General features: G+C 68.7%; 199 protein-coding genes, 1 tRNA gene and 7 pseudogenes (2 of these 207 cut by a window edge). 100 read left to right on the top strand and 107 right to left on the bottom strand.

Going from position 1 to position 230,686, the window contains the following annotated elements:
- The 6 genes from ACIN94_RS10670 to ACIN94_RS10645 form a co-directional block, all read right to left on the bottom strand.
- Positions 1–136 carry the start of an HIT family protein gene (locus ACIN94_RS10670; protein ID WP_400702718.1) on the bottom strand. Its footprint begins 293 nt before the window's first position, so 136 of the gene's 429 nt are visible here — the first part of the coding sequence; the start codon lies at positions 134–136; its stop codon lies off the left edge, out of view.
- A 72-nt stretch (positions 137–208) separates the two neighbouring features.
- Positions 209–1,369 (bottom strand): acyl-CoA dehydrogenase family protein, encoded by a 1,161-nt coding sequence (locus ACIN94_RS10665; protein ID WP_400702715.1) that lies wholly within the window; start codon positions 1,367–1,369, stop codon positions 209–211.
- 88 nt (positions 1,370–1,457) lie between these two features.
- Positions 1,458–1,976, bottom strand: coding sequence for a MaoC family dehydratase (locus ACIN94_RS10660; protein WP_400702712.1), 519 nt, complete (start codon positions 1,974–1,976; stop codon positions 1,458–1,460).
- Between the two features lie 189 nt (positions 1,977–2,165).
- The gene (locus tag ACIN94_RS10655; RefSeq protein ID WP_400702709.1) at positions 2,166–2,624 is read right to left on the bottom strand and encodes a VOC family protein; all 459 of its coding nucleotides are present in this window, start codon (positions 2,622–2,624) and stop codon (positions 2,166–2,168) included.
- Positions 2,625–2,918: 294 nt separating this feature from the next.
- On the bottom strand, positions 2,919–3,575 hold the full coding sequence (locus ACIN94_RS10650) for a DUF3618 domain-containing protein (protein WP_400702706.1): 657 nt from the start codon (positions 3,573–3,575) through the stop codon (positions 2,919–2,921).
- The gene (locus tag ACIN94_RS10645; RefSeq protein WP_400702703.1) at positions 3,572–3,973 is read right to left on the bottom strand and encodes a phage holin family protein; all 402 of its coding nucleotides are present in this window, start codon (positions 3,971–3,973) and stop codon (positions 3,572–3,574) included. Before ACIN94_RS10645 ends, ACIN94_RS10650 begins: the two co-directional genes overlap by 4 nt.
- Before the next feature lie 341 nt (positions 3,974–4,314).
- On the opposite strand from ACIN94_RS10645, the gene ACIN94_RS10640 reads away from it, so the two are divergent.
- On the top strand, positions 4,315–4,731 hold the full coding sequence (locus ACIN94_RS10640; RefSeq protein WP_400702700.1) for an SDR family oxidoreductase: 417 nt from the start codon (positions 4,315–4,317) through the stop codon (positions 4,729–4,731).
- Positions 4,732–4,920: 189 nt separating this feature from the next.
- Here the strand turns inward: ACIN94_RS10640 and ACIN94_RS10635 are convergent, their stop codons facing one another.
- From ACIN94_RS10635 to ACIN94_RS10625, 3 genes are all read right to left on the bottom strand, one after another.
- Positions 4,921–5,052, bottom strand: coding sequence for a hypothetical protein (locus tag ACIN94_RS10635; protein WP_400702697.1), 132 nt, complete (start codon positions 5,050–5,052; stop codon positions 4,921–4,923).
- A 214-nt stretch (positions 5,053–5,266) separates the two neighbouring features.
- The gene (locus tag ACIN94_RS10630) at positions 5,267–7,213 is read right to left on the bottom strand and encodes an ABC1 kinase family protein (RefSeq protein ID WP_400702694.1); all 1,947 of its coding nucleotides are present in this window, start codon (positions 7,211–7,213) and stop codon (positions 5,267–5,269) included.
- 48 nt (positions 7,214–7,261) lie between these two features.
- Entirely contained in the window at positions 7,262–7,783 is a 522-nt protein-coding gene (locus ACIN94_RS10625) for a GNAT family N-acetyltransferase (protein ID WP_400702691.1), read from the bottom strand.
- A 144-nt stretch (positions 7,784–7,927) separates the two neighbouring features.
- Here ACIN94_RS10625 and ACIN94_RS10620 point away from each other — a divergent pair, with 144 nt between their 5' ends.
- Positions 7,928–9,385 carry an NERD domain-containing protein gene (locus tag ACIN94_RS10620; protein ID WP_400702688.1) on the top strand — a complete coding sequence of 486 codons (1,458 nt, stop codon included), beginning with the start codon at positions 7,928–7,930 and terminating at the stop codon, positions 9,383–9,385.
- Positions 9,386–9,428: 43 nt separating this feature from the next.
- Here the strand turns inward: ACIN94_RS10620 and ACIN94_RS10615 are convergent, their stop codons facing one another.
- Together ACIN94_RS10615 and ctaD are read right to left on the bottom strand one after the other, a co-directional pair.
- Positions 9,429–10,367 carry a diacylglycerol/lipid kinase family protein gene (locus ACIN94_RS10615; RefSeq protein ID WP_400702685.1) on the bottom strand — a complete coding sequence of 313 codons (939 nt, stop codon included), beginning with the start codon at positions 10,365–10,367 and terminating at the stop codon, positions 9,429–9,431.
- A gap of 53 nt (positions 10,368–10,420) precedes the next feature.
- Positions 10,421–12,094 carry a cytochrome c oxidase subunit I gene (gene ctaD, locus ACIN94_RS10610; protein ID WP_400702682.1) on the bottom strand — a complete coding sequence of 558 codons (1,674 nt, stop codon included), beginning with the start codon at positions 12,092–12,094 and terminating at the stop codon, positions 10,421–10,423.
- Positions 12,095–12,367: 273 nt separating this feature from the next.
- Between ctaD and ACIN94_RS10605 the strand changes: the two genes are divergently transcribed.
- The 6 genes from ACIN94_RS10605 to ACIN94_RS10580 all read left to right on the top strand — a co-directional run bounded on the left by ACIN94_RS10605 (position 12,368) and on the right by ACIN94_RS10580 (position 18,277).
- Entirely contained in the window at positions 12,368–13,729 is a 1,362-nt protein-coding gene (locus ACIN94_RS10605) for an FAD-binding oxidoreductase (protein WP_400702679.1), read from the top strand.
- Positions 13,730–13,831: 102 nt separating this feature from the next.
- Positions 13,832–15,613 (top strand): serine/threonine protein kinase, encoded by a 1,782-nt coding sequence (locus ACIN94_RS10600; protein ID WP_400702676.1) that lies wholly within the window; start codon positions 13,832–13,834, stop codon positions 15,611–15,613.
- Positions 15,614–15,782: 169 nt separating this feature from the next.
- Positions 15,783–16,595, top strand: coding sequence for an enoyl-CoA hydratase-related protein (locus ACIN94_RS10595; protein ID WP_400702673.1), 813 nt, complete (start codon positions 15,783–15,785; stop codon positions 16,593–16,595).
- Positions 16,596–16,737: 142 nt separating this feature from the next.
- On the top strand, positions 16,738–16,944 hold the full coding sequence (locus ACIN94_RS10590; RefSeq protein WP_400702670.1) for a hypothetical protein: 207 nt from the start codon (positions 16,738–16,740) through the stop codon (positions 16,942–16,944).
- Between the two features lie 153 nt (positions 16,945–17,097).
- Positions 17,098–17,949, top strand: a complete 852-nt coding sequence (locus ACIN94_RS10585; protein ID WP_400702667.1) for a helix-turn-helix domain-containing protein — start codon at positions 17,098–17,100, stop codon at positions 17,947–17,949.
- A gap of 67 nt (positions 17,950–18,016) precedes the next feature.
- Positions 18,017–18,277 carry a hypothetical protein gene (locus tag ACIN94_RS10580; RefSeq protein WP_400702664.1) on the top strand — a complete coding sequence of 87 codons (261 nt, stop codon included), beginning with the start codon at positions 18,017–18,019 and terminating at the stop codon, positions 18,275–18,277.
- A 3-nt stretch (positions 18,278–18,280) separates the two neighbouring features.
- On the opposite strand, the gene ACIN94_RS10575 is transcribed toward ACIN94_RS10580, so the two are convergent.
- From ACIN94_RS10575 to ACIN94_RS10565, 3 genes are all read right to left on the bottom strand, one after another.
- Positions 18,281–18,913, bottom strand: coding sequence for a TetR/AcrR family transcriptional regulator (locus ACIN94_RS10575; protein WP_400702661.1), 633 nt, complete (start codon positions 18,911–18,913; stop codon positions 18,281–18,283).
- A 206-nt stretch (positions 18,914–19,119) separates the two neighbouring features.
- Positions 19,120–20,634: a phytoene desaturase family protein gene (locus tag ACIN94_RS10570; protein ID WP_400702658.1), complete on the bottom strand. Its 1,515-nt coding sequence runs from the start codon at positions 20,632–20,634 to the stop codon at positions 19,120–19,122.
- A gap of 191 nt (positions 20,635–20,825) precedes the next feature.
- The gene (locus ACIN94_RS10565; RefSeq protein WP_400702655.1) at positions 20,826–21,722 is read right to left on the bottom strand and encodes a LysR family transcriptional regulator; all 897 of its coding nucleotides are present in this window, start codon (positions 21,720–21,722) and stop codon (positions 20,826–20,828) included.
- A gap of 70 nt (positions 21,723–21,792) precedes the next feature.
- Here ACIN94_RS10565 and ACIN94_RS10560 point away from each other — a divergent pair, with 70 nt between their 5' ends.
- The 4 genes from ACIN94_RS10560 to ACIN94_RS10545 all read left to right on the top strand — a co-directional run bounded on the left by ACIN94_RS10560 (position 21,793) and on the right by ACIN94_RS10545 (position 26,713).
- Positions 21,793–22,917: a YeiH family protein gene (locus ACIN94_RS10560; RefSeq protein WP_400702652.1), complete on the top strand. Its 1,125-nt coding sequence runs from the start codon at positions 21,793–21,795 to the stop codon at positions 22,915–22,917.
- 119 nt (positions 22,918–23,036) lie between these two features.
- Entirely contained in the window at positions 23,037–23,975 is a 939-nt protein-coding gene (locus tag ACIN94_RS10555; RefSeq protein ID WP_400702649.1) for a pseudouridine-5'-phosphate glycosidase, read from the top strand.
- A gap of 7 nt (positions 23,976–23,982) precedes the next feature.
- Positions 23,983–24,933: a carbohydrate kinase family protein gene (locus ACIN94_RS10550; RefSeq protein ID WP_400702646.1), complete on the top strand. Its 951-nt coding sequence runs from the start codon at positions 23,983–23,985 to the stop codon at positions 24,931–24,933.
- Positions 24,934–24,997: 64 nt separating this feature from the next.
- Positions 24,998–26,713, top strand: coding sequence for a hypothetical protein (locus tag ACIN94_RS10545; RefSeq protein ID WP_400702643.1), 1,716 nt, complete (start codon positions 24,998–25,000; stop codon positions 26,711–26,713).
- 95 nt (positions 26,714–26,808) lie between these two features.
- Here the strand turns inward: ACIN94_RS10545 and ACIN94_RS10540 are convergent, their stop codons facing one another.
- The gene (locus ACIN94_RS10540; protein ID WP_400702640.1) at positions 26,809–27,246 is read right to left on the bottom strand and encodes a DoxX family protein; all 438 of its coding nucleotides are present in this window, start codon (positions 27,244–27,246) and stop codon (positions 26,809–26,811) included.
- A 77-nt stretch (positions 27,247–27,323) separates the two neighbouring features.
- Between ACIN94_RS10540 and ACIN94_RS10535 the strand changes: the two genes are divergently transcribed.
- Positions 27,324–27,827, top strand: a complete 504-nt coding sequence (locus ACIN94_RS10535) for a MarR family winged helix-turn-helix transcriptional regulator (RefSeq protein ID WP_400702637.1) — start codon at positions 27,324–27,326, stop codon at positions 27,825–27,827.
- A gap of 181 nt (positions 27,828–28,008) precedes the next feature.
- Here ACIN94_RS10535 and ACIN94_RS10530 read toward each other — a convergent pair whose 3' ends face one another.
- The 5 genes from ACIN94_RS10530 to ACIN94_RS10510 form a co-directional block, all read right to left on the bottom strand.
- On the bottom strand, positions 28,009–29,340 hold the full coding sequence (locus ACIN94_RS10530) for a glycoside hydrolase family 6 protein (RefSeq protein ID WP_400702634.1): 1,332 nt from the start codon (positions 29,338–29,340) through the stop codon (positions 28,009–28,011).
- A 342-nt stretch (positions 29,341–29,682) separates the two neighbouring features.
- Positions 29,683–30,840, bottom strand: a complete 1,158-nt coding sequence (locus tag ACIN94_RS10525) for an acyl-CoA dehydrogenase family protein (RefSeq protein WP_400702631.1) — start codon at positions 30,838–30,840, stop codon at positions 29,683–29,685.
- 2 nt (positions 30,841–30,842) lie between these two features.
- Complete coding sequence (locus ACIN94_RS10520; RefSeq protein ID WP_400702628.1) at positions 30,843–31,787, bottom strand: hydroxymethylglutaryl-CoA lyase; 945 nt, start codon at positions 31,785–31,787, stop codon at positions 30,843–30,845.
- Complete coding sequence (locus ACIN94_RS10515) at positions 31,787–33,796, bottom strand: acetyl/propionyl/methylcrotonyl-CoA carboxylase subunit alpha (RefSeq protein WP_400702625.1); 2,010 nt, start codon at positions 33,794–33,796, stop codon at positions 31,787–31,789. The genes ACIN94_RS10520 and ACIN94_RS10515 overlap by 1 nt, the downstream gene beginning before the upstream one ends.
- 35 nt (positions 33,797–33,831) lie before the next feature.
- Positions 33,832–35,400 (bottom strand): carboxyl transferase domain-containing protein, encoded by a 1,569-nt coding sequence (locus ACIN94_RS10510; RefSeq protein WP_400702622.1) that lies wholly within the window; start codon positions 35,398–35,400, stop codon positions 33,832–33,834.
- An 89-nt stretch (positions 35,401–35,489) separates the two neighbouring features.
- Here ACIN94_RS10510 and ACIN94_RS10505 point away from each other — a divergent pair, with 89 nt between their 5' ends.
- Positions 35,490–36,089 carry a TetR/AcrR family transcriptional regulator gene (locus ACIN94_RS10505; RefSeq protein WP_400702619.1) on the top strand — a complete coding sequence of 200 codons (600 nt, stop codon included), beginning with the start codon at positions 35,490–35,492 and terminating at the stop codon, positions 36,087–36,089.
- A 6-nt stretch (positions 36,090–36,095) separates the two neighbouring features.
- Here ACIN94_RS10505 and ACIN94_RS10500 read toward each other — a convergent pair whose 3' ends face one another.
- Positions 36,096–36,386, bottom strand: coding sequence for a pentapeptide repeat-containing protein (locus ACIN94_RS10500; RefSeq protein ID WP_400702616.1), 291 nt, complete (start codon positions 36,384–36,386; stop codon positions 36,096–36,098).
- 587 nt (positions 36,387–36,973) lie between these two features.
- On the opposite strand from ACIN94_RS10500, the gene ACIN94_RS10495 reads away from it, so the two are divergent.
- A complete protein-coding gene (locus tag ACIN94_RS10495) occupies positions 36,974–39,184 on the top strand; it encodes a thiamine pyrophosphate-dependent enzyme (protein ID WP_400702613.1) in 2,211 nt (736 codons plus the stop codon).
- A gap of 182 nt (positions 39,185–39,366) precedes the next feature.
- Positions 39,367–39,741, top strand: coding sequence for a hypothetical protein (locus ACIN94_RS10490; RefSeq protein WP_400702610.1), 375 nt, complete (start codon positions 39,367–39,369; stop codon positions 39,739–39,741).
- Positions 39,742–39,869: 128 nt separating this feature from the next.
- Here ACIN94_RS10490 and ACIN94_RS10485 read toward each other — a convergent pair whose 3' ends face one another.
- Both ACIN94_RS10485 and ACIN94_RS10480 read right to left on the bottom strand, forming a co-directional pair.
- A complete protein-coding gene (locus ACIN94_RS10485) occupies positions 39,870–41,012 on the bottom strand; it encodes a magnesium and cobalt transport protein CorA (protein ID WP_400702607.1) in 1,143 nt (380 codons plus the stop codon).
- An 18-nt stretch (positions 41,013–41,030) separates the two neighbouring features.
- Positions 41,031–41,507, bottom strand: coding sequence for a nuclear transport factor 2 family protein (locus tag ACIN94_RS10480; RefSeq protein ID WP_400702604.1), 477 nt, complete (start codon positions 41,505–41,507; stop codon positions 41,031–41,033).
- 210 nt (positions 41,508–41,717) lie between these two features.
- On the opposite strand from ACIN94_RS10480, the gene ACIN94_RS10475 reads away from it, so the two are divergent.
- From ACIN94_RS10475 to ACIN94_RS10440, 8 genes are all read left to right on the top strand, one after another.
- Positions 41,718–42,431: a M50 family metallopeptidase gene (locus ACIN94_RS10475; RefSeq protein WP_400702601.1), complete on the top strand. Its 714-nt coding sequence runs from the start codon at positions 41,718–41,720 to the stop codon at positions 42,429–42,431.
- Between the two features lie 343 nt (positions 42,432–42,774).
- The gene (locus ACIN94_RS10470) at positions 42,775–43,410 is read left to right on the top strand and encodes a sensor histidine kinase (RefSeq protein WP_400702598.1); all 636 of its coding nucleotides are present in this window, start codon (positions 42,775–42,777) and stop codon (positions 43,408–43,410) included.
- 147 nt (positions 43,411–43,557) lie between these two features.
- Positions 43,558–46,194: a class III lanthionine synthetase LanKC gene (lanKC, locus tag ACIN94_RS10465; RefSeq protein ID WP_400702595.1), complete on the top strand. Its 2,637-nt coding sequence runs from the start codon at positions 43,558–43,560 to the stop codon at positions 46,192–46,194.
- 4 nt (positions 46,195–46,198) lie between these two features.
- Positions 46,199–46,333 (top strand): SapB/AmfS family lanthipeptide, encoded by a 135-nt coding sequence (locus ACIN94_RS10460; protein WP_400702592.1) that lies wholly within the window; start codon positions 46,199–46,201, stop codon positions 46,331–46,333.
- A gap of 44 nt (positions 46,334–46,377) precedes the next feature.
- Entirely contained in the window at positions 46,378–46,515 is a 138-nt protein-coding gene (locus ACIN94_RS10455; protein ID WP_400702589.1) for a SapB/AmfS family lanthipeptide, read from the top strand.
- A 75-nt stretch (positions 46,516–46,590) separates the two neighbouring features.
- On the top strand, positions 46,591–48,264 hold the full coding sequence (locus ACIN94_RS10450) for an ABC transporter ATP-binding protein (RefSeq protein WP_400702586.1): 1,674 nt from the start codon (positions 46,591–46,593) through the stop codon (positions 48,262–48,264).
- The gene (locus tag ACIN94_RS10445) at positions 48,261–49,985 is read left to right on the top strand and encodes an ATP-binding cassette domain-containing protein (protein WP_400702583.1); all 1,725 of its coding nucleotides are present in this window, start codon (positions 48,261–48,263) and stop codon (positions 49,983–49,985) included. Before ACIN94_RS10450 ends, ACIN94_RS10445 begins: the two co-directional genes overlap by 4 nt.
- Positions 49,982–51,988, top strand: a complete 2,007-nt coding sequence (locus tag ACIN94_RS10440) for a prolyl oligopeptidase family protein (RefSeq protein WP_400702580.1) — start codon at positions 49,982–49,984, stop codon at positions 51,986–51,988. The genes ACIN94_RS10445 and ACIN94_RS10440 overlap by 4 nt, the downstream gene beginning before the upstream one ends.
- A gap of 102 nt (positions 51,989–52,090) precedes the next feature.
- Here ACIN94_RS10440 and ACIN94_RS10435 read toward each other — a convergent pair whose 3' ends face one another.
- A complete protein-coding gene (locus ACIN94_RS10435; protein WP_400702577.1) occupies positions 52,091–52,747 on the bottom strand; it encodes a response regulator in 657 nt (218 codons plus the stop codon).
- A gap of 283 nt (positions 52,748–53,030) precedes the next feature.
- Here ACIN94_RS10435 and ACIN94_RS10430 point away from each other — a divergent pair, with 283 nt between their 5' ends.
- The 4 genes from ACIN94_RS10430 to ACIN94_RS10415 are packed head-to-tail and all read left to right on the top strand — an operon-like array spanning position 53,031 to position 59,884.
- On the top strand, positions 53,031–54,248 hold the full coding sequence (locus ACIN94_RS10430; RefSeq protein WP_400702574.1) for a hypothetical protein: 1,218 nt from the start codon (positions 53,031–53,033) through the stop codon (positions 54,246–54,248).
- Positions 54,238–55,419, top strand: a complete 1,182-nt coding sequence (locus ACIN94_RS10425; RefSeq protein WP_400702571.1) for a hypothetical protein — start codon at positions 54,238–54,240, stop codon at positions 55,417–55,419. The genes ACIN94_RS10430 and ACIN94_RS10425 overlap by 11 nt, the downstream gene beginning before the upstream one ends.
- A 14-nt stretch (positions 55,420–55,433) precedes the next feature.
- On the top strand, positions 55,434–58,502 hold the full coding sequence (locus ACIN94_RS10420; protein WP_400702568.1) for a chromosome partitioning protein ParA: 3,069 nt from the start codon (positions 55,434–55,436) through the stop codon (positions 58,500–58,502).
- Between the two features lie 38 nt (positions 58,503–58,540).
- Positions 58,541–59,884, top strand: coding sequence for a threonine/serine exporter ThrE family protein (locus ACIN94_RS10415; protein ID WP_400702565.1), 1,344 nt, complete (start codon positions 58,541–58,543; stop codon positions 59,882–59,884).
- A 120-nt stretch (positions 59,885–60,004) separates the two neighbouring features.
- Here ACIN94_RS10415 and ACIN94_RS10410 read toward each other — a convergent pair whose 3' ends face one another.
- From ACIN94_RS10410 to ACIN94_RS10400, 3 genes are all read right to left on the bottom strand, one after another.
- On the bottom strand, positions 60,005–62,767 hold the full coding sequence (locus ACIN94_RS10410; RefSeq protein WP_400702563.1) for a M14 family zinc carboxypeptidase: 2,763 nt from the start codon (positions 62,765–62,767) through the stop codon (positions 60,005–60,007).
- A 275-nt stretch (positions 62,768–63,042) separates the two neighbouring features.
- Entirely contained in the window at positions 63,043–64,338 is a 1,296-nt protein-coding gene (locus ACIN94_RS10405; RefSeq protein ID WP_400702560.1) for a YibE/F family protein, read from the bottom strand.
- A gap of 92 nt (positions 64,339–64,430) precedes the next feature.
- Positions 64,431–66,869, bottom strand: a complete 2,439-nt coding sequence (locus tag ACIN94_RS10400; RefSeq protein ID WP_400702557.1) for a M14 family zinc carboxypeptidase — start codon at positions 66,867–66,869, stop codon at positions 64,431–64,433.
- Positions 66,870–67,330: 461 nt separating this feature from the next.
- Between ACIN94_RS10400 and ACIN94_RS10395 the strand changes: the two genes are divergently transcribed.
- Together ACIN94_RS10395 and ACIN94_RS10390 are read left to right on the top strand one after the other, a co-directional pair.
- Positions 67,331–67,786: a hypothetical protein gene (locus ACIN94_RS10395; RefSeq protein ID WP_400702554.1), complete on the top strand. Its 456-nt coding sequence runs from the start codon at positions 67,331–67,333 to the stop codon at positions 67,784–67,786.
- Between the two features lie 239 nt (positions 67,787–68,025).
- On the top strand, positions 68,026–68,892 hold the full coding sequence (locus ACIN94_RS10390) for a hypothetical protein (RefSeq protein WP_400702551.1): 867 nt from the start codon (positions 68,026–68,028) through the stop codon (positions 68,890–68,892).
- A gap of 410 nt (positions 68,893–69,302) precedes the next feature.
- Here ACIN94_RS10390 and ACIN94_RS10385 read toward each other — a convergent pair whose 3' ends face one another.
- The gene (locus tag ACIN94_RS10385) at positions 69,303–69,668 is read right to left on the bottom strand and encodes a transposase (RefSeq protein ID WP_400702549.1); all 366 of its coding nucleotides are present in this window, start codon (positions 69,666–69,668) and stop codon (positions 69,303–69,305) included.
- Between the two features lie 110 nt (positions 69,669–69,778).
- On the opposite strand from ACIN94_RS10385, the gene ACIN94_RS10380 reads away from it, so the two are divergent.
- Complete coding sequence (locus ACIN94_RS10380; protein WP_400702546.1) at positions 69,779–70,189, top strand: hypothetical protein; 411 nt, start codon at positions 69,779–69,781, stop codon at positions 70,187–70,189.
- Between the two features lie 358 nt (positions 70,190–70,547).
- On the opposite strand, the pseudogene ACIN94_RS10375 reads toward ACIN94_RS10380, so the two are convergent.
- Positions 70,548–71,006 (bottom strand): annotated as a pseudogene (locus ACIN94_RS10375) (transposase); the annotation flags it as partial.
- Positions 71,007–71,051: 45 nt separating this feature from the next.
- Here ACIN94_RS10375 and ACIN94_RS10370 point away from each other — a divergent pair.
- The 9 genes and pseudogenes from ACIN94_RS10370 (at position 71,052) to ACIN94_RS10330 (ending at position 77,680) form a co-directional block, all read left to right on the top strand.
- The gene (locus ACIN94_RS10370; RefSeq protein WP_400702543.1) at positions 71,052–71,303 is read left to right on the top strand and encodes a hypothetical protein; all 252 of its coding nucleotides are present in this window, start codon (positions 71,052–71,054) and stop codon (positions 71,301–71,303) included.
- A 350-nt stretch (positions 71,304–71,653) separates the two neighbouring features.
- Complete coding sequence (locus ACIN94_RS10365) at positions 71,654–71,797, top strand: hypothetical protein (RefSeq protein WP_400702541.1); 144 nt, start codon at positions 71,654–71,656, stop codon at positions 71,795–71,797.
- A gap of 220 nt (positions 71,798–72,017) precedes the next feature.
- Positions 72,018–72,200, top strand: a pseudogene (locus tag ACIN94_RS10360) (IS5/IS1182 family transposase); the annotation flags it as partial.
- 39 nt (positions 72,201–72,239) lie between these two features.
- A pseudogene (locus ACIN94_RS10355) lies at positions 72,240–72,797 on the top strand (transposase); the annotation flags it as partial.
- A 70-nt stretch (positions 72,798–72,867) separates the two neighbouring features.
- Positions 72,868–73,443: a hypothetical protein gene (locus tag ACIN94_RS10350; RefSeq protein WP_400702538.1), complete on the top strand. Its 576-nt coding sequence runs from the start codon at positions 72,868–72,870 to the stop codon at positions 73,441–73,443.
- 1,023 nt (positions 73,444–74,466) lie between these two features.
- Positions 74,467–74,634 carry a hypothetical protein gene (locus tag ACIN94_RS10345; RefSeq protein ID WP_400702535.1) on the top strand — a complete coding sequence of 56 codons (168 nt, stop codon included), beginning with the start codon at positions 74,467–74,469 and terminating at the stop codon, positions 74,632–74,634.
- A gap of 25 nt (positions 74,635–74,659) precedes the next feature.
- The gene (locus ACIN94_RS10340) at positions 74,660–75,211 is read left to right on the top strand and encodes a MauE/DoxX family redox-associated membrane protein (protein ID WP_400703051.1); all 552 of its coding nucleotides are present in this window, start codon (positions 74,660–74,662) and stop codon (positions 75,209–75,211) included.
- A 10-nt stretch (positions 75,212–75,221) separates the two neighbouring features.
- Positions 75,222–75,752, top strand: a complete 531-nt coding sequence (locus ACIN94_RS10335) for a TlpA family protein disulfide reductase (RefSeq protein ID WP_400702532.1) — start codon at positions 75,222–75,224, stop codon at positions 75,750–75,752.
- Positions 75,753–75,796: 44 nt separating this feature from the next.
- On the top strand, positions 75,797–77,680 hold the full coding sequence (locus ACIN94_RS10330) for an ABC transporter ATP-binding protein (RefSeq protein ID WP_400702529.1): 1,884 nt from the start codon (positions 75,797–75,799) through the stop codon (positions 77,678–77,680).
- Here ACIN94_RS10330 and ACIN94_RS10325 read toward each other — a convergent pair.
- Positions 77,581–78,045, bottom strand: coding sequence for a S26 family signal peptidase (locus ACIN94_RS10325; protein WP_400703048.1), 465 nt, complete (start codon positions 78,043–78,045; stop codon positions 77,581–77,583). The two genes, ACIN94_RS10330 and ACIN94_RS10325, sit on opposite strands and share 100 nt — an antisense overlap.
- 277 nt (positions 78,046–78,322) lie before the next feature.
- On the opposite strand from ACIN94_RS10325, the gene ACIN94_RS10320 reads away from it, so the two are divergent.
- Positions 78,323–78,490, top strand: a complete 168-nt coding sequence (locus ACIN94_RS10320) for a hypothetical protein (RefSeq protein WP_400702526.1) — start codon at positions 78,323–78,325, stop codon at positions 78,488–78,490.
- A 354-nt stretch (positions 78,491–78,844) separates the two neighbouring features.
- Here ACIN94_RS10320 and ACIN94_RS10315 read toward each other — a convergent pair whose 3' ends face one another.
- Entirely contained in the window at positions 78,845–79,495 is a 651-nt protein-coding gene (locus ACIN94_RS10315) for an HAD family hydrolase (RefSeq protein ID WP_400702523.1), read from the bottom strand.
- A 557-nt stretch (positions 79,496–80,052) separates the two neighbouring features.
- Between ACIN94_RS10315 and ACIN94_RS10310 the strand changes: the two genes are divergently transcribed.
- Together ACIN94_RS10310 and ACIN94_RS10305 are read left to right on the top strand one after the other, a co-directional pair.
- Positions 80,053–80,385, top strand: a complete 333-nt coding sequence (locus tag ACIN94_RS10310) for a hypothetical protein (RefSeq protein WP_400702520.1) — start codon at positions 80,053–80,055, stop codon at positions 80,383–80,385.
- 37 nt (positions 80,386–80,422) lie between these two features.
- Positions 80,423–81,040 (top strand): hypothetical protein, encoded by a 618-nt coding sequence (locus tag ACIN94_RS10305; RefSeq protein WP_400702517.1) that lies wholly within the window; start codon positions 80,423–80,425, stop codon positions 81,038–81,040.
- Between the two features lie 243 nt (positions 81,041–81,283).
- Here the strand turns inward: ACIN94_RS10305 and ACIN94_RS10300 are convergent.
- Together ACIN94_RS10300 and ACIN94_RS10295 are read right to left on the bottom strand one after the other, a co-directional pair.
- Positions 81,284–81,372 (bottom strand) — tRNA-Arg (locus ACIN94_RS10300).
- A pseudogene (locus ACIN94_RS10295) lies at positions 81,326–81,574 on the bottom strand (hypothetical protein); the annotation flags it as partial. The gene ACIN94_RS10300 and the pseudogene ACIN94_RS10295, both read right to left, overlap by 47 nt.
- A 1,621-nt stretch (positions 81,575–83,195) precedes the next feature.
- On the opposite strand from ACIN94_RS10295, the gene ACIN94_RS10290 reads away from it, so the two are divergent.
- Complete coding sequence (locus ACIN94_RS10290; RefSeq protein WP_400702514.1) at positions 83,196–83,471, top strand: hypothetical protein; 276 nt, start codon at positions 83,196–83,198, stop codon at positions 83,469–83,471.
- 1,304 nt (positions 83,472–84,775) lie between these two features.
- Here ACIN94_RS10290 and ACIN94_RS10285 read toward each other — a convergent pair.
- Together ACIN94_RS10285 and ACIN94_RS10280 are read right to left on the bottom strand one after the other, a co-directional pair.
- Positions 84,776–85,258, bottom strand: a pseudogene (locus tag ACIN94_RS10285) (AAA family ATPase); the annotation flags it as partial.
- Positions 85,259–86,386 (bottom strand): exonuclease SbcCD subunit D, encoded by a 1,128-nt coding sequence (locus ACIN94_RS10280; RefSeq protein ID WP_400702511.1) that lies wholly within the window; start codon positions 86,384–86,386, stop codon positions 85,259–85,261. It abuts the pseudogene before it with no gap.
- Positions 86,387–86,578: 192 nt separating this feature from the next.
- On the opposite strand from ACIN94_RS10280, the gene ACIN94_RS10275 reads away from it, so the two are divergent.
- Positions 86,579–88,042: an alpha/beta hydrolase family protein gene (locus ACIN94_RS10275; RefSeq protein WP_400702508.1), complete on the top strand. Its 1,464-nt coding sequence runs from the start codon at positions 86,579–86,581 to the stop codon at positions 88,040–88,042.
- A 25-nt stretch (positions 88,043–88,067) separates the two neighbouring features.
- Here ACIN94_RS10275 and ACIN94_RS10270 read toward each other — a convergent pair whose 3' ends face one another.
- The 3 genes from ACIN94_RS10270 to ACIN94_RS10260 form a co-directional block, all read right to left on the bottom strand.
- Positions 88,068–89,072, bottom strand: coding sequence for an enolase C-terminal domain-like protein (locus ACIN94_RS10270; RefSeq protein ID WP_400702505.1), 1,005 nt, complete (start codon positions 89,070–89,072; stop codon positions 88,068–88,070).
- A gap of 105 nt (positions 89,073–89,177) precedes the next feature.
- Positions 89,178–90,530, bottom strand: a complete 1,353-nt coding sequence (locus ACIN94_RS10265; protein WP_400702502.1) for an MFS transporter — start codon at positions 90,528–90,530, stop codon at positions 89,178–89,180.
- Positions 90,531–90,578: 48 nt separating this feature from the next.
- Positions 90,579–91,313 carry a TetR/AcrR family transcriptional regulator C-terminal domain-containing protein gene (locus ACIN94_RS10260; protein WP_400702499.1) on the bottom strand — a complete coding sequence of 245 codons (735 nt, stop codon included), beginning with the start codon at positions 91,311–91,313 and terminating at the stop codon, positions 90,579–90,581.
- 180 nt (positions 91,314–91,493) lie between these two features.
- On the opposite strand from ACIN94_RS10260, the gene ACIN94_RS10255 reads away from it, so the two are divergent.
- Entirely contained in the window at positions 91,494–92,948 is a 1,455-nt protein-coding gene (locus ACIN94_RS10255) for an MFS transporter (RefSeq protein ID WP_400702496.1), read from the top strand.
- A 2-nt stretch (positions 92,949–92,950) separates the two neighbouring features.
- On the opposite strand, the gene ACIN94_RS10250 is transcribed toward ACIN94_RS10255, so the two are convergent.
- From ACIN94_RS10250 to ACIN94_RS10225, 6 genes are all read right to left on the bottom strand, one after another.
- Positions 92,951–93,556 carry a hypothetical protein gene (locus ACIN94_RS10250; protein ID WP_400702493.1) on the bottom strand — a complete coding sequence of 202 codons (606 nt, stop codon included), beginning with the start codon at positions 93,554–93,556 and terminating at the stop codon, positions 92,951–92,953.
- Between the two features lie 163 nt (positions 93,557–93,719).
- Positions 93,720–94,868: a VWA domain-containing protein gene (locus ACIN94_RS10245; protein ID WP_400702490.1), complete on the bottom strand. Its 1,149-nt coding sequence runs from the start codon at positions 94,866–94,868 to the stop codon at positions 93,720–93,722.
- Positions 94,865–97,225, bottom strand: coding sequence for a DUF5682 family protein (locus ACIN94_RS10240; RefSeq protein WP_400702487.1), 2,361 nt, complete (start codon positions 97,223–97,225; stop codon positions 94,865–94,867). The genes ACIN94_RS10245 and ACIN94_RS10240 overlap by 4 nt, the downstream gene beginning before the upstream one ends.
- Positions 97,212–98,279 carry an AAA family ATPase gene (locus ACIN94_RS10235; RefSeq protein ID WP_400702484.1) on the bottom strand — a complete coding sequence of 356 codons (1,068 nt, stop codon included), beginning with the start codon at positions 98,277–98,279 and terminating at the stop codon, positions 97,212–97,214. Before ACIN94_RS10235 ends, ACIN94_RS10240 begins: the two co-directional genes overlap by 14 nt.
- Positions 98,276–99,685, bottom strand: a complete 1,410-nt coding sequence (locus tag ACIN94_RS10230; protein WP_400702481.1) for a DUF5691 domain-containing protein — start codon at positions 99,683–99,685, stop codon at positions 98,276–98,278. Before ACIN94_RS10230 ends, ACIN94_RS10235 begins: the two co-directional genes overlap by 4 nt.
- The gene (locus ACIN94_RS10225) at positions 99,682–101,070 is read right to left on the bottom strand and encodes an SWIM zinc finger family protein (RefSeq protein WP_400702478.1); all 1,389 of its coding nucleotides are present in this window, start codon (positions 101,068–101,070) and stop codon (positions 99,682–99,684) included. The genes ACIN94_RS10230 and ACIN94_RS10225 overlap by 4 nt, the downstream gene beginning before the upstream one ends.
- 190 nt (positions 101,071–101,260) lie before the next feature.
- On the opposite strand from ACIN94_RS10225, the gene ACIN94_RS10220 reads away from it, so the two are divergent.
- Positions 101,261–102,796 carry an aldehyde dehydrogenase family protein gene (locus tag ACIN94_RS10220; protein WP_400702475.1) on the top strand — a complete coding sequence of 512 codons (1,536 nt, stop codon included), beginning with the start codon at positions 101,261–101,263 and terminating at the stop codon, positions 102,794–102,796.
- 405 nt (positions 102,797–103,201) lie between these two features.
- Complete coding sequence (locus ACIN94_RS10215) at positions 103,202–104,011, top strand: class I SAM-dependent methyltransferase (RefSeq protein ID WP_400702472.1); 810 nt, start codon at positions 103,202–103,204, stop codon at positions 104,009–104,011.
- 37 nt (positions 104,012–104,048) lie between these two features.
- Here the strand turns inward: ACIN94_RS10215 and ACIN94_RS10210 are convergent, their stop codons facing one another.
- Entirely contained in the window at positions 104,049–104,453 is a 405-nt protein-coding gene (locus tag ACIN94_RS10210; protein ID WP_400702469.1) for an ATP-binding protein, read from the bottom strand.
- Between the two features lie 146 nt (positions 104,454–104,599).
- Between ACIN94_RS10210 and ACIN94_RS10205 the strand changes: the two genes are divergently transcribed.
- Together ACIN94_RS10205 and ACIN94_RS10200 are read left to right on the top strand one after the other, a co-directional pair.
- On the top strand, positions 104,600–105,469 hold the full coding sequence (locus ACIN94_RS10205) for a helix-turn-helix domain-containing protein (RefSeq protein ID WP_400702466.1): 870 nt from the start codon (positions 104,600–104,602) through the stop codon (positions 105,467–105,469).
- A 25-nt stretch (positions 105,470–105,494) separates the two neighbouring features.
- The gene (locus ACIN94_RS10200) at positions 105,495–105,725 is read left to right on the top strand and encodes a DUF397 domain-containing protein (protein WP_400703045.1); all 231 of its coding nucleotides are present in this window, start codon (positions 105,495–105,497) and stop codon (positions 105,723–105,725) included.
- Positions 105,726–105,965: 240 nt separating this feature from the next.
- On the opposite strand, the gene ACIN94_RS10195 is transcribed toward ACIN94_RS10200, so the two are convergent.
- On the bottom strand, positions 105,966–108,635 hold the full coding sequence (locus tag ACIN94_RS10195; protein WP_400702463.1) for a glycoside hydrolase family 3 N-terminal domain-containing protein: 2,670 nt from the start codon (positions 108,633–108,635) through the stop codon (positions 105,966–105,968).
- Positions 108,636–109,128: 493 nt separating this feature from the next.
- Between ACIN94_RS10195 and ACIN94_RS10190 the strand changes: the two genes are divergently transcribed.
- Both ACIN94_RS10190 and ACIN94_RS10185 read left to right on the top strand, forming a co-directional pair.
- On the top strand, positions 109,129–109,920 hold the full coding sequence (locus tag ACIN94_RS10190) for an SDR family oxidoreductase (RefSeq protein ID WP_400702460.1): 792 nt from the start codon (positions 109,129–109,131) through the stop codon (positions 109,918–109,920).
- Between the two features lie 417 nt (positions 109,921–110,337).
- The gene (locus ACIN94_RS10185; protein ID WP_400702457.1) at positions 110,338–110,721 is read left to right on the top strand and encodes a carboxymuconolactone decarboxylase family protein; all 384 of its coding nucleotides are present in this window, start codon (positions 110,338–110,340) and stop codon (positions 110,719–110,721) included.
- Positions 110,722–110,768: 47 nt separating this feature from the next.
- Here the strand turns inward: ACIN94_RS10185 and ACIN94_RS10180 are convergent, their stop codons facing one another.
- Positions 110,769–112,028, bottom strand: a complete 1,260-nt coding sequence (locus ACIN94_RS10180; RefSeq protein ID WP_400702454.1) for a nucleotide sugar dehydrogenase — start codon at positions 112,026–112,028, stop codon at positions 110,769–110,771.
- A gap of 639 nt (positions 112,029–112,667) precedes the next feature.
- Between ACIN94_RS10180 and ACIN94_RS10175 the strand changes: the two genes are divergently transcribed.
- The 6 genes from ACIN94_RS10175 (at position 112,668) to ACIN94_RS10150 (ending at position 120,362) form a co-directional block, all read left to right on the top strand.
- Positions 112,668–114,842: a DUF4082 domain-containing protein gene (locus ACIN94_RS10175; RefSeq protein WP_400702451.1), complete on the top strand. Its 2,175-nt coding sequence runs from the start codon at positions 112,668–112,670 to the stop codon at positions 114,840–114,842.
- A 541-nt stretch (positions 114,843–115,383) separates the two neighbouring features.
- Entirely contained in the window at positions 115,384–116,538 is a 1,155-nt protein-coding gene (gene rffA / locus ACIN94_RS10170) for a dTDP-4-amino-4,6-dideoxygalactose transaminase (protein WP_400702448.1), read from the top strand.
- Between the two features lie 307 nt (positions 116,539–116,845).
- Complete coding sequence (locus tag ACIN94_RS10165; RefSeq protein ID WP_400702445.1) at positions 116,846–117,310, top strand: GtrA family protein; 465 nt, start codon at positions 116,846–116,848, stop codon at positions 117,308–117,310.
- A 132-nt stretch (positions 117,311–117,442) separates the two neighbouring features.
- On the top strand, positions 117,443–118,510 hold the full coding sequence (locus tag ACIN94_RS10160; protein ID WP_400702442.1) for a glucose-1-phosphate thymidylyltransferase: 1,068 nt from the start codon (positions 117,443–117,445) through the stop codon (positions 118,508–118,510).
- Positions 118,507–119,484: a dTDP-glucose 4,6-dehydratase gene (gene rfbB, locus ACIN94_RS10155; RefSeq protein WP_400702439.1), complete on the top strand. Its 978-nt coding sequence runs from the start codon at positions 118,507–118,509 to the stop codon at positions 119,482–119,484. The genes ACIN94_RS10160 and rfbB overlap by 4 nt, the downstream gene beginning before the upstream one ends.
- A gap of 155 nt (positions 119,485–119,639) precedes the next feature.
- Positions 119,640–120,362, top strand: a complete 723-nt coding sequence (locus ACIN94_RS10150; protein WP_400702436.1) for a class I SAM-dependent methyltransferase — start codon at positions 119,640–119,642, stop codon at positions 120,360–120,362.
- A 151-nt stretch (positions 120,363–120,513) separates the two neighbouring features.
- Here the strand turns inward: ACIN94_RS10150 and ACIN94_RS10145 are convergent, their stop codons facing one another.
- The 3 genes from ACIN94_RS10145 to ACIN94_RS10135 all read right to left on the bottom strand — a co-directional run bounded on the left by ACIN94_RS10145 (position 120,514) and on the right by ACIN94_RS10135 (position 123,277).
- Positions 120,514–121,020: a GNAT family N-acetyltransferase gene (locus tag ACIN94_RS10145; RefSeq protein WP_400702433.1), complete on the bottom strand. Its 507-nt coding sequence runs from the start codon at positions 121,018–121,020 to the stop codon at positions 120,514–120,516.
- Positions 121,021–121,505: 485 nt separating this feature from the next.
- The gene (locus ACIN94_RS10140; RefSeq protein WP_400702430.1) at positions 121,506–122,213 is read right to left on the bottom strand and encodes a WbqC family protein; all 708 of its coding nucleotides are present in this window, start codon (positions 122,211–122,213) and stop codon (positions 121,506–121,508) included.
- Between the two features lie 62 nt (positions 122,214–122,275).
- Positions 122,276–123,277: a glycosyltransferase family 2 protein gene (locus ACIN94_RS10135; RefSeq protein ID WP_400702427.1), complete on the bottom strand. Its 1,002-nt coding sequence runs from the start codon at positions 123,275–123,277 to the stop codon at positions 122,276–122,278.
- A gap of 552 nt (positions 123,278–123,829) precedes the next feature.
- Here ACIN94_RS10135 and ACIN94_RS10130 point away from each other — a divergent pair.
- Together ACIN94_RS10130 and ACIN94_RS10125 are read left to right on the top strand one after the other, a co-directional pair.
- Positions 123,830–127,141 (top strand): DUF4082 domain-containing protein, encoded by a 3,312-nt coding sequence (locus tag ACIN94_RS10130; protein ID WP_400702424.1) that lies wholly within the window; start codon positions 123,830–123,832, stop codon positions 127,139–127,141.
- Positions 127,142–127,540: 399 nt separating this feature from the next.
- Positions 127,541–128,641: a glycosyltransferase family 4 protein gene (locus ACIN94_RS10125; protein ID WP_400702421.1), complete on the top strand. Its 1,101-nt coding sequence runs from the start codon at positions 127,541–127,543 to the stop codon at positions 128,639–128,641.
- A 256-nt stretch (positions 128,642–128,897) separates the two neighbouring features.
- Here the strand turns inward: ACIN94_RS10125 and ACIN94_RS10120 are convergent, their stop codons facing one another.
- The 3 genes from ACIN94_RS10120 to ACIN94_RS10110 are packed head-to-tail and all read right to left on the bottom strand — an operon-like array spanning position 128,898 to position 129,836.
- Positions 128,898–129,059 carry a hypothetical protein gene (locus tag ACIN94_RS10120; RefSeq protein ID WP_400702418.1) on the bottom strand — a complete coding sequence of 54 codons (162 nt, stop codon included), beginning with the start codon at positions 129,057–129,059 and terminating at the stop codon, positions 128,898–128,900.
- On the bottom strand, positions 129,043–129,468 hold the full coding sequence (locus tag ACIN94_RS10115) for an IS3 family transposase (RefSeq protein WP_400702415.1): 426 nt from the start codon (positions 129,466–129,468) through the stop codon (positions 129,043–129,045). The genes ACIN94_RS10120 and ACIN94_RS10115 overlap by 17 nt, the downstream gene beginning before the upstream one ends.
- Positions 129,465–129,836, bottom strand: coding sequence for a transposase (locus tag ACIN94_RS10110; RefSeq protein ID WP_400702412.1), 372 nt, complete (start codon positions 129,834–129,836; stop codon positions 129,465–129,467). Before ACIN94_RS10110 ends, ACIN94_RS10115 begins: the two co-directional genes overlap by 4 nt.
- A 442-nt stretch (positions 129,837–130,278) precedes the next feature.
- Between ACIN94_RS10110 and asnB the strand changes: the two genes are divergently transcribed.
- The 3 genes and pseudogenes from asnB to ACIN94_RS10095 all read left to right on the top strand — a co-directional run bounded on the left by asnB (position 130,279) and on the right by ACIN94_RS10095 (position 132,934).
- Positions 130,279–132,195: an asparagine synthase (glutamine-hydrolyzing) gene (asnB, locus tag ACIN94_RS10105; RefSeq protein ID WP_400702410.1), complete on the top strand. Its 1,917-nt coding sequence runs from the start codon at positions 130,279–130,281 to the stop codon at positions 132,193–132,195.
- A gap of 2 nt (positions 132,196–132,197) precedes the next feature.
- Positions 132,198–132,319: pseudogene (locus tag ACIN94_RS10100) on the top strand (IS30 family transposase); the annotation flags it as partial.
- A 462-nt stretch (positions 132,320–132,781) separates the two neighbouring features.
- Positions 132,782–132,934 carry a hypothetical protein gene (locus ACIN94_RS10095; protein ID WP_400702407.1) on the top strand — a complete coding sequence of 51 codons (153 nt, stop codon included), beginning with the start codon at positions 132,782–132,784 and terminating at the stop codon, positions 132,932–132,934.
- Here ACIN94_RS10095 and tnpC read toward each other — a convergent pair whose 3' ends face one another.
- The 7 genes from tnpC to ACIN94_RS10060 all read right to left on the bottom strand — a co-directional run bounded on the left by tnpC (position 132,935) and on the right by ACIN94_RS10060 (position 142,623).
- Entirely contained in the window at positions 132,935–134,392 is a 1,458-nt protein-coding gene (gene tnpC, locus ACIN94_RS10090; protein WP_400702404.1) for an IS66 family transposase, read from the bottom strand.
- A 130-nt stretch (positions 134,393–134,522) separates the two neighbouring features.
- Entirely contained in the window at positions 134,523–134,705 is a 183-nt protein-coding gene (locus ACIN94_RS10085; protein WP_400702401.1) for a hypothetical protein, read from the bottom strand.
- 30 nt (positions 134,706–134,735) lie between these two features.
- Entirely contained in the window at positions 134,736–136,025 is a 1,290-nt protein-coding gene (locus tag ACIN94_RS10080) for a lipopolysaccharide biosynthesis protein (RefSeq protein ID WP_400702398.1), read from the bottom strand.
- Between the two features lie 43 nt (positions 136,026–136,068).
- Positions 136,069–137,208 carry a glycosyltransferase gene (locus tag ACIN94_RS10075; protein WP_400702395.1) on the bottom strand — a complete coding sequence of 380 codons (1,140 nt, stop codon included), beginning with the start codon at positions 137,206–137,208 and terminating at the stop codon, positions 136,069–136,071.
- A 96-nt stretch (positions 137,209–137,304) separates the two neighbouring features.
- The gene (locus ACIN94_RS10070; RefSeq protein ID WP_400702392.1) at positions 137,305–138,558 is read right to left on the bottom strand and encodes a hypothetical protein; all 1,254 of its coding nucleotides are present in this window, start codon (positions 138,556–138,558) and stop codon (positions 137,305–137,307) included.
- 427 nt (positions 138,559–138,985) lie between these two features.
- Complete coding sequence (locus tag ACIN94_RS10065; protein WP_400702389.1) at positions 138,986–140,146, bottom strand: glycosyltransferase; 1,161 nt, start codon at positions 140,144–140,146, stop codon at positions 138,986–138,988.
- A gap of 125 nt (positions 140,147–140,271) precedes the next feature.
- Complete coding sequence (locus ACIN94_RS10060; protein WP_400702386.1) at positions 140,272–142,623, bottom strand: hypothetical protein; 2,352 nt, start codon at positions 142,621–142,623, stop codon at positions 140,272–140,274.
- A gap of 441 nt (positions 142,624–143,064) precedes the next feature.
- Between ACIN94_RS10060 and ACIN94_RS10055 the strand changes: the two genes are divergently transcribed.
- From ACIN94_RS10055 to ACIN94_RS10035, 5 genes are read left to right on the top strand one after another with little or no spacing between them, the layout of a single operon-like run.
- A complete protein-coding gene (locus ACIN94_RS10055) occupies positions 143,065–144,258 on the top strand; it encodes a glycosyltransferase (RefSeq protein ID WP_400702383.1) in 1,194 nt (397 codons plus the stop codon).
- A gap of 8 nt (positions 144,259–144,266) precedes the next feature.
- Entirely contained in the window at positions 144,267–145,220 is a 954-nt protein-coding gene (locus tag ACIN94_RS10050; protein ID WP_400702380.1) for an NAD-dependent epimerase/dehydratase family protein, read from the top strand.
- 57 nt (positions 145,221–145,277) lie between these two features.
- Entirely contained in the window at positions 145,278–146,267 is a 990-nt protein-coding gene (locus tag ACIN94_RS10045) for an NAD-dependent epimerase/dehydratase family protein (RefSeq protein ID WP_400702377.1), read from the top strand.
- Complete coding sequence (locus ACIN94_RS10040; RefSeq protein ID WP_400702374.1) at positions 146,264–147,304, top strand: glycosyltransferase family 4 protein; 1,041 nt, start codon at positions 146,264–146,266, stop codon at positions 147,302–147,304. Before ACIN94_RS10045 ends, ACIN94_RS10040 begins: the two co-directional genes overlap by 4 nt.
- 4 nt (positions 147,305–147,308) lie before the next feature.
- Positions 147,309–148,691 (top strand): polysaccharide biosynthesis tyrosine autokinase, encoded by a 1,383-nt coding sequence (locus ACIN94_RS10035; RefSeq protein ID WP_400702371.1) that lies wholly within the window; start codon positions 147,309–147,311, stop codon positions 148,689–148,691.
- Here the strand turns inward: ACIN94_RS10035 and ACIN94_RS10030 are convergent.
- The 3 genes from ACIN94_RS10030 to ACIN94_RS10020 form a co-directional block, all read right to left on the bottom strand.
- Positions 148,669–149,370, bottom strand: a complete 702-nt coding sequence (locus tag ACIN94_RS10030; RefSeq protein WP_400702368.1) for a hypothetical protein — start codon at positions 149,368–149,370, stop codon at positions 148,669–148,671. The genes ACIN94_RS10035 and ACIN94_RS10030 overlap by 23 nt on opposite strands.
- Positions 149,371–149,489: 119 nt before the next feature.
- Positions 149,490–151,223, bottom strand: coding sequence for a DUF4012 domain-containing protein (locus tag ACIN94_RS10025; protein WP_400702365.1), 1,734 nt, complete (start codon positions 151,221–151,223; stop codon positions 149,490–149,492).
- A 19-nt stretch (positions 151,224–151,242) separates the two neighbouring features.
- Entirely contained in the window at positions 151,243–151,758 is a 516-nt protein-coding gene (locus tag ACIN94_RS10020) for a hypothetical protein (protein WP_400702362.1), read from the bottom strand.
- 251 nt (positions 151,759–152,009) lie between these two features.
- Between ACIN94_RS10020 and ACIN94_RS10015 the strand changes: the two genes are divergently transcribed.
- Positions 152,010–152,765 carry an SDR family NAD(P)-dependent oxidoreductase gene (locus ACIN94_RS10015; RefSeq protein WP_400702359.1) on the top strand — a complete coding sequence of 252 codons (756 nt, stop codon included), beginning with the start codon at positions 152,010–152,012 and terminating at the stop codon, positions 152,763–152,765.
- A gap of 94 nt (positions 152,766–152,859) precedes the next feature.
- On the opposite strand, the gene ACIN94_RS10010 is transcribed toward ACIN94_RS10015, so the two are convergent.
- Complete coding sequence (locus ACIN94_RS10010; protein WP_400702356.1) at positions 152,860–154,080, bottom strand: ABC transporter ATP-binding protein; 1,221 nt, start codon at positions 154,078–154,080, stop codon at positions 152,860–152,862.
- 177 nt (positions 154,081–154,257) lie between these two features.
- On the opposite strand from ACIN94_RS10010, the gene ACIN94_RS10005 reads away from it, so the two are divergent.
- Positions 154,258–155,256, top strand: coding sequence for a LacI family DNA-binding transcriptional regulator (locus tag ACIN94_RS10005; protein WP_400702353.1), 999 nt, complete (start codon positions 154,258–154,260; stop codon positions 155,254–155,256).
- A 357-nt stretch (positions 155,257–155,613) separates the two neighbouring features.
- Positions 155,614–156,114: a lytic transglycosylase domain-containing protein gene (locus tag ACIN94_RS10000; protein ID WP_400702350.1), complete on the top strand. Its 501-nt coding sequence runs from the start codon at positions 155,614–155,616 to the stop codon at positions 156,112–156,114.
- 67 nt (positions 156,115–156,181) lie between these two features.
- Here the strand turns inward: ACIN94_RS10000 and ACIN94_RS09995 are convergent, their stop codons facing one another.
- Positions 156,182–156,814, bottom strand: a complete 633-nt coding sequence (locus ACIN94_RS09995) for a TetR/AcrR family transcriptional regulator C-terminal domain-containing protein (RefSeq protein WP_400702347.1) — start codon at positions 156,812–156,814, stop codon at positions 156,182–156,184.
- Between the two features lie 87 nt (positions 156,815–156,901).
- Between ACIN94_RS09995 and ACIN94_RS09990 the strand changes: the two genes are divergently transcribed.
- A complete protein-coding gene (locus tag ACIN94_RS09990; protein ID WP_400702344.1) occupies positions 156,902–158,017 on the top strand; it encodes a ferritin-like domain-containing protein in 1,116 nt (371 codons plus the stop codon).
- Positions 158,018–158,032: 15 nt separating this feature from the next.
- On the opposite strand, the gene ACIN94_RS09985 is transcribed toward ACIN94_RS09990, so the two are convergent.
- The 3 genes from ACIN94_RS09985 to ACIN94_RS09975 all read right to left on the bottom strand — a co-directional run bounded on the left by ACIN94_RS09985 (position 158,033) and on the right by ACIN94_RS09975 (position 159,176).
- Positions 158,033–158,356, bottom strand: coding sequence for a DUF202 domain-containing protein (locus ACIN94_RS09985; protein WP_400702341.1), 324 nt, complete (start codon positions 158,354–158,356; stop codon positions 158,033–158,035).
- On the bottom strand, positions 158,353–158,694 hold the full coding sequence (locus tag ACIN94_RS09980; RefSeq protein WP_400702338.1) for a YidH family protein: 342 nt from the start codon (positions 158,692–158,694) through the stop codon (positions 158,353–158,355). Before ACIN94_RS09980 ends, ACIN94_RS09985 begins: the two co-directional genes overlap by 4 nt.
- Positions 158,695–158,774: 80 nt before the next feature.
- Entirely contained in the window at positions 158,775–159,176 is a 402-nt protein-coding gene (locus tag ACIN94_RS09975; protein ID WP_400702335.1) for a hypothetical protein, read from the bottom strand.
- Between the two features lie 101 nt (positions 159,177–159,277).
- On the opposite strand from ACIN94_RS09975, the gene ACIN94_RS09970 reads away from it, so the two are divergent.
- Entirely contained in the window at positions 159,278–159,535 is a 258-nt protein-coding gene (locus tag ACIN94_RS09970; RefSeq protein ID WP_400702333.1) for a ubiquitin carboxyl-terminal hydrolase 14, read from the top strand.
- 44 nt (positions 159,536–159,579) lie between these two features.
- Here ACIN94_RS09970 and ACIN94_RS09965 read toward each other — a convergent pair whose 3' ends face one another.
- Entirely contained in the window at positions 159,580–160,761 is a 1,182-nt protein-coding gene (locus ACIN94_RS09965; RefSeq protein WP_400702330.1) for a hypothetical protein, read from the bottom strand.
- Positions 160,762–161,024: 263 nt separating this feature from the next.
- On the opposite strand from ACIN94_RS09965, the gene ACIN94_RS09960 reads away from it, so the two are divergent.
- Positions 161,025–163,049, top strand: coding sequence for an ATP-dependent DNA helicase (locus ACIN94_RS09960; RefSeq protein WP_400703042.1), 2,025 nt, complete (start codon positions 161,025–161,027; stop codon positions 163,047–163,049).
- Between the two features lie 29 nt (positions 163,050–163,078).
- Here the strand turns inward: ACIN94_RS09960 and ACIN94_RS09955 are convergent, their stop codons facing one another.
- The 11 genes from ACIN94_RS09955 to ACIN94_RS09905 form a co-directional block, all read right to left on the bottom strand.
- Positions 163,079–163,840 carry an SGNH/GDSL hydrolase family protein gene (locus ACIN94_RS09955; protein WP_400702327.1) on the bottom strand — a complete coding sequence of 254 codons (762 nt, stop codon included), beginning with the start codon at positions 163,838–163,840 and terminating at the stop codon, positions 163,079–163,081.
- Positions 163,837–164,271: a type II 3-dehydroquinate dehydratase gene (gene aroQ, locus ACIN94_RS09950; protein WP_400702324.1), complete on the bottom strand. Its 435-nt coding sequence runs from the start codon at positions 164,269–164,271 to the stop codon at positions 163,837–163,839. The genes ACIN94_RS09955 and aroQ overlap by 4 nt, the downstream gene beginning before the upstream one ends.
- Complete coding sequence (gene aroB / locus ACIN94_RS09945) at positions 164,268–165,344, bottom strand: 3-dehydroquinate synthase (RefSeq protein ID WP_400702321.1); 1,077 nt, start codon at positions 165,342–165,344, stop codon at positions 164,268–164,270. Before aroB ends, aroQ begins: the two co-directional genes overlap by 4 nt.
- Positions 165,341–165,844, bottom strand: coding sequence for a shikimate kinase (locus ACIN94_RS09940; protein ID WP_400702318.1), 504 nt, complete (start codon positions 165,842–165,844; stop codon positions 165,341–165,343). The genes aroB and ACIN94_RS09940 overlap by 4 nt, the downstream gene beginning before the upstream one ends.
- 64 nt (positions 165,845–165,908) lie before the next feature.
- Positions 165,909–167,087: a chorismate synthase gene (aroC, locus tag ACIN94_RS09935; RefSeq protein ID WP_400702315.1), complete on the bottom strand. Its 1,179-nt coding sequence runs from the start codon at positions 167,085–167,087 to the stop codon at positions 165,909–165,911.
- A 58-nt stretch (positions 167,088–167,145) separates the two neighbouring features.
- Positions 167,146–167,916: a prepilin peptidase gene (locus ACIN94_RS09930; RefSeq protein ID WP_400702312.1), complete on the bottom strand. Its 771-nt coding sequence runs from the start codon at positions 167,914–167,916 to the stop codon at positions 167,146–167,148.
- Between the two features lie 153 nt (positions 167,917–168,069).
- Complete coding sequence (locus ACIN94_RS09925) at positions 168,070–168,624, bottom strand: SseB family protein (protein WP_400702309.1); 555 nt, start codon at positions 168,622–168,624, stop codon at positions 168,070–168,072.
- Positions 168,625–168,728: 104 nt separating this feature from the next.
- Positions 168,729–169,820 (bottom strand): ring-opening amidohydrolase, encoded by a 1,092-nt coding sequence (locus ACIN94_RS09920; RefSeq protein WP_400702306.1) that lies wholly within the window; start codon positions 169,818–169,820, stop codon positions 168,729–168,731.
- 27 nt (positions 169,821–169,847) lie between these two features.
- Positions 169,848–170,756: a carbamate kinase gene (locus ACIN94_RS09915; RefSeq protein WP_400702303.1), complete on the bottom strand. Its 909-nt coding sequence runs from the start codon at positions 170,754–170,756 to the stop codon at positions 169,848–169,850.
- 216 nt (positions 170,757–170,972) lie between these two features.
- On the bottom strand, positions 170,973–171,629 hold the full coding sequence (locus ACIN94_RS09910; protein ID WP_400702300.1) for a response regulator: 657 nt from the start codon (positions 171,627–171,629) through the stop codon (positions 170,973–170,975).
- A gap of 5 nt (positions 171,630–171,634) precedes the next feature.
- Complete coding sequence (locus tag ACIN94_RS09905) at positions 171,635–172,654, bottom strand: histidine kinase (RefSeq protein WP_400702297.1); 1,020 nt, start codon at positions 172,652–172,654, stop codon at positions 171,635–171,637.
- Positions 172,655–172,972: 318 nt separating this feature from the next.
- Between ACIN94_RS09905 and ACIN94_RS09900 the strand changes: the two genes are divergently transcribed.
- The 3 genes from ACIN94_RS09900 to ACIN94_RS09890 all read left to right on the top strand — a co-directional run bounded on the left by ACIN94_RS09900 (position 172,973) and on the right by ACIN94_RS09890 (position 176,233).
- Complete coding sequence (locus ACIN94_RS09900; RefSeq protein ID WP_400702294.1) at positions 172,973–173,431, top strand: CBS domain-containing protein; 459 nt, start codon at positions 172,973–172,975, stop codon at positions 173,429–173,431.
- A 364-nt stretch (positions 173,432–173,795) separates the two neighbouring features.
- Positions 173,796–175,082, top strand: coding sequence for an SLC13 family permease (locus tag ACIN94_RS09895; protein ID WP_400702291.1), 1,287 nt, complete (start codon positions 173,796–173,798; stop codon positions 175,080–175,082).
- Positions 175,083–175,291: 209 nt separating this feature from the next.
- Positions 175,292–176,233 carry a cation diffusion facilitator family transporter gene (locus ACIN94_RS09890; protein WP_400702288.1) on the top strand — a complete coding sequence of 314 codons (942 nt, stop codon included), beginning with the start codon at positions 175,292–175,294 and terminating at the stop codon, positions 176,231–176,233.
- 44 nt (positions 176,234–176,277) lie between these two features.
- On the opposite strand, the gene ACIN94_RS09885 is transcribed toward ACIN94_RS09890, so the two are convergent.
- Positions 176,278–176,838, bottom strand: coding sequence for a TetR family transcriptional regulator (locus ACIN94_RS09885; RefSeq protein ID WP_400702285.1), 561 nt, complete (start codon positions 176,836–176,838; stop codon positions 176,278–176,280).
- Between the two features lie 81 nt (positions 176,839–176,919).
- Between ACIN94_RS09885 and ACIN94_RS09880 the strand changes: the two genes are divergently transcribed.
- Positions 176,920–178,488: an MDR family MFS transporter gene (locus ACIN94_RS09880; protein WP_400702282.1), complete on the top strand. Its 1,569-nt coding sequence runs from the start codon at positions 176,920–176,922 to the stop codon at positions 178,486–178,488.
- Between the two features lie 112 nt (positions 178,489–178,600).
- Here the strand turns inward: ACIN94_RS09880 and ACIN94_RS09875 are convergent, their stop codons facing one another.
- Positions 178,601–179,869 carry an RNA-guided endonuclease InsQ/TnpB family protein gene (locus tag ACIN94_RS09875; RefSeq protein WP_400702279.1) on the bottom strand — a complete coding sequence of 423 codons (1,269 nt, stop codon included), beginning with the start codon at positions 179,867–179,869 and terminating at the stop codon, positions 178,601–178,603.
- A gap of 53 nt (positions 179,870–179,922) precedes the next feature.
- On the opposite strand from ACIN94_RS09875, the gene tnpA reads away from it, so the two are divergent.
- Positions 179,923–180,327 carry an IS200/IS605 family transposase gene (gene tnpA / locus ACIN94_RS09870; protein ID WP_400702276.1) on the top strand — a complete coding sequence of 135 codons (405 nt, stop codon included), beginning with the start codon at positions 179,923–179,925 and terminating at the stop codon, positions 180,325–180,327.
- A 161-nt stretch (positions 180,328–180,488) separates the two neighbouring features.
- Here tnpA and ACIN94_RS09865 read toward each other — a convergent pair whose 3' ends face one another.
- Positions 180,489–181,025 (bottom strand): carboxymuconolactone decarboxylase family protein, encoded by a 537-nt coding sequence (locus ACIN94_RS09865; protein WP_400702273.1) that lies wholly within the window; start codon positions 181,023–181,025, stop codon positions 180,489–180,491.
- Complete coding sequence (locus ACIN94_RS09860; RefSeq protein ID WP_400702270.1) at positions 181,025–181,579, bottom strand: peroxiredoxin; 555 nt, start codon at positions 181,577–181,579, stop codon at positions 181,025–181,027. Before ACIN94_RS09860 ends, ACIN94_RS09865 begins: the two co-directional genes overlap by 1 nt.
- A gap of 97 nt (positions 181,580–181,676) precedes the next feature.
- Here ACIN94_RS09860 and ACIN94_RS09855 point away from each other — a divergent pair, with 97 nt between their 5' ends.
- Positions 181,677–182,621, top strand: a complete 945-nt coding sequence (locus tag ACIN94_RS09855) for a LysR substrate-binding domain-containing protein (protein ID WP_400702267.1) — start codon at positions 181,677–181,679, stop codon at positions 182,619–182,621.
- Between the two features lie 10 nt (positions 182,622–182,631).
- On the opposite strand, the gene ACIN94_RS09850 is transcribed toward ACIN94_RS09855, so the two are convergent.
- Positions 182,632–183,003 carry a type II toxin-antitoxin system death-on-curing family toxin gene (locus ACIN94_RS09850; protein ID WP_400702264.1) on the bottom strand — a complete coding sequence of 124 codons (372 nt, stop codon included), beginning with the start codon at positions 183,001–183,003 and terminating at the stop codon, positions 182,632–182,634.
- 56 nt (positions 183,004–183,059) lie between these two features.
- Between ACIN94_RS09850 and ACIN94_RS09845 the strand changes: the two genes are divergently transcribed.
- Positions 183,060–183,182 carry a hypothetical protein gene (locus ACIN94_RS09845; protein ID WP_400702261.1) on the top strand — a complete coding sequence of 41 codons (123 nt, stop codon included), beginning with the start codon at positions 183,060–183,062 and terminating at the stop codon, positions 183,180–183,182.
- A 305-nt stretch (positions 183,183–183,487) separates the two neighbouring features.
- Positions 183,488–183,742, top strand: coding sequence for a hypothetical protein (locus tag ACIN94_RS09840; protein WP_400702258.1), 255 nt, complete (start codon positions 183,488–183,490; stop codon positions 183,740–183,742).
- 33 nt (positions 183,743–183,775) lie between these two features.
- Here the strand turns inward: ACIN94_RS09840 and ACIN94_RS09835 are convergent, their stop codons facing one another.
- Together ACIN94_RS09835 and ACIN94_RS09830 are read right to left on the bottom strand one after the other, a co-directional pair.
- Positions 183,776–184,243, bottom strand: coding sequence for a ricin-type beta-trefoil lectin domain protein (locus ACIN94_RS09835; protein WP_400702255.1), 468 nt, complete (start codon positions 184,241–184,243; stop codon positions 183,776–183,778).
- Positions 184,244–184,430: 187 nt separating this feature from the next.
- A complete protein-coding gene (locus ACIN94_RS09830; protein ID WP_400702252.1) occupies positions 184,431–185,618 on the bottom strand; it encodes a pyridoxal phosphate-dependent aminotransferase in 1,188 nt (395 codons plus the stop codon).
- Between the two features lie 123 nt (positions 185,619–185,741).
- Between ACIN94_RS09830 and ACIN94_RS09825 the strand changes: the two genes are divergently transcribed.
- The 6 genes from ACIN94_RS09825 to ACIN94_RS09800 all read left to right on the top strand — a co-directional run bounded on the left by ACIN94_RS09825 (position 185,742) and on the right by ACIN94_RS09800 (position 192,663).
- On the top strand, positions 185,742–188,879 hold the full coding sequence (locus ACIN94_RS09825) for an SNF2-related protein (RefSeq protein WP_400702249.1): 3,138 nt from the start codon (positions 185,742–185,744) through the stop codon (positions 188,877–188,879).
- Positions 188,880–188,946: 67 nt separating this feature from the next.
- Complete coding sequence (locus ACIN94_RS09820; protein WP_400702246.1) at positions 188,947–189,792, top strand: SWIM zinc finger family protein; 846 nt, start codon at positions 188,947–188,949, stop codon at positions 189,790–189,792.
- Positions 189,793–189,935: 143 nt separating this feature from the next.
- The gene (locus tag ACIN94_RS09815) at positions 189,936–190,883 is read left to right on the top strand and encodes a DUF418 domain-containing protein (protein ID WP_400702243.1); all 948 of its coding nucleotides are present in this window, start codon (positions 189,936–189,938) and stop codon (positions 190,881–190,883) included.
- Positions 190,880–191,764, top strand: coding sequence for a carbon-nitrogen hydrolase family protein (locus tag ACIN94_RS09810; protein ID WP_400702240.1), 885 nt, complete (start codon positions 190,880–190,882; stop codon positions 191,762–191,764). The genes ACIN94_RS09815 and ACIN94_RS09810 overlap by 4 nt, the downstream gene beginning before the upstream one ends.
- 9 nt (positions 191,765–191,773) lie before the next feature.
- Positions 191,774–192,235 (top strand): hypothetical protein, encoded by a 462-nt coding sequence (locus tag ACIN94_RS09805; RefSeq protein ID WP_400702237.1) that lies wholly within the window; start codon positions 191,774–191,776, stop codon positions 192,233–192,235.
- Positions 192,232–192,663, top strand: coding sequence for a hypothetical protein (locus ACIN94_RS09800; protein WP_400702234.1), 432 nt, complete (start codon positions 192,232–192,234; stop codon positions 192,661–192,663). Before ACIN94_RS09805 ends, ACIN94_RS09800 begins: the two co-directional genes overlap by 4 nt.
- A gap of 24 nt (positions 192,664–192,687) precedes the next feature.
- Here the strand turns inward: ACIN94_RS09800 and ACIN94_RS09795 are convergent, their stop codons facing one another.
- Complete coding sequence (locus ACIN94_RS09795) at positions 192,688–194,184, bottom strand: carboxyl transferase domain-containing protein (protein WP_400702231.1); 1,497 nt, start codon at positions 194,182–194,184, stop codon at positions 192,688–192,690.
- Positions 194,185–194,224: 40 nt separating this feature from the next.
- A complete protein-coding gene (locus tag ACIN94_RS09790; RefSeq protein WP_400702228.1) occupies positions 194,225–195,382 on the bottom strand; it encodes a CaiB/BaiF CoA transferase family protein in 1,158 nt (385 codons plus the stop codon).
- A 196-nt stretch (positions 195,383–195,578) separates the two neighbouring features.
- Between ACIN94_RS09790 and ACIN94_RS09785 the strand changes: the two genes are divergently transcribed.
- On the top strand, positions 195,579–196,151 hold the full coding sequence (locus ACIN94_RS09785) for a uridine kinase (RefSeq protein WP_400702225.1): 573 nt from the start codon (positions 195,579–195,581) through the stop codon (positions 196,149–196,151).
- 28 nt (positions 196,152–196,179) lie between these two features.
- Here the strand turns inward: ACIN94_RS09785 and ACIN94_RS09780 are convergent, their stop codons facing one another.
- From ACIN94_RS09780 to ACIN94_RS09755, 6 genes are all read right to left on the bottom strand, one after another.
- Positions 196,180–198,213, bottom strand: a complete 2,034-nt coding sequence (locus ACIN94_RS09780) for a hypothetical protein (protein ID WP_400702222.1) — start codon at positions 198,211–198,213, stop codon at positions 196,180–196,182.
- A gap of 83 nt (positions 198,214–198,296) precedes the next feature.
- The gene (locus ACIN94_RS09775) at positions 198,297–198,950 is read right to left on the bottom strand and encodes a histidine phosphatase family protein (RefSeq protein ID WP_400702219.1); all 654 of its coding nucleotides are present in this window, start codon (positions 198,948–198,950) and stop codon (positions 198,297–198,299) included.
- Positions 198,951–199,148: 198 nt separating this feature from the next.
- A complete protein-coding gene (locus ACIN94_RS09770) occupies positions 199,149–200,747 on the bottom strand; it encodes a GMC family oxidoreductase (RefSeq protein ID WP_400702216.1) in 1,599 nt (532 codons plus the stop codon).
- 175 nt (positions 200,748–200,922) lie between these two features.
- Positions 200,923–202,752, bottom strand: coding sequence for a hydantoinase B/oxoprolinase family protein (locus ACIN94_RS09765; RefSeq protein WP_400702213.1), 1,830 nt, complete (start codon positions 202,750–202,752; stop codon positions 200,923–200,925).
- The gene (locus ACIN94_RS09760; protein ID WP_400702210.1) at positions 202,745–204,769 is read right to left on the bottom strand and encodes a hydantoinase/oxoprolinase family protein; all 2,025 of its coding nucleotides are present in this window, start codon (positions 204,767–204,769) and stop codon (positions 202,745–202,747) included. Before ACIN94_RS09760 ends, ACIN94_RS09765 begins: the two co-directional genes overlap by 8 nt.
- 78 nt (positions 204,770–204,847) lie before the next feature.
- A complete protein-coding gene (locus ACIN94_RS09755; RefSeq protein WP_400702207.1) occupies positions 204,848–205,297 on the bottom strand; it encodes a hypothetical protein in 450 nt (149 codons plus the stop codon).
- A 146-nt stretch (positions 205,298–205,443) separates the two neighbouring features.
- Here ACIN94_RS09755 and ACIN94_RS09750 point away from each other — a divergent pair, with 146 nt between their 5' ends.
- A complete protein-coding gene (locus tag ACIN94_RS09750; RefSeq protein ID WP_400702204.1) occupies positions 205,444–206,073 on the top strand; it encodes a thymidine kinase in 630 nt (209 codons plus the stop codon).
- A 117-nt stretch (positions 206,074–206,190) separates the two neighbouring features.
- On the opposite strand, the gene ACIN94_RS09745 is transcribed toward ACIN94_RS09750, so the two are convergent.
- Positions 206,191–206,880 (bottom strand): DsbA family protein, encoded by a 690-nt coding sequence (locus ACIN94_RS09745; protein WP_400702201.1) that lies wholly within the window; start codon positions 206,878–206,880, stop codon positions 206,191–206,193.
- A gap of 78 nt (positions 206,881–206,958) precedes the next feature.
- On the opposite strand from ACIN94_RS09745, the pseudogene ACIN94_RS09740 reads away from it, so the two are divergent.
- Both ACIN94_RS09740 and ACIN94_RS09735 read left to right on the top strand, forming a co-directional pair.
- Positions 206,959–207,641, top strand: a pseudogene (locus tag ACIN94_RS09740) (transposase family protein).
- Between the two features lie 508 nt (positions 207,642–208,149).
- Complete coding sequence (locus ACIN94_RS09735; RefSeq protein ID WP_400702198.1) at positions 208,150–208,548, top strand: hypothetical protein; 399 nt, start codon at positions 208,150–208,152, stop codon at positions 208,546–208,548.
- Between the two features lie 409 nt (positions 208,549–208,957).
- Here ACIN94_RS09735 and ACIN94_RS09730 read toward each other — a convergent pair whose 3' ends face one another.
- The 4 genes from ACIN94_RS09730 to ACIN94_RS09715 form a co-directional block, all read right to left on the bottom strand.
- Positions 208,958–209,857 (bottom strand): hypothetical protein, encoded by a 900-nt coding sequence (locus ACIN94_RS09730; protein ID WP_400702195.1) that lies wholly within the window; start codon positions 209,855–209,857, stop codon positions 208,958–208,960.
- A 154-nt stretch (positions 209,858–210,011) separates the two neighbouring features.
- Positions 210,012–210,725 carry an SRPBCC domain-containing protein gene (locus ACIN94_RS09725; protein ID WP_400702192.1) on the bottom strand — a complete coding sequence of 238 codons (714 nt, stop codon included), beginning with the start codon at positions 210,723–210,725 and terminating at the stop codon, positions 210,012–210,014.
- Between the two features lie 86 nt (positions 210,726–210,811).
- The gene (locus ACIN94_RS09720) at positions 210,812–211,876 is read right to left on the bottom strand and encodes a fatty acid desaturase family protein (RefSeq protein ID WP_400702189.1); all 1,065 of its coding nucleotides are present in this window, start codon (positions 211,874–211,876) and stop codon (positions 210,812–210,814) included.
- 175 nt (positions 211,877–212,051) lie between these two features.
- The gene (locus tag ACIN94_RS09715; RefSeq protein WP_400702186.1) at positions 212,052–212,438 is read right to left on the bottom strand and encodes a VOC family protein; all 387 of its coding nucleotides are present in this window, start codon (positions 212,436–212,438) and stop codon (positions 212,052–212,054) included.
- 186 nt (positions 212,439–212,624) lie between these two features.
- On the opposite strand from ACIN94_RS09715, the gene ACIN94_RS09710 reads away from it, so the two are divergent.
- The 6 genes from ACIN94_RS09710 (at position 212,625) to ACIN94_RS09685 (ending at position 220,960) form a co-directional block, all read left to right on the top strand.
- Positions 212,625–213,488 (top strand): polysaccharide deacetylase family protein, encoded by an 864-nt coding sequence (locus tag ACIN94_RS09710; protein WP_400702183.1) that lies wholly within the window; start codon positions 212,625–212,627, stop codon positions 213,486–213,488.
- A gap of 149 nt (positions 213,489–213,637) precedes the next feature.
- Entirely contained in the window at positions 213,638–215,074 is a 1,437-nt protein-coding gene (locus ACIN94_RS09705; RefSeq protein ID WP_400702180.1) for a cytochrome ubiquinol oxidase subunit I, read from the top strand.
- An 11-nt stretch (positions 215,075–215,085) separates the two neighbouring features.
- Complete coding sequence (gene cydB, locus ACIN94_RS09700; protein ID WP_400702177.1) at positions 215,086–216,027, top strand: cytochrome d ubiquinol oxidase subunit II; 942 nt, start codon at positions 215,086–215,088, stop codon at positions 216,025–216,027.
- Positions 216,028–216,129: 102 nt separating this feature from the next.
- Complete coding sequence (locus tag ACIN94_RS09695) at positions 216,130–217,374, top strand: MFS transporter (protein WP_400702174.1); 1,245 nt, start codon at positions 216,130–216,132, stop codon at positions 217,372–217,374.
- Positions 217,375–218,017: 643 nt separating this feature from the next.
- Positions 218,018–219,823, top strand: coding sequence for a PQQ-dependent sugar dehydrogenase (locus ACIN94_RS09690; RefSeq protein ID WP_400702171.1), 1,806 nt, complete (start codon positions 218,018–218,020; stop codon positions 219,821–219,823).
- 87 nt (positions 219,824–219,910) lie between these two features.
- Complete coding sequence (locus tag ACIN94_RS09685) at positions 219,911–220,960, top strand: hypothetical protein (protein ID WP_400702168.1); 1,050 nt, start codon at positions 219,911–219,913, stop codon at positions 220,958–220,960.
- 83 nt (positions 220,961–221,043) lie between these two features.
- Here ACIN94_RS09685 and cutA read toward each other — a convergent pair whose 3' ends face one another.
- The 7 genes from cutA to ACIN94_RS09650 all read right to left on the bottom strand — a co-directional run bounded on the left by cutA (position 221,044) and on the right by ACIN94_RS09650 (position 228,395).
- On the bottom strand, positions 221,044–223,431 hold the full coding sequence (cutA, locus tag ACIN94_RS09680; protein WP_400702165.1) for an aerobic carbon-monoxide dehydrogenase large subunit: 2,388 nt from the start codon (positions 223,429–223,431) through the stop codon (positions 221,044–221,046).
- A gap of 52 nt (positions 223,432–223,483) precedes the next feature.
- Positions 223,484–223,966: a (2Fe-2S)-binding protein gene (locus tag ACIN94_RS09675; RefSeq protein ID WP_400702162.1), complete on the bottom strand. Its 483-nt coding sequence runs from the start codon at positions 223,964–223,966 to the stop codon at positions 223,484–223,486.
- A gap of 4 nt (positions 223,967–223,970) precedes the next feature.
- Positions 223,971–224,093, bottom strand: a complete 123-nt coding sequence (locus ACIN94_RS09670) for a hypothetical protein (RefSeq protein ID WP_400702159.1) — start codon at positions 224,091–224,093, stop codon at positions 223,971–223,973.
- The gene (locus ACIN94_RS09665; protein WP_400702156.1) at positions 224,086–224,955 is read right to left on the bottom strand and encodes an FAD binding domain-containing protein; all 870 of its coding nucleotides are present in this window, start codon (positions 224,953–224,955) and stop codon (positions 224,086–224,088) included. Before ACIN94_RS09665 ends, ACIN94_RS09670 begins: the two co-directional genes overlap by 8 nt.
- The gene (locus ACIN94_RS09660) at positions 224,952–226,367 is read right to left on the bottom strand and encodes a uracil-xanthine permease family protein (protein ID WP_400702153.1); all 1,416 of its coding nucleotides are present in this window, start codon (positions 226,365–226,367) and stop codon (positions 224,952–224,954) included. Before ACIN94_RS09660 ends, ACIN94_RS09665 begins: the two co-directional genes overlap by 4 nt.
- Before the next feature lie 218 nt (positions 226,368–226,585).
- Positions 226,586–226,807, bottom strand: a complete 222-nt coding sequence (locus tag ACIN94_RS09655; RefSeq protein ID WP_400702150.1) for an RNA-binding S4 domain-containing protein — start codon at positions 226,805–226,807, stop codon at positions 226,586–226,588.
- A gap of 25 nt (positions 226,808–226,832) precedes the next feature.
- A complete protein-coding gene (locus ACIN94_RS09650) occupies positions 226,833–228,395 on the bottom strand; it encodes a PucR family transcriptional regulator (RefSeq protein ID WP_400702147.1) in 1,563 nt (520 codons plus the stop codon).
- Between the two features lie 192 nt (positions 228,396–228,587).
- Here ACIN94_RS09650 and ACIN94_RS09645 point away from each other — a divergent pair, with 192 nt between their 5' ends.
- A complete protein-coding gene (locus ACIN94_RS09645; RefSeq protein WP_400702144.1) occupies positions 228,588–229,478 on the top strand; it encodes a DUF2877 domain-containing protein in 891 nt (296 codons plus the stop codon).
- A protein-coding gene (locus tag ACIN94_RS09640; RefSeq protein ID WP_400702141.1) for an FdrA family protein crosses the window boundary here: on the top strand, positions 229,468–230,686 show its 5' portion. Its footprint extends 164 nt past the window's final position; 1,219 of the gene's 1,383 nt are visible here — the first part of the coding sequence; its start codon is at positions 229,468–229,470; its stop codon lies off the right edge, out of view. The genes ACIN94_RS09645 and ACIN94_RS09640 overlap by 11 nt, the downstream gene beginning before the upstream one ends.

Raw genomic sequence — 230,686 nt, 5'->3', positions numbered from 1 at the left:
TGGGCGCCACCAGGACATGCCCTTTGAAGACCGGCCGCGTGTCCAGGAAGGCCACGGCCACACCGTCGGAGAGCACCACGTGGCCTGGCCGCTCCCCCGCCCCGATGGCACAGAACAGGCATTCCCCGGCTGACATCACCTCAGGATAGGAGACTGCGGCCGGCGCGGACGGATCGCCTCGTCGGCCGTCCGTCCCTGGCCTGACCTCTCACCAGCCCACCTTGGCGGTGCCGGAGATGAGGGACCTGGCGATGACCATCCGCTGGACGTCGTTGGTGCCCTCGCCGATGGCCATCAGAGGCGCGTCGCGGTAGAGGCGTTCGATGACGAACTCCTGGGAGTAGCCGTAGCCGCCGTGGATCCGCATGGCCTCCAGGGTGGTCCGCAGCGCGACCTCCGAGGCGAAGTACTTGGCCATGGCGGCCTCGGAGTTCACCGCGCCGCTCTCCGAACGGGTCGCCGCCCAGTAGGTGAGCAGCCTGGCCGCCTGGATGTCGGTGGCCATGTCGGCGAGTTTGAGCTGGATGGCCTGGAAGCCGGCGATGGGCCGGCCGAAGGCGTGGCGCTCGCGCGAGTAGTTCAGCGCGGCGTCGTAGGCGCACTGGGAGACGCCGACCGCGCGGGCGGCGATGTTGACCCGGCCGAGTTCCAGCGCCGACAGTGCCTGCTGCATGCCCTGCCCCTCGACCTCGCCGAGCAGCCGGGACACCGGGACGCGGACGTCCTCCAGCACGATCTCGCAGGTCTCGGGGCCCTTGTAGCCGAGCTTGGGCAGGTCCCGGCTGACGGTGTAGCCCGGGGTGCCGGCCTCGACCAGGATGATGGACATGCCGCGGTGGGCGGGCTCGGTGACGGAGGTCTTCACCAGGACGGGCATCGGGTCGGCGTGGCGGGCGTTGGTGATCCACGTCTTGGTGCCGTTGATCACGTAGTGGCCGCCGTCGCGGACCGCCCGGGTCTGGATGCCCTGCAGGTCGGTGCCGGCGGCGGGCTCGGTCAGCGCGATGCCGGTACGGCGGGCGCCGGTGGCCAGGTCCGGGAGGTAGGCCTCACGCTGCTCCTCGGTGCCGTGCTGGGCGATCATCCAGGAGGCCAGCGAATGGGAGCCGAGCACCCCGGCCACGCCCATCCACCCGCGTGCGATCTCCTCGAAGACCAGCGCGAACGACACCCGGTCCAGTGCCAGCCCGCCGTACTCCTCGGGGATCGTCATCCCGAACAGCCCCATCTCCCTGAGCCGCTCGACGATCTCGGTGGGGTAGCGGCCCTCCCGTTCCCACTCCGCGGCGACCGGCACGATCTCCTTGTCCACGAACTCCCTGAGGGTCCGGCGGAAGAGCTGCTGCTCGTCGTTCAGCTCGAAGTCCATCGCGGGGTCCTTTCGAACACGGTGAGCGGGCGGCCGCCGGATCGGAGGAGGCCGAGGTCGCGACCGGCGACCGGCCGGGACGCGGCTGTCATGTCGTCAGCGGCCCGGTCTTGGCCTGCGGGAAGTACCCCTTGTCGTGTGGGGCGTCGCGGCGGTAGACCATCACCGAGCGACGCCAGGACATGATCTCGTCACCGTCCTGGTTGAGGCCGCGCGTGCGGCAGGTGACGATCCCGGCGTAGGGCCGCGACCTGGACTCCCGTCTGTCCACCACGATCGACTCGGCGTAGATGGTGTCACCCAGGAACACCGGGTGGGTCAGCTTGATCTCGTCCCAGCCGAGGTTCATCAGCGCGGTCTGGCTGACGTCCATCACCGAGAGGCCGAGCACGATCGCCACGGTCAGTCCCGAGTTGACGATGATCTTTCCGACCGGGGCGCGTTCGGCGAAGTGGGCGTTGAAGTGGTTCTGGTTGGTGTTCATCGTCAGCAGGGTGAACCAGGTGTTGTCGGCCTCGCTGATCGTGCGGCCGAGCGGGTGCTGGTAGACGTCGCCGACGACGAAGTCCTCGTAGTACCGGCCGAGGCCGGGTCCGTGTACGGTCACGGATCTCTCCTGAGCGATGGGATCTTGACGTTAAGGGTGTGATGTTTTGATGGTCACTGGGCAGGCGTGGTCGTTTCCAGGCGAGCACCGGAGCGAGATGGCCAAGCATGGCCGGTACGGTGCCGTGGGAACGGGAACGGCGTTCACGCTGAGCGGCATACCCGAGATCGCGAGGAGAAGACCGGCTGTTCAACCCCGTTCGAGACCGGGGAGGGGACCGGAACGGTAGAGCCTCTCGTGGCCGGCCGGGGCGGCGTGGATCTCGTCGTCGGGGGCGTAGAGACGGAGCTGGATGCCGTCGGGGTCGAGGAAGCCCAGGGCGTGACCGGCGGAGGCCTTGATGACCGGGCTGTGCGGGACGCCGAGGGCGTCAAGGTGGGCGATCCAGTCGTCGAGACCCTCCCTGCTGGTCTGGAGGGCGAAGGGATCGGCGCCGGAAAGGGCACCGGCGAGGCCGGGATTCTCGCGGAGGGCGAGCTGGAGGCCGGCGCCGGGGAAGTCGAAGGCCATTCCCCTGACAACGCCGTCGTCATCTTCGAACTTGGTGCGCAGTACGAGACCGAAGACCCGCTCGTACCAGGAGCGGCTCCTGTCCAGGTCGGTCACCCAGATCTTGAGATGGTGGACACCGCTCACCGCAGCATTCATGACGATCTCCTTGCCGAGTCCACCGTCGTGGTGACGGTCCTGGTGAAGCGGTAGTCGCAGAACCTCTCGCGGGACTTCTCACGGTTGAGGCGGCGTTCGGTGGATGGGCGGGCACCCCGCCGCGATGACCTCGCAGACGTTCGACGGAAGGGGTTCACGGCCATTACCTAATGGTTTCACGGCAGTTCCGTGGAAGGAAGATCCCGGACAAGCGGAAAGGAGGGGGTCCGCCGCTTGCCCGGGAAGCGGTCAGATTACCCCGACCGCCCGCCGGGCCGCGCCTGACAGGGGCCCCTACTTCTTCTTGCCCCGCCTCATCGCGCGGAAGACGATGAGGATGAGCGCGGCCACCACCACGAAGGCCGCGACAGGCCGCCTGGCTGCCTGGGCCTTGGCCTTCTCCGCCGCCTCCTTGAGGTCGGCTGGGGTTACATCCCTCACCCGGTCCACGACCTCGGGGGCGGCCCCCTTCACCCGTTCCACCATCTCGGCGGCGGTGCCGACGGTGGCCACCCCCACCCGGCGGAGGTCCTCGCCCACCTGGCTGGCCGTCTCCTGGACGCGGCCCTTCACATCGGTTTTATGCATCAAAGCCTCCACCGTGTCACCCAGTTCACGACGGTCGTTCTCGATGTCCCGCCGTACGGATTCGCGGCTCGTCCTGTCGGTTTTCGTCGTGCCGTGGGCCTGCCGGCCACCGCCGATGTCGCCGGTAACGGTGCCGGCGGCAGTGGTCCGGTCCACCCGCCGGGGCGTCCCCTCGCTCTCGGACGGCGGGACGCCCAGGTCCGCGGCGGGTGTGCCGGCGACCACGTCCGGCGCGTTCGGCGGGATGTTCAGCGATTCGCGCTCGTCCGGTGTCACCGGCTCGCCGACCTCTTTCCTGCGAGAACCGGTGGTCCCGGCGTCCCCGCTCTCGCGGTCGGGCCTGCCCGGGTCGGTCTCGGTCATCGGTGCACCCTCTCCTTCACCGCGTCGATGTCGTGCTTGAGGCTCTCGATGGTCCGCTCGGGGGCCGGTGGCCCGACTTCGGCGACCTGACGCCTGCCCAGGAACCCGAGAACGGCGGCCACGATCAGGAGGACGACACCCACGATCGCCGCGGCGGCCCAGGCGGGCATCACCAGGGCGAGAAGCAGAATCACGGCGGCCACCAGAGAGCCACCCCCGTACAGGGCGACGACCCCTGCGCCGCCGAACAGTCCCGCACCGATCCCCGCGTGCCTGCCCTTCTCGGTGAGTTCCAGCTTGGCCAGGCGGAGCTCGTCCCTGACGAGGCGTGAGACATCCTCCGACATCTGCCTGATCAGTTCGGCCGTGGACAGACCGTCCTTGGTATTACCAGTCATGGCGTGCCTCCTCCCTGCGGGTTCCTCCATGAGAAGGCGTCTACCCTCACCTGCCAGGGCAAACCCCCCGCTCGGAGGCGATGATCGCGGGCGGCGGCACGCTCTCGCCCACGTCCTTCGGGCGCTGCGCCGCGGGGGTCGGCGATCCCTCTCGAAAAGGCCGGAGGCACGGGGTGTCGCCGTGGCACGCGGCACGGCAAACTACTCCCCGATTCTCTCCATCGGCGCCGAAAGCCCGGGGGCGCCCGAGCTCATGATCGACGCGGAACCGGGTAGGGGCGCGGGAACGCCCCCGCCCATCGGCTCCCCGACGCCGTCCATGGATCTTCCCAGAGGTGGACATGACCAAGAACATCGTCGTCACCGGCGGCACCCGGGGCATCGGCCTCGGCCTGGCCAGGGCGTTCCTGGAGCGCGGCCACCGGGTGGCGGTGTGCGGCAACCGTACGTCGTCGGCGGAGAAGGCCACGGCCGAGCTGGGCGTCCTGGCACTGGCCGCCGACGTCAGCGACCGGAACCAGGTCCAGGCGCTGTGGGACGCGGCCGCCGCAGAGTTCGGGCGGGTGGACATCTGGATCAACAACGCCGGGATCTCCCATAGCCGGATGCCGCTGTGGGAGTTGCCTGAGGCGGAGATGCGGGCGGTCGTCGACGTGAACGTGGCCGGTGTGCTGAATGGTACGGCGGTGGCACTGGCCGGAATGGCCGCCCAGGGTTCCGGCCATGTCTGGAACACGGAGCCCACGTCCGCTGGCTGACCCCAGGAAAGATCATGCGCCGGTTCGCTGCCACCCCGTTCAGCAGGCGTGACGTCTTCGGCGAGGAGGACGGCGCGAGCCCGAGGTGATCGCAGCGCCCGCGGGCACGGCCGTGGAGCCGGCCCTCTCCGGGAGAGGCGTACCAGGCGCGGTCACGGGGAACCCTGTCCGGCGGAAGCGGCCCCGGGGTCAGCCGGGCAGCGGTTCCAGCATCCGGTGGGGACGGCGCAGGGCCCGGCTGGCCGGGTCCTCGCGGGTGGGGTCCGCGCTGGGGCCGGGCCGCACCTCGGTCTCCTCCAGCGCGGCGCGGCCGCCGCACACCGAACGCCACCCTCGCGCTCGCCTGCGCCGCGCCGCTGCTGGTGCTGATCAACTACACGGCCCCGATGGTCACGCTGCCCCAGGCGGCGCGGGCGCTCGGCTCGGGACCGACGGCGCCCTGCTGGTCTGCGCCGCGGTGGCGGCCGCGGCGGGCGGCGGAGTCCTGCTCCTCACCCGCCCCTCCTGACCCCGGCCCCTCAGCGCGGCGCGGGGGTCATCTGTCCTGCCGGAAGACGGTCACCAGCACCCGCAGCGCCAGGATCGCGCTGATCACCAGGAGGTTGTAGCCGATGAGCTGGTACAGGCCCACCCCGGGGGTGGGCTGGGGGCCGTTGTCGGTGCCGAGCAGCAGCACGGCCATGATGCCCGTGGTGGCCGCCAGCACGGTGATCAGCACCTGGTGGAGCAGCCCGGTGATGTGCCGCCGGTCGCGCTCGTCGGCGAACAGGCGCACGTTCAGGCTGAAGCGGCCGTGCTCGGCGGCGCCGGCGATCCGCTCGATCCGGCGGGGCAGGCGGCGCAGCATGGGCAGCAGGCTGAGCGCCTCCTGCTCGACCGCCTGCCGCAAGCGGGTGGGAGTGCTCTCCTCCTGGAGGTGACGGGCCGAGAACGCCCGCGCCTCGGCCATGATGTCGAATCCGGGAGCCAGCCAGGCGAGCGTGCCCTCGACGGTGGCCAGTGCCCGGAACACCGCGGCCACCTCGGGCGGGACGGACAGTCCGTGGGCGGAGACGATCCGGAACAGCCGGCCGAACATCTGCATGTCCGGGGCGACCCCGGTGACCACGTGCCTGGCCATGAACCGGCCGAGCTCGCGCTCCAGCTCGTTCTCGTCGATCTCGTCGGGCCGTGACACGACCTCCAGCAGCGCGTCGCTCACCCCGAGCGGGTCCCCCCGGTCCATCGCGCCCAGCAGGCGCTGCAGAGCGGCGCGCATCGCGCCGTCGAGCCGCCCCACCGAGCCGAAGTCGAGCAGCGCCAGCCGCCCGTCGGCCAGCAGCATGATGTTGCCCGGGTGTGGATCGGCATGGAACACGCCGTGCAGCATGATCTGGCGGAGCAGCGTGTCGAGCAGGGTCCTGGCGAGCTCCCGCCGGTCCCGCCCTTCCGGTACGGCGGAGCCGAGCGCGGCCCCCTTCAGGCGCTCCATGACGAGCACCCGCCGCCCGGAAAGCTCCGGGTACGGCACCGGCACGTGGACCGGCTCCCCCGCTGAGGCCGCTGCCACGGCGGCCATATTGGCGGTCTCGATCCGGAAGTCGAGCTCCTCGCGCAGTGCCTCGGCGAACCCCCTGGACAGATCGCCGACCCCGAACGCACGGCCCCACTGGGTGCGCCGCTCCAGCGTCCGGGCGAGGCGGGCGACGATGTCGAGGTCCTGCTCGACCACGGCGACGATCCCCGGGCGCTGGACCTTGACCACCACCTCCTCGCCCGTCTTCAGCCGGGCGCGGTAGACCTGCGCGATCGAGGCCGCGGCGAGCGGTTCCCGCTCGAAGTCCGCGAACGTCTCCGCCACCGGCCCGCCGAGCTCGGCCACCAGCACCGGCTCGATCTCCGCCCATGGCGCCGAGGTCACCCTGTCCTGCAGCAGCCGCAGCTCCTCGACGAACTCCACCGGCAGCAGGTCGCCCCGGGTGGACAGGATCTGCCCGAGCTTCACGAACGTGACCCCGGCGTCGTCGAGCGCCTCGCGCAGCGACCTGGCCAGCCGGACCCTGCTGGAGGACGCGCCCAGATCGGGGTCGCGGCCGCGCAGGTAGGGGCCGAGGCCGTGCCGTACGAGGATGCGGGTGATCTGCAGGTAGCGGCGGGAACGGACCATGCGGCCTCGCAGTCCCCTGACCAGCTCCACCGGCCCCGGCAGCGATCCCGGCGGCACCAGCGCCTCGGCGATCACCAGGAACACCATCCCGGCGAGCAACGTGCAGACCACGGCGAGGATGAGGAACCACAGCGGCGTGATGCTGGGGTCGTCCGGGTCCACCATGCCGATGAACGACCTCATGAGCGGTCCGGCGATCCCGAGGACGAGCGCTGCGGCCAGCAGCGTGCGGATGGTCCCGAAGCGCAGGTCGAGCAGCCGTCGCGCGATCAGCGTGAATCCGGCCACCGCCACCGCGATGGTGATCACCAGGATCCCGGCCATCAGAAGGTCCACCCGCATCCCACCTGTTCCGTCGGCAAAAGTGCTGGCGGACAGACTAGGTCATCCGTGCGGAAGCGTGTGGAGATGGACTTCCACCGTCTCGTCTCCCCCGTCCCAGGACGGCTCGGTGAGCAGCCTGGCCAGCGCGAACCCGCCCTTCTGCGCGACCCGGCAGGAAGCGGGGTTCTCCGCCACGTGCCGAAGATCCAGCCGGGACAGGTCGAGGCAGGCGAACGCCCACCGTGCGACCGCGCCCACCGCGTGGCCGGCCACGCCCCGGCCGCGTGCCCCGGCCAGGATCCAGTAGCCGACCTCCCCGACCCCGTCACCAGGGGTCCTGAGCCTGATGTGCCCCAGTACCTTGCCGGTCGTCGCGTCCGTGATCGCGAACGAGGCCGACGAGCCGTCCGCCCATCCCGCGATCCGATCGGCGATCCACGTCTTCTCGTCGGGCTCTTTTGGGGTGCGGGGCGCCCACCGGCGGATCTCCGGGTCACGCAGCGCCTCCGCCACCACCTCGGCGTCGGCCGGGCACCACGGCCGGAGGTGGAGCCTTCCTGCGGTGATCTCCATGGGTTCCATGTCGGCCGAGCGTACCCGCCGCCGGTCCATCGGCGGATCCAGGGCTCACTGCCCGGAATCGCATCATGATCGTAGATACTCGGGCACGTCAGAGTGGCGGAAAAGTAGAGATACACGAGAGCATGAGACCCTTGCCCTACTTCGATGCACAGTGAGAAGGGCGGCATTCGGGAGATGGCACAGATCGTCGGTGGCGGACGCCCGGTCAACGACGCCGAGCGACGGGTCATCGCCCATCTGCGGGACAACGCGCCCAGCGACTGGTTGCTGCTGCACAACATCGAGGTGCCGCGCGGTGACGATACCTTCGAGGTCGACGTCATCGTCCTGACCGGCCACTCGCTCTGCGTCATCGACGTCAAGGGCACGCGCGGCCGGATCGAGGTCTCCGGAGCGCGCTGGTTCCCCGCACGGCGGGACGCGTTCCGCTCCCCGGTGGCCAAGCTCCGCGGCACCGGGCGCGCGCTCAAGGGGCTGCTCACCCAGGAACGCCGCGAGCTGGAGCGGGTCTACGTCGACAGCGTCGTCGTGCTGACCGGCCCGGACGCCGAGCTGGTCGACCCGGCCGGCCGCGACTCGCGACACGTCACCGACCTGCGCGGCCTGATCGGCACGCTGAGCAACGTCTCACGTGTCAGGCGCGGCTACACCCCGGACGCGACGCCGTACCGTACCTCGATCCTGGAGGCTCTGAACGGCAGCGTGCGGCGCTCCACCGCCCCGCCCCGGTTCGGCAACTGGGAGGTGGAGGAGCAGCTCGGCGGCGACAACCGGGTCACCGAGTACCGGGCGATCAACGCGACGGTCCCGGGCAGCGAGACCGTCCTGCTGCGGGTGTACCGGGCCGACCCGCTGGCCGAGGAGGAACCCCGCGCGGCGGAGCGGCGGCTGATCACCAACGCCTACCAGTCCCTTACCCGGATCTCCCCGCACCCGTGCGTCGTGCGTTCTCGCGACTTCTTCGCGATCGACGACGAGAGCCGGTTCGTGCTGGTCCTCGACGACGTGCACGGCAAGGCGCTACATCTGCATCTGACCGCCTCCCGGCGTGGGCTGTCCACCGGCGCCATGCTCGACGTGATCGACGACATGCTGCTGGGCCTGGCGCACGTCCACGCCAACAACGTCATCCACCGGGCGCTCAGCCCGGCCTGCGTCCTGGTGACCGAGGACGGCAGGGCCATGCTGACCGGGTTCGACTACGCCAAGCCGGGCCCCCGGGCGCACACCGTGGCCAACGAACTCCCCAACGTCCTCGACACCCACTACGTGGCCCCCGAGTGCCAGGCCAGTCCTGAGCGGATGACGGCCGCGTCCGACGTGTACGCGGCCGGGGTGATCGCTTTCCGGCTGCTGGCCGGCGAGCTGCCCCCGGCGAGCCCGGACGCCGAGACCTCCGTGGACGGCGTTCCGGACGAGGTCATGGAACTGCTGCGGCGCATGCGTGACCACACACCCGCCAAGCGTCCGGACGCGGCGGAGGCCCTGGGCGCCCTGCGGCGGGCGCGCGAGGGGCTCACGGCGGAGCGGGAGCCCCTCACGGAGGAGCCCCCCATGCTCGACAGACTCCGGAACAGGCTCCGGCGTATGTCCGGCCGGTGACCGCCGGAGCCCGGTTCCGATCAGGACCCGTTGAAAAGCCGGGTCAGGAGTCGACGAAGTGGTCGGGGACCATCACGCGCAGGCCGTTGGGGACGGTCCGGATCGTGATGGGGGTCATCAGGCGGACCTCGCCGTCGACGTCGGCGGCCAGCGGGGGGTCGGTCTCCAGGTGCATCTCCCGGCCGACCACGAAGGGACCGCCCGCCAGGCTGCGCCAGCGGCCGCCGGTGGCGCGGACCATGGTCTCCACCAGCAGCCTCAGGCGCTTGCCTGAGCCGAGCTGGTAGGCGACCAGCCGCCCGTTGTCGATGCTGATGTCCTTGGCCACCTGCCAGCCGCCGTGGAAGCGGCCGTTGGTGATGTTGAGCTGGTGGGTGAGCAGCTCGTGGCGCCGGCCGTCCACCGTGATGAAGGCACGGAACGGCTGGTGACCCGGGAGCACCGTCAGGGCGGTGAGCGGATAGGCCGCACGGCCGAGGATGCGCTTGAACCAGGGCTTGACCTTGCCTGCCACCTCGACGGAGACGCCGAAGCTGGCCAGGTTGGCGAACTCCCGGTCACCGGCTATGCCCAGGTCGATGTCGGCGACCTTGCCGGTGCGGAACACCTGGATCGCACCGCGCAGGTCGAGCGGGAGGCCGAGGCTGCGGGCGAAGTTGTTGGTGGTTCCCAGGGGCAGAACGCCGAGGGCGACGTCGCGGTGGGCGACGTGCTTGACCGCGGCGCTGAGCGTGCCGTCGCCGCCGCCCACGACGAGCAGGTCGGGCCTGGCGTCCAGAGCCTCCTCCAGCGTGGCGCGCAGGCGCCGGGGGTCGTCCAGAGGGTACAGCCGGATCGGCTCGAAACCCCCGGCGCGGAGCATGCGGACCACCTCCGGGTAGAGGCGGCGGCCGCGGCGCGACCGCGTGTTGACCACCACGCAGAGCCGCCGCTCGGTCCGGATCGCCTCGGTGTGCTCGGCCTTGCTGCGAAGCTCTCCCACGCTGCCCTCTCCGATCGGGTTGTCCCTCGATCGTAGGGCCCGGGCCGGCCGGGTCAGATCTCCTCGGGGAGATCGGTCGGGTCGAGCTGGCGCGGCTGGTCCGCCACCCGGGGACGTTTCAGGTCGAAGGCCGGGCGCTCGGACCGGATACGCGGCAGCGAGACGAAGTTGTGCCGCGGCGGCGGGCAGGAGGTCGCCCACTCCAGGGAGTTACCGAAGCCCCACGGGTCGTTCAGGGTCACCCTCGGCGCGTGACGGGTGGTCCTCCACACGTTGTACAGGAACGGCAGCGTGGAGACGCCAAGGATGAAGGCGCCGATCGAGGAGACCATGTTGAGGTCGGTGAAACCGTCGATCGGACTGTAGTCGGCGTAACGACGCGGGAAACCATCCGCGCCGAGCCAGTGCTGGACCAGGAAGGTGGTGTGGAAGCCGATGAACAGCAACCAGAAGTGCACCTTGCCCAGGGTGTCGTTCAGCATCTTGCCCGTCATCTTCGGCCACCAGAAGTAGAAGCCCGCGAACATCGCGAACACCACGGTGCCGAAGACGACGTAGTGGAAGTGGGCCACCACGAAGTAGGTGTCGGTCACCTGGAAGTCGAGCGGCGGCGAAGCCAGGATGACACCGGTCAGCCCGCCCAGCAGGAAGGTGGCCAGGAAGCCGACGGCGAACAACATCGGCGATTCGAAGGACAGGTGCCCGCGCCACATGGTGCCGATCCAGTTGAAGAACTTCACCCCGGTCGGAACCGCGATGAGGAACGACATGAACGAGAAGAACGGCAGCAGCACCCGTCCGGTGGCGAACATGTGGTGCGCCCACACCGTGATCGACAGGCCCGCGATGGCGATGGTCGCCCCGACGAGACCGATGTAGCCGAAGATCGGCTTGCGGCTGAAGACCGGGATCACCTCGGTGACGATCCCGAAGAACGGCAGCGCGATGATGTAGACCTCGGGATGGCCGAAGAACCAGAACAGGTGCTGCCAGAGCAGCGCGCCCCCGGTCCGGGGCGCGAAGATCTGCGAGCCGAACCTGCGGTCGGCCTCCAGGGCCAGCAGGGCGGCGGCGAGCACCGGGAACGCGATCAGCACGAGCAGACCGGTCAGCAGCACGTTCCAGGTGAAGATCGGCATCCGGAACATGGTCATGCCCGGGGCGCGCATGCAGATGATCGTGGTGATGAAGTTGACCGAGCCGAGGATCGTGCCGAGCCCGGACATCACCAGACCGACGATCCACAGGTCGCCGCCGACCTGCGGGGAGAACGTCGCGACGGACAGGGGAGCATACCCCGTCCAGCCGAAGCTGGCGGCGCCTCCGGCGGTGGTGAAACCGCTGAGCACGATGAGCCCGCCGAACAGGAAAAGCCAGTAGCTGACCATGTTCAGACGCGGGAACGCCACGTCCGGCGCCCCGATCTGCAACGGCATGATCACGTTGGCGAACCCGGCGAACAACGGCGTGGCGAACAGCAGCAGCATCAGGGCGCCGTGCATGGTGAACAGCTCGTTGTACTGCTCGTTGTTGACGATCTGAAGCCCCGGCTGGGCGAGCTCCGCCCGGATGATCATGGCCATGATCCCGGCGATCAGGAAGAAGCCGAACGAAGTGATCAGATAGAGATATCCGATGACCTTGTGGTCGGTGGAGGACAGCCACGAGGCGAGCGTCGACCTCCTGCCGCGAGGCGCGATCCCAGGCTGCTGCCGCACAGTGGTCACAGCCGACTCCCTCCCGTTGGCAACAGCCGGATACGGCGGGACCCCTCACCCGTTCCACCCGTCCCCCCAATCACCCCCTTGCCCGGCTTCCGCCGGACGGACACCCCTCGCGGACCGCACCGGACATGCGCAGGGCTGTTCTTTCCGAGAAATTTCCTCTCCGCTCTCCGGGCGAGGAGCCGCCCCGCACTCCCGCGGCGCCGGCCAGCCGGTCCCGGCGTCAGATGGACGCTCCCGGACGGGGTTGCGGACCGCAGGCCGTAAAGTCCAATTGTGACCGCTATTGCCGAACTTGCTGCCGCGCTCGCACCGGAGAAGGTGCTGACGGATCCCGACGTGACCGACTCCTACGCGCGGGACCGGACCTTCCTCGAACCGGGTAAGCCGCTGGCCGTCGTGCTGGCCGAGACCCGGGACGACGTCGTCACCGTCCTCCGATGGGCGACCGAGCACCGGGTGCCGGTGGTACCCCGGGGTGCCGGAACGGGACTGGCGGGCGGGGCGACGGCCGTCGAGGGGTGTGTCGTCCTGGCGCTGCACAAGATGACGGCGATCAGGGAGCTCTCCCCCGCCGACGAGATCGCCGTGGTGGAGCCCGGCGTCATCACCGCGGATCTGGACCGGGCGGCCCGCGAGTACGGGCTCATGTACGCGCCCGACCCCTCCTCCTACGAGATCTCCACGATCGGCGGCAACCTGGCCACCAACGCGGGCGGCCTGCGATGCGTCAAGTACGGCGTGACCCGCGACTCCGCGCTGGGCCTGGAGGTCGTGCTGGCGGACGGGCGGATCCTGAACACCGGAAGACGCACGATGAAGGGCGTGACGGGCTACGACCTGACCGGACTGTTCATCGGCTCAGAGGGAACGCTCGGCGTGATCACGGCGGCCACCGTACGGCTGCGCCGGGCGCCCGCGGTCTACCCGGCGACGATCGCGGCCGAGTTCACCTCCCTCAGAGACGCGGCCTCCGCGGTCGCGGCGATCATCGCGGCGGGATGCCAGCCGTCACTGCTGGAGATGCTCGACCGGACCACCCTCAAGGCCATCGACGACTGGAAGAACATCGGGCTGGAGGAGCCCACCCAGGCGATGCTGATCGCGCAGTCGGACGCGGCGGACGGCCCCGCGGTCTCCGCACGCATGGCGGAGCTGTGCACCGCGAACGGCTCCCCCTTCGTGGCGGTGTCGTCATCCCCGCAGGAGGCCGAGGAACTGATCGGGGTGCGCCGGATGGCCTACCAGGCCAAGGAACGGCTCGGCACCTGCCTGGTAGAGGACGTGTGCGTGCCGCGCTCGGCACTGCCGTACATGATCGAGAAGATCGAGGCCATCGCGGCGAGGCACGGAGTACTGATCGCCACGGTGGCCCACGCCGGTGACGGCAACCTGCACCCCGTCTTCGTCTTCGACCGCGGCCTGTCCGAACCGCCGCCCGCCGTGTGGGCGGCCGCCGACGAGGTCTTCCGGGAGACCCTGGAGATGGGGGGCACGCTCACCGGCGAGCACGGCGTCGGGCTGCTGAAACGGCGCTGGCTCTCCCTGGAGGCCGGACCGGTGACCGAGGAGATCCACCACGGGATCAAGCGGGTCTTCGATCCGCTCGGCATCCTCAATCCCGGCAAGGCCATCTGAGGACGGTCCACTCACGCCACCCGAACAAATGAGACGAATTACGATAGATCATCCGCATCACCCCACGCACTGGTAGCGTTCTTCACCACATAACTCATCTTCATGCTCTGCCGGGGGGTCATCGTGGTGCAGCCGCTGTCGGCGGAGGATCCTCCGCGGCTGGGCCCGTTCGAACTGACCGGCAGGCTCGGGGAGGGCGGCCAGGGGGTCGTCTACCTGGGCCGCGGTCCGGCGGGCGAGCAGGTCGCCGTCAAGCTTCTCCACCACGGGCTGGCGGCCGATCCCGACGCCCGGGCACGGTTCCTGCGGGAGGTCTCGGTCGCCCAGCGGGTGGCCCGCTTCTGCACCGCCTCGGTACTCCACGCCGACCTCGCCGGCAGCCAGCCGTACATCGTGAGCGAGTACGTGCCGGGACCCTCCCTGCGCCAGCTGGTCGACAGGGAGGGTCCGCGGCGCGGCGCCGCGCTCGAACGGCTCGCGATCAGCACGGCCACCGCCCTGTCCGCGATCCATCGCGCGGGGATCCTGCACCGCGACTTCAAACCCGCCAACGTGCTGATGGGCCCCGAGGGGCCGGTGGTGATCGACTTCGGTATCGCCAGGGCGCTGGACTCCCCCGGGACGACCGCCACCGGGATGGCGATGGGGACACCGTCCTACCTCTCCCCCGAGCAGCTCAACGGGAACGAGGTGACGGCCGCGGCCGACGTGTTCGCCTGGGGCGTCACGATGGTCTTCGCCGCGACCGGGAAGCCCGCGTTCGGCGCGGACTCCATCGCCGTGGTGATGAACCGGATCCTGACCGTGGAGCCCGAGCTGGGCGGCCTGGAGGGGCAGCTCCGCGCCCTGGTCGCCGCGTGCCTGTCCAAGGATCCGTCGCTGCGCCCCACCGCCGAGGAGCTCGTCAGCCATCTGATGGGCGCGACGCTTGTCTCGCCGGCGCGGCAGCAGGCTCCCTCGGCCACCCCGCCACCCCAGTTCTCACCCGCAGCCCCGCCCGCCGCCCCGGCGCAGAGGGGACGGAGGCCGCGGTGGCCGATCGGGCTGCTGCTGGCCGGAACGGCCGTGCTGGGCGTGGCGGCGGGGACGGTGGTGGTCATGCAGAACAGCGAGGAGGCCGCGGCGAGCCGGCCCGTAGACTCGGCGTCTCCCTCCCCGGAGGCCGACGAGCCGGGTCCCGCGCTCACTCCGGACCACCCGCCCTCGGTGTCGAAGTCCCCCAAGCCCAGGACGAGCCCTTCGCCGGCCGTCCAGGTCACGGTCGCACCGGTCTCCCCACCGGCTGTCAGGCCGGCACAACGGCCGACCTCCCACCCGACCCCCCAGCCGACCAGAAAGGCAGCCGGGGATTCCGGGGACGGCGGCACCACGCCGGACGAGACCGCATCACAGAAGCCGTCGGTGATCGAGCCGGCGGACGATGGCCGGTCGTCACCGACGTCGAAGCCCGCCGCCACCACCGCCGCCCCCACGTCGAAGCCCGCCGCCACCACCGCCGCCCCCACGTCGAAGCCCGCCGCCACCACCGCCGCCAAACCGCCGGCCTCACCACCGAAACCGAACACCTACACCGCGACCGGCGTCTGCGGCGCGGGCTTCCGGGTGATCGGCTCCAAGGCCCTCGGCACCTCCGCGACCGTCTACCTGCTCTACAGCTCCGGGGCGGGCAAGAACTGCGTCGTCACCATGGCCACGTACATCGCCCCCGCGAAGGTCCAGATGAACGCGACGCTCCAGGTGCAGGGCGGCTCGTCGGGGAGCGATCCGGGCGCCTTCACCGCGTACGCGGGCCCCGTAAAGCTCGCCGCCGCCAAGAAGTGCGTCATGTGGGGCGGCACGTACGGCTCGCTGTCCTGGAAGAGCGACTGGAGCCACTGCGGCTGACCCGTCCTCCCCGGCCGTGTCCGCTTCCGGCAGCCGCCCGGCGGGTCCGCCCCGACGGGGGCGGACCCGCTGGGATTCTCCTCTCGGCGGGTATGGTGTCCGCGCTGACCGTGGAGCCGGGCCGGTAGGCCGAGGCGGGCGCCGTACCGGCCGTAACAGAGGAGAAGGTTTGAACACCAACGGGAGCCGACCTGTGGAACGCCTGGTGCACAAGGAGGTGTCCGGTGGGGTCGCGACGATCACGCTGGACTCCCCGCGTAACCGGAACGCGCTGTCCGTGCGGCTGCTGGGAGACCTGGAGGAGCGGCTCACCTGGGCGCTCGCCGAGGAGAGCGTGCGGGTGATCGTGCTCACCGGGACCGGGCCGGTGTTCTGCGCCGGCGCGGACCTCAAGGAGCAGCGGGCCGAACCGGGTGACGCGCACGGGGCACCGGTGACCGCCTCGTTCCCGGAGATCATGAATCTGATCTGGGAGAGCCCCAAGCCGGTCGTCTGCCGGTTGAACGGCACCGCGCGTGCCGGGGGGCTGGGCCTGGTGGCGGCCTGTGACTTCGCGATCGCGCCGGACACGGCGTCATTCGCGTTCACCGAGGTACGGCTCGGCGTGGTCCCCGCGATGATCTCGGTGACCGTGCTGCGGCGGCTGGACCCCCGGGCCGCGTCCGAATACCTGCTCACCGGTGAGGTCTTCGACGCCGCCCGCGCGCAGGAGATCGGCCTGCTCACCCGGGCCGTCCCCGAGACGGCCCTGGACAGCACGGTCGCCCACTACACGGACATGCTGCTGCGTGGCGGGCCGGAGTCGCTGGCGATCACCAAGAAGCTTGTGCGGGCCGTGCCCACGCTGAGCGTCGAGGAGGGCATGCGCCAGATGGCCGAGCTGTCAGCCCGGCGTTTCACCTCCGCCGAGGGCCAGGAGGGCATCGCCTCCTTCATGGAGAAACGGCCCGCGTCCTGGATCCCCCGTCCCGAGACCGATTAATGCCGCACATCCCGGATCAGCCTCTCCTCTATCGGGTGGGCGAAATATGCGCATTTTAGTGATTGAAACCTCCCTGTAACCTTCCGAACTCTAGGATTGCTCGCAATTGCACCATGAGGCTGGCTCGGGGAAGGGATCAGTCATGCGTTTACGGTTTCTTGGCTCCACATCGGAGGCGGGCGCCTGCCCCTCTCTCTACGAGACCGACCGCGGCACCATCGTCGTCCAGGGCCTCCACGTCACCGACGCCGAAGCCCTGGCCGACCTCCGCCACGTTCTGGACGGTGAGACCGCCATCGAGGTGCCCAGAGAACTTCTCGCGGATATCGCCCGCAGGGTGCTTCCGTAAGTATTGATCACGATTGGGGAGACTCCTCTGGCAGGATCCGCTCGCCCGGGTCTAACCTCATGCGCACCATGCGGGAGGTTCCGTGAGCGCGTGGAGTGAGTGGATCGGCAGGCACGGCGGCGCCCTGCCCCCAGGGTTGGCGAAGGAGATCGGGTGAGTGGGTTCCAGCAGGTCCGGACCGACCTTGGTGCGCAGCTCAGGCACCTGCGCGAGGCGGCCCAGCTGTCCGGCAAGGAACTGGCCGAGCGGCTGAAGTGGCAGGCCTCGAAGGTCTCCCGGATCGAGAACGCCCGCCAGACCGCCACCGAGGACGACGTCACCCAGTGGGGGCGGGCCGTGCAGGCCGCCCCCGAGATCATCGAGGAGCTGGTCGAGCAGGCCTCGGGACTGCTGGAGCGACAGGACTCCTGGCGGCAACGGCACCGTAGCGGGCTGGCCGCACTCCAGGAGGACATCCGCGACCTGGAGACGCGGACCGGGCTGTTCCGGGTCTTCGAGCCGGGGGTGGTCATCGGGTTGTTGCAGACCACCGAGTACGCCCGGAGCATCTTCACCCGGATCAAGCGTCTCTACAACGCGCCCGACGAGATCGACGCCGCCATCCAGGTGCGCATGCAACGCCAGCAGATCCTCTACGACCAGAGCAAGAAGTTCCGGTTCATCATGCCCGAGGCCGTGCTGCGCTACCGCCTGGCCCCACTGGACGTGATGCGCGGCCAGCTCGATCGGCTGCTCGCCGTGACCGCCCTCCCCAACGTGGAGTTCGGTGTGGTCCCCTTCGAGGCCCCTCTCCCCGCCGCGCTGCTCAACGGCTTCTGGATCTATGACGGCGACCATGTCGCGGTGCCGACGAGGACCCGTGACCTGATCCTGCGCGACCCGGAGGACATCACCTTCTACGAGCGGGCCTTCGACGAGTTCCACGAGGTCGCGGCCTTCCGGGAGGAGGCCAGATCGGTGATCGTCCGGGTGCTGGAGGATTTCGCGAAACAATCCTCGGATTAATCCTCGCAATTGCTTGATTACCCCCCCAAGATCGTGCAATTCTCTGTTGGGACGGAGGTGACGCACGATGCTGGACACGCTGTCTTGCCTGGAGAGGTTCGCCACTGCAACACGGTTGCATGCCGACCTGTCCGTGCAGAGGATGTCATTCGGGGACCCCGCCTACGTGTGCGTCCGCAATCGCTTCAGCGACACGCTGATCGAGACCGTGACCTGCTCCCAGGACGGCGGCTTCATCACCTCGTGGGGCTACCGGCTCGGCAACGCCGACAACATCGAGAACGCCGCCGCCCGCCTGGCCTATCTGCTCGCCGCGCTACCTTCCTGAGCCTCAGGCGGAGAAGATCGCGGGGTCGAGGCCGACCTCGCGGGCGGCGGCGACCCGGGCGTGGTGCAGGAGCCGGGAGCGGGACATGTTGCCGGCGTGCAGGGTGTAACGGACCACCAGGCCGTCGAGCATGCCGTCGATCCGCTCGGCCGCTCCCTGGGGGTCGTCGCAGACGAACTCGCCCCCGCTCACGCCCTCCGCGATCACCTCGGCGAGAATCTCGATCCAGGAGCCCTCCAGCTCCAGCAGGATGGCCCGGACGTGCGCCTCGCGCACCCCGACGGCCCAGGCGTCGAGCCAGAGAATCCAGCTCTGGTCGGATCGGGACGCCGGGATGTAGAAGCGCAGGACGCGATCCAGCCGCTCGACGGCGGTTCCCGGGGCCGCGGCGATCTCCCTCAGCCGCCGGACCTCCGACTCGCTGGTGCTGCGGAGCATCTCGGTGATGAGATCGTCCTTGGTGGCGAAGTGGTAGTGGATCAGCCCACCACTCACGTTGGTCGCCTTGGCGATATCCGCGACGCGGGTGCTGGCCAGCCCCCGCTCGAGCACGACCCGCCTGGTGGCTTCGAGCAGCTCCGCGCGACGCTGATCGGCCTGGTCTGCGCGGCTGCCGCGCGCCCCTCCGTTTTGCACTGCGCAAGACTACAGCAGTGCGGCCCGACGGCCCCCTGTTACTGACTGTTCATTCAGTCAGTAACTTGCTCCCGCCGCGGCTGGGACCACCCGGCATCCGATGGTGCCGTTGACGCCGGCGGGGAGAGCCGGGCAGGACGTGCGCGCACTGCCCCACGCCGACGCAGAGGGCCGCCGTCGCGATGACCGTGACCACCCGGCTCATCTCAGGTCAGTAGGGCCATGGCGGCGTTGTGGCCGGGGATGCCGCTGACGCCGCCGCCGCGCCGGGCGCCCGCGCCGCAGAGCAGGACGCGCTCGAAGGCGGTCTCCACACCCCACTCCCCCGGCTCGCCGAACGGCCAGGACAGGTCCCGGTGGAAGATGTGGCCGCCGGGCAGGCCCGCCTCGTTCTCCAGGTCGACCGGGGTCTTGGCCTCCAGGCAGAGGCTCCCGTCGGGGGCGCGCAGCAGGCAGTCCTCGATCGGCTCGGCGAGCACCCGGTTGATCGAGGCGAGCGTGGCCTCCAGCGCGGCCTTCCGCGCTCCGGCGGGGTCCTCGCGGAACAGCCGGGCGGGCATGTGGAGGCCGAACAGGGTCATCGTCTGGGCGCCGGCGGCGCGCAGGCCGGGGCCGAGGATGGACGGGTCGGTCAACGAGTGACAGTAGACCTCGGCCGGGGGCAGCTCCGGGATCCGTCCTGCCGACGCCTCCGCGTAGGCGCGGGCGAGTTGGTCGCGGCCCTCGTTGATGTGGAAGGTGCCGCTGAAGGCCGCCACGGGGTCCACGTCGGCGTCCCTGAGCCGGGGCAACCTGGACAGCACCATGTTCACCTTGAGCTGGGCACCCTCAGACGCGGGCTCGTCCGCGCCGAGCAGGCGGCCGAGCACGGCGGGCGGCACGTTGGCCAGGATCCGCTCGCCCCGGACCACGTGCTCCCCGTCCGCGTCCCGGAACGTGACCTCGCCCGAAGGATCGACGGCGACGACCTCGGCACCGGTCAGGATCTCGGCTCCGGCCGCGCGCGCGGCGTCGGCGAGACCGCCGGAGACCGCGCCCATGCCGCCGACGGGGACGTTCCAGTCGCCGGTCCCGTCCCCGATCACGTGGTAGAGCAGACAGCGGTTGGCCAGCAGGTCCGGGTCGTGGGGGTCGGCGAAGGTGCCGATCAGGGCATCGGTGAGCACCACGCCGCGCACGGTGTCGTCGGCGAACCGCTCGTCCACGACCTCGCCGATCGGCCGCTCGAACAGCTCCCGCCACGCCTCGTCGCCGACGAGGTCACGCATCGCGCCGCGGTCCATCAGGGGTTCCAGCAGGGTCGGCGCGATCCGCCCGGCCACCTCGGCGGTCATCGCGTAGAAGCGCCGCCAGGCCGCGAGATCGGCCGTTCCCCCGGTGACCCGGGTGAAGGAGGCGGCGGTACGGCCGGCGTCGCCGTTGTCCACCAGCAGGCCGGTGTCCCCGGCGGGGGTGTAGGAGGCGTAGCGGCGGCGGCGCAGCTCGACCTTGAGCCCGAGGTCGGCCACGATCTTGGCCGGCAGCAGGCTGACCAGGTAGGAGTAGCGCGAGAGACGGGCGTCGACGCCGGGGAACGCCTGCGCCGACACGGCGAGGCCGCCCACGTGGCCGAGTCGTTCCAGGACGAGGACCCTGCGGCCCGCGCCGGCGAGATAGGCGGCGGCGACCAGGCCGTTGTGGCCGCCTCCGGCGATCACAACGTCATAGCGGGAACGGAACACGAGACATCCCGGGGTCAGGCGGAGAGGTGGCGGGGTGAGGAAGGCTCGCGCCGGTCAGAGACCGGTCTGCCAGTGCGGCTCGGGGCGGAGCACACTCGACACGTCAATCGACACCATGCCACGCACCATATAGCGAAGACGACAAATCGGTCCATGGTCTTTCCGGCACCGCTCCGGCCCGGCGCACCCGCTCACTCACGGGCCGCGGCCAGGGTGATCTTCAGGAGGGTGGCGGCGGGACCGGTGGGAGTCCGGCCCCTGCGCCAGACGGCGCGCAGGCGTCGGTCGAGGTCGATATCCCGGGTGCTCACCTCGGCAAGCCGTCCGGTGGCCAGCTCGGCCTCCACCGCGTAACCGCTGAGCACGGCCGGAGCCGCCCCCTCGCGGGCGGCGCCCATGACAGCGGCGTTGGAACCGAGCTCCAGCCGGGGAGCGGCGACCACGTGGCCGGTCAGCGCGAGGTCCAGGGTCTCGCGGGTGCCGGAGCCGCGCTCGCGGACCACCAGCGGGGTGGCGGCGAGTTCGGCGGACAGCAGCGCGGTACGGCGACGCGCCCACGGGTGGCCCGGAGCCACCACCACGACGAGCCGGTCGGTGGCCACCACCCGGGAGGTCAGGCCGGGCGGGATCGAAGGCCCCTCCACGAACCCGAGCTCGATCCCGCCGCTGACCAGCCTGGCCACCTCGGCGGAGTTCTGCACGTCCAGGCCGACCTGGATCTGGGGCTCCCTGTTCTGCAGCTCTCCCAGCCAGCGCGGCAGCAGGTATTCGGCCACGGTCATGCTGGCCGCGATGCGCAGATGAGCCGCCCTGCCGCGCCGTACCGCCTCCGCTCCGCGCATGAGTTCCTCGGCCGCCGCCAGCGCCTGTGCCGCCCAGGCCGAGACCATCACCCCCTGCGGGGTGAGGGTGGAGCCGCGCGGGGTGCGCTCCAGCAGAGGCAGCCCGAGGCGGCGTTCCAGTAGCGCGATCCGCTTACTCGCCGACGGCTGGGCGATTCCCGCCGCCCGGGCCGCCTGGCTGAGGCTGCCCAGGCGGTCCACGTCGACGAGCAACCGCAGGGATCCGAGATCGGGCAGCTCACTCATAGCCCTAGGCTATGACCTTCCAGGGAGATGACGGTTACCGGCCGCGCCTGCCCGCATCAAGACTCGGACCATGACCCTCCTCTCGCCCGACGGCTCCCTCCGACACCCCGAACCCCCGGAACGCCCCGGACGGCCTGCGGGCAGGCGTGTCCCGGAGGCGGGTTCCCGCCCGCCGGGGACGCCCCTGCCGCGGAGGTGGGCCGCGGAGATCGGCGCCCTCGTGCCCGGCCTCGCCGTGGTGACCGTCGCGGTGATCCTGTCGACGTGGCTGAGCCGTGCCCTCCCCGGCGTGAGCGCGGCCGTCACCGCGGTGGCCTGCGGGATCGCGCTCACCAACCTCGGCGGGGTCCGCCGGTCGTTCCGCCCGGGGCTCGCGTTCGCGAGTCGACGGCTGCTCCGCCTGGCGATCGTGCTGCTCGGGCTGCGGATCGCCCTGCCGGAGGTGCTGGCGCTCGGCTGGCGTGCGCTCGCGGTGATCGCCGCAGCCACCGGCGGCACGTTCCTCGCCACACGTTGGATCGGGGCACGGCTCGGGGTGAGCCCGCGCAGGTCACTCCTCATCGCGACGGGGGTGTCCGTCTGCGGGGCCGCGGCGGTGGCCGCCATGCACGAGGTGGCCGGCAGCGACGACGACGACGTGGCGAGCGCGATCAGCGTCGTGGTCCTGTACGGCAGTGCCATGATCCTCGTGCTGCCGCTACTCGCCGGGCTTCTCGGCCTGACCTCGCACCAGCTCGGGATATGGGCCGGGGCGTCGGTCCACGAGATCGCCCAGGTGGCGGCCATCGGCGCAGTGGCCGGAGCGGGGGTGCTGGCGAGTGCGGTGGTGGTCAAGCTGGCCCGGGTCGTCCTGCTCGCCCCCATCGTGGGACTGACCTCCCTCGCCCTGCGCCGCGGCGTAGGCGGAGATCTACGGAACACTCCCGGCGCGGTACGGCGGCCACCGGTCGTGCCCCTGTTCGTACTGGGATTCGTCGCGATGGTGATCGTACGGAGCCTCGGCGTGATGCCCGCCGGGGTCACCCGGGCACTCCCCGAGGTGACGGGAGTGTTACTCGCGGCGGCACTCTTCGGGCTGGGGACGGGCGTCAACCTCAGAGAGCTGGCGCGCGGCGGACGGTCGCTGCTCCTGGGCGGGGCGGCCACGGCCGTCATCACCGTGATCTCTCTGCTCGGCGTCGCCGTCATCGGCTGATCTTCGGGTAGACGTCTCTCCACAACCGCCGTAACGTGCTCTTTCCGGAACAAGTGATCCAGGTCACATCGTTCCAAAAGAGCAACCATCCGGCCCGGATGAGGAGACAGAGGCGGCTCATGCGTACCACCCAGCAGCCCATCGACAGCGTGCTCCGCCCCTCCGGCGAGGTGGCCGGAGCACTGGCGCAGGGCGCCCCGGTCGTGGCGCTCGAGTCCACGATCATCTCGCACGGCCTGCCCCAGCCCCGCAACCTCGAGGTCGCGACCGAGCTGGAGGAGATCGTCCGCGAGGCGGGTGCCGTACCGGCGACGATCGCGGTGCTGGACGGCGTCGCACACGTCGGCCTGAGCCGGGACGAGCTCAAAAGGATCGCCACCGAACCAGGCCTGCGCAAGCTGGGCTTCCGCGATCTGCCCGCCGCCGCCGCGCTGAGGGCCAGCGGGGCGACCACGGTCTCGGCGACCTCGTTCCTGGCCGCGCGGGCGGGCATCCGGGTCTTCGCCACCGGCGGCCTCGGCGGCGTGCACCGCGGATGGACCGACAGCCAGGACGAGTCGGCCGACCTCGACATGCTGAGCCGTACCCGTATCACCGTCGTCTGCGCGGGCGTGAAGTCGATCCTGGACGTCCCCGCCACCCTGCAACGGCTGGAGACCCGCAGCGTCAGCGTGGCCGGGTTCCGCACCGGAGAGTTCCCCGGTTTCTACCTGCATACCTCCGGCGAGCCGATCGACTGGCGGATCGAGACTCCGGACGAGGCGGCGGGCATCATGCGGGCCCAGGACGCGCTTGGCGGCCCGGAGACCGCACTGATCGTGGCCAACCCGGTGCCGATGGCCGAGCAGCTCGACCCGGCCCTGCACGACCGGATCCTCGCCGAGGCCCTGGCCGCGGCCGACCGGGAGAAGGTCACCGGTCAGGCCATCACCCCGTTCCTCCTGGATTACCTGGTGAGGGGCACCGACGGCGCCTCGCTTGAGGCGAATCTGGCCGCCGTACGAGGAAACGCCCGCATCGCCGGGCAGATCGCGGCATCGTGGAGCCGGGGAAACTGAGGAAGTCGTGACCCGAACGGGCCTGCTGGTCATCGGCGACGTGGTCACCGACGTCGTCGCGCTTCACGCCGGGACGGCCCTGGCCGGCCCGGCCCGCGGCACGGACACCGCCGCCGACATCGTGCTGCGCCCGGGCGGCTCGGGAGCCAACACGGCCTCCTGGGCCGCCCGTCTGGGCGCCGACGCCCGGCTCCTGACCCGGGTCGGCTTCGACACCGGCGAATGGCACGCCGCCGAACTGCGGCGCGGCGGGGTCCGGCCGCACCTGCGGGTGGACCCCGACCGCCCGACCGCGGTGGTGATCGCCATGGTCGACGCGACCGGGGAGCGCTCCATGCTCACCAATCGGGGCGCGGGCGGCCACATCGGCGCCGACGACTGGGACGACGACCTGCTCGACGGGGTGCGTCACCTGCACCTGTCCGGATACACCCTGTTCGCTGAGCCGGGGCTGCAGCTGTGCCGGCTGGCTCTGGCCGCGGCCACCCTGCGCGGCGTCACGATCAGCGTCGACCCCGCCTCGACCGGTTTCCTGCGCTCCTTCGGCCCCGAGCGGTTCGTCCAGGAGACCCTGGCCGCCCAGCTGGTCATTCCCAACCTGGATGAGGCGTTGCTACTCACCGGCGAGAGCTCCGCCGGACGGGCCGCTGAACGGCTGAGCCTCCGGTACGGCGCGGCGGCTGTGAAACTCGGCTCCCACGGCGCTCTGATGGCGAGAAACGGAAAGTTGACGGCTCGGGTTCCCGGAACAGCCGCGGAGGTGATTGACTCGACGGGAGCGGGGGACGCGTTCGCCGCCGGCCTGTTGATCGCCCTGCTGGGAGGGGCCGCCGACGAGGCGGCGCTGAAGGCGGGAGGCGAGGCCGGAGCCGAGGCGGTGACAGCCATAGGCGGTCGGCCACGTGTCTCCGCGTCCGATCTGGGTACGGACCAGCTTTACCCTCTTAACACCAATTGATAGCTTGCGGCGTAGGCTGCACCATTAGCCACATGCGTCACTTTGGGGAGGTTTCGGTCCGCCGATGGATGCCGAGTCATCGATCTGCCTGAGTGATCTGGTTCCGGCACTGCGCTGGAGTCGGCCACAGCAGATCGCCGAAGTCCTGGCCGATCCCCGCCTGCCTGCGGGCTGGTGGTCCTCGGTCACCCTGCCCAAAGCCCTCGGCGTCGCCGGGCTCGACTGGGTCTGCGATCGGCTGGCCCGGCTTTCGGTGTCCCGCTGGGACCATCTGCCGCTGAGCGACGTGCTGCCCGCACTGCACGTGCACACGGTGGATCCCACCCTGCCCGGCTGGTCCGAGGCCGCCCGCTCCGCGATCATCGGACTGGGTGGCTGGTCCCGGCTGCGCCGCCTGACCACCGGAGACCTCGGCGGCCCTTCCCTGCCCGCCTCTCCCGAGGTCGTGGTGACCGCCATCTTCCGCGAGGTGCTCAGCAGGATCCCGCTGATCGGCGAGCAGCCCGCGCCGGCTACCCAGGTCGCCGTACAGGCCCCGGCAGGACAGGTTCCGCAACAGCAGGCCCCATCCATGCCACAGGCGCCATCCGTGCCGCTACAGGCACCATCCATGCCGCCACAGGCGCCGCCCGTACCGCAGGCACCATCCGTGCCACCACAGGCGCCGCCCGTACCGCAGGCACCGATCGCCGAGCCCGTACTCGAACCCCAGGTAAGGCCCAGCGACTACCCGTTGGTCCGCCTGGTGGACAACATGTTCCGTGACTGGAGCCCACTGGAGCGCGCGGTCGCCGTGGAACGGCTGTTCGCCGTCGAACCGATCAGCCTGCGCGCGCTGGCGCACAAGCTGAACGCCGATCGCGACGCGCTGTCCATGGCCCAGCGCACCGCCGAGGAACGCATCCTGCTCTGGCTGCGCTCTCCGGAGTCCGCCCCGCTCACCGGGCACATGTTCGGACTCACCGAGTGGTTGGGCGCCGCCGCCACGCAGGATCAGCTCATCGGCGCCGACCCCGCCCACCCCGTCGAGGTCCCCACGCTCAGCACCCCGCTCTGGCGGGTGCTGGTCACTCTCATGCCCGACCGGCGGCTGCAGGACGGCTGGCTCGTCGTCGGCGACCTGGGAGGCCTGCGGGACCGCACCCGGCAGCTGCTGGCGAGCAAGCCCGTCAACACCGACGTGGCCGCGCTCATGGAGCACCAGCTCGGCATCCGCGCACACTCCGCGCAGGCCTGGCTGGACGCGCTCACCGCCACCGGCACACCGGACATGGGTTCAGCCGGGGAGCCCGCCTCCGAGGCCGGCAAACAGCTCCCCCGCCGCACACCGGGGGCCAACGGCCACCATCACCGCGGCGGCCAGCCGATCCCGCAGGTGAACGCCAACTCCATCGACCCCCGTGCCGCTCTGGCGGCGCTGTCGGCGCTGTCGGGCGGCAACACCCGGCCCCACCTGATCACCAGCCAGCGCGCCCCCGCGCATCCACCGACCAACCCGGTCACCGACCCGAGCCGCTGGCAGCGGATAGAGGTGACCAGCGAGCACCTGCGAGGCGGCCCGGTGGCGGTGCCGGAGGGGTACGCCACCCAGCTCGGCATGCGTCCCGGCACCCTGCTGTCGGTGACCGGCCCCGGTGACAACGCGGTGGTGCTGGTCTGGCGGGACCACCCGGTCTTCGACTCCCTCCAGCCGGTGCTGATGCGCCTGAACGCCCGGCCGGGCGACCAGGTCTACGTCACCGTGGACGGCTATCGACTGGATGCCCAGCTGCCCACCTGAGGGGCGGGGCGGCTCTCCGGGGCCGCCTTCTCCCGGCAACGGCCCGGCCGGTCTCCCCGTGAGGGGCCGACCGGTCGGCAGGTCCGGGATTCCGCCTACGCCAAAGACGCGGAGGCCGGGACGGAGACGCGCCGTCGCCGCCACAGGCTGTCGGCGGCGAGGGCCCCGCCACCGCTGAAGGCGACGGCCAGGCTGCCCGCGGCGAGGGTGAGGACGAACTCGTAGCCGCCCTTGTCCACCGCGAACCCGTTCGCGGCGTGGAGGAACATGATCGCACCGACCATGTTCAGCGCGAGCAGGGAGCCGAAGACCGGCAGTCCCGCACCCAGGATGAATGCGATTCCTCCGACCACCTCCAGCACGGCCACTCCCGGCGCGGCCACGCCTGCCAGCGGAATCCCCAGGGACTCGAAGAACGCCGTCGTCCCGTCCAGTCCCATCGTGGTGAACTTCTGCCAGCCGTGGACGACGAAGACCACTCCGATGGCGATCCGTCCCACCAGCAGGGCAATGGGGCGTGCGCGGTCAAGCATGACAACTCCTTCTAGTTGTTCGAATTTGAACTAAATCCTAGTCTAGTTCAAATTTGAACAAGCCATAAACTGTGGTCGTGAACGACACGAGATGGCTCAGCGAAATCGAGCTGAACGCCTGGATGGCCTACGTCACCGCGACACACCTGCTGGAGCGGCGCGTCGAGGAGCAGTTGAAGGCCGACTCCGGGCTCACCCACGCCCAGTACGAAATCCTCGTCAAACTCGCGGCCGCCCCCGAGCAGCGGATGCGGATGACCGAACTCGCGCGCAAGGTGATCGTGTCCAAAAGCGGGCTCACCTATCAGATCGGTCAGCTCGAAAAGGGCGGCCTCGTCGAGCGGATGACCTGTCCTTCCGATGAGCGGGGCGTCCTCGCCGCGCTCACCCCCGAGGGGGCCCGCTGCCTGGAGCGGACAGCGCCGGGCCACGTGGCCGTCGTCCGCGCCTTCCTGATCGACCAGCTCACCCCCGAGGAGCTGCAGGCAATGACACGGATCATGTCAAAGACCGCGGCGGTGATAGCGGCGACGACCAACCAGTCAACCGAGAGAGCAGCCGGCGGCCGCCTCTCCCGGTAGCGTCCCGGACCACCTCGGCCGATAAAGGCCTGCGGAGGCGGTGTGAGGCCTGCGCGACGACCCGCGAGCTATGCGGAGTCACGGGGTTTCCGGTCTCTCCCCGAACGGGGAAAATCCGGTACGGCCCGCGCGGGGGGCACTTTCCGCGCGGGCCGTACCGGATCATGGCTGCGCCGCCAGGTCAGGCGGCGGCGCAGCTGACCGAGGCCGGCACACCGTTGGCGCCGGGCGAGTCGCCGGTGAAGCCGAAGGACGTCGAGGCGCCCGAGGAGAGACTGCCGTTATGCGTCAGGTTCCGCACCGAGACGTTGGCGCCGCTCTGGGTGTGCTGGCCGTTCCAGAGCTGGGTGATGGTCTGGCCGTTCGGGAAGGACCAGCTCGCCGTCCAGCCCGTGATGGCCACGCCGCCGGTGCTCTTCACCGTCACCTCGGCCTGGAAACCGCCCTGCCAGGAGTTGACCACCTTGTAGGTGGCCGCGCAGGCCTTACCACCGGTACCACCGGTGGGGGTGACCGTCGGGGTCGGCGTGGGGGTGGCGGTGGGAGGAGGAGATGTGGGCTGCGGGGCCGCGATGGCCAGGTCGTAGGCCCGCTGCGGCACGAACTGCCCGGCGCCGGCGATGCAGCCGTCGGCCTCGCCCGGCAGCTTGATCCAGAGGAACGCGTCGATCATCGAGTCGCCGGTGCTGGTCGTGCTCGGCGTGCCGATCGCCCGCCCGCCCGGGTCACACCATTCGCTGCCCTGGGGACCGTTGCCGTTGCGGCTGGTGTCGATCACCGCGCGGAGCCGGGAGACACCGCTGGCGGAGATGACGCTCTTGGCGTACGCCACCTCGGTGGAGGTCCAGCGGTAGTTGGAGACGTTGAGGGCGATGCCGTCCGCGCTGTTGGCGACGTCCGCGGCCCTCAGCCGGGCCCCGGCCTCGGAGGCGGACAGCCATCCGGAGTGCCCGATGTCGAAGTAGACCTTCACCCCCGACGAGGCGGCCTTCAGCTTCTTGCCGGCGTACGCCATGGAGGCGTTGGTCTCCTGCTGCTGAGAGGAGCTCATGCAGTTGGTCATGATCGGGAGCACGTCGGGCTCCAGGATGATCGACGCGGACCTCCCCTGAAGTCCCGCTGCGAGTTCGTCGATCCACTGCCGGTAGGACGTGTGGTTGGGCGCGCCACCCGTACTCGCACCGCTGCAGTCACGGTTGGGGATGTTGTAGACGACCATGATGGGGGTCTTGCCCGCGTTCGCGGCGGCGGCGGCGAACGCCGACACCTGGCCGCGCACGGCGGAGGTGTTGGTCGTGGTGAACCAGCGTGCCTGCGGGACGGCGGCGATCCGGTCGCGGATGACCGGTGTGCGGGAGTCTCCCGGATTCGCCGCGACCCATCTGGCCGCGCTGGTGTCGGGATCGACGTAGAACGAGGAATCGGCTGCGGACGCTCCGGAGGCCACGGACACCGCGGCAACCGTGGTGACCAGGGCGGCGCAGAGCGTGGCCAGAACTGACCTTCTTAGCATGGATCGGCTCCTTCAAGGGGGGCATGGGAGCGCTCCCACCATAACGGCGCGCCCATCCCTCACACAGTCCCGGCCTCTCCCCGCCCCCTCCTCACGCTCTTGAGCTGCGCTGATACCGTTCGCCGACGATGAAAATTTCACCCGGGCGGGCGGCGCGGACCCTTTTACCTGGGTCCGCGCCGCCCGCCCGGGTGTTGCCCGGTCATGTCGCCGAGCCTCCGGTGGGCGACGGGGACGGGCGCCCCGCCCCACGCCACGCGCGGGCGATGGATGGCTCCCCCGGCCGGACGCCGCGCCCGGCCTGATCTTCCTGCGAGGCCGGCTCCGGGCGAGGCCCCTGGCTCAGAGGTCGCCCAGGCCGAGCTGCCTCGCGATCAGCATCCGCTGGACCTCGCTGGTGCCCTCGCCGATCTCCAGAATCTTGGCGTCACGGTAGAAGCGGCCGACGGGATACTCGTTCATGAACCCGTAGCCGCCGAAGATCTGGGTGGCGTCGCGGGCGTTGTCCATGGCCGCGTCGCCGGCGACGAGCTTGGCGATGGCCGCCTCCTTCTTGAACGGCTCACCGGCCAGCATCTTCTCCGCCGCGTGGTAGTAGGCCAGGCGGGCGGTGTGGGTGCGGACCTCCATGTCGGCGATCTTGAACTGGATGGCCTGGTAGTGACCGATCGGGTGGCCGAACGCCTGGCGTTCGCGCACGTAGCGCAGGGACTCGTCCACGCAGCCCTGGGCCAGGCCGACCGAGAGTGCGGCGATGGCGATACGGCCCTCGTCGAGGGTCTGCAGGAACTGCGCGTAGCCCCTGCCCCGCTCGCCGAGCAGGTTGGCCGCCGGGACCCGGCAGTCGGTGAAGGAGAGCTCGCGGGTGTCGGAACAGTTCCAGCCGACCTTGGAGTACTTCTTCGAGGCGGTGAAGCCCGGGGTGCCGGCCGGCACCAGGATCGTGGAGATCTCTTTCTTGCCGTCGGCGCGCTCACCGGTGATGGCGGCCACCCCGACGACGCCGGTGATGTCGGTGCCCGAGTTGGTGATGAACGCCTTCGAGCCGTTGATCACCCACTCGTCCCCGTCCAGCACGGCCGTGGTCCGCATGCCGCCCGGCACGTCGGAACCGCCGCCCGGCTCGGTCAGGCCGAACGCGCCCAGCATCTCGCCCGACGTCAGCCGGGGCAGCCACTCGGCCCGCTGCTCGGCCGTACCGAACCGGTAGATCGGCATCGCACCCAGCGACACCGCGGCCTCGACGGTGATGGCCACGCTGGAGTCGACCCTCGCCAGCTCCTCCAAGGTCAGGCAGAGGGCGAAGTAGTCCCCGCCCATGCCGCCGTACTCCTCCGGGATCGGCAGCCCGAACAGGCCCATCGCACCCATCTGCCGCACGATGCCGTAGGGGAACTCCTCGCGCTCATAGAGGTCCCCGATCACCGGGGCCACCACGTCGCGGGCGAACGCCTCGACGGTCTTGCGGAGGTCTTCATACTCCTCGTTGAGCTTGGGCATCGTCACTCCTTGATGTCTTGATCGGTCGCCGGGCTCGTTCCCAGTGCCTGGACGACCCGTGAGGGGCTGGGACGGCCGAGCCGCGCGGCCAGCCACGTGCTGGTCTCCACCAGCGATTCGAGGTTCAGTCCGGTCTCGACGCCGAGACCGTGCAGCATCCACACCAGGTCCTCGGTGGCGAGGTTGCCGGTGGCGCTCTCGGCGTACGGACAGCCCCCGATGCCGCCGGTGGAGGCGTCCACCACGGTCACGCCCTCCCGGAGTGCGGCGAGGGTGTTGGCCAGTGCCTGGCCGTAGGTGTCGTGGAAGTGCACGGCCAGCCGGGAGGGTCCGCCGAAGGCCTGGATCAGCGCGCTCACGTGGCCTGGTGTGCCGACGCCGATGGTGTCGCCGAGCGAAAGCTCGAAACAGCCGAGATCGAGCAGTCTGCGGCCGACCGCGGTCACCTGGCCGATCGGCGTCGGTCCCTCCCACGGATCCCCGAAGCACATCGACACGTACGCCCTGACCCTGAGACCGTGGTCCAGCGCCCTGGCGACCACCGGTTCGAACATCTCGAACTGCGACTCCAGCGTCCGGTTGAGGTTCTTGCGGGCGAAAGTCTCGGTGGCGCTGGCGAAGATGGCGATCTCCTCGACACCGTGCGCCAGAGCACGGTCGAGGCCCCGCTCGTTCGGCACGAGCACCGGATAGCGCACGCCGGGGACCCGTTCCAGGCCGGTCAGCAGCTCCGAGGCGTCCGCCAACTGGGGCACCCAGGCGGGGTGCACGAAGCTGGTCGTCTCGATCACCCGGTGCCCGGCGGCGGCCAGCCGGGCGACGAACTCCGCCTTGACCTCGACGGGGACGACCGCCGACTCGTTCTGCAGACCGTCCCTGGGGCCGACCTCGTAGACCGTGACCCGTTCCGGCAGCCCCGCCGCCGGCACCCTGTACGGCTCCCGCATCACGGCTCCCCCTCCCGCCGGACGACCGCCAGCACGGCGTCCATGTCGACCGCCTGCCCGGTCCGCACCGGTAGCTCGGTGACCACCCCGCCAACCGGCGCGGTCACGGTGTGCTCCATCTTCATGGCCTCGACGATGAGCAGCGGCTGCCCCTCGGTGACCTTCTCCCCCGTGGTCACCTTGACCACGAGGACAGTGCCGGGCATCGGGCTGCGGACCACGCCGTCCCCGGCACCGCCTGCGCCCGTCCGGTCGCCGGGGTCGCCCAGATGGTGCCGGGTGAGTGCCCAGGCGTCACCGTCCCGGCCGAGCCAGACGGTGTCGCCGTCCCGGGCGACGGCGTAGCGGCGCCGGACCCCGTCCAGGGTGACCAGCAGGTCATCGCCGTCTTCGGCCAACCTCGCCTGGACGTCCCCGCCCGGGGTGGCCGCCTGGTCGCCGCTCATGCCGTCAGCTCCGGAGGGCCGGTTCTCCGGCAGGCGGACCTCGGCTCCAGCCCGGGGAAGGCCCCGTACCCGCACCTCGGCCACACCGTCGCGGCTCTCCAGCCGCCAGGTGGTCCATGCGGCCTCACCGAGGCGCCAGCCGTCGGGCACCTCCCATGGGTCGCCCGGCGCCACGGGCACGCGGTCGTGCTGAAGGACCAGGGCGGCCGTGGCCAGGATGTCGGCGGGGACGGCGTCGCTGGAGACCAGCGTGTCGAGGTGGCGCTCGACCAAGCCGGTGTCGAGGTCTCCGGCCACCACCTCCGGATGGGTGATCAGCGCCCGGAGGAAGGCGATGTTGGTCGGCACACCCAGAACGGTCGTCGCGGCGAGCGCCCCGTCCAGCCGCCGCAGCGCGCTCGCCCGGTCCGGCCCCCAGGCGATGACCTTGGACAGCATCGGGTCGTAGTCGCTGCCGACCACGCCGCCGGCCATCAGGCTGGAGTCCACCCGGACATCGCCGGGCTCGCGCAGCGCGAGGACCCGGCCGCCGGTCGGCAGGAAGCTCCGAGAGGGGTCCTCGGCGTAGACGCGGGCCTCGACGGCGTGGCCGTGCAGCCGTACCTCGTCCTGGGTGAACGGGAGCGGCTCACCGGCCGCGACACTGAGCTGGAGCTCGACCAGGTCCAGGCCGGTGACCAGCTCGGTGACCGGGTGCTCGACCTGAAGCCGGGTGTTCATCTCCATGAAGTAGTAGTCGCCGGTGGCGCCCTGGACGATGAACTCGACGGTCCCCGCGCCGACGTAGCCGACGGACCGGGCGGCCTCGACCGCCGCGGCACCCATGCTCGCCCGGGTCACCGCGTCGAGCAGCGGGGAGGGGGCCTCCTCAATGATCTTCTGGTGGCGGCGCTGGAGGCTGCACTCGCGCTCGCCCAGGTGGACGACGTTGCCGTGGGTGTCGGCCATCACCTGGATCTCGATGTGCCGGGGGTTGTCCACGAAACGCTCGATCAGCAGGGTGGCGTCGCCGAACGCGGCGGCGGCCGTACGGCGGGCGGACTCCAGCGCGTCCGGCAGTTCGGCGGCCGCGCGCACCAGCACCATGCCCTTGCCTCCGCCGCCGGCGGATGGCTTGATCAGCGCGGGGAAGCCGACCCGCTCGGCGGCCTTCACCAGGTCGTCGGCCGGTTCGGCGCCGCCGGGGACGACGGGGACCCCGGCGGCCGAGACGGTGGCCTTGGCACGGATCTTGTCGCCCATGGCCTCGACGGCCTCCGGCGGAGGGCCGATGAACACCAGTCCGGCCTCGGCGCACCGCCGGGCGAAGGCCGTGTTCTCGGCCAGGAAGCCGTATCCGGGATGTACGGCCTGGGCCCCGGCCGCCGCGGCGGCGTCCAGGATCCCGTCGATGTCGAGATAGCCGCCGCCGAGCCGTACCGCGACGTCGGCCTCGCGGGCGTGCCGCGCGCCCGCGTCGGCGTCGCTGTACACGGCGACGGAGCGGATGCCCAGTCTCCTGAGCGTGCGGATGATCCGGAGGGCGATCTCGCCGCGGTTGGCGATGAGAACGGTGTCGAACATCCGGCAAGGGGCTGTCGAGTGGGTCATGAGTGCGGTCACATCCGGAAGACGCCGTAGCCGATGGGGTCGAGGGGGGCGTTGGCCGCGGCGGACAGGGCCAGGCCCAGGACGGTGCGGGTGTCGAGGGGGTCGATGACGCCGTCGTCCCAGAGGCGGGCGGTGGAGTAGTAGGGGTTGCCCTGGTCCTCGTACTGCCTGCGGATGGTGTCGGGGTCGGCGTTGCCGACCGTGGAGAGGACGTTCGCGGCCTGTTCACCGCCCATCACGGAGATACGCGCGTTAGGCCACATCCACAGGAACCGGGGCGAGTAGGCGCGCCCGGCCATCGCGTAGTTGCCGGCGCCGAACGAGCCGCCGACGACCACGGTGAACTTGGGCACTCGGGCGCAGGCGACGGCGGTGACCATCTTGGCGCCGTGCTTGGCGATGCCTCCGGCCTCGTACGCCTTGCCGACCATGAAGCCGCTGATGTTCTGCAGGAACACCAGGGGGACGGCCCGACGGTCGCACAGCTCGATGAAGTGCGCGCCCTTGAGCGCGGACTCGCCGAACAGGATGCCGTTGTTGGCGACGATCCCGACGGGGTGGCCGTGGATGTGGGCGAAGCCGGTGACGAGGGTGGCACCGTACTCGGCCTTGAACTCCAGGAACCGGCTGCCGTCCACCACGCGGGCGATGATCTCCCGCACGTCGTAGGGCGTGCGGGTGTCGGCGGGGACGATCCCGTAGAGGTCGTGGGGGTCGTGAACCGGCTCCTCGGCGGGGACGCGCTCCCATGGGGAGGGGGTGCGCGGGGCGAGGGTGGCCACGATGTCGCGGACGATCCGCAGCGCGTGGGCGTCGTCCTCGGCGAGGTGGTCGGTGACGCCGCTGACCCGGGCGTGCAGGTCGCCGCCGCCCAGTTCCTCGGCGGTGACCTCCTCCCCGGTCGCGGCCTTCACCAGCGGCGGCCCGCCCAGGAAGATCGTGCCCTGGTTGCGGACGATCACCGCCTCGTCGCTCATCGCGGGGACGTAGGCGCCGCCCGCCGTACAGGAGCCGAGGACCGCGGCGATCTGCGGTATGCCACGTGCCGACATGGTGGCCTGGTTGTAGAAGATCCGGCCGAAGTGCTCGCGGTCGGGGAAGACCTCGTCCTGCCTGGGCAGAAACGCGCCGCCGGAGTCGACGAGGTAGACGCACGGCAGGTTGTTGTGGAGGGCGACCTCCTGTGCCCGCAGGTGCTTCTTGACCGTCATCGGGTAGTAGGTGCCGCCCTTGACCGTGGCGTCGTTGGCGACGACCACGCACTCGCGGCCGGAGACACGGCCCACGCCGGTGATGATCCCCGCCGCGGGGGCCTCGTCGCCGTACAGCCCGGTGGCGGCGAGCTGGGACAGCTCCAGGAACCGCGAGCCCGGGTCGAGCAGGGTGTCCACCCGGTCGCGGGGAAGCAGCTTGCCCCGCGACACGTGCCTGACCCGCGACTTCTCCGGACCGCCCAGTCCGGCGACCGCGATCCGTTCTCGCAGGTCGGCGACGAGCCGTCCATTGACCTCCGCGTTGCGTCCGAAGCCCTCGCCACCCGGGTCGCAGGCGCTTCGCAGCACCGGCCAGCCACCCATGTGAGCCCCCTTGCCCGGCTCCCTCGCCGTAAGTTAACGGTTACTAACTCCGCCACAGATGTTAGTCACTATTAACGTCACCGTCTACCATGCGAGGTGTGACGACTGCCCAGACCCCTGCCCGCGCTCGCGGGTCACGGCGCGTGGAGATCCTGGACGCCGCCGCGGAACTGTTCGCGGCGCGCGGCTTCCACGGCACTTCCATCGAGGACATCGGTGGGGCGGTCGGCGTTTCGGGCCCCGCCCTCTACCGGCACTTCAGCGGCAAGGAGGCGCTGCTGGCGGAGATGCTGCTGGATATCAGTGAGCGCCTGCACACCTCGGCGGCGCACCGCGTGACCGAGGCCTCCAACGCCGAACGGGCTCTGGATGCCCTGCTCACCGGGCAGATCGAGTTCGCGCTCAGCCACCCCGCACTGATCACGGTGCACGACCGCGAGCTGGGCAACGTCCCCGAGCCCGCCCGCCGCCAGATCCGCCGCCTGCAGCGGCTCTACGTGGAGGAGTGGGTCACCGTGCTGAGCGAGCTCTACCCCGCCTGCCCCCCGCCGCGCCTCCGCGCCGCCACCCACGCCGTCTTCGGCCTGCTCAACTCCACCCCGCACAGCGCGGGCGAGCTCTCGCCGGAAGCGATGGCCGAGCTACTGCGGGGCATGGCCCGCGCAGCGCTCGCCACCGTTAAAGGTTAGTAGTTGTTAACAAGGATGCTCTCGGAGCGGTCCGCCGTCCACTAGCGGTGCGGGTAAGGCGGCCGCGGTCCTGGATAAGGGTGCCCTGGGTAGGGATGGCCCGGATAGGGGTGCCCGGGGTAAGGGTGTCCCGGATAGGGATGGCCCGGATAAGGCGGATAAGGCGGCCTCGGATAGGGGTACCCCGGATAAGGCGGCCTCGGATAGGGATACCCCGGATAAGGCGGCCTCGAGTAGGGATACCCCGGATAGGGATACCCGAGAGAGGACACCGGAACGCAGTCGTACTGTGGGCACGGCTCGGTGAAGCACTGCTTGGGGGAGGGCACGCAGACACGGCCTGGACCACAGTTGACCTCCGCGCACGGCGATCCTGGACTGCACGCGCCAGCCGGTCGGGCGGCCGGTGCGGCGGCGGTCACGGCCGGCGCGGCGGCGGTCACGGCCGGCGCGGCAGCGGTCACGGCCGGTGCGACGGCGCTGACCGCCGGAGCGGCCGACGGCCCGTCCGCCCAGGCCGTGGTCGCGACGGCCGGCGATCCGGCCGCGGCCACCGCGACCAGGATCGGGACCAGTTTTCGAAGCATTTTTCCCCCAGTGTCATGATCGGTTCTGACTCTCAGACGATGCTTACACCGGCTGTACCTGCTAACGGCAAAACGACTCTCAGCAAGCCGAATGGCTTGCTGAGAGGCCGGACAGCGCGGCTCCTGACAGGCCGTGACCTTTTGGTTCTCTTTGAATATCCGCATGAAGGAGGTAATCGATTGGTAGATCTGACAAGTTGTAATTGATAGCCGTCGAATAGAGCTGTTCCGTCGCCTCCTTAGACCAAAGAAGCCAAGGTTGAGGACGGGAGCGATCGATAGGGACATAATCGGGGTGTGGCGCGCGACACAGTTGAGACGCATTTCACCGAGGCGGTGGCCGCCCTCTCTCCCGGGGCCCCTCGCGATCCGGGCCTGCCCGTGCGGGAGGGGACAGGCCTGACCGGGGCCCGCTGCCGTGAGCTTTTCGAGTTCCAGCTGGGCAGCAGGCTCCTGGACGTCACCGCGCGCCGGTTGCGCGATCGGGACGAGGGCTTCTACACCATCGGATCGGCCGGGCACGAGGGCAACGTCGCGGTCGCCGCGGCGGTGCGCGCCACCGACCCCGCCCTGCTGCACTACCGCTCGGGTGCCTTTTACCTGGCCCGGTCCGCGATGGCGGGACGCCTGCCCGAGGAGGGGCTGCGCGACGTGCTGCTCGGCCTGACCGCCTCGGCCGAGGAGCCCATCGCGGGCGGCCGTCACAAGGTCTTCGGCCACCCCGAGCTGGCAGTGATCCCGCAGACCTCCACGATCGCCAGCCACCTGCCACGTGCGGTGGGGGTGGCGTTCGCCATCGAGCGTGCCCACCAGCTCGGCCTGCCGGGCGCCTGGCCCGCCGACGCGATCGCGGTGTGCAGCTTCGGTGACGCCTCCGTCAACCACGCCAGCGCCCTGTCCGGTCTCAACACCGCCGCCTACGGCTCCTACCAGGGGCTGGCGATGCCGCTGCTGTTCGTCTGCGAGGACAACGGCCTGGGCATCAGCGTGCGGACGCCGAGCGGCTGGGTGGAGGCCGCCCGCCACCCGCTGCTGGAGTACTTCGAGGCCGACGGCTGCGACCTGGCCGACGTCCATGACGTGGCGAGGAGCGCCGCCGACCACGTCCGCACACACCGCTCCCCCGCCCTGCTGCATGTCAGCACCGTCCGGCTGATGGGCCACGCCGGGTCCGACGTGGAGATGTCCTACCGGACCAAGCGGGAGATCAACGCCGATCTGGAGCGCGACCCGCTCGTCGCCACCGCCCGGCTGCTCGTCGAGGGGGGGCTGACCACCCCCGACGAGCTGCTGCTCCGCTACGAGACGATGCGGGAACACCTGTTCAAGATGGCCATGGAGAGCTCACGGCGGCCCCGGCTGGGCTCGGCGGCGGACATCATGGAGCCGCTGGCCCCCCGCACCCCGCAGGCCGTCGCGGTGGCCAGCACAGTGGCGGGGCGGTCCAGGGAGAAGGCCTTCGGTGGCAGGCTGCCCGAGCAGGAGGGCCCGCTCACCCTCTCCCAGGCGATCAACCGGACCCTTGTCGACACCCTGGCCGTCCATCCCGACGTGCTGGTCTTCGGTGAGGATGTGGCCCGCAAGGGCGGCGTCTACGGCGTCACCCGCGGTCTGCAGAAGCGCTTCGGCGCAGGCCGGGTGTTCGACACGCTCCTCGACGAGCAGGCCGTGCTCGGCCTGGCGCTCGGGTCGGGCGTCTCCGGGCTGCTCCCGGTGCCCGAGATCCAGTATCTGGCCTACCTGCACAACGCGCTGGACCAGATCCGGGGGGAGGCCGCGACGCTGTCGTTCTTCTCCCGCGGCGCCTTCCGCAACCCGATGGTGGTCCGTGTCGCCTCCTACGCCTACCAGAAGGGCTTCGGCGGCCACTTCCACAACGACAACTCCGTCGCCGCGCTGCGCGACATCCCCGGTCTGGTCGTGGCCTCCCCCGCGCGGCCTGACGACGCGGCCTCGATGCTGCGCACCTGCCTGGCCGCCGCCCGCACCGACGGCAGCGTCTGCGTCTTCCTGGAACCGATCGCCCTGTACAACACGCGCGACCTGTTCGACCGGGGCGACAACGGCTGGCTCTCGCCGTACGTGCCACCCGCCCGCTGGGCGGAGACACACGTCCCGATCGGCCGCGCCCGCAGCTACGGCGACGGCCGCGACCTGACCATCGTGACCTTCGGCAACGGCCTGCGGATGAGTCTGCGCGCCGCGGTCAGACTCACCGCGGAGGGCTACAGCTGCCGGGTCCTGGACCTGCGCTGGCTGTCGCCGCTCCCGATCGACGACCTGCTACACGCGGCGGAGCTGACCGGCAAGGTGCTGATCGCCGACGAGACCCGCCGTACCGGCGGTGTCTCGGAGAGCATCGTCACCGAGCTGGTCGACGCCGGCTTCACCGGCAGGATCGGCCGGGTGACCTCCGCCGACAGCTTCATTCCCCTGGGCGAGGCGTCCAGACACGTGCTGCTGTCGGAGAGCGAGATCGAGGACGCCGCCCGCAAACTGCTGGGCTGACCCACACGGGCCGCCCAGTCACCCACGGCTCCTCCTCACCGCTCCCCCAACGGAAAACACGAAATCCGCCCGCCCACCCTCCCGCTACGTGTTCAATCGGTCACACAGTGCTGCCAACCCGGACCGGGTCTGCCGGCAGGCATCCTTCTACCGTCCCCCAAACAGGAGGTACCATGCCCGACGTGGCGACGAAAAACACCGGTCAGCGCGTAGCGGATCTTGAGTCCTGGGCCTTCAGGACGGGCTCGGATCTGGCCGACATCAAGGAGACGCTGAACGATCTTCCGGCGATCATCCGGGAGGAGGTCATGGCCTACACCTCTCCGATGTTCGAAGAGATCATGAACAAGATGGCCACCAAAGAGGACCTCTCCGCGCTCGCCACCTCCCTCGGCGGACGCATGGACTCCATGGAGAACCAGATGACCTCCCTCGGCGGACGCATGGACTCCATGGAAGGCCGCATGGACTCCATCGAGAATCGGATGACCTCCATGGAGGGCCGCATGGACTCCATGGACGGGAAGCTCGACCTGATCCTGGCCAAGCTCAGCTGATCTTCCCCAGGAGGCTCCGGACCCGCGGCCCGGAGCCTCCTGGCGTCTCGCTCGGGCAATGGAGGGAGTCCGGGTCCAAGGGCGGCGCGCATCGCCGTGCCGGATCAGACCCGCGTCGCGAGCGGGCGTTACAGCCAGTTGCGGCGTTTGAACAGCAGATAGAGGGTCACGCAGACGCCTGCCATCAACAGCACCGCGAACGGGTAGCCCAGGGGCCAGTGGACCTCGGGCATGAAGTCGAAGTTCATGCCGTAGATGGTGCCGACGAGGGTGGGGGCGAACAGGATCGCGGCCCAGGCGGAGATCTTCTTGACTTCCTCGTTCTGGGCGTTGCTGGCCTCGGTGAGTCTGGTCATGTGCTCGTTCTGCGCCAGTGCGACCATGGTCGAGTTGACCACGAGGATGTCGTGGAGCATCTGACGGAAGCCGCTGACCCGCTCCGCCACGGTGATCGCATGATCGGCGACGTCGCGCAGGTATCTCTGCAGCTCCTGGTCCACCCCGTACTTGGCCGCCCCCGCGATGAATCCCTCGATCATGCCGAGCAGCGGCTGGGTGGCCCGCTGGAACTCGATCACCTCGCGGGAGAGCTCGTAGATGCGGCGGGAGACGCCGGGCTCGTTGCCGAAGACCTGCACCTCGATCTCGTCGATGTCGTTCTGCAGACCGGCGACGATCGGGGCGTAGCCGTCCACGACCGCGTCCATGATGGCGTAGAGCACCGCCTGCGGGCCCTGGCCGAGCAGTTCGGGGTCTCCCTCCATCCGGCGACGGACCTGCGACAGGTCGGGAGCCTCGCTGTGCCGTACGGTGATCACGAAGTTCTGGCCGACGAAGACGTGCAGCTCGCCGAAGTCGACCTCCTCGATCTCGTCGAGGTATCTGGCCGGGCGCAGCACCACGAACAGCGTGTCCCCGTAGCGGTCGGCCTTGGGCCGCTGGTGGGCGACGATGGCGTCCTCGACGGCCAGTCCGTGCAGGTCGAACTCCTCCGCGACGTTGAGGATCACCGACTCCTCCGGCCGGTAGAAACCGATCCAGGCCATGCTGTCGGGGGTGTTCTTCAGGCACGCGAAGGCGTCGGGCAGCGATTCGGGGGTGACGGTCCGCCGCCCGTTGACGTAGATCGCGTTGTCGATGACGAGTGACGGGGGCGCGGGCGGCTCGTTTCCGGCGGAACGCGGGTCCATCGACCGTTCGGGAGAGTCGCGGACGCCTCCGAGACGCCCGCGCATCAGGCTCCGCATACCCCGCACTCGCCGATCAGCCACGTCTGTCTCCTCATCCGATCATTCCGGATTGATGAACTCCTCAAGCGATCGCATCGCCCTACCCCGTATCGTCGCGCGGAATATCGGGGTCCAGCCATAGAAGAGTCCCACCGGCCTACCCAGGGCCATCTTGGACCAGTGCTTGAAGTCGAAGTCGTCATGGTGCCGGATGATCAGGCCGTCCTCGAACCTGAACAGGGTATCGATCTCGTTGACGACCTCCCTCTCCGTCCTGCCGAAGGTGTAGCGGGCGGTCCAGTGCGCCGCGCCGTCGTGGTCGCGCGCGGTGACATCCCGGACGGTCACGTCGAGGTCGGGGCTGCGGCCGAGCAGCATCCGCCACATGCCCATGACCCGGTCGCGGCCCTCCAGGTCCTGGAAGACGGGATCACCGAACGTGACCTCGGGGTGGTAGCACCGTTCCATGGCGTCGGGGTCACGACGCCCGAAGGCGTCGTAGAAGCTCCGGATGAGCGCGGCGTTCTGGTCGTTCACACGAGTCCCTCTGATCATCGCTGTCCCGCTGACCGAGTGTATTCGGAGGCCGGATCGGCCCGCGGCCCCACACGGCGCCGGCCTCCTGTGCTCGGGGGCGGAGCCGGCCCGCCGGTTTCAGAATCATGTTCTGCACACGTGTGACTTTATTCCCGGCACACCGGTTGTCATGGGACGCTTTGCTCCAACGTACCGAAGGAGAAGTGATCATTGTCCGAGGTCTGGGTGATTTTGACCACACCCCAGGAGGCCCCACCTCTATGGGTCGTGCTGCTGTCCGCGCTGGCCGCCCTGACCGTGGTCACGTGGTCCACCTCGTGGCATATCTCACGGGGCCTGGTCACGATCGCGCACGAGGGAGGGCACGCGCTGATGGCGCTGCTCACCCGGCGCACACTTCAGGGCATCCGGCTGCACTCCGACACCTCTGGTGTCACCCTGACGCGAGGCAGGCCCACCGGACCGGGGATGATCCTGACCGCCGCCGCCGGATACGTCGCGCCGTCCCTGCTGGGGCTCGGCGGAGCGTGGCTGACCTCCTCCGGCTACGTCGCGATCCTGATCGCGCTCGTGATCGTGCTGCTCCTCTGCATGCTGGTGCTGATCCGCAACCTGTTCGGCGTGGTGAGCCTGCTGGCCACCGGCGGGGCGATATCCGCCTTCACCTGGTACGCTCCGCCCGACGCGGACGCCGTCCTCGCCTATCTGGCCGTCTGGTTCCTGCTGCTGGGCGGCGTGCGGCCGATCGTGGAGCTGCAACGCAAGCGGCGACGCAGCCACGCCCCGGAGTCCGACGCCGACCAGCTCGCCCGGCTGACCTTCCTGCCCGGCGGGTTCTGGGTGCTGCTGTTCCTGCTGGTGGCGGGAGCCTGCCTGTTCGGCGGCGTCTATCTGCTGGTCCCGTGGCCGCCCGGCCTTCCCTAGGCGCCCGCCGGTTCCGTTACCGCCCGGCTTTCCCCGAGCACCTGTCCTGAGCCGGCGCCCTCCGATGAAGGCGGGTTCTCCGCGCTGGAGGCTACAGCTGATCCGTCTGTTCCGGCGGTCCCGCCCGATTGATCAGATTATGCCGACCCGGCCTGGGGCCTTCGTTATTTCTCGGACCACCTTGACTATCGTGGAGTACTCTTCTTTTTGTTGACAGTTAAACGGTTTTTTGAGTTTATGGCCAGATACGCCCTCCATCGATGAGAGTCGATCCATGCCGCCCGAATTCAATATCGCCATAGCGGTTATAGTAGGAATTGTCCTGATATCGCTATGCGTTACCGTGGCCCTGCTCCTGCGGATCAGGCGGCTCCGCGCCGAAAAGGAGAGGGCGGTCATCCAGGCGCACGAGGAGTTCGCCCGGGACGTGCACGACCTCGTGGGGCACTGGCTGTGGCTGGCCTCCGTCAAGAGCGAGCTGGCCTACCGGCGTGCGGCGGGCGACGCGCGCCTGCGCGGAGACCTGGGCGAGGCGCTCCAGGCCGTACGGCACGCCGCGCACGCCGTGCGCAACGTCTCCACGATCCACCGGCAGCTGTCCGTCCAGGGCGAGAGCATGCGGGCCCAGACCCTTCTCGCGGATCTAGGGGCCGACTGCTCGGTCCAGGTGGACGCCACCGGCCTGCCACAGGAGGTGAGCGCCGCACTGGGAGCCGTTGTCCGCGAGGGCGTCACGAACATGCTGCGGCACAGCACGGTGAGGACCTGCGTGATCGAGCTGGCCGAGCACGAGGGCCTGCTGCGGCTGACCGTCACCAACGACGGCGTCCCCGGACGGCGTCCGCAGCCGTCCACCGGCGAGGGTCTGGGCAATCTCCGCGATCGCATGACCCGGGTCGGGGGCGCGGTGCGCGTGACCGCCGGCGAGGACGGCCGGTTCAACCTGATCGCCGAAGTGCCGCAAAAGTTTCCCGAATAAATTTCACTTCTAATACAAAAGTGCAGGTAGCGCACATCTTCATGATTAGGCATGTGAAGTTCGCATGTACGAGTAGTTGAGCTTGTAACTAGTCATTTCTCGGGTTATCCGTAATTCTCTCTTCTGGAAGACAGCAGGGAGATTGCCGTGAATGACCAGTATGAGCTTTATTGCCTTGCGGACCGACTCTTTTACGACACCCTTGACGGCCGCCGGGGCGACCACCCCGACTTTCCGCTCGCCGTACGGGATGTCCCGGACGGCTGGGAGCACCAGGCGACCGACACCTGGATGCACTACGCGCCCCCGGCCACCCGGACGCCGACGCAGGGGTGGAAGATCCACGTGTCGGCGTGCCTCGAGGATGCCGAGCGGGCCATGGAAGCCGTCTGGGACTACTGCGTGGCACGGGACATCGCGTTCAAGTTCCTGCGCAACCGGCCAGTCATGACGATGCTGAACTCCAAGGCCGCGGACCGCGGGTCCAGCGGCAAGCTTGTGACCATCTACCCCTTGGACGAGGGGCAGCTTGAGCTCACGCTGAAGGAACTCGACAAGCTGCTCCGGGGCGTCAAGGGGCCCTACATTCTCAGTGACCTCCGGTACGGCGACGGCCCGCTCTTCCTGCGCTACGGCGGCTTCGCGCCGCGGCGGTGCCTGGGCGAGAACGGCGAGCTGGTGCTGGCCATCGAGGACGCCGACGGGCGGCTGGTGCCCGACGTACGTGAGCCGGCCTTCAGCCTGCCGCCCTGGGTGACTCTGCCCGAGTTCCTGAAGCCCCATCTGGCGGCCCGCAACGCGGTGACCACCAACGACCTGCCGTACATGATCGAGAGCGTCATCCAGTTCTCCAACGGCGGAGGCGTGTATCTCGGGCGGAACCTGCGCACCGGCGAGCGGGTCGTGCTTAAGGAGGCGCGCCCGTATGCCGGGCTCGACGCCGCCGACCGGGACGCCGTGACACGGCTGACACACGAGCGGGACATGCTGGAGCGCCTGGCCGGGCTGGACGCGGTGCCGGCCCTGGTCGACTACTTCACGCTCGGCGACCACCATTTCCTGGTCCAGGAGTTCGTCGACGGCAATCCGCTGCAGCGGCTCCTCGTGCAGAGATATCCCCTGACCCGGGCGACCTGCGACCAGAGGACCATCGCCGAGTACACCTCGTGGGTGCTCGACGTGCTCCCCAAAGTCCGGCAGGCGGTCGAGTCCCTGCACGGGCGGGGAGTCGTCTTCGGCGACCTGCACCCGAACAACATCCTCGTCACCGGGGAAGGGCGGCTGGTCCTGATCGACTACGAGGTCGCGACCCTCGCCGCGGACCGCGGCCGAGCCGCCCTCGCCCACCCGGCCTTCGGCGCGCCGCCCGATCGGCAGGGCGTCGAGATCGACGTCTACGCCCTCGCCTGTCTCTGTCTCGGGCTGTTCGCCCCCCAGCTCACGATCATGCTGCCGCTCGACCGGACCAAGGTGGTCCGGCTCGCCGAGCTCGTCAGGGAGACCTTCCCCGTGACGCCCGAGGTGATCGAGGAGGCCGTCCGGACCATTACCGGCCCGGCGCCGACGAGGGCCCGCCCGCTTCCCCGGCCCGGCCAGGACCCATGGCCCCAGGTCAGAGCGGCAATGAGCCGGGCGATCATCGCGAGTGCCACCCCGGAGCGGGAGGACAGACTCTTCCCCGGCGACGTGGCCCAGTTCCAGCCCGGCGGGGGAATCAACCTGGCGTACGGCGCGGCGGGCGTGCTCTACGCGCTGGAGCGGGCCGGGATGAGCCGCCTCCCCGAGCACGAGGACTGGCTGCGCAGGAGGGCACTGGCTCCCGACCCGGGAACGGGCGTCGGGTTCTACGACGGGCTCCACGGCGTGGCCTACGTCCTGGACCTGCTCGGGCACCGTCAGGACGCGCTCGACACGGTGGACCTGTGCCTGCGGGAGAGGTGGGACTCACTCCAGCTCGGCCTGTTCGGCGGCCTCGCGGGGATCGGACTGAACCTGCTCCACCTGGGCGACGCGGCCCGCGAACAGGCCCTTACCGATCTCGCGCTCCAGGCCGTCGGTATCTGCGCGGACAGACTCGGCAGTCCCGAGGACGTGCCGGAGACCAGCGGGGGGGCCAACCCCCGCGCGGGGCTGATGTACGGCTCGTCCGGGCCCGCCCTCCTCTTCCTGCACGCCTACGAGCGGACCGGTGACGGGTCGTTGCTCGACTTGGCGGCCGTGGCGCTCCGGCAGGACCTGCGGCGCTGTGTCTCCAGCGAGGACGGCACGCTCCAGGTCAGCCAGGGCTGGCGCACCCTTCCCTACCTGGACGAGGGCTCCGTGGGCATCGGCATGGTCCTCGCCCGCTACCTGGCCCACCGTGACGACGATGACTTCCGGACCGCGCTCGGCGGCTGCCGGCTCGTCACCCAGGGCCGCTACTTCGTCCAGTCGGGACTGTTCACCGGCCGGAGCGGCATGATCGCGGCCCTCGCCACGGGCCTGGGGCCGGCACCGCACGACCCCGACATCGACCTGGCCGAGCAGATCTGCGGGCTGGACTGGCACGCGCTGCCTTACGGCGACGGGCTGGCCTTCCCCGGCAACCAGCTGCTCAGGCTCTCCATGGACTTCGCGACCGGCACGGCCGGAGTCCTGTTCGCGATGAGCACCGCGCTACACGACCGGCCGGTGTTCCTCCCCTTTACCGAGCCGCCCGGCGGCACAGGCGCCCTGACCATGGCATTGCCTGTGCGTGGATCCGCCGAGCGGCTTCGCTCCCACGAGCCACTGAAGGAGGTGTAACGACATGGTACTTCTCGACCTCCAGACCTTGGAAGCCCCCGGCGGCGGCCACGGTGGCGGCGGCGGCGGCAGCACGCTCACCGTTCTGGGTTGCGAGTCCTACAAGCCCAGCAACCTGAGCCTCCTGCTCTGCCACTAGTCACCCCCATCTCCACGTAACTCTCCAAGAAACGAGGCAATCCCATGGTTCTTCTCGACCTCCAGACCCTGGAGACCCCCACCGGCGGCGGCGGCGGTGGCGGCGGCGGCGGCAGCACCCTCACCGTCCTGGGCTGCGCGTCCTACAAGCCCAGCAACCTGAGCCTCCTGCTCTGCCACTAGTGAACCGAGTGCCCGGGACGGCCAGCGATGGCGGCCGTCCCGGGCACAGCCCTTTCAGCGAAGGAGGACCGAGCGGTGCGGACGGCAGATCGGCTGGTGGCCCAGACCGTACGGCGTGGCGGCCCCTGGCTGGGTGTCCTCGCCGTCGCCTGCGTCATCGGCGCCTTCGCTGAGCTGGCGCTCCCGCTCGTGCTGGGCAGGACGGTCGACAGCCTCGTCGCGTCCGAGCCGGCGAGCGGAACCTGGCTGGGCGCCTGCGTCGCGATCGTGGGCGTGACGATGCTCTGTGACATGCTCGGCATCTGGGGCACCGGAGCGAGCAGCGCCCAGGCCTCGGCATGGCTCCGTCACCGGACCCTGCGGTACGTTCTCGGTGTCGGCCCCGCGATGACCCGCCGGTTTCCCGAAGGCGACCTGGTCACCCGGATAGGCGTGAACGCCGAGGAGGCGGGACGCGCGCCGGAGGCGATCGTCACCGGGGCGGCACTGCTCATTCCCACGGCGGGCAGCCTTGTGGCCCTCACCCTCATCGACGTCTGGCTGACCCTGACCCTGGTGGCAGGCCTCGTCCTCATCGCGCTCGTGCTCCGGGCGTTCTTCCACGTGACCACCTCCATCGCCGGTGACTACCAGGAGGCGCAGAGCGACATCGCCACCCGCCTGGTCGACGCCCTGGCGGGGAGCCGGACGATCGCCGCGGCGGGCACCGCCGCCCAGGAGAAGTCACGGGTGCTGACCGCGCTCCCCCGGCTGCGCACGCACGCCATGGACATGTGGCGGGCCAATGCCCGGGCCGGTGTCCAGGCGGGTGTCGTGGTACCCCTGCTGGAGGTGGCCGTGCTGGGGGTGGGCGGGCTACGCCTGGCGGGCGGTGACCTCACGGTCGGCGAGCTGTACTCCGCCGCCCGTTACGTCGTGCTCGGAGCCGGTCTCGGCGCCGCGCTGAGCCACGTCAACCGCCTGGCGCGGGCACGCGCGGCCGCCGGCCGGGTCGTCGAGCTACTCACCGAGAGACCGAGAACATACGGCGGGCAACCGTTGCCCACCGGTCCCGGGACCCTGGAACTGCGCGGCGTCACCGCCGACGGCCTTGACGGCGTCGACCTCGTCGTCCCCGGCGGATGCTCGGTGGCCGTGGTCGGCCGGTCCGGCGCCGGCAAGTCGCTGCTCGCCGCCCTCGCCGGCCGCCTGACCGACCCCCTCAGCGGGACGGTCTCCCTCGACGGCGTGCCGCTGCCCAGCCTCTCCCCCGAGGCGCTACGCCAGGCCGTCGGCTACGCCTTCGAACGCCCCGTCCTCGTCGGCGACACCATCACCGACGTCATCGGCCTCGGCCTCGACGACCCCTGCCCGGAGACCGTACACGCGGCCGCCCGCGCGGCGTGTGCCGACGCTTTCATCCGGCGGCTGCCGCTGGGATACGACACCCCGGTTGAGGACGCCCCGATGTCGGGCGGGGAGAGGCAGCGGATCGGCCTGGCCCGCGCCTTCGCGCACGGGGAACGCCTGCTCGTCCTGGACGACGCCACCTCCAGCCTGGACACCGTCACCGAACGCCAGGTCGGCAGGGCGCTCGCCGGCGAGCTGCGTGGCCGTACCCGCCTGATCGTGGCCCACCGGGTCGCGACCGCGGCTGCGGCCGACCGGGTGATCTGGCTGGACGGCGGCCGGGTACGCGCCTACGACACCCACCGCGCGCTGTGGGACGATCCCCGCTACCGGGCGGTCTTCACGGTGGACGTCTCATGAGCCGCCACGCGGCGCCGCAGGCGGGTCCCCTGAACCGCCCGATCCGCCGGGCGCTCCGGCGCGACCCGCGCCCGCTGCTGCGGCTCGGCGCCTGGTCCGTCGCGGAGACCGCGCCCGCCCTCGTCATCGGCCTCGCCATCGCGCGGGCGATCGACGAGGGTTTCGCCGCCGGGCGGCCGGGCGCCGGCTTCGCCTGGCTGGCCGTACTCGCCGGTGCTTGGCTGGTGGCCGCCGTCGGTGCGCGGCAGGTCGTGCTGGCCGTCGCCTCGATCGTGGAGCCGTTCCGGGAGGAACTGCTCGGCCATGTCGTCGAGAACACGCTGGAACGGTCGGCCGCGTCCGGGCGGGGACCGGACACCGCGGCCGTGGCCCGGTCGAACCTGCAGGTCGAGCTGGCCCGCGACGCCTTCGCCTCGGTCATCACGGTCGTCAGGTCCTTCGTCTTCACCGTGGTGAGCGTGGTGCTCGGCCTGACGACGCTGATCCCCCAGGTGCTCGTGCTGGTGCTGCCGCCGTTCGTCGTCGGCCTCGGTCTCTTCCTGCTCTCGCTCCCGGCCATGGCCCGGCGGCAGCGGGCGTTCCTCCTGGCCGACGAGCGCACCGCCGAGTCCGTCACCGCCATGGCCGGCGGGCTGCGCGACATCTCCGCCTGCGTGGCGCACGACCGGGTGGCCGGCCGGATCGGGCTGCGGGTGGCGGAGCAGGCCGGTGCGGGACGCTCTCTCGCCCGGGTGACCGCCGTGCGCACGCTGTCGCTGGCGGTGGGGGGGCGGCTGCCGGTCCTGCTCGTACTCGCCGGCACCCCCTGGCTGCTGAGTCAGGGAGCCGGGGCCGGGGTGATCCTCGGTGCCCTGGCCTACATCACGCAGTCGCTGGCTCCGGCGCTCGGCAACCTCGTGGAGGGGCTGGGTATCAGCGGGGTACGGCTGCGCGTGTCACTCGGCCGCATCCTGCGCGCCGACGGCCCCGCCCGCCCGGTGATCGGGCGGGACGCGGCCCGGGACGCGGAGGTACTGCTGAACGGCGTGACATTCGCCTACGGGCCGCACGCCGAACCGGTGATCGCCGATCTCGATCTGCGCGTCCCCGAGGGTGACCACATCGCCGTGGTGGGACCCAGCGGGATCGGCAAGTCCACCCTGGCCGCGCTCGTCACCGGCGTGCTCCAGCCGGACGCGGGGCAGATCCTGGTCGGCGGCGTCCGGGCCGACCGTCTCGACCCGGCCCACCGGGTGCTCATCCCCCAGGAGGCCTACATCTTCAGGGGATCACTCAGGGAGAACCTGACCTATCTGGCCCAGGCATCGCAGGACGCCGTGGACGACGCCGTGGCGGCCGTCGGCCTGACCGCCGTGGTGGCACGGCTGGGCGGCTACTCCGCCGAGATCCACTCCGGCATGCTGTCGCCGGGTGAGCGTCAGCTCGTCGCACTGACCCGCGCCTACCTCACCCCTGCCCGCCTGGTGATCCTCGACGAGGCGACCTGCCACCTGGATCCGGCGGCCGAGGCGCGGGCGGAGGAGGCGTTCGCCCGCCGCGGGGGCACCCTGCTCGTCATCGCCCACCGGCTGACCTCGGCGCTGCGTGCCCGGCGGGTTCTCGTCATGGACGGCACGAGCGTCCGGCTGGGAGAGCACGAGGAGATGCTCGCCGCCTCACCGCTCTACGCCGACCTGGTCGGCCACTGGAACCCTTCGACCACCCAGGAGCTGGTGCCGTGATCTACCCTCCCGCCGAGCGTCAGCCGATCGTCGACCATCTCCACGGTCACGCCGTACCCGACCCCTACCGGTGGCTGGAGGACCCGGCGAGCATCGCGACGCGGAGCTGGCTGGCCGCCCAGGACAGGCTGTGGCGCGGCCACGCCGCCACGCTCGCCGGGCGCGACAAGTGGCACGCCCGGGTCTTGGAGCTCACCGGCGCCGGAACGGTCAGCCCGCCGCTCTGGCGCGGGAAGCGCCGGTTCTTCCTGCGCTGCACGGCGGGGCAGGAACACGGGGTGCTCTACACCGCCGGGCCCGGACGGTCCGAAGAAGCGCTGCTGGACCCGGTGGAGCTCGACCCCAGCGGCCTGACCACGCTGGACCAGTGGCATCCGTCCCCGGACGGCCGGCTGCTGGCCTACCAGCTGTCCAGGAGCGGGGACGAGCGGTCGGAGCTGTACGTCATGGACGTCGGCACCCGGCAGATCGTCGACGGACCCATCGACCGGTGCCGGCACTCGCCCGTGGCGTGGCTCCCGGACGGGAAGGCGTTCTTCTACGTCCGGTCCCGCCAGGTCCGCCTGCACCGGCTCGGCACCCCGGCCGGGGAGGACACGGTGATCTGCGCGGCCGACCGGTCCTACGGGCTGGGGATCAGCCACGACGGCCGCTGGCTGACGGTGTCGGCGGCGGCCGACGGCGGCAACGACCTCTGGCTGGCCGACCTGTCCGTCTCCCCTCCGGACCGCCCTGCGCTACGGGTGGTCCAGGAAAGGACGGGCGCGGTGACGGCGCCCGCCGTCGGCCGCGACGGCCGCCTGTACCTGCTCACCACCCTGGACGCGCCCCGGGGCCGCCTGTGCGTCGCCGACCCCGAGCACCCCGGGCCGGAGCACTGGCTCGATCTGGTCGGCCCGGACCCGGAGGCGGTGATCGGCGACTTCGCGATCCTCGATGACTCGGTGCTGCTCGTCTGTTGGACCCGGCATGCGATCAGCGAGATCAGCGTCCACGACCTGGCCACCGGCGAGCGGCTCGGCCAGGTGCCACTGCCCGGTCTCGGCTCGGCCGGGCGAATGTCCACCCGGCCCGGAGGCGGCCACGAGGTCTGGTTCACCTACACCGACGGTGTCACCCCCGGAAGCGTGCACCGCTACGACGCGCGCACCGGGCGGAGCTCTCTCTGGGCCGCCGCGCCCGGCGCGGTCGAGGTGCCGGAGCTCTCGGCCCGCCAGCTCGTCTACACCTCGGCGGACGGCACCCCGGTGCGGATGGTCGTGCTGGCGCGGCCGGGAACCGGCCCCCGGCCGACGATCCTGTACGGCTACGGCGGGTTCGGGCTCTCGCTCACCCCCGCCTATTCCAGCTACATCCTGCCCTGGGTGGAGGCCGGGGGTGTCTTCGTGCTGGCCCAGTTGCGCGGCGGCGGCGAGGAGGGCGCGCAGTGGCACCGCGCCGGGATGCTCGACCACAAGCAGAACGTCTTCGACGACTTCGTGGCGGCGGCCGAACGGCTCATCGCCGACGGCGTGACCACCGCGGCACAGCTGGGCGCCTGCGGCGAGTCGAACGGCGGGCTGCTGGTCGGCGCCGCGGTGACACAGCGGCCGGACCTGTTCGCCGCCGCGGTCTGCTCGGCCCCGCTGCTCGACATGGTCCGCTACGAACACTCCGGCCTCGGCCCCTCCTGGCGGTCGGAGTACGGCTCGGCCTCCGATCCCGAGCAGTTGGGCTGGCTCCTGGGCTACTCCCCATATCACCGGGTCAGGACGGGAGTGGACTACCCGGCGACACTGCTGACCTCGTTCGGTGGCGACTCCCGGGTGGATCCTCTGCACGCCCGCAAGATGTGCGCGGCGCTGCAGTGGGCGACCTCAGGCTCCCGGCCGATCCTGCTGCGCCACGAGAACGGCGTCGGGCACGGGTCCCGGGCCGTCAGCCGGTCGGTCGGCCTCGCGGCCGACATGCTCGCCTTCTTCGCCGCGCACACCGGCCTCGGAGAGCAGCCGGCCGGCCGCTGATAGGGGCTCCGTCCTCGGGGGGACGGAGCCCCTCGCGCGCCACCCGGGATTCGGGGCGCCGGGCCACCGGGAGGAGGCGTCGTCGCCGGTGAACGGCGGGGGTCAGTTCACGTCGCGGTATCGGATCAGCCCGATCTCCCGTACGTCGTCCGGCCAGAGCCAGCCGGCCTCCCGGGCGATGGTGACCGCCTCCACCCGCGTCCGGGCGCCGATCTTGGCCAGGATCCGCGACAGGTAGTTGCGGACCGTGCCGCCGGACAGGAAGAGCCGGTCGGCGATCTCGCTGACCGGCGCCCCCTCCGCCGCGGCCTTGAGGACCTCCAGTTCACGGATGGTGAGGGGGTTCTGCCTGGCGTTGAGCGCGGCGACGGCGAGCTCGGGGTCGATGACCCGCTCGCCCGCAGCCACCCGGCGCAGGCAGTCGGCGAGCCGTCCCGCCGGGGTGTCCTTGACGACGAATCCACGTGCTCCGGCGTCCAGTGCCCGCCGCAGCGCCGCCGGTGTCGCCAGCCCGGTCAGGATGACCGCCTTGCACGCTGGAAGCCTGCGATGTAGCTCCGCCGTGGCGGCCAGGCCGTCGGTGCCGGGCAGGCCGATGTCGATAAGCGCGATGTCGGGCCTGTGCAGCAGGCACGAGGGCACCACGTCGTCACCGTGCCCGACCTCGTCGACCACCTTGATGTCGTGCTCGGCGGAGAGCAGGGCGACCATTGCTCCACGGATGAGATGCATGTCCTCGGCGATCAGGACGCTTATCACCGCTTATCTCCCCTTTTCGGTGACTCATTCGTGTCTCCCGGATCATGAGTGCTACCCGGGGCAGTCAGATGACTACCCTAAATAACCGACTTAAGCATCGCGCGCCAGATCCGTGCAGGGAAATGAACGCCCAGGCATCAGGACGCGCCGACCGGCGTCGAGCCTCCGACGAGGCGCGACGGGTTCTCCTCGATGTCAGGGAGAGCCGGACCTCGGTCGCCGGAGGACGGCCCGCCCGGCGCGCGGGCAAAGATTGTCCGGCGCAAGCCTTACGGTAGGGCGCGTGCCAGAGACGAACCACGAGATCACGCTGGACTCGGCCCTCACCGAGGAGGCCGTGCTCGCGACCTACCGCCGGATGTTCGCCGCGCTCGCGCGCGACAGCGGCGCGGTGGTGGACGAGCCCGCACTGGTCGACATCGCCGAAACGCTGTTCGCGGCGTTCGCCGAGGCCGGCGAGGAATGGCTGACCCACGAGCAGATGCGCCACGTCTGCCGGGCCTATCCACTGGACCAGTTCGAGAACCGGCTGCGGGTACTCAAGGGCCTCGGCGCGATCCGCGAGGTGTTCCCCAAGCCCAACCAGCTCCGTTACCGCGCCTCGTTCACCAGCGTGGTGGGGCTGATGTTCATCCGGCGCATGATGGACGACGGCGGCCAGTCGGAGATGCACCGGCTGCTCGCGCTGGAGGATCTCAACGTCGCCGACCCCCGCACAACGATGGAGGAGGCCCGCCTCAGCGCGCAGAACCTGTCACGGGCGTTCCGCCTCTGGGCGCTGGAGCTGATCACACTGACCAGCGGCACCATCGAGGAACTGCGCGAGCAGGCCCCCAAGCTCTGGGGCACCGAGGAGATCGCCCGCCGGGCGCAGAGCCTGCACGGCACGATCCTCACCCGCTGGCCGGACCTGGACCGCATCTGCACCGAGCTGCGCGCCGCCATCTACTCCTACAGCGACGCCTCCCGCCGCGCCGCCGGGCGCCTGGCCGACTCCGCAGGCACGACCAGGAACCTGACCCTGCTACCGGCGGAGACCTGGCGCACCTTCGCGCAGACCGCCACCAAGGAGCGCCTCGCCGCCGTGCTCGACGGATCCGTCTTCGACGCACCCGCCCCCTGGCACGACCCGGCGGCGATCGTCCGCGCGGTGGACGAGAGCCCCCGGCCGGCACCCGCCCAGCCCACTCCCCCGCGCTCGGCCCTGCCCGATCCCGGCCCCGCCGACTCCTACGACCCGGGCGGCGGAGACCTCGACCACCTGACCTCCGTCGCCGAGGCCGCGCTCGCCGGGCGTGCCTCCGCCCGGCTGGAGGAGCTGCTCACCGCCGACGGCGAGTGGGTCTCCGCCCGCCGCCTGCTGGCCGATCTCGTCTCCGCCGACCTGCGCCCCGAGTCCCCCTACCGCCTGCGCTGGTCCGACTCCCTCACCGCCGCCCCCGGCACCGAACCCGCCTGGCTGTCACACGGCCACCTGGAAAGGTCGGGCGATGACGCCTGAGCAGGCACACGCGCGGGCCAGGGCGACCGGCCCGCTCCACCTCGGCGCCGGTGACCCCGCCCCCCAGGGCATGATGCGGCTGGCGCGCGGCGACGGGACGGCCCTGGCACTGCCGGTCTGGCCGGACGGCGCCACCCCGGCCCTCCTGGAGGAGTACCAGGTCGCGCCCGTGAACGTGGAACGGTCCGGGGAGACCCGGCGCGTACTGGCCGCGGCGCTGAAATGCTGCTGGACCGATCTGACCACCGACCCGTGGCCGGGAGCACCCGCGCCGGTGGAGGACGTGCTGTCGGCCTACCGGGCGCTGATCGGACGCGGCGACGACCTCATGCGCAACTGGGCGGTCGGCGCGCTGCGCCGCCTGCACGACTCGGCCTGGCTGGAGGTGGACGGCGGTCTCGTACGGCTCGGCCCCCGCTGCGCCTGCTGGCCCCCCGCCTCCCACGCCCAGCTCAGGGAGCTGATGCGCCGCCTGCCCACCGGCGAGGAGGGCTCCGCCGGGCTGGACGTGCTCCCCGCGGCCGAGCACGTCCCCGACGGGGCGGCCGCGAGCGTCGCCACTCCCGAGAGCGTGGACGAGGACCTGCTCGGCCTGTTCGACGAGCGGCGCAGGGCCGAGATCGTGGCGGCGTTCATGGCGGTGGAGCACGCCGCCGAGCCGGTTCACGAGGCCCGGTTCTCCGCGCTGCGCGATCCGGTGCTCCGCCGTACTCTCGCGGAGATGCTGCAACGCCGCGGCCGGGTGTTGATCCAGGACCGTGAGGCGTGGACCTCGGGCTACGCCCCCGAGGTGGCCGCCGAGACAGGCACGACGACGGGTGAGGCCGAGCGGGCGGTGCTGGTGCTGGTGCTGATCCACTCGGTGGCCATCCCTCGGGCCGACGGCCTGCTGCCCGCCGACAGCTGGCTGTCGCCGTTCCCCGCCCAGCTGGAGGAGCTGCGGCGGCACACCAGGCTCCCGATCGGGGAGCTGGAGACGGCACTGCGTACCCTGCGCCACGCGGGCCTGGTGACCCAGGTCAAGGCGGGCGAGGAATCCGGGGGATACACCCCGGGCCCGCAGTTCCACCGGCTGACCCCGCAGGCCAGACGCCACCTGCAGGAAGAACTGATCCTCGCCGCAGGGCCGCACACCCCGCTGGCGGCGGCCGTGAGGGCGAAACGCGGATGAAGGGAAACGGAAGAGTGACCGGACAGCCGGGCCGGACGGCCAGAAGCCCGCGGAAGAACAGGCCGGGCGCGGCCCAGGAGGCCGAGACCGCGGAACGGGCCCACGGAAGCCAGGCGAGCCTGGTTCCGGTGGAGGCACAGGCCGCGGCTCCCACGGAGAACGTGGTCGGCGACCGCGTGCTGATCGCCGTACAGGCGGTCAACATCTCCCGGCTGTCGACCCACCCGGTGCCGACCGTGCCGGGCACGCTGATCGTGGTCGCGGGCGCGGGGCCGAAGGACTCCAACGGCGCGGGCAAGTCCTCGTTCATCGCGATGATCACCGCGTTGCTCGGCGACGAACAGTGGCGTTTCGCCTCCGGCGCCAAGGCGGTCTCCGAACTGCTGTTCAACGCCGAGCTCGCCGCGGGCGGCGGCGGCAGATCGTGGGCCAGTGCCGATCACGGCTACATCGTCGGTGTCTTCGCCGGAGCCGGCTCCATGGACGACGCGGTGACCGTGTGGCTGCGGGTCAACCAGGAGGCGCCGCACCTGGAGATCAGGTGGATTCCGGGGGTGCGCGTCGCGGCGGCCCCCTCGGAGGCGGAGCGGGTGGCGCGGGCCGACGAGGTCTGGGCGACGCTGCCGCGCTCGGCGGGACGCCGGGACGTGGTGGCGCGGGACCTGACCAGGTTCCTGTACGGCGACCGTGTCCGGTGCGTGTCGTTCCTGTCCACCTCGGTGCGGAGCAAGGTCGCCACGAACCTGCTCTCCCAGCCACTCAACGAGATCTCGCCGGAGCGGGTCTTCGAGGCGATCGCCGCACTGACCGGGCTGGACGCCGAACTCGACCAGGAGCGGGAGGCCCGGCGCGACGAGCACGTCAAACGGGTACGGGCGGCACGGGCGGTGGAGCTGCTCAAGGAGTTCGAAGACGAGTCGCGGACGCTGCTTTCGACCTTCGACCGACGCGACCGGGCCCGGGTGCGCCTGGCGGACGCGCTGCGCTGCTGGCGGGGACGGCTGGCACGCAGACTCGCCGACGCGGCCCGGCGCGACGAGTCGCTCGCCGCCGAGGCGGAACGGTTCCGCGCGGCGGGTGAGCGCGCGGCGGAGGCGATCAACGTGGTCAGGGCGGAGACGGCCACGCTCAAAGACGACACGCTGGAGCGCGCCCTGGCCGAGGCCCGTAAGGAGCTGGCCGCCCTGCAGTCCCGGGCGGCCAAGCTGGACGCCGACCGGGCCGTGGCGGAGAACTCGGTGGACGAGCTGCGCGGCTGGATCCCCGGGCTGGCGGAGCGGCTGCGGCTGGCCGACGGCCGCGACGTGAAGACCGCCGATGCCGAGCTGGCCCAGTCCAGGTTCCGGCTCAACGAGGCGCTCAAGGCCCTGGGCGTGGCCGACCGGGAGGTCGAAGGGGCCAGGGCCGCACTGGACGACGCCGAGGGCGGCCCTGCGGCGGCCCAGCTCAACGCGCTCGCCCACGCCGGTGTCGGGGCGACCGGCCTGCTCGACGCGCTCGACGTCGCCGAGCACGCGCGCGATGACGGGGCCGCGCCTGACCGCGGGGGACAGATGACGACGGCCCTGGGAGGCCGTGGGTGGCCGAGAGAACACGCGGTGATCGTGGACGCGGCCGACCTGGAGGCCGCGGCGCGGGCACTGGACGCACTGCCCGGATCGGTGCTCGTCAGCGCGGCGGGCGTCACCGTCGTGGGTTCGTTCGAGGCGGTGGCCACCGGCCGGGAGGCCCGGATCAAGGCCGCCGAGCAGCGGCTGCACCGGGCCCGCGACGTGCAGGAGACAGCCGCCGAAGCCGTTCGGGCCGCCGAGGACGGGGTGGCCGAGGCCGACCGGCGGCTGGAGGGCGCCAGGGCTGCCGTGCAGCTGGCGGACATCGAGCGGCGGATGACCGAACGGCGGGGCGCCCTCGCCGAGCTGGTCGGGGCCCTGGCCGAGATCGGGCCGAAAGTGGGCGAGGCCGAACGCCGGGCGGCCGGCCTGGACTTCCGCGCCCGGACCAGGAACATGGAGATCGAACGTCTGGAGGGCCGCCGGGCCCGGCACGAGGCCGACCGGGACCAGGCCAGGGACCAGGCGGCGAGGGTCGCGTCCGACCGGGACGCCCTCAGACTGGATGCGCTGGTCAAGGACTGGGGCGGCACGGTCGAGGGGGCCCAGGAGTGGCTGGAGGCGCTGGGCGAGCAGGAGCGTCCGCTGACGGCCGAGGAGTGGTGGCGGGCCGCGGAGCGCCGTCTCGACGAGGCGTTGCGCGACACCTTCCCCGGCGAGGACGGGGAGATGCCCGAGGAGCTGCGCTTCCTGGTCCGGGAGCGGACCGAACCCGGGGCCGGGCGCACGGCACGCGAACAGGCGACGTTCCCCGGGGTGTGCGCGGCGCTCTCGTCCTACCTGCGCGGCCAGGAGGAGTACGAACGGCACCAGCGCCGCCAGATCGAGACCCAGATCGCCACCCGGCAGCGGGACCTGAACGCCGCGGCCAAGGGCGCGGAGGAGGCCGCCCAGTCCACCGCCGTGCACCGGGCCGCGCTGACCGCGGCGATCAAGGCACGGCTGGCCCGGGTGGCGGAGGAGTTCGAGAAGCTGGACACCGCCTACGGCGGCTACGGCGCGACGCTGGAGTTCCCGGTGCCGCCCGCGCCGGCCGACCCCGAACAGCGCTGGGCGTGGCGGGTCACGCCCAAATGGCGCCGGGGTGAGGGCCAGGGCTTCGTGCCGTACAACCGGCGGGCCAATACGGCGCTGATGGACGAGAAGGCGGTGAAGCTGGTCTGCGCGGCGGCGATCGCGTCCTCCGGCGGCGGGAACCTATGCCTGGTCCTGGACGAGCTCGGCCGTAACCTCGGCAAGGAGCACCGCAGGGAGGCCGTGGCGCTGTTCCGCCGGATCGGCGAAACCTACGGGATCACGGTCATCGGCGCGCTCCAGGACGACATGGAGCCCTACGCGGTCGACGCCTGCGGACAGTACATCAAACTGCGCCGTTCCTCCGATGCCATGCCGTACAACGAGCCGCCGGTGATCATCGGTCATGATCACCACTCCGAGCGGGTGCGTGTCCTCGCCTCGGCGGTAAGCAGATAACCTCTGCCAGGGGTTGGTCATGAGAGGGGGGCGGATCGGTGTCGGTATCACCACTGGAGCAGTCACCGACCCACCACGACCTCTACCGGACCATGGCGCTGGCCCTGCGCGTGGGCGAGCTGCTGCTCGGCAGCGGCGAGGCCACCGAGACGGTGGCCGGCACCATGCGCAGGATCACCAACGCGTACGGCGTGCCGCACTGCGAGGCCGACGTCAACCTGTCGGCGATCACACTGTCGTACGTCCCCACGGACGGCAGCGTGCCGGTGACCGCCGAGCGCAGGGTCCGTCGCCGCCTGCCCGACTACGACCGGCTGATCGCGGTCCACGACCTGGTCGCGGAGAGCTCGGCGGGCACGCTGCCGCTCGACGTGGCCGAGACCCGGCTGCGGGAGATCACCCGGCGGGTGCGGGTCTACCCCGACTGGTTCCTGGTCACGGGGCTCGCGCTGGTCGGCGCCTCGGCGAGCATCCTGGTCGGCGGTGGCGTGCCGGTCGCGTTGACCGCGTTCGCCGCCACCGTGCTGGGCGACCGGGCCAGCGCGTGGCTGGCCGGCCGGGGTGTGGCGGAGTTCTTCCAGCTCGCGGTGGCGGCGCTGCTCGGCTCGCTGGTCGCGGTGCTGCTGCTCTCGGTCGGCGCGCCCCTGCGTGCCGAGGCCGTGGTGGTCGGCGCGGTCGTCGCACTGCTGCCCGGACGGTTGATGGTGGCCTGCGTGCAGGACGGCATCGCCGGTGAATACGTCACGGCGACCGCCCGGCTGTTCGAGGTCTTCTTCATCCTGACCGCGGTCATCTCCGGCATCGGCATCACGCTCTACGCGGCGGTCCGCCTGGGCGTACCGCTGAGCGTGGAGAACGTGCCGGCCGCCCCCCTGGTGATCAGACCGGCACAACTCCTCGGGGCCATCGGGGTGACACTGGCGTTCGCCGTCGCGCTGCTCGTCCCGCCCCGCCACCTGATCGCGGCGGCGCTCGGCGGCGGCCTCGTCTGGGTGGTCTTCGTGCAGCTCTACATCTGGCAGGTCCCGGTCATCCTGGCGACGGCCGTCTCCGCCGCGGTCATCGGCCTGTTCGGCAGCGCCTACGCCAGGACCACCAGGGTGCCCTCAATGGTGCTCACGATCCCGGCGATCGGCTCGCTGCTGCCCGGTACCGCGCTCTACCGGGGCATGCTCGAACTCAACCTCGGCCACACCGACGCGGGCCTGGCCAGCCTGCTGCAGGCACTGTCGACCGCCCTCGCCCTGGGCGCCGGGGTCATCCTCGGCGCGGAGGTCCTGCGGGCGGTCACCGGCTCCGACCTGACCAGGCGGGTACGCCGCCCAGGCGCCCGCAAGCCGTTCGTCACCCGCCCCGCCGCCCGCCGCACCCGCGGCTACTGACACCTGCGACCCCGATCCGCGGCCCCCGTAAGGCCGGGGGGTAAGCGCTTCCTGTCAAATGGCTCCGGCCGGGGCGCAGCCCGGCCGGAGCCCGTTCTAGCGGAACAGCGGGGAGAGGGATCAGCCCACGACGGAGCGCAGGGGGATGTCCGCGCCGCGCAGGTCATGGATCAGCTCGCGGAGGAACGGGTGCTCGTCGACCGCCAGACCCTCCGGGTTCGGGATCGTGATGTATCCCGAACCGTCGGCCACGGCCGAGCTCGCCGAGTCGGTGTAGCCACCGACCACGGACTCGGTCCGCGCCAGGTCCTCGCTCGCGACCTCGATGGTGATCGGCCGCCACTCGCCGCCGAGGTTGACCGGCTCCTCAGCCTGGGCCGCCGCCGCACGGAGCGCGTCCGCGCCGCCCTGCGGTGCCGCCATCCGCTGCTGCGGCGCCGCGGCCGTCACCGGGTGGAGCAGTGCGTTCGCCACCAGGTGGAGGCCGTTCTCGTTGTAGGCACGGAACAGCGGGTTGTAGGCGAACAGCACGGCGTGACCGGCACCGGTCGGCTCGTCGACGAGCGCGGCCGTGCCCTTGAGCGTGTCGGCCTTGGCGGTGTGGCCGTTGGACCAGAACCTGTCGTCCGACGGGTAGGTGAGCACGTTCACACCCGTCTGGCTCGGGTTCAGGATCGGGTCGCCGTTGTTGAACTGGAAGTCCTCCGCCGGACGGCCGAGCGCCACCGCGTTGTCGGCGGCCACGTCGACCCGGAAGTGCGAGCCGATGACCTGGTAGCCGGTCGGCTTGGTCTTCTCGGTGGTGGAGGTCAGCCCCGCCGTACGCGCGAGGCGGGTGCCCTCGTTGCGCAGTCCGACGTACGTTCCGCCCGCGGCCACCCACGACTTCAGGTTCGCCAGGCCCTGCGCGTTCAGACCACCGTTCGAGCTGCTGCCGTCCGGGACCATCAGCACGGTGCGCTCGGTGAACGCCGGAGTGTTGCCGTTGATGTCGGCGGTGGTCACCGGCTTGAGGTCGAGGCCCCAGCGGTCACCCAGCACGTAGCGCGCCTCGCCGTAGGACCCGGAGGTCGTCGTGATGCCGGTGCCGGCGAACAGGCCGACCTCGGGCATGCGCAGGGCGGTGCCGGAGGCCGGCTTCGAACTGCCCGCGAGGCTCACGCCGAGCGGCCGGGCCAGCTTGTCCAGCGCGTCCTTGGTCAGGGCGCCGGCCGGCAGACTGACCACGCCCGTGGCCAGGTCACGCGTGAGGGACACACCCGAACCGAGGAGCCGGAAGGTGAGCTCCGAGGCGGCGGCCGAGTCCAGCGCGTAGGAGTACGAGCCGTTCGCGGGGGCCGAGGAGTCGACGCCGCCGTCGATACGCTTCACCAGCTCGGCCTTCGGCGACAGCGCGTCACCGGTGTAGACGGTCTCCACGCCCATCAGCAGCGGGTTGCTCCAGGAGGAGACGTCGTAGAAGTAGGGGAAAGGAACGTGGGGGTCCTCGCCGATCAGCGCCTGGATCCAGTGCTTCTGCGGCTGGTTCATCGGAATCCAGTACGCCCCGGCCGGAACCTTGAGGTCCTTGGCGGCGCGGCCGCCGAAGATCCGCGCGTCCGACACCGTCACCGCTTCTTTGAGCCGGTAGACCTCGACGTCCATGCTGCGCAGCCGCTCGACCAGCCCGCGCACGTCACCGAGCTGACGGTCCGGCATCAGGAAGTACGACCGGATCTTGGTGTCGGGCACCGGGAACTGGACGGTGTTGGTCGGCTGCACGACCTCGTTGGGCTGCAGCGCACCGGCCGTGCCCTCGGCGATCGCCGTCTGCCAGATCTTGTAGTAGCCGTCCAGGATCTCGCGCTTGTTGGCGGCGGCCCAGCCGGTGGTGGCCCACTGGGTGTTGAACTGCTGCTGCACCCGGTCCTCGACCGACGAGGAGCTCCCCTTCTCATAGGTCATGCCGGCGGCACCGAAGCCGGCGGCCGGCACCGTGTCGCCGTACCCCATGAAGAACAGGTCGTAGGTCGAGTAGTTGAAGTAGCACTCCTGGGTGACGCCGGTACGGCAGGCCCCGTTGTAGCCGAAGCCCTCACCGTTGGCCGCGCCGATGCGGTTGATCCAGTCCACCGGCTGGTCGGCGATCTCATGGTGGATCGGGTCGGCGTTCGGCGGGAAGAAGTACTGGCGTCCGCTCATCTCGTGGGCGTCGACGAAGACCTGCGGCGGGTAGTCCCGCATCATCGCGATCTTGCCGTCGGTCTCCGTCTGGGTGCGGGCGAACCAGTCACGGTTGAGGTCGAAGCCGTAGTTGTTCTGCCGGCGGTTCGCGTCGCGGCCGTCCGGGTTCTGGGTCGGCACGATGACCGTGACGAGGTTGTCGTTACGGTTCGCCACGTCGCAGGACAGGCCGCTGGCCAGCTCGTACAGGGTCCTGAGCGCGGCGTCGGCGCCGCTCTTCTCGCCGCCGTGCACGTTCCCCGCCACCCACACGATGGCGGGGGAGTCCTCGGCATACCGCGCCGCCTTGTCCGCCCGGAGCGACCGGGGATCACGCAGTTCGCGGATCTGCGAGGCGATCTTCTTGAGCTGTCCCGGCACCATGTGGTGCTGGTTGGAGACGATGGCGTAGGGCAGTTCCTGGCCGGAGACGCTGTGCGCCATCGTGCCGGTGACCACGCGGTCGGACGCACGCCCCACGGCCTTGACGTACTGGTTGATCTCCTCCGTGGTGACCAGGCGGGACTGGCCCTTACCGAGCGGGAAGCCGAAGAACTTCTCGGGGCTCGGAACGGAGTCGAGGTGGGCGTTCGAATCGGTGTTGCATTGCGCCGGGCGCGGGTCCGCGTTCGCGGCCGGGCTCAGCGGCAGCATCAGCGCGGCCATCGCCAGAGCCGCCACACCTGCCACTTTCCCGGATACGGGTCTCCTGTACTTCGCGCTGCCTTGCAGCATGCGTCTCCTCAAAAGGGGGGCAGGGACGTCCCATCTCCCGGGGCAGGAGATAGGGCGCCCTCGGAAACGACGCCACAGTGGCGCCGGAGAAAGATGATCTAGATCGTATAAACTGGTAATAAAACGGTCAAGAGTGGATTTAGTCATCTAAAGCGACTAAAGTGGTCTGTTTACCACGAGACCTTTATTGGCCCGCGGGAGCCGGCCACTCTCCGCCGTGATCAGGCCGGATCCTCGGACGGGCTCGGCTGGTCCCTTTCTCGTGCGGCGGCCGACCTCACCACCAGCACCGCGATCGCGGTGGTGAGCGGGATGGCCAGCACGAGGCCGATGGAGCCGACCAGGGTACGCACCACCTCCTCAGCCACCCCCTCGCTGCCGACCACGTCGAGTAGCGGCCGGCCGTAGGTGTCGACCAGCAGCAGGATCGGCAGCGCGGCGCCGGCGTAGGCGAACGTGATCGTGTACACGGTGGACGCGATGTGGTCGCGACCGATGCGCATCGCGCTGCTGAACAGCTCGCGGGCCGAGCGGTTCGGCGACAGCTCGTGCAACTCCCACACAGCGGAGGACTGCGTGATCGTCACGTCGTTGAGGACGCCGAGTCCGGCCACGATGATGCCGCACAGGACGAGCCCGGGCAGATCGACCCGGCCGTTGAGCGCGGTGAGCGTGACCCCGTCGCCGTCGGCGAGCCCGGTCAGGTGCACCGCGTTCACCGCCCAGGTGCCGAGCCCGGCCGTGGCAAGCAGCCCGAACAAGGTACCGGCCAGGGCGGTGGTGGTCCGGGCCGAGAAGCCGTGCGCGAGGTAGAGCACGACGAACATGATGGCCGAGGAGCCGACCAGCCCGACCAGCAGCGGAGACTCACCCGCGAGCAGCGCGGGCAGCATGAACTTGATGAGCACCAGGAAGGCCAAACCCAGGCCGAGCAGGGCCGCCAGCCCGCGGAGCCGGGCCACCGCGACGACCACGACCGCGAACGCGATGGCCAGCACGCCGATCGGTGTCTGGCGCGCGTGATCGAAGAAGCCATAGGTCGGCGGACCCGCCAGATGGTTGAAGACGCGGACCAGTCTGATCCGGTCGCCCGCCTGCAGGCCGGCCCGGTAACTCTCGGCGGCCACGTCGACGGTGACGAGCTCGCCCTTTTCCCGCCCGGTCTCGAGCCGGGCCTCCACGTTGGCGCAGGTCACCGTCCGTGGCGGGCCGGTGGGGCCGGGGCGCTGATTGATGGCCGGGCACTCGTACGGGCTGACGGTCAGTACCGTCGCCTCCGGATGGGTGAGCTCTCGGGCGGGTAACGCGCTGGCGGTGCCGGAGGCCGGGTGACCCGCCCGCTCGGGCCAGAGCACCGCCATGCCGACCACGGTCGCCAGTGCGAGCGGTGCGAGCACCAGGGTGAGCACGATCAGCACGCGGCGGCCGGCGGGCTTGGTGGCGAGTACGCCGCCCTCGCCATGGGTGTGGGCGTGCGCGTGGGTGTGAGTCCGCAGGGGATCCTCCGGTGGAGCCACGACCGGCGGTCCGGCCGGTGAGGTCGATGGGGGGAGAAGAATCGGCCGCCGGTCCGAGGACCGGCGGCCGACTCGTGTCGGGGATCCGGAGATCAGTCCTTGCCGACCTTCACGATCGCCTTGTTGTAGTTCTTGCCGTTACCGTCCGGCTTGTAGTTCTTCTCGACATTGCCCGCGATGTCCACCGCGAACCAGTTGACCGTGGTGGTCTTGTCCACCGTGATCTGGGCCGCGCCCTCACGCATGCTGGCCGTGGTCAGCTTCGGCGAGTTGAGCGTCGGCCGGCTGCCGTCCAGCGTGTAGTAGACGTTCGCCGGCTCGTCGATCTCGAACGTGAACGTGGTCCTGGTGTCGGTCTGGCCGGTGATCTTCAGGGTCGACTCGGGCCGCTGGTGGTCCTTGTTGAAGGCCTGGGCCACCTCGAGGATCGCGATCTGGCCGGTGGAGAACTCCATGGCCTCCTCGTGGCCCTCGCGGAACGGCGGCTGGAAGCCGACCGCGGTGAACCGCTTGGTCTTCGGGTCGTAGATGTCCGCGCCGACCTCGAAGTCCCAGCCGACGATGCCCCGGTTGTACCAGTGCTCGTCCGCGCTGTTACCGGCCGCGGAGTACAGCACGTCGGGGATCGGGCCGGTGCGGCCCGGCCAGATCGCCGTGCCGCGGTGCTCCTGGACAGCGGAGAGGATGTAGCTGGAGGCGTCCCAGAAGAAGTTCTCCGTGCCGAAGTCCACCCGCGGCAGCAGCTCGCGACCGGCGGACTTATACGCTCCCGGAGGCCACATGAAGTAGCCGCCGTAGGAGTGCGTGTTCATCGCGAACTTGATGTTCGGGAACTGCTGGGTCAGCCAGACCTCGTTACGCGCCTCCGGCTCGGAGAGCTTGCCGGGACCGGCGTAGGTCTCGCCGGTGCAGCTCGACGAGGCGCCGCTGTACCCGTCGAAGATGGAGCCGACCGAGAAGTTCCGGTTCAGGTCCACACCCCAGGAGTTGCGGTTCGCGGGGTCCGCCGCGTTGGCAGCGCAGTAGTTGACCATGGTCTTGCGCTGCATGTTGTAGTCGTACATCGAGTAGTGCGCACCGTCGGGGTTGACCGTGGGCATGATGAAGATGTCGAGGTTGTCGACCAGCTTCTTGGTGGTCGCGTCCTTCGCGTAGTTGCGCAGCAGCCGCTCGGCGGTCTCCACACAGGTGAGCGGGGTCACCCACTCGCGGGCGTGCTCCTGGCAGTAGAGGAACACACCGACCTTCGAGCCGTCCCGGCTCTTGCCGATACGCAACGCCTTCATCTGGAAGGGCTCGCGCTTGATGTTCGCCGGGGCCTTCAGGTAGTCGGTCAGCTTCGTCGCCGCCGCGGCGGCCACCACACCGGTGCCGGCGTTACCCCGGTAGGTGTTGGCCGTCAGCAGCGCCGACGCCGCGGAGTTCCCGTTGAGTGCGGCGCCCACCTGGGCGGCCGTGCTGGTGATCGCGCCGGATGCGTTCGTGGCCAGGTTGACCACGACGTCCTTACCGTTGACCGCGACCGAAAGCGGGGCCGAGGCGGTTGCGGGCTTCACCAGCGCGACGGTGATGTCGTTGCCGCCCTCGCTGCCGTACGCCTTGGAGGTCACGTACAGGGTGCTCGCCTGGACGGTGCCGAACTGGGCCTGCGCCTGACGCCGGTAGCCGTTCGTCTTGTTGGGCAGGTCGATGATCTGGGAGATCTTGGGGAACTCCGCGGCCAGCGAGGTGACCCGCTCGGTGACCTCGGTCGGGTCCATGTAGTGGTCGATGAAGTCGGAGACGTAGTGCGTGGGCGCCTTGCGCGTCCCGCCCAGCCACTTGGTCACCGGGACCGTCACCGAACCACCGCGATTGCTCGTGATGGTGACCGAGGTCGGGGCCTCGTTGATGGCGAGCGGCGAGCCGAACCGGTGGTACATGTACTGCCCGGCGTCGGTGAAGCGCGACATCGTCGCCGTGCCGCCGGAGCCGGAGGCGGTGTTGGGTCCGCTGTCCCAGCTGGCGGTCAGCACCGTCTGCGCGTCGGTGGCGCTCGACTTCACCTCGATGGAGAGGAAACGCTGGCCCTCGAGGCTGGTGAACCACTCGGCGCGCAGCGGGGTCAGGGTGTCGGTCTCCGCCGCTGCCGCGGCCGCGGCGGCCATGGCCACCCGCCGCTCGGCCTGGTTCGCGGCGAAGTCGCTCTGATCGGAGATCGAGTCGCGTACGTCGAAGCCCTGCTCGCGAAGCTCCTGGGCCTCCTCGGGGCTGAGGACGGCATGCACCTCGATGCCGTCGTCGACGGGCTTCTTGTACTCGGCGAGGTCGACGCCCATGGAGTTGAGGCGGTCGACCCCGTCCTGATCCGGTACGACGATCCGCAGCAGCGCGACGCCGTTCTGGACGTTGCTCGGCTGCCGATCGGGGACGACCTCGTCGGGGGACGGGCTGGCGAGTGCTGGGACGATGTTCAGCGCGAGTGCCAGGGGTAGGGCGAGCGCAGCCGCGGTGCGGCGGACTCTCTTGCCATGTTGGGTGTTCCTGGTCAAGAAATCCTCCATCTGGCGCGCCCACCGGGTAGGGGGTCAGCCCGGTCCAGGCGCGCGATTGGAAGAAGTCTTGAACCGCAAAAGATCGGCAGTCAACCCGTCATTTGCGCTATTTTCATGACAAGTCCGGCTAGTGGTGATATTTATGCAGCTCAGCTGCCGTATCGGTCAGGCCAATAGCCCAAACCGTTATGCGGGTCGTGATTCCGGATTGCCGTTGCGGTCTCGATGTGCAGGCAAGGCTGGGAGCCGGTGAGCCATACCCAACCTTCTGATCCGTAGCCGGTTCGAGAACGTCCACCGACGTCCACAGGTGTCAGAAAACCCTGCTCAGAGCCATCTCACACTTGATCGTCTTCTGTGGATGTCCACTCGCGTCCAGGGACGGTGTTAGCACTTCCGTTAGCAAGATCACGCGCAGTGCAGAGGCATTGTCGTACCCGATCGCTACTCTCCCGCGCATGACAGTCCCCGAGATCATCCCCATCGAGTACGAACCCGACTACCACACCGGCACCATCGGCCACTGGGACGGCGGCCAGTTCCTCAGCTCCGTCGTCGCCGCCTTCCCAGAGGGTTACACGATCACCGACGACTGGCCCGCACACAAACGCTGGTACGCCGTTCTGCACACCTTCGACACCGCCGGCCACCACCTCGACTCCCGCATCGAGCGCACCGGAACCGACGACAACCACCGAACGGCCGTCGACGCGGCGCAAGAGCAACTGAAGCAGTGGCTCGATACCCTCCCCGGCCACCGCTTCGACGACATCGCCATCCGCCCCTTCCGCCACGAGTTCGACGACGTGCTGTTCGGCCTCGTCATCGAGACCTTCGAAGGCACCGAACACGCCGAGCTCTACCCGGACAACCTCGGCTTCTACGAACCATGGGACGGCTCGTACGACACTTGAGCATCTGATCCGCGGAGCAGCACCTTCATCACACGGTCCTCGCCTTGCTCAGGCCACAGGTTCGGCGCTTTCGAACATCGACTCGATTGCACGTATTCGACCTTGAGTGTGGAGTCGCACGCATCAACGACTCAGCGCTGCCTCGTATGCGATCATCGATGGATGACAACGAGAAAGGCCCATGGTCGCTGACCGCCGGCTCGCGCTGCACGCGACGCTTCCCGACCGCTACGCCCGTTATGAGGTCCTGGCCTCGACCATCGACCACCGCGGCCGGCTCGCCGCCCTGGTTGCCGACCCCGCCCAGGGCTTCACCCCCATCCCACACTTCTCCGAGCTCCGGCCGCCCCCTACGCTACGACGCGACCGCCGTCATCTGCGACGGAGTCGAGATCCGCGAGATTCCGCTGACAGATCTCGGCCTATGGTTCACCCACATCGACACCATCGGCGATGGCATCGTGCTGGCCACTGCTCGCTGTGAGCCCGTGGGCATCGACGGAGGCGGCCAGACCCGGTCGGCCTTCTACGCTGGTGACGGCATCAAGCAGCTCATGACAGATGCCCAGGGCAACATCTGGACCAGCTACTTCGACGAGTCGAACTACTGGTCCACCAACCCGGACGGCACCCGCTCCTACGGTTTCATGATCGGCCTGGCGCGCTGGGACAACGACGGCGGCCCGCCCTGGATGGCGCCGTCCCACACTCCAGGCGTCGTCTGGTGCGACTGCTATGCGCTGAATGTCGGCCGTGACTTGGTCCACGCGTGCCCCTACACCGACTTTCCGCTGATCGAGATCGACGCTGACGGCGTCCGGAGCGTCACACCGAACCCCGTCACGCGATGCAGCGGCTTGGCCGTCTCTGGTTCTGAGCTCACCTTCCTCGATCAGCACCGAGCGAGCGGCGGATTCCGCTGGGAGATCCGCAGAGCCCGCCGACAGGGCAGAGCCGTCACCGAGACGGAACGCGAGCACCTGCTGCTACCAGACGACCGACACCCGACCGGCTGGGCACGGGGGAAGATCGGCAGAGATGGGACGCTGTGGCTGCACGAGGACGGGGATCCGCGGCGTTGGTACCGCTACGAGGTAGACACCTAAACCCAATCCAGAGTTGCCATCAACACAACGAAAACGCCCCGGAGCGATGATCGCTTCGGGGCATTCTTGCTGGTCAACGCTGGCGGTCAGGAGCGGGGTCGAGCTGCTGACCTTCCGCTTTTCAGACGGAGCGATCACCCTGCTCGGCTCATGGATGCCGTGGTCAGAGGGTGGTAGACGGTGGTCAAAGTGAGCCCGGGTACGGGGACGTTGCTGTCAGCGCTACTGTCACCACGTTGGCACACACAGCCTCGGCCTTTTGATCCGCAGCTCATTCAAGATCGTTCAAGGGAGTTCCACGAAAGCATGGCTCGCGAGTTGGGGCAGCCCTCGCGCGCAGTCTGACAGAGAAGATCCCTCCTGAGGCTGCTCTTACCGAGCAATAGTCAAGACCTGTGGATCGAGATCTTTTAGGCTGCTGCCTGTTGAGGTTGGTCGTCGGGTCGCTCGACCAGCTTGCCGTTCTTGAAGGTGGCGCCCACGCGGACGAGGGCGACGAGGTGGGGAGCGTTGACGGCGCGCCAGCGGGCCTGGGCGGACTCGATGAGCTTGAACGCCATCGCAAGGCCGGCGGCCCGTGAGCCGGGCCCCTTGGTGACCTTGGTCCGATGGCGGACTGTGGCGAAGGTGCTCTCGATCGGGTTCGTGGTGCGCAGATGCACCCAGTGCTCAGCCGGGAAGTCGTAGAAGGGCAGCAGCTTCTCTCTGGTTCTCGAGCGCGCCGCGTGGCAGGCAACCAGCCTGTAACCAGCAAGATCAGGATGGGATCGGCTCATTGGCGCCCCCAACCGAGCGGGCTGCCGCAAGTGCCCATGGCCAGGTGATCTTGGTTGCTGCTACCGTGCCCACGGAAGATCCCGGGTAGGGATGCACGAAACGGAGTCTCATGCGCAAGTCAAAGCGAACGATGGCCCTCGCGCTCAGCGGTTTGGTCATGGCCGCGGGAATGGTGTCCGTGACCGCTCCGGCCGAAGCGGCCACGACGCCGAGCGGGGCGTGCGGTAGCGGTTACTACCAGATCGATCGCCACGCCCTGGGCACGGTGGCCGACATCTACCTGTTCTACAACGGGTCGTCCAACTGCGCCGTCACCTGGGTGAGGAACCCGACCGGGACCAAGAGATACGACCTGCGAGTGCATATCGAGCGGCAGAGCGACCTCAAATCGGCCCCCGATGCTGGCTTCTACTATTACTACGCCGGCCCGGTCGAAATCAGCGCTGCGAAAACCTGCATTTCGTGGGGTGGCTCTGCGGAAGGCATTCGCTGGGCGTCCGGCTGGGAGCACTGTGGCTGATCGATGAACGGCCAAGGCGCGGCCGACCCCAGGACGGTGATCGTGGAGGCCGCCGGGTCGGCCGGGAGCGGTATGGCTGGTGGAGAGTGAGTCCGTGGAACCGGACGGGTGCGCGGCCGAGGATGCTCGGCGGCCGCGTACCCTTTCACCGTCCCGACCTGGAGGACGGAATCCGGGAGCCGCACGACCCGGCCTTCGGTGCCTGAGACGACCGGCATCTGGTACCCCCTACCGGACCCCAGACGCACGACTGCAGCACAGACCACGGCCACAGTGGCTGCGTCCTTCGTGTGGCCAACCGATCTCCTACCGCCTGGAGCGGCCCTGGAGCAATAGTCAAGACCTGTGGATCAAGAATTTAGGCTGCTTCGGATGGAACCTGGTCGTCGTCGGGGCGTTCGATGAGTTTGCCGCCCGTGAATGTCGCGCCGGCCCGGACGAGGGCGACCAGGTGGGGCGCGTTCACGGCACGCCAGCGGGCCTGTGCCGACTCGATGAGCTTGAACGCCATCGCCAACCCTGCGGCCCGTGAGCCGGGCCCCTTGATGATCTTGGTCCGGTGCCTGACGGTGGCGAAGGGCGACTCGATCGGGTTGGTCGTGCGCAGATGGATCCAGTGCTCGGCCGGGAAGTCGTAGAAAGCCAGCAGTTCGTCCAGGTCATCGACCACCTTCGCGACGGCCTTGCCGAACTTGGCACCGTAGGCCGCCTCGAACGCCCGAGCCGCGGCCAGGGCGTGATCCTTGTCCTCGGCGTTCCAGATCTCCGCCAAGGCCTTCTTCGCCCCCGGATGCGTCGACTTGGGCATCGCCCCGAGCTCGGTCAAGCCAACGCCATCAAGCGCCTGGGCGATGTCGCCCGCATGCGCAGCGACTACAAGCAGGCGGCCGGGCACTACCAGGACGCCCGCGACCTCTACGACCAGATCGGCGATCGCCTCGGTCAAGCCAACCTGTATTTGAGTACGGCCCGGATGGAGAAGCATCGCAAGCTGACTGGGGAAGCGATCGCCTCTTATGCTTCGGCAGGTCGCCTCTACGCAGAAATCGGCCTCATATACTGGGCTGAACACTGCGAAAACGCCATAACACTGCTGAAGCAGGACCATCCCTGAGAACGCGCGAGAAACACAACGGTCAGCGCTGCTCACTACGCACAGCAACCGGACTGCGTACAGCGGTGAGCAATTGTCAAATCCTGTGGATTGCGGGTGATTCACAGGATTTGACAATTGCTCCCCTCCCAGCCGACGCGCCAACGTCGGCCTACTCAGTGACCTTCGAATCGATCACTCGGGAGGGTACGCCCCCGAGCCGATCCACAGGTTCTGAGCATTGCTCGCTCTTACCTCAAGGTCATGTTTACCTACGACGCCGCGCACACCATGCATGGACGTGCTTATGTGGCGATCGTCCGTGGCTCTTCAAGGAAGGTGCGATCCGTATAGCCAGAAAGCACAAGTATGTGATTAACAAGGGGTTGGATGGGGAACGGACTGTATGGGCTGATACGGTCAATGAGGACGAGGACCGCTACACCTTCAAGGAAGATGGCGAGCTGATCCTGATGATTCAGGCCGATCTGGTGAAGTCAATCGATCAGCTCTAGAATTCTCCGCCCCAGATGTACGAAAGCCCCGCTCTCGTGCGGGGCTTTTCTGCTCATGAAGATGGGGACCTACCAGCAAATCGTAGCCAGCCATGAGCAGGCAGCAAAAGCCTCCGGCAAGGATCGCGTAGCGCCTTTGACCTGGAGGCCGCCTTGAGGATTCGAATCCCCAACCCCTTCATTACGAGTTAGAACACGACCGTCCACGGCCGTCTTTCGGGCCTGCCGCGGCACGTCGCACGGCTCCGGCCTCGGCGTCCACCGCTGGGTGGTCGAGCAGACGATCGCACTGCTGCACTGGTTCCGTCGGCTGCGCATCCGCTGGGAGATCCGCGACGACATCCATGAGGCCTTCCTGCCCCTCGCCCTCGCAATCATCTGCTGGCGGCGTCTCACCCGCTGATCGCATTTTGCTAGGAGTTCTAAACGCAACAGATGGACGATCGCCGAGCACGCCGGGGACCGGACTCCGGCCGCCACCCAGCGGCTGCTGAACCGAGCCCGCTGGGACACCGCCGGCGCGATGAGCGTCGTGCGCCGTTTCGCCGTCACCCGCCTGGACTCCGCCGCCAGCCCCGGCAGCCCCGGCAGCCTGGCCGTCGGCGCGCTGGATGAGTCCGGACAGGAGAAAAAGGGGACCGCCACCTCGGGCGTCAAAAGGCAGTACATGGGCTGCGCGGGCGGAGTGGACAACGGCGTCAACACCGTCTACCTGGCCTACATCCAGGGCGGGACCGGCCACGCGTTGATCGGCGCCCGGCAGTGGATCCCGGCGGAGCAGATCACTGATCCGGTCACGGCCGTCACCACCGGGCCGCCCCTGGACCTGGCCTTCGCCACCAAGGGAGAACTGGCCATCGGCCTGCTGACCGACGCCTACACCGACGATGTCCGCTTCGACTTCCTGACCGGCGACGAGGTGTACGGCGCCTGCACCAAGCTACGCGCCTTCCTCGAACAGCACGAGCAGGCCTACGTGCTGCGCGTCCGCTCCTCCTTCACGGTGACCTTGGGCGGCGGCACCACCTTGACCTGCGCCCAGGCCACAACCCGGCACTGCAAGCCGAAACGTGCCTGGACCATCCGCTCGGCAGGGAACGGCTCCAAGGGCGAACGCGCCTACGCCTGGGGCCTGGATCGCCACCGCCAGCCCCACCCACTATCTACTGATCCGCAAGCACCGCAAGACCTGCGAGCTGGCCTTCCACTACTGCTCCGTGCCCGCCGGCCGACCGGCCGCCCTGCCCCTTCTGATCACCGCCACGGGGCTGAGATGGCCGGTGGAGGAGTGTTTCGAGTTCGGCAAGGACCTGTTCGGCCTGGACCAGTCTCAGGTACGCCTGTACGAGGCGTTTCTGCGGCACATCGTGCTCGTCATGGCCGCCCTGGCCATCTGCGCGGCCAGCGCCGCGGCCGCCCGGCGCCGCACCGACACCCAGGCCCCACCGCCCATCAGGCCCGATCAGCCGCCACCCGCCGACCCCGGCATGATCCCCGTGACGATTGCCGAGATCAAACGCCTGTTCAACGCCGCGACCGCGACGACACCCTCGCTGCCGCACGCCGCCCACTGGTCAATCTGGCGACGCCGGCATCAAGCTCGGGCCCGTTGGTTCCACAAACGCGCCCGTCAGGCTATGACATAAACCCACAGCTCAGCTCACGAATGGAGACTGCCGTACTAATGACGTAGAGAGCCACTCGCCCCGTTCACGTATGTGGTAGCAGATGTCGGTGTGAGAAACTGTGCGGCCCTGTTGCTGTACCTCACTGCTCTACAGCTTGCACCCAGGGCCCCGGCGAGTTAGGGATTCCTCCCGGTTTGCGAGTTCGCAGATACGGGCGGGTGTAGAGATCGAGAACTGAGACCACCGGCTGATTCAGCCATGGCGGTGCGCGAAGCTCCGTCAGCGAAACGGCCGAAACGGGAACTTGCCTGGGCCCCGGAGGGCTCCGCACCGGTACCGGTACCGGTGAGCTTGGATATTCGGGTTGGGATCTCTCGGTGTGGGGTTCGCCGACTTCGCCGCTCCGTCTCCTGACGCACGGGCGGGTAAGTCTGCGTCATGGTGTGCTGGGCGGCACGGCTCATCTCGATCAATCAAGAGCGCGAAGTAATGCCGCCTCGTCTCGCTGGAAGCTCCCGGCCCGCGACTCAGGAAAACCCGGCGTCGCCCTGAACCCGATCGGCCGATACAACTGCGCCTAGGAACGGAGCGCCGACACACTCTATTCGCGATAAAAGGGCAGAATCACGCACCTTACGGACATAATTGCCGAAACTCATCGGGGACGGCCGATCGGCTTCCACGCGGCTTCAAAACTGATGGCTCAGGTGTATCCAGCAGCCCTTCTTTGCGCATGTGGCGCAGATGACAAACCGGCCCGCCAACTGCCGAGACCGGGCCGGTCCTCAGGCCGCCACAACGTCCAAACTTCAGACCATATACACCAGTCAGAAGATTATGTCAACAGCAAAAATCATCAAAACGGAATCATTTGATATGATGATTTTCATCATTATTCTCTGATCTTGGTCCGGCGTAGGTTGCAGGCGCCAACAAGCAATGATCACCGACTCCGGCGACGCAACGACGGCGCACGACGAGGTGCTCAGTGCTCGATGACCGTGTCAATGACCTTGTACGGGGCTCGACAGAGGAGATTTCATGATCCGTTCTCTTGGCAAGCTGGGTGACCGGCTGCTCGACAAGCTGCTGCCCACGACCTCCGCCGCCGCGGACACATGCTGGGACGAGACGAAGTACGTCGGCTACGGTATGCGCAGGACGTGCTGTATCGCCGGCGGTATCACGGCCTGCACCCCCTGGCGCTGATCGAGATCCTCGCCGAGTGATCGTCATGCAGTATGTGGCGTTGGCCTGCCGATGCGCACTGGCTGCGGTCTTCCTGACGGCAGTGCTCAGTAAGGTGCGCGGCAGGGGCGCCTTCCATGCCTTCCGCGCCTCCGTGCTTGACATGGTGGCGCTTCCGGCGGGCGGGGCGACCCTGGTGAGCGCCGCGGTGGTCTGCTCCGAGGTAGCCGTCATCGTGCTGCTGGCGGTCCAGCGGACGGCGCCGGTCGGTTTCGTGCTGGCCGGCGCCGTGCTGCTGGCGTTCTGCGCGGGAATCGCGCGCACCCTACGTTCCGGCGCACGGACGCCCTGCCGCTGCTTCGGCGCCACGGCGACCCCGTTGAGCGGCAGGCACCTGGTCCGCAACGCGGTCCTGCTCACCGTAACGGCGGCGGGGGGTACGGCCCAGCTACTCACCGCGCCGGGTGAGGCACATCCCGCGGGCGTCGCCATCGGGATGGCCTGCGCCGGGGTGCTCGCTCTGGCCATCGTCTTCTTCGACGATCTGGCCGACCTGTTCGCCGGGCCGCCGCCGACCTCCGGGCGTGCCGGCCTGTGAAGGGATTCCGATGTCGTACCTCGTTGTCGCCGTAGTCCTCGTCGGAGCCCTGTGCGCCGTGAACCTGCTGTTGACTCTGGCGGTCATCCGCCGCCTCCGCGAGCATTCGGCCCAGCTCGCCGCCGACCGGCCGGCGAGACCGCCCCTCGTGGCGTCCGGCACCGCCCTGCCCGAGTTCACCTCCGCCGCGTCCGATGGCACGACGGTGTCGCGGGACTTCTTCACCGGACCGACCCTGGTGGGGATGTTCTCCACCACCTGCACGGCCTGTCACGAGCGATTGCCCGAGTTCACCACCCGGGCGGAGTCTCTGGGGCCCGGACGCGCGCTTGCGGTGGTCGTGGATGATCAGGGGGACGCCGGTGCGTTCGCCGCCGCCCTGACCCCGGTGGCGACTATGGTCGTCGAGCCGCCGAACGGACCGCTGGGCAAGGCGTTCCAGGTGTCGTTCTTCCCGGCTTTCTATCTCATCGATGGCCGAGCGGTGATCACCGCCGCGGCGCTCACCCCGGATGAGCTGCCGCTGGCGGCGCTCACGTGAGGGACCTCAAGGATCCCGAAGACCCTGCGGGGAGGGACTCCGGGGTGGGCTCCCTGTTTCGTCGCGGACGGGTGGCGGTCGAGCTGGCCTGGCGGGCGCAGTCGGCCGCCGTGATGGGTTCGCTGGCAATAGTGCTGCTCATGGGGGTGGCACCAGTGGCGACCGCATGGCTGACCAAGCTGGTTCTCGACAGGCTGGCGGGTGGCGGGGGCCAGGGCGACCTACTCCCACTCGCGGCCGCACTCGGAGTGGCGGGCCTGGCCCTGGTCGTCCTGCCGCATGTTTCCGAGTACCTCAAGGGACAGCTGCATCGGGGGCTGCAGAGACTGATCTACGACCGGCTGTTCCAGGCCGTCAACGCCGACCCCGGGCTCAGCCGCTTCGAGAACCCCTCCTTCCACGACGAACTGCGGCTGGCCCATGAGGCCGGCCAGAACGCTCCGCAGCAGATCGTCGGCTCGTCCCTGGTGATCTGCCAGGGCATCCTGACGCTGCTCGGGTTCGTCGTCACGCTGACCGTGCTCAGTCCGGTCATGGTCGTCATCGTCATCGCCGCCGCGCTGCCGTCGGCCCGGGTACAGCTCGCGCTGAGCCGCCGCAGGGCCCGCACGATGTGGGGCATCAGCTCCAACACGCGCCGCCAGATCTTCTACGGCGCCCTTCTCACGAGCCCCGACGCGGCCAAGGAGGTGCGGCTGTTCGGACTGGGCGACTTCCTGCGCACCCGGATGCTCACGGAACTCGGGACCGTCAACGAGGCCGAGCGGGATCTGGACTGGCGGACGCTGCGCAGCCAGGGGCTGCTGTCCCTGCTGGGTGCCGCCGTCGCGGCCGGCGGCCTGTTCTGGGCCGTGCTGGCCGCCGCGGCGGGAGGTCTGAGCGTGGGGGACGTCTCGGTGTTCGTCGCCGCCGTCGCCGGGGTGCAGATGGCCCTGACCTCGATCGTCAGCCAGTGGGCGAGCGCGCACAACGCCCTGCTGATGTTCGGGCACTACATCGGCGTCGTCCAGGCCGAGCCCGATCTCCCGGTGACCGCGGAGCCCACCGCACTACCCCCGCTGCGAGCGGGCATCGAGCTGCGTGACGTGTGGTTCCGCTATGACGACGAGCACCCCTGGGTACTGCGCGGTGTGGACCTCTTCATCCCGCACGGCCAAGCCGTCGCCCTGGTCGGCCTGAACGGGGCGGGCAAGAGCACCCTGGTCAAACTGTTGTGCCGGCTGTACGACCCGGTCCGCGGCTCCATCCACTGGGACGGCGTGGACCTGCGTGAGGTGCACCCGGACGACCTGCGCGCACGGGTCGGCGCGGTGTTCCAGGACTACATGTCGTACGACCTCACCGCCACCGAGAACATCATGCTGGGTGACCTGGCCGCGGGCGCCGATCCGGAGCCCATCCGGGCCGCCGCCCGGCGCGCCGGGATCCACGACACGCTCGACACGCTGCCCAGGGGCTACGACACGCTGCTCAGCCGGATCTTCTTCGGCGACAATGACGAGCGGCAGGCGGGAGTGACACTGTCGGGCGGGCAGTGGCAGCGGCTGGCGCTGGCCCGCGCCCTGATGCGCCACCACCGGGATCTGCTCATCCTCGACGAGCCGAGCTCCGGCCTGGACGCGGAGGCCGAGCACGCCGTCCACCTGGGACTGCGCCGGCATCGGGCGGGCCGTACCAGCGTCCTGATCTCACACCGGCTGGGAGCCCTGCGGGACGCGGACCTCATCGTCGTGCTGAGCGAGGGGAAGATCTCCGAACGCGGTTCCCACAGCGAGCTCATGGCGCTGGGACAGAAGTACGCGCGGCTGTTCGGCCTGCAGGCCAGCGGCTACGAGCTCACGTCGGAGCCCTCTGCCGCGCCCCTGGAAGGCTGTGCCGGGGAAAGCCTGCACACGACCACACCCAATACCCGGTCTGCCGGAAGATAGCCCCAGTTCCGCGAGTCCGCGCTCATCGGACCGTCGCCGATGACGACCAGCCGCCCCTTGGGGACCAGCGCCCCCTCGGGGGCGTTCACCGCGTGCGTGACCTTCGGCGGCACCGGATCACCGGGCATTGCGGCCACACGCTTTATGAGCCACTTCGAATCCTTCGGGGCGGACAGCGGACCAGTGCGCCATTGGCCTCCCAGCGCCGATTCGAAGACCACCACCTGACCCCGCCTGAGTTTCGAGCCGACCACGGGGCGGATGAGCACACGATCTCCAGAACGGTACACCGGTAGCATGCTCGGCCCGGTCACCTGGACGATCACCAACCGGCGCCGGGCGATGGCGAGAGTGCCAACGATCATCGCAAACAAGATCGCGATATACCACACGGACTAACCCTAGCCGTCATGTGCCCCATGCACCGATGAGGTCGCCGGCACGGTCTTTGTCGCCGAGGTCAAGAGTGTGAGCGATGAGAACGAAGAGCGACAGCTCAGGTACGGCCTGGGCAAATCCTGCGCTACGCCGACCGCCTTGGGGATACCGTGCCGGTTCAGCCTGTGCTCGCCCTGGAGCGCGCACCGCGCGATGAGACCTGGCTCAGGCTATGTGAACGGCTTGGAGTGATCCTCTCCCCTCATGCACGACCTGCCCGTCTGGATCCCGCTAGCCGTCAGTGCCTTTAACCTGGCCACCGCCATCGTCGACTGGGTCACCGCCCGCACCCGCCACTCCAGCCAGGCCCCCACCGGCCGCACGCCAGACAAGCCCTCGGCAGGCGAACACACCAGCCCCGCCGGTCGCTGACCTCAGGTGGAGAGTCAGGTCACATAGCTCCCCACGCTGGGATCATGCTGGAGAATCGATCGATTCTTTGACACTCACTTTGTGCGGGAGAAACCACCGGTCCACAGCGCTGTTAGCAAAGGTGCTAGCAAAAGGCCCCCACCGGAACCCGGTGAGGGCCTTTGACCTGGAGCCGCCTTGGGGAATCGAACCCCAGACCCCTTCATTACGAGTCAACGGCACGTCCCAGGTCGGTAGGCTCACGCCCTGGTCGAGTGGTAGATGCGGGTCGGTGGCGTGTGATCGTGTAAGACGATGTTGCTGTACGAGGTTGCTGTACGGCACTCCTCGCCGGGCTGCGGCTTGGTCGCTCGATCACCGCTCGTTGTGCAGGATCTCCATGGCCTGAAGCACGTCGGTGGCGACATGATCCGCGCGGTGATCGTGGCCGCCCCAAGTGCCTCGGTCGATCCAGATCGTACGCAGCCCGGCCGCCTGTCCCCCACCGATGTCGGCAATGAGGTTGTCACCGACCATCCATCCCCCGCCTTCGAGAGCCATACCGCAACGCTGGGCCGCGACCTCGAACAACCCGATGTCGGGCTTACGAATGCCTTCGACCCCTGAGAGCGCATAGGCGTCGACAGCCTCGGCCAGTCCCGTCCGCTGAATCTTGCCGAGCTGGTTGTCCGCCATGCCGTTGGTGATGATGGCCACCTTCCAGCCCGACGTGCGGAGCTGGGACAAAGCGTCCATCACTGCGGGACGGCAGCGGACGAGGTATGGCATGCGCTGGCGGTAGCGGCTCCACAGTTCATCGGCCGATTGGGGCAAGGCGAAGTGGTCGCGGACCTTGGCGAAGAAGACTTCACGATGTGGGTAGCCGGCTCGGTCCAGGTCGAGCAGCCAGTCAGCCGCTTCGCGCCCAAGGTCGTGCTCGTTGGTGAACTCCCTGGCCCATGTCTGGAACGCCTCGTCCAGGTTGATGAGGGTGTTGTCCAGGTCGAAGAGCGCGAGTCGTTGCACAGTGATCCAGCCTAGGTGGGGCCGTCGCCGAAAGCTTGAGCGCCTGCTTCAGCAGGGAGCACCGAGTCAGTGGGCTCGGTTTTCTGCCGGCTCACCGGTCGGCCATATGGAGATCGCCGCCGAAACTCCACGCGAGTACGCTTCCCGTCTCGAAGACGAACTCCGCCCCCATGCACTGAGCAGGGTCCTCGTCGTCGAATCTCTCGGTCACTCGACCAAGGCGTTCACCGATGTGCCACACGAAGGGGAGTGAAGCTGTCTGAACGATCGAGGAAACACGAGGGTCCTTGGCAGGCTAAGACCTGTTCAGGGGCCTTCGTGTATCTGCATGGCCGGAAGATCCGAATTCCTGGCCTTTGGTCCTCAGGGAAGGACAACCACTTTGTCAGCGGCGCCGCGCAGTCGGTGGCTATGGACTGGTGGCGTGCGATCATGAAAGCAGTGTTGCCGTCCGGTGCTGCTGCGCATCGCGTCCATGGACGCAACCGCGATCGCCACTGAATGCTCCCGATTACTCTCGCCCGAGACTGTCAGACCTGGATAGCAAACTGCCTGCCATGAGTCAGCTGGTCAGGAACGTGCCGTTTCCCTTCCCTGACGGGAAATTTCCGCCCGAGCTGGGAGCCGTCGTTCAACGCACGGTGTCGAGTGGCGAGCTTCCTGCACTCGTAGTGATCCATGACGACGAGAACGATTGGCTGATTGGGGACGGGGTCACCAACGCGAGCGATCCCGCGGCCTCGGCCCTCAGCCATGTGCAGCACGTGGTGGACCGCGACCCCACCGTGGCGGACATCGCCACCATGCCCTGCGGCTACGCGGCCCGAAGGCCTTCGCGGTCTGCGCCTTGGGCGATTGAGGAATGGCGCTATGAGGACGAGGACGAATAACGGATCTGCCGGCTGACCGAGTGGTGAAGGAGAATCAGTGGCGCTCACCTTTGGCGAGGCGATCGGACGACTTGCCGATCGCGCGGCAGCTCGCCGACAGTCGGGAGCCAAGCGGCTGCGAAAACTCGCCGATCCAGCGGCGGGGCCGGCGTTGCTGGAAGCGTTGCGGCGCGAAACCGGGGGTCCTCAGGCTTGGGAGACTCTCTACCACCTGGTGATGGCGCTCGGTGCCTGCGACCATCGGGCGTCGGTGCCGTACCTCTACGAACTCGCGCGTCACCCCTTCAAGGCCACCATGGTCCATACAGCGATCGGGGATGCGCTCGTTCGGTTGGACCAGAAGGACGACAACTCCACCCCAATTCTTTGGTGCCTCAACACCGGCAACGACCAGCTCATCGACGGGGCTTTCCGTGCGATGGCGATGCTGCACATGGTTCCCGACGACAAGACCATCGGACGAATCCTCGATTTTCTGGCTCCTCGGCTACCTGAGGACGGACTCCGTTTCTGGCCTGCCGTGGCGGCGGCGGGTTGGCAGGGGCAGCCCGTGCACGCCTTCCTCACCACCTGCGCCGCAGGATCCCGGGAAGACGTCGCGGAGGCCGCCGTATCCTCGCTCACTGGGAAGTACAAGACTTATCGACATCTGTGAGCGGATGGACACGGCCTGGCCGACCTATGGCGGCGTGCTCACTCCGCCCGTCATCAAGATCCACAATGACGGGAGGAGTCGGTCATTTACGCGGCCATGGACCGCTCGCCCACTCCGTATGAGAGATCGGAAAGCAGCGGGAGCCACCCTGTTAGCAAGGGTGTTAGCAAGAAGCTCAAACGATCAAGAAACGAAGAAGGCCCCTGACGGCGTAATGCCTGTTCAGGGGCCTTCTTGCATGTGTGCGGCCGGAGGTACTCGAAACCCCAACCTTCTGATCCGTAGTCAGGCGACCACGGACAGGGTGGAGCCGTGGCGGTCCTTGCGGACGCGCAGCTGGGCGGGGACTCGGGTGCGCAGCTCGGCGACGTGGCTGACGATGCCGACGGCCCGGCCGCCGTCGCGCAGGCCGTCGAGGATGTCGAGCACCCCGTCGAGGGTGTCCTCGTCCAGAGTGCCGAACCCCTCGTCGACGAAGAGCGTGCCGAGCTCCACTCCCCCGGCCTCGGCGGTGACCACGTCGGCCAGGCCGAGGGCGAGCGCCAGGGAGGTGATGAAGCTCTCGCCTCCCGACAGAGTGGCCGGATCGCGGTCCGCGCCGGTCCAGCCGTCCAGGATCCGCAGGCCCAGCCCGCCGCCGGACCTGCTGCGGTCCCCCGCCGAACGGCCGAGGTTGTGTTCCAGGAGGTAGCGCCCGCCCGACATGTGGTCGAGCCGCTCATTGGCCGACTCGACCACCTGGCGCAGACGCTCGCCGAGCACGTAGGACGACAGCCGCATGTTCCACCGGTTGTCGCTGGAGTTACCGCCGGTCAGGGCCGCGAGCCGGTCGGCGAGGCGGTGCTGTTCGGCGGCGGGCAGCCAGCGCTCCAGGCACTCGGCCAGCTCGGCGCGGAGCGCGGTCAGCCGGGCCTGGCGGGTCTCGGCCTGGTGCCGGGCGGACAACAGGCCGGCGTGGGCCGCGTCGGCGGCGTCTCGCTCGCGGCGCAGCTCGTCGAGGTCGGGTTCGGGTTCGGCGACGGCGGCGATCAGCTCCGGATCGGCCAGCACGGCCGCGATGGCGGCGCGTTCCTTGTCGAGCTCGCGGAGCCGCCCGGCCTTCTCCTCCTGCTCGGCCGGCGGGCGGACCGCGGCGCGGGCGTCGTCGAGCCCCAGGAACTCCGCCTCGACGGCGGCCGCCTGGGCACGGGCCTGGGCGGTCGCGAGTTCGCCGGCGGTGACCAGCTCCTCCCGGGTGGCCTCGACCGCCTCCCTGAGCAGCTCGGCCTCTTCGGACAGCCGCTCCAGTCTGGCGGCCAGGGTCGGGTCCTCGCCCCGGGCCTCGTCGATGCGCGCGGTCAGCCGCTCGGCGTCGGCGGTGAGTTTCTCCATGTCCGTACGGCGGGCGGCCAGCGTGACCGCGAGCTCACGCGAACGCTCCTGAAGCTCGGCGGTCTCGCCCGTGATCCGGTCGGCCTCGGCCGTCAGCGCCGGCTCGGCCCCGGCCGACTCCCGCAACCGGGCCAGGGCCGACTCGGCCTCCCGCAACTCCTCTTCCGCGCGCTCGACGGTGAGATCGGTCGTCTCGGCCGCCTCGCGGTGGGCGGCGGCGAGGTCCGCGACGCGGGCGGCCACGGTGAGGGCGGCGCCGAGAAGGGCCACGTCCTCGGCGAGGCGGTCACGTCGGGCCTGGACGGTGGGATCGGCGCCCCGAGCCTCATCCAGGCGGCCGGTCAGCCGGTCGTGTTCGGCCTGCCACCCGGTCTGGCGGGCACGGCCCTCGGCCAGCACCCGCCCGATCTCGACGGCCCGGGTCTTCGCGCCTTCCAGCTCGGCCGCGACACGGTCCGCCTCCGCGCTGAGCGTCTTCTCCTCGTCGGCGGCGGCGGTCAGGGTCTCCAGCTCCCGCGTGGCCTCGGCGAGGGCCTCCTCGGCCTGGCCGACGCTCAGCTCACCGGCGACGGCGGAGGCCTCCTCCAGTCGCGAGGCCAGAGCGGCGACGGTGTTCTCGGCGGCCCGGCGCCGTCCGTCGGCGTCGTCGTAGGCGTGCTGGGCGGCGCGTTCGTCCTCGGCGGTGGGAGCCTCGTCGGCCGGGGCTGCCGGGACCGGGTGGTCGGGTGAGCCGCAGACCACGCAGGGTTCGCCGGGGGCGAGCTTACGCGCGAGCTCGGCGGCCATGCCGTCGATCCTGGCCTGGCGGAGGTCCAGGTGGCGGTCACGGAGCCGCTGGGCGTGGTCGGTGGCCTCGGTCTGGGCCGTGCGCGCGCTCTCCAGCTCGCCGTGGAGGGTGTCGCGCCGCCGGACGGCGTCGAGCCGGGCGGCGGCGGTGTCCACCGCCGCCTGGGCGGCGGGGATCCTGGCCGCCCGGTCCCTGGCGGCGGCCAGGCGTGCCGAGGCGTCCGCCAAGGCCACGGGCAGTCTCTCCTGGGTCTCGCCGAGTGCGGACTCCTGAACGGCCGCGTCGCGGAGCTCGGTGTCGAGCGCGGCGAGCAGCCCGGCCAGCTCGGCGAGCCGGGCCTCGTCGGCGCGCAGTCCCTCCAGGCCGACAAGCTCCTCCCTGCGCTCACGCTCACGTACGGCGAGCAGCTCGCGGACCTCGGCCTCGTCCGAAACGGCGGACAGGCCGTCGTGGGCTGCCGGGACCGGGAGGCCCGCAGACGGTCCGTCCTGGACGGCCGCGGCCAGCAGGTCGGCAGGCAGGGCATCGCGGACGGCCAGGGCGGAGAGCTTGGCCGTCCGGTCGTCGCGGGCGGTGGCCAGGGCGACGGCGAGGCCGTCGCGGTGTTCCGCCGCCCGCAGGCGAGCGGCCGTGGCCTCCTCCGCCGACTCGGCGGCCGGGATCCGGGCGGCGTCCAGGCGTGCGGCCGTAAGGCGGGTGTCCACGTCGTGCCGGAGGCCGGGAAGAAGTGCCAGGCGGGCGTCGGTCTCGACCTGGGCGGCGGTCAGCTCGGTGATCTCGTGACCGAACTTCTCCCGGTTCTGGACGATCGTCGCCAGACGTGCCTCCTCACCGCGCAGCTCGCCCAGCCGGGTGATCTCGCGCTGGCGGTCGCGCTCCAGCGTGGCCAAATGGTCCGGGGTGGTGTCCTCCGGCCCTCCGCCGAGAAGGGAAAGCGCCCGCGCGAGGGCGTCGGCGGCCAGCCGGTGGGCCTTGGCCGCGGCCTCGGCCCGCTGTTCGGCTCCCTGGATCAGGGGCAGCACCCGATCGGCGCGGGCGGCCTCGGCCAGGATGACCTCCAGGTCCGCCCGTTCCTCGGCGCTCTCCTCCAGCGCCCGGCTCCTCGTCAGCGCCTCGGCGTGACGACGGCGCCGCTCGATCAGCGCGGTGCCCTGCTCCAGCCTCGCGCGTGCCCGCCGTACCGCAACCTCGCCCTCGCCGTGGTCCTGGCTCATACCGGCGACCGCTCCGGCGGCCAACTCCTCCAGTGCACGGGCCCAGGCCAGCGGGTCGTCCTCCGCGGAGACCACGGCGGCCTGGCCCGCGTCACCTCCGGCGGGATCGGGGAGCTCCGCCGGTCCGGCGTCCCCGGATCCGGAGGCCTCGGGTGCCAGGGCCGCGAGGAGATCGGGGCCGGCGGCCTCCTCCAGCCGCTTGACGGCGAAGTCCACCTCCTTGCGGAGGGCCTGCTGCTCGCGATGGGCCTCGGTCCGCCTGTCGGCGAGCCAGGATTCGGCCGCGGCGTAGATCCTGACGGAGAAGAGACGTTCCAGGACCTTGCGGCGCTCCTCGCCGTCGGCACGCAGGAACCTGGCGAAATCCCCCTGAGGCAACATCGCGACCTGGAAGAACTGGTCGGCGTTCATGCCCAGCAGAGTGCCGATGAGCTCCCCGGCCTCGTCGACCCGTGTGGTCAGCCCGATCCACTCCCCCGAGGGGGTCAGCTCCTGCAGGAGGGCCTTCTCGTTCTCCCTCGTGGTGCCGGTCCCCCTGAGCTTGGGGCGCTGCCAGGCGGGCGACCGAGTGATCTTCAGCCGCCGCCCCCTGACCGTGACCTCCAGCGCCACGCTGGGTCCCCGGCTCGGGGGCGCGTGGTCACAGCGCAGGCTCTTGGCGCTGTCGCGCTTGCCGGGCACCCTGCCGTAGAGGGCGTAGCAGAGCGCGTCCAGCACAGTGGTCTTGCCCGCGCCGGTGGGGCCGTGGATGAGGAACAGCCCGGCCTCGGCCAGGGCGTCGAAGTCGACCTCCTCGTCCCCGGGGAAGGAACCGAACGCGCTGATCCACAGACGGTGCGGGCGCATCTACGCCATCGCCTCCTTGGTACGGCAGGCCTCGACGGCTTCCTGGATCAAACGGGTCTCGTCGGCGTCGGCCGCCTCGCCGCGCACTTCCCTGACGAAGTCGAGGGTGACGTCGATCTCGGGGCGCCCTGCCAGCTTCGGCCGCGCCGCGATCTCCCTGACGCCGCCCTCGGGTTCGAAGGAGAGCGCGAGAGTGTGCTCGAAACGCGACCTGAGCCGCTCCATGGCGCTCTTCGGCCGGATCGGGTCGGTGAGCGTCACCTGGAGCCAGTGGTCCTCATAGGAGGCGTACTCGGCCGAGGCCAGCAGGTCGTCGAGACGGCCGCGGAGCCGGTTGACCGGCCGGGGCACCGGCGCCTCGGCGAACTCCGCGCTCACCTGTCCCTCGGAGCCGAGCTCCACCAGCCAGGAGCCCTTCACCTGACCCACCTCGGAGAAGGAGTAGGCGATCGGCGATCCGGAGTAGCGCACGGTCTCGCTCATCCTCTGGCGCCCGTGGAGATGACCCAGTGCCACGTAGTCGACGCCGTCGAAGGCCGAGACCGGGACGTGGGCGACCCCGCCGACGCTGATGTCGCGCTCACTGTCACTGGCCTGCCCTCCCGTCACGAACGCGTGGGCCAGGACCACCGCCCGGGGCCCCCGCCGGCTGAGATCGGCGCGGATCAGGGACATGGCATGGTCGATCGCGGCGGTGTGGGTACGTTCGGGCAGTTCCCAGGGGCCGCGTACCAGCTCGGGCTCCAGGTAGGGGATGCCGTAGAACGCCACGTCGTCGATCACCACGGGCTCTCCGACCCGTCCCGCGTCGGTGCGCAGGTGGACGCCCGCGGCGTCGATGAGGTCGGCGCCGAAGCCGAGACGGCGCGCCGAGTCGTGGTTGCCGCTGATCAGGACGGTGCGCACGCGCTCGGCGACCAGCCGCCGCAGGGCCTGGTTGCACAGGTCCACCGCGTCGACCGAGGGCAGCGCCCGGTCGTAGACGTCGCCGGAGACGACGACCACGTCGACCCGTTCGGCCCTGACCGTCTCGATCAGGTGGTCGACGAAGGCCTCCTGGGCGGCCAGGAGGCTCTCACGGTGGAACGAACGGCCCAGATGCCAGTCCGATGTGTGCAGCACGCGCATATCGCTTGAAGCTAACAGGCCTCAGCCGTAAATGCGTCCACTCTTACCACACCGCCCTCACTCCTCTGTCGTGATACCCCGGCGGTGGGTAGGCTTGATGATCAGAGGGAACGATACCGGCATACGATCCTCAGGAGACAGGCGACGATCGGGGAGCGGATCGGCGTGCAGGTTGGCCGAGGCGTTGTGAGCGTGGCCGCGGGCTTGATCCTGCTGGCTCTCGCGACGGTGGGCTACATACTGCCGCCCCCCTTCGACCCGCCGCCGCTGACCGCCGACCCGATCTTCCAGACCCTGCCCGCCCAGCCGCCCGCCGAGGTCAGGCCCCTCTCCTCTGCCGGGCAGATCATCACGCAGGACATCACGGTCGACGTCGGGGACACCACCCTTGAGGCCACGGTCCGCGCACCGCTCACCCCCGGAAGGCACCCCGCCCTGGTCTTCGTCCAAGGGGCCGGGGCCGGCCTGCGAGGTGAGTTCACCACGCAGGCCGAGGCGCTGGCCAGAACGGGGATCGTCACGCTCACCTACGACAAGCGGACCGTGGGCTACGACTTCCGCAACCGCGACTTCGGGCTGCTCGCCGACGACGCGCTCCGCGTCCTGGAACGCCTCCGCCTGCGCGCTGACGTCGACCCGGCCCGGACCGGACTCTGGGGGGTGAGCGAAGGGAGCTGGGTGGTCCCGATCGCGGCGGCCAAGAGCGACGACGTGGGGTTCACCGTGCTGGTCTCGGCGCCCAACGTCTCCCCCATGCGGCAGGTCACCTGGGCGCTGGGCGAGCAGCTCGACCGGCTGCACGCGCCCGGCGGGGTGCGTGACCTGATCATCCGGGCGATGAGCGCGGTCAACATGAACTTCCTGCGCTACGACGGCATGCCCGCGCTGCGCCGGATCCACCAGCCGGTCCTGGCCCTGTACGGCACGCGCGACCCGTCGATCCCGTTCGTGGAGAGCAGCCAGGCGCTGACCGACGCGCTCACCGAGGGTGGCAACGCCGACTACACGATCCGCTACCTCGCCGGTGCCGACCACGGCATGCGCGTCCACGGCGGGCCGTTCGTGCCGGGCTACCTGGAGACGCTGTCCAACTGGGTCAGGGGCCTGCCCGGTACGGCCAAGCCGCCGGTGCACATCGCGGGCGCGACCCCGGTCCAGCGCTACGAGGCCAGCGAGGTCCCCAACGCCCCGTGGTACGCCGGGGGCACGGTCCTCGGGCTCACGCTCTGCCTGGCCGCCGTCGGATACGTGGTGGGCCCGGTGGCCGAGATGGTGCTGCGGCTGCGCGGCCGGCAGTTGCCCGCCGAGGCCAACGTCGTGATCTGGCCCCCCATCCGGCGGCGGTTCCGCCGGATGGCGTGGACCGGGCTCGGACTGCTGGTGTCGGTGCTGGCGTTCATCACGCTGCTGGTGCTGTTCTCGGTCAACCAGGCCGGAGCCTGGCCGGCGGTGCTCGCCGGGTGGCTGGTCATCCGGATCCTGGCCGTGCTCATGCTGGTGCAGGAGATCACGGCCGTGGCGGCGGTCGTCTCCGGACTGCGGGACAGCTGGCGGCCGAGCCGTACGCAGCGCGCCGCGATCGCCGGGGTGCTGGGCGGCACCGGCCTGCTCCTGGTCGCCGCGGCCTACTACAGCCTGTTCGCCTTCCCCTGGTAGACCGGTGAATCCGCGCGGGCGACGGCTAAGCGGCGTAGGAGTCCTTGGCGAGACGGCGGACGCGGGTCACGTCGACGGTGTGGCCGAGGCCCGGCTGGGTGAGTGGGACGGCCACGACGCCGCCGGAGGCGCCGACCGGCGGGGTGACGATCTGCGCGCTGCGCGGCGGCTCGGCCACGTCGCAAGGGAGGGTGCAGCCGGGCAGGCTGGCCACGGCGACCGTGGCCGCCCGGACCAGGCCGGCACCCCGGCCGCCGGCGCAGGCGATCTCCCATCCCGCCTCCACGGCGTGGTCGTGCACCTGCCGCGCCTCACCCAGGGAGCCCAGGACGTCCGGGCGCAGCAGCAGCGCCCGGCCCGCGTTCACGAGAATCGCCTCGTCCAGCTCGGCCAGCGAGGACACCTCCAGCAGGACCGGGGCGGCGACGCGCTCCTGCAGTTCGGCGTGGTCGGCGAGGTTGGCGAACGGACGCTCGATGGACGAGAGTGAGTAGGCGTCCAGCGCCTCAAGAGCGCCGAGGTCGGTGTAGGCGCCGCGGGCGTCCACCGCGATGCTCAGCACCGGATAGGCCTGACGGATGGCCCGCAGCGGCTCGACATCCCAGCCGGGGTGGACATCCAAGGTGATGTGGGCGTAGCCGGCACAGACGTGGCGGTTCACCCGCGCGACCAGGCTCTCCAGGTTGCGCTCGGCGCCGATCCTGACGGTGGCCGTCAACGAGGTACGGCTGCCGCCGAGCGCGTGGGAGAGCGGCACGCCGCGCATTCTCGCCCACAGGTCCCAGCAGGCCATGTCGGCAGCCGAGCCGCCGGGTACGACACCCAGCTCGTCGGGGTGCTCCCAGTCGACGCCGATCAGCGTCCCTCCGAGCCCCTCCTCCAGTGACGCCCAGGTCTTCGGCCCGGGGCCGACGACCTCTCCCCACCCGGTCATGCCTCCGTAGTCGGTGAGCCGGACGAGGATGCTCTCCGGCCTCCTGCCGTACGGCAGGGCCAGGCGGAACAGCTCAAGCTCACGCACACGCGGCATGGACCCCCCTCGATCTCTGCTCGGAAAAACACGAATCCCGCCCGAAGGCGGGACTTACCCTCCAACACGGGAAAGGGCGGCGTTCCTCCCATGATGCCACGGTAGTTAGGTTCTGACCCTGCCCGCGACCAGGGCACCCGTGGCCGCCATCAGCGCGGTCAGCACGAAGCACAGGACGTAGGTGGAGGTGGCGGTGCCCAGAGCCGCCAGGATCGCGCCGGTGACCGCGACCGCGACGACCGTGTAGACCGACTCGCTCACGCCCAGCGACGCGCTGTTCTCCCCCTCCTCTCCGGGGCGCGACAACTCCAGGACGAGCACCGACAGCGTCGGATACACGATTCCCATACCGAGGCCCAGGACGATCTCACCGAGAAAGGCGGCGGCCACCGGGACCACGGCGAACACGGTCAGTGCCATCAGTGCGAGTCCCGAGGCGATCAGCACGGAGCCGGCGCGCAGGACCAGGACGCGGTCAAACCGCCGGCGCCCCACAACCCACGAACCGAACGACCAGCTCAGCGCACCGCCGGTCAGGGTGAGCCCGGCCATGGTGAGCGACAGGCCGCGTTGCTCGTTGAGCATCAGCGGCAGGAACGCCTCGCCGCCGATGGCCGCCCCCGCGGCGATCCCCCGCAGACTGATCACCGCGGGCAGGCCGCGGGCGGCGCGCAGCGTGCCGGCGGGGAGCAGCCGGGGCAGGGACGCAGCCAGCATGGCCAGGCCGGCGAGGAGCAGGATCAGCCCGGCGCCCCGGGCAGCTCCGCCGTACTGCATGAGCGCGGCGCCGATCGCGGTCAGCACCGCCCAGCCCAATCGCCGCACGATCGAGGGTCGCGCTCCCGGCGACTGCCGGTCCGACATGGGCGCGGCGGCCAGACCGCGCCGGAGCGGCAGCACGGCCGGGAGGAGGAACGCCGCCACCCCGATGAAGACCCAGCGCCAGCCCGCGCTCTCCACCACCAGGCCGGTGATGACCGGACCGACCATGGAGGGCACCACCCAGGCGGTGGCGAAGATCGAGAACACCCGGGGGTGGATCTCCGCCGGGTAGACCCGCGAGACCAATACGTACATCGAGACCTGGAAGATGCCTCCTCCGAAGCCCTGGATGAACCGGCCCACGATGAACAGGTCCATGGTCGGCGCCGTCCCGGCGACGACCAGCCCGGCGGCGAAGGCCGCCACGCCCGCCCAGAGCGGCGCGACCGGTCCCCTGGTGTCGCTCCATCGGCCGCCCAGCACCGTCGCGATCACTCCGGCCGCCATGGCCCCGCTGAACGCCAGCCCGTACAGCGCGTGCCCGTCCAACTCGTCGGCCACGACCGGCATGGCGGTCGCCACCGCCAGATACTCGAAGGCGATCAGGGAGGTGAGCGCCACCAAGCCGACCGTCAACGCGCGGTAACGGTGGGCGAATATCCCCTCAGGTGGGGCCAGAACCGTCGCACCAGTCATGGTTGGACGATACGGCCGCCGCCCCGTTCCGGGCATCGACCTCGGAGGTCAGTCCTTGGTCGTAGGACCCACCTCGGCGTGGGAGACCAGGCCGCGCAGGAGCAGATCGAGGCCGAACTCGAACCGCTCCACGCCGCCGGCCTCCATGAGGTTGTCGACCTGGGCGACGAGGTGGGGGAACCGGTCGGCGGGCAGGCTGCGGTAGAACTCCTCGATCTGGCCAAAGAACTCCCCCATGAAGCTCTCCAGGTCCTTGCCGCTGGTCCGCTGCCTGCTGAGGTAGAGAGACCCCTCGTAGGTGTCGGCGCAGATGTAGAGGGCGAGGCGATCGAGCATCAGGCTGGCGATCTTGGGTGGTACCCCGCCTGCGAGCATGATGGCCAGCTGCGCCTCGGCGACCCGCAGCGCGTTGGGCCCGGTCGGAATGGTGGAGAGACCGACCTTGGCGATGTCGGCGTGGGCGCTGAACACCCGGAACGCCTCCATGGCCACCTCCCTGAGCTGCTCCAGCCAGCGCTCCGGATCGGGCTCGGGCACCTGGATCTCGCCCATGACCTCTTCGTAGATCAGGTCGAGCAGCTCCTCCTTGTTCTCCACGTGGGCGTAGAGGGAGGCGGGACCGGTGCCGAGCTCCTGGGCGACCCGGCGCATGCTCAGTGCATCCAGGCCCTCGGCGTCGAGGAGCCGCAGACCGGCGGCGACGATGAGATCCCTGCTCAGGACGGTCCGCGGAGCGCTCACCTTGCGGGTCTTGCGCCACGGCGGAGCGGGGATGTCGGTCATCCGCCGATCGTATACCGCACCGGATCCGTTCGCGAACGTCGTACCAGGAAAGAACATCGTTCTATAAACGAATGCTATACGCGATACGAACGATGCACTTGACACGAACAACGTTCGTTAATACAACAGTGTTCGCATGTAGCGAACGACGTTCGTCTCACTCTCCAGATCGGAGCCCCCATGACCCACGCGATCGACAACGGTCCTCCCGTCACCACCGAGCCGTACCGGTGGCGATGGATCGCCCTTTTCGTGATCCTCGCCGCCGAGGTGATGGACCTGCTCGACGCGATGGTCACCACCATCGCGGCACCGTCCATCCAGGCCGACCTGGGCGGCCCGTCGAGCACGATCCAGTGGCTTGGCGCCGGCTACACCCTGGCGATGGCCGTCGGGCTCATCACCGGCGGCCGACTGGGCGACCTCTACGGCCGCAAGCGCATGTTCGTGATCGGCGCGCTCGGGTTCACCGCGTGCTCGCTGCTGTGCGGGCTGGCCCTCTCCCCCGAGATGCTGATCGGCGCACGGGTGCTCCAGGGCCTGTTCGGCGCGGTGATGGTGCCGCAGGGACTCGGCATGATCAAGGAGATGTTCCCGCCCCGGGAACTGGCCGCCGCCTTCGGCGCGTTCGGCCCCATCATGGCCCTGTCCACGGTCGCCGGGCCGGTCCTGGCGGGCTGGCTCGTCGACGCCGATCTCTTCGGCACCGGCTGGCGCATGATCTTCCTGATCAACCTCCCGGTCGGCCTGTCCGCCCTCCTCGGCGCGATCCGCTACCTGCCCGCGTCAGAACCGTCGCCCACCTCGCGCCTGGACCTGACCGGGATGGGCCTGGTCTCGGCCTCCTCGTTTCTGCTGATCTTCCCGCTGGTCCAGGGCCGCGACCTCGGCTGGCCCGCCTGGACCTTCGTCTCGATGGCCGCCGCACTCGTGATCTTCGCCTTCTTCGGCCGTCACCAGTCCCGCAAGGAGCGCGCGGGCGGCGACCCGCTGGTGGTGATGAGCCTGTTCCGCAAGCGCTCCTTCAGCGGCGGACTGGTCACCGGCCTCGTCTTCTTCTCCGGCATGATCGGCTTCTCGCTGGTGTCCGGTCTCTACCTCCAGATCGCCCTGGGCTACGACCCGCTGAAGGCGGGTCTGACCGGACTGCCGAACGCCATCGGCACCCTCGTCGGGTTCATCGCCGTCAACGCCGCGGGACTGGCCCAGAAGGTGGGCCGCAGGCTGATCCACCTCGGCGCGGTCGTCATGGCCGCGGGCGTCGCCGGGGTCGGCCTCACCCTGAGCCTCGCCGGCCCGGGCGTCACCCCGTGGCAGCTCGCCCCCGCCCTGGCCGTCACCGGCGCCGGGATGAGCATGATCATGGCGCCGTTCTTCGACATCGTGCTCGCCGGGGTGGAGCCCCACGAGTCCGGCTCGGCCTCCGGCACCCTCACCGCCATCCAACAGCTCGGTGGCGCGCTGGGGATGGCGGCCATCGGCACGGTCTTCTTCGGCCTGCGGGAGCGGGGCTGGACGTTCCAGGACGCCATGCTGCTGACGATCTGGATCGAGGTGGGCCTGCTCGCCGTTGCCTTCCTCGTCGCCTTCCTGCTCCCGCTCCGCGCCCGTCCCGAGGAGGAGACCGCCCGGTGAGCTCAGCTGGCGCCGGGAACCGTGACGTTCCGCTCCTTGAAGTCGTAGCCGTTCTTCAGGGCGTTCTGCTTCAGGCCGTCCAGCGCGTTCTTGGTGGCGTCGAGGTCGGCCGGTGTGGCCGTGCCGCTCTTGAGCTTGCTGGTGAGGGCGGCGAAGCTGTTGCTGACCCCCTGGACGCCCTTGCACAGTGTCGGGTTGGCCAGGGCGAAGCCCCGGGCGACCTTCAGCTCGTGAATGGTGAAGGCACCGGCCACGGCGGCCTTCAGGAAGGTGCGCTTCCGCTTGTCCGCCCCGGCCTGGAAGCCGCCGTTGCGCAGCGGCCGGTAGATGTAGCGGTAGAACGCCCCCAGCGCGAGGCCCGCGTGCAGCGCGAAGCGCGTCTTGGCCAACGGCCTGGCGTTGGCCCCCGTCGGGCACTCCCCTTCGTATTCCTGATTGGTGTCCACGTCCGACGCCGCCGGAGGGGTGCTCGCCGGCGCGGAGTACGTGGCCACCGCGCCCTCAGGCGCCATGGCGGGCGGCTTCTCCCCGCCGCAGCCGCCGAGCAGCGTCACCGCCAGCAGCATGGCTACCGGGACGGTAACGACCTGGACCTTCAGTACGGTCATCTTCTCTCCCTGGAATCTCACGGCGCCACGATCCGCCCCCCTTTCCCTTTTCCCTGTGTATGCACACCAAAACGCAGAGTAATCAGACTAGGTCAGGCGGGCCACCCAAGGCGATGACGCTCCGGCAAGGGCGGGCCTCCGTGCCACCCTCGCCGGAGCGGGATCAGGTGGCCGCGTGTTCCAGCTCGCGCTCGGCCCACCGGCCGATGTCGCGGCGCTCGATCGCGGCGGCCATCAGGCCGGGGAAGGCGTCGGGGGTGCAGGCGAAGGCGGGCACCCCCAGGGCGGCCAAGGCGGCGGCGTTGTCGCGGTCGTAGAAGGGCGCGCCCTCGTCCGACAGCGCGAGCAGCACGATGACCTGGACTCCGGCCGCGGTCATCTGGGCGACCCTGCGGAGCATCTCCTGCCGGACGCCGCCCTCGTAGAGGTCGCTGATCAGGATGAAGATCGAGTCGGTGGGCCGGGTGATGAGGCCCTGGCTGTAGGCGATGGCCCGGTTGATGTCGGTGCCTCCGCCGAGCTGGGTGCCGAACAGCAGCTCCACCGGGTCGTGGAGCTGGTCGGTGAGGTCGACGACCGCGGTGTCGAAGACCACCAGCGACGTCTTCAGTGAGCGCATCGAGGCCAGCACCGCGCCGAAGACGCTCGAGTAGACGACGGAGGCGGCCATCGACCCGCTCTGGTCGATGCAGAGCACGACCTCACGCTGGACGGCCCGCTGGCGCCTGCCGTACCCGACCAGTCTCGACGGCACCACCGTGTTCCGTTCGGGCAGGTAGTTCTTCAGGTTGGCCCGGATCGTACGGTCCCAGTCGATGTCGGCGACCCGCCTGGGCCGGTGGGTCCGCGCCGACCGGTCCAGCGCGCCGGTGACGGCCGCCTCCGTCTTCCGCACGAGCCGCCGCTCCAGCTCGGAGACGACCTTGCGGACCAGCGCGCGGGCCGACTCGCGTGCCTTCTCCGGCATCACCCGGTTGAGCGACAGCAGCGTGCCGACCAGGTGCACGTCCGGCTCGACCGCCTCCAGCATCTCCGGCTCCAGCAGCAGCCGGGTCAGGTTCAGCCGCTCGACGGCGTCCTTCTGCATGACCTGCACGACGGTCGAGGGGAAGTAGGAGCGGATGTCGCCCAGCCAGCGCGCCACCCTGGGAGCGGAGGCTCCGAGGCCCCCGCTCCGCTCGCCGTCACCACCGTTGTAGAGGGCTGCCAGGGCCTCGTCCATCTGGGCGTCGGTCCCGCCGAGCGCGCACCCGGTGCCGTCGGCGTCCCCGCCGAGCACCAGCCGCCAGCGGCGCAGCCTCTCGTCCTTCACGTGCCCTCCGTCCTTCCCAGAATCATCAGCACGGTCCGCACGGCCGCCGCCGCGCGCTCCTCGTCCACGTCTTCCACGGTGGAGACGCTCCTGCCCGCGTCGAGCGTGCCGACCCGCGAGCCGATCGAGCGCCGCTCCGGCGCGGAGAAGGCGCCGAACGTCCGGCGGAGCAGGGGCAGCACGTCCACGAACGTCTCCGGGGCGAGCCCGGTGAGCCATCCGTCGACCAGTGCGAGCAGCCGGGCGTCGTGGACGAGCAACAGCCCGCCACCCGACAGGAACCCCTCGATCCAGGCCGCCGCCCGGGCCGGCGGGTGTCCCGCCGACATGGCCCGCGACATCCGCGGGCCCACCGACACGGCGTCGAGGTCCCCGGCGTCCAGAAGGATCCTGGTGAGCCGCCCCTCGATCAGCCCGTGCAGGTCGGAGCGGCCCGACGCGCCGCGCAGCGTGGCCAGCCACCGTGTCCGGGGCGCCTCCTCACCGGCGGCTCCGTCGAGGAGGGCCACGGCGGCGTGCACCCCGTCGATGTGGCGCAGCAGGTCGCGGGCGGCGTCGTCATCCAGCCCGGTGACCGCTCCGCCCAGCCCGACGCAGACCCTGCTGAGCAGGGCGTCGACGACGACGGCCAGGCCGGTGGCGGGAGTGCCGCGCACGTCGCCGTATCGCTGGGCGCGCACCATCGCGGGCAGCGCGGCCATCAGGTGCGTGACATCGCTGTCGAGTGCGGCCCGCGCCGACAGCGCGTCGAGCACGTACGGCAGCGCGTCCGGCAGCTCGGCGAGCAGGCAGCGCTCCACCAGCCCGGTGAGCCCGGCCAGCGAGACGCAAGGCGCGGCGCCCTGCCCGCCGCCGGACGGCCGAGAGCCTGCCGCGGCCGCCGCCCCCGGCCCTCCTCCCGGTACGGCCGCGCCGGTCATCCGCCCTCCGTCCACGAGATCACGGACCCGAGCGCCGGCCGCGGCGGGGACCGTGGTGCCCCAGGCACCCGCCTCGATCAGGTCAAGGTCGAACTCGGGACGCCAGGTCAGCGTCCACGACTCACGGAAGGTGCCCTTGCTCCGGCTCTCCTGGGGCGTCCCCCAGTCCACGCCGAGCAGCCGCAACCGGTGCAGCAGCCTGCTGCGCTCCAGGTCGAGCGGCTTGCGCAGATCGAGGTCGAGCTCACGGTCCAGGGCCTCGGGCCTGAGCTTCAGCCGCCGCTGCTCCTCGCGCAGGTGGCGCTGGAGGGGGACCATCGGGGTCGCGTCGGGGACGTGACCGAGCTGCTCCCCCACGACCATGCGTCGCTGGATCAGCTCCACCGGCAGGTCGTCGCCCTCGCACAGCACGGCCCTGACCGCCTCGGTGACCTCCGCCAGCCCGGCCAGCGGCCGTCCCCGGAGCACGGCCAGCCCCCGCGCGAGCCGTACCGCCTCGATGACGTGCGCGGAGGAGACCGGCAGGTCCTCGTCGCGCAGGACCCCGGCGGCGGCGGTCAGCCACCGCTCCACCGGGCGGTCGGCGGAGACGAACAGGTGGTGGTACCAGCCCGGGGAGGTCACCCCCGCGCCGTAGCCGCTCCAGGCGGCCAGCCGCCCGTACGTCCACGGCACCCAGGTCATCTCGGCTCTGACCTTGGGCAGCCCCCGCAGCAGCGCGTCGTCGGCCTTCACCGTGGGCAGCCCGGCACCCCACGCGGCGCCCTCCCTCGGCGTCCCGGCCAGCGCGGGCACGTGCCAGGCGCCGCAGACGACGGCGATCCGCTCGAAGCCGTCCTTGACCGCCCTGCGGATCGTGCGCCGCATGAAGGCCTCGCGCCGGGCTCCGTGCCCGTCTGGCACATGCCCCTCGCGGACCGCCGCCATCGCCTCGGCGATCACCTGGAACGGCGTGTCCCCCCGGTGCTCGACCGCGTCCTCCCACCAGCGCTCCGGATCGTCGTATCCGGCGGCGCGGGCGAGCGTCCCGATCGGATCGGCCCGTACGGCGGGCTCCCCGGGGTCCGGCGCCCGGCCGTCCCGCCGCTCCTCTTCCGGTCCGTCCGGGTGGGAGGCGAGGCTGTGGGCGGCGGGCAGGTCGCAGAAGCGGACCGGGACGCCCGCCTCCACAGCGTGGCGGATCGCCTGCCACTCGGGCGAGAAGACCGCGAACGGCCAGAACGCCGCCTTGGACGGCTCTCCCGGCACGTGGGCCAGCAGTGCCACCGGGGGTTCGAGACCGGCGTCCCTGGCCAGCTCCACCAGGTCGTCGGCCTCGGGCGGCCCCTCGATGAGCACGATGTCCGGCCTGAGCCGGTCCAGCTCCTGGATCAGGGATCGTGCCGATCCCGGCCCGTGGTGCCGGACTCCCAGCACGGAGACGTCAGCCCGCGTCACGGCAGGCCCGGTAGAAGTCGCGCCAGTCCTGGCGCTCACGGACGACGGTCTCGAGGTATTCCCGCCAGACGACGCGGTCGGAGACCGGGTCCTGGACCACGGCGCCGACGATTCCGGCGGCCACGTCGGAGGGGCGGAGCACGCCGTCGCCGAAGTGCGCGGCCAGCGCGATGCCGTTGGTGAGGACGGAGATGGCCTCGGCGGTGCTGAGGGTGCCGCTGGGAGACTTGACCTTGGTGCGGCCGTCCTCGGTGACGCCGGTGCGCAGCTCGCGGAAGACCGTGACGACGCGGCGGATCTCCTCCAGCCCGGTCATCGTCGGGGGCAGTTCCAGGGAGTGGCCGAGCTGGTCGACACGGCGGGAGACGATGTCCACCTCCTCCTCGGCGGTGGCGGGGACCGGCAGCACGACGGTGTTGAACCTGCGGCGCAGGGCGCTGGAAAGGTCGTTGACCCCACGGTCGCGGTCATTGGCGGTGGCGATGACGTTGAAACCCCGCGAGGCCTGGACCTCCTCGTTGAGCTCGGGGATCGGCAGCGTCTTCTCCGACAGCACGGTGATCAGCGCGTCCTGCACATCGGAGGGCATCCGGGTCAGCTCCTCCACCCGGGCGATCCGTCCCTCGGCCATCGCGCGCATCACCGGGCTGGGGGTGAGCGCCTGCCGGGACGGGCCCTCCGACAGCAGGCGGGCGTAGTTCCAGCCGTAGCGGATGGCCTCCTCGGCGGTGCCCGCCGTCCCCTGCACGAGCAGGGTGGAGTCGCCGCTGATCGCGGCGGCCAGATGCTCCGACAGCCAGGTCTTGGCGGTGCCGGGCACGCCGAGCAGCAGCAGCGCGCGGTCGGTCGCGAGGGTCGCCACGGCCACCTCCACGATGCGGCGGGGCCCGATGTACTTCGGGGTGATCTGGTCGCCGTCGCCCAGGATGTAACTCGTCACCGCCCAGGGAGACAGCTTCCAGCCCGGCGGCCGGATCCGGTCGTCGTTCTTGGCCAGGATCGCCAGCTCCTCGGCGTACTGGTCTTCGGCATGGGCCCGCAGAACCGTTGTCACAGAAGCTCCTTCAACATGTCATCACGGAAACGCAGGAGGGCGGCGACCTCCTGGATGGGCGGTTCAAGCGAGAGCCGTTCGGCCACGCCGTACAGGGCGGGATCGATGCGTTCGCCGGCGAGCCTGGTCAGCTCGTCCAGGTTCCAGGGCTGGGTGCCGGAGACCTCGAGGATCTTCTGCAGCACAGCCCTGGCCAGGCCTGGCCCCCAGGGCGCCGCGGCGCCACCGAGAACCATGATGAGCTGGCCGTCCAGGCCGTGCCGCCGGACGAAGCCCGCCGCGACGCTCTCCTGCTCGGCGGGGGGCAGCGCGGCCAGCAGGTCGGCGAGCGGGTCCCAGGCGAACAGCTCCCTCGCCCATTCGGGGTCCCGCTGGAGCACGGCGGCCCTGACCCATCCCGCCCTGACCTCGCTGCCCCAGTCGTCGATCTTCATGCGGACGAGCTCCGCGGGCGGGCGGCCGAGCAGGCGGGTCCAGACACCGAGCGGGGTGCGGGCCACTGCCTGCTGCAGCCACCAGCTCCGCTCTCCCGTTCCCCGGGGCGGCTTGGCCCGGATGCCGTCGCGCGCCATCGTGCCGTCGCAGGCGACGGGCGGGGTGACCTGGATGCTCCCGTCCTCGACCGTGAGGTAGCGGGCGGCCCGTCCGGCCATCCGCAGGCCCAGACGTGAGTCCGGCAGGCGGGTGAGCAGGTCGGCTGCCCGGTGGCGCACCTCACGGCGGCGGTCGTCGAGGGCGACCTCCAGAAACGGTTCGTCGTCGGGCGAGAGTCCGGCGGCGAGAACCTCCAGGAAGGCCGCCCGGTCGTCAGGGGTCTCCTTCTCCCACGTCGCCGCGAGCAGCTGCCTGGCTCCCGCCGGGTCGGCCGCCCGCAACGCGCCCAGGTAGGCGCGGCGGTCACCGGAGGTGCCGAGCTCCCAGACCTCCCGGGCGTCGTCGGATCCGGTCGCGGCCACCGCGGTGACCTCCTCCCGCAGGAAATCCCACGCCGGGTTGAGCCCGGCCAGCCAGCGGCCCCGGTTTCCGGCGAGAACGCCGAGGTGCGGGCGGATCGACCGGTCCCTGGCCCCCTGGTCGAGAAGCTCGGGCAGCAGGTGCGGCGAGACCCGGTAGCCACGCCCGGCCGCGGTCTCCAGCCATTCGGCGAGCAGCCTCGGCCGCTCGCCGCCGAGTATCCGGCCGAGCCTGTCGGCCGCCGCGCGCGAGACCATGGGCTGCTCCTCGGGCGGCGCGACACTCAACGGCTCGCCACCGTCCGGCCGCCGACCGGCCCGCATCCGCAGCGTGTGCACGGCGGCGCGTTCCAGGAGCTCGATCTCGGGGGCGGGGCCGCCGGGAAGGGGGCGGCGGTCGGTGCCGACGAGCGCGGCGGAGACGAGATCCTCCCACTCGGCCAAGGCGTTCACAGGACGATCACTCTGCCTTCCTCGTCCCAGGTCGTGAGGGGCCGCAGGCCTCTCGGGGTCCATTCGGCGGCGACGGTCAGCGGGTGCCCCCCGGAGGTCGCGATCAGCCGCCAGGGGGTGCCCGCGGACGGGTGCAGTGCGAGCCCCCCGGAAGGGCCCGCCAACGACCAGGGGCCGTTCCCGGCAGGGGTGACCGCGTCGAGGACAACGGGCCAGGAGTCAACCCAGGGATCTCCGGCCAGCGCCCCGGCCACCTCCTCCAACGCTCCCTGCGGGGTGGATCCGGACGCGGGCGCGACGGGGGCACCACCATGACGGGCGGTGACCAGGGCGCGCAGCGGCGATGCTCCCGGGTAGAACGCCAGGTCGGCGTCGAGGGCCGTGCCGGTGACGAGCGAGGCGTCGAGAGCCTGGCCCACCGGGGCGAAGGAGAGCACGAGCGCCGCCCGGCCGGTGGTCCTGCCGCGGAGCCAGACCCGGCGCGCGATCAGCCGGTCCTGCTCCTCGTCGCGGCTGCCGAGCACGTCCCACACGTCCCTGACCGTCTCCCCGGCGAGCACCTCCTCCTTCGTGACCGGGAAACCGACGCGCTCACGGACCCGTTGCAGGAGCCCGGTGGCGTCCGCTCCCGCCCAGTTCCCCGGCTCCTCCCCCGGCGCCTCGACGACGGAGCCGGCGACGGTGGAAAGGCGGCGGTGGGCCACGCAGAGGAGGTGAAGGAGCGCGTACTCGCTGAGCAGGCGGGCGGGCCAGTCTTCACCACCCAGGACGGAGTTCAGCCGGGAGAGGGAACCGGCCATGGCCGGGGCCTGCGCGTCGATCAGACGTCTGGCCAGATCGTCCCAGTGGTCGTGCCGCCGGGATCCGGCGATCCCCTGCCTGACCTGGTCGGCGAGCCAGCGCTCCAGCTCCGCCAGGCCGGCGGCGACGCGTTGCTCACGCTGCCCCGCCCGGCGGGCGTCGGCGGGACCCGCCGTGCGGGGCGCCCCGCCCTCCTCCGCCTGGGACTCCCCGGCCTCCTCCGCCGCCGCGCGGGTCGCCGCCTTGACGGCGCGCTCGCGCCGCTGGTCGAGCCACTCGGCCACCCAGCCGGCGGGCTCGGCGGCGGCCGGAACGCCGTCGGCCGACCACAGGAGCAGCAGGCCGAGAGCGTGTTTGCAGGGAAACTTCCGGCTCGGGCAGCTACACCGATAGGCGGGCTCGGACAGGTCGACGCACGCCCGGTAAGGCGTGGAACCGCTGCCCTTGCACTCACCCCACAGCGCGTCCGCCGTGACTCCGATCCCTGACCACCTGCCGGGCGAGGAGACCCCCTGGGCCGCTTTCCGGGACGGGGCGTCGGGCGCGAGCGCGAGCACCTGATCCCGGTTCCACCGTTCGATCACGGTCCGAACCGTAGCCAACCCCCCCGACAAATCCGGCCTCATCAGATGACACCGGCACCACCATGTCTCACCGGCGTGCTCGTGAGCCGCGCCCGCTCCACCGGATCCGACGACGCCGGCTCCCGCATGGTGTGACGGTCTGCCCATCTATGGAGAGAATGCGGTTACCAGGCATATAAGGAGGTCAACGGTGACCCGCGAGATCGTCTCCGTCATCGGCGGAAAACAGACCGGCAACGGCACGGCCTACGACTCGATCAACCCGGCGCGAGTGGACGAGGTGGTGGCACGGGTCCGGCTGGTCGACGCGGAGACGTTCTCCTCCGCGTGCCGTACGGCCGCCGAGGCACAGCAGGAGTGGGCGCGGGTGCCCGCGCCCGTCCGGGGGCGTGTGATCGCCTCGATCGGGCGGCTGGTGGAGGCCAACGCCGAGCCGCTGGCCCACCTGGTCACCCGTGAGATCGGCAAGCCGTACGCCGAGGCCCTGGGCGAGGTCCGGGAGATCGTCGACACCTGTGACTTCTTCCTCGGCGAGGGGCGCCGGCTCTATGGACAGACGGTGCCCTCGGAGATGCCGGACAAGAATCTGTTCACCTTCCGGGTGCCGGTCGGGGTGGCCGCGGTGATCACGGCGGGCAACTTCCCGGTCGCGGTGCCGTCCTGGTACCTCGTTCCGGCGCTGCTGTCCGGCAACGCGGTCGTCTGGAAGCCCGCGGAGTACGCCGCGGCCTCGGCGCACGCGCTCTACCGGCTGTTCGCGGCGGCCGGGCTGCCCGAGGGCGTGCTGAACCTGGTACTCGCCGACGGTCCCACGACGTTCGAGGGCCTGGAGACGGCACTGGCCGAGGGCACGGTGCACAAGGTCGGCTTCACCGGCTCGACCGAGGTCGGCCGGAGGATCGGCGAGCTGTGCGGGCGGCACCTGCAGTCGCCCTGCCTGGAACTCGGCGGCAAGAACCCGATGGTCGTCATGCCCGACGCCGACCTGGACCTGGCGGTGGAAGGGGCGCTGTTCGCCGGATTCGGCACGGCGGGACAGCGCTGCACCTCGCTCGGCACGGTGATCGTGCACGAGAGCGTCCACGACGAGTTCCTCGACCGCTACACGCGTGCCGTGGCGGCCGCGACGATCGGTGACCCCCGGGGAGACGTGCTGTGCGGGCCGCTCCTGGACCACAGGTTCGCCGCGCGTTACGAGGAGTATCTGGGCTGGATCCAGCCGCACCACACGGTCGTCTCCGGCCCGATCGGCCGGATCACCGGCGCCAACCCGCGCGAGGACTTCTCCGGCGACGGTGGTCTCTACTACCACCCGGTGATCGTGGACGGCGTGCGCCCCGGTGACCGGCTGTTCCTGGAGGAGACCTTCGGGCCGATCGTGGGCGTGACCACCTTCTCGACGCTGGAGGAGGCCGTCGAACTGGCCAACCGACCCGGCTACGGGCTCTCCTCCTCCATCTACACCACCGATCCCAAGTCGGCCTTCCGGTTCCGCTCGGGCATCGGTGCGGGCATGGTCAGCGTCAACAACTCCACCTCCGGCGCGGAGGCCCATCTGCCCTTCGGCGGGAATGGCAAGTCCGGTAACGGCAGCCGCCAGTCAGGGGTGTGGGTGCTCGACCAGTTCACCCGCTGGCAGGCGATGAACTGGGACTACTCCGGAAAACTCCAGAAGGCTCAGATGGATGTCGCAGAAATCATCCCGGATCTGGATTTCCGGCTCTGACTTTGCCATAGCGGGGGGTTCTCCCCATCATGATCGCGGCATGCCTCTTCATGGACGAGGTGTACCGCGCCGGCCGATGTGATCTTCGCTGAGGGATCGGCCGGTGGGAGCCGACCCTCTCGCGACCGGACGCCGGCCGGGCGAAGGCCGGATCCGCTCACCGCGTCCACCGGTCCGCGCGCCGCCTTCGGGAAGAACCCGTACGGCCCGCGCAGGACCGCCACCCGCCTGGAAGGCCGTCAGGCCTGCCGGGAATGACGTGAGGGGCCGCGTGCTGCGGCGCGGCCCCTCACGGATTCGCCGGCCCGGCCGGACCTGAACCTCTATGCCCACATAATGGGACTGTCTTTCTTAAGATATGAGACTGCTGTTACGGTTGGCCCACCCGATCCAAGGAGTGGTCCCATGACAGCGAAGGACGCCGTATACACCCACGGCCATCACGAGTCCGTGCTGCGCTCCCACAGGTGGCGCACCGTGGAGAACTCGGCGGCCTACCTCCTGCCCCACCTGCGGCCGGGGATGTCCCTGCTGGACGTCGGCTGCGGCCCCGGCACCATCACCGCCGATCTGGCGGAACGGATCGCCCCGGGAGCGACCACCGCGGTCGAGGTCACCGCGGAAGCGCTCGCCCTCGCCCGCGCGGAGGCGGAGCGGCGCGGCCGCACCGACATCGAGTTCTCCGTCGCCGACGCGCACGCCCTGGGATTCCCGGACGACACCTTCGACGTCGTCCACGCCCACCAGGTGCTGCAGCACGTCGGCGATCCCGTCCAGGCTCTGCGGGAGATGCGCCGGGTGTGCAGGCCGGGCGGGGTCGTCGCGGTCCGCGACAGCGACTACACCGCGTTCGCCTGGTTCCCCGACCTGCCCGAGCTGGACGAGTGGATGGCCCTCTACCAGCGGGTCGCCAGGGCCAACGGCGGCGAGCCGGACGCCGGGCGGCGACTGCTGTCGTGGGCCCGCGCGGCCGGCTTCACCGATGTCTCCGCCACCTCCTCCACCTGGTGTTTCGCCACGCCTGAGGATCGCGCCTGGTGGGGCGGCATGTGGGCCGAGCGGGTCCTGAAGTCCGACATGGCCCGCCAGGCTCTGGCCTCGGGCGCTGCCACCGAGGACGACCTACGCCGCATCTCCGACGGCTGGCGCGCCTGGGCCACGGAGCCGGACGGCTGGCTGTCCCTGCTCCACGGCGAGCTGCTCTGCCGGGCCTGACGCCTCCCGTCCGGGTGGCACCGGAGGGCCTGCATGGTCAGAAGGAGACCTCGAACCACAGAGTCCTGAACCCGTGCGCGTCCTCCCGGGCCCCCCAGCGCTCTGCGAGCAGGTCGACCAGGAACATCCCCCGCCCGCCCTCCTCCTCCGGGTCGTTGCGCACGTGGGGCACGGACACTCCCGATCCGGCGTCGCGCACCTCCACCCGCACCGCGCCGGCCCTCACCGCCACGGTCATCTCGACCCTGCCGCCGCCGCTCGACCCCGAGTGGACCACCGAGTTCGTCACCACCTCGCTCACCAGCAGGACGACGTCGTCGAACGCCGGATGGCCCTCCCCGAGAAGCTCCCCAACCCGGAGCCGAGCAACCGACGCCGACTCCGGTGCGCCTCGCAGGGTGACCGTCGAACGGAGCGGAACGGTCCGCTGATCAAGCATCATGATCGGCCTCACTCTCCGCCGTGCACATTCAAGTGCACATGGCGCTCCGAGATGGCACACTCACTCACGGTGAACTGTTCTATCAGGGACTTCAATAGCTCATGTTGAAATTCCTCAGTTTCTTTCCCCTCGACGGAGGTACGCGCATGGCTTCCCGGCGCAGCCCCACGGCCCGTCATCGCCGTCTGATGGCCGAACTGAACCACCTCCGCGCCGACAGCGGTCTGACAAGAGCGCAGGTGGCCGAACGGATCGGCACCACCGACACCACCATCTGGAGATACGAGACCGGGCTGACCCGTCCCAAACCCTCCGATGTGTCGGCCCTCACCGAGGTGTACGGCGTGACCGGGGAGGCCAGGGAGTCCCTGATCCAGATGGCCAGGGAGGCTCGAAAGCGGGGCTGGTGGCACCGGCACCGGCAGGCACTCAAACCGGGCTTCGACTCCTACATCGGGCTGGAGGCGGAGGCGTCGGTGGTGCGCTCGTACGAACCACTCGTCGTCCCCGGTCTGATGCAGACGGAGGCGTACGCGCGCGCCGTCATCGAGGCGACCTCGCTGACCCACGCCCCATCGGCGGTTGACGAGAAGGTCTCCGTACGCATGTCGCGCCAGCAGTTGCTGCACGGCCCCGGTGATCCGATCCAGCTCGTCGCGGTGCTCGACGAGGCGGTGCTCCGGCGTCAGATCGGCGGCCCGGGGGTGATGCGCGAACAGCTCGAACACCTCCTCGATCTAGGCAGACTTCCCAATGTGGAGATACGGGTCATCCCGTTCTTCGCAGGCGCGCACGCCGCGATGGACGGTAAGTTCTGCCTGCTCAGCTTCCCCGAACCCGAAGATCCCGACCTGGTCTATCTGGAGCAGGCCGCGAGCGGGCTGGTGCCGGAGGACCCGGAGGAGGTGCGCCGCTACACCCTCATGTTCGGGAGCCTGTCGGCACTGGCTCTCGGCGCGGAGGCGTCGGCCGCCTTCATCGCCCGGAGAGCGGAAAGATGTTCCAACCAACAATAGGAAGAGAGAAATGCGGGGGCCCACGATGGATCTGTCCAGCGTCGCGTGGCGCAAGAGCAGTCGCAGCACCAACGGAGGCGACTGCGTCGAAGTGGCGATCGTGCCCGGTGACCCGGCCCTGGCCGGACACAAGGCCGACGCCGATGAGCTTTACCTCGTCCGCGACTCCAAGGACCCGGACGGTCCCGCATTGGCGTTCACCCAGCGCGAGTGGGATGCCTTCGTCGGCGGTGTGAAGGACGGCGAGTTCGGCTGAGACGGCTCCGGGTGAGCCGCGTCGCCGGCTCCCCTGGAGCCGCCGGCCCGATACCCGGCCCGATGCCCCGGGCCTGGTCACCGGCTCGTCGTTCCGAGCCGGTGACCAGGCCCGTGGGGCGGTCCGGACCCTCAGCGGGCCTTCGGACCGTCAGGGTCGTCGTAGCCGAGAATCCGCATCGCGACCTCGGGATCCATCGCCGCCGTCAGGAGCCGGGCCCGCTCCGGCGGGACACCGCCTTCAGGTCAGGCTGTCGCAGCTCCTCGCATCGGCATCCTTGGCCGCCTTCGGCACCCATCGGACATTGGCGAACGAGGCGGAGAACGCACCCTCGGTGTAGACGAGGAACGGCGTGTTGACCGCCTCCAGATCGAGCCCCGTCGCCGCGAAGCACGCGATCGGGATCTTCACTGTTGATCTGCTCCCCGGAGGAAGGCCCCGGAACAGTGACGTGGCCACCACCTCGGAGAAGCACGGGTAACCGCAGTGGACGCTGATCACGGTTCTCTCAGCCGGGGCCTGGTGGACGATGGTGTCGAAGACCAGAGCGGCGTCGGCGTTGAGGTAGCCCCGCAGGTCGGTGCCGCCCGCCGGGTCCTGCATGTAGATCTGTGCCGGTCCGCTGCCGTTCCAGGTCGCCTTGAGGCCGTCCTGCTGTACGTTGACGTCGGACTGCACCACGCTGATCGCCGAATGCGCCGCCTCACCGTCGACGCCGATCTCGGTGCCACCCCAGTTGTCGGCCGAGCCGATGAAGCTCCGGTACGGCGCGACGTCCGCCCGGTTGAAGATCTCCAGGTCCTCGCCGGCCTCGCCGCCGCCGCCCGTCTGGCCGCAGCCGAACTCGGGGGCGGTCTCGTCAAGTGTCCCGACCGACCCACTCTGCCCGTAGCGCAGACCGTAGCCGAGTGGGAAGAGCGGGTCGTAACCCTCGCCGCCCGGATTGAGCGGAGCCTGGCACGCGCTCTTCGGCCAGGAGTACGACAGCGTGCCGGTGTATCCGTCCTCCTGGTGCGATCCGCGGACGAGCAGGTCGGCGACGCCACCGCCCTCGGTGCCCGGGAGCCAGGCGGCGACGAAGGCGTCGGAGCGGTTGAGCTCCTTGTTGACCCAGAGCGGGCGGCCGGAGACGTAGACGGTGACCACGGGCGCGCCCTTGCCACTGACCTTGTCCAGGACGGCCAGGTCACCCGGGTAGAGCTTGGCCGCCTCCAGCGTGCGCCGCCCGAGGTCGCCGACCCCCTCGGCGTACGGCGTCTCGCCGATCACCGCGACGACCGCATCGTACGCCGAAGGGGTGACGCCGTCCGCCGTCTCGCTGAAGGTGACGTTCGCCTTGCCCAACGCCTCACGCAGGCCACCGAGGATCGTCGTACCGCCCGGGAAGTCGGCGTTGGTGTTGCCGGTGCCCTGCCAGGTGAGGGTCCAGCCGCCGGTCTGGTTCTGCAGGCTGTCGGCGCTCTTGCCGACCACGAGCACCTTGGAGTTCCTGGCCAGCGGCAGCACCCTGCCGTTGTTCTTGAGCAGGACCTGCGACCTGCGGACGGCCTCGCGGGCGAGCTTCCTCGACGACTCCAGGGCGCGGGCCGACCCGGCCAGGGCGCGTCCGGACGGCTTCGGCGCGCTGAACACCCCGGCGCGCAGCTTCACGCGCAGGATCCGCGTGACCGCGTCGTCGATACGTGCCATCGGGATCTCACCGGCTTGGACCTGCGCGATCGTGTTGGCGATGAACGCCTTCCAGTCGTTGGGCACCATCACGACGTCGATGCCCGCGTTGACGGCCCGCGCGCAGCTCGCGTTGGTACATCCGGCGACCTGGCCGATGCCGTTCCAGTCGGAGACGACGACGCCGTCGAAGCCCATCTTCTGCTTGAGAATGTCGGTGAGGACGCGCTTGCTGCCGTGCAGCTTGCCCTCGTCGATGCCCAGGTCCGCGTTCGCCCAGCTGTTGAAGGACACCATCACGGTCTGGGCCCCGGCCGCGAGCGCGCCGTAGTAGCCCTGGCCGTGAATGTTGATCATTTCAGCCTCGGAGGAGGGGTTCACCCCCTGGTCGGTCCCCTTGAGCGTGCCGCCGTCACCGATGAAGTGCTTGGCGGTGGCGATGACGCCCTTGTCGCCGATGCCGCGCGGATGACCGCCCTGCAGACCGTTGACGGCCTCGTACCCGTAGGCCCGGGTGATCCGGGGGTCCTCGGAGAAGCCCTCGTAGGTGCGGCCCCACCGGTCGTCCCGGACGACCGCGAGAGTGGGTGCGAAGGCCCAGTCCTGGCCGGTCGCGCGGACCTGCGCGGCCGTCGCCACCCCGATGTCGCGGATGAGACACGGGTCGTGCGCGGCTCCCAGGCCGATGTTGTGGGGGAAGACCGTCGTGCCGTAGACGTTGCTGTTGCCGTGGACGGCGTCGATGCCCCAGATGACGGGGATCTTCGTCCTGGTACTCACCGACGCCTTCCAGTAAGCGTCTGCGAGGTCGAGCCAGTCCCGTGGCGAGGCGTTCTTGGCCCGGCCGGGCCACGAGCCACCGCCGTTGAGCACCGAGCCGATACCGTACTGCCTGACCTCCTCGGGCGTGATCGCCGCGATCTCCGGCTGCGTCATCTGCCCAACCTTCTCGGCCAGCGTCATGCCCGCGAGGATCTTCGCCACCTGTTTCTCGTCGGCCGGGTTCCGCCCGATCTGGCTTTTCACCCTGGGCCAGTCGGCGAGGGTGGGCAGGCTCTTCTCGATGCGGGCGCAGCCGCCGGCGCCCATGGACGGTCTGCCGATCTCCGGCTGCCGGGCGCCTCCCGCGGCGTCTGCGGCCACGCTCGGGATCCCGGTGACGCCGGCGGCCAGGACGGCGAGGCTCGCCAGCACCGCGAGTCCGCTCCGTCGGGCGCCCGATCGGGCGAGGGGTCTGGTCAACGAGGGTCCGTTCTCGAGTCGCGGTAACGGTCGTGGCGGCCCCCGGTCCGCACTGCGCAGATCTTGACCCGGGTACGACGGCCGAGTCAATAGCTACGCGAGAGCGCTCTCTCGAAGGAACAGGCGTCTGTCGATCGACGTACGCATCAGAAATAGCGCTCAACGGGCTGTTTCTCTCGCTTCGGGAGGTCTGCCTGCGGAACGGCGACCAGATCGCCGTCCCGCTGAAAGCGCTCTCGCCGAAACGGGAGTTCCGCGGCTCCGGACGCGTCACACCCGGACAGTCAGAACCGGATCGTTCCCCCGTGGTGACCCATTTGGGTCTAGGCAGGGATGGACAGCTGAACTAACTTCTGGACAAGTATCTTGTTTGACCGCCACCGCCTCCATCCACTCGCCTCCAGGAACCACCTGCTCGCCGTCACCACACGGGCCGTACTGCCGCAGCCGGCAGGCGAGGGCGGACCGGTGAGCCGGACGGAGGAGGATGTGCGTGTCCAGAGCTCTCACCCATCCCGAGCGGCGGCCGGTTCTGGTGACCGGGGCCTCTTCGGGGGTCGGCTCGGCCGTGGCCGTCGGGCTGGCCGCGGCCGGGTATCCAGTGGCTCTGGGGGCACGCCGTACCGCGATCTGCGAGGAGCTGGCGGCGAGGATCCGCGCCGACGGCGGGGAGGCGGTGGCACTGGCTCTGGACGTCACCTCGGACGAGTCCGTCTCCTCCTTCGTCACGGAAGCCGAGCAGGTGCTGGGTGCGGTCGAGGTGGTGGTGACGTGCGCGGGCGAGGTGACGCCGGAGAACGCCTACGAGACGGCCACTCCCGACTTCGAGGCGCAGCTGCAGCTCAACCTGGTAGGCACCCAGCGGTTCGTGGCCAGGGTGGCGCCCTCGATGGCGACCAGGCATCGCGGCGACATCGTGTTCGTCAGCTCCGACGTCGTACGGCTGCCGCGCCCCCGGATGGGGGCCTACGTCGCCGCCAAGAACGGCGTCGAGGGTCTGGCCAGGGCGATGCAGCTGGAGCTGGAGGGCACCGGGGTCCGCGCGTCGATCCTGCGGCCGGGGCCGACGCTGTCGGGGATGGGATCCACCTGGCCGGTGGAGGTCCTGCAGGCCGTGCTGGACGACTGGGTCAGGTTCGGGCTGGCCAGGCACGACCGTTTCCTCAATCCCCGTGACGTGGCGGCAGCCGTGCTGGCCGTTATCTCCATGCCGCGCGGCGCGCACGTCACCCTGCTTGAGGTCGAGCCGGAGGCGCCCCTGCGCGCGGAGCGGCCGGTCCGCTGAACGGCGGGGCGTGGAGTCCGGCGCGGACCGGTAGACCCGGGCTGGAGGCCGGGGTCGTCGTCCTGCCCGAAGAGGGGTGATACGTTCCGGGAGAGAGCCGCATCAGGGTCGTCGCGGTTCCCTCTCTCTGCGAAATTCGAGCAGATGATCGCCGAATCGGTGAGGGGGCATGGGGTGGGGATCGGTTTCATCGGGGTGAGCCGGACGGGCGCACCGGCGGCGGACCTGAAATGATCATGCTGCGGAAGACGGCGGAACCTGTAACATCCGGCGGCCTCTCGCGCGACATATTGGTACATGTCAGGACTCTTGGCGAGAAGGCCTTTCCCCGTCAGGGGAGCCGGTCAAGGGTGGGAGGCCGAGCCGCCTCTCGCCGTACTCGCCCTGGACCGGCTGGCTGACGGACTCGGAGTGCACATGAGCGATCACGCGAACGACAGCACCTCTGACCGCCTGGCCCGCGGATTGGAGATCATGAAGCGGGTCCACGGCTGGGACCAGGCCGGTGAGGGTCCCGGCGACTTCTTCGGCATGACCGTCGAGCACCTGTTCGCCGAGGTGTGGTCCAGGGACGGGCTGAGCATGCGAGACCGGCGGCTGCTCCTGCTCGGCCTCCTCGTCGGGCAGGGCATGGACGACGTGATCGATGTCCAGCTCGACGCGGCGCTGCGTACCGGGGAGCTCACCCCGGATGAGCTCCGCGAGACCGTCATCTTCCTCACCCACTACGCGGGCTGGCCGCGCGGCGCCAAGCTCAACACCCAGGTCGAAGAGCTGATCGCCCGCGTCATGAGGTCGTAGCCCGCCGCGGTGGAACCGTCGCACCTGTGACCGGTGGCCGGGCCGGTTCAGAGACGCTCGACGTTGGGACCCCGGCAGCGGTTACGCGTGTCGAAGACGAAGGTGCTCACCCGCTCGACCAACTCGTAGTCGAAGCAGTCGTGGTCGGTGAGGATCACGACCGCGTCCGCCCGGGCCAGCTCCCGGCTGGTCGGCTCGACGATCCCGATCCCCGAGGGCAGCGGGAAGCCGTCCACGTGAGGGTCGGCGGCCCGCACGTCCGCGCCCAGCTTCCACAGTGCCCTGGCCACCTCGATCGCGGGCGACTCCCGGCAGTCTCCGGCGTTCTTCTTGTAGGCGAGCCCCATCAGGAGCACCCGGCTGCCTCTGACCGCCTTGCGTTGCCGGTTCAGTCCGAGGAGCAATCGGTGCACCACGTGGTCCGGCATGTGGTCGTTGATGTCGTTGGCCAGCTCCACGAAGCGGAAGTTGTGCCCCAGGCTGCGCTTGACCTTCCATGACAGGTAGGACGGGTCGATCGGCAGGCAGTGACCGCCGACGCCCGGGCCGGGGGTGAAGCGCATGTAGCCGAACGGTTTGGTGGAGGCGGCGTCGATCGCCTCCCAGACGTCGATCCCCAGCTGCTGCGCGAAGATCGACAGCTCGTTCACCAAGGCGATGTTGACATGCCTGAAGGTGTTCTCCAGAAGCTTGCACAGCTCGGCCACCTGCAGCGAGGAGACCGGGACGACCTCCTGCACGATCCGCCCGTAGAACGTCCGGATCCTCTTCAGGGATGTCTCGTCGATCCCGGAGACGATCTTCGGCGTGTTCTCCAGACGCCACCGGGAATTGCCCGGGTCGATCCGTTCCGGGCTGTAGCCCAGGAAGAAGTCCTCGGGCGACTGCAGCCCCGAACCCTCCTCCAGCAGGGGCCGGAGATACTCCTCGGTGGTTCCGGGATACGTGGTGGACTCCAGGATCACCGTCGCGCCTCGCCGTACCAGCGGGGCGAGGGACCGGCCGGCCGAGCCGATGTGGCGGAGATCGGGAACACCTTCGCGCAGAGGCGTCGGCACCGTTATCACGCAGACGTCGAACGCCTCCGCGTCGGCGTAGTCGGCGCTGGCCAGGTAACGGCCGGAACGATGGGCGGCGGCCAGCAGGTCGTCGCCGACGTCCTCGACATAGGACTCGGCGGCGTTGAGCCGCTTGACCCGCCACTCGTCCAGATCGATCCCCACCACGTCGAACCCCGCGCCGACCGCGCGCATCGCCAGAGGCAGGCCGACGTAACCCTGGCCGACAACGACCAGCTTCTCTCCCATGTCAGGACCCCCGTCACTTCGAGATGAGATATGACCCCGACTGTAGGAGCCCGGAGTTCTCACAACATCGATTCGGCTGCGACCTGGGCGTGTCGTCTCCTGATCGAGTTTGGCGCGATGTCGGCGAGTGCGCTGAGACGACTGCCGATAACGTGGCCGCATCATCCAGACGTTACAAACTAATCGAAATACGAATATATGCCGTTATGTGTCCATATCGTTGACACCTAGGCCACACCTAATGGACGCGAACGGATTTCGAACCTGCTACCCACCCAAAGGAATGATCACCTGTAGAGAACAGAAACAATTTTCACACTATAAAGCAGGGAGCATCCAGGAGTGCGCACAAGTAAATTTTATTCTAATAACGTATTAAAAGGCGTCTTTTCTGATCCCCCAGAGACCCGCGTGCGTCCCCTCCGAGGCACAGTCGTCAGCGTATGACATGGCATCTTCCATCAGTACGACAACATTCAGGCGATATTTCTCGCCACCTACCTTTCGACGCCTTGCGCGATAAATGCGACAAACCAGGCAGAATCAAGGCGAATGTCGAAAGGTTAACATAACGAGTTCCAGACTACGGGCCAGACCAAACGCCTGGCACAGCACAAAGTCAGCGAGGAGTTGTGTCGCATGTCCAATCCCTATCGCGATGCGCTTGATCAAACAGCCGATACGGTTGCGTCGGAAGAACTGAAGCACGAAACGACTGCCCAACAGCTTCTGACGGATCCAGAAAAAACGGTTACCCGCCGTGCGGAACCCGCACGGAAAACTACCGCGCCTACGATCAACGCCGGTTACTCTCAAGTTCTTCCACGAAATTTCATTCGTTCCTGGCTGAGAGCGTCTCTCACCGCTGTCCTTGTGATGGGCGTGGTCGCCGGAACGCCAGGCAGTGCGGAAGCGGCGCAGCCCGTGAGCATCGGCAGTGCCGCGCCCTTCGGCACTCTGGCCGGGACCGCCGTCGTCAACACGAACCTCACCTCAATCACCGGAGACCTCGGGGTGAGCCCGGGCTCGTCGGTGGTCGGTTTCCCCCCCGGCACCGTGTCGGGAACCGTACACGCGGCCGACGCCACCGCGGCGCAGGCCAAGGCCGATCTGGTCGCCGCCTACAACGACGTCGCCGGGCGGACGCCCGACGCCACCGTGCCCCCGCAGCTCGGCGGCACGACCATGACCCCGGGCGTCTACAACTCCTCCAACGGGAGCTTCTCGATAAGCGGCACACTCACCCTCGACGCCCAGGGCGACCCGGACGCCGTCTTCATCTTCCAGGCGTCCACCCTGACCACGGCGAACGTCAGCAACATCGCCCTCCTTCGGGGCGCGCAGGCGAACAACCTCTTCTGGCAGGTCAGCGGTAACGCGACCCTGGGCACGTACTGCACCTTCCGGGGAAACGTCCTGGCGCAGAACTCGGTCACGGTAAGCACCGGCGCGGCCGTCTTCGGCCGTGTCTTCGCCCTCAACGGCACGGTCAGCACCCAGGGCACCGCCAGCGTGCCGGCCACCCGCATCACCGTGCCAAACGACCCGCCGACCACCACGACCCTGACCTCATCACCCAACCCCGCCGGGGTGGGGGAACCGATCACCTTCATCGCCACGGTGAAGGCGAACACCGGCCCGGTCATTCCCGCCGGTGAAGTGGTCTTCAAGGACGGCTCGACCATCATCGGCTCGAGTAACCACAGCAGCCTGGGCCCCGCCACGTTCACGACCTCAAACCTATCCCCAGGAGATCACCAGATCACCGCCGTCTACCTGGGCGGGGACACCTTCGATCATGAGAACTTGATCCACTTCGCCCCGAGCACATCACCCAAACTGACCCAGTCTGTGTCAGAAAGTCTGTGGGATAACACGGCTACCCCGGCGGTCCAATCTCAACCCGACTCCCAGAACGTCGTGGTCGGCGTGAAATTCAGATCCGCTGTGGATGGAATCATCACGGGCATTCGATTCTACAAAGGCCCCCAGAACATCGGGACCCACATCGGAAGCCTCTGGACCAGCAACGGCGCTCTGCTCGCGTCCGCGACCTTCACCAATGAGACCGCGTCCGGCTGGCAGAAAGTGAACTTCGCAACACCGATTCCGATCACCGCCAACACCACCTATGTCGCCTCCTACCGCACGTCCGGGTATTATTCAGTGACAAGACCATACTTCACTTCGCAGTACACGAACGGCCCGCTCACCGCACTCGCAGACGGCGAAGAAGACGGCAACGGCGTATACAGCTACAGCACAGCGAACGCTTTCCCGACAAGCACCCACCAATCCGCTAATTACTGGGTCGATGTGGTGTTCAAGCCGTCAACCAGTCTGTGGGATAGCACGGCTACCCCGGCGGTCCAATCTCAACCCGACTCCCAGAACGTCGTGGTCGGCGTGAAATTCAGATCCGCTGTGGATGGAGTCATCACCGGTATTCGATTCTACAAGAACCCCCAGAACATCGGGACCCACATCGGAAGCCTCTGGACCAGCAACGGCGCTCTGCTCACGTCCGCGACCTTCACCAATGAGACCGCGTCCGGCTGGCAGAAAGTGAACTTCGCAACACCGATTCCGATCACCGCCAACACCACCTATGTCGCCTCCTACCGCACGTCCGGGTATTATTCAGTGACAAGACCATACTTCACTTCGCAGTACACGAACGGCCCGCTCACCGCACTCGCAGACGGCGAAGAAGGCGGCAACGGCGTATACAGCTACAGCACAGCGAACACTTTCCCGACGATCACCTACCAATCCACTAACTACTGGGTCGATGCGGTGTTCGAAAGCAACTAATATTAAAATTGTAGATCATTAACATGCTGACGCGTTACTAAAAGAAGGATCCGCGCCCTATCGTTCTGAGGGCTTATTCAATCATTCGTGGGATTGCCCGTGGCGCCGACCGTAGTTTCTCGTGGATCGGCCCGAACGGGCCGATCCGACGACTGAGACCATTTCGGCCGCTGACCACGACCACACACCTACGGCGGCTGGTACTGCATCGGGGAGTGCTTTCCGGCGCCCAGCGTCCGGCATGGACGCTGGGCGCTGGGCTCCGGCTTGATGGCGTCGCCAGCGGCATGACCGGCGAGGGAAGTCCGCCGAAGGACGGAGGACAGCCCTCGCGAGGGGGGTCCCCCTCGAACCTCCCCCGGGCCGTGGAAGCTGACATCCGGAGCGACCTCGGGAGAACCAGCCACACCACCGCAAAGAATAAAAGGGCTAAAAGTCCGAAACCGGCCTGAGCACATAAGGGCAAAACTTGCTCAATGGTTTCCCAATGGAATGAGGGCGCAATGTGTGGCGACAGGTCGGTTCGTTGTTCACTGCGGCGGTGAGTCCAACCGAACTGAAGACGGTTCCCTTCAATCGAACACATATCTCGGAAAATGAGCTCAATTACCTCACGGAGGCCGTACGCCAAGGATCCACCTCCGGAGATGGGCCGTTCACCCACCGGGCCGCCAGACTTCTCAGGGAGATGACCGGGTCAAAACATGCGCTGCTGACTACCTCTTGCACGCATGCCCTGGAGATGTCGGCGATCCTGCTGGATCTGAGGCCCGGCGACGAGGTGATCATGCCGTCGTTCACTTTCATGTCGACGGCCAACGCCTACGCCCTACGCGGGGCTGTGCCCGTATTCGTCGACTGCAGGCCCGACACCCTGAACGTGGATGAACGCCTGATCGAGGCCGCGATCACCGATCGCACGCGGGCCATCGTGGTCGTCCACTACGCGGGTGTCGGCTGCGCAATGGAGATCATCGGCGAACTCACGGAACGGCACGGCCTGGCTCTCGTTGAGGACAACGCCCACGGACTGGGCGGGTTCTACCAGGGCCGGCCCCTGGGGTCGTTCGGATGCATGTCCACGCAGAGCTTCCACGAAACGAAGAACGTCCAGTGCGGAGAGGGCGGCGCGTTGCTCCTGAACGATGCCGGTCTCGTTGCGCGGGCCGAAATCATCCGAGAGAAGGGCACCGACCGCAGTCGGTTCTTCCGGGGTCAGGTGGACAAGTACCGGTGGATCGACATTGGCTCAAGCTACCTGCCGTCCGATGTTCTCGCCGCACAGCTGACCTCCCAACTGGAATCTTTCGAAAAGATTCAGTTCCGGCGTCACACCGCGTGGCACGGGTATCACAAGGAACTGGCGGACTGGGCGACGAAGAACGGGGTCTCTCAGCCGATGATCCCGGACGGCTGCGCGCATCCCGCACATCTGTACTATCTACTGCTCCCAGATCTGGAGAACCGCCAGGCGTTCATCAGCCATCTTTCGAGCAGAGGTGTGCAGGCGACATTCCATTACCAGCCGTTGCACACCGCCCCCGCGGGCGTGCGGTATGGGCGGGTGGCTTCGGGCGGATGCCCAGTCACGGAGGATATCGCAGATCGCCTCGTACGACTGCCGCTGTTCGCCGACCTGGATGAGGCCGACATGACACACGTGATCGACGCCGTCCAGACCTACAGGGTGAGTTGATGATGTGTGACGTGATCGAGGCGCGAGCCGTACAGACCCAGAAATCACCGCCGGCGTCGGCTCCAGGTCAGCGGCTGCCTTCTGGGTATCGTCCGAACTTCCGCCGACGACGAGGATCCCCTCATGGTGGGCGGACACGTCCGGTCGCGACGACCGACATGAGCCGGGTCACCAGCACCGAAAGAGTCCGTTCAGGCGGTAACACGGAATGACCATCGCCCCTGACATTAACAACCGATTAGTTTCCGGTAGTCGGTCACGATTCGTTTGATCCCGCCACCTGATCACCGTCCGGAGTGACTGCCATATGGTTGAAGTCGAAAACCAAATCGTCCGCGACAGGAATTCACATTTTTGGCGGCGAACTCTGATCGCGGTGCTTGGGGGACAACGCATCACATATCTACTGGCCGGCGCCATGACGGCTGCAGTCTATTACGTTCTCCTCGGCCTAGGATTGCTTGCCGCCAAAGATGATGTTCCTTATCTTTCCCTACTTGTGGTCAGCCACTTGATCACCTCTATCATCGTCTATCCCTGGTACAGGCTGGTGGTCTTCCGCGTTTCCAGGGAATCGTGGATTGCGGGTTATCTACGGTTCTACGTGGTCGGATTGAGCTTCCTAGCGGCATCTGTTATCGGTGTCCCGATTTTGGTTGAATTCGCTGGTATTCCGATTATGGTAGCACAAGGTCTGATAATAATCGCGAGTCCACCGCTAGGCTATGCCATACACCGAACATGGACGTTTCCTGATCGCGGAAAAGTCTAGTCTTGGCAACATGTCGCACGCTCTTCGACAAAAACGAAGGACGGCGACGAGCCGCTAATTGGAGCTACGCGTAAATTTGAGCGGACATACCGTGCTGCGGCCAAGCATTCTTCGTGGAAGGACTCAAGGACCATGAAGGCACTCGTTCTAGCGGGCGGCAAGGGGACGAGGCTGCGCCCGCTGACCCACACCTCGGCGAAGCAACTGGTCCCCGTCGCCAACAAACCGGTGCTCTATTACGGACTCGAAGCGATACGGGACGCGGACATCAGCAGCGTCGGAATCATCGTCGGCGACACGGCTCGCGAGGTTCGGGAAGCGGTCGGGGACGGTTCGAAGTTCGGCCTCGACGTGACCTACATCCCCCAGGACGCTCCTCTTGGGCTTGCGCACTGTGTCCTGATCGCCCGAGAGTTCCTCGGCGATGAGCCATTCGTGATGTACCTGGGTGACAACTTCCTGGTGGACGGCATCGCTGGCCTGGTGGATGCCTTCCGTGAAGCTGACAATGACGCCCAGATCCTGCTCACCAAAGTCGCCGAACCACAATTCTACGGAGTCGCCGAACTCGGGCCGGACGGCGAGATCATCGGGCTGGAAGAGAAGCCGGAGCACCCGCGTAGCGATCTCGCGATCGTGGGGGTCTACACGTTCTCTCCGGCCATTCATGAGGCGGTCCGGGCGATCACGCCTTCCGCCCGCGGCGAGCTAGAGATCACGGATGCGATCAAATGGCTCATTGACAACGGTGGTCGCGTCCGTTCGCACTTCGTCAGCGGCTACTGGAGGGATACCGGGCGTCTGCAGGACATGCTGGAGTGCAATCGCATCGTCTTGGAGGCAATCGAACCAGACATCCGGGGAACCGTTGACGGGTTCTCGGAGATAACGGGACGCGTTGTCATCGAGCCCGGGGCGGTGGTAGAGAACTCGGTGATCCGAGGGCCTGCGGTTGTCGGGGCCCACAGCAAGATCAACGGTTCGTACATCGGTCCCTACACCTCAATCGGCGAGGGCTGCGTGCTGGAGGACGCCGACGTGCAATACAGCATAGTTCTGGGAGAGTCCACCATCAGAGGCGTCTCAGGGCTCACGTACTCCCTGATCGGCCGAAACGTCGAGGTCAGCCGGGCCAGAGGAGTGCCCAACACGCATCAACTCATGGTCGGCGACCACAGCAAGATTCAGGTGCGGGCATGAAAATCCTTGTTCCAGGTGGCGCTGGATTCATCGGCTCCCATTATGTGCGATCGCTGCTGTCCGGAAGATATCCCGGCTATGAGAATGTCCATGTGACGGTACTGGACAAGCTCACGTATGCGGGCAACTTGGCGAACCTGCGCCCGATCGCTGAGCATTCGCGCTTCACATTCGTCAGAGGGGACATCACCGATGTCCAGCTACTCGCCGATGTGGTGCCGGGCCACGACGTGATCGTGAACTTCGCCGCCGAGACACATGTCGACCGATCGATAAGCGGCCCTGAGGATTTCGTGGTCACCAACGTCCACGGTACACAGCTGCTCCTGCAGGCGGCGCTCGATACCGGCGTGCGTACGGTCGTTCAGGTCTCCACGGACGAGGTATACGGATCCATCGCCGCAGGATCCTGGACCGAGTCGGAGCCCTTACTGCCTAACTCCCCCTACTCGGCTGCGAAGGCGGGAGCCGATCTTCTCTGCCGCGCCTATCACCGAACCCACGGGCTCGATGTACGGGTGACCCGCTGTTCCAACAACTATGGCCATTATCAGTACCCGGAGAAGGTCATCCCGCTCTTCATCACCAACTTGATCGACGGACATCAGGTGCCCCTGTACGGCGATGGCCGGCATGTCCGCGAATGGCTGCACGTCGATGATCACTGCCGGGGCATTCAACTCGTACTGGACAAGGGCTCAGGCGGCGAGATCTACAACATCGGCGGCGGGGTCGAACTGACCAACCGGGAGCTCACGGAACGGCTGCTCGCAGCCTTCGGCATGAGCTGGGAGATGGTCGCACAGGTGCCGGACAGGCTCGGACACGATCAGCGCTACTCCCTGGACAGCAGCAAGATCGAGGCGATCGGCTACAAACCCCGCATTGACTTCGATGAAGGACTCGGCCAAGTCGTGCGGTGGTACCGCGATCACCAGGACTGGTGGCGTCGGCTGAAGAAAACCGATCGGTGATCGCTGGAGTACCGCAGTTCACCGAACGCTCCAACAGCGGTTTCGGGAGCGTTGGTCATGCCTCCCAGGTTTTGGGGCGCCTTGGATTCGCAAGCACACATGATGAGATCGCAACTACTTTCCGCGCGTGTATAGCTCCTAGAAGGGTGCATGTCATGGAGGCCACTCAGATTCGTCGCACGGTCGAGGTGGAAGACCGGCACTGGTGGTATCGCGAGCGACGTGTCATCCTCGCGCGTGAGCTCCGCCGAATCAGTACGCCCGGCAGAGCGCTCGACATCGGTGCGGCAGGGGGCGGCAATACCCGCGTGCTCGTCGAGCACGGGTGGGACGCGTTGGCCGCGGACTACTCCGAAACCGCGGTAGGGCTTGCCCGCGAGCGTGGTCTGCAGGCAGTCCATGCCGACGCGCGGGATCTACCTCTGCCCGACATGCGATTCGACCTCGTCTTGGCATTCGACGTGCTGGAGCACATCAAGGAGGACCACAAAGCCGTCCGCGAGCTCGTACGTGTGCTCCAACCTGGAGGAACGGCGCTGATCACGGTCCCATGCGACATGGCTCTGTGGTCAGCACACGACGTGGCATCCTGCCATGTCCGTCGGTACACACGGGATGGCTTGAACTCCCTGCTGACCGGGGAAGGCCTGATCATCGACCGCATGTGGAGCTGGAACGTCTTGCTGAGACCGGTCGTCGCCTGGCGCAGGAGACGCATCTCCGGGTCCGACCTCACGGAGACGCCACATCTGGTCAATATGGGCCTTAGCGCCATCATCGTGGCTGAGAGATACCTGCCGGTCAAGTCGCTCCCTGGAGTCTCCCTCATCGTGAGAGCACACCGCCCCCGATCGTCTGGAGAATGCGCACCCGCCTGAATCCGGGCGGAGCAGAGCCGGCACCGCCTGTTCAACCTGCTGATGCCGCATCAAGCCACGTTTGCCTCCTTGGCCATCCGGCGTGGACGAAAATCGGCAAGCATTCATGGGTGGCCGTGGGGACTCCCCTCCCTTCGGGGAGGGGAGGATGTCAAGGGCGCAGCACCGAATAGAGGACCTGGTCGTGCCAGCCGCCATCCCGCCATTGGGCACGGCGCAGGATCCCCTCGCGTTCGAACCCGATCTTCTCCAGAGCGCGTTGCTCGCCGTAGTTGGCGATGTCGGTGAAGGACTGGATGCGCTCGGCCCGCGTGTGGGCGAACAAGTAATCCACAAGCTGGCGCTGAGCCAGTGTTCCGATTCCCTTGCGGCGGAAGCCGGAGAAGACGCAGATGCCCATCGCCCAGCACCAGCACGTAGAGTCTGGTCCCCAGGCGGTCATCCACCACACCACCCATCCGGCTGCATCGTCGTCGACGTCGATGGTGAGTCGGCCGGAGTCAGCACCGAGGAATCCGTTCTCGGCGAACTCTTGGCGCAGCCCGTGAGAAGAGCGGTGTCCGTACCACTGGAGCTCGCCTCTGCGCTCCGGGGTAGCCCGTTCCGCCTCGAAGACGTCCAGATCTTCCTCTCGGACCGGCCTCAGTTTGACCTTCATGACCTTCCTTTCATACGGCCTGCGCAAGCCTCGTGGCAGAGCGGTTCCAGCGGCGCCGACGTGAGAAGCGGTCGGCCTGACGGATCGGTTCGGGCAGTCGCTAGACGGGCGCGAACCGCAGAACATCGTCGTAGAGGAGAGTCCACGAGCCTCTTTCGGAGTCGATCACGTGATATCGACGTGACAGAATACGAGTCGAGATGCGTCAGCCGATGCTGACTCCACTGATATCCGGTAAGCATTCATCAGGTTCCGGAGCCGAAGACGGCTCGCGCGTGATGCAGCCCACTGTCAGCGTCATCCTCGGGTCAGATCCAACGGCCGGAACCAGGGAGTGCTTACCTTACGAATGCAGTACATGAATGACCGATTTCTCGATCTCGGTCGCCAGTTTTATCACGGCCTCTTCCATACCACGGAGACAGCAGTACGCCGCGGCCTTCCGGGTGAAGCAACATTCGCCTCGCTCAGGATCGAATCGGCACTCATCGTAATGCACTCCCGAAATTAGTGATCTTTAGGTGTTCGACAGCGTTCGGCCCCGTGTTGAAGATGAGATCAAGAATGCTCACCCGGTGGTCGAACGGCGGATGGAGCTGTGGATATTCGGGGTAGCCTGAGTAGTCGAACCATCGAACCTCGATTTCCGCTCTCCGGAAGAGGCCCTCATCGAGGTAAGCCCGCGCAGCCGGACCAGTGACATATTGGCAGGCGCCCGCCTTCTGGCACAGATCGACGAGGCGCTCTGTCTTGGATCCTGTCGTTTCATAGTCGGTGGACCAGCGCAGATTGGCCTTAATACCAAGGATCAAACAGAGCCCATCGAGGAAGTGCTTGTTTATTTCAGACAGCCTGTCACTTCCACATCCGCGGTAAAGTCTTTCCAGGGCCGATGCGAACTCGTCGAAATAGGGAGCCCTCCGGTAGGCCTGCGTGAGGACTCGCCAGTGCACGACGCTCCAGTTCGGGTCGGCGATGGTCACTTCGTTGATCAACTGACTCCGAGGACCGCGATTGAGCGGAATCGAGAGCCACCTGAGACCCGTCGCCGTCTTTATACGGTTACGATTACGCCAATCTCTGTCAGTGTATTGCACTTCGTCGAGGAGGATGAACTCGTCAACGCCGGCGATTAGGTCAAAGTATCCCTTCCATGGAATATAGTTTGATTGAACTATCGCAACCCGTTTCATGCGCCCCACACTTTCGACTTGTTCGAACTTCGCATGAATCCCTCAGGGAAACCCCTGGGGGACTATCGTTCGTGAATGCCGGCTCCCGGATGGATGATAGTTTCCCTGCTCACATCAGGAGTCACTGACAGGCTTGGAGCATGACTTTCAGACCGTTTGCGAATGATGTACGTTGGGCGCCCCATGCGTTCCATATGAATCCTGCCGAGATATTCTCCGATGACCCCAAGGGCAACCATCTGGGCAGAGGCGAAGAGCGAAATCATGGAGGCCGTCGACGTGAATCCTTTAACCGTGGTATCTCCACACCAATACTTCCAAAGAAAGACCGCGAGAAGGATGGTGCCGAGAGCGCCCGCCAACAATCCGAAATAGGTGACCAAGCGAAGCGGGATAGTGCTGTATGCAACCAGTACATCGACCGCGTGGCGAACGAGCATCGGAACAGTGTAATTGGAGTTCCCAACGGATCGGTGTTCCATATTCACCCGGACGGTCCCGACTCGCGTGGTCGCCCATGAAAATGCGATATCGATTTGGGTGTACGGCCCTGTGACTCCGTCCAATGATTCGCGCAGAAAACTACGGAAGGCACGAAACGCGCAAATATCTTGACTGTTTTCCCCGCCGAACCGCCCAGAGAGTCCAATTTTGAGCGACTTCGAGGCTAGATCACGTACAAATCCGTGTGTCCCAGTGTGTGGGACTGCGTAAACGATGTCGAGCTCAGGCCGGAGACCTGCCAGGAGTTTGGGAATCTCTTCTGGTGGATGCTGGAGATCATCGTCCATGGTCACCACGATGTCGTAGCGAGCGCAGCGGATGCCGGCGACAAGAGCGTTGTGCTGTCCGTAGTTTCGGGCCAGCAGCAGCGCACGGACTGTTTCATGCCGATCGGCAAGCTCTTGAGCGACTTCCCACGTGTTGTCTGGTGAACCGTCGACGACAAGTACGACCTCAAACAGGGAGGCGACGGTCGGCAGAACGACAAGGAGGCGATCCACCAATGTCGGAAGTGTCTGCACTGATCGGTAACATGGGATCACGACGGATACGCAGGTCATAGCGTCAGTCTTACGAATGCCGAGCCGTCCTACCGGGACCGCAGGTTCGAATTTGCACTATATTGGCGAAGCCAAGGATAAATCCGAGTTCTTCTAGGTCGCCAAGAATCTGATCCACGTAGTCCTCGCACCGTCGCCGCTCCGGACCGGGATCACCCCGGTCGACAGCCATATCCGGTCAGGCCATGGCAAATTCACCCGATTTAACGCCTCACGATGCGCGTGGATCCAGCCTCAGGGGCGCGAGGACGTCGGCTTCCAATTATCTCTTGCCCATCCTTCACTCAGCCCGAAGGTAAGAATTTTCGTTTTTCGCGATTTTGTAGATCGAATCGACCCTTGCCGTGAATCACCCCTCCTGTGCAGAATCAGCTTCAGTGTCTGCTGGATGCGGAAATCGCCGCTTCTATGAGTAATACCGACCAGGGTGCGATCATCGCTATCTTTCGCTTATCGGTCTTCGCTGACGAAGATTCACCATAGGAATGCGATCGGGGGTTGCGCATGCCAGGCAACGAGAAGAGGAGCAGCAGGAAAAGGAGGCGATGGCAGATGGTCCCGATCGCCATGCGAGCCTTTGGTGTCTCCATCGTGGCCGTGATCAGCCTGCCCCAAGCCGTCTGGGCGCAGAACCCCGTCTCGGATATCAGTCAAGGCGAACTGAAGGTCGTCAGCGCTCTCGGCGAGAACCGGATGGACGCCACGCTTAAGCCGATTGCCCCGATTGCGCCGGTTACGCCGGAAGAGACTTCGGGCAAGGTGCACAGCCACCCCACGGAAGTCAACCCGACTCCATCGGTGGACGTTATGCAGAACCCGTCCCGGTTCACCGGTTTAGCCGCGAATGGAATGCGTCAGGAGAGACACGTGATCCGCTCGGCGGCACGCGTCGGCGGCAAGAAGGCCGGGGCCGCAGCCGCCCGCTCCCGAGCGCTCCGCGCCGATTGTCCGCCGACTTCTATAATCTGCCTGGAGAACAGCCTCCCCGGTAGTCCCCCCAGTGAATGGGACATACCTGGAGCCGGTAGCAGTCATATTAATGGGTATGCGGCTCAGATAAGCGTCAACAAAGGGGAGGTCGTGCAATTCAAGGTGAACACCTCCGTGACCGCTTATCGCATGGATATTTATCGCATTGGATATTACGGCGGCATGGGGGCACGAAAAATCACAACGATCAGGCCTTCTGTGTCTTTGCCCCAGATACAACCGGCTTGCTTGAGTGACGCGGCAACCGGATTGGTTGACTGTGGCAACTGGAGCGTATCCGCCTCCTGGGCCGTGCCAAGTGATGCCGTCTCTGGAGTCTACATTGCGAACATGATCCGGGAGGACGGGGTAAGCGGCGCCAGTCAGCTTATATTCATTGTCCGAGATGACGCGGGAAATTCAGATCTCCTGTTTCAAACCTCTGATGCGACCTGGCAGGCATACAACACGTATGGCGGAAACAGTTTGTATGTAGGCAGTCCCGCGGGGCGCGCCTTCAAGGTCAGCTACAACCGCCCGGTCATCACACGCGCCGGATGGCCGGAAACTTATTTCTACGATTCCGAGTATCCCATGGTCAGATGGCTTGAGGCCAACAGCTACAACGTGAGCTATACCTCCAGCGTCGACACCGTCATACGAGGATCGGAACTACTCAAGCATAAGGTGTTCCTCACTGTCGGCCACGCCGAGTACTGGTCCAAAGAAATGCGGGACAATGTAGAGAACGCTCGAAATAACGGCGTTAATATCGCTTTCTTCAGTGGAAACGATATTTTCTGGAAGACGAGATGGGAAAATAGCATTGATGGGACGAATACTTCACATCGGACACTCGTCTGCTACAAAGAGACGTTGGCCAACGCCAAGATAGATCCGAATACTCAGTGGACCGGAACATGGCGAGATCCGCGTTTCTCCCCACCGTCAGACGGCGGTAGGCCGGAGAATGCCGTGACCGGCACCTTGTTCAGGGTCAACGGCAACGTCAGCGACTCGATTGCTGTTCCTGCGGCATACGGCTCCATGCGATTTTGGCGCAACACATCTGTTGCAAGCCTTCAACCCGGCCAGACGGCTGTATTTCCTGCGGGAACACTAGGGTATGAGTGGAATGAATCGCCAGAAGATGTGTTTACCCCGCAAGGGCCGGTGAGGCTTTCCGAAACAACACTGGCTAATTCTTCCAAAATCCTGCTTGACTTTGGCGGTACGTATGGCGCCGGAATCGCCACACATCGCCTGACGCTTTACAAACACACAAGCGGTGCGCTTGTCTTCGGCGCGGGAACTATCCAATGGTCGTGGGGTCTGGATGCCAATCATGATCGAGGAGCGGGCACACCCACAGATATTCGGATGCAGCAGGCAACGGTCAACCTCTTCGCTGACATGCGGGTCCAACCGGCGACCCTTCAACCAGGTTTGGTTCCGGCAACCGCGTCAACGGACACCACTCCCCCAACCTCGACAATTACCTCTCCATCGAGCGGTGCGTCAGTGGAAGGTGGAGCGAGCATCTCGATCGAAGGGACGGCAGCTGACACCGGAGGCGGCGTTGTGGCCGGCGTCGAGGTCTCAGTCGACGGTGGCACCACATGGTCTCAGGCAACAGGTCGCACAAATTGGAAGTTTGATTGGGCGACCAACACCACTGGCCCGGTGACGATTCTCTCCCGAGCGGTCGATGATATCGGCAACCTCCAGAAAACTCCGACCTCCAGAAGCGTTACTGTTAACACAGGATGCCCTTGTACCATTTGGCCACCGGACGCTGTGCCTGCTGAGGCTTCGAAGAACGACCCCAAGCGAATTGAAGTCGGAGTCAAGTTCCGCTCCAAGAGCCCGGGCTATGTCTCAGGAATCAGATTCTACAAGGGTTCGCTTAACACGGGAACGCACACCGGCAACCTCTGGAGCTCTACAGGAGTGCTCTTGGCAAGCGCGACATTTACCAACGAAACAGCAAGCGGTTGGCAGCAGGTGAATTTTTCGACACCCGTCACGGTGAACGCCAACACCACCTATGTCGCTTCCTACTTCACGACATCAGGGTTCTACTCGGTAACAAGAGACTACTTTACCCAGGCATATTCGAACGGCCTGCTCACTGCGCTCGCGGATGGCACAGACGGCGGTAACGGCGTTTATAGCTACGGTTCGGCGAGTACTTTCCCGACCAATACCTACAGAGCCACCAACGCCTGGGTCGACGTGGTGTTCTCAGAGTTGAGCACCCTGTGGGATGAGACAACAGTTCCGGATGTCCCATCCCAACCCGACACCCAGCCAGTTGCTCTCGGTGTGAAATTCCAGGCCTCGGTCCCGGGCTTCATCAGGGGAATCAGGTTCTACAAAGGCCCCCAGAACACCGGGACCCACACCGGAAGCCTGTGGACCAGCAGTGGCCAGCTACTCGCGCAGGCGACTTTCACCGCCGAGACCGCATCCGGATGGCAGCAGGCGATTTTTGCGACACCTGTTGCGATCAGTGCAAATACTACCTACATAGCCTCTTATCACACGACATCTGGGTATTATTCGCTAACAAGACCATACTTTACCACGCAATATACGCGTGGCCGGCTTACCGCCCTTGCCGATGCCGCGTCCGGAGGCAATGGCGTGTACAAATACAGCGCGACGAACACCTTCCCAATCAACACTTACAAAGCTGCCAACTACTGGGTTGACGTGCTCTTTGACGGCAACCAGAGTCAGACCAGCGCTCGTCAGGCCCTCCGCCAGCATCCTGTCTCTGACTTCGCGGGCCCTTCCGCGATGAGGATCAACCGTTCTCGCGACGCCGCGGAAGAAAAAGACCGACCATCTTCACTCAAGCGGTTTCCGCTCCTTCGGTCTTCCCAATCCTGAGCAGGACATCGGATATATCGTTTCCGAAGAGCTATGGGGTGCCAACCCCACCGCGGCGGACCCCGTCATCGTCCAGCAGGTGCTGCCGGACGATGACGGGGCCGAGTTCTTGACCGATTGGGCCCGGGCGGTGGGCCGACGCCCTATCTGTATCTGTGCTGCGACAGGACCATGCCGCGCCCGGCCGAGTTCCCAGCCGACGGCTTGACCCATGCTCGCTATGCAATTCGAGATCGACGTGCGAGAAGCTGCCGATGTTGAATAACTCTGACGCGAGAAGTGTCCAGAACATTAAACGAGCTATCGCGTCGTCGTTCTGAACGATAATCAGCAGACCGGTCAGCACTACTCACCTATGCGTAACCGGATTGGAGTATTCTGCGTATGAGGATAGTGCGTGTGAGCTATCGGGTGCTGTCCGAGCAAGGCGGCAAGGAACGACATGTTGACTGCCTCACCCGAGAACAGCTGAAACGCGGTCACGAAGTGGCGCTTGCGTTCCGGCGCGGGGACACCGTGCCAGAGGGGGCGACCGTGCTGCCGATCCGGCCAACCATGCTGTCACGGGCGCTTGCGGCGAGGTCTGACGTCCTCGCGTTCGCAGCAGAGGTAGCGCAGACACTAAGGAATGCCGGTCAAGCCGATCTCGTACACCTTCACGGAGACCATGTCGAGGCGGCCATCCTGGGACCGGTCTGTCGGCGACGTGGTATTCCATTGGTGCTCACCGTGCACGGTGCCCTCGCGCGGCGCCACCGTCAGATAGCGCGGAGGGCGATGGGCAAGGTTGACGCGTTCATCGCTCTCGGGTCTCGGCCGATGCGTGACCTGGTCGCGTTGGGTGCTGATCCACACCGGATCCTGACCACGTCGAGCGGACTTGATCTTGCGAGCCTGTCCCATATCGGATCCGCGGCTGCGCGTGACCCGGGCCTCATCGTCAGTGTCGGTTCTCTGGACCCGGTAAAGAACCATGAGCTCGTGATCGAGGCGGTACGCCTTATCCGCCACACCAGACCAGAGGTCCGCCTGGTCATAGCCGGTGATGGTCCGGAGAGAAGTCGGCTGTCTCGGCTCTCGGGAGCCGACGGCGCGATCGAGTTGGTCGGCCAACTACCCCGAGATGAGGTCTACGGACTCCTCCGGCGCGCGCAGGTCTTCGTTCTCGCTTCGCGTCGCCTTCCCGGCAAAGGTGAGGGAGTACCGACCGCTGCCCTGGAGGCGCTGGCTCTCGGTACTCCTGTGATCGTCTCGTCCGAGGCGTCACTCGACCCGGCCGTGCCGGACAGCGAAGCCTACTGCACGTTCGAGTCCGGCTCGCTGGACGACCTGGTCTCCGTTCTCGGTGCCGTGCTCGACGACGAGGAGAAGCGCAACCGAATGAGCGCGCGTGGAATGCAGGCGGCGGCGAGCCTGAATTGGCCGGCGGTCGCGAGCAGGGTCGAGGAGTGGTATCACGTTGCTCTGGACGCGATACAGCTGCGCAATAGAGGACGGTGAGTACACGCCATCACCGTGCACGCCCGAGACCACACCGGGAGCTTGGCGTACTACGTGACCGGGGGCTGCGGCGAAAGTGCTCATTGAAACCGGCGTCAACCCAAATGGGCTGTCTGTCCGGAACCCTCGTAGCACCCCAGGACGACCAGCCTGGAGCGCCGCACGCGCCCTTCCCTGCGCCACAACATCCTCCTGCGATAGAGGTGTTGCGACGACCAGTTGAATCCGCCCTCGCTGCCACAGTCGGAGTGGAAGATCACCCGCCCACGTCGCCGCCCCGAGTGGCCACCGCCATCTGCAACGATGCGACGGTCAGGGCCGCGTCGTGGTGCTCGCTCATGGCGAACCCGAGCAGCCGCCGAGAGAAGAGACCTTCGACGGCGGCCAGATAGAGCGGCCCCTCATCCGTGCTGGTCACCGCAGTCGCCCACCCACAGCACGTCCGGGGCGACCGCGGTGAACATGCGCCCGACCAGGTCCGGGGCGACGGGCCGCTTGCCCTGGCGGGTCAGCGAGCGCGGTTTCTTGGGCTTGCGGCCGGCCCGGCCGAGACCGGCCATGCGTTTGGCCACCGTGTTCTCCGACACCTTCCAGCCCTCTTCCCGCAGATCCTGGGTGATCCTCGGGCTGCCGTAGGTGCCGCCAGAGGCGGCGAAGCGTCTGTCAATCGCCTCGTCCAGGTCGGCGCGTCGCCGCTGCCGCACCGTCGGCGCACGGTTCTTCCACTTGTAAAACCATGACTGCGACACCCCCAACGCCCGGCAGGTGATGGTGTGGCTGATGCCGTGCTCGGTCTTCTGGGAGCTGATGAAGGCCGCCACACTCATCGCCCCATCGCCTTTCGAACCCACAAGACCACCGATCGCCTGAGGACATCACACTTGTCCTCCAACTCGGCGCGGTCCTTATCCCAGGCCGCCTTCTCCTTGGCGTGCTGCCTGCTCAGCTCGGCCTTCTCGTGCCGCAGCCGTGTCAGCTCCTCCTGCTCGGACTCCTTCGGCTTCCCGCCTCCGTTGCCGCGGCTGCCGTTCTGTTCTTCGGCGTGCCGGTCCATCTGCACCCAGTTGCGCAGCGTGTACGCGTTGATACCAAGATCTCGCGCGATGTGCGCGACGGGCTTGCCGGTCTCCTTGACGATACGCACCGCTCCGGCCCGGAACTCGGGATCAAAGCGACGTCTTTGGATGCCTCCCATGACCAAACCTTTTCCGGTTCGGTCTCCACGCTATGAGGGGAAGCCCACTCTGGACGTGAACCGAAAGTGTGGCGACAGGAGCGTTCCGGCTTGGCCAAAACTCTCGATCGACAAAAAATTCTTGCCACTTCTTTATCCTGATCCCGGCTTTGGCCTTTCCTGCAAAGGACACATGAGGTCGCGATGGGCGAGTGCCCCGGCCAGGCTCCGAGACACACCACTCGCAGATTCGTGCCCCGGGACATCGCGATCCGTAATATAGCCGGAGTAGTCAGTGACGTGGTCAGTGTGGCGCGTCTGGCTTTTCTCGCCGATAGTCAGCAGGAAGACCTGGTGCTGCGTGAGGTATTTATCGAGCGTCGCCGAGGTCTTTAGCACCAAGTAGCCGTCCTGCCGGGAGACTGCGGAACGTCAACCTGTATCGCCGACCACTGGAGGACCGATGTGCGGGATAGCCGGAATGGCGTCGACGCTGGCCCCCGACACCAACCTGGTCCGCCGCATGTGCGACGTCATCGCACACCGCGGCCCGGACGGCGTCGGCTATCACGACGACGACCACGCCGCACTTGGCATGCGACGCCTGGCCATCATCGACGTCGCCACCGGCGACCAACCCGTCTACAACGAAGACAGCGCCATCACGGCTGTCTTCAACGGTGAAATCTACAACTACGCAGAACTACGTCGCGAACTTACCGCCAAAGGCCACCGCTTCCGCGGGGAAGGCGACTCGGAAACCCTCGTCCACCTTTACGAGGAACACGGCATCGACATGCTTGACCGGCTCCGCGGCATGTTCGCCTTCGCCATCTGGGACCGCACCCGGGAAAGGCTCATCCTGGCCCGCGACCGGGTCGGCAAGAAACCCCTCTACTGGCGAGCCGACCACTCCTCCATATGGTTCGCATCCGAGCTGAAATCCCTCGCGCAAGACCCCGGCATGCGCCGCGAGATCGACCCCGTCGCGCTCCATCACTACCTGACCTACCAGTACGTGCCGGCACCCTGGTCCATCTACGAAGGGGTGCGGAAGCTCCCACCGGCGCACGTTCTCATCTGGGAGCACGGGAGAGCGACCATTCGGCGGTACTGGAAGCTGGACCGCGCCGAACAGCGATTCACCGACGAGCGCGAGGCCGAGGAGCGGCTCCGGGAGCTGCTGCTGGAGGCGACGCGGGTCCGCATGGTGAGCGAGCGCCCCATCGGTGCCTTCCTCTCCGGTGGGATCGACTCCTCCGCCGTGGTGGCCGCGATGGCCATGCAGAGCCCCGAAAAGGTGAAGACGTTCTGCATCGGCTTCGAAGACCGCCGCTACGACGAGCGGCACAAGGCACGCCTGGTCGCCGAGCAGTACGGCACGGACCACCACGAACTCGTCGTGTCGGCTGACCTGCTCGATGTCCTGCCGCGCCTCGCGTGGCACTTCGACGAGCCATTCGCCGACTCCTCCGCCATCCCCAGCTTCTACGTCGCGCAGCTCAGCCGCAGCCACGTCACCGTGGCGCTGACTGGCGACGGCGGCGACGAGTGCTTCGGCGGCTACCAGCGCTACGCCCTGATGAACCAGGCCGGGCGGATCCCGGCTCTGCCCCGTCCCCTTGCGACGGCGTCCGCCCGCTTCGGCAACCTCATCACTGAGCGGAGCCATTCCAAGTCGCCCGCCCGGCGGGTCGGGCGGCTGATGCGGTTCGTCGCGGAACCGCCCTCCCGCCGCTACGCCACGCTCATGTCCTGCTTCAAGCCGGAGCAGAAGGCGGCCATCTATACGGACGCCTTCCGCGAGCAGGTGGCGGACGTGGACAGCCTCCTCCTGCTTGAGACGCTCTTCCGCGAGTCGTCGGCCGCGACCGATCTCGGCCGTGTCCTCGACGTCGACACCATGAGCTATCTTCCCGGTGATCTGCTGGTCAAGGTCGACATCACGACGATGGCCAACTCCCTTGAGGCCAGGTCGCCCTTCCTCGACCACCACCTGCTGGAATGGGCGGCTGGGCTGCCCGCCGCCATGAACGTCCGCGGTCGCCGGACCAAGCTGCTGCTCAAGCGGGCGATGGCGCCCTGGCTGCCCCAGGAGTTGCTGAACTGCCCGAAGCAGGGCTTCGGTGTGCCGCTCGCTGCGTGGCTGCGGGGCGAGCTGCGCGAGCTGTCCCACGACGTCCTGACCGACGAGACCGCCAGGAGCAAGGGGCTGTTCCGCCGCGCCGCGGTGCTGGACCTACTGCGGCGGCATGCCGAGGGCGCCGACCACAGCGACCGCCTGTGGGCCCTGCTGCAGTTCGAACTCTGGCACCGGGCACACGCCGTACCAGGCGCACCCGCCCTGACCGGGGCCGCCTGCCCGCAGACACGGGGGTGACCACCAACGCCCTGCTGCGCCAGTACTTCCCAACATCGATCTGTTGGCCCACACCCGCCAGGAGCTCGACGCGGTCGTCGCTGAACTGAACTCCAGACCACGAAAGACGCTCGGTTGGGATACCCGGTGGCGTTCTTCGCGCTCATGTACTACGCAGGCCTGCGATCAGAGGAAGTCGTCCACCTGCGGAACCACAACATCACCCTTCCGCCCCTGGTCCTGAATGAGGAGATGGGGCAGATGGAGGAGTCTGCCGGGGAGGTGGGGAGAGCTGTACTTCGCCATAGCGGCCCCGTTCGCCGGACGGGAATGGACCGATGGCGGCGCGCTCCGTGAGGAACGCTCGCTCAAGCATCGCGCGGACGGTCCCCCCGCACCGTGGAAACGCGGTGGCAAGGCCGCGCTGGTCTCGAAGGGCGCGGCCGGGAGCATCTGTGGCACAACCTCTGCCGCTCGCCTGTTTCGTGAAATCCGCGTCCGAGGCTACCCCGGCCGCACACCGCAGGCCGTCCGCAGATATCTGCGGCCCCTGCGAACGGTCGTCGGCCCCGCTCCGGCGCCGCCGCCGGTGCCCAAACCTCATCGGGTGGCACACTGGATCATGCGGCACCCCGATCACCTGCACGCCGACGAGGAGCGACAGCTCAAGGACATCATGGTGTGCTGCCCGCAGTTGGATGCCGTTCGCCACCACGGTAAGCAATCAGAAGGTTCTGTGACGCTGCGTGATACGCGCTGATCAGGCGTCGAGTGTGACGGGAGGCATCCAGAGGTTGCCGGTGAAGGCGCGGTGAATCGCTTCGAAGGCGCTCAGCCCGTGCTTGCGGGCGCTGGCGAGGTAGGAGCGGACGGCCAGCCAGTGCGCAGCGCCGTCTTCGGATTGATGACAGCCGGAGATCTTCACCTGGGTCTTGACCGGGCGGAGCGCGCGCTCGCCCGTGTTGTTCGTGAACGGCACCCAGCCGGGGAAGTCGGCGAAGCGCAGCACGTCAGCCGCCCGGTCTCGCAGGCGTTCCAGCAGGTTGCGGACCGGGGCCTGTTTCCGCCCCGACGCGCGGGGATGCAGCGACAGCCCGACCGCGATCCCACGGTGGAAGGATTCGAGGTAGATCCGCGACCGCTCGGGCGGAATCTCGGTCAACCCACTCTCACGGGCCTTGACGGCCTGCTTGTTCAACTCGGCCAGCGCCCAGCGGATCTGTGCCGGCCACCGCTGGCCGGGGTGATCCTCTGCCGCAGCGGTCAGCTCTCTGACCAGGTGGGCACCGCACAGTTGATGTCTGGCGTGCGGGTAGCCGTTGTAGAGCGACAGCGAGTCGTGCACCAGCACCCCGCGGAACTCGGGCAGGATGCCGAGGGAGTTGGCACCCTGGCGGGAGCGTTCGCCCAGACCGAGCAGGGTCAAGGTGTTCGTGCAGGCCACGTGCAGCCAGCGCCGCCCGGCCCCGATCCGGGTGGTGGTCTCATCGACATGCAGCACGTGCGCCAGCGTCAGGAGCGCACAGATCACCTTGATGCCGTCGGCGACCAGGGTGGCGGCCTCGGCCAGGATCGACGACACCCAGCCCGGCGAGACCCGGGCTCCGGTGACGTCGGCGATCAACTGGGCGCAGCGTTCCACCGGCACGTGCTGGAACACCAGCGGATAGGCGGCGAGTGCGCGCAGGTTCGGCCCGTACGACGATGGCGCGCCTGCCACCGTCTCGGGCATGTCCGCGCTGGTGAGGCGGCCGTACCCGCCGTATCGGCACCGAGGCGCGCGGTGCTCGGTCACCGTGACGGTGACCAGGGGAATGTCGCGGACCTGGCGGCGCGAATAGCCCACGCTGTCGGTGGCCGAAAGCTCCTTCCCGCATCCGCCACAGGCGGCCGGGACGTGGTCTTCGACCTCGTCGGGGGTATCGACCATGGCCAGGCCGCTTCCCGGCGCTCCGGGCTGGCGGCCCCGTTTGCGCCCGCTCTTGGCCGGCGGCTTTTTGTCCGGCCGGACGAAGGTGTCACTGGACGGCGGCAGCGAGGAGTTCCCCGAGTTGCGGCCCTGCCTGCGTTCCAGCTCGGCGACCCGCGCGGTCAGCCGCTCAACCGTCGCTTCCAGCTGCGCGTTCGTCTCCCGCTGAGCCTCGATCGTGGCCATCTGCCGGACCACCAACGCGGCCAGCTCGTCATACGACGGGCGGCGATCCGGGGTCTTCGGCACCCAAAGATCACCCCACCGCGCGGGCGTTGCTCACATCATGATCGCGAACCTCTGAATGCCTACCCGGCAGACTCGGCAATCAACGGAGAATGGAGTTGCCCCGGTTTAGCAGACACGTCAGGGCTTTCGGCTACGCGGCAGCATAGCCGTCTTCTTGGGTGCTCTTGAGTACGTGTCGCCGTTCATATTCGGCGGGGCTGAGCTGGCCGTTCGCGAAGTGGCGGCGGCGTGGGTTGTAGAAGCCCTCGATATAGGCGAACACAGCCCGTTCGGCCTCTGATGCGATGAAGGAGCGGAGGCCCCGCTCCTTCATCGCATCAGAGGAGTGCTCACTCGTCGGCGGCTACGGAACCGAGTCAGTCTGCCCCCGCGGGCGGAGTGACCTGGTAGCTCTCATTAGGTCGGAGAGCCGGGGCAGTAAATCTCGCACGTCGGTTCCGGCCGTTCGGGCGAACCACTGGACCTCAATCGCCGCTATAGCGATGTAGCTCGCGCTGGAGGCCAGTGCGGCCCCGGTGGCTCCCCACAGCGGTATCAGCACGGCGTTCAGCCCGAGGTTCGCCACGAGGGCACCGATGGCGATGGAGGCCATGGTCATGGGGCGGCGCAGCCGCACCAGGTACTGCTCGACCGGCCGGAGAAGCGACCACGCGATCATGCCGGGAGCGAGGGCGAGCAACGGTGCCACACTCCCTGCGAAGGGAGCGCCGTACAAGAGCGGAATCAACGTCGGTGACGTGATCGCCATCGCACCGACGCAGGCCGATGAGAGCAGCAGGTTGAGCCGGATTGTGCGCACAGTGACGTCCTGGGCGGCCAACTCGTCCTCGATCGCTTGGCGAGGAAGCGTGACCTGCGCTATCGCGTCGGTCGGAACCCTCGCGAGGGAGAGGAACGCCATCGCGACGGTGTACAGGCCCACCTCGGCCGGTGAGACAAAGGCATTCAAGAGCAAGACGTCGACGGTCAGCAGTAGATGGAAGGCAACTAGCCCAATGTGGTAGCGACCAGACAGCGAGAGTTGCTCACGGGCGAGCGCCGCCTCCCCCCGCATGGCAGGGAGACCGAGTGACCGGGTGAACAGCACGAAGGGAACGACCGTGGAAATCGCCCAGCAGGCGACCACCATCGTAAGAGTGAGATTTCCCGTGATCGCGAGCGCCAAGATCGGAATATACAGGACAAGCGCTGCCATGACGACCGCTCGGTTGATCAAGCCGATACGATCCTGAAGGAGCAGAATTCCCTTGAGATTGACCGACGCGACGCCGAACGGCACCGCGACAAGAGCCATGATCATCAGATAAGGCGCCGGGAGGGGAAGAAAGATAATCACGACCCCGAGGGTGACCAGAGTGGATACCAGACCGAGAACCAACCCGAGGATCAGGGCGTTGCCGGTAAGGGATCGATGCCGTTCGCAAGTCGGCCAGAACACTATCTGCGATTTCCCCACCGAAAGGTGGCCCAAGACGATCGCGATCCCGGCAGTGGTTGTGATCGTCGCGTAGATGCCCCGGCCTTCGGGCTGCAGGATGCGCGCCAGAAGAACGCCTGCCATCGCCGCCAGAGCCAGAGGTAGCGCCTGACTCGCCATCGTTTGGACGACCTTGGTGAGGTTGTTGTCACTCATGTCTGGAACAGGGGGAACGAGATACCGAGGGTCGTGTGTTCTCCTATTTCGCACATCGAGCCTTCATGAGTTGGTGGTACAGGTTAATGTGCTCCTCAGTTATGACATCCATGTCAAGGTTCTTTCGTGCCCAGACACGCGCCGCAGCCCCCAGCGAAACGGCGAGTTCAGGATCGTCGAGCAGACGGACGATGCCCTCCGCCAGAGCTGCCGGGTCCGAGGGTGGCACGAGGACTCCGCGGCCCTCAAGCAGTTCAGGTGTACCGCCTACCCTGGTGGCGACAATCGGCCGACCGGCGGCCATCGCCTCCATGACCGCGTTGCTCAGGCCCTCGGAGATAGAAGGGAGGACCACCACGTCAGCGCGGGCCAGGAATCCCTCGATATTTGTATGAAAACCTAGAAAACGGACATCAACACCGAGCGCATTCACGTGTCTCTGGAGGCGCTTACGCTCGGCGCCGTCTCCAACGAGCACAAATGTGCATGGGTGACCATCCCGGGAAAGCAGCGCGGCGGCATCGATGAGGAACCGATGTCCCTTGTTTGTGCTGAGACGTGCCACGCACAGCACCACGGGGAGCGCGGTGTCGATGTTCTCCGGCTTGGCCGGCTCGAACGCCGAAGCCGGAAGACCGTTGTAGATCACGCTCACCTTGTGGCTTGGCACACGTTCGACCTTGCAAGTGCCTTCTGCGACGGCCACCGCATTGGCGATGACGTGATCAGTGATTCCCGTCACAGCCTTTTCGAGAGCGGTGTACCACCGGGGTCTCGGCTTGAGGTAGCCCTGGGTGCGTCGTCCCGCGACCACGACCGGAACTCGCGCCAGTCGTGCGGCGAGGGATCCCAGAACATAACTCTCGTAGAGGAATCCGTGAAGGACGTCGGGTCTGAGTCGTTTGAGTAGCTTGACAAAATGAGCGAAGGCCCGCAGGTTTCCGACCAGGACCGACGAACCTGATGGCCGGCGGGAAAAGCCGAGATGATGCACTTCGACTCCGGCATCACGGAGAGATGCTTCGTGAGGACCACCTTTCGACAGGACGAACACGTGCGCTTCGATGCCCCTGCCACACAGCTCTCGTGCGAGTAGAGACAGCTGTTTCTCCGCACCTCCCAACCCTAGGTGCCCGGTGACGAGTACAACACGCTGAACGTTGGCTTCATCTCTCGCCGTCATGACAGGACCTTCGTTTAGAACAGCATTACTATGCATTTCACTCGCAAGAGTGCCGTTGACATCACATCCTGCGAGAGCTGTGAGCCAGGGTCGAATTCACTTCCGTGATCCCGAAACAGAGGACGCCGTTGCGTCTGCGAGTGCAGCCACGGGCTGCTCTCCTTTTCGCAGCGTCTTGGTCCATGCGATCGCGGCCAGCAGGCTCGTAACCATCATGATCGGCATACGCTGGCGAAAAATCAGGCCGATATTTGAAACGGTCGTCGCGTAGGCGATCGTACCTGGAACGACGAACAGCAGGATGATCAGCATCATTCTGCGGTCGTAACACCACAGCCGACGAATCCCATACGCCGCACAGTAGAGAAGGTAATACCAGAGCAATGTATCTATTTTGCCGAGCTGTAATGCCAGACTGCCATTCATCCAAGGGAACGGAGACAGGATTGTGTAGATAATTTTCGGTCCAAGCGCGTTCCACGCGCTACCACCGTCTTCGAACACCACACCCGAGCCGCCCTCCGCGTTGGCGAGTCGGACATTCGACGACTGACCACGCTGCAATTGCTCCTGCAGGGCCATGACAGGGGCAATTTCATCAACGCCTTGAAAAAAGATCAGAACAGGTATCAACAGCGCGGCGAAGACGATAATGGTGCGCACAGAGAGGGCGCGTTTGATTCGCGCGACACCAAAAAGCAAAGGCAGAGCGCACATGAACACCATATATGGACGCACATGCCAGAGCATCCACAGCAACGGGCCGAGAAAGAACAGTTTTCGCATGTCGAAACGCTGCATATTCGAAGCGGCGAGACCGAGGCACGCCAGAACGAGGAACGCGTTGAAGCCGTCTTTGAACGTGTCGGACGTGTGCAGCATGAATCCCGGAACGAAAGCTGTGATAACAAGCAACCGAAATGCCGCACGCTCATCAGCGCCAACGAGTCGCGCAAATTTATACATGACAATGCACAGCCCGCAGGCAATGAGCGCCACAATGGCCGTGCACGCTAATGGGGCTCGCTCGCCGCACAGGTATATAATAGCCGCAAAGACATGACACGGCACTGAAACAGAGTAGATAGAGTCAACCTGCTCGGGACCAACGAATTGAATCCCTTCGTGCCTCCAGTACTCAGCGATCCCCATGGCTCTGACTTCATAGTAGAGATTATCTCCGCCATATTGGATGATGCTGGATCGCATCACCAGAACATGGATTGCTAGCCGAACGACGAAAGCAGCCATCAGCACGGGAAGCGCCCTGCTCGCCAATCGTGCATCGAAGCTCGCATGGACTATGAAAATGAGCATCACTGCAATGGCAGCGACGATGATGTACTCCATGGTAAATCACCTAATAATCGTCGGCTCGCTACTCGCGAACCCCGTCAGAGACGTTCGACTCGGGGCCGGATCAGCGATTTGGGCGTCGAAGGCGCCGCCGCTCTCCCAAGCCACGAACGCGTAGTTGAAGAAATCGCGGCCCGTCAATACGACTGGCGCGGTGATCTCCGCCCACTCGTACCTGACAATTTCACCAGCCGGACATTCGTCATGCCCTGACTGTGACAACAACTTTCCCTGTCATTAGGGTAGATGATAATGACCGTGGAATACCACGGGTCCGAATGCGCGGTGGACCCTTTCTTAAATCCACGCAAAGAAACGCTGACCCATCCGGCGCCGACGGCTGTCGCCTCCACCGATGTGCACTTCGGACAGAAATGCAAAAATCCTGATATTCCCCCGTCTCGGACGCATGAACCGATGATTATGAGCAGACTTCGTCGTATAGCTTGTCGAACCATTCCGCTGTCCGGCTGATGTCCACGAGCTCCGCGCTGTTTCGTGTGCCTTCGCGAAGACGCGCGTGGACTTCTGGGTGCATCGCCCGCAGGATGCCCTCAGCAAGGGCGTCTGGATCCCCGGGCCTGGTGAGAAGGCCGTTTCGCCCGTGCTCTATCAGGTCGGGCACTCCACCGACGGCGGTGGATACCACGGGCACCTCTGCGGCGAGAGCCTCCATGACGACGACCGGGAGCCCCTCGTAGAAGGAACTGAGTACGAGAAGATCAGCGGCAGCGATCAGACGACCGGCCTCTGCCACATGTCCTACGAGTCGCACACCGTTCAATCCCAGGTCGGCGACGCGACGGGCCATCGGCTCATAAAGAGGGCCGGATCCGGCGAGCAGAAACAGGGCACGTGGCTCCCGGGCGACCACTTTCGCCGCGGCCTCGATGAGTAGCTCATGGTTCTTCTGCGCGCGGAAGTTGGCCACGTGCACGACGAGGAAGGCGACATCGGGAACCCCCCACTCCCGCCTGGTCCGTTCCGACTGCAGCGCCCAGCGACGCTGTTCCGCGACGCGGACTCCGTGCACGCGGGTGGACAGGCCACGGGCATGGCTGCTCGTGGGCGCGTCGGCGACCTGCGAGGAAACAGCCACAGTCCGGGTGTCCAGCCACGCGGTCGCCCGGTCGAGCAACATCGTCAGGGCGCAGTAGCGCACGTTGTGGACGGTCGAGACCAGGGCTGGACGAGACTTCCACAGCCGGGACGCCGGCCGGAGCAGCGATGCCGGCAGAGGAGAGTGGATGTTGAGAACATCGGGTTCCAGCTGCCTGATCTCCCGTACGAGGCGAACGGGGCGGAGCGGGCGCGGGCAAAAGGTGAGATCGACGACGCGGATGCCCGCTGACCGTAGCCGCCCGATCAACTCCGCAGTAGATGCCCTCAGGCATACAACGGTGTAGCGCTTGTCCGAAGGAGGCGCCGCGAGTAGCCGCTCGACGAGCAGGACCTCGGCACCACCCACATCGAGCGTTTTGATCACCTCGCAGACATGCACTCCGCTCATGGCGTCGTCTCCGAAAGGCGGGATTTTCCGTTGCTCTTCAATGTCTCGAACAACCTCTCCATATAGCTGCAACAGAAGTCAGCCGAAAGATTCTTTTCCAAGCTCCGCGCCATGCTCGTGGTCGCAGTGAGACAACAGCGCACTGCGACATGTACCGTTCGCATTTCTCAGCGGGCGTCGAGTAATCTCTGGTGCGATCACGAACTGGAGCCGTCCGGAATCGAGTAAACGGCGTAATCGTCGGAACGGAACCGGAGTCTCGCGAAGTCCTCAATCCTCGAGATGGAACTCAGACGACTCTCGTCGACGAAGAGCCAGCGCACTCCGAAACGTTCTCTCAGACGCTGGATCGCAGCCTGCGAGGGAGACTGAAAGGCCACGTCGTTTGACCGGATTCGCTCGGCATCCCAGAACGGAATGTTCTGAAACGACTGACCCAGGCGCCAACGGCTCAGATTCATTGTCGTGTACGACCACCCCTCGACCAGCACGCGCCGTTCGGTCAGTGCGGCCACCCAGAAATGACGGCTGTCGCACGGACTCTCATGCCCCCAGCGGCAATGTGCGTTCGTGGCGACCGTGTCGTCTGGATCGGAGTGGGTGCGCAACCATCGCGCTGCGGTGAGGGCGCCTCGCGGGATCTCACTGACCGGAACCCAACGACTCGCCTGCCGGTCGACGTTCTCCACATCGTTACCAACGAGCGAAAGGACACGTGTGCCCCAGGCCGCGGGAAGGCCTACAGCCGCGATCATGAAGATCATGAAGGCCCAGAGGTGAATCCCGCGCCGCCCCTTGAGGAACAGGGCGACCGCGACCAGGGCGGTGACGGCCAGCAGCACTATGTACGGCCGATACAGGACGGTGTCCACCTGGCCTGGATCCAACGGGACCTTGACGCCACAGAGGATACGGATCAGAGAGGCGGCCAACACCCCTGCAGCAACCGCGACAGTTATCTGCCTGGGTGATACCCGTGCTCGCCGCCTGATGACAATGAGCCCGTAGGCGGTGACAACCATCACATAGGGATAGGCTCCTCCAAGAAAGTAGATCTGGCTCATAGAGCAATGCCCGAATAGAAGCAACACGCCGATACTCGCAGCGCCCATGCCAAGCATGAGGACCACTCCGGGTTTCATGAGCAACCGCGGCCGGCTCAGCAGCCCAAGAATTCCACACCATGTAATGACCCAGCACAGTACGTACAGGAGTACGGTACCAAGCACCGCAGTCGACGCCGGCTCGGCCGTTTCCTCTAGACCGGTTAGCTCTCTCCAGGTGACGCGCATGAGGGCGAAAGGATCGACCACCATTCCTTGCTGCGCTCGGCCGAACAGCACGAAATAAGCAAAAAGGAAACATGCCACGGTCATTCCTAGTGCGGCGAGCGTAGGCCAAGGCGGCCGGCGTCGCCTGATCGTCTCGACCACGCTCACCGTCACCAACCCCACGGTGAGCAGGGGGAGGTATATGGCCTTGGCCCCCATGACCACCACGAGAAAAATGCCTAGTAGAAGCCACCTACCGGCACTGCGCCGCCGACGTCCAAGAAGATCGAGCAGAAGAAGGACGATCGGGGCGAATATGAGGGCCCCGAATGTCTGGGATGGGCTTGTCCATGACTGAACTTTCCATGTGAACACCCCAACGCTCGGGCCCAGATACAGGCTCGGAGCCACGATGAAGAACGTTCCCCCAACAGTCAGCAGGGCTCCCGCCCACGAACCTGTGACACGCCTGCCGATCATCCCCAGGACGACGGCGAGTCCGGCCAGCATGGGCAACATGGCCAGCCGGAACAGCAGCACCAGCGGCTCAACTCCGGTCACCCAGCTTGCCGCCGCGAAGTGGGCGTAGACAAACCAGTGATACAGGAGGGGTTCACCGACGACCATGGGGTCCGTGGGCGGCATATGGTGCCTCACCTCTCCGACGAGGGCCAGGTGGAACGGCATATCGGTGTTAGATCCACCGATTTCCGGCCAGGTGAGGGCATACCTAAAGAAGGTGAGGGCACTCCAGACGATCAAAGACACAACGATCAGCGCGAGAGACCATGACCACCAGATCGGCGCACGCGTACGAGACGCACTCGCCCAATGTTTCCGCAGTCGAGGAACCGCGAGGAAGGTCACATACGTGATGATCGGCCATGCCAGGACGAGCAGTGGCGCCCCAAGAGCCCGAGCAATGATATAGGTGATCACTTCTATGGCGTAGCCGAGCGCCAATCCGAGTGCGATCTCCTCCGCCAGCGTGCGGTCACCGCTGTACAGCGCCCGGATCAGTAGCAGGCCTGGAAACGCCAGGCATAGAATGACATAGACACCAAAGGATGCCATATCCGACACGGATACGCCGTAAAAACTCAGCACGGCCATCGCGAAAGCGGCCACCAACGCAGTCGGCAGCAACGCCGAAAAACGCTTCAGCGTTCGATATCGAGCGGAATGTCTTCCTTCGGGTGGAAGTCCAGTCGTTTGAACGTCTTTTATCGGTTCGAGTGGGCTCGACACAGAACCCTGGGGCGGCGAGGCGTTGACCATGTGGACAAGCCTCGCGACGCGAGCGCCTCAAGGGGGTCTAAAACACCCGCGATCAGCAATGTCCTTGCCACACCTTTATGTGAGTCTTCACGTTGGACCGGAGCCAGCCCCTCTTAAAGAATCAAGACAGTTGAGCTGGGCCAACCCTGTGCCGGCGTGCTTGAGCACGGTTTTCCCGGCGAACTCGTCAATCCAGGTCAGCCCTGCCAGGTCCACCGACACAGGGGCGCGAACGGACCATCATAACATTAAACACAGAATTATGTCCCATTTTTGCTACTTCTAAATATTTTGTCAGGAATGATTGCGAGCGAACCGGCTAGATCATGTACCGGTAGGGAATGTGGAAACTCTTTGCCGCCACTGTGACGGCATCAGTGGGACAGATCGATCCCTGAGCTAGTTTCTCCGACGTGAACAGGCCATCACCGAGGAGCCCGCATGAAACCGGACGGCCGAATTCGTGTCATGGAGATCATCGCCCGGATGAACGTGGGGGGGCCCGCTACCCAGGTATCGGGACTGTCCGAAGGGCTGGAACTGAAGGAGTTCGACCACCGCCTCTACACGGGCCATGTCGACGCCGATGAGGGCGACCACCTCAACCTGAAGGGTCCGGGGGCGCGCGTTCACCTGATTCCGAGTCTCGGCAGGTCGATCAAACCCTCCGACGATTACCTCGCCCTCATCCGGTTGACAAGGGCCATGCGCGATTTCCGGCCGCATGTCGTCCACACCAGAACCGCGAAGGCGGGTGTCCTCGGGCGCTTGGCGGCCTGCCTGTCCGGTGTCGGTGCGGCCCGGATCCACGTGTTCCACGGGCATCTCCTCAACGGCTACTTCACGCGGCCGAAGCGTGCGCTCTACGTGCGGTCGGAGCGGATCCTCGCCTCCATGACCGACCGGCTGGTGACCGTCGGCTCCCGCGTCCGCGACGAGCTGCTCGAAGCCCGGATCGGGCGTCCGGAGCAGTACGTGGTGATCGCCCCCGGCGTACGGCTCGGCCCGGTCCCCGACCGCGGGGCCGCCCGCGTCGCCCTGGGCCTGCCCCTCGACGCGCCCGTCGTGGCATACGTGGGCCGGCTCACCCAGGTGAAGCGGCCCGACCGGTTCGTCGCCACGGCTCGCTCCGTGCTCCGGCAGATGCCGGACTGCCGCTTCGTCGTCTGCGGCGGCGGCGAGCTGCGCGAGCAGGTCGAGCGGGACATCGAGCCGATCCGGCACGCCTTTCACCTGCTCGGCTGGAGAAAGGATGTGGAGACGGTGTACTCCGCCGCCGACGTGGTCCTGCTGACCTCCGACAACGAGGGCACGCCCCTCACCCTCGTCGAGGCCGGGATGGCCGGAACCCCGGCCGTCTCCACGCGGGTCGGAAGCGTCGCCGAGATCGTCCAGGACGGGCGCACCGGCCTGCTGGCCGGTGCCGACGCCGAGGAGCTGGCGCGATACACCGTGAAGCTGCTCTCCGATCCCATGCTCGCGTGCCGGATGGGCGAGGCGGCCCGCCAATGGACCGGTGCCTCCTTCAACGTGGAGCGCCTCGTCGCAGACACCGAAGCCCTTTATCGATCGCTGGGCGCGGAACGCCGCAATCACCTTGTCACGACAGGAATCATGGGGGGAATGAACAAGTGAGAGTCTTGGTGACCGGCGGAGCTGGGTTCATCGGTGCGAATCTGTGCCGTGCGCTCGCGGCTCGGCCCGAAGTCGAGAAAATCAGGGTGCTGGACGACCTGAGCAGCGGAGATCTCACCAACCTCGATGGTGTCGAGGTTGACTTCGTGATGGGCAGCATCCTGGACGCGGAGCTCCTGACAGATCTCATGGCGGACACCACCACCGTCGTCCACCTCGCCGCACGGCCGTCGGTTCCACGGTCCCTGGCGGATCCCCTGGCCTCCCACTCCGTCAACGCGACAGGCACCCTCCACGTCCTGGAGGCCTGCCGCGCGACCAGGCCGCATGTGGTGCTCGCCTCGTCGTCCTCGGTGTACGGCAACTGCCAGGAGCCGCACAAACACGAGGACCTCCCCACCAGGCCGCTGAGCCCGTACGGCGCGAGCAAGCTCGCGACCGAGGCATACGGCCTGGCGTACGCGGAGAGCTTCGACCTGCCGGTCCTGCCCTTCCGTTTCTTCAACGTCTATGGCCCCATGCAGGCCGCCGGCCATGCCTACGCGGCCGTCATCCCGACCTTCGTGTCCATGGCACTGCGGGGCCGCCCGGTGCCGATCTACGGTGACGGGAACCAAGCGCGGGACTTCACCTATGTGGGCTCGCTGACCGAGGTCCTCGTGGATGCCGCCGTCCGCCGGGTGACGAGCCCGACGCCGGTGAATCTCGCGTTCGGGACGCGGATCACCCTGCGGCATCTGAAGGACGCCCTCGGGATGGTTCTCGGCAGGCCGGTCGAGCCGGCCTTCCTGCCGCCCCGGATCGGTGAGATCCAGGAGTCACAGGCCTCCCCTCACCTGCTGCGCCGCCTGTTCCCCAGTGTGTGCCCGACACCCCTCGAAGACGGGCTCCGTATGACGGTGGCCTGGTTCGAAAACTCGGCGACCGCCGACCCCGGCCTGCAGCTCGATGCGCACATCTGACCTCTCGCTCCCCCCGCCCACGAAACACCCTCTCCAAGCGCGTAATAGGGGAAGCCAGTGAAGAAGCCATCAAAGAACACCTACCTGATAACAGGCGGCAGCGGATTCGTCGGGTCGCATCTGACCGACGCGCTGCTCGCCCGCGATGAGTCCGTCGTGATCCTGGACAACCTGTCGACCGGGCGGCGGGAGAACCTGCGGCCCCATCCCCACCTGCGCTTCGTGCACGGATCGGTCCTGGACGAGCTCATGGTGGACGAGCTGGTCCACCAGTGCGACGTGGTCGTCCATCTCGCGGCCGCGGTCGGCGTCAAGCTGATCGTCGAGCAGCCGCTGCGGTCCCTGACCACCAACATCCGCGGCTCGGAGATCGTGATCGAGGCCGCGCACCGGTACCGGAAGAAGATCCTGGTCACCAGCACGAGCGAGATCTACGGCAAGAACTCCTCCGGCGCGCTCCGGGAGGACTCCGACCGCATCCTCGGGAGCCCTGCGGTGGTGCGCTGGGCCTACAGCACCGCGAAGGCCGTCGACGAGATCCTCGCCAACGCCTACCACAAGGAACGCGGCCTTCCGACGATCGTCGTCAGGCTGTTCAACACCGTGGGATCGCGGCAGAGCCCGGCCTACGGCATGGTCATCCCCCGCCTCGTCCGGCAGGCGCTCAGCGGCATGCCCCTCACAGTCCACGGCGACGGCACCCAGACCCGCTGCTTCGCGCATGTGGCGGACGTCGTCGACGCGCTTCTCGGGCTTCTCGACGACGACGGCGCGATCGGGCAGACCTTCAACATCGGCTCCGCCCACGAGGTGAGCATCCTGGAGCTGGCAAAGCTGATCATCGAGCACACCGGCTCCACGTCGGGTGTCGACCTGATCCCCTACCACGAGGCCTACGAGCAGGGCTTCGAGGACATGACGCGCAGGGTTCCCGACACCACCAAGCTCCGCGAGCTCACCGGCTGGACCCCACGACGTGCTCTCGACGAGATCCTCGCGGATGTCGTCACGGAGGCCCGCGCTGATCTCGCGGCGTCCATCCGGTGAACGGAACGATCCCCCTCGCCGCAGGAGTGGCCGCCTTCCTTCTCAGCACGACGACCATCGTGCCACTGAGACGCCTGGCCCTGCGGTGGGACCTCACCGACCGTCCCGGCGGGAACAAGGCTCACGCCCGCCCGACCCCCTACCTGGGAGGCATCGCGATCGCACTGGCCACGATCGTGCCCGCGACGGCGGTGCTGGGTCTGGCCGATCGGAGGATCACCGTGATCCTCTTGGCCGCCACCACGGTGGCCCTGCTCGGCCTGATCGACGACATCGGTTCGCTGTCCATGGTCACCCGGTTGGCCGTGGAGACGGCGGCAGCGAGCGGGGTGGTGTTCTCCGGCGTCCAGATCACCCTGACAGGTAGCTGGATGGACGGAGCCGTCACGGTGGTGTGGATCGTGGTGATGACGAACTCCTTCAACCTGCTGGACAACATGGACGGCGCGCTGGGAACCGTCACCACGGTCGCCGCCGCCTTCCTCGCGGGGACGGCCTTCGTGTCCGACCGGCCGTCGCTCGGGCTGCTGCTGTCCGTGCTGGCCTACGCCAGCCTCGGCTTCCTGCTGCACAACTGGCCCCCCGCGAGAATATTCATGGGGGACTCAGGAGCGCTGTTCATCGGCTTCGTCCTCACCTGCTCGGCGGTCGTTCTCGTGTCCGGGCACGGCCCCGGCACCCTGGTCGCCGGGCTGCTCCTGCCGGCCTTCCTCGCGGTCGTCGACACCGGCGTCGTGTCCGTCTCGCGGATGCGGGTGGGCCGTTCACCGCTTACGGGCGGCACCGACCACGTCTCGCACCGGCTCCGCCGGGCCGGCTTCGGCACCCGGGCGGTCGCCATGATGCTCGGCATGATCACGGCGCTCGCCGGCGTGCTCTGCCTGGCGATGGCCCTGAAGTGGATACCGCCGATCGCCGCGGCGATCGCCGCGGGCGGAACCGCCCTTCTTCTCATCAGCCTGCTACAGGGCGTGAACGTCTACTCGCCGTCCCAGCCCCCCAAAACTCCTTCACGAATCCCCGAAAGGTTGCGTTGATCCAGTGGATCTGCTCTATTACGTGCGGCTCATACGCAGGAGCTGGCCGCTCATCCTGTTCTCCCTGGTCTTGGCGGTGGCCGCAGCGTCCTTTGTAACCGCCCACACACCACCGAAATACGTCGCGACGATCACCATGCTGGTCTCCGGTCACGACAGGGAGGGTAGTCTCTCCACCGCCTACCAGGCGGGGATGCTCTCCCAGCAGCGCGTGCAGTCCTACGCCGAACTGCTGACCAGCCGTCGCGTGATCGAAAAGATCGCCGAAGGCGGTGACGTGCAGAGCCTCCAAGAAAACATCACCGCGCAGTCCATCCCCGCCACCGTGCTCCTCCGGGCCACGGTCACCGACACCTCCCCCGCGCGCGCCGCGCAGCTGGCCAATGCCCTGGGCACCGAATTCCCCAAACTGATCAACGAGATCGAGCGGCCCACTCCTACCAGCTCCGCCACCGTCAAGGTCACCCTGGTGGATCGGGCGGACCCCCCCGTGGCGCCGGTCAGTCCCCGGCCACTGGTCAATCTCGCGCTTGCCATGATGATCGCGCTGTTCCTCGCTATCGGCTCACTCGTCCTCCGTGACCGCCTGGACACGACCATCAAGTCGAACGAGGCGCTGCAGCATGCGTCGAAGGCTCCGATTTTGGGGGTCATCGGCTACGAACGGGACGCTCGGCGCCTTCCCCTGATCATCCGTAACCGCGGCCGGTCGTCCAGGGCCGAGGCGTTCCGCTCGCTCCGCACCAACCTGCAGTTCGTCGGCGTCGACCGGCACCCGAAATCACTCGTGGTCACCAGTTGCCTGCCTGATGAGGGAAAATCCTCGACGGCGGCCAACCTCGCGATCACTCTCGCGCAGGCCGGCTGGCGGGTCATCCTGGTGGACGCCGACCTGCGCCGCCCGCGCATCCCGCACTACTTCGGGATCGAGGGCCCGACGGGTCTCACGGATGTGCTGATCGAAAAGGCCGATCTGCAGGAGGTCATCCAGACCTGGGGGGAGATGGAACTGTCGATCCTGCCGAGTGGCCAGATCCCGCCGAACCCGAGCGAACTGCTCGGCTCGCGCGGGATGCGCAACGTGCTCACCCAGTTCACGGAGACCTACGACATGGTGATCATCGACGCGCCGCCACTGCTGCCTATCACCGATGCCGCGACGCTCGCGGCCGTCTGCGACGGCACGCTGCTCATCGCGCGGTACGGCAAGACCCGACGGGAGCACATCGTGCGCGCCGCTGAGATGCTGTCGTCGATCAACGCCCGCGTGGTGGGCGCCGTCCTGAACTTCGCACCGGCCAAGAGTAGCCAGTACTACGGCTACGGCTACGGCTACGGCTACGAGTCCGAAGCCGAGATCACGGTCAAGACGCCGGCGAACGCGTGAGCAGCCGGAGTGGGACGGCGAGCGACTTGGCGATCTTCCGTCCCGCGGCCCGGTGGACTCGCCGGGAGCCGCCATGGGGATCGGGGATGTCGGGCTGGTCCACGCGGACCAGCCCGCGCAATGCTCTCACCTCCACGACCAGCGCGTGGGCCCGCCGTACGGGATCCTCATGACAGATGACCGCGGCAGCCGGCACGGCCTGGGCCAGCGTGCCGAACTCGGCGATGGTGAACGCCCGGGCGGACGCCGGGAGATGCATGGCCACCGATTCGGCGCGGTGCGCGGCGGTGGCCGTCAGCACGAGGTCGGCGGCGGCCACCAGCTTGGAGGTCAGCGGTCGGGAGACGAAGCCGCCGGGATCGCCTCCGAGCCGGCTCAGCACGTGTCGGGCGCGCTCGGCCATCTGCCTTCCCGGCTCGGCATGGGTTCCCGCGCTGATCACCTGAAGCGCCGGACACGGCCCGAGGACCGACCGGGTCAGCCGTTCCGCCAGCGGAGAGCGGCAGAGGTTGCCCGTGCAGACGTACAGGATGCGGAACCCGACCTCATCACCCGGATCACTCGGCGCGGAAGGTGCCCGCGCGTCCCTCCAGCATCGCCGGCCACAGCTCTCGTGTCCGGCCGGCGGCACGAGGTCGATGGCCTGACCCGTCTCAGCGGTCTGCGGTGAACCTTCCATGAGCGTGACGGTAGATCGTCCTCATCGGGCGCCCACCCGCGGCACGCCGCTGTTTACCCTTTGCTACCGATGACGGCGGTGCGGCCAGCGGTCCCCCATCGCTGGCCGCGGTCCCTCCGTCAGGGGGCGCAGCCCTCCGAGTTCCAGCTGATCCGGGTGTGCTGCGGACGGACCAGCGGCTGCACCGGGACCAGCGGTGGCCGACCGGAGGAGGGTTCCAGCAGATCGAACTCCAGCGTCCTCGACTGCCTGGGGGCGAACTCCAGCAGGGTCGAGTAGACGGGATGGGAGCGTTCGTTCTCCCGCAGGACCGCCACCCGGTCACCGTCGAGCCGCACCGCGCTCATTTTGGTTCCGACCCCGGCGTACAACGACACCCACAGCAGGTTGGAGCCGGCTGTGTGAGGGAGATGCGGGGAGTCGAGCCGGCCGGTGACGTAGGCGGGCAGGCTTCTTCGGGGCACGTCGTTGGTGAGCCGGACCCGCACCCGCGCGGGGCGCAGCCCACCCCGGCACGGGCCCAGCTCGTAGTCGAGGAAGCGCTTCAGGTAGTAGTCGAGCTTGCCGCCGGCCGAGTTGTTGACCACCAGGCCCGCGAACGGCCCCGGCTGCCGGGGCAGCACGCCGCCGGCAACGGTCGCCGACAGGAGTGACTGCTCGGCCTGGTGGCGGCTCCAGAGCTGGATCCTGCGCTCGTCCACCATGTGGACCAGGACGGGCAGCAGCCGGGAAGGTTCGGCGAGGGCCGTGGGCAGCGCCTCGCTGACGGCGCCGGCGACCGTGATGAGGAACCGCTTGCGCGCCGCGGGGTCGGTATACCGGGCGTAGGCGATGCGTTCGGTGAGGTCGACGACGTTCTCGGCGGTCACTCTCTCCCCGTCGGGCAGGGCGACCGGCCCGATCGCCTGGAGCAGGTAGGACAGGCCGATCGGGTCGGTCGCTATGGCGCCGTCCAGCCGCTGGTGGGTCTGCCGTTCCCACAGCCCGGTCCAGGTGGCCGCGGCGTAGGGGAAGTGCGGAGAGAGATTGGAGACCGAGAGCAACCTGGCCGCGCTCGGCCCGTAGCGCGCGCGGAAAGCCGGGCCGTGGTCTGCCACGGGGGTGGAACTCGCGTCGAGGCCGGTGTTGGCGGACAGCCGCGTGATGCCGATCCTGCCGTGGCCGGCCCGCAGGATGCCGAACGCGCCGACCAGACCTCCGGTCCCCCTCGCCTCGGCGTTGGTCTGGAACGCCAGGAAGTAACGGCGCGGGCCGTCGTGGCCCAGTATCGAGGGGAGCAGGGCGGTGGCGGTCGCCGCGCTACGGAGCCAGCCCCGCAGCTGATCGACTCCCCGCAGTGCCGTACCGCGTGCCTGGTCAAGCAGGTCGAGGCCGGTGTCGGCCGGGGTGTCCGCCAGCCGGGAGCTCACGCGGGCGAGCCGGGTGACGGCGTCGTCCAGAACCGGCGTCGCGGCGGCGAGATCGGCCAGCACCGGTGTCATGTTGCCCAAGGATCGTTCTTTCGCCGCTAGGAACCGCGTGCCGGCCCGCTGGACGGCGGTCAGCACATCGGTCAGCTCCGCGGCGCTCTCGGCCAGCCCGCGCACGGTCGTCGCGCCGTCTCCCACCACCGGGGCATGGGCGATCACCGACCAGTCGGGGCCCCCGGTGAGCCGCCGCGCCTCGGCGGCGTGCCGCTGGGCGTCCGCGAGTGCCCGGGCCATCAGCGCGGGATCGTGTGTGGTCATCACCGCGCGCAACTGGAGCAGCGCGCCCCTGGTCGCCTCCAGGTGATCCCGCACGCTCAGCACGAGATGGGCCGACCAGCCCCCGGCCGGCACGAGGACGGCGACGAGACTCAGCAGGCCGGCCACGACGACTCGGCGACGCCTCCTACCTGGCACTGGAAGATCGGCGACGCCGTATGGAGATCAGCGTGCCGGCGGCCCCGGCGGCGAGCAGGCCGGCGCCCACCGTGGCGATGAGCGCCACGGGTGCTCCGGTGAACGGCAGTTCCTCGGCGGCGGTGGCGGAGGGCCGATGTCCCCCTCGGCATCCGCCGCATGTGCCGCATCCGCCGCATCTCCCGTGACCCCAGCCGTTGTGACCCCAGTCGTTGTCGTTTAGCTTGATGACCTGCTGGTTTCTGGAGTTCTGGGTGATCCCCGGCTCGGCGCGGTCCTCGATCCCTGTCAGGAGCGGGTCGACCCCTGTCAGGAGCGGGTCGATCTCTGACAGGAGCGGGTCGCCGGTGTCGAAGTCGGGGGCCGGCGGATAGGGCTGCAACCGCGAGAAGGACGTCAGCGGTGACAGAGCGGCGTCGGCGGTCGCCGTTTCGGCGATTCCGAGCGCCGGCCCACCCCCGACGGCCGCCGCGATGAGAAGATAGATCGTCTGTTTTCCGACCATTTCCGACTCCTGATGGCGATGATTCAGGCCACAGAACATGCCACTCAGAACACGAGCGATATGTCTCCGGAACCCGTTATATTCACCCCCGCATAGGGACAGCCCGTCTGGCTCGCGCTCATTGCCGAACGATCGCCGGTCGTTCTCAGAACGTTGACCCTCGGAGGGCGGCGCGCCACGGCCGGAGAGAATCGCCTCGGCGGGCGGCGGGGAGTTGCCGGGGCCGGCGACGTGGTCCCTAGACTTCGCACATGCCTTCCGCATTGATCACGGGCGCGACCGCCGGCATCGGTGCCGCGTTCGCCCGCCGCCTGGCCGCCGACGGTTTCTCTCTCGTTCTGGTCGCCAGAGACGAGAGACGTCTGACCGCCTCCGCCGAGGAGCTACGCCTGCGCTACGGGGTGAAGGTCGAGGTGCTCCCTGCCGACCTGGCCGCCGAGGAGGGCCTGACGGCGGTCGAGGGGCGGCTCCGGGAGGGTGTCGACCTGCTGGTCAACAACGCCGGATTCGGCCACCCCGGTGCCTTCCTCGACGTTCCGGTCGCCGACGAGGTGCGGATGCTGAAGGTGCACTGCGAGGCGGTGCTCCGGCTGACGCTGGCGGCGCTGCCCGGGATGAGGGAACGCGACCGGGGGGCAGTGATCAACGTGGCGTCGGTGGCGGCGTTCTTCACCCGGGGCACCTACGGCGCGTCCAAGGCATGGGTGGTCAGCTTCAGCGAGTCCGTCGCCGCCGAACTGGCCGGCACCCGTGTGCGGGTGATGGCCCTGTGCCCGGGGTTCGTTCGGACCGAGTTCCACAGCCGCGCCTCTATGGACACCTCCGGCATTCCCGGCTTCCTGTGGCTCTCGGCGGACAAGGTGGTGGACGAGGCAATGGGCGACCTGGCCCGGGGCAGGTGGGTGAGCGTCCCGGACATGCGCTACAAGGTCATCGTCGGGATCGGCAGGCTGGTCCCCAGAGGTCTGGCCGGCGAGGTCTCCCGCCGCCTCGGCAGACGGCGGTAGGCCGGCCGGGCACCGGCCGGGGCGGGGCGGACACGGAAGGGCCCGCGCCACGGGAGGGGGTCGTGGCACGGGCCCGTCCGGCTTACGGGGTTGGTCAGACGCGGACGTTGGCGGGGTGGCCGATCGCCAGACCCGAGACCGGGTCGAAGAAGTGGAGGTTGTGGGTGTCCACGACCAGCTCGATGTTCTGGCCGGGGCGGACGTGGCTGCGGGAGTTGACGCGGGCGGTCCACAGCGACTTGTCGCCCACCAGCGGGAGCGCCGCCTCCTCGTCGTCGCCCGTGTCGGCCGCGGCGACGGTGTCCTGGTGCTGGACCGGCGGGGCGTCGATCAGGAACAGGACGTTGATCTCGGAGCCGAGTTCCTCGGTGACCTCCGCGCGGACCTGAAGGCGGGTCCAGCCGCCGGCGGAGCCGTTGGCGGCGACGGAGTCGTCGAAGTCGGAGGGGCGGATACCCAGGATGATCTTCTTACCGAAGTACTGGTCGAGGCCGGGCTTCTCGGCAAAGGTCTCGTCCGGCACCGGCAACTTGAAGCCGGCGAAGGCAACGGCGGCGCCGCCGTCGCCACGCACCAGTTCGGCGTTGACGAAGTTCATCGACGGGGAGCCCATGAAGCCCGCGACGAAAAGGTTGACCGGCTGGTCGAAGAGGTTCTGCGGGGTGTCGACCTGCTGGAGCAGACCGTCGCGCAGAACGCAGACGCGGTCGCCGAGGGTCATGGCCTCGACCTGGTCGTGGGTGACGTAGACGGTGGTCACGCCGAGGCGCTCGTGCAGGGTGTTGAGGGAGGCGCGCATGGAGACGCGGAGCTTGGCGTCCAGGTTGGACAGCGGCTCGTCCATGAGGAAGGCCTGCGGCTCGCGGACGATGGCACGGCCCATCGCGACACGCTGGCGCTGGCCACCGGAGAGGGCAGCCGGCTTGCGCTTGAGGTACTGCTCCAGGCCGAGCATCTTGGCGGCCTCGTTGACCCGCTTGGAGATCTCCGTCTTGGGCATCTTGCGGAGCTTGAGACCGAATGCGAGGTTCTCCTCGACGGTCATGTGCGGGTAGAGCGCGTAGTTCTGGAAGACCATGGCAATGTCGCGGTCCTTCGGAGGCAGGTGGTTGACCACCCGGTCACCGATGGCGATCTCGCCGCCGCTGATGTCCTCAAGACCCGCGATCATGCGCAGGGCGGTGGACTTGCCGCAGCCGGACGGGCCAACGAGCACCATGAACTCGCCGTCCTTGATCTCGAGGTCAAGACCGTTCACGGCTTTTACACCGCCTGCGTAGATCTTGTCGACTTTGCTGAGAACGATGGATGCCATGGACAGTCCTTAGCGCCTCGGGCCAACCCCGCGTTCACCCGATATGGATACGTTTTCATGAATCTCATCGGAAAGAGGTATCTCTGTCAAGAGCCGACCCGATTCCCCCTTGTCAACAGGGGCGCGGTTATCTCTTCGCGCTGGACCGGTCACGGAAACTATGGTGGAATCGTTTCCATGAACATGCGTCGCACGACCATCAAGGATGTCGCCGTGGCGGCGGGCGTCGGGGTCGCCACGGTGTCGCGGGTTCTGTCCGGTGGCTCGGCGAGTCCCGAGACCAGGGAACGGGTACTGACCGTCGCGGCCCAGCTCGACTACCGGCCCAGTGCGCTCGGCCGCAACCTGCGCCAGCAGCGGTCGGGCGGGATCGGGCTGCTGCTGCCCGACATCACCGACACCTTCTACGGCCGCCTGACCGACGGCGTGCTCGCCTGCGCGCGCTCGGCGGGCGAGCCGGTGATCCTGGGGGCGACCGGCGACGACGCGGAGCGCGAGGCCGAGCTGATCGGCATGCTGCTGGAGCAGGGGGTGGACCGGGTGATCGCGGTCCCCTCCGGCGACGGGGAGACGTGGACGCCGACCCTGCGGGCCGGACTCACCACGGTGTTCGCACACCGGCTCGCGACCGGGCGCGACGACGTGCCCGCGGTCCTGGCCGACGACCGCGCGGGAGTGCGGACCGCGGTGGACTATCTGACGGGGCTGGGCCACCGCCGCGTCGCCTACCTCGGCGGTCCCGGCCAGGAGCAGCGCCTCTCCGTCTTCCGCCAGGCCCTGGGCGATCTGGTGGACGAGGAACTCATCGTCTCCGCACGCGGCAGCCGGGACTCCGCCTACGCCGCCGCCGCGGGGCTCTTCCAGCACCGGCCCGACCTGACGGCCGTGCTGGCCGGAGGCAACCTGCTGGGCGAGGCGGCCGTGCTCGCCGCCAGGGAGCTTGATCTTCGGGTGCCCAGGGACCTGTCACTGATCATGTTCGACGACGTGCCCTGGGCCGAGCTGTGCTCCCCTCCGTTGACCGTGATCGCCCAGCCCGCCCAGGACATCGGCTACCGCGCGGCCGAGCTGGTGCTGCGTGCCGGAGGGCGACGCCCGCGCAGCGTACTGCTGCCCACCGAGCTGATCGTCAGGGGTAGCTGCGCCCCCAGAGGGACGTCTCGATCGCCGCGATGACGGCGGGTTCGGTTACACGGCTGTACTGGATCTAAACCCCATGGCGGGGTGTTTTTCACCTCCTCTCCCCGCATAGGCGTCTTGCTCGTGGTAAGCCGGAGCCCGCCGAACCACCCGTAGGCTACGAAGATCGGGCAAACACCTTTCCACCGCGTGTCACAACCACCGCTCGGCGCTTCCCCGGCGTACTAGAAAGCGCCCTAGAGAAAACGTCGCGGTGTCTCATGCCGGAAACGGGCCGGCGAGACCGCGCGGGCATTTCCACGTCCGAGCCACGGGCGCCGGATCGTCCGGCACGCGAGAGGACCAGCGTCCTCTCGCGCGCCTCCCGCACGCGGCCGGCGGACAAGGATCAACATGAACAGCTACCGCGTCCTGCGGAACACCGTCGTGACCATGATCGCGGCATCGAGCATGGTCGGATCGGCGGGGATCGGGCAAGCGGAAGAGATCGCGATGCCGGCCAGGAAAGGGTCGGCGAAGATGATCGTCCATCAGGGTACGTGGTTCACCCAGGCCCGGCCCAGAGTCATCAGGTTCGCCTCGAGAACCACCAGGAGCAGGAACAAGGCGATCGCGTTCCGCCTCGTCTCCCGCCGCCTGTGGTCCCAGAGCCAGTTTCGCTGCCTGGACAGTCTCTGGACCAGGGAGAGCAACTGGAACCACCAGGCGCACAACGCCTCCTCGGGGGCGTACGGCATTCCCCAGGCACTGCCGGGCTCGAAGATGAGCGGCAGCGGCGGGGACTGGCGGTCGAACCCGGTCACCCAGATCAGCTGGGGGCTGGGCTATATCAAGAGCCGCTACGGGTCACCGTGTGGCGCATGGGGTCACTTCCAGTCCAGCAACTGGTACTGACCCGCGGAGGAGTGTCCAGGGGAAGGGAACACTCCTCGGGCGTCCGGGACTCACGGAGTCCCGGACGTCATCTTTTCAGCTGTACGGCTATCGCCTGGATGAGCAGCTCCAGGCCGAACGCGAACTCCGCCTCGGGATCGCAGTCGATCAGCTGCGGCGCCAGCCCGCTCACCTGCGGGAACAGCATGGGGTCGACGTTCTCGACCGCGGCGTCGGGGCGGTGGACCGGAGCGAACGTCGGGGTGACGCCGACCTCGCGCAGCAGCGAGCCCACGATGTAGGCGATGAACACGCGCAGGATGCGCACCGCGTCACGCCCGTCGAAACCGGCGCTGCGCAGCGTGGCGAGCGCCCGCTCCACCGGCAGCAGCCCGGCGGTCGACTGGAGCTGGCGGCTGACGACCACCATCGTGCAGCGGGGATAGTGGTGGGCGATCTGCCGGAAGGCGAGCGCCTGTATCCGCACGCGATCGGTCCAGTCGGCGTCCGGGTCGTCGGCGAACTCGATCTGCGAGAGCACGGCCTCGGCCACCCCGTCGAGCAGCGCGGACTTGCTGGGCACATGGTTGTAGAGAGACATCACGCCCACGCCCAGATCGGCCGCGATCCTGCGCATGGACACCGCGTCGGCCCCCTCACGCTCGATCAGGCCGATGGCCGCGGTGACGATACGAGGACGGGACAGTGGCTCTGCGGGCATACTTCCATTGTCCCCCCGCCTTGACGCCCGTACACCGTACGTGCGACTCTCGCTGGTATACGTACGGTGTACGTCTCTGGAGGCCGCATGTCGACGCACGATCTCTACACGATCCCGGCCGAGCTCTCCACGTGGGACGTCGAGGCGGCCGGAGCCGCCCGCTTCACGTGGGAGTACGACGATGGCAGGGACCGCATGCTCGCCCTCTACCAGAAGGGCAAGGACAAGCAGTGGGACTCCGTCAAGCGCATCGACTGGGACCTCGAAGTCGATCCGTACAACGTGCTCGGTGTCCCTGACACCACCATCGCGATCTACGGCACACCGCTGTGGGACCGGATGGACGAAAAGCAACGCCAGGACGTCCGCCTGCACGGCGCGGCCTGGCAGTTCTCCCAGTTCCTGCACGGCGAGCAGGGGGCGATGATCTGCTCGGCCCGGATCGTGGAGTCGGTCCCCGATCTCGACTCCAAGTTCTACGCCGCCACCCAGACCATGGACGAGGCCAGGCACGCCGAAACCTACGCCCGCTTCATCCAGGAGAAGATCGGCCTTGCCTACCCCATCAACACCCACCTCAAGGCCCTGCTGGACAGCACGCTGAGCGACTCCCGCTGGGACATGCCCTACCTCGGCATGCAGGTGCTCATCGAGGGACTGGCCCTGGCCGCGTTCGGGGTGATGCGCGACATCACCACCAAGCCGCTGCCCAGACAGATCCTCGCCTACGTCATGCAGGACGAGGCCCGGCACGTGGCCTTCGGCCGGATGGCGCTGCGCGACTACTACAGTCAGCTCACCGAGGCCGAGCTCCGCGAGCGCGAGGACTTCGTCATCGAGGGCTGCTACCTGATGCGCGACCGGCTGCGCGGCCGGGAGACATGGGAGACCATCGGCCTGAGCAGGTCCGAGGTCGCCCAGGCCATGGAGTCCGTCGACCAGTCCGAGTACCTCAGGCTGTTCCGCTCCCTGCTGTTCAGCCGCATCGTCCCGTGCGTCAAGGACATCGGCCTGTGGAGCCCCCGCCTCCAGCAGGCCTACGCCGACATGGGCGTCCTGGACATGGCCGGCCAGAGTCTGGACACGCTGATGAAGCAGGACGAGGACATCGCCGACAAGCTCGACGCCGAGCGCTTCGCCGCCGAGGAGACCGAACGCCACGCCGAGGTCGCCGAGACCGTGGCGCTCGGCGCCGGGTCGTAGGCGGCCGCAGGAGGCCTACCGGACGGAGACGAAGGTGACGGCTCCGGCGGCGACGGCCAAGGTGCCGAGCCAGGCGATGACGGCGTCGGCACGCTCGTCGAGAGGACTGCCCTCGTGCAGGGCGCGTTGCACTCGCTGGTAACGGACACCCGTGCGGGCCAGCAGGAGCGCGCCACACAGGGCGGCCAGGGCGAAGAGGGCGACGGCGAGCAGGTGGATGCCGGCGCGCAGCCCGACGCCCGCGGCGCCCAGGGCACCGACGGCGAGCAGGGCGGCGGTGCGGACCCAGGCCAGCCGGGTCCGCTCGCTCTGCAGGCCCTCGTCCCACAGCGGGGTCATCGGCCCAGCAGGATGAGGATCACGGCCAGCACGGCCACGGTCGCCACGCCGTAACCCAGGAGGGGGGCGAGGGCGGGGGGCGGGAGCGGGGCGGCACTGCGCAGAGCACGCTGGACGCGGCGCCAGCGGGGGTAGGACATCGCGGCCGACATCGCCGACAGGGAGACCAAAAAGAGCGCGAGCACGGTCCGCATCCACGGCACGAAGACGTCCTCGGAGACCGCGGCCATGGCGACGCCGCCCGCGCTCAGCGCCAGCGACGTGCTCAGCCAGGTCAGGAAGGTGCGTTCGTTCGCGAGGGTGAACCGGGGATCCGGTTCGGTGCCGAGGCTGTCCATGGGGACGACGCTATTTCAGCGACATTTCCCATAGAGAACCCGGGATTGGGCAGAACCGCAGGTGAGTGAGGCGACGGACCTCAGCTGCAGGCGCCGGTGAGCCGCTCGGCCCACTTGACCGAGTCGGCCGCGACCTTCCGCCCCGCGGTGATGGCGTCGTTGGCGTCCTTGACGTTCAGGCTCTTCAAGCTGTCGGCGACCCCGTCGGCGGCCTCCTTGAGCGTGGTGTTGGCCGCCTTGTCGGCCAGGTCACCGAGCTTGGCGCCTCCCTCGTGCAGTGCCTTCTCCATGGCGGCGGGGTCGTCCATCAGGCCAGTGATCTTCTTCACGGTGTCGGTCACGATACCGGTGGCCTGCAGACACTGCTGGACGTTGCCGACCCCCTCTTTCACCTGCTGGACCTCAGAGCATCCGGTGGTGATGAGGACAGTGGCCACCGCGGAGGCGGCGAGGACGGGGATCCGTCGCGGAAGGGGACGCATGCCCCCGACCCTATCCAACGAGCCGGTACGGCAGGCGCCCCCGCGCACGTCCGGAAGACCGGAAACCGCGCGGAGTAAGGTGGTCATGACAAGGGGGGAACATGCTCACCTGCGACCATTTCGCCCAAGCCCAGGACCCGCCCCCTCGCACCACCGAAGGCTGCGAGGAATGTCTCCGCGCCGGTATGCGCTGGGTTCACCTGCGCAGATGCCTTTCGTGCGGGCACATCGGCTGCTGTGACTCCTCACCCGGAAAGCACGCCACCGCCCACTACAAGGAGACCGTTCACCCGGTCATAGCCTCGTTCGAGCCGGGCGAGGACTGGCGGTGGTGCTACATCGACAACATCATCGGCTAGACACGTTCGAGGGAGTCTCGGCGGCGGCGTGCCTCCGGTCCCGGTCACCAGCCGCGGCGCTCGTCCCGGTCGTCGTAACGCTGATCGTCGTAGTGCTGGTCGTAGTGCTGTTCGGGGCGGAGCCGCTCACCGGTGGAGTGCGGCGCGTCCTGGACGTAGGGACGCGACATCCGCTGTTCGGGCTGCTGTCCACGGAGGCCGAGCGGGTCGGACGGGTCCACGTCCTGTTCGTAGGCGGGTGACGCGCCGTACAGGTCGCGCAGGTCCGCCGGGTGACCGGCCTGGTGGGATGGCTGCTGGACGGGCCTCTGGGCTCCGAACGCGTAGGGGTCGGGCTGGGCCGCCGGAGGGTAACCGTAGGCGTCGGACTGCGGGGTCCCGTAGGCGGGCTGCTGCTGGGCCGCGAAACCGAAGGGGTCGGTGGAGTGCGACTGCCCCGGGGCCCCGTAGGGGTCGGGGTGTGGCTGGTGGGCGGGGGCCGGAAACTGATCGACGTGCGACGTGAAGGGGTCCGCCGGCTGCTGCCGGCTGACCGGGGCGCCGTACGGATCGGGCTGCTGGGACGGCGGAGGCGCGGCATAGCGGTCCTGCTGGGGCGACACGCCGTACGGATCGGGCTGCTGGGACGCGTAGGGGTCGCCGGGCAGTTGGTACAGCGGCTCGCCGGAGCCGGACCCGAGAGGCTCGACCGGCTGGGGCTGCCCGTAGGGCAGGGAGTCGCCCACGATCATGTTCTCCCGCGGCACCGCGTCGGCCGGGCCGTATCCTGCGGCCGCGTAGTCCTGTGACCGGTCCAGAGGCGGCACCACGCCCCGGGCGACGAGCACGTCGTTGGGACCCAGCGCGGCGACCTGGCGCGGCTCCTGCGGCTCCGCGGAGATCGGGCCGGCCGGGTCGGGGTACTGATGGGCGTAGTCCTCGGGGCGCGGCCGGGCGTACTGCCCGGTGCCGGGGAACTCCCCGTGCTCCTGGTGGCCGGCCACCGGGTGCTGCTCGTCCATCTCGTCGGGATACTGCCCCCCGGCCTCGACGAAGCCCTCGTCCAGGGTGTCCACCAGGCGTCCCACGTCCTGCATGGGCATGCGGAAACTGGCGCTGCACATCTCACCGCGCCACAGGCTCAGCACCAGCGTGCCTTCATGCCAGGTGACCCGGAGCACCCGCTCCTGGCCACGCTCGTCAAAGAACACTTCACCGAACGACGGCAACGGGACAACTTCCGACATGGAAGACATAGTGCTTTAACCAGCCTTTATTCGTCCACTCGACCTCGGAAAACTCTACCGAACCGGTCTTTCCGTCCTCATCCTCCGTCACTATGACACCAAAACAGGCGATCTTCTTGACCTCTGGAGGTCGGAGAGCCGGATGATCCAGCCAGTTTGCCACGGGAGTCAAGCCGCGGGTTCCGGAATACCGCGATGAGTTCGGCCGGTGACTCCCCGGAGACGACCGCGATTGTCGCAAGGAGCGGGTACGGTTGGCTGTCGTGCCGACCGACTCCATCGCCCCAGCCGAAGACGTCTCCCCGAAGGTGGATCTGCCGCCGGTGGAGGAGTTGCTGAGCACAGCCGTCGAGGCCGTCGGCGGGGTGGAGCGCCCCGGCCAGATCACGATGGCGCAGGCGGTGCAGCACTCGATCGAGTCGGGCGATCATCTGGCCGTCCAGGCGGGCACGGGCACCGGCAAGTCCCTGGCCTATCTGATCCCCTCGATCCGCCACGCGATGACCTCCGAGGGCGCCGTGGTCGTCTCCACCGCCACCATCGCGCTCCAGCGCCAGCTCGTCGACCGCGACCTGCCCCGGCTCTCCGAGGCGCTCGCCCCGCGGCTTCCGCACGAGCCCACCTTCGCGATCCTCAAGGGCCGCCGCAACTACCTGTGCCGCTACAAGGCCAGCGCGGGATGGCCCGACGACGAGCAGGACCAGCTCTTCGACCCGCGCGAGGTGAGCCTGACCGGGCGGATGGTCCAGCGCATCCAGGACTGGGCGCAGGAGACCGAGACCGGCGACCGGGACGAGCTCGTCCCCGGCGTCAACGAGCAGGCCTGGCGGCAGTTCTCGGTGAGCGCCAGGGAGTGTCTGGGTGCCACGCGCTGCCCGAACGGGACGGAGTGCTTCGCCGAGCTGGCCCGTGCCCGCGCCGGCGAGTCGGACATCGTGGTCACCAACCACGCGTTGCTCGCGATCGACGCGATGGAGGACTTCCCCCTCCTTCCCGAGCACGACGTGGTCGTGGTGGACGAGGCCCACGAACTGGTCGACCGGGTCACCTCGGTGGTGAGCGGCGAACTGTCGGAGACCATGGTCGGGCTGGCCGTGCGCCGCGTCGGGCGGCTGATCGAGCAGTCCGCCTCCGATCGGCTCATGGAGGCCGGGGAGGACCTGAAGGCCCTCCTCGGCGCCGCGCCCGCCGGACGCCTCGACGACCTCCCCGAGGTGCTCGGGCTGACGCTGGCCCTGATCCGTGACGCGGCGTGGGGGTGCATCACCGCGCTCGGCCCCCGGATGAGCTCCGACAAGGACGACCCCGAGAGCGCGGGGCTGCGCAAGGCCGCCTTCACCGCCCTGGACGAGGTCCACGACACCGCGCAGCGCATGCTGGACGCGTTCGGCCACGCCGAGGAGGTGGACCGGGCCGAGGTGGTCTGGCTGGAGGCGGGGACCGAGCGCCGCCCGCCCCTCCTGCGGGTCGCTCCGCTGACCGTGGCGGGCATGCTCCGCGACAAGCTCTTCGGTGACCGTACGGTGATCCTGACCTCCGCCACGCTCGCCCTGGGCGGCGCCTTCGAGGGCCTGGCCCGTCAGTGGGGCCTGGGCGACAGGGAGAAAGACAAGGACCGGGCCGGGTGGACCGGGCTGGACGTCGGCTCACCCTTCGACCATCCGCGCAGCGGCATCCTCTATGTCGCCAAGCACCTGCCCCAGCCGGGCCGTGACGGCCTGCCCGAGGCCTACCTCGAGGAGATAACCGAGCTGATCGAGGCAGCCGGCGGCAGGACCCTCGGCCTGTTCTCCTCCATGCGCGCCGCCAAGGCCGCCACGGAGGCACTGCGGGAGCGCCTGAGCGTGCCGCTGCTCTGCCAGGGCGACGACTCCACGATGCTGCTGGTCAAGCAGTTCGCCGAGGACGAGCCGACGTGCCTGTTCGGCACCCTGTCCCTCTGGCAGGGCGTGGACGTGCCGGGGCCCTCCCTGCGGCTGGTCATCATCGACCGCATCCCGTTCCCCCGCCCGGACGACCCGCTGAGCTCCGCCCGCCAGCGTCACGTCGCCGCCAAGGGCGGCAACGGCTTCATGACGGTCGCCGCCACCCATGCCGCCCTGCTGCTCGCTCAGGGGGCGGGCCGTCTGCTCCGCAGTCAGCACGACAGGGGGGTGGTCGCGGTCCTCGACCCCCGCCTGGCCACGGCGCGCTACGCCGGTTTCCTGCGCGACTCCCTGCCGCCCTTCTGGCCCACCAACGACCCGGCGAAGGTCCGCGACGCCCTCAAACGTCTCACGGCGTCGTAGGTACCCGGCTCAGTCGTTAGGCATCCGGGTCAGGAGAGAGGCTTCAGAACCGGCCGCTTGGGGTCGAGACCGTCACCGGAGGAGCGTCCGGACAGGCGGCGGACCACCCAGGGACCCAGGTGCTCGCGCACCCACCGCAGGTCCTCCCGGCGCCTGAGCCGGGGGTCCACGCGGTCACGGGGCGGCCATGTCCTGCGCCAGTCGTCGTCGGATCCGACCCCGAGCACCTCGCAGACCTTGGCGGCCACCATCCGGTGGCCCTCCTCGTTCATGTGCAGGCGGTCGTCGCTCCAGGCACGCCAGTCCCGCAGGCCCTGCATCGACCACTGGTCCACCAGGCGGCAGCCGTACAGCTCGGCGATGGACCTGACGTGCAGGTAGAAGATCGCGAACGTGCCGCGGGCGCGGCGCATGATCGGGGTGTCCCGCGGGTCCACTCCGGTGAACAGCAGCACCTCCGCACCGGTGGCACGGAGATCGCGTACGGCTCCCGCCAGTTTCTTGGCCATCCGGTCGGGATCGCTGCCGGGGCGGAGCAGGTCGTTGCCTCCGGCGCAGAAACTGACCAGGTCGGGACGGATCTCGACGGCAGCCGGGACCTGGTGCTCGACGATCTGGTCGATGAGCTTGCCGCGCACGGCGAGGTTGGCGTAGCGGAACTCCGGGTCGAGCTCGGCCAGCCGCTCGGCGACCCGGTCGGCCCAGCCCCGGAAGTTCCCCTCCGTTCCGGGGTCGTTCAGGCCCTCGGTGAAGCTGTCGCCGAGGGCGACGAAGGAACGGTAACCACTCACCCTGCCTCCTCGGCGATGGCGTGCAGCGCGAGCACGTAGGACCTCAGGCCGAAGCCCGCGATGGTGCCGGTGGCCACGGAGGCGACCACGGAGGTGTGCCGGAACTCCTCGCGGGCAGCCGGGTTGGAGATGTGCACCTCGACCAGGGGCGCGGTGCGCTGGGCGATGGCGTCACGCAGCGCGTAGGAGTAGTGGGTGAACGCGGCCGGGTTCAGGACCACCGGGACCTTGCCGTCGGCGGCCTCGTGCAGCCAGCCCACCATCTCGGCCTCGTCGTCGGTCTGCCGCACCTCGACCGACAGGCCCAGCTCACGGCCGGTCTCCCGGCAGAGCGCGACCAGGTCGGAGAAGGTCTCCGCGCCGTAGACATCGGGCTCCCGCGTGCCGAGCCGCGACAGGTTGGGGCCGTTGAGCACGTAGACGGGCCTCATCGGGCGACCTCCGCGTAGGCGGCTTCGAGCAGTTCCTCGGGCGGGTCCTCCAGCGGGGAGACCTTCGCCAGACCGTCCAGGACGATGAAGCGCAGCTTGGCGCCGCGGCTCTTCTTGTCCAGACGCATGTGATCACGGAGCTGGGGCCAGGCGTCGCGGCGGTAGGAGGTGGGCAGCCCGACCGAGGTCAGGATGGCCCGGGTCCGGTCCACGAGGTCGGCGCCGATCCGGCCGTCCAGACGGGACAGCTCCGCGGCGTAGACCATGCCGATGGCCACGGCCTCGCCGTGGCGCATCCGGTACGCCTCGACCCGCTCGATGGCGTGGGCCAGGGTGTGCCCGTAGTTGAGGATCTCCCGCAGGCCGCCCTCACGCAGGTCCGCACCGACGACGTCGGCCTTGATCTGGACCTTCCGCTCGATCAGCTCGCGGGTGTGCCGCCCCTCGGGACGCCGGGCGCCTTCGGGGTCGTCCTCGATGAGCGTCAGGATCGCCGGGTCGGCGATGAACCCGCCCTTGATGATCTCTGCGAGACCGCCGACGTAGTCGTCGCGGGGGACCGAGACCAGAGTGGCCAGGTCACACAGCACCCCCGCCGGGGGGTGGAAGGAACCGACCAGGTTCTTGCCCTCGGGGGTGTTGATGCCGGTCTTGCCGCCGACCGCGGCGTCGACCATGCCGAGCAGGGTGGTCGGCACCTGCACGACCTTGACGCCGCGCAGCCAGGTGGCGGCGGCGAACCCGGCCAGGTCGGTGGTGGCTCCCCCTCCGACGCCCACCACGGCGTCGGAGCGGGTGACGCCGTGACGGCCGAAGGCCGACCAGAGCCGGGCGGCCACGTCGACCGTCTTGGCCTGCTCGGCGTCGGGCACCGGCAACGGGACGACCTCGTAGCCGGCGGCCTCGACGGCGCCGCAGACCGGCCGCGCGATCTCCGGCAGACTCGCCGGATGGACCACGGCGACGGTGCGGACTCCGGAGCCGAGCAGGCCGGGAAGCTCGCCGAGCACGCCGGTGCCGATCACCACGTCGTAGGGGGCGTCCCCGTCGACCGTGATCCTGGAGACCGTCACGGCTGCAGTCCCTTCACGATCTCGTCGACGACCTCGTCGGGCTTGCGCTCGTCGGTCGCCACGATGACCCTCGCCAGCCCCTCGTAGATCGGACGGCGGGCGTCCATGAGCTTCTTGAGCTGGCTGCGCGGGTTCAGCACGAGCAACGGCCGCGCCGAGGCCAGCCCCACCCGCTGCACGGCCTGTGACAGGCCGACCTCCAGGTAGACCACCGCATGGCCGGCCAGCAGCTCCCGCGTGGCCTCATTCAGGACCGCGCCACCACCGAGGGAGAGCACGCCCTCGTGCTCGGCCAGCGCACGCCGTACGGCCTCCGCCTCGAGCTCGCGGAAACGCTCCTCCCCGTCCTCGACGAAGATGTCGCTCACCGGCTTGCCCGCCACCATCTCCGTATCGGCGTCGGTGTCGCGGAAGGCGACTCCCAGGCGGTCGGCCAGCAGCCGGCCGACCGTCGACTTGCCCGACCCGGGGGCACCGATCAGAACTACGCGGGGACTCACTGTGCCTCCTTAGGCGGCGCGCCGGTCCGGCGGCCGGATCCGTTCCACGCGCCGGCTCGCCCACTCATTTGATCACCATTGACGAGAGGTAGCCGGACAGGTTACGGGCGACCTCCTCGACGGAGTCGCCGCCGAACTTCTCGATCGCGGCGTCGGCGAGGACCAGCGCGACCATCGCCTCGGCGACGATCGCGGCGGCCGGGACCGCGCACACGTCGGAACGCTCGTGGTGGGCCTTGGCCGCCTCGCCGGTCAGCACATCGACGGTGGCCAGGGCCCGCGGCACGGTGGAGATCGGCTTCATCGCCGCGCTGACGCGCAGCGGCTCGCCGTTGGTCATGCCGCCCTCGACGCCGCCCGCCCGGTTGGTGATGCGGCGCACGCCGTCGGCGGTGTTCTCGATCTCGTCGTGGGCGCGGGAGCCGGGACGGCGAGCGGTCTCGAAGCCGTCGCCGACGGCGACACCCTTGATCGCCTGGATGCCCATCAGGGCGGCGGCGAGCCGGGCGTCGAGACGGCGATCCCAGTGGGTGTAGCTGCCCAGACCCGGCGGCAGTCCGTAGGCGATCACCTCGACGACGCCGCCGAGGGTGTCGCCCTCCTTGTGGGCCTTGTCGATCTCGGCGACCATCGCGGCGCTGCCGGCCGGGTCGGCGCAGCGGACCGGGTCGGCGTCGACCACCGCCATGTCGCCCGGGCCGGGGACGACACCCTCGGTGGTCCGCGCCGCGCCGATCGAGACGACGTGGCTGACGATGTCGACGCCGAGTGCCTGCTTGAGGAAGTTCTTGGCGACCTGGCCGAGGGCGACGCGGGCGGCGGTCTCGCGGGCGCTGGCCCGGTCGAGCACCGGGCGGGCGTCGTCGAAGCCGTATTTCTGCATGCCGGCGAGGTCGGCGTGGCCGGGACGCGGGCGCGAGCGGGGCGCGTTACGGGCCTGGCCCTCCAGCAGCGCCGGGTCCACCGGGTCGGCCGCCATGACGGTCTCCCACTTGGGCCATTCGGTGTTGCCCACGCGGATGGCGACGGGGCTGCCAAGTGTACGGCCGTGCCGCACGCCGCCCACGACGTTCACCACGTCCTGCTCGAACTTCATCCGGGCACCGCGGCCGTAGCCCAGACGCCGCCTCGCCAGGGCTTCATCGATGTCGGCCGTGGTCACCTCCACCCCGGCGGGCAGGCCTTCCAGGATCGCGACGAGCTCAGGACCGTGGGACTCTCCAGCAGTCAACCAGCGCAACATGCTGACAAGTCTTCCATGCGCCGCCCACTGGAATGTCCCCCGCTCACCAGGTGAGACATCAGCCGGTGAGTCCGGTGAGAATGACCGCGAAGGCGCCCGCGACCATGAAGGGGCCGAAGGGGATCTCGCTCTTGCGGTCCACGCGGCGCAGGATCATCAGCGCGACCCCGTAGAGGCCGCCCGCGGCGAAGCCCAGGAAGGCCCCGGTGACCAGTGCGTCCCAGCCCAGCCAGCCGAGTGCGGTGCCGAGGCTCGCCGCGAGCTTGACGTCGCCCAGCCCCATGCCCGCCGGATTGATCAGGAACAGCACCAGGTAGCAGGCCGCCAGGGCGAGCCCGCCCAGCCCGGCCCGGAGCAGGTCGTCGGACCGGTTCCCGGACAGGGCCGTCACCGTGAGCAGGCCGGCGGTCCCGAAATAGGCGGCGAGGGTGAGGCGGTCGGGCAGCCGGTGGACGGCGGTATCGACGAAGACCAGCGCGACGGCGACCACCGCCAGCCATCCGTAGGCGAGCAGCTCGCCGGTCGACGCGACCTCCGGAAGCGGTCCGGGCGGTTGCCCCGCCGGGGTGATGCCGGGCCGGGCGGCCGGCAGTGCCCGCAGGGCGAGGGCGGCCAGCGCCAGGGCGGTGACGAGCTCCACCGTCAGCGGCGGCGGACCGATCCGCCCGGAACAGCCGGGGCAGCGCGCGGCGGACAGCGAGGCGCCGCAGTGCGGGCAGTCACGCCGGAGCGGTTCGCCCTCGGCCACCGAGTGCCGGACCACCAGGACCCGCGTCCAGCGCCCGGCCACCAGACCGATGAGCGCCGCCACCACCGGCAGGAGGTTCACAGAGCCCCCTGGAGCGGCATCACCCACGGACCGCTGCCGCCTGCCCGCTCGCCGCGTTCGCCCACGGGCCGACCATATCCGTACCGGCCCCCGGCGTCCCGGAAAACGGCCGGCCCCGGCCGCGCAGAGTCCCCACGTCCCTGGGAAAAGCGGTCAGCCCCGGCCGCGGAACGGCCAGCCGAACCGCCGTCGCCGGGGGGCTGGAGCGACCTCTCCCAGCCGCGCCACGGTGACCTCGGGTCCGAGCCGGTCGACGGTGCCCGACTCGACCGCGGCGAACGCCCGCAGGACGCCTCCCTCGATCACGAACGGCACCGGGCCCGCCACGTCGACCACCACCGCGGCCGCGTTCTCGTGCACCGCCGCCTGGCAGACCTGGAGGGTGGTGGCCTGGATGGGCCGGGCGTCGGGACGCCAGAGCTTCAGCGACTCGACCCCGGTGAAGGCGAGCACCGCCTCGCGCCCGTCCCCGCCGATGAGCTTCGGCAGCGCCATCTCGCTCTCCTTCTCCTGCCGCAGCCCGTGCGCCCCGACCTCCGACTCGGTCAGCAGGGCCACCACCGGGACGAGCAGCCGGGCCCCGCCCAGCGCGGTTATCACCGCGCCGGCGTCAGCCTTACCGGCGGAGAAGGCCGCGAGAGCGGAGGACACGGAGGCGTCGGCGCTGCCGTCGTCGTCGGGGACCAGGGGCTGGGGAATGCTCGGCACGGATCCGGAGCCTACCCGCGCCCGGCGGGTAGGGAGGAACCTCCGGGGCCGACCCGTCCGGCGCGGTACGGCCATGCGAGGCAGGCCGTACCGCCTGGGACGGATCAGCCGAGATCGGCGATCGCGGCCACCGGGCCGCCGCCGCTCGGGCCCTGGTGGACCGCGGCGACCGAGACGAAGACGGCCGGATCGCCGGTGACGCTGGCCGCGACCCCGCCGACGGTGGCCTTGATCTGGCGGTGCCAGTGCACGTCGGAGTCGTCGAGCATGATGTTGCGGCGACCTCGGACGCTGCCCGACGGATCGGCCTCGCATTTCATGAAGACGTTGACCAGCCGGTCGCCCAGGTCGGACGGGTGAGGGCGGTCGGGCAGGTCGATGCCACTGGAGCGGATCGCCTCCCAGATACCGTCGGCGTCCAGCGCGTCCTTCATGACCGAGTGGCCGATCCGGTAACGGCCGCCGATACCGCGCACGTTGCCGACGACCACGATCTGCGCGCGGTCCAGCTCGACACCCGAGGAGCAGGACGCGACGGAGGAGTACAGCGACAGGTCTCGGTGGATCTGCTCGGCGGTGGGCATCTCGATCTCGCCGAGCGCGACGGCGATGCCGAGCGCGGTGGTGGAGTTGGAGATGTCCATGGACGGGCCGGTGTCCTCGATGACCACGTCCTTGCCGCGCGACTTGGCGTCGTTGATGGTGGCCAAGGTCAGCAGGGGCGTCTTGGTCTGGACGTAGTGGACGTCGGCGGGGTCGTCGATCCCGGCGATCTTCATGGCCTCGCGCACACCGGCGGCGACCTTCTCCACCATGGCGGGACGGCCGATGTCCTCGGGGAGGATGACGTCGCTCATCGCGATGCCGACGCTGACACGCGGCTCGTCGCCCGGCTCGGCGTCCGCCGTGGTCGCGAAGATCGTGGCGTGCGGGCTGAGCACGCCGTCGGTGCCGCCGGACCACACCAGCGGCACGCTCTCGGGGGACGGGTGCCCCTTGGCGGCGAGCACCTCGCGGAAGGCCCGGTCGGCCAGGATGCGGGTGTAGTCGTTCACCCCGCCGTTGCCCTCGGTCTTGCCGATCACCGCGAGCACCCGGTGCGCCTCGATCACCCCGTCGTCGATGAGCCTGGTCAGCCCCGAGGCGTCGGTCACGCTCTCGATGGCGACCTTGCGCACTTCAATCGGCTCCGGCATTCCTGTCACCTTTCGATCGGGTCATGTTCACTTTCGCACCACGGTGCCGGTCTCTCCGGTGACCGCCACTCCGATGTCCTCCAGAGAAGTGATCACCGACCGGTCTCCGCCCTGCTCCACGAAGCGCAGCGCGGCCTCTATCTTGGGCCCCATGCTGCCTCCCGCGAAGTGCCCGGCAGCGTGCAGCACGCGCAGCTCGGCCGCGGTGACGGACCCGACCGGCCGGGCGTGGGCCGTACCGAATCCCACGGAGGCCCCGGGAACGTCGGTGGCGATCACCAGGACCGTGGCGCCCACGGCGCGTGCCAGTAGCGCGGCGGCCAGGTCCTTGTCGATCACGGCCTCGACTCCCGTCAGCCGCCCGGCGGCGTCGCGGGCCACCGGCACTCCCCCGCCGCCCGCGGCCACGACGGTGAACCCGGCCGCCACCAGCGCGGCCACCGCGGGCGCGTCGAGGATCTCCAGCGGCTCCGGGGAGGCCACCACCCGGCGCCAGCCCCGCTCGAAGTGGCGCCAGGTCTGGCCGAGCCCCTCGAAGCGGCGGGCCTCCACCTCGGTGAAGTAGCGGCCGATCGGCTTGACCGGGTCGTCGAAGGCCGGGTCGCCGGGATCGACGAGCGTCCGGGTCACCACGACCGCGGTCCGGCCGTCGAGGGCGTTGAGGACCAGCGCGCCGATCGTGGCCTGGGTCTGCGCGCCGCACCAGTCGAGCGGCACCGGGGGCACGACGCCGGCCGCGATCTGGTTCTTCAGGAGCAGATTGCCGACCTGGGGGCCGTTGCCGTGGGTGAGCGTCACCTGGTGGCCCGCCGCGATCAGCGCGGCGACATGACGCATGGCGCCTTCGACCGCGCGACGCTGGTCGTCCGGCGAGGCGCTGCCGTCGGGAGCCGTCATCGCGTTGCCGCCGAGCGCGATCAGTACTCGTTCACCCACATGGCGACGCTAACGGCCTCCACGGCCCGGCTCATGGGCACTCCCTGCCCAAGGCGGGGCCGTTCTTCAGCAGAACTCACCGACTTGACCGTCGACGGACCCAGCCTGAGCGGAGGTGCCCATCGGAACCGCACGGAATTGACGACGCCTCTCCAACGATCACCTGCGCCCGGGTCCGCCGGAACCCATCCGGATCCCACACGCCGCCGCCCCGTCTCAGGGTTCGACCAGTCCGGCCCGGATGGCGTATCTGGTCAGTTCCAGCCGGTCGCGCATGCCGAGCTTCTGCAGGACGTTCGCGCGGTGCCGCTCGACGGTCTTGACGCTGATGACCAGCGTCTCGGCGATCTCCTTGGAGGAGTTACCTTCGGCGATCAGCTTGACGATCTCTTCCTCGCGGGGGGTCAGGATGCTCTCGGGCATGCGCTCGCCCTGCCGGTCGCGCCGCAGGTACTCGCGGATGAGCGCGGTGATGGCACCCGGGTAGAGGAAGGGCTCGTCGCGCATGGCCGCCCGGCAGGCCGCCAGCAGGTCACGGTCGGCGACCGACTTGAGCACGTAGCCCGACGCGCCGGCCTTGAGCGATTCGAAGAAGTACTGCTCGTTGTCGTACATGGACAGGATCAGGATGCGGATGCCGGGCGCGCGCCGGGAGATCTCACGGGCCGCCTGGATCCCTGTCATGCGCGGCATCGCGATGTCCAGGATGGCCAGGTCGACCTTTTCCTCCGAGGCGACCTCGACCGCCTCGGCGCCGTCGGCCGCCTCCGCGACGACCATCAGGTCGGGTTCCGCGTCGAGGATCAGCCGTAGTCCCCGGCGGACCAGGGCATGATCGTCTGCCAGGAGAATCCGTGTCTTGGGAGAGTCCACCGTGTTCAACTCCGCTCCGCCGTCATGGGCACGACCAGACGCACCTCAGTGCCGCCGCCGGGTGCCGCGGCGACGGTCAGCTGGGCACCGATGAGCAGCGCGCGTTCCCGCATGCCGCGGATTCCCGCGCCTTCGCGGCGCACGTCTCCCCGCCCGTTGTCTGTGATGCGCAGCGTCACGGCACCCTGCCGGGCGGTCAGCGACAGCTCCACGCGGGTGGCATGGGCGTGCCGGGTCACGTTCGTGAGGCTCTCCTGCGCGATCCTGTAGAGGACGAGCTCGACGTCGCCGCTCAGAGCCGGCAGGCCCGGATCCAACCTACGGATCACAGGAATGCCGCTGGCCTGCGAGAAGTCGGTCGCCAGGGCGCTCAGCGCACTGACCAGTCCCAGGTCCTCCAAGACGCCGGGGCGGAGCCTGCGGGCGACCTGGCCCACCTCGTCCAGGCTGGAGCGGACCGTCTCCTGGACGGCGTGGAGCTCCTCACGGAGATCCTCCGGCGCCCGGTCCACCGCCCGCTTCAGGCCGAGCAGCACCACGGTGAGACTCTGGCCGATCTCGTCGTGCAGTTCCCGGGCGATGCGTTGCCGCTCGCCTTCCTGAGCGGCCAGCGCGTGCGCGCTGCTGGCGCTGTGTTCGGCTTCGAGCCGGTCGAGCATGGCGTTGAAGGCGTCGATCAACTCGGTGAGGTCGCCGTTGCCGCTGTCGGTGAGCCGGTCGCTGCGGCGCAGCAGGTCCACCCGCTGCATGAGCGTGGCGAGCGCGCCGAGCGGCGCCAGGCTGGTGCGCAGCAGCAGCGCGTTGGCGGTGAGGATCAGTCCCAGCCCGATCGTCAGGACCGGCACCTCGGTGAGCAGGACCGGCGACGACACCGTGGCGGGGGAGATCGCCAGGACGAGCGTGCCGACCGTGAAGACCAGGCCGTTGATCGCGATAAGCCGCAGGAACAGCGCCTGCGCGGGTGTCCGCCGCAGGCGGGGCGTGTCCGGCCATCCACCGATGTGCCACTTGGCGCGATCGCTCATGTCACCAGCCTCGCCGCAACGAGACGCGTTTGTCCATGCGGGGTGCCCCCCACCGGGCAGGATGTCGCCGCCGTCCCGGCCGCCGGTTCTACATGTCGTCCCCCCTCCCAGATGGGTGCTGGACCCGATGGTCGGCGGGCCCCGGCGTTGCAAAAATTGAAGGGCAAAAAATGCCGGAAATGCCTCGTGACCTGTCCGGTCAGGGACGGCTCCCCGGCACGAACGGCACGAGAACCTCTGGTCCGCGTATCACCGGCACATCACCGAGGTATGCGAGATCACCGGCTGAGACTGGGCCATGCCCAAAGGGACGGTGTTATGCAGGCGCGCGAAATCGCTGTGGAACTACCGACGGTGACCGTCCGCGACCCGGTCGCGAAAGCGGTGCGGGTGATGGCGGCGGGGCATCTGCCCGGCCTGATCGTCGTCGACGGCCGGGCGCGCCCCCAGATGGTGCTGTCCGGCACCCAGGTGCTCCGTATGACGGTGCCCGGCACCTACCAGGAGGATCCGGTGCTTGCCCGGACCATCGACGAGGCCCACGCCGACCTGTTCTGGCAGGAACTGGGCAATCTCACGGTGGGCGACTGCCTGCCGCGCCAGCCGGTCAGGCCGGTCACGGTACCCCTGGATGCGACGCTGCTGGAGGTGGCGGCCCTCATGGCGCGCCTGCGCAGTCCCCTGGTGGCGGTCGTCGACCGAGCGGGAGTGCTGGTCGGGGCGATCACCCTGGACCGGCTGCTCACCAGTCTGGCCGTCGCTGACCCGGGCGACTGACCCCGGCCGGGCACGGGCCCCTCCCGGCTGCCCGGAGCCCCACCTTCAGCACCCGATCCGCCGCTCGGGCGGCCCAGACGGGCCGCCCCCGGTCTGCTCGCGGAAGGCTCGCGTCATCCGTGTGCCCCGCACCCCACCCACCGTGCGCCGCTGATCCTGTTCCGCGCGGCCCGAGACGCCGCATGCGCACATCGTCCGGAGGTCTTCTCATGTACAGCTTTCCCGTGGTGACGCCTTGTCGGCGTACCCCGTCCTCATATCTCGTCCTGTCACACGCGCACCCCGTATATCTCGTTCCGTCACACACGCACCCCGTCGACCTGGCTGTGGCCGGGGTTCAGTCCGGGCCGCCGGGGCATGCTCGATGAGCGCGGTCATCGCGCTGGTCATCTTCATGGTGGCGTTCTTCTTCATCGCCACCGAGAAGGCCGACAAAGTCAAAGTGGTACTCATCGCCGCCGGGGCGATGGCGGTCCTCGGGCTGATCCCCGGAGCCAAGGTGTTCTTCTCCGAACACGAGGGCATCGACTGGAACGTCATCTTCCTGCTCCTCGGCATGATGATCATCGTCGGGGTCATCAAGCAGACGGGGGTCTTCGACTACCTCGCCATCTGGGCCGCCAAGAGATCACGCGGCCGGCCGTACCGGCTCATGGTGATGTTGATGGTCATCACCGCCATCGCCTCGCCGTTCCTCGACAACGTCACCACGATCATGCTCGTCGCCCCGGTGACCGTCGTCGTCTGCAACCGGCTGCACATCCCGGCCCAGCCGTACCTCATCGCCGAGGTCCTCGCCTCCAACATCGGCGGCGCGGCCACGCTCATCGGCGACCCGCCCAACATCATCATCGGCAGCCGCGCCGGACTGACGTTCAACGACTTCCTCGTCCACATGGCGCCGATCGTCGTGCTGACCTTCGTGGTGTTCGTGCTGTTCACCCGGGTGCTGTTCAGGAAGTCCTTCCACTACAACCCCGACCACGTGGCCTCGGTGATGGCACTGCAGGAACGGCGCGCCATCACCGACCCCCGTCTGCTGGTGCGCTGCCTGATCGTGCTCGGCCTCGTCATCGCCGGCTTCGGCCTACACGCCGTCCTGCACGTCGCGCCGTCGATCGTCGCCCTGGTCGGCGCCGGGCTGATGGTCCTGGTCTCCCGCACCGACGTCTCGGACGTCCTGCGCGAGGTCGAATGGCCCACCCTGGTGTTCTTCATGGGACTGTTCGTCATGGTCGCCGGACTGGTGCACACCGGCGTCATCTCCGCCATAGGCACCTGGGTGATCGGCGCGGTGGGCGACCACTACTTCGGCGCGGCGACCTCGCTGCTGTTCGGCTCCGCCGCGCTGGGTGCCTTCTTCGACAACATCCCCTACGTCGCCACCATGACACCCGTCGTCGAAGAGCTCGTGGCCCAGATCCCCGACCCGGACATCGGGCAGGCACTGTGGTGGGCCTTCGCCCTGGGGGCCGACTACGGCGGCAACGGCACCGCGGTGGCCGCCAGCGCCAACGTCGTGGCGATCGGCATCGCCGCCCGGACCGGCCACAGCATCTCCTTCTGGCAGTTCACGAAGTACGGCATCCTCGTCACGATCCTCAGCTCGGTGATGGCCTGGATCTACGTCTTCCTGCGCTATTTCGTCTGATGTCCCCCGCCCGGAGGACGGGGGATGCACGTTGTGAACACTCGGTGAACCCGGCGGATGACGGTGGTGCGGAGCTCCCTGGGGAAGGGGTCCCGCCTGCCACGGGGCGAGCGGGGGACAGTGGGGAGGACGCTGGGATTCTTGTCCTGTTAGGCTTGCCTTGCGTAACATCTGAGCAACTGTTCAAGTGTTGATGGGTGGATCTTGGCATGGGTCACGGACATGGTCACGGCCACAGCGCCCACTCCGACCGCCGCTATCTCACCGCGGCGCTCGTCCTGCTGGCCGTCTTCATGGCTGCCGAGGTCGTCATCGGCGTGGTGGCCAACTCCATCGCGCTGATCTCCGACGCCGGGCACATGCTCACCGACGCCGCCTCCATCGCGCTCGCCCTGATAGCGATGAACATGGCCGCCCGTCCCGCCAGCGGGGCCTACACCTTCGGCTGGAAACGCGCCGAGATCCTGTCCGCGGCGGTCAACGGGCTGACGTTCGTGCTGCTCGTCGCCTACTTCGTCTACGAAGGCGTACGGCGGCTCATCGAACCGCCCGAGGTCAAGGGGCTGCTGGTCCTGGGCACGGCCCTGGCCGGAATCGCGGTCAACGCGGTCGCCGTCTGGCTCATCGCCCGGGCCGACCGGGGCAGCCTCAACGTGGAGGGCGCGTTCCAGCACATCCTCAACGACATGTACGCCTTCGTCGCCACCGCGATCGCGGGCGCGGTCGTCTGGCTCACCGGCTGGGGCCGGGCCGACGCGATCGCCGCGCTGGTCGTCGCGGCCCTGATGGCCAGGTCCGCCTACAGCCTGCTGCGCGACGCCGGACGCATCCTGTTCGAGGCGGCGCCTCCCGGTGTGCATCCCACCGAGGTGAGCGCGGCGATCGGCGCCCACGCCGACGTCACCGGGGTGGAGGACCTGCACGTATGGACCGTGACCAGCGGCTTTCCCGCGCTGTCCGCGCACGTGATCGTCAGGACCGGCCGTGACTGCCACCGGATCCGCCGGGAGCTCGCCGAACTGCTGCACGAACGGTTCCACATCGACCACACCACCCTGCAGGTCGACCATGTGCCGGGGGCGGCCTGCCGGATCGTCAAGGCCGTGGACCGGTCTCCCGCCGATTCACCACCGGCCCGTACCGTCCCCTGAGGCAGACGTCATCCCAGGGTGGCGGACCCGTCCACAAGAATGGATCACGCCCTGAGGCAGGCCTCGAAGACGGTGGTGAGCCTCCGGACCACGGCCTCGTGGTCGGGTGAGTCGATAGCGTCGGGGCCGTACAGTTGGCGCAGCGTGCCGGTGCCCGTGATGAGCGCGGTGGCGACGGCCGCCCGGAAGATCGCGTCCGGGCCGGACAGGCGCGCGGCCAGCGGCTCCAGGATGGCCGACCTGACCCGTTCCCCGATGATCTCGTGGGTCTCCGAGCAGGACGAGGACCGGATGAGCACCGCCATGACCGAGCTCTCCTGTTCCGACTGGAGTCGCTCGGCGACGTACTCCGCCAGGCGTCGGGGCAGCCCCTCCTCGGAGACCTCCAGCACGCCGGGGAAGCGCCCCTGCGCCGCGAGCACCTCGGCGAACAGCTCCCGCTTGGTGCCGAAGTAGCGGTTGATCAGCGCGATGTTGGCGTCCGCCTCGGCGGAGATCTGCCGCATCGTCACCTCGTCGTAGCCGAGCTCGGTGAACAGCCGGCGGGCGGCGTCGAGAATGCGCTGCCGTGTGCCCGCCCGGTCACGGTGCCGTACCTCGTCCACCTTTCCGATCCTCCCAGATTTGACCGGTAAACAAGCGTCTACTAACTTCACATGCATCGTACACATTATTGGGGATGATCCATGCTGACCGAACAACAGGCCCAGGCCGAGGCCGCACCGGGTTTCACACACAGACAGGTGCTGGAGATCCTGGCCGGACTGATACTCGCCATGCTGACGTCGATGATCGCGACGTCCGTGGTGGGAACCGCGCTACCGACGATCGTCGGCACGCTCGGCGGCCAGGATCAGCTCGCCTGGGTGGCCAGCGCGACCCTGCTCACCATGACGGCCTCCACACCGCTGTGGGGCAAACTGTCGGACCTCTACGGCCGCAAGCTCATGTTCCAGGCGTCCCTGCTGATCTTCCTGTTCTCCTCGATCGCCGCGGGCTTCTCCCAGGACATGGGTCAGCTCATCGCGGCCAGGGCCGTGCAGGGCATCGGCGCCGGCGGTCTCGCGGCGCTACCCCAGATCATCCTGGGCGACGTGGTCGAGCCCCGGGAGCGCGGCCGCTACGCCGGCTACATCGGCGCGGTCTTCGGCATCTCCACTGTGGCCGGGCCGCTGCTCGGCGGGTTCATCGTGGACAACATGTCCTGGCGCTGGACGTTCTGGATCTGCGTACCGCTCGCCGTGGTCGCGTTCGTCGTCATCCAGAAGGTGCTCAAGCTGCCGTTCGTCCGCCGCGACGCCAAGATCGACTGGTGGGGCGCCACCTTCATCACCGGCGGCACCACCACGCTGATGCTGCTGCTCTCCCTGGGCGGCAAGGAGTTCGACTGGAACTCCAGCTGGACCTACGGCCTGGGCGCGCTCAGCCTGGTGATGTTCGGCCTCGCCGTCGTCGCCGAGCGCCGGGCCGCCGACCCGATCCTGCCACCGCACCTGTTCCGCAACCACACCTTCGTGCTCACCAGCATCGCGTCCCTGCTGGTCGGCGCCGCGATGTTCGGCGCGCTGATGTTCCTCCCGCAGTACCTGCAGATCGTCAAGGGCATGAGCCCCACCGCCTCCGGCCTGATGACCCTGCCCATGGTGCTCGGGCTGCTGGTCTCCTCCATCCTGGTCGGCCGGTTCGTCACCAAGACCGGCCGGTGGAAGATCTTCCCCGTCGTCGGCATGCTGCTGGTCGCGCTCGGCCTCCTCCTGCTCTCCCGGCTGCACGTCGACAGCTCGCTGGTGATCGTGGGCGTCGACATCACGGTGCTCGGCATCGGCCTCGGCGCCTCCATGCAGAACCTGATCCTGGCCGCGCAGAACGCCGTGGCCCGTACCGACCTGGCCTCCACCACCTCGGGTGTGAGCTTCTTCCGCTCCCTCGGCAGCGCGGTCGGCGTGGCCGCCTTCGGCGCCATCCTGGCCAACCGGCTCAGCGCGGAGCTGATCTCCCTGGCCAAGGCCGCACACCTGCCCCTCACCGGCGGCGCTGCCCCCAGCCTCGGCTCCCCCGACGCCATCCGCCATCTGCCCGCCCCGCTGCTGGAGGTGATCCTGGAGGCCTTCACCCGGGCCATCCAGATGGTCTTCCTGGCGGGCGTCCCCATCGCCGTCCTGGCCGCGGTGATCGTCCTGCTCCTGAAGGAGATCCCGCTCCGCTCGTCCCAGCCCGCCCCGGCCACCGCCGCGCCCCCGGTACCGGCCGAGTAGCACCCTCAACACGTGCCCGGGCCCGGTCCTCTCCACCGGTCCCGGGCACCTTCAGTGGACACTTGAACTCCTCCCCGGCCTGAAGGCCGGAGACTCTCCCGTCGCATCGCGGTCAAGCGGCGCGCGGGGGTTGACGCTTCACAGACCGGGTAACCCCGAGGTCTCCACGTCCTGACACCGCTGATCCGTCGGCGTTGTTGATGTTTATCGCGGCGTTGGTGTCGGCATGGCCGACCCAACCGCACGCGGGGTTGGTGCAGGTGAACACGGTTTTGACGCGGCCGGCCGCATCACGGTGCCCGCATCGGTGGCAGGTCTGCGAGGTGCCCGGGGCGGGCACCTTCACCACCAGCCCGCCGCGATCACGGGTTTTGTACTCCAGCAGAGTGACCGTGCGACCCCAGGCTTCCCCGGCGATCGACCGATTCAGTCCGGCCTTCTGCGCGACGTTCACGCCGGGGTTGTCGACCGTGCCCCTGGCCGAGCCGACCATGTTCGTGATGGACAGGTTCTCCACCTTGATCACAGCGAAGGTGTCGGCGAGTTCGGTGGTGGTCTGGTGCTGCCAGTCGACGGCTCGGCGCTTGGCTGTCGCGCGCAGCCGGGCGATCTGATCGTAGGTGCGCTGCTCCCGCCCCGAGGGGCGGGTCTTCTTCGGCCGGGCCGCACGCCGGCGAGCCGACGTCTTCTCCAGCCGGCGCAGGTGTTCCCTCTCGCCGCTGGTGAGCCAGGGGGCGTGCTCACGCATCGTGCCGTCCGACAGGGCCAGCGCGACGGTGACCCCCCGGTCGATCCCGACCGTGTGGCCCGGGTGCGCGGCCGGGGCCGGCGCGAGGAGAATTTGGGTACGGAACACCACCTGCCAGCCGTGAGCATCCTTGACCAGCCGCGCTCCCGTGATCTGTCCGGCGGGGCCGCCCCTGGTGAGGCCGGGCAGGTCCTTGGTCCAGCGAAACCGCACCCGCCCGACCTTGGGCAGATTGATCGCGCCCCAGCGCCGGTTGACCCGCTTGATCTGCAGATCGCGGGCTTGGGGGACGTCCACGGCCAACCGGGACCGCACCCGGCCCTTGAACGTAGGCCGCTGGGCGGGGTGGTCGGGGTTGAGGAAATTCGCCCACGCCTGCCGATACGTCTTCAACACCGCCTGGGCGGCCTGGGCGGGCAGTTGTCCCATCCAGTCGATCTCGCGGCGGGCTGCCCGGATCGCCGCGTCGCAGTCCTTCAACGTCGCGAACCGGCCCTGGCGGAAGGTGACGTACTCATGCAGCAGGTTCCACAGCGCGCGGGCGGTGTGCGCCTGAGCGTCCAGCACCGCCACCTGGGCCGCGCCGAGGTCGAGACGCGCCACATGCGCCCGAGCCCGCTTCACCAACTCCACACCGTGATCGTATCGTCTGGTTTACGTCACCGTGATGGAATCCCAACCCCGAGGTGCGCACCGGACGCCGTGTTGTCCGCACCCTGCACGCACACGTGGTGTCCGTGACGAGGTACCGGCGTGTGGGGTTCAGCGACCCGAGGCCGGTGCGCTGCGAGGAACTCAGGCGCGAGGTCTGCGCCGGCTTCGAGGTCGAACTTCGCGAGTTCAACGGCGACCACGACCACGTCCACGTCCACCCGCTGGTCCACCACCCGCCGAAGGTCGCCCTGTCCCCGCTCGCCGGCTCACCGAAGGGCCTCTGGGCGCGGATGCCTGGCAAGGAATACGGCGCTCACGTCCGCCGGTGCCTGTGGGGCGGGCATTCGTGGTCCGGTTCCTCCTTCGCCGCAAGCGTGGGCGGCGCACCGCTTGCGGTCCTTGAGCAGTACATCGAACAGCGGAAACGACCCGTGTGAGCCGGCCTGCTCACGGGCACGGAAGGTCAGGGCACGCTCGCGCCCTGGCGGGCACTCCCGCGTGGGCCTTCACCCCCGGCGTGAACGCCGGAGCACTGGCCCACAGTTCGGTAGAGGGCGGGCGCTCCGGGGAGCGCCCGCCCTCTACGTGAACGGTGGAGTCAGACCCCGGCCAGGGCGGCCTCCGACTCCAGGACAGCGGCGGTGGCGTTGACGACCGCCGCGATCCGGACGGCTTCCTGGATCTGCTCGCGCGGCAGGCCCGACTGGCGCAGCACCTGCTCGTGCGACTCCAGGCAGCGGCCGCAGCCGCCGATCGCGGAGACCGCGAGCGACCAGAGCTCGAAGTCGACCTTGTCGACACCGGGGTTGCCGATGATCGTCATCCGGAGCTTGGCGGGCATCGTCGCATACGTCTCGTCACCGATGAGGTGCATGGACCGGTAGTAGACGTTGTTCATCGCCATGATCGCGGCCGCGCCCTTGGCGGCCGTGAACGCCTCGTCCGAGAGGTTGCCGGCGGCCTCGGCGGCGACCTCGGCGATCACCCGCGGAGATCTGGTCGCCACCGCGCAGGCGAGCAGCGTCCCCCAGAGCTGCTGCTCGGTCAGCGAGGAGGTGGTGACCAGCGAGCCCAGGTTGAGCTTGATGTCCTTCGCGAACCCGGGAAGAGACCCCTTGAGGTTGTCGATCGACATCAGGCGCCGGCCATCAGCTTCTGCACGTCGAGGCCCGCCTCACCCTTGTTCCAGTTGCACGGGCAGAGCTCGTCCGACTGAAGCGCGTCGAGGACGCGGAGGACTTCCTTGACGTTACGGCCGACGGAGCCCGCGGTCACCATGACGAACTGGATCTCGTTGTTGGGGTCCACGATGAAGGTGGCGCGCTGGGCGACACCGTCGGCACCGAGGATGCCCAGCTCCGCGCAGAGCTCGCGCTTGATGTCCGACAGCATCGGGAAGGGCAGGTCACGCAGGTCCGGGTGGTCCTTGCGCCAGGCGTGGTGGACGAACTCCGAGTCGACGGAGAAACCCAGGACCTGAGCGTCGCGGTCGGCGAACTCGCCCTCCAGACGACCGAACTCGGCGATCTCGGTTGGGCAGACGAAGGTGAAGTCCTTCGGCCAGGCGAAGTAAATCTTCCACTTGCCCTCGTAGGACTTGTGGTTGATCTCGGCGAACGCGTTGTCCGCGTCCAGGGAGACGCAGGCGGTCAGCTCGAACTCAGGAAAGTGGTCACCGACGGTGAGCAAGTCCAGATCTCCTTTGAGGAAGGACGTCGTTGTCAGGCCCTACCCTGCCGCATCTAACATTGATTCGAGAAATCGAGCAGTCAGACCAATCTGAGAGGTGTTCCCTATCAGTGATCCCCTACCCACCCTGTCTCAGCTGCGAGCATTCCTCGCGGTGGCCGATCATCTGCACTTCAGGGAGGCGGCCGTCTCCCTCCGGATGAGCCAGCCCGCACTGTCGAGCGCGGTGGCAGCCCTGGAGGAGATTTTGCACACACAGTTACTGGAACGGACCACCAGGAAGGTCCTGCTGACCCCGGCGGGCGACCGGGTGGCGGTGCACGCGACGCGGGTGCTCAAGGCGGTCGAGGACCTGATGGGCGAGGCCGCACAGAGCCGGGAGCCCTTCCACGGCCCGGCGCACCTGGGAGTGATCCCGACCGTGGCCCCCTACGTGCTTCCCGCGCTGCTGCCGATGCTCTCGCGGAAGTTCCCGCGGCTCAAGCTGACCGTGCACGAGGCCAAGACCGAGACCATCCTGGAAGAGGTCCGCGAAGGCCGCCTCGACCTGGTGCTGCTGGCACTGCCGACGGAGACGGCCGGCCTGGTCGAAGAACCCCTCTACGACGAGGACTTCCTGCTCGCCGTCTCCGCGGACCATCCCCTGGCCCGCGCGGACGGGCCATTGGACCGGGACGTGCTCAAGGGGCTGGACATCGTGCTGCTCAACCAGGGCCACTGCCTGCGCGAGCAGGCCATAGACGTCTGCCGCGAGGTCGGCGCCCGCGCCACCGCCGCCACCTACGCCACCAGCCTCCCCACCCTGGTCCAGCTCGTCGCGGGTGGCCTCGGCGTGACCCTGCTCCCGGAGTCGGCCGTGCCGGTCGAGACGGGCAAGCGTGTACGGCTGGCGCTGCGCCGCTTCCAGCCCCCGGCCCCAGGCCGCACCATCGGACTCGCCTACCGCGCGAGCTCCGCCCGTGCCCCCGAGTACGCCAAGCTCGCCGCCGCCGTCCGCGACGCGATCCGCGCCAGACGCCTCCCGGTCCGGATCATCTCGTGATCCGTACGGCTCAGGCCCACGGACCGAGCATTGCTGCGATCAGTTTGAGATCATCAATATCTCCGGCTGCCACACCGACAACCAGGTCATAGACCTCATTGTCATCAGCGTCGACCTCAACACCGTTGAATCGGAGGAATGTATCCGTGGCCAGCCAGGCCAGCCGCTTGTTGCCGTCAACGAGAGGGCGATTGATGGCCAGGGACTGCAGTAGTGAAGCGGCCTTTGTAAACAGGTCGGGGTAGGCGTCCTGCCCGAACATGGACGCGCGCGGCCGATGGACGGCGGAGTCCAACAGCCCCAGGTCGCGGATCGCAAGTGCGTCACCGATGACGAGTTCCGCGAGATCGAGGACCTGCTCCAGCGTCAGGTATCTGGTCACTGCCCCAACCGATCAAGGACTGTTCGCCAACGCTCAACGGACTTCACTCCCAGGCGGTGGACCTCCTCATCGTCACCACGCCGGGCCAGATACTCGTCCACAGCCGAGAGCACGATCTGCTGCATGCTGCGGCCTTCTTCGTCCGCACGCCTCCGCAGGGCTTCGGTCTGGTCTTCTGAGAGCCGCAAAGTCATAGCCATGCCTCCCAGCGTAGAACGCTGTCGGTATCATGGCGATACCGCAACAGAGAACATACATTCCATTACTCTAAGTTATATTCCGCTTTACAGAACCAGGTCAGGCGGCTCACGGTCTCGTCGATGACCGCGTTCCGCCTGCGGAAGGCGGGACAGCCTCTCCGGCCACACCCCCGGCCAATGACCTCCGAGACCGGCTCACCGGTAACCGGCTTGCCAGGCCACCCGAGGTCGCCAGGCCCCGGCCCAACCTGTGGATCGCCGACTCGGCAGCGGAGGTCGACTCCGTGCGCCAGGAAATCAAGAAGAAGCCCACGGACGTGACGGACGGCGGCATCCCGTCCGCGCGGATGACTGAGCTGAGGCAGGCGTTGAAGAGCTCACTGGAGAACGCCCGTCCGCGTCCCGCAACGCCGTACTACACCCAGTTCAGCCGTATCCTCCGCGCAGGTCTGCTCGATCTGCTCAGAGAGCGGAAGACCGTCGACGACTTCATCACCGACACCGCCCCGATCCTGCGCAAAACCCTGAAGGGCCGCTGACGGGGAGCCTGCGCCCCGCCATCCAGAGGAAGGTCAGAGGGTCCACTTCTGGTTGGACTGGCCGTTGCAGTTCCACAGCTGCACCTTCGTGCCGTTCGACCCGATCGTGCCAAGATCGGCATCGAGGCAACGCCCGTTGTACATGCTGTAGATCGTGTGGCTGACCGCGTCGTAGATCCACTTCTGGTTGTACTGACCGTTGCAGTCCCACAGCTGCACCCTCGTGCCGTTCGACCCGATCGTGCCAAGATCGGCATCGAGACAGCGCCCGTTGTACGTGCTGTAGATCGCGTGGCTGCTCACATCGTAGATCCATCTCTGGTTGGACTGGCCGTTGCAGTTCCACAGCTGCACCTTCGTGCCGTTCGACCCGATCGTGCCAAGATCGGCATCGAGGCAACGCCCGTTGTAGTGGGTGCGGATGGGCCCCGTGGTGGCGCCCGCCGAGGCGCTCGCCAGGCCGGAGAAGGACATCACACAGCCAAGCGCGACCGTCGCCATGGGCGCCAGGATCCTGAATTTCCGTCGCATCGTTCTCGCTCTCCTTATACGAGGTATGTGACGGAGAGCGGCGGGCATCACCGAGGCGGAACCCGCTTCCGCCTCAGCACGCCCACCGTCGCACGGCTCTCACAGGCGCGCCGATGATTACTCTCCGTAGCAGAACATACACACGTAGAGATCGATTTCAGGTGGTGACACGACGGTTGACGCTGCCGAGCCGGGTCAGGCGGCTCACGGCCTCGTCGATGACCGCGTCCTGCTTACAGAAGGCGAAGCGGACGAAATGACTGCCGCGCTCAGGGTGGGCGTAGAAGACCTGGGTGGGGATGGCGACCACGCCCGCCAGGGACGGCAGTTCGCGGGTGAGGGCGAGACCGTCGGTGAAGCCGAGGGGGCGGATGTCGGTCTGGACGAAGTAGGTGCCCGCGGGACGGTAGACGCCGAAGCCCGCCGCCGAGAGCCCGGCCATCAGGCGGTCGCGTTTGGCCTGCAGGTCCGCCCGCAGGGAGGAGACCCAGCCGAGCTCGTGGCGCAGGCCGTGGGCGACGGCGAGCTGCCAGGGCGCGGCGGCGGTGAAGGTGAGGAACTGCTTGACGGTCTGGACGGCGCGGACGAGGTGGGCGGGGGCACAGACCCAGCCGGTCTTCCATCCCGTCACAGAGAAGGTCTTGCCCGCCGAGGAGATCAGCACGGTGCGGTCGCGCATGCCGGGGAGGGTCGCCAGGGGGATGTGCTCGACGCCGTCGAAGGTGAGGTGCTCGTAGACCTCGTCGGTGACGGCGATCAAGTCGCGTTCCTGGCACAGGAGGGCGATCTCTTCCAGTTCGGCGCGCGTGAAGACCGTACCGGTGGGGTTGTGCGGGGAGTTGACGAGGATCGCCCGGGTGCGCGGGCCGGCGGCGGCACGCAGCTCCGCGGGGTCGAAGGTGAACCGGCCCTCGACCGGGCGCAGGGTGACCGGGCGGAGCACGGCTCCGGCCAGGGCGACGGAGGCGGCGTAGGAGTCGTAGTACGGCTCGAAGGCGATCACCTCGTCGCCGGGCTCGCACAGCGCCATGATCGCCGCCGCGACGGCCTCGGTGGCGCCGACCGTGACAAGGATCTCGCCGTCGGGGTCGTAGACGAGGCCGTAGTGGTCCTTGCGGTGCCCGGCGACGGCCTGGCGCAGCTCGGGGACGCCGGGGCCGGGCGGATACTGGTTGAAGCCCTCGCGGATCGCCGACACCGCGCGCTCCAGCATCGCCGGGGGCCCGTCGGTGTCGGGGAAGCCCTGTCCCAGGTTGATCGAGCCGGTCCGTACGGCCAGCGCCGACATCTCAGCGAAGATCGTCGTACCGAACTCGCGCATCCGCGCCACCAAGGGGTCGCTCACACGCCCCAGCGTAACCGGGACGCCGCCCGGACGGTCTCGGGCGGGGGCGCTCTCGCCTCCTCCCTATGGTGACGTCGCGGAGCCTCCTCGGCTGTTACGGTTTCCGGGGCGCGAGGAGGGGGCGTGACGGTGCTGGTGATCCATGGGGCCTGGGCCGGCGACAGGCTGGTGCTCTGGGCGGAGGATGCGGCCGGTTCCGCCTCCAGCACCTCCCGGGCGAAGATCCGCCCGCATCCGTTCGCGGCTCCGGCGCCGGCCATGGCCGACGATCTGGCGCTCTGGGGAGACGCCGCCGTGACGGCCGTGGGCAAGGCCGCCGCGCAGGAGCTCGTCCTGCTCCTGCCGAGCGCGGCGCGGAGCCCGCTGCCCTCCCCCGAGGCCGGGATGGAGATCGCCGCCCGGCAGCCGAAGATCGGTTCCTGGCGGGTGCCCGCGCTGCTGGTCGAGCCGGACGCGGCGCTGTGCCTGCTCGACGCCGTCGACGAGATGACCCATCTCCCCGCGGAGACGTACGGACCCGGCGAGTCCCCTGACGGAGAAGATCTGCGGGCGCCGGTCCCGGCAGCCTCGCTGCGCTACCTCGCCATCGTCGCGGCGTACGCCCGTGACCTGGTCCGTCGCGGCCGGGTGCTGCCCCAGCTCGTCGCCGAGGACGAGGGCTACGCCGCGCGGTGGCGTCCCGTGCTGACCGGCCCCCACGCCGCCCGCTTCCGCGAGCTCGCCGCCGCGATGCCCCCGGTCTGCCGGGCCGTCACCAAGGAGCGGCCCTCGGCCCACGTGCTGGTCGAGGCGCTGGCCGGGCTGGCCGACGCGGCGGTACGGCAGGCACTCCCCGACCGTCTGCTCGGCGGGCACCGGCCGGGGCTGCGCGCTCCCCTCGCGGACCGCTGGATGGTCGCCCTCACCGGGGAGAACGCCGTGCTTCCCGGCCTGACGCGGGCCGCGGCCGGCAAACTGGCCGAGCCGCTCCAGGAGTGGTTCCGGTCGGCACACCGGCTCGACGGCCCGGTCCGGGTGTGTTTCCGCCTGACCGAACCCGAACCCGAACCCGAAATCGGGCCGGGAGGTGACCTCGTCGCGGAGTACGGCGGCCGCCCGGCGCAGCCGCCGGACGGCTCCCGCTGGCGGGTGGAGTTCGCCCTCCAGTCGTCGGAGGACCCGAGCCTCTACCTGCCCGCGCCGCTCATCTGGGCGGGTGAGACCGCCCCCGGTCTGCCCGGCCGCCCCGACGAGACGCTGCTCGCGGGACTCGGCCGGGCGGCCCGGCTCTACCCCGCGGTGGAGAGGGCGCTGCGCGATCCCCGGCCGTCGGAGCTGGTCCTCGACACGGCGGGCGCGTTCACGTTCCTCCGCCAGGCGGCCCCGCTGCTCCAGGCGGCCGGATTCGGCGTGCAGCTGCCCGCCTGGGCCGGCGCGACGCGACTGGGGCTCAAGCTGACGGCCCGCTCGCAGCAGACCGGCCCGGGAGCGGCCGCCGGCCAGGGGTTCGGGCTGCACCAGCTGGTGGACTTCCGGATGGACCTGGCGATCGGCGACGAGACGATCAGCGAGGAGGAACTGGCCGAGCTGGCCAGGCTCAAGGTGCCGCTGGTCCAGGTGCGGGGCCGCTGGGTCGAGCTGGACGACCGGCAGCTCGGTGCCGCGCTGAAGGCGGTCGAGCGGCGCCGGACGGGAGAGATGACGGTCGGCGAGGTGATCCAGGAGGTCGTCCACAGTGGCGACGACGAGTTGCCGGTCGTCGGAGTGGACGCCGACGGTCTCCTCGGCGACCTGTTGTCCGGCGAGGCCGACCGCCGCCTCGAACCGACCGCGACTCCGGCCGGTTTCCACGGCGCGCTCCGGCCGTACCAGGAGCGCGGGCTGTCCTGGCTCAGTTTCATGTCGGATGTCGGACTCGGCGGCATCCTCGCCGACGACATGGGGCTCGGAAAGACCGCCCAGACCCTGTCCCTGCTCCTCAACGAGCGCACCGCGGGGGGCCGACCGGGGCCGACGCTGCTGGTCTGCCCGATGTCGCTGCTCAGCAACTGGCAGAAGGAGGCCGCCCGGTTCGCCCCGTCGCTGGACGTCTACCTGCACCACGGCACCGCCCGGCTGCGCGAGGAGGAGCTGGCCCGGCGGGTGGAACAGGCGGATCTCGTCCTCACCACGTATGGCACCGCCCTGCGGGACCGGGAGGTCCTGACCGGCCTCACCTGGGCGCGGGTCGTCTGCGACGAGGCGCAGGCCATCAAGAACAGCGCCGCCAGGCAGGCGCAGGCCGTACGGGCGCTGCCGGCGAGGAGCAGGTTCGCGCTGACCGGCACACCGGTCGAGAACCACCTGGCGGAGCTCTGGTCGCTCATGGAGTTCTGCAACCCCGGCCTGCTCGGCTCGGCCAAGGCGTTCCGGACGCGTTACCAGGAGCCGATCGAACAGGACGGCGACGTGACGGCGACCGCCGCGCTCCGGCGCGCCACCGGGCCGTTCGTGCTGCGGCGTCTCAAGACCGACAAGACGATCATCTCCGACCTGCCGGACAAGATGGAGATGAAGGTCTGGTGCACCCTCACGCCCGAACAGGCGACCCTCTACCAGGCCGTGGTCACGGACATGATGAACAAGATCGCCAGCAGCGAGGGCATCGAGCGGCGCGGCAACGTGCTCGCGACCATGACGAAGCTCAAACAGGTCTGCAACCATCCGGCGCACCTGCTCAAGGACGGATCGCGGCTGCCCGGCCGGTCGGGGAAGCTGGCCCGGCTGGAGGAGCTGGCCGAGGAGATCGTCAGCGAGGGCGACAAGGCCCTGGTGTTCACCCAGTACGCCGAGTTCGGCACGCTGCTCCAGCCGTACCTCGCGGCGCACCTGGACCGCCCGGTGCTCTGGCTGCACGGCGGGCTGCCGAAGAGGCAGCGGGACGCGCTGGTCGAGCGGTTCCAGGACGACGACGAGCCGATGCTGTTCCTGCTCTCGCTCAAGGCCGCGGGCACCGGGCTCAACCTGACCGCGGCCAACCACGTCGTCCATGTGGACCGGTGGTGGAACCCCGCGGTGGAGAACCAGGCGACCGACCGGGCGTTCCGGATCGGCCAGACCAAGAACGTGCAGGTCAGGAAGTTCATCTGCGTGGGCACCCTGGAGGAGCGGATCGACGAGATGATCGAACGCAAGAAGGCGCTCGCCGAGCGCGTCGTCGGCACCGGCGAGGACTGGATCACCGACCTGTCCACCAGCCAGCTACGCGAGCTGTTCCGCCTGGGGCCGGAGGCCGTCTCGTGAGCGAGCGGATCTACGGGGGCCACGTGTTCCGGGGACATGCCTGCGGACCGACCGGCGGGGAGGCGGCATGAGCGGGAGTGGCTGGTTCGAACCCTCACGGCCGATCCGGGTCGAGGGTGGCATCCAGGTGCGCAGCAGGCGGGGCTCGATCGGCGAGCAGTGGTGGTCGCGCCGGTTCATCGACGTCCTTGAGCGTGTCTGCGACGGAGGCAGGCTCAGCAGGGGACGCTCGTACGCGCGCTCCGGCCAGGTCCTCGACCTGGCGCTCGGGCCCGGGCTGGTCACGGCGCGGGTCCAGGGGTCGAGGCGCACCCCGTACCGGGTCAAGGTCGAGATCACCGCCTACCAGGCGGACCAGTGGCACAAGCTCGCCGGGGCGCTGGCCGCCCAGGCCCTCTACCGCGCCAAGCTGCTCGCCGGGGAGATGCCGCCGGAGATCGAGGACGTCTTCCGCGAGTGCCACCTGCCGCTCTTCCCCGACCAGCGCGGCCTGGACATGAGCTGCTCGTGTCCCGACTGGGGTTTCCCCTGCAAGCACCTGTCCGCCGTGCTGTACGTCCTGGCCGAGAGGTTCGACGACGACCCGTTCCTGGTGCTGGCCTGGCGGGGCATCGCCAAGGACGCCCTGCTCGACGCCCTCCGCGAGACGGGCGGCGGCGCCGCGACCGGTACCGGCGGCACCGGGCCGGGCCTGTTCGACGTGGCCGACGCGCCGTTCGCCGACCGGCTGGCCGCCTTCTACGAGCCGGGAGTCTCCCCGGCCCGGCTGCGCGACCGGACCGGACTGCCCGCCGCCCCGTCCGACCTGCTGCTGCGTACCCTCGACCCGCCACCGATCAAGGCGCGGTACATCCCGATTCTGGATCTCCTCCGGCCTGCCTACCGGACCTTCGCCGAGAACGACGAGACCTGAGCCGGGCCGTCACCGTGTAGTTCCCGCACCTGGACCGCCCCTGTCGCATCCCGGATGCAGGACCTCCACGAGCGACGGAAAACACCCCTTTTGGCAGGGGTCACATATGCAGGGTTGCTTATGTGGTGGTACGTCTATTTGCTGTGACCCGAAGGCTTCACGAACTGGACGCGCTCCGCGGCTTCGCAGTGTGCGGGATCATGGTGGTCAACACCTGGCAGCACACCCGCGAGCACCTGCTGGTCCCGGACCGGAACACCGTCGACTGGGTGGTCGACAACCTGCTGCAGAGCAGGTTCTATCCGATCTTCTCGTTCCTGTTCGGGCTGAGCTTCGTCCTCTTCCTGCGGTCCGCGGCCGACCGGACGGACCATCCCCGGACGGTACTGCTGCGCCGGCTGGCGGTGCTGGCGTGTATCGGCCTGGCCCATCAGCTCGTGAACCCGGGCGAAGTACTCCTGCCGTACGCGATCTTCGGGACGCTGGTCCTGCTGCCCGCCTCCTCCCTGCCCCGGCCGGCGGTGCTGGTGCTCGGGGTGGCCGTCACGGCCTGGGCGGTGCATGAGGGAGGCGGGATGAAACTCATCCCGGGACTGTTCCTGCTGGGCATGGCGATGATGGAGTATCCCCCGCCCGAGTGGCTGCTGCTGCCCGCCTTCGTGACCGCCACCGCCCTGGCGGTGGCAGTCGGCTACCTGTGGGTACGCACCACCGCCGACCCCGGCCTCTTCTACCGGGGCACCTACCCCGCCGCCGGGCTGGCCGCCGCCACGGCGTACTGCACTGGGCTGCTCCTGCTCCTACGGACCCGGGCGGGCGGCGCGCTGCTGAAGGCCCTGGCCCCGCTCGGCCGGATGGCGCTGACGAACTACCTGGTCAGCACCGTGGTCATCCTGCTGTCGCTACCGTTGCTCACCGCCGACCCGACCCGCCTCACCGGGGTGGCACTGGCCGCCGGCGTGCTGGTGCTCCAGGTGGTGTCCAGCCGGATGTGGCTGGCCCGGTTCCGCTACGGCCCGCTGGAATGGGTGTGGCGCCGTCTCACGTGGATGGAACCGGTGCCCGGCCGCCGGATAGGGTCGGACACGTGACGCGCATCGCCCTGTGCCAGATCCCGGTCTCCACCGAGCCCGCCGCCAACCTGCACCGCGCCCGGGAGGCGCTGGAACGGGCCGCCGCAGACGGCGCCGATCTGGCGATCTTCCCCGAGGCCACGCTCACCCGGTACGGCCGGCAGATCACCAAGCTGGCCGAGCCCCTGGACGGACCCTTCGTCACCGGCCTGGCCGAGTCCGCCAGGGCGCACGGCCTGGCCGTGATCGCGGGAGTGTTCGAACCGGGAGAGAGCCGGACGGGCGACGCACCGCGGGCCGGCGACGCGTTCCGGGGCAATGGCCCTCCCCTGACCGGGGACGCCTCCGGAGGCGACGGCGCCCCCCGGGTGTACAACACCGCGGTGGCCATCGGCCCCGACGGCACGATCAGGGCGGCCTACCGGAAGATCCACCTGTTCGACTCCTTCGGGGCCCGAGAGTCCGAGCTGGTCGAGCCGGGCTCCACCCCGGTCGTGGTGGAGCTGGCCGGGCTCCGGGTCGGCCTGGTCACCTGCTACGACATCCGCTTCCCCGAGCTGACCCGGGCGCTGGTGGACCGGGGGGCCGACCTGTTCGCGGTGATCGCCTCATGGGGGTCGGGGCCGATGAAGGAGGAGCACTGGGTGACCCTGGTCCGGGCCCGCGCGATCGAGAACACCACCTGGGTGGCCGCCGTGGGCCAGGCCCCCAATCCGGAGGTCCGTGACGGGTTCGGGATCGGCCGGAGCATGCTGGTCGACCCGATGGGCGTGGTCCGCTCCGACCTGGGGCCCACACCCGCCGTGCAGACGTGCGGAGTGGACCCTCAGATCACGATTGCTACCCGGAATGCCCTACCGTGCCTGGAACACCGGCGGCTCCAGGTCGGCAGATCGTAAAATACGACGGTGAGTGAGCCACCTGGGCGTAGAACGCAGATGCAGAAGGTCATCCCGCCTCGGCTGCTCGTGCCCTATCTGGCCGGCAGGCGGACGGTGATCTCGGGATATGTCTACCGTGTGCAGGACTGTTCCCGCCTGACCACCCCCACCCAGCTGTTCATGGGCCTCGACCTGGGGTTCGACGGCTCGGAGCTGACCGTCACGGTCCCGGAGATCTATCTCATGCGCTGGTTCGCCCGCGACATGGACAGCTACGCCGTGCCGTACGGCCCGCACATGGGCGGCGACTGGAACGATTCACCACCGTTCGCCGGAAACGGCTTCACCACCTCGCGTGAGCACGTCGTTCCGCAGTTCCACACCACGCCGGTGCCCATCCCGGCGGGGGCGGAGATCATCCATGTGACCGCCGAAGCGGAGCGCCTCTTCGGTCTCTACGACGGACTGAGCTGGAGGCCGGCCTCATGAGCCCAGAGATCGAGCCGGTGGCCTCGGGCTTCGTCGCCCACTACGCCGATCGGACCTACGCCGCCGCCCTCGGCCCGGAGAGCGATGAGGTGGTGCTGTTCAACGAGGAGGCCCAGGAGGGCTTCGAGGCCGCCTCGGGCTACTGGCGGACGGTGGTCTCCCGCGCGGACCTCGACTGGCTGGTGCTGGTCCGCACGGTCGGCGCGTTCGGCGGCGAGCCGTGTCTCATCCTCGACATCTCGGAGGAGAACGGCGAGGAGAGTCTGCACATCGCCTACACCGGCCACAGCGGGGTGAAGGCCGAGGCGCTGGGTTACTGGATGGTCGACCACGGCGCCTACGAGGTCGTCGTCCCCCGCGAAGAGGTCTTCTCCCTCCGGATCGAGCGCGTACCGATCCCCCTGTCACCGTCGCAGTCGGAGCCATAGGCCGGGGTGAATTCGCGCTCCTCCTCAGCCCCTGCCGAGCGTCCGGTAGCGGGCCAGGCGGGCGGCGAGACGGTCTGCGGGGGGCCGCCTCAGCAGGCCGGCGATCTCGTGTTCGAGGGCGCCGGCCACCCGGCGGCAGAAGGCCTCGGGCTCGTAGGCGGCGTCGGGGCGCTCCGGGATGATCCGGTCCACGATGCCGTCCCGCCGCAGGTCGGTGGATTTCACGCCCTGCGCGGCGGCAGTCTCCGAGGCGAAGTCGATGCTCCGGTACAGCAGCGCCGAGGACCCCTCCGGGGGCAGCGGGGACAGCCAGGCGTGCTGGGCGCAGAGCACCCGGTCGGCCGGGAGGAGGGCGAGGGCGGCGCCGCCCGCTCCCTCGCCGAGCAGCAGGCAGACGGTCGGGGCGTCGAGCACCACCAGATCGGCCAGAGACCGGGCGATCTCCGCGGCCAGGCCGCCCTCCTCCGCCGCCTTGGACAGCGCGGCTCCGGAGGTGTCGACCACGGTGACCAGCGGCAGGCCCAGCTCGACGGCCAGGCGCATGCCACGCCGGGCGACCCGGAGCCCTGCCGGGCCGAGCGGGGTCACGACGTGCCGGCGGCCGCGGTCCTGGCCGAGCACGACGGCCGGAGCCGCGCCGAACCGGGCCAGGGCGAGGAGCATGCCGGGGTCGTTCTCGCCCTCGCCGGTGCCGTTGAGCGGGGTGACGTCGGAGGCGCCGAGCTTGAGCAGCGCCCGCACGCCGGGACGGTCGTCCCGGCGTGAACGGCTGATCGCGTCCCACGCCTCGATCGGCTGGATGTGCTGGTCCGGCTCGGGCCCGATCTCCAGTCCCTCGCGCGGAGCGCACAGGACGGCGAGCGTCCGGATCGCGATGTGCCGCGCGTCCTCGGCCGAGACGACGGCGTCGACCAGGCCGTGGGCGAAGAGGTTCTCGGCGACCTGCACGCCCTCCGGGAAGGGGTAGCCGTGCAGCGACTCGAACACCCTCGGCCCGAGGAACCCGATCAGCGCGCCCGGCTCGGCGGCGGTGACGTGTCCCAGCGAGCCCCAGGAGGCGAAGACCCCGCCGGTGGTCGGGTGGCGGAGATAGACGACGTACGGCAGGCCGGCGGCGCGGTGTGCGATCACCGCGGCGGTGATCTTCACCATCTGGGTGAAGGCCAGCGCGCCCTCCTGCATCCGGGTGCCTCCGGAGGCCGGGGCGGCCAGCAGCGGGAGCCGCTCGGCCGTGGCCCGCTCGATCGCGGCGGTGAGCCGCTCGGCGGCGGCCACCCCGATCGACCCGGCCAGGAAGGAGAACTCGCTGGCGACGACCGCGACCCGGCGCCCGTCGAGCAGGCCCTCGCCGGTGACCACCGATTCGTCGTAGCCGGTCCTGACCCGTGCCTTCGCCAGCTCCTCGGCGTAGCCCGACCCCGGCGCGGCCGGATCGGCGGGCGTCTCGTCCCACGACCGCCACGTCCCCGGGTCGAGGACGGTCTCGATCAGGGTGCGGGCATCAGGCCGGACGCGGCTCATCCCCTGGCTCCGCAAGGAGGGTTCCGCCGGGGGCAGGTTCTCATCCTTCACCCTCCTCCAGCCATGCGAGGATCTCGTCGTTGTGCTGGCCCAGAGCGGGCGGGGCCTCATGGTGGACGTGGGGCTCGCCGTCGAAGCGGAGCGGCGGGCCGGGCAGCTCGATGGGGCCGAGCACGGGATGGTCCACCTCGACGAGCAGGCCCTGGGAGCGGGTCTGGTCCCAGGCGTAGACCTCGTCGATGGATCTGATCGCCCCGGCGGGCACGCCGATCTCGCCGAGCGCGGCCAGCCAGTGGGCGCGGTCGTGCTTGGCGAGCACCCGCTCCATGTCGGCGATCAGCTCATCCCGGTGTGCGAATCTTTCCCTATTTACCGCATATTTCGAGATATCTGGATCGATGTTCAGCAGGACGGCCACCTTCCGCCACTGCGTGTCGTTCGCCACCGCGATCTGGATCATGCCGTCGGCGCAGTGGAACGCGCCGTAGGGGGCGATGGAGGCGTGGTGGTTGCCACCTGCCGTGGGCACCCGGCCTCCGACCGTCCAGGCCGTGCCGTGATAGGAGTGCACGCCGGTCACGGCGGCCAGCAGCGAGGTCCGCACGACCTTGCCCCGGCCGGTGCGCTCGCGCTCGTAGAGGGCGGCGACCACACCGTAGGCGCCGTGGATGCCGGCGAGCAGGTCGGCGATCGAGGCGCCCACCCGGTAGGGCTCGTCGGCGGACGGTCCGGTGAGGCTCATCAGGCCGGCCTCGCCCTGGGCGATCTGGTCGTAGCCCGGCCGGCCGCCCTCGGGGCCGTCGTGGCCGAACCCGGTGATCGACAGGACGACCAGGCGGGGGTTGAGCTCGTGCAACCGCTCGACGGTGAAGCCCAGCCGGTCCAGGACGCCGGTGCGGAAGTTCTCGATCAGCACGTCGCTCCGCCGTACCAGCCGCTCGATCAGCACCTTGCCCTCGGCGGACTTGAGGTCGACGGTGATCGACTGCTTGTTGCGGTTGGCCGCGAGGAAGTAGGTGGAGATGTCGCCGTCGGGACCGACGAACGGCGGACCCCAGCCCCGGGACTCGTCACCCCCGCCGGGATGTTCCACCTTGATCACCCGGGCACCCAGGTCGCCGAGCATCTGCGCGGCATGCGGCCCCGCCAGGGCGCGTGAGAGGTCGAGAACAACGATGTCGCCAAGAGCTCCGGGCAAGATCAGCCTCCAATGGTGGTCGCCGAGCCTAGTCGAACCGGAGAGGGAAAAGCATTCCCGCTGATATCGGCCAGCCTGCCAGGCGGCCCGCGCCGCTCCGCATCCAGGTCCCGCACACGGAGATCATCCCAGGCCGGTCCCTCCCCCTCCAGCCCACCCCGCCGACCACCGGGCGGGAACCTGCCACCATGGACGGGTGACTACAGTCGTCTCCTTCGAGGATCTCGCCGGAACGGTCCGGGAACTGCCGCCGTCGTGCGGGCCGGTCAGGGTCGTCGCGGTGGACGGGCCGGGTGGGTCGGGCAAGACGACCTTCGCCGGACGGCTGGCACGGGCGCTGGACTCCCAGGTGATCCACAGTGACGACTTCCCCGTGCCGTGGGACGAGCCGCCCGTGACGTGGTTCAGACGCGTGGAGGAGCAGGTGCTCGGCCCGCTGGCGGCGGGGAGGCCCGGCCGGTACCAGCGCTACGACTGGGTCCACGGCACGTTCACCGACTGGGTGGACGTGCCGGTCGCCCCGGTGCTGCTCCTCGAAGGGGTGAGTACGGCCCGGCGCACCACCCCGGCCGCCCTCACCATCTGGGTGGAGGCACCCGACGAGCTCCGGCTGGCCCGCGCCCTGGCCAGGGACGGCGCCTCCTACGCACCGCAGTGGCGGGACTGGATGCGCGCCGAGGAGGAGTGGTTCACCGCCGACGCCACCCGCTCCCGCGCCGACCTCCTTCTCGACGGCGCCGCCGTCCCGGGCGAGTTCGTCAGGTTCTGACGCCGGCTCGAAGGCCGGCCGGGTACGGCTAGCGCGCGCCGGGGTCCGTGGTGCAGGGGGCGTCGCCGCAGACGTCGACCACCAGGCCGTCCCGGAGGAAGTGGGCCTTCTGCACGCGGGCCCTGGGATCGTTACGCGGGTCCTCATGGGGGTCGCGGCCGTACTGCGGGCCCAGCGGCGGGATGTTGGTCACCGGGGGCGCGGGAGTCCCGCTGTCCCAGACGACCATCGCCGAACCGGCGTACGGCCTGCGGGGCATGGGCCTGATCCCCCAGTACGGTGCCAGGTCGGGGCTGCGCCCGGCGGCGACGGCGGGCTGGTGGATCCGCGCCCCGATCGTGCGGGCCTCCACCTCGGCCGTCACCGTGGAGACCTGGTGGTCGCCGAAGGCGACGTGCAGCAGCACGCGGTGGTATGGCGAACCGGGCAGCGGATCGTCGGCCAGGTGCTGGGCGTAGCCGTCCGTCTCCGCCCGGTCCCAGAGCATCTGGAGCAGCCCGAAGCAGACCTGCTGGGTCAGCCTGTCGGGGTAGGCGCGGTCCATGAGCTGCTGGAACGGCTGGAAGTCCACGCTGCGGTTGAGCAACGTGCCGTAGTTCATCCCCGGCACGCCGAGCACGGCGTTGCGCACATCGGGCGAGACGGCGACCAGGGCACCACCCGCGATGGCCCCCTGGCTGTTGCCGTCGTAGGCGAGAGAGGCCCGCCAGTCGATCAGCGGCCTGCTCCGTCCGTCCTGGAAGGCCGCGTGGCCGGTGAACCCGTCCCGAGTGATCATCGTCCGGCCGAGGAGGACGAAGTTCAGCAGGCTCTGCTGGAGCCGGTCGGTGACCGTGCCGAACCGGGAGAGGTCTCCGAACACGCCCGCCACGTGCTGGACGTCCTCATCGGACATGCCGATCCACCTGGTGGCGCAGAACACGAAGTTGTGCTCCCCGGCCATCGCCCGCACGTTGCCGGCGCGGACCTCGGTGGCCTTGCCGAGCAGGCCGTGGCCGTACAGGGAGGGACGCGCGGGCCGGGTGAACGCCGAGCGCGGGATCTCGCACTGGTACTGCGCCTTCGCCGTGTCACCGAGCGGGCGCGGCAGCCCGTCGGGACCCCGGTTGAGGTTCGAGCCCGGCGGGCCGCCCGGCCTGTCGAGATAGTTCGGAACCAGGATCTCGCCGGTGACCTCACGGGCGATCCAGGGGTCCTGCTCGGCGGTGAGGTCGGTGACGGAGGTGACCGTGAACTTCGGCGAGCGGCCCTTGAGCGCGCGCAGTTCCTGGTCACGCATGGCCAGCACGGGACCGGCGATGCCCTGGTCACTGGCCACGGTGAAGTCCCAGGCCAGATGGAGCCCCCCGGGGTCCACCCCGGCCCTGGCGAGGTCGTCAAGCGTGCGGTGGAGCGCGCGCTGCCGCCCGGCGAGCGGATCACCCGCGGGGAGGTCGTCACCGAGGAGCCTGGTGAAGGTCTCCGGCGCGGTGAGGTCCTCACCCGCGGCGTTCCTCAGCCCGCGGAGCGCGACGGCGTAGCGGTGCCCCTCGCGGAAGTTCCTCGCCGGCCTGATGATCAGCGCCTGCCGGGCGGGGTCGGCGACGCCCGCATCGAGTTCCGCCCAGTACGGCCAGCGCTCCCCGGTCCGGGTGTCGACGATCACGATGGGGGCGTCGCGTCGCAGGGACCACCCGACATCGGTGACGGGTGCGGCGCCGGTCCTGGCCAGGTCGAGGCCGGGCACGTGGGCCAGGAGCGCCGAGCCCGGGGAGAAGCCGTCGGCCGCGTTCCACTGGGCGGGATCGATCGGCGTGCCCGCCGCGTTGCGGGGCATGGCCTCGGCGGCGAGGTTCACCCGCAGCCCGGTGCGGGTGCGCGCGCCCGTGGTGAACCAGTTGTTGGGGAAGGGCAGCAGGCACTCGGTGCCCGCGATCGGGTCGCACCCGCCCCCGGCCGGTGGCACCAGGGCCGGGATCGTCGAGGCCGGGGGTGCAGCACCGGTCGCGGAGCCGGCCCACGCCGGTACGGCCGCCGAGGTCACGGCCAGCACGGAAGCCACCAGCATCGCGCGCAGACGCATGCGCCCCTCCTCGGACCTCATATGGATCTAGGCGCAGCAGACCCCAGGACGGCGCAGCCGTCAATGGATAGCCGGAACATGGTCTAAAACGTCACGTTTCCCAGATGGCCGGCATCGTTGAAAACCTCCGGCCGCGCCCCCCGCCAGATGGAGATCGAGGCGTTATGGACCGGGATAAACGCGTCCAAGGAGGCCAGGGGGATCCCCTCGAGGACGTGCTTGACCATCAGCACCACCGCATCGTGGGCGATGACCAGCACACGCCGGTCCGCGCATTCGGCGTGCAGGTCCGCAAGGACCTCCCGTACCCGGTCGGCGACGTCGGGAATGCTCTCTCCCTCCGGTGCCCGGTGGCTGTATCGCCGCGAGATCAGACCCTCGGCCTGCTCGGGAAACCGCTCCCTGATCGCCGCCAGGTTCATCCCCGACAACGCACCCATCTCCCGGTCCCCGAGCCGTGCCTCCAGCCGGAACTCCGGAACCACGTCCAGCTCGGCCGCGACCAGCTCCCAGGTCTGCACGGCCCGCCGGTACGGCGAGCACCACACCGCTTCCGGCGTCTCCCCGGTGGCCAGACGTCTTCCCAGCTCCGTGGCCTGCTTTCGGCCAAGCGGGCTGAGCGAGACATCGCGGTCGGACCCCGGCAGGACGATGGCCGCCCCGGTGGCCTCAGCCCTGTCGAAGGCCGCGTTGGACTCACTCTGGCCGTGCCGTACCGCGGTGATCATGGAGGGCATTCCTCCAGAGAACCGCGCCACCACCGCATTGACAAGGCTTGACTTTTATTGACATCCACCTTCAACGTTCCACGGATCAAGGCGGGCTGCCGCAGGGCCGCCTTGGCCCGGCCCAGAGCAGAACAGGCGCTCCATAGCCGGCTCCTGCGGGCGCACGCTGTCCAGCGGGACGGGCGGGGCGCTTCTCTCCAGGACGGATCACGCTCTGCCCAGTATGAGGTCCGCGGCATGCCAGGCCATCGCCATGACAGGGCCGTTCAGATTGCCCGACACCATCGTCGGCAACACCGAGCAGTCGACGACCCGTAGGTTATCGACGCCTCTCAGGCGCAACTGGGAGTCCACCACGTCCTCGTCACCCGGCCCCATGGCGCACGTGCCGATCGCGTGGTAGCCGCAGTAACCCCCGTCCAGCGCGGCATTGATGACGTCCTCGTCCGACCGAACCCCGACGCCGGGAAAAGTCTCCTCCATCAGCCGCGCCGCGATCGGCTCCTGGGTGAAGAACTCACGCATCCGGCGGAGCAGGTCGACGCCCACCCGGCGATCATGGTCGGAGCCGAAGTAGTTGGGGTCGACACGCAACGGCGCGTCCGGATTCGCGGACGTGATCGCCACGCTTCCTTCCGCTGTCGGGCGGAGCACTTCGGCGACGACCGACAGTCCAGGCTGCCTCTCGACGGTGACCGTCTCACCCGCCCGATACGTCGCCACCGACCACGGTCCCATGAGCAACTGAGCATCCGGCCGGTCCAACTCGGGGCGGGTCTTGAGGAAGGCGATCACATCGTATGCGGGTGCGGCGAGGGGACCCTTCCGATTCAGCAGGTACTTCAGCGCGGTAACGCCCTGCCTGGCCGGCGTGGAGAGCATGCGGTTGTAGCCGAGGTTCTCCTTCAGCCGGAACTTCAGGGCAAGGCATCGGTGCTCACGCATGTGCGCGCCGACCCCCGTCCGCTCCAGGCGGACCTCCACCCCGGCGGCACGCAACACATCGGACGGCCCGATTCCGGACAGCTGCAGCAGTTTCGGGGTGCCCAGACTGCCGAGCGACAGGACAACCTCGCGACGGGCGTGGTACTCCACCATGCCGCCCTTGGCGTTTCGAGCGCGGACACCGATGACCTTGTCGCCATCGAACAGCAACTCCGTCACCAGCATGCCGGTGACGACGGTCAGATTCGGCCGGTCGCGCAGGGGGTGCAGGAACGCCCTGGCCGCGCTGAACCTCCGCCCGTCCTTGATGGTCGCCATCGTGTGCCCGATGCGCTCGTCGTCGGACTCGTTGACATCCGGCATGGCAGTCAGGCCGAACGCGGTCCCTGCGGCGATCATCTCCTCGCACAGCGGATCCGGATCGCGCGGAAGGGACACATGCAACGGTCCGCCCACGCCTCGGGTTTCCGACGCGCCCAGCGCGTTGTCCTCGATGGCACGGAAGATCGGCAGGATGGTGTCCCAGCCCCAGCCCGGGTTGCCCAGCCGCACGAGCTCGTCGTAGTCGGCGCGCTGGCCACGGTTGTACACCATCCCGTTGACCGAACTGGACCCGCCGAGGACTTTGCCACGGGGCCAGATCTCGGACTGCCCGCTCGGGCCGAACGGACGGGTCGGGTAATGCCAGACCTTCGTCGGGTCGTCGAAGAGCTTCCCGAAGCCCTTGGGAATGTGGTAGAGCGGATTGCGGTCAGAACCGCCCGCCTCGATCAGCAGCACACGGATTTTCGGGTCTTCGGACAATCGGTTCGCCAGCACGCACCCGGCCGATCCGGCCCCGACGATCAAATAATCTGTCACGGACATTATCGTCTTATATCCGGCAATAAACCGTGCGGTTCTGTCGACTGTTCCCGAACTGCCGCGACCAACGAGCGGATCACCCCATTCATGCCGGCGGACCTGATGCAGCGTCTGCTCAGCGGTGACATTCCCGTGGAACCGGTCACACCAGTTACTTAATATGATCAATTCGTCACGCGAAGTCCACCTCGGCGTACGGCAGGCCGCCCGACAACGACGGGAAGCCCGGGCCGCGGTCGAAGAAGGGGCTGTCGGCTACCAGGAGGGCCCGGAGTTCGGCGCGGCGCTCGGCGGTGGCCTCGGCGTCGACGTGGAAGTCGTCGCGGGAGCCGTACAGGATCACCCCGTAGTCGTCACGGGCGCCCTCGACCGAGACCTTGCCGTCGCGGACGTCGGCGGCCACGGCCTCCGGCGAGCGGTCCAGCGGGGAACCCCAGCCGCCGCCTCCGGTGGTGCGCACCCGGATGACCTCGCCGGCGCGGACCGGCGAGTCGTCCACCAGGCCCTCCATCTCCCGGCCCTCGATCTCCACGACGAACGGCCGCCCCGCCCGCCCGCCGTTCACGCCCCAGCAGGACAGGATCGAACGGTCGGCGATGGACATGAACGAGGCGTCGCGCAGCATGCGCAGGTGCTTGTCGTAGCCGAGACCGCCCCGGTAGAGGCCGGGGCCGCCGGAGTCGGCGGCCAGGCCGAGCCGTTCGACCCGGAACGGCCAGCGGGACTCGGCGAACTCGACCGGGATGTTGCGCGAGTCGGGGACGACGTGGATGGTGTCCTCCCCGTCGGCGTACCACCGGCCGCCGGAACCGCCGCCCAGGACCTCTCTCATCAGGTACGGCATGCCATCGGCGTCGTCGCCGTAGACACCGGTGTAGCGGATGGTCTCCTGGTCGGCGGGCATCCGTCCGCCGGTGGCCTTGGCCAGCACCCCGGCCAGCACGCCGAGCAGCCGCAGGATCACGAACGTCCGGGCGTTCGTGGGCGCCGGGAAGATCGGGGTGAGCAGCGTCCCCTTCTCCGGGAACCTCATCTCGATGAGCGGGACGACCCCCTCGTTGACGTCCAGCTCCGCCATCCGCTCGGGGGTCTCGGCCAGGTTGCGCAGGATCGGCGCGAGCCACTTCTTCAGGAACACCCCGTCGGCGTAGTCACCCGCGTGATTGATCGGCCCCTTGGCCTGCGGTGACGTACCGGTGAAGTCGATGACCAGCGGCGCCTCCGCGGAGTGGTCCACGGTGAGGGTGATCCGCTGAGTGTGCAGGCGGGGCTCGTCCACGCCGTCGTGCTCGGCGTAGTCCTCCCACACGTGGGTGCCCTCGGGGATCTGGGCCAGCAGTTCCCGGCGGAACGTCTCGGTGGTCTTGGAGATGATCGCGTCGAAGCACGCCTCGACCGCCTCGCGCCCGTAGCGGTCGAACAGCTCCCCCAGCCGCCGCGCGCCCATCAGGCAGGCCGAGCACTCGGCGTCCAGGTCTCCGGCGAGCGAGTCGGGCATCCGCGAGTTGCGCGTCATGATCGTGAGCGCCGCCCGGTTGGGCACGCCCCGGTCCCACAGCTTGATCGGCGGGACCATGAGCCCCTCCTCGAACACGCTGCGCGCGTGCGAGGGCATAGATCCGGGGACCGCCCCGCCGATGTCGTCGTGGTGGCCGAACGCCTGCACGAAGGCGACCACGGCACCGTCGTGGAAGACCGGGACCGTCACGCACAGGTCGGGCAGGTGTCCGATGCCCCCCTCGGACAGGTAGACGTCGTTGTGGAAGAACACGTCCCCGGGGTTCATCTCCTCGACCGGGAAGTCCCTGACGACAGGCTGGACCAGCGCCGAGTAGGACCTGCCGGTCAGCTTGCGCAGCCGTACGTCGTGGATGCCCGCCCGGAAGTCGTGCGCATCGCGGATCATCGGCGAGCGGGCCGTGCGCGCGATGGCGGTCTCGACCTCCTTCTCCACCGAGGCGAGCGTGCCCTCCACGATCTCCACCAGCACCGGGTCAGCCACGGCGCACCTCCAGATTTCCGAACTCGTCCATGGTCGCGGTGAAGCCGGGGTGCACCGGCAGTGTGGAGCCGTACTCCTCGATGACCGCCGGGCCGCGGACCACCGATCCGGCGGTCAGGTCCGCGCGGTGGTAGATCGGGGTCGGCCCCCACCCGTCGTAGAAGACCTCACGGGCCGTCACCGGCCGGGGGTCCGCCGTGCCGTACGGCCTGCGCCCGATGGCCGGGCGGGTGATCGGGCCGATTCCGGAGACGCGGAGGTTGACCCACTCGACGCCGTGCCGGGGGTCGTCGCGGTAGCCGTAGCCGTAGAGCCTCTGGTGCGCCTCGTGGAAGCGGTCCAGCACCTCGGCCCGCCACGCCTCGTCCAGCGGCCCGGCGGGGGCGGGCACCCGGACCTCGTAGGCCTGGCCGTAGTAGCGCAGGTCGGCGCTGCGCGCGTAGACGTGCGCCTCGGCGGTGAACCCCTCGCGGTCGAGCGCCTCGGCTGCCTGGTCCTCCAGGTCGCCGAAGATCTCCGCGGCGGAGTCGAGGGAGAGCTCGCGGGTGACGAAGGTACGGACGTAGTCGTTCTTGACGTCCACGGTGAGCAGGCCGAACGCCGACACGTTGCCCGGGTCGGGCGGGACGATCACCGACGGCAGACCGAGGATGTCGATCAGCCGGCAGACCAGCAGCGGGCCCGAGCCGCCGAAGGCGACCATCGGGAAGTCGCGCACGTCCAGGCCGCGCTTGACGGTGAGCTGGCGGATCGCGTTGGACTGGTTGAACGCGCTGATCTCCAGGATGCCGGCCGCGGTCCGCTCGAGGCTCAGCCCGACCTTGCCGGCCAGTGTCTCGATCCCCTGCCGGGCAGCGTCCGCGTCGAGCGGGATCTCCCCGCCGAGCAGGTGCGCCGGGACCCGTCCGAGGAAGACGTGCGCGTCGGTGACGGTCACCTCGGTGCCGCCCCGGCCGTAGCAGAGCGGGCCGGGATCGGCCCCGGCCGACTTCGGGCCGACCTTCAGCGTGCCCTCCGGCGAGATCCACGCGATGGACCCGCCGCCCGCCCCCACGGTGACGATGTCGATCATCGGGATCTTGCACGGGTAGCGGCCGACGCTCCCCTCGGTGGTCAGCGACGGCTCCCCGTCGACCACCACCGCGACGTCGGTGGAGGTGCCCCCGCCGTCCAGAGTGATCACCGACGGGTGCCCGGCGGTGGAGGCGATCAGCGCGGCGCCGAGCGCGCCCGCGGCGGGGCCGGAGAGCACGGTGGTGATCGGCTGGTGCACGACCTCGGCGGCGGACAGCACGCCGCCGTTGCTCTTCATCACCGAGAACGGCATGCCGAGGCGGCCCGCGAGACCGGCGATGTAGCGGCGCATGGTCGGCTTGACCGCGGCGTCCACCAGGGTCGTCACCGACCGCTCGTACTCGCGGTACTCGCGCAGCACGTCGCTGGAGATCGAGACGACCGCGCCGGGATGCTCCCGTTCGATGACCTCGCGCATGCGGATTTCGTGTGCGGGGTTGGCGTAGGAGTGCAGGAAGCACACGCCGATCGCGGTGATCTCCCGCTCCCGGAACCACCGGGCCGCGGCCACGGCCGCCGCCTCGTCGAACGGCCGGACCTCGGCACCGGTGTGGTCCAGGCGCCCGCCGACGGTCCTGACCCGGTGCACCGGCACGATCCGGGGCGGCTTCACCCAGAAGTAGGAGTTGCCGTACCCATCGGGGACGCTCTGCCTGGCGATCTCCAGGATGAACTCGAAGCCCTCGGTGGTGACGAAGCCCAGATCGGCGATGCGGTCCTCAAGGAGCTGGTTGGTGGCGACGGTTGTGCCATGCACGACCGCCGACACCGTCTCCAGGTCCGCCTCCCCCAGGACCTTCCGCACCCCCTCCATGAACCCGCCGGCCGGATCGGCGGGTGTGGAGGGGGTCTTGGTGGTGGTGATCTCACCGGTCTGCTCGTCCACCGCGACCACGTCGGTGAACGTGCCTCCGGTGTCGACACCTATACGGACGCTACGCATGTCCCCGTGTCTACCCAGTCCGGCGGAGTCCGCAAATCGGCGCACCCTGCCGAAGCTGAGCCACGTCCTTGGGCACTGTTAGCGGCGGCGAGGACCCATGATGGAGCCGATCACCGCGTCGGCGTCGTGCGCGTGCACCTTCGCGGCCAGCCGGATGGCCATCTCGTTCGCACGGCGCAGCTCAGCCTCGACCCGGTCCTTGCCGGACTGGCCGACCTGAACCCCGAAGTAGGCGCCGATGATCGCGCCCGAGACACCGACCAGGCCGGCGAAGGGGGCCGCGGACTCTCCGCTGCGGAACGCGACCACCACGAAGGCGAGGAGAAGGACGATCAGGCCCGTGACGACGACGTAGAACCCATAGCGCCAGCGGGCCGCCTCCGCCTGCGCGGCGACGGTCTCGTCCTCGGTCATCATCGCCGCCAGCGCGACAGGCATCTCGGCGGTCTCGGCCGAGGGCGGCATCGCCGGGGACGTGGCCGCAGGGATCTTGTTGAGGGGCGGGGCGGGGTTTTTACCGGTCGTCACAGACTCTCCCACTTTCGATAGACCAAAATGAATCTCCCATGCTTCTCGTAATAGAGCCAAGTCAGGCTATGTCACACAGGTTCACCACTCCTACCAGCGCACCGCCTGCCTAAACACTCCCGCCAGACCCACTAGGCTGACCCCCCGTGACCGAATCGTCTGCGCTCTCCGCCGTCCCCGTCGGATCCCGTGACGGAGTACTGCGCTTCTACTTCGGCCCGATGGACTGCGGCAAGTCCACGCTGGCCCTGCAGATGAACTACAACCACGGCCGCCAGGGCAGACGCGGTCTGGTGCTCACCAAGCACGACCGCTCCGGTGGCCCCCAGGTGACCAGCCGGATCGGCCTGGGCAGTGAGGCCATCGAGGTCGACGACGATCTCGACCTGGTGGCCCTGGTCCGCCGGCACCAGCGCATCGACTACGTGATCTGCGACGAGGCGTGCTTCTACACCGTCGACCAGATCGAGCAGCTCGCCGACCTCACCGACGACTTCGGCATCGACGTCTACGCCTTCGGCCTCGCCTCGGACTTCCGGTCACAGATGTTCCCCGCCGCCCAGCGCCTGTTCGAGCTGGCCGACGAGATCAGCCGCCTCCAGGTGGAGGTCCTGTGCTGGTGCGGCCGCCCCGGCCGCCTGAACGCCCGCGTGGCCGGCGGCAAGCTGGTCCGCACCGGCGAGCAGGTGCTCATAGGGGACACCGGCGACGACCCGATCCGCTACCAGGTGCTCTGCCGCCGCCACTACCGCGCCGGCGACCTCGGCCAGAACTGAGATCACTCACGACCGTCTGACGGGAACCACGCGCCTCGACGGGATGGCGCGGCTCCCGGCAGACAGTCTCCAGCCACCGGTGGGTGATGAACGGCGGACAGCGAACGGCAGGAGACGTCAAACAGCGCAGTAACCCTCGTCGTCGCAGGCGTCCCCCGCCGCGTTGGCAGCCTTGAGAGCCGGACTCTGACCGGTCCGCTCGGCAACCTCTTCCAAGGCGGCGAGCAGGGTGTCCTCCGGCTGGGCGCCGGAGACGGCGAACTGCCCCTCGAACAGGAACAGCGGCACCGAGCTGACGCCCAGGGCGCGGGCGCGCGACAGCTCCTCCTTCACCGCCGCCGCGCCGTCCTCGCCGTCGAGGTCGGCCCGGACGCCGATCTCGTCGGCCAGCCCGGCGAGCACCTCGCGCGAGCCGACGTCGAGGCCGTCGGTGAAGTGGGCCCGGAAGAGCGCGTAGATCGCCTCCTCCCCCTTGCCCTGCTCCCCGGCGAGCTGGATGAGACGGTGCGCGTCGAAGGTGTTGGCCTGGACCGAGTGGTCGAAATCCAGCGTCAGCCCGTCCCCGGCGGCGACGTCGGTCACGTGCCCGAACATCTGCGCGGCCCGCTCGGCCCCGCCGAACTTCGCCGCCGCCCATTTAAGGGTGGGCTCCCCGTTCGACTCTGCATCCGGCATGAGCTGGAACGGCCGGAACTCCACCTCCACCTCCCCGCCCCTGGCCCGGTAGCGCTCGACGGCGCGGGCGAAACGGGTGTGGCCGATGTAACACCAGGGACAGACGATGTCTGAGTAGATTTCAACCTTCACGCAACGCTACAACCAGCCCGGAGGCCCGCTGATTCCACCGCTGGGACCGCGCCACCCCGCCCGCTGTCTCCCCCACCTTTGCGGACCGATACGGAGGGTACCCAATTCGCCGTCGCGGACCTGGCGCATGACCGCTCGCAGGCGTTCTTCGCTCGCCAGGAGTTCCCGGGCCTCGCCGACGGGGAGCCGACCGGCCACGGTGAGCTCGACCCGCCGCCGCGAGCGGTCGAACAACTCGACGCCGGGCTGACCCATCTGAACCTCGACGGCACGCTGATCCGCACCGACCGGGTCGCCACCCCCGGGCCGAACGGCGCCGACCTGTGGTGGTCCGGCAAGCACAAGCACCATGGCGGCAACATCCAGGTCATCTCTGCCCCGGACGGCTGGCCGCTGTGGGTGTTGGTCGTACGGCCCGGCCGCGAACACGACATGACCTGCGCCCGGATTCACGGCCTGATGGACGTGCTGACGACCACCGCCGAGCAGGGCCTGCTCACCCTGGCCGATCTGGGCTACGAGGGAGCCCCCGAAGGGTTCCGCATCCCGACCAAGAAGCCCAAGGGCGGCGAGCTTACGAAGACCAGAAGATCTTCAACCAGGTCATCCGTGGCATCCACGGCATTGGCGAACGCGCGAACACGCTGCTCAAGACCACATTCAAGGCCATGCGCCGGGTCAGCCTCGACCCCGGCCGCATCACTCAAATCGCCGCGGCGGCCCTTCTCCTGCTGCAGTTGGAGTACGGACGGACCGTGTAACGCGATCACAGTCCGCACCCATCGGTTACCGGGAAAGGTTCACTGTCATCCAGGTCTTCCGACGTGCGGAACGAGCCCACGACAAACTGCGGCGCATACGCCGTCACCCTCCGGATCAGTCAGCGCGACGGCAAACGCCTTCGCGCTCCCCGCCCGCGTGAGTCCCCAGAAGAACCGGATCATGCGGTTCAGAGCATGCAACTTAGCAAACGGTTAGAAAGTACACATTGATCGCCTTCACTAGCAAGATCTACATAAGTAACAAATAAAACAGATCGCTGGATTCAAATCAGGAACGGTGCATTCTCACACGTACGCTTACTCACAGTAATAAATCGGAGATAATGCGAAGGGTGAACGGGAGTGACGGGTGACGCTTCTCCCGCCCGACGCGACTTCCGATATCCCAGTGAAACCGTACGGCGACCGTTGATCTTCAGGTCTGTCTATTCTGGTGAGACCGGCCAGGCACCCTCCGCGCCACACAGGCCAGGTCCGTTTCCCCCTGATGATCGGCGGCGAGGAGAAAACAGAGATGCACGCGAGTCTGGGCGCGCGGGTGGGAGTTCTGGAGAGTGACGTGGCCATGGTCCGCGCGGAGTCCGTGGAACACAGGGCCGTCTCGGCGGCGATCCTCACCGTTCTCGAGGACCTCCGCACGGTGACGGCGGAACTCCGGACGACGACGGATGGCCTGCGCAAGGGACAGGAAGAGCTCCAGGCGACGACCGACGACCTGCGCAAGGGACAGGAAGAACTCCGGGCGACGACCGACGACCTGCGCAAGGGACAGGAAGAACTCCGGGCAGGACAGGCCGAGCTGCGGGAGGACATGGCCTTGGTCAAGAGGTCCGTCGGAAACCTTGAGGTCTCCGTCAACGACCCCCTCCTGAGGGAGGGGGCTTGAGGTGCAGTAATGCACCTTGAAGCCCCGCGTTGACCAGCCCTGGCCATCAGCTCAAGGAGGTGCATTTTTGATGGCTACGTTGAACACAAGATCGCAGACCGACCTTGGGGTGCTTCCTCAGCCCCAAGCTCTCGAATCCGTGGGAGCAGACACGCCCGAGGGTGGGCACGAAACGGCTCACGGACACCGCCAGGCGGCGGTACCTGGTGTTCAACCTGGGCGAGGGGAGATCGAGCGGACCGGCACCCGGTCTGCTCGGCGTCACCCCGAGGGCGCTTCGGCGCCGGAGGGAGCGAACCGTGAGGTTCACCCCGTCGTGTTCGTCCTGGACAGGCACGGCCACCCGCTCGACCCCTGCATTCCTCCCCGGCCTGAAGGCCGGGGCATCCTCGGGAGGTTCAGGTGAGGATCAGGTAGCGGAGACGATCTCTTCGAGGCGGGCGGCGAGCCGGTCGGGTTCGCCGTCGGCCAGCGCGGCCACGGCGCGCCACCAGGCGAACCACTCGCCGCTGCGCCACATCCAGTCGACGCGCTCGATCGCGGCGATGACGTCGCCGGCGACCTGCCACGGCTCACCGGCCTGCCCGGCGGAGGCGCCGTTGCGCAGGGCCCAGTCGCGCAGGATCTCGGCAGCGACGGCGTCCACCGGCTGCGCGTAGGGGTCGGGGTCCTCTCCCATCGGGTGCGGGCCGAGGCCGGCCGCCACGCTCCAGCTCCACTGGGCCTCGGCCGGACGGGAGTAGCACAGCGAGTCGAAGTCCAGGTTGGAGCCGAGGGTGTCGTCCGGGCGTCTGATCACCACGGCGTCGAGCCGGCCGCCCGCGTCGAAGGAGACCACGATCCGCTGTCCGGGAGAGACGTCCTCGGGCAGCTCGATGCGGTCCTCGGCCTGCCAGGAGTTGAGGTCGGTCACGGCGAGAGGGCGGCCCCATACCTCGTCGGCGACGTCGTCGGCGATCCAGAAAGCGAGCATTTCCAGCACCGTCAGGTCGGTCCACGGTTCGATCGCGGTCGCGGCGCCGAGCACCTCGTCCGGGGCGGGCAGCTTGCCGCCGCGAGGCCGCTGCCACCACTCCTCACCCAGGTCACGGGTGCCGACCAGCAGCCCGGCCAGCGCCGCGAGCTCGGTGGACCTGCGGGTCAGCGGGGCTCCGCGGGCCAGTCCGGCGCAGCGTGCGACGCGGTCGGCGCCGAGCGTGGCCCCCGCCTCGCGGAGCAGGACGGCGGAGTCGGGGCGCTCCTCGCCCAGTAGGTCGTGGATCAGTCGTCTGGCTTCGGTTCGGGCGTCCTCCGCACGTGCCTCGCGCATACGGGCCACGTTACGCCCGGCGCTCCCCAGGCGCGAGGGCCAAGCTGGACGGCCGTCCCGTCGTCGGGCGAACGCTCCCGGTAGGCCGCCCGTCCCGCCGGTGGCAGCAGCCCGACGACCACCAGGCCACCACCGGTTCTTCACCGGCCCGTGATCAGCTCTTCCGGCCGGTACGGCCGAGCAGCCAGCCGATCACGGCACTGCCGAGCGCGATGCCCGCGCCCATGCCGAACGCGGTGAGGACCGGCCACACGGGCGTGCTCGCCGTGGGTCGTCCGGCGGGACGCTCGAAGACCTGCGGGACCGCGGCCGGGCCGGTGCCCGGGGTGGCGGTCACGCCCGGAGGCGGCACAGCGGCGACCGTCCCGGCCGGAGCGGCCCCGGCGGGGGACGGCACGGCCGTGGGCATCCCGGCGGGGGCGGCGGCCGTACCGGAGCAGAGATGGCTCTCGACGGCGGAGAAGAACTCCGCCGCGGTCCGCTTGGCGACCGAGCTGAGCATCCGCTGGCCGACGCCGCCGATCATGCCGCCGACCACGGCCTCGGCGTCGTAGTCGACCCGGGTGCCGCTCTCCACCTCGCTGAGGCGGACCCGCACGGTGGCGTCCACGGTGCCGGGCGCGCCCTGACCCCGGGCCCTGAGCACGAAGCGCTGCGGGGCGTCGGGCTCGGACAGGGCGACCTCCCCCTGGTAGACCCCCTTGATCGAGGCCACTCCGGCGGTGACCGTCATCCGGTAGGTGTCGGGCCCCGTCTCCTCCAGGCGCTCGCAGCCCGGGATCGTGCGCACGAGCACGGCCGGGTTCTGAAGCGCGGACCACACACGATCCCTGTCGACGCCGAGCACGGCGCTGCCTGCGAGCTTCACACAAGCACCCTAGGCAATCGGCCGCCGTCCCGGTAACAGCAACTTCTGCCCGCCGGCGTGGCGTGTGATTGTCAGAGGCGGTCCCTCTAGGCGGCCGTGGAAGCGCGGGCCCGCAGCGGCGCCCCCACCTCGTGCATGTGCCGCAGCGCCTGCGCGTAGGAGCTGAGAAGCCCGCTCTCCAGGTAGTCGACGCCCAGTTCCTCGCAGTACGCCCGCACGATCGGCTGGGCGCGGCGCAGGTTCGGCATCGGCATGCTGGGGAAGAGATGGTGCTCGATCTGGTAGTTGAGCCCGCCCAGTACCGTGTCCACCATCCGACCGCCGCGCACGTTGCGCGAGGTCAGTACCTGGCGCCGGAGGAAGTCGGGCCGGTCCTCACCCCGCAGCATCGGCATCCCCTTGTGGTTGGGCGCGAACGTGCAGCCCAGGTAGAGGCCGAAGATCGCCTGGTGCAGGAGGAGGAACGCCACGGCCTTGCCCGGCGACAGCACCGTGAACAGCGCGGCGAGGTAGGCGACCACGTGCACGACCAGCAGCGTCGCCTCCAGTCCGCGGCGCCTCAGCGACGGGCGCGACAGGGCCCGGAAGCTGGCGATGTGCAGGTTGAAGCCCTCCAGCGTGAGTAGCGGGAAGAACAGGAACGCCTGCCGCCGGCCCAGGAACCTGGACAGCCCCCGGCTTGCGACGGCCTGTTCGGCCGACCAGATCAGGACGTCGGGGGAGACGTCGGGGTCGTGGTCCTCGTGGTTGGGGTTGGCGTGGTGGCGGGTGTGCTTGTCCATCCACCAGCCGTAGCTCATGCCGATGCCGAGGTTTCCGGCCACCAGACCGGCGATCTCGCTGGAGCGCCGGGAGCGGAAGACCTGCCGGTGGGCAAGGTCGTGGGCGACCAGCGCGATCTGGGCGAAGACCAGTGCGAGGAAGACCGCGACCAGCAGCTGGTACCAGGAGTCGCCCACCGCGAAGAAGGCGGCCCAGCCACCGGCGGAGCAGGCGGCGACGAGACCGAGCCGCAGGGCGTAGTAGCCGTGGCGCCGTTCCAGCAGCCCCGCCTCGGCGATCCGGCGTGAAAGCCGGGCGAAGTCACTGCCCCGCTCCTGGTCTCTCCCGTCTGCTGTGCCGGCGGCGTCGATCGCGAGCGAATCAGTCACGGTTCTCCTCAGGGGATCAGAACACTGGACATGATTAATTAGCCATTAGCGCCATAAATCGGCATAAAAGATGCAGTGAGTGGCCGACCCAGGATCTCGCAATTGCCGTGAGTACGAACTCCCGTATCCACCCGGACATACGGTAGTGCTGACCCTACCCGGCACCCGGCGGTGGTCAGCGCCGGTCGCGCCGGAGGGGGTGGTCGCCGGGGATCTCGACGAGGACGATGGGCACCCCGTCTGGATCCTCGATCCACATCTCGATCAGCCCCCATGGCTCAAGCAGGGGAGGACGGAGCACTCCGACCCCCGCGGCGCGCAGCCGTCCGTATTCGGCGGACAGGTCACGGACCTGGAGCCAGATCGCGGACGTCTGTCCCGCCGCCCCGCCGGACCGGCCGGAGAGCTCGAGGAATCCCTGCCCCAGAAAGAAGACCAGACCTGGGTTCTCGGGAGGGCCGAACTCCCGGTAGATCGCCAGCCCCAGGGTGTCACGGTAGAACCGGCGGCTGCGCTCGGGGTCGGAGGGACGCACCAGGATGCGGCTGCTCAGCACTTCCATGCGCGCCCCCCTTTCCCTACCGGGCAGCCTCCCCCCAGCGGGGCCGCCCATGCCTTTCTTCGCCTGCCGTAACGGCTCGCAGCCGCCATAAGTGGAGGTCGGGCCGTACGGGCACCGTGGACACGCGCCGTGGACGGGCATCTGGCCGGTCAGTTGGAGCTCCGGTTGCTGGCAGGATGGTGGCCCATGGCATCGGGGAAATCATGGGCGACCAGATCGACGGCCGCGTTCATGGCCGTGGTGGCGAGCACCGGGTGCGCCACAGACGTCACCTCCGGCGAGGGTCCTCGGCCCGGCGCCGACCGTACCTCCTCCCCGGCCACCGGCGCCTCCCCCGCCCCGCCGCCGGGCCCCCCGGGGGCGCTGCCCCGGCTGGGCGAGGTGGGCCGGATCCCCCGGCCCGCCGACGGACTACCTCCGGTGATCAGCTCCATCCCCACCAAGAGGAAGGTCGTCTTCCTCACCATCGACGACGGCTGGGAGCAGGATCCGGGCTTTGTCGCCCAGGTCAGGAAACGGCGGATCCCCATCGCGGCCTTCGTCACCCGCGACGCCGTGGAGGCCAGGGGTGCGACCGACCCGACCGCCCAGGGCGGCAGGTTCCTGGGCACCGGCAAGTGGGGCTACATGCGTGACCTGCGTAGGGCGGGGGCGACGATTGAGAACCACACGCTGACCCATCCGAACATGACGACGCTCGGCTACGAAGGACAGAAGACCGAGATCTGCGGCGCCTCCCAGGTGATCCGCAAGCACATGGGCAGCCCGCCCACGCTGTTCCGGCCACCGTTCGGCAACCAGAACACCCTGACCCGCAGGGCCGCCAAGGCCTGCGGCATCGACGCGCTCCTGCTCTGGACCGCGACCGTGCAGCCCGGCGGGAAGATCGCCTACCAGGTGCCCGACAAGAAGCTCCGCCCCGGCGACATTCTGCTGCTGCACTTCCGGCCGAACCTGGCGCGGGACTTCCGCATCCTGGTCGACAAGATCGAACGCCGGGGCTTCGAACTCGGCAACCTGGACGCCTACCTGAAGGCCGCGACCCGGTAGTCCGCGCGGTACGCCGGACGGCCCCGCGCCGGACCGTGTGACAAAGATCGCAGTGGTTCACGGCGCCGATCCCCCCAATTGCTCTACGGCTTGTAGTACTACTTTTAGTAGAACTACAAGCTGTAGAGCTCAAGCGTGGCGAGGGGAAGATGGACGCACTGGACCTGGCGAGGTGGCAGTTCGGGATCACCACCGTGTACCACTTTCTGTTCGTACCCCTGACGATCGGCCTCGGCGTCTTCGTCGCCGGCCTGCAGACCGCGTGGCACCGTACGGGCAGGGAGCACTACCTCAGGCTCACCCGGTTCTTCGGGAAGATCTTCCTGATCAACTTCGCGATGGGCGTGGTGACCGGCATCGTGCAGGAGTTCCAGTTCGGCATGAACTGGAGCGAGTACTCGGTCTTCGTCGGTGACGTCTTCGGCGCCCCGCTGGCCCTGGAGGCACTGCTGGCGTTCTTCCTGGAGTCGACGTTCCTGGGGCTGTGGATCTTCGGCTGGGACAAGCTACCCAAACGCGTCCACCTGGCCACGATCTGGGCCGCGGTCATCGGCTCCAACCTGTCGGCCTACTTCATCCTCGCCGCCAACGCCTGGATGAAGCATCCGGTCGGCTACGAGGTGGTCGACGGCAAGGCGCGCATGACGGACCTGTGGGCGGTGCTCACCAACTCCGCCGCGCTCGCGCAGGTGCCCCACGTGGTGGGCGCGGCCTTCGTGGTCGCGGGCGGGTTCGTGCTGGCGGTCTGCGGCTACCAGGTCCTGCGGGAACGGCGCGCCGGCCCCGGCCCGGCCGCACCGGTACGGCGGGACTCGGCGGACATGTGGCGGACGCCGATCCGGGCCGCACTGGTCATGACGGCGATCGCCGGGGTCGTGGTCGCGGGCAGCGGGGACATGTCCGCCAAACTGCTCTACGAGCAGCAGCCGATGAAGCTGGCCGCCGCCGAGGGACTCAGGCACGACACGGCGGGCGCGCCGTTCTCCCCGGTGCCGGGGGTGGAGGTGCCCGGGCTGCTCAGCTTCCTGGCCACCAACGACCCGGACTCGGTCGTCCACGGCACCGAGGATCTGCAGGCCCTGTTCGCCAAGGAGTTCGGCCCGGCCGACTACCGTCCCAACCTGCCCGTGGTCTTCTGGTCCTTCCGCGTGATGATCCTCTTCGGTATGGCCACGGTGGGCCTGTCGGTCCTCGGCCTCTGGCTGACCCGCAAGCGCCGCCGTGACCCCCGCCCGCCGCGCGAGGTCCCCGCGTGGTTCGCCCGAGCATGCCTGCTGGCGCTGCCGCTGCCGACCATCTCGATGATCTCCGGCTGGCTGCTCAGCGAGATCGGCCGCCAGCCGTGGACCGTCCAGGGCGAGCTGCTCACGGCCGCGAGCGTGTCGCCCGGCGTCAGCCTCACCGAGGTGGCCCTCTCACTGGCGGTCTTCACCGCCCTGTACGGCGCGCTCGCGCTGGCGGAAGCCGTACTGATCGTCCGCCATGTCAAGACGGGACCCGAGCCCGTCTCCCCCGCGCCTCTCACGCCGCCCTCCCGTGACGACGAGGACGCGGCCGCCCGACTCCAGCCGTCCCTGATGTACTGAAGGCGGAAACGATGGAACTCACCACCTTCTGGTTCGCGGTCATCGCGTTCCTCTGGACCGGATACTTCGTCCTGGAGGGCTTCGACTTCGGCGTGGGCCTGCTGGCCCCGGTGCTGTCACGGAACGAGGCCGAGCGCAGACAGGTCCTCGGCACGATCGGCCCCGTCTGGGACGGCAACGAGGTCTGGCTGATCACCGCGATCGGCGCGATGTTCGCCGCGTTCCCCGCCTGGTACGCCGGGCTGCTCAGCGGGTTCTACCTGCCGATCGCGCTGGTCCTCGCCGGGCTGATCGCGCGCGGGATCGGCCTGGAGTGGCGGGCCAAGGTCCACCACCCCTCCGGCCGCGCCTGGTGCGACCTGGGCATCCTGGTCGGCAGCGCGCTCCCGGCATTCCTGTGGGGCGCCGTCTTCGCCACCCTGCTGCACGACAGCGCGCCGGCCGCGCTGGTCGGCGGGGTGTTCTCCCTCTCGCTGTGCGTGCTGCACGGCGCCGTCTTCGTCGCCCTCAAAACGTCCGGCCCGGTGCGCACCCGTGCCCGCCGCACAGCGATGATCACTTCCGCGGTGACGCTACCCGCCGCCGTGGTGGCGCTGTCCAACATCCCCCTCGCCGGTACGGCCGTCGCCGACTGGGCCGCGGCCCCCTGGCTGTGGGCGTGCGCGCTGACCGCGATGGCGGCTCTGGCCGCCGGGACCGCGCTGACCTGGCGCGGCCGGGACGGCTGGGCGTTCACCGCCACCGCCTCGTCCATCGCGCTGGGCTCCGCCGCCCTGTTCGGCGCCCTCTGGCCGGCTCCCCTACCCGGCCTCACCGTCGCCGAGGCCGCTTCCGGCCCCTACACGCTGGGCGTGCTGACCTGGATCGGCCTGGTCGCGCTGCCATTCGTGCTCGGCTATCAGATCTGGTCCTACTGGGTGTTCCGCAAGCGCCTGGTCGCCGTGGTGACCTGAGCCCCCGGCCAATCATAACGATCTCGTTCCCCGACTACCCGCACCGCAATTTGTAAAGAGAATAGGTTGATTTTTCAGGAAAACTTCTAAAAGAATCCTTTCATGACATCCCCCAGCCTATTCCGACAACGGAACTTCACGCTCCTGTTCGGCGCAGATACGATCAGCCAGTTCGGCACGCAGATCAGCACGCTCGCCCTCCCGCTGGTCGCGGTGATCACGCTCCAGGCGAGTGAGTTGGACACCGGCCTGCTGTTCGCCGCGCAGACCGCGGCGTTCCTTCTGGTGGGACTGCCCGCCGGGGTGTGGGTCGACCGGATGCGCAGACGGCGGATTCTGGTGAACGCGGACCTGGTCAGGGGCGTGCTGCTGGCCTCGGTGCCGATCGCCTGGTGGCTGGACGTGCTGACCCTCCCCCAGCTGTACGCCGTGGCACTCGGCATGGGCCTGGCCACGGTCTTCTTCGACATCGCCTATCAGAGCTACCTGCCGAGCCTGATCGCCAAGGACCGGCTGATGGACGGCAACGCCAAGCTGGAGATCGTACGGTCGACGGCGGGCGTGGCCGGGCCGGGCCTGGGCGGTGGCCTGATCCAGCTGATCACCGCACCGCTCGCGGTGCTCGTGGACGCCGTCAGCTTCCTCTGCTCCGCGCTGTTGCTGTGGCGGATCGACGTCACCGAGAACGTGCCGGACCCCACGGCCCGGCGGGGACTGCTCAAGGAAATCGGCGAGGGGCTGCGCTACGTGGCCGGTCATCGCATCCTGCGGATGATCGCCGCCTCCACTGCCGTCGCCAACCTCGCGAACGGCATGCTGGCCGCCGTCGAGATGGTCTTCCTGGTCCGGATGGTGGGCCTCACCCCGGGCGTCATCGGCCTGCTGGTCACCGTGGGATCCCTCGGCGCGCTCGTCGGCGCGACGTCCGTGGGCGCGGTGAGCCGCCGGATCGGCTCGGCCAGGATCATCTGGCTTTCCCCCCTTCTGACCAGTCCGTTCATGCTTCTGGTGCCTCTCACCGCACCCGGCTGGAGAATGGGGCTGTACTCGGTGGCCATGTTCATGCAGACCGTCGGCGTGGTTCTCTACAACGTCGGGCAGGTCAGTTTCCGCCAGAGCATCACCCCCGAGAACATGCTGGGCCGGATGAACGCCACCATGCGCTTCGTCGTGTGGGGCGTCCTTCCCCTCGGCGGCCTGGCCGGAGGGACGCTGGGTGAGATCTTCGGAGCCCGCACCACGCTGTGGATCAGCGCCTCGCTGGCGCTGGTGGCCGTGGTGCCGCTCCTGCTCTCCCCGCTGCGCATGATGCGCGACCTGCCCACGGCGGACGAGGTCAGCGTCTGACGGCCTGAGGGGCCGGAGACGGAAGATCAGCGCCTGACCGCCCGGAGAAGGGGTGCCGAGCACCTCGGCGGTCAGGCCGATCACCGGCACGCTCGACACCCCGGCCGGCGCGAGTGCGGGCGCCGTCGCGTCCCCACCGCCCCACATTGCGCAGTGCGGGAATCAACGTTACGGAGCGTATTTCTCCGCTGCGTGCGGGGCCTGTCACGTCCCCGCACGCAACCGTCTTTACATCCTCCGCAGGAGCCGATTTTCGGTCTTGGAGAAACAAGTTGTTGACGTTGCCGTAATCGTCTCGTACGTTCGGGGAAGCGCTTTCCCTGCGCTCTCCCCGAGCTTTTAGGTGGGCGGGATGCTGAAGACCAGATGGTTTCTGCCGACGATCGTCCTCGTACTCACAAGCCTTCTCCCAGTGCCACAAGCAGCCGCTTTGCCCGTACGACAGGTAGCCGCGCATGCCGACGGACCGATAACCGACCCGATCCCGGAGGATCCGATCGCCTCCGGTCTGGGGCTGACCCTCGAAGAGGTCGCCACATTCCCCAAATCGGAACCGACCCCGGCGCCGACCGATCCGAGGCTGGTGCGATGGGCCCGAATCAACTACATCGGCGAAATCCCGGACGGATCTGGACGTAAATTTGTGCCTGACCTCAATGGCAGGCTGTATCTGCTGGAGAACGGCACACCACACGTCTACCTCGACGTCGGCGCCACGTTCGCACCCCAGTTCTTCTCCGGTGTCGGCCTCGGCCAGGGGTTCGGCTTCGTAACCTTCCACCCCGAGTTCAAGAAGAACGGCACGTTCTACACCGTCCACACCGAGCTGGCCTCGGCCACGACGAAGACCCCGGACATGAAGCCCCAGTCGGGCACTCTCTACCACGGCATCGTGACCGAGTGGACAGCGGACGATCCGGCGGCGAGCACCTTCCACGGAAGCCGCCGGGAGATCCTCCGGCTCGGGTTCGCGGGTCAGATCCACGGGATCCAGCAGATCGACTTCAACCCGACCGCCAAGCGTGGCCACAGAGACTACGGGCTGCTCTACATCGCGGTGGGCGACGGCGGCAAGGGCGTCGGGAACGACGAGCCCCAGAACCTGGCGGTACCGTACGGCAAGATCTTCCGGATCGACCCGCGGGCCGGGAACAGCGCCGGCGGCAAATACGGGATTCCGGCCGACAACCCGTTCGTGAGCAGGCCAGGGGCGCTCGGAGAGATCTACGCCTACGGGATGCGCGACCCGCACCGCTTCAGCTGGGATCCCGCAGGGCAGCACCGCATGTTCCTGGGACACATCGGTGAGAAAGCCATCGAATCGGTCTACGAGGTCAAGGCGGGCGCCAACTTCGGCTGGAGCGAGCGGGAGGGGACGTTCGTGTTCGACAAGACCACCTCGGACCCCTGCAACCGCCTCCACCCGTTGCCCGCCGATGACGCGAAGAACGGCTACACCTACCCGGTGGCCTCCTACGACCACAACCCTCCGCCGGGCTGGAACTGCACCTCCGACGTCGGGCGCGGGATATCCGGCGGCTCCGTCTACCGCGGCCACAAGGTGCCCGAACTGCGCGGCAAATACCTCTTCGGAGACATCGTCACCGGTCAGATCTTCTACACCAACGAGCGTGAGATGCGGACCGGCGCCGAGCAGGCCCCCATCTACGAACTCATGGTCTACGACCAGGCGGGCAAGCGGGTCACGATGAAGGGCCTGGCAGGCGACGCCCGGGTCGACCTCCGGTTCGGCCGCGACAACGCCGGCGAGCTCTACATCCTGTCCAAGGCCAACGGAAAGATCTGGAAGGTCACCGGCACGCGGCAGTTCGCCGGCTGCGACGCCGGCCATACCCATGTGAACAATGCGACGCGGGCGGAGCACTGGGCTCCGGTCACCCCGGCGAAGTGGCTGTTCCCCGGGAAAGAGGTCGTCCTGGCCGAGGCCGGGCAGTCCCGTCCCGGCCCTCGCCGCCCCTTCGAGTACGCGGTGCTCTCAGCAGGGCCGGAGTTCGGCTCGGTCCAGGTCGACGGCGAGGTCCGGCTGGACACCCCCGTCGAGATCACCAATCGCGATGTGATCATCGTGTTCGGATACCAGAGTGACACGCAGTTCTACTACGCCCATCTGTCGACGGACAACACGATCTACCCGCACAACGGAATCTTCTCCGTGAACAACGCCGACCGGCTGCGGATCGAGGACCAGTGGGACGAGGTGCGTTCGAGAGGCGCCAAGCCCGCCGTCATCGATGAGCAATGGCATCGGGTCCGGGTGAAGCACTGCACCGACTCAGGCGAGATCGCCGTCTACGTCGATGGTGCGAAGACTCCGCTGATGACCGCCGTCGACACCACCTTCACCTCCGGCCGGGTGGGTTTCGGCTCATTCGACAACATCGGCCGGCTCCGCGACCTCAAGGTCAACGGCACCCGGGTGAACAACTGACCGTACGAGCGTGACCAGGGCGCTGCCGGGGCGGACGCCCCGCCCCGGCAGCGCCCACAGTGTCCGACCACGCACCAGGAGAAGACAGTGAGAGATCGTCACGTGTACGTCAGTCATGATGCCGCGGCGCTGGGACGCCGCAGGCCACGCGGGCTCCCGGCGGCTCTGGTGGCCGTAGCGCTGTGCGGGTCGTTCTCGATGGTCCCGGAGGCCCAGGCCCGCGCCGCCGCACAGGCCGCCCCCGCCGCCACCTCGGCGGCCCCCCCGGGCCGGTCGGACGTGTTTCCGGGTCTGCGGCGGAACCTGGTCGCCTACTACGACTTCGAACATCCGGTTGCCGGGAATGCCGCGAAGGAGCAGGACCAGGGCCTTTCGGGGACGGACATCGATCTCGTCAACGGTGGCGCCTCGATGCGCGTACAGGACGGCGCGCATCCGGGGAGCAGGACCTCACTGCAGACACGGCAGATCAACCCCACCCTCTCCGGCAACGACGACTGGAAGGCCGGTATCCACTCGGAGACCGGCGTGAGCACCCTGGGCGCCTTCAACCAGGCGAAACAGGCCACCATCATGGGGTGGTTCAAGACGACCGGCCCGAACCCGGGCCTCAATTCCAACACCCCGGCCCCGGACGACCGTTACAACGCGGTCGGGCTGGCGGGCATTCTCACCGGCACCTCCCAGGGGCACGATGTCCGGGCCCTGCTCGAAGTGATCAACGTTTCGGGAGAGCTGCGAGTGGTCGCGCTCGGCAGGCGCATCGACGGCGGCAGGTCCCAGACGTTCGCCGCGAACGAGGAATGGCAGAGCGTGCTGCCGCCCAACCAATGGGTGTTCCTCACCGCGACCTTCGATTTCGACAAGGGAACCATGGCGCTGTACAAGAACGGCCGGCCACTCGAGGGGTTCTACACGCTCGCGGATGATCCGTGGGAGGTCACCGGCTCGCCGGGGCCGCACCTCACCTCGCCGACGGATCCCAGAGGAATCAAGATCGGCGGCAGTTTCCCCCAGAACACCCAGGAGCAGAACCCGTGCGACTGCCGGCTTGACGACCTCATGTTCCTCGACCGGGCCGTGACCGAGAAAGAGGTTCTCCAGCAGTACCGCTGGGCCACCAAACATCGCCCCTGACGTCGAGGGGCCGCTCCGGCTGCTGACCGCACTCCGGTCAGCAGCCGCAGTGCGCACGGGCCCGCATCGCCCCGCCCCGGAGTTCAGCCGGCTGAACGGCGCAGGTCGAACAGCTCCGACGGGGAGATCGGCATCCTGTCGATCCCGATGCCCTCGGCGTCCTCAATGGCCGAGGCGATCACCGCCGACACCGGGATGACCCCGGCCTCGCCGGCCCCCTTGATCCCCAGCGGGTTGAGCGGCGACGGCGTCTGCAGGTGGGCGGTCTCGATGAAAGGCACCTCGGTGGCGTAGGGCATCAGGAAGTCCATGAACGAGGCGTTCAGCAGCTGGCCGTGGTCGTCGTAGACCATCCGCTCGTAGAGCGCGCCGCCGACGCCCTGGGCGACGCCGCCGTGGATCTGCCCCTCGACGATCATCGGATTGATCAGGTTGCCGCAGTCGTGGACGACGGCATAGCGCAGGATGCGGATCTCGGCCGTCAGCGGATCGGTCTCGACGATCGCCGCGTGCATGCCGGAGGCGAAGGTCGACCGGAGCGGCGAGTAGTAGTCGCGTCCCTCCAGCCCCGGCTCCTCCCCCTCCTCCACCGGCGGCCGGTCGAAGGACGACGCCCCCGCGAACTGGGTCGCACGGGCCGCCTCGGAGTCGAAGGCGTAGCGCAGGGGGTTGGACAGCACCGCCACGGTCGCCAGCGGAATGGAGGCACCGGGCGAGCCCACCACCCGCACCTCGCCGTCGGCGATCTCCAGGTCACCGGGGTCGGCCTCCAGCGCCTCGGCGGCGATCCGCAGGGCCTTCTCCCTGACCTTGCGACATGCCAGCGCGATCGCGTTCCCGCTCATCACCGCGGCCCGCGAGGCGAACGTGCCGACCGCGTAGCCGAACCTGCGGGTGTCGCCGGTCACCACCGAGACCCGCTCCAGCGGCACGCCCAGCTCGGTGGCGGCGATCTGGGCGAACACGGTCTCGTGACCCTGCCCCTGGGAGGTGAGCCCGGTGGAGACGTGTACCCGGCCGTCGGAGGTGACCTGGACGTGGCCACCCTCGTACGGCCCGACGCCGGTGCCCTCGACGTAACAGCCGAGGCCGATGCCGAGCCTGCGCCCCTCGGCCGCCGCCTGTGCCTTCAGCGCGGGGAAGGAGTCCCAGCCGATGAGCTCCTTGAGCATCCGCAGCGACTCGGGATAGTCGCCGCTGTCGTAGATCAGCGGACGGCCGTCCTGGAAGATCAGACCCTGGTCGTAGGGGAACTCGCCGGGCTGGATGAAGTTGACCTCCCGCACCGCCGTACGGTCGGTTCCCAGGTAGGCGGCGATGTGGTCCATCGTCCGCTCCATGCAGAAGACGGCCTGCGGGCGGCCGGCGCCCCGGTACGGCGTGACCTGCACGGTGTTGGTGTAGATCGAGGAGAACTCGACCCGGTAGGCGCCGATCTTGTAGGGCCCGAGGAGCTGGGTGGAGGTGATGATCGGCACGATGATCCCGTACGGCGTGTAGGCGCCGTGGTCGTGCAGGATGTTCACCTCCAGACCGAGCACCCTGCCGTCGTCGTCGAAGCCGACCCGGACGGACTGCACCTGGGCCCGCTCGTGCGCCGAGGAGACGAAGTGCTCGCGCCGGTCCTCGGTCCACTTGACCTCGCGGCCGAGCAGAATGGCCGCCCAGGGGACCAGTACCTCCTCCGGCCACGGGTGCACGATCTTGACCCCGAATCCGCCACCCACGTCGGGGGCGATCACCTCGACCTTGGGCAGCGGCAGGCCGAGCTTGGCCGCGATGGCCATCCGGACGCTGGTGGAGGTCTGGGTGCTGGTGTACACGCGCAGGGACTCGTCGTCGGCGTCCCAGCGGGCGTACACGCCCCGCCCCTCCAGCGGCATGGACGCGCTGCGTTCGATGTCGAGCCGGAAGGCCAGCGTGTGGGGCGCCGCCTCGATCGCCTCCCGGGCGCCGAGCCCGGCCGCCGAGGGCACCTCCTGCACCAGGTGCGCGCCGACGTTGCCCGGCACGTCGGCGTGGACGAGCTGGGCGGACTGCACCGCCTCCTCCACCCCGACCACCGGTTTGAGGATCTCGTAGTCCACCCGGATGAGCGCGCAGACGTCCTCGGCGAGGTAGCGGTCACGGGCGACGACCATCACGACGGGCTCGCCGACATGCCGGACCAGGTCGCGGGCGAGCGGGTAGGCGGTGCGGCCGTGGGTCAGCGCCGGGTGCGGGATGAGCAGCGGCAGCGGCTGGGCGAGCAGGGCGGGCAGGTCGTCCCAGGTGTAGATCGCCACCAGCCCGTCCACGTCGAGCGCGGCCGACACGTCGATGTCGCGGATCCGGGCGTGCGCGTGCGGGGACCGGACGAACGCCGCCTCCAGCGCGTGCGCCCCGAGATCGTCCAGGTAACGTCCCTGGCCGGTGAGCAGCCGGGGGTCCTCCCGCCTCGGCACCGGTTCCCCGAACAGCTTGGTCGTCATGTCGCCCCCGCCCGGTTCCTCGCCGGGAGGTGCCGACCTGCCGTGCCGTGTCTCACGTCTCCTCCGCGATGATCTCGGCCGCGCGGTGAACGGACCTGACGATGTTCTGGTACCCCGTGCACCGGCACAGGTTGCCGGAGATGCCCTCCAGCACCTCCTCGCCGGTCGGCGACGGGTTGTCACGCAGCAGGGCGGTGACGGTGCACAGGAAACCCGGCGTGCAGAAGCCGCACTGCAGGCCGTGGCACTCGGCGAAGGCCCGCTGCACCGGCGACATCGCTCCGCCGGGGGCGGCGAGCCCCTCCACCGTGGTGATGTCGTGCCCGTCCACGGTGACCGCGAACGTCAGGCAGGACCGGACCGGTTCGCCGTCCAGCAGCACCGTGCAGCACCCGCACACCCCGTGCTCGCAGCCGACGTGCGTGCCGGTCAGGCCGAGATCGTGCCGCAGGCAGTCCGACAGCAACCGCCGCCCGGGCACCTCGACCTGCCGGACCACGCCGTTCACGGTCAGTGTGATAGCGATGTCGGTCACCGGCTCACCATTCCTCGTCCGCCGCGTCCACGGCCTCGTCCTCCGGCCCGTCTGGCCGCTCCCGGCCGGCCGCCGTCCCCCCGCCACGGCGGATCGGCGGGGCGCCCGGCCGGCTCGGCTCACGCATCGAGAGCCGCCCGCGCCGCGTCCCGCAGGGCCTGCTGGGCGAGGACCCCGGCGAGATGGCGCCGGTAGTCGCCGCTCGCGTGGATGTCGGCCTCCGGCTCGATCCGGTCCTGTACGGCCCGCGCCGCCGAGACCCAGTCGGCCGAGGCGGGCGGGCGGTGGCCACAGGCCTCGGTGACGTCGACGAGCACCGGGACGGGGCCCACGCTCACGCACGTCACCCTGGCTGCGGTGATCCGGAGGTCGTCGTCCAGTTCGACCAGCGCCGCGATCCCGGCCAGGGCGTAGTCGCCGTGCCGCCTGGCCACCTCGCGGAACGCGGTGCCCGAGCGCGGCGCGAGCAGGGGGAAGAACGCGGAGACGGCCAGCTCGCCCGGCTCGACGGCGGACTCCAGGGGACCGGTGAGGAAACCGGCGGCGGGGACGTCCCGGAGGGCGCCGCACCGGGCCAGCCGTACCGAGCCGCCGAGGAGGACGAGTACGGCCGGCAGCTCGGCGGCGGGGTCGGCGTGCACCAGGCTGCCGACCACCGTGCCCCGGTTGCGGATCACCGGGTGGGCGACCAGCCGGAGCGCCTGGCGGAGCAGCGGCTGGACGGTGGCGACCCGTCCGGAACGCTCCACCTGGGCGTGCCTGGCCAGCGCGCCGACCCGTACGCCGCCGGGCTCCACGTCGAGGGTGGCCAGCTCGGTGAGGCGGTTGATGTCGACGAGGTGGGCGGGGGCGGCCAGCCGCATGTTGAGCATCGGGATCAGGCTCTGGCCGCCCGCGAGCACCTTGCCGTGCTCCCCGGCCTCGGCGAGGACGTCGAGCGCCTCGCCGAGGGACCGGGGTGCGTGGTAGTCGAAAGGAGACGGCTTCACCCGGACGCCTCGCCCTCCTGCCCGGCTCCACGGCCGGGGCTCTGTCCGGTCCCTGCGGGTACGGGTTCGAGGGGTACGGTGCCGTTCCGGCCGGATATCGCCCTCAGAAGGTGGTAGCCGCCCACCACCACGATGGTGCCGAGCGCGATGCCCTCCAGGGCGAAGTCCGGGCCGACCATGTGCTTGACCGGGCCGATGGCCAGGATGATGCCCGCCCCGATCGGGACCATGTTGACCGGGTTGGAGAAGTCGACCCGGTTCTCGATCCAGATCTTCGCGCCGAGCAGGCCGATCATGCCGTAGAGGATCACCGTGATGCCGCCGAGCACGCCGGGGGGAGTTGCCGCGACCAGCTGGCCGAACTTGGGGCACAGGCCGAAGAGGATCGCGATGACGGCCGCGATGTAGTAGGCGGCCGTGGAGTAGACCCTCGTGGCGGCCATGACGCCGATGTTCTCGGCGTAGGTGGTGGTCGGGGAGCCGCCGAAGGCGCTGGCGACCGCGGTGGCGGCGCCGTCGCCGATGATCGCCCGGCCCATGTAGGGGTCCACGTCGGTGCCGGTCATCTCACCGACCGCCTTGACGTGGCCGACGTTCTCCGCGATCAGCGCGATCAGCGCCGGGAGCACCAGCAGGACGGCGGAGAACCTGATGTCAGGCAGGTGCATGTCGGGCAGGCCGATCCAGTCGGCCTCCGCCACCTTCGCGAAGCTCACCCGCGGATGCGTATCGACCACACCGGTCGCGGCGTTGTAGGCGGTGATGTTCCCGAAGACCTTGTCGGCCACCCAGGAGAGGGCGAAGCCGACGACCAGCCCGAGGAGGATGCCGATCCGGCCGATGAACCCCCTGAAGACCACGATGATCACGAAGGTGACGAGCATCGTGATCAGAGCGATCCACTGGTCCTGCGGCCAGTAGACATCCGCCACCACGTAGGCCAGGCCGAATCCGATCAGCATGACGACCGCGCCGGTGACGACGGGCGGGAACACCCGGTTGATGACCTGCACCCCGAGGTAGTGGATCGCCACGCCCACCAGGGCGAGCACCAGGCCGACGACGAGGATCGCCCCGGTGACGATCGCGTCGGCGGCGGGCGTGTCACCGCCGAAGATCGCCCGGATGGCCAGCACGCCACCCACGAACGAGGCGCTCGTCCCGAGGTAGCTGGGGACCTTCCCCTTCACGATGAGCAGGAACATGATCGTCGCGACGCCGGAGAACATGATGGCGACGTTGGGATTCAGGCCCATGACCAACGGGAAGACGAACGTCGCGCCGAACATCGCGATGACGTGCTGAGCCCCGAAGCCGACCATGCGCGGCCAGGACAGCCGTTCGTCCGGCCTGACCACCTCCCCGGGCGCCAGAGTCCTGCCGTCGCCGTGTCTGGTCCAACCTGCAACCATCAAGCCCCACCTTTCACCGGGCCGTCGGTCGGTGGCCGCCCCGCAGGCATCCCTCCGGCGAATCCGCTTGCTGTCGTTGCGGGCACGTTAGGCCCGCGACCGTCTTCTTACACTGTCATGATCTGCCAAAGCTGATCCGCTGACCAGTGGTCGCCTTACGCACAGCGCCCTCACCGGTCAGGTGAGCACCACGCGGAACACGTTCCGTGCCGGCCAGGTCAGCTCCGGGTGCCGACGACGTGGATCTCGAAGCCGTCGCCGGTGACGACCTGACCAGCCCGGATCTTGCAGGTCTTGCGGAGTTCGACCTCGCCGTCCACCATGACGTTCCCCTCGGCGATGAAGTGCTTGGCCTGTCCGCCGGTGTCGGTGACGGCGCAGTACTTCAGCAGGTCGCACAGCGGGATGTAGTCGGTCTCCAGCTCAAAGGTCTCGTTCACGTCCCAGAGTTTAGAGGCCGCAGGTTCAGATGCCGCGCATCCGCAGGACGTGGAGCGCGAGGGTGAGGTTCAGGCGCAGGTGGGCGTCCTCGGTGAAATTGCCGAGCATCCGTTCCAGCTTGCCGATGCGGTAGCGGAGCGTGTTGTAGTGGAAGTGCAGCCGGCGGGCCGTCTCCGCGACGTTGAGGTTGGTGTCCAGCAGCACCTGCAGGGTCCGGCGGAGGTCGGCGTTCTCGGCGTCGTTGTCGGAGGCCAGCGGACCGAGGGCCTCGCGGACGAAGGCATGCAGCTCGGCGGTGTCGTTGACCAGGGACAGCAGGCGGTAGACGCCGAGCTGGTCGAAGTGGGCGACGGCGGCGGGGCCGTGGAGCTGACGGCCGACCCGGGCCGCCTTCACCGCCTGGCCGTACGCCTCGGGGAGGTTCTCGGCCCCGACGGCGGTCCGGCTGGTACCGGTGGAGAAGGTGGCGGGCAGGCATTCGGCGAAGGCCGCGGCGGCGTCCTTGGCCAGGCGGGTGGTGTCGACGGCCGCGTCCACGATGGTGACGACCTCGTGGGAGAAGCCGGCCACCGCGCCGCGCGGATCGTGGCGGCGCATCGCGGCGGTCCAGCAGGTGACCAGCCGGTCCTGAGCGATGCGCTCGTCCCGCTCCGGGTCGAGTTCGGCCACCAGCACGGTGACCGGGCGTTCCAGATCCCAGCCGAAGGCCCTGGCCCGCGAGGCGACGCGTTCCGAGCCGCCGGCCCGGCCGGTGAGCACGTCCCGAAGGAAGTCCGCACGGTATTTGCTCTCGACCGCGTTGACCGCCTCCTGCCGGGTCACCACGAGCGCGGCGACGGTAGCGGCACGTTCCAGTATTCCGATGTCGCTGTCGGCGACCGACCCGACGGGGCCGCGGGCGACGATCCGGCCGTGGTGGTGGCCGCCCGCGACGACGGGCACCGAGGTGTGGCTCCCCTCGGGAGCCCCCCGCAGCGCCGCCAGGTGCTCGGCGGGCCCGGCCGAGGCCAGCACACGGCCTGCCCCGTCCAGCACCGCCACGGCCACGTCGAGCAGCCCGGCCACCTCGGCCGCCACCTCGTGCAGCCCGCCTCCGGCCAGCACGACCTGGACCAGCGCCCGGTGCGCCTCCTCGGCCCGGGCCAGCACGGCGGCCTGCCGGTTGAGGATGTCGGTGAGCACCTGGTTGAGGATGTCGTCGAAACCGACGTCCTCGGGGAGCTGGATCAGCGGGAAACCCAGCCGGTCGGCCTGCTCCACCATCTCCTCGGGCAGCCGGTCCACATAACGGCCGAGCTTGATGGCCAGTGCGGCCAGGCCACGCTCGTCCAGGTCCACCACCAGGCGGTCGAGCGACTGGGGGGTGTTGCGCAGCGGGTAGCCGGTGGTGAGCAGCAACTCGTGCGGCTTCACCCAGGCGAGGACGTCCGGAACCTCCATGACGTTGAGCCGTTGCACGATCCGCCCCAGGCCCCGCTCCCCCGCGAGCAACCGTGCCCCGGCCAACGTCGAGACGCCGAGGACCTCGCCGACGGCGACGCCATGAATGATCGTGCCGGTACTTGCCAGGCGCACGGGAGGTTCCATGCAGCGATTGTGACCGATGGAGCCGTCTGTCAGGAAGAGCCAACCTTTGGGCCGACTGTTGGCACCTTTCTCCGTACGGTAGTGATCAGAGGCCGTTCTACCGTCGGCTCAATGGATGGGGGAATCCGTGATCGAGCACAGCGAGCGGACCGACAGGCCCGGCACCGGCACCGGACCGCCGAGGGAGGCCCGGTGACCGTTGTAACACGTTCCAAGGCCCGGCGGGCCCACCCGCGGACAGACACGACCGGCGCGGCCAGCACGGCTCTGCGCCCGGTGCTGGAGTCGCCCCGCCGCCCCGCGCGGGTGCTGGCGGCCTTCTCCTCCGGGATCTACCTGGAGGTCCGTACCGAGCTGGAACCGCACGTGATCGCGGTGGTGACGGGCAGTGCCGTCAGACTGCCCAACTCGATGGTGGTCACCGGCCCGATGCCGCAGGTCACCGTCGGAGACGAGGCCCATGTCGGCGACGGCTCGATCGAGATCGGACGGCTCAGCCTGCGGGCGGGCCGCTGGTGGAACCCTGCCCCGGTGCTCGGTCCGGTGGATCCCGTACGGCTGGCGGCCTCGCTGCCCAGGATGACCGGGCTGTGCGACCGCTCGACGCGACGTCCGGGGCTGGCGGGCAACGACGCCGCCGACCTGCTGGCCGAGGGCTGCGCGCAGGCGTCCCTGCTGCGGGGCGTCATGGCCGCCGAGCAGCTCGTCGGGCTGGGCCCGGGACTCACTCCCAGCGGTGACGACATGCTCGCGGGGCTGCTGGTGGCGCTGCGACACCTGGGCACGGCGGCGGGGGCACCGCGCGCCGTCTGGCTGGCCGACTGGCTGGCCGCCGCGGTCACCTTCGACGCCCGCGGCAGGACCACCCCCATCTCCGCGACCCTGCTGCACTGCGCGGCCCGGGGCGAGGCCAGCGGCGAGGTGCTGGCCGTACTGCGGGCCCTGGCGGGACGGCAGGCGCTGGAGCCGGCGCTGCACCGGCTGCTCCAGCTCGGCCACACCTCGGGAGCGGACCTGGCCTGGGGGTTGCGCATCGGCCTCACCTCCGTCGTCAACCTGAAGGACAGGGCGAGTGAGCACTGATCTGGTCCGGATACGCAGCGGGGTGTACCACGACTCGGTGAGCCTGATGAGGGTCAGCCAAGCGGTCACCGATCTCCCCGGGGTGGAGGTCGCGGTGGTGGCGATGGCCACGGAACTCAACCGCGGGATAGCCACCGAGCTGGGCTTCGACCTTCCCGCGGCGGCCCCGGCCGACCTGCTGATCGCCCTGCGGAGCGGCGACCCGGGCGCGCTGGAGACGGCCGCCGCCGAGCTGGACCGGCTCCTGGCCGGTCTCGCCGGCAGGACGGCGGGCGTGACAGCCACCGAGCAGCCGCCGCGCACCGTCCACGCCGCCGCACGCGACCACGCCTCCACGCTGGCCCTGGTCTCGGTACCGGGTCCGCACGCGTTCGCCGAGGCGATGGACGCGATCGAGGCCGGCCTCTCTGTGATGATCTTCAGCGACAACGTGCCGGTCGAGCAGGAGGTGCTGCTCAAAAGACGCGCCGGTGAGCTGGACGTGCTGGTGATGGGGCCCGACTGCGGCACCGCGGTGATCGGCGGGGCCGGTCTCGGCTTCGCGAACGTGCTCCGGCCGGGTCCGGTCGGGGTGGTGGCCGCCTCGGGGACCGGCGCCCAGCAGGTGACCTGCCTGCTGGACCAGGCGGGCGTGGGGGTCAGCCACGTGCTGGGAGTGGGTGGCAGGGACCTGTCGGCGGACGTGGGCGGGCTGTCCACGCTCCGCGCCCTTGAGGCGCTCGACGCCGATCCGGCGACCGAACTGATCGCTCTGATCTCCAAGCCCCCCGCTCCCGAGGCCGCGCACGCCGTACAGGAGGTCGTCGCCAAGCTCGGAACCCCGGTGGTGACCGCGCTGCTCGGCTCCGGCTCCGGCAACCTGACCACGGCGGCCGAGACCGCCCTGCGCGCGCTCGGGGTGCCGGTGCCCGCGTGGCGGGCATGGCCGGCGCCCGGGGCCCGCGAGCGTGCGGGGACACTGCGGGGCGTCTACTCGGGCGGGACACTGTGCGTGGAGGCCCGGCTGACCGCCGGCACCGGGGAGTTCACCGACTTCGGCGACGACGCCTACACGCGTGGCCGGGCCCATCCGATGATCGACCCCGCGCTCCGCCTGGAGGCCCTGGCCAAGGTGCCGCCGGGCGACGTCGTCCTGCTCGACGTGGTTCTCGGGCACGGCGCCGACCCCGACCCCTCGGCACGGCTCGCCCCCGGAATCACCGCGGCGG

Origin of the sequence: Streptosporangium sp. NPDC087985, from assembly GCF_044741965.1 — a bacterium.
In the GTDB taxonomy this organism is placed as follows: Bacteria; Actinomycetota; Actinomycetes; order Streptosporangiales; family Streptosporangiaceae; genus Streptosporangium.
This window is presented reverse-complemented; position numbering and strand designations above follow the sequence as displayed.

Coding starts and splice junctions, on each gene's coding strand:
- ACIN94_RS10665 (WP_400702715.1), bottom strand. CDS start 1,369: ATGGACTTCGAGCTGAACGACGAGCAGCAGCTCTTCCGCCGGACCCTC.
- ACIN94_RS10655 (WP_400702709.1), bottom strand. CDS start 2,624: ATGAATGCTGCGGTGAGCGGTGTCCACCATCTCAAGATCTGGGTGACC.
- ACIN94_RS10650 (WP_400702706.1), bottom strand. CDS start 3,575: ATGACCGAGACCGACCCGGGCAGGCCCGACCGCGAGAGCGGGGACGCC.
- ACIN94_RS10645 (WP_400702703.1), bottom strand. CDS start 3,973: ATGACTGGTAATACCAAGGACGGTCTGTCCACGGCCGAACTGATCAGG.
- ACIN94_RS10640 (WP_400702700.1), top strand. CDS start 4,315: ATGACCAAGAACATCGTCGTCACCGGCGGCACCCGGGGCATCGGCCTC.
- ACIN94_RS10625 (WP_400702691.1), bottom strand. CDS start 7,783: ATGGAACCCATGGAGATCACCGCAGGAAGGCTCCACCTCCGGCCGTGG.
- ACIN94_RS10620 (WP_400702688.1), top strand. CDS start 7,928: ATGCACAGTGAGAAGGGCGGCATTCGGGAGATGGCACAGATCGTCGGT.
- ACIN94_RS10600 (WP_400702676.1), top strand. CDS start 13,832: ATGCTCTGCCGGGGGGTCATCGTGGTGCAGCCGCTGTCGGCGGAGGAT.
- ACIN94_RS10590 (WP_400702670.1), top strand. CDS start 16,738: ATGCGTTTACGGTTTCTTGGCTCCACATCGGAGGCGGGCGCCTGCCCC.
- ACIN94_RS10580 (WP_400702664.1), top strand. CDS start 18,017: ATGCTGGACACGCTGTCTTGCCTGGAGAGGTTCGCCACTGCAACACGG.
- ACIN94_RS10565 (WP_400702655.1), bottom strand. CDS start 21,722: ATGAGTGAGCTGCCCGATCTCGGATCCCTGCGGTTGCTCGTCGACGTG.
- ACIN94_RS10560 (WP_400702652.1), top strand. CDS start 21,793: ATGACCCTCCTCTCGCCCGACGGCTCCCTCCGACACCCCGAACCCCCG.
- ACIN94_RS10555 (WP_400702649.1), top strand. CDS start 23,037: ATGCGTACCACCCAGCAGCCCATCGACAGCGTGCTCCGCCCCTCCGGC.
- ACIN94_RS10545 (WP_400702643.1), top strand. CDS start 24,998: ATGGATGCCGAGTCATCGATCTGCCTGAGTGATCTGGTTCCGGCACTG.
- ACIN94_RS10540 (WP_400702640.1), bottom strand. CDS start 27,246: ATGCTTGACCGCGCACGCCCCATTGCCCTGCTGGTGGGACGGATCGCC.
- ACIN94_RS10530 (WP_400702634.1), bottom strand. CDS start 29,340: ATGCTAAGAAGGTCAGTTCTGGCCACGCTCTGCGCCGCCCTGGTCACC.
- ACIN94_RS10525 (WP_400702631.1), bottom strand. CDS start 30,840: ATGCCCAAGCTCAACGAGGAGTATGAAGACCTCCGCAAGACCGTCGAG.
- ACIN94_RS10520 (WP_400702628.1), bottom strand. CDS start 31,787: ATGCGGGAGCCGTACAGGGTGCCGGCGGCGGGGCTGCCGGAACGGGTC.
- ACIN94_RS10515 (WP_400702625.1), bottom strand. CDS start 33,796: ATGTTCGACACCGTTCTCATCGCCAACCGCGGCGAGATCGCCCTCCGG.
- ACIN94_RS10510 (WP_400702622.1), bottom strand. CDS start 35,400: ATGGGTGGCTGGCCGGTGCTGCGAAGCGCCTGCGACCCGGGTGGCGAG.
- ACIN94_RS10505 (WP_400702619.1), top strand. CDS start 35,490: ATGCGAGGTGTGACGACTGCCCAGACCCCTGCCCGCGCTCGCGGGTCA.
- ACIN94_RS10460 (WP_400702592.1), top strand. CDS start 46,199: ATGGTACTTCTCGACCTCCAGACCTTGGAAGCCCCCGGCGGCGGCCAC.
- ACIN94_RS10455 (WP_400702589.1), top strand. CDS start 46,378: ATGGTTCTTCTCGACCTCCAGACCCTGGAGACCCCCACCGGCGGCGGC.
- ACIN94_RS10445 (WP_400702583.1), top strand. CDS start 48,261: ATGAGCCGCCACGCGGCGCCGCAGGCGGGTCCCCTGAACCGCCCGATC.
- ACIN94_RS10425 (WP_400702571.1), top strand. CDS start 54,238: ATGACGCCTGAGCAGGCACACGCGCGGGCCAGGGCGACCGGCCCGCTC.
- ACIN94_RS10395 (WP_400702554.1), top strand. CDS start 67,331: ATGACAGTCCCCGAGATCATCCCCATCGAGTACGAACCCGACTACCAC.
- ACIN94_RS10390 (WP_400702551.1), top strand. CDS start 68,026: ATGAGGTCCTGGCCTCGACCATCGACCACCGCGGCCGGCTCGCCGCCC.
- ACIN94_RS10385 (WP_400702549.1), bottom strand. CDS start 69,668: ATGAGCCGATCCCATCCTGATCTTGCTGGTTACAGGCTGGTTGCCTGC.
- ACIN94_RS10380 (WP_400702546.1), top strand. CDS start 69,779: ATGCGCAAGTCAAAGCGAACGATGGCCCTCGCGCTCAGCGGTTTGGTC.
- ACIN94_RS10370 (WP_400702543.1), top strand. CDS start 71,052: ATGCGCAGCGACTACAAGCAGGCGGCCGGGCACTACCAGGACGCCCGC.
- ACIN94_RS10345 (WP_400702535.1), top strand. CDS start 74,467: ATGATCCGTTCTCTTGGCAAGCTGGGTGACCGGCTGCTCGACAAGCTG.
- ACIN94_RS10340 (WP_400703051.1), top strand. CDS start 74,660: ATGCAGTATGTGGCGTTGGCCTGCCGATGCGCACTGGCTGCGGTCTTC.
- ACIN94_RS10335 (WP_400702532.1), top strand. CDS start 75,222: ATGTCGTACCTCGTTGTCGCCGTAGTCCTCGTCGGAGCCCTGTGCGCC.
- ACIN94_RS10325 (WP_400703048.1), bottom strand. CDS start 78,045: ATGATCGTTGGCACTCTCGCCATCGCCCGGCGCCGGTTGGTGATCGTC.
- ACIN94_RS10320 (WP_400702526.1), top strand. CDS start 78,323: ATGCACGACCTGCCCGTCTGGATCCCGCTAGCCGTCAGTGCCTTTAAC.
- ACIN94_RS10310 (WP_400702520.1), top strand. CDS start 80,053: ATGAGTCAGCTGGTCAGGAACGTGCCGTTTCCCTTCCCTGACGGGAAA.
- ACIN94_RS10290 (WP_400702514.1), top strand. CDS start 83,196: ATGCCGTCGATCCTGGCCTGGCGGAGGTCCAGGTGGCGGTCACGGAGC.
- ACIN94_RS10280 (WP_400702511.1), bottom strand. CDS start 86,386: ATGCGCGTGCTGCACACATCGGACTGGCATCTGGGCCGTTCGTTCCAC.
- ACIN94_RS10270 (WP_400702505.1), bottom strand. CDS start 89,072: ATGCCGCGTGTGCGTGAGCTTGAGCTGTTCCGCCTGGCCCTGCCGTAC.
- ACIN94_RS10265 (WP_400702502.1), bottom strand. CDS start 90,530: ATGACTGGTGCGACGGTTCTGGCCCCACCTGAGGGGATATTCGCCCAC.
- ACIN94_RS10260 (WP_400702499.1), bottom strand. CDS start 91,313: ATGACCGACATCCCCGCTCCGCCGTGGCGCAAGACCCGCAAGGTGAGC.
- ACIN94_RS10255 (WP_400702496.1), top strand. CDS start 91,494: ATGACCCACGCGATCGACAACGGTCCTCCCGTCACCACCGAGCCGTAC.
- ACIN94_RS10250 (WP_400702493.1), bottom strand. CDS start 93,556: ATGACCGTACTGAAGGTCCAGGTCGTTACCGTCCCGGTAGCCATGCTG.
- ACIN94_RS10215 (WP_400702472.1), top strand. CDS start 103,202: ATGACAGCGAAGGACGCCGTATACACCCACGGCCATCACGAGTCCGTG.
- ACIN94_RS10210 (WP_400702469.1), bottom strand. CDS start 104,453: ATGATGCTTGATCAGCGGACCGTTCCGCTCCGTTCGACGGTCACCCTG.
- ACIN94_RS10205 (WP_400702466.1), top strand. CDS start 104,600: ATGGCTTCCCGGCGCAGCCCCACGGCCCGTCATCGCCGTCTGATGGCC.
- ACIN94_RS10200 (WP_400703045.1), top strand. CDS start 105,495: ATGGATCTGTCCAGCGTCGCGTGGCGCAAGAGCAGTCGCAGCACCAAC.
- ACIN94_RS10185 (WP_400702457.1), top strand. CDS start 110,338: ATGAGCGATCACGCGAACGACAGCACCTCTGACCGCCTGGCCCGCGGA.
- ACIN94_RS10180 (WP_400702454.1), bottom strand. CDS start 112,028: ATGGGAGAGAAGCTGGTCGTTGTCGGCCAGGGTTACGTCGGCCTGCCT.
- ACIN94_RS10175 (WP_400702451.1), top strand. CDS start 112,668: ATGTCCAATCCCTATCGCGATGCGCTTGATCAAACAGCCGATACGGTT.
- ACIN94_RS10165 (WP_400702445.1), top strand. CDS start 116,846: ATGGTTGAAGTCGAAAACCAAATCGTCCGCGACAGGAATTCACATTTT.
- ACIN94_RS10160 (WP_400702442.1), top strand. CDS start 117,443: ATGAAGGCACTCGTTCTAGCGGGCGGCAAGGGGACGAGGCTGCGCCCG.
- rfbB (WP_400702439.1), top strand. CDS start 118,507: ATGAAAATCCTTGTTCCAGGTGGCGCTGGATTCATCGGCTCCCATTAT.
- ACIN94_RS10150 (WP_400702436.1), top strand. CDS start 119,640: ATGGAGGCCACTCAGATTCGTCGCACGGTCGAGGTGGAAGACCGGCAC.
- ACIN94_RS10145 (WP_400702433.1), bottom strand. CDS start 121,020: ATGAAGGTCAAACTGAGGCCGGTCCGAGAGGAAGATCTGGACGTCTTC.
- ACIN94_RS10140 (WP_400702430.1), bottom strand. CDS start 122,213: ATGAAACGGGTTGCGATAGTTCAATCAAACTATATTCCATGGAAGGGA.
- ACIN94_RS10135 (WP_400702427.1), bottom strand. CDS start 123,277: ATGACCTGCGTATCCGTCGTGATCCCATGTTACCGATCAGTGCAGACA.
- ACIN94_RS10130 (WP_400702424.1), top strand. CDS start 123,830: ATGGTCCCGATCGCCATGCGAGCCTTTGGTGTCTCCATCGTGGCCGTG.
- ACIN94_RS10115 (WP_400702415.1), bottom strand. CDS start 129,468: ATGAGTGTGGCGGCCTTCATCAGCTCCCAGAAGACCGAGCACGGCATC.
- ACIN94_RS10110 (WP_400702412.1), bottom strand. CDS start 129,836: ATGGGAGGCATCCAAAGACGTCGCTTTGATCCCGAGTTCCGGGCCGGA.
- asnB (WP_400702410.1), top strand. CDS start 130,279: ATGTGCGGGATAGCCGGAATGGCGTCGACGCTGGCCCCCGACACCAAC.
- ACIN94_RS10085 (WP_400702401.1), bottom strand. CDS start 134,705: ATGAAGGAGCGGGGCCTCCGCTCCTTCATCGCATCAGAGGCCGAACGG.
- ACIN94_RS10080 (WP_400702398.1), bottom strand. CDS start 136,025: ATGAGTGACAACAACCTCACCAAGGTCGTCCAAACGATGGCGAGTCAG.
- ACIN94_RS10075 (WP_400702395.1), bottom strand. CDS start 137,208: ATGACGGCGAGAGATGAAGCCAACGTTCAGCGTGTTGTACTCGTCACC.
- ACIN94_RS10070 (WP_400702392.1), bottom strand. CDS start 138,558: ATGGAGTACATCATCGTCGCTGCCATTGCAGTGATGCTCATTTTCATA.
- ACIN94_RS10060 (WP_400702386.1), bottom strand. CDS start 142,623: ATGGTCAACGCCTCGCCGCCCCAGGGTTCTGTGTCGAGCCCACTCGAA.
- ACIN94_RS10055 (WP_400702383.1), top strand. CDS start 143,065: ATGAAACCGGACGGCCGAATTCGTGTCATGGAGATCATCGCCCGGATG.
- ACIN94_RS10030 (WP_400702368.1), bottom strand. CDS start 149,370: ATGGAAGGTTCACCGCAGACCGCTGAGACGGGTCAGGCCATCGACCTC.
- ACIN94_RS10020 (WP_400702362.1), bottom strand. CDS start 151,758: ATGGTCGGAAAACAGACGATCTATCTTCTCATCGCGGCGGCCGTCGGG.
- ACIN94_RS10015 (WP_400702359.1), top strand. CDS start 152,010: ATGCCTTCCGCATTGATCACGGGCGCGACCGCCGGCATCGGTGCCGCG.
- ACIN94_RS10010 (WP_400702356.1), bottom strand. CDS start 154,080: ATGGCATCCATCGTTCTCAGCAAAGTCGACAAGATCTACGCAGGCGGT.
- ACIN94_RS10005 (WP_400702353.1), top strand. CDS start 154,258: ATGAACATGCGTCGCACGACCATCAAGGATGTCGCCGTGGCGGCGGGC.
- ACIN94_RS10000 (WP_400702350.1), top strand. CDS start 155,614: ATGAACAGCTACCGCGTCCTGCGGAACACCGTCGTGACCATGATCGCG.
- ACIN94_RS09995 (WP_400702347.1), bottom strand. CDS start 156,814: ATGCCCGCAGAGCCACTGTCCCGTCCTCGTATCGTCACCGCGGCCATC.
- ACIN94_RS09990 (WP_400702344.1), top strand. CDS start 156,902: ATGTCGACGCACGATCTCTACACGATCCCGGCCGAGCTCTCCACGTGG.
- ACIN94_RS09985 (WP_400702341.1), bottom strand. CDS start 158,356: ATGACCCCGCTGTGGGACGAGGGCCTGCAGAGCGAGCGGACCCGGCTG.
- ACIN94_RS09980 (WP_400702338.1), bottom strand. CDS start 158,694: ATGGACAGCCTCGGCACCGAACCGGATCCCCGGTTCACCCTCGCGAAC.
- ACIN94_RS09975 (WP_400702335.1), bottom strand. CDS start 159,176: ATGCGTCCCCTTCCGCGACGGATCCCCGTCCTCGCCGCCTCCGCGGTG.
- ACIN94_RS09970 (WP_400702333.1), top strand. CDS start 159,278: ATGCTCACCTGCGACCATTTCGCCCAAGCCCAGGACCCGCCCCCTCGC.
- ACIN94_RS09965 (WP_400702330.1), bottom strand. CDS start 160,761: ATGTCGGAAGTTGTCCCGTTGCCGTCGTTCGGTGAAGTGTTCTTTGAC.
- aroQ (WP_400702324.1), bottom strand. CDS start 164,271: ATGAGGCCCGTCTACGTGCTCAACGGCCCCAACCTGTCGCGGCTCGGC.
- aroC (WP_400702315.1), bottom strand. CDS start 167,087: ATGTTGCGCTGGTTGACTGCTGGAGAGTCCCACGGTCCTGAGCTCGTC.
- ACIN94_RS09920 (WP_400702306.1), bottom strand. CDS start 169,820: ATGCCGGAGCCGATTGAAGTGCGCAAGGTCGCCATCGAGAGCGTGACC.
- ACIN94_RS09905 (WP_400702297.1), bottom strand. CDS start 172,654: ATGAGCGATCGCGCCAAGTGGCACATCGGTGGATGGCCGGACACGCCC.
- ACIN94_RS09900 (WP_400702294.1), top strand. CDS start 172,973: ATGCAGGCGCGCGAAATCGCTGTGGAACTACCGACGGTGACCGTCCGC.
- ACIN94_RS09895 (WP_400702291.1), top strand. CDS start 173,796: ATGAGCGCGGTCATCGCGCTGGTCATCTTCATGGTGGCGTTCTTCTTC.
- ACIN94_RS09890 (WP_400702288.1), top strand. CDS start 175,292: ATGGGTCACGGACATGGTCACGGCCACAGCGCCCACTCCGACCGCCGC.
- ACIN94_RS09880 (WP_400702282.1), top strand. CDS start 176,920: ATGCTGACCGAACAACAGGCCCAGGCCGAGGCCGCACCGGGTTTCACA.
- ACIN94_RS09865 (WP_400702273.1), bottom strand. CDS start 181,025: ATGTCGATCGACAACCTCAAGGGGTCTCTTCCCGGGTTCGCGAAGGAC.
- ACIN94_RS09835 (WP_400702255.1), bottom strand. CDS start 184,243: ATGGCGACGGTCGCGCTTGGCTGTGTGATGTCCTTCTCCGGCCTGGCG.
- ACIN94_RS09820 (WP_400702246.1), top strand. CDS start 188,947: ATGAGCGGGAGTGGCTGGTTCGAACCCTCACGGCCGATCCGGGTCGAG.
- ACIN94_RS09800 (WP_400702234.1), top strand. CDS start 192,232: ATGAGCCCAGAGATCGAGCCGGTGGCCTCGGGCTTCGTCGCCCACTAC.
- ACIN94_RS09795 (WP_400702231.1), bottom strand. CDS start 194,184: ATGAGCCGCGTCCGGCCTGATGCCCGCACCCTGATCGAGACCGTCCTC.
- ACIN94_RS09780 (WP_400702222.1), bottom strand. CDS start 198,213: ATGCGTCTGCGCGCGATGCTGGTGGCTTCCGTGCTGGCCGTGACCTCG.
- ACIN94_RS09775 (WP_400702219.1), bottom strand. CDS start 198,950: ATGCCCTCCATGATCACCGCGGTACGGCACGGCCAGAGTGAGTCCAAC.
- ACIN94_RS09760 (WP_400702210.1), bottom strand. CDS start 204,769: ATGCGTAGCGTCCGTATAGGTGTCGACACCGGAGGCACGTTCACCGAC.
- ACIN94_RS09735 (WP_400702198.1), top strand. CDS start 208,150: ATGATCGGCGGCGAGGAGAAAACAGAGATGCACGCGAGTCTGGGCGCG.
- ACIN94_RS09730 (WP_400702195.1), bottom strand. CDS start 209,857: ATGCGCGAGGCACGTGCGGAGGACGCCCGAACCGAAGCCAGACGACTG.
- ACIN94_RS09715 (WP_400702186.1), bottom strand. CDS start 212,438: ATGGAAGTGCTGAGCAGCCGCATCCTGGTGCGTCCCTCCGACCCCGAG.
- ACIN94_RS09710 (WP_400702183.1), top strand. CDS start 212,625: ATGGCATCGGGGAAATCATGGGCGACCAGATCGACGGCCGCGTTCATG.
- ACIN94_RS09705 (WP_400702180.1), top strand. CDS start 213,638: ATGGACGCACTGGACCTGGCGAGGTGGCAGTTCGGGATCACCACCGTG.
- cydB (WP_400702177.1), top strand. CDS start 215,086: ATGGAACTCACCACCTTCTGGTTCGCGGTCATCGCGTTCCTCTGGACC.
- ACIN94_RS09695 (WP_400702174.1), top strand. CDS start 216,130: ATGACATCCCCCAGCCTATTCCGACAACGGAACTTCACGCTCCTGTTC.
- cutA (WP_400702165.1), bottom strand. CDS start 223,431: ATGACGACCAAGCTGTTCGGGGAACCGGTGCCGAGGCGGGAGGACCCC.
- ACIN94_RS09670 (WP_400702159.1), bottom strand. CDS start 224,093: ATGCGTGAGCCGAGCCGGCCGGGCGCCCCGCCGATCCGCCGTGGCGGG.
- ACIN94_RS09660 (WP_400702153.1), bottom strand. CDS start 226,367: ATGGTTGCAGGTTGGACCAGACACGGCGACGGCAGGACTCTGGCGCCC.
- ACIN94_RS09650 (WP_400702147.1), bottom strand. CDS start 228,395: ATGGAACCTCCCGTGCGCCTGGCAAGTACCGGCACGATCATTCATGGC.